204 protein-coding genes, 2 tRNA genes and 4 pseudogenes (1 of these 210 cut by a window edge) are annotated in these 230,686 nt (G+C 54.8%); 118 read left to right on the top strand and 92 right to left on the bottom strand.

Annotated features, from left to right (window positions below; translation table 11 throughout):
• From gspF to mdtD, 11 genes are all read left to right on the top strand, one after another.
• Positions 1–359, top strand: the 3' portion of a protein-coding gene (gspF, locus tag IQ22_RS05560; protein ID WP_145139326.1) for a type II secretion system inner membrane protein GspF. The gene continues 853 nt to the left of window position 1, outside the view; 359 of the gene's 1,212 nt are visible here — the last part of the coding sequence; the start codon falls outside the window, past its left edge; the stop codon is at positions 357–359.
• A gap of 18 nt (positions 360–377) precedes the next feature.
• Positions 378–803 carry a type II secretion system major pseudopilin GspG gene (gene gspG / locus IQ22_RS05555; protein ID WP_145139323.1) on the top strand — a complete coding sequence of 142 codons (426 nt, stop codon included), beginning with the start codon at positions 378–380 and terminating at the stop codon, positions 801–803.
• Between the two features lie 8 nt (positions 804–811).
• Positions 812–1,315 carry a GspH/FimT family pseudopilin gene (locus IQ22_RS05550; protein WP_244308957.1) on the top strand — a complete coding sequence of 168 codons (504 nt, stop codon included), beginning with the start codon at positions 812–814 and terminating at the stop codon, positions 1,313–1,315.
• Positions 1,312–1,689, top strand: a complete 378-nt coding sequence (locus IQ22_RS05545) for a prepilin-type N-terminal cleavage/methylation domain-containing protein (protein ID WP_145139320.1) — start codon at positions 1,312–1,314, stop codon at positions 1,687–1,689. Before IQ22_RS05550 ends, IQ22_RS05545 begins: the two co-directional genes overlap by 4 nt.
• On the top strand, positions 1,686–2,318 hold the full coding sequence (locus IQ22_RS05540) for a prepilin-type N-terminal cleavage/methylation domain-containing protein (protein WP_145139316.1): 633 nt from the start codon (positions 1,686–1,688) through the stop codon (positions 2,316–2,318). Before IQ22_RS05545 ends, IQ22_RS05540 begins: the two co-directional genes overlap by 4 nt.
• Positions 2,315–3,067 (top strand): type II secretion system protein GspK, encoded by a 753-nt coding sequence (locus IQ22_RS05535; RefSeq protein ID WP_145139313.1) that lies wholly within the window; start codon positions 2,315–2,317, stop codon positions 3,065–3,067. The genes IQ22_RS05540 and IQ22_RS05535 overlap by 4 nt, the downstream gene beginning before the upstream one ends.
• Positions 3,064–4,161, top strand: coding sequence for a PilN domain-containing protein (locus tag IQ22_RS05530; RefSeq protein ID WP_145139310.1), 1,098 nt, complete (start codon positions 3,064–3,066; stop codon positions 4,159–4,161). Before IQ22_RS05535 ends, IQ22_RS05530 begins: the two co-directional genes overlap by 4 nt.
• On the top strand, positions 4,136–4,759 hold the full coding sequence (gene gspM / locus IQ22_RS05525) for a type II secretion system protein GspM (RefSeq protein WP_145139307.1): 624 nt from the start codon (positions 4,136–4,138) through the stop codon (positions 4,757–4,759). The genes IQ22_RS05530 and gspM overlap by 26 nt, the downstream gene beginning before the upstream one ends.
• On the top strand, positions 4,756–5,301 hold the full coding sequence (locus tag IQ22_RS05520) for a general secretion pathway protein GspN (protein WP_145139304.1): 546 nt from the start codon (positions 4,756–4,758) through the stop codon (positions 5,299–5,301). Before gspM ends, IQ22_RS05520 begins: the two co-directional genes overlap by 4 nt.
• A gap of 95 nt (positions 5,302–5,396) precedes the next feature.
• The gene (gspD, locus tag IQ22_RS05515; RefSeq protein WP_145139721.1) at positions 5,397–7,625 is read left to right on the top strand and encodes a type II secretion system secretin GspD; all 2,229 of its coding nucleotides are present in this window, start codon (positions 5,397–5,399) and stop codon (positions 7,623–7,625) included.
• A gap of 124 nt (positions 7,626–7,749) precedes the next feature.
• Positions 7,750–9,189: a multidrug transporter subunit MdtD gene (gene mdtD, locus IQ22_RS05510; RefSeq protein ID WP_145139301.1), complete on the top strand. Its 1,440-nt coding sequence runs from the start codon at positions 7,750–7,752 to the stop codon at positions 9,187–9,189.
• Between the two features lie 86 nt (positions 9,190–9,275).
• Here mdtD and IQ22_RS05505 read toward each other — a convergent pair whose 3' ends face one another.
• Positions 9,276–9,485: a cold-shock protein gene (locus IQ22_RS05505; RefSeq protein ID WP_145139298.1), complete on the bottom strand. Its 210-nt coding sequence runs from the start codon at positions 9,483–9,485 to the stop codon at positions 9,276–9,278.
• Between the two features lie 425 nt (positions 9,486–9,910).
• Positions 9,911–11,152, bottom strand: a complete 1,242-nt coding sequence (locus IQ22_RS05500; protein WP_145139296.1) for a sensor histidine kinase — start codon at positions 11,150–11,152, stop codon at positions 9,911–9,913.
• A 366-nt stretch (positions 11,153–11,518) separates the two neighbouring features.
• Here IQ22_RS05500 and IQ22_RS05495 point away from each other — a divergent pair, with 366 nt between their 5' ends.
• The 3 genes from IQ22_RS05495 (at position 11,519) to IQ22_RS05485 (ending at position 15,446) form a co-directional block, all read left to right on the top strand.
• Positions 11,519–12,217 (top strand): HAD family hydrolase, encoded by a 699-nt coding sequence (locus tag IQ22_RS05495; protein WP_145139294.1) that lies wholly within the window; start codon positions 11,519–11,521, stop codon positions 12,215–12,217.
• A gap of 127 nt (positions 12,218–12,344) precedes the next feature.
• Complete coding sequence (dbpA, locus tag IQ22_RS05490) at positions 12,345–13,724, top strand: ATP-dependent RNA helicase DbpA (protein ID WP_145139293.1); 1,380 nt, start codon at positions 12,345–12,347, stop codon at positions 13,722–13,724.
• 558 nt (positions 13,725–14,282) lie between these two features.
• Complete coding sequence (locus tag IQ22_RS05485; RefSeq protein WP_145139291.1) at positions 14,283–15,446, top strand: acyltransferase family protein; 1,164 nt, start codon at positions 14,283–14,285, stop codon at positions 15,444–15,446.
• Positions 15,447–15,736: 290 nt separating this feature from the next.
• Here IQ22_RS05485 and IQ22_RS05480 read toward each other — a convergent pair whose 3' ends face one another.
• The 4 genes from IQ22_RS05480 to IQ22_RS05465 form a co-directional block, all read right to left on the bottom strand.
• Complete coding sequence (locus IQ22_RS05480; protein ID WP_244308983.1) at positions 15,737–16,954, bottom strand: NAD(P)-dependent oxidoreductase; 1,218 nt, start codon at positions 16,952–16,954, stop codon at positions 15,737–15,739.
• 486 nt (positions 16,955–17,440) lie between these two features.
• Positions 17,441–18,916, bottom strand: coding sequence for a lipid II flippase MurJ (locus IQ22_RS05475; RefSeq protein ID WP_145139289.1), 1,476 nt, complete (start codon positions 18,914–18,916; stop codon positions 17,441–17,443).
• A 318-nt stretch (positions 18,917–19,234) separates the two neighbouring features.
• On the bottom strand, positions 19,235–20,254 hold the full coding sequence (locus tag IQ22_RS05470) for an SDR family oxidoreductase (protein ID WP_145139287.1): 1,020 nt from the start codon (positions 20,252–20,254) through the stop codon (positions 19,235–19,237).
• 18 nt (positions 20,255–20,272) lie between these two features.
• Entirely contained in the window at positions 20,273–20,992 is a 720-nt protein-coding gene (locus tag IQ22_RS05465; RefSeq protein ID WP_145139285.1) for a phosphoribosyltransferase, read from the bottom strand.
• Between the two features lie 368 nt (positions 20,993–21,360).
• On the opposite strand from IQ22_RS05465, the gene IQ22_RS05460 reads away from it, so the two are divergent.
• On the top strand, positions 21,361–21,843 hold the full coding sequence (locus IQ22_RS05460; protein WP_145139718.1) for a GreA/GreB family elongation factor: 483 nt from the start codon (positions 21,361–21,363) through the stop codon (positions 21,841–21,843).
• Between the two features lie 112 nt (positions 21,844–21,955).
• On the top strand, positions 21,956–22,210 hold the full coding sequence (locus IQ22_RS05455; RefSeq protein ID WP_145139283.1) for a YebG family protein: 255 nt from the start codon (positions 21,956–21,958) through the stop codon (positions 22,208–22,210).
• A gap of 82 nt (positions 22,211–22,292) precedes the next feature.
• On the opposite strand, the gene IQ22_RS05450 is transcribed toward IQ22_RS05455, so the two are convergent.
• Entirely contained in the window at positions 22,293–22,802 is a 510-nt protein-coding gene (locus IQ22_RS05450) for a YgjP-like metallopeptidase domain-containing protein (protein ID WP_145139280.1), read from the bottom strand.
• Positions 22,803–23,034: 232 nt separating this feature from the next.
• Between IQ22_RS05450 and IQ22_RS05445 the strand changes: the two genes are divergently transcribed.
• Positions 23,035–25,311 carry a M48 family metallopeptidase gene (locus tag IQ22_RS05445; protein ID WP_158635410.1) on the top strand — a complete coding sequence of 759 codons (2,277 nt, stop codon included), beginning with the start codon at positions 23,035–23,037 and terminating at the stop codon, positions 25,309–25,311.
• Between the two features lie 62 nt (positions 25,312–25,373).
• Here IQ22_RS05445 and fba read toward each other — a convergent pair whose 3' ends face one another.
• The 5 genes from fba to epd form a co-directional block, all read right to left on the bottom strand.
• Positions 25,374–26,438, bottom strand: coding sequence for a class II fructose-bisphosphate aldolase (fba, locus tag IQ22_RS05440; protein ID WP_145139274.1), 1,065 nt, complete (start codon positions 26,436–26,438; stop codon positions 25,374–25,376).
• Positions 26,439–26,555: 117 nt separating this feature from the next.
• A complete protein-coding gene (locus IQ22_RS05435; RefSeq protein WP_145139270.1) occupies positions 26,556–26,903 on the bottom strand; it encodes an MliC family protein in 348 nt (115 codons plus the stop codon).
• Positions 26,890–27,090, bottom strand: coding sequence for a hypothetical protein (locus IQ22_RS05430; protein ID WP_145139267.1), 201 nt, complete (start codon positions 27,088–27,090; stop codon positions 26,890–26,892). The genes IQ22_RS05435 and IQ22_RS05430 overlap by 14 nt, the downstream gene beginning before the upstream one ends.
• Before the next feature lie 4 nt (positions 27,091–27,094).
• Positions 27,095–28,258 (bottom strand): phosphoglycerate kinase, encoded by a 1,164-nt coding sequence (locus IQ22_RS05425; protein ID WP_145139264.1) that lies wholly within the window; start codon positions 28,256–28,258, stop codon positions 27,095–27,097.
• A 26-nt stretch (positions 28,259–28,284) separates the two neighbouring features.
• The gene (epd, locus tag IQ22_RS05420; protein ID WP_145139260.1) at positions 28,285–29,328 is read right to left on the bottom strand and encodes an erythrose-4-phosphate dehydrogenase; all 1,044 of its coding nucleotides are present in this window, start codon (positions 29,326–29,328) and stop codon (positions 28,285–28,287) included.
• 240 nt (positions 29,329–29,568) lie between these two features.
• On the opposite strand from epd, the gene otnI reads away from it, so the two are divergent.
• The 3 genes from otnI to IQ22_RS05405 all read left to right on the top strand — a co-directional run bounded on the left by otnI (position 29,569) and on the right by IQ22_RS05405 (position 32,555).
• On the top strand, positions 29,569–30,360 hold the full coding sequence (gene otnI / locus IQ22_RS05415; RefSeq protein ID WP_145139257.1) for a 2-oxo-tetronate isomerase: 792 nt from the start codon (positions 29,569–29,571) through the stop codon (positions 30,358–30,360).
• Positions 30,361–30,507: 147 nt separating this feature from the next.
• Positions 30,508–32,049: a DNA-3-methyladenine glycosylase 2 family protein gene (locus tag IQ22_RS05410; protein ID WP_145139254.1), complete on the top strand. Its 1,542-nt coding sequence runs from the start codon at positions 30,508–30,510 to the stop codon at positions 32,047–32,049.
• Positions 32,046–32,555 carry a methylated-DNA--[protein]-cysteine S-methyltransferase gene (locus IQ22_RS05405; RefSeq protein ID WP_145139251.1) on the top strand — a complete coding sequence of 170 codons (510 nt, stop codon included), beginning with the start codon at positions 32,046–32,048 and terminating at the stop codon, positions 32,553–32,555. Before IQ22_RS05410 ends, IQ22_RS05405 begins: the two co-directional genes overlap by 4 nt.
• A gap of 90 nt (positions 32,556–32,645) precedes the next feature.
• On the opposite strand, the gene tkt is transcribed toward IQ22_RS05405, so the two are convergent.
• Complete coding sequence (gene tkt / locus IQ22_RS05400; protein WP_145139248.1) at positions 32,646–34,643, bottom strand: transketolase; 1,998 nt, start codon at positions 34,641–34,643, stop codon at positions 32,646–32,648.
• Between the two features lie 345 nt (positions 34,644–34,988).
• Here tkt and IQ22_RS05395 point away from each other — a divergent pair, with 345 nt between their 5' ends.
• The gene (locus IQ22_RS05395) at positions 34,989–35,969 is read left to right on the top strand and encodes an ArsR/SmtB family transcription factor (protein ID WP_145139245.1); all 981 of its coding nucleotides are present in this window, start codon (positions 34,989–34,991) and stop codon (positions 35,967–35,969) included.
• A 128-nt stretch (positions 35,970–36,097) separates the two neighbouring features.
• Complete coding sequence (gene metK / locus IQ22_RS05390) at positions 36,098–37,288, top strand: methionine adenosyltransferase (protein WP_145139243.1); 1,191 nt, start codon at positions 36,098–36,100, stop codon at positions 37,286–37,288.
• A 59-nt stretch (positions 37,289–37,347) separates the two neighbouring features.
• Here the strand turns inward: metK and IQ22_RS05385 are convergent, their stop codons facing one another.
• From IQ22_RS05385 to dadA, 5 genes are all read right to left on the bottom strand, one after another.
• Entirely contained in the window at positions 37,348–37,779 is a 432-nt protein-coding gene (locus IQ22_RS05385) for a c-type cytochrome (protein WP_145139240.1), read from the bottom strand.
• Between the two features lie 20 nt (positions 37,780–37,799).
• Positions 37,800–38,354, bottom strand: a complete 555-nt coding sequence (locus IQ22_RS05380) for a cupin domain-containing protein (RefSeq protein ID WP_145139237.1) — start codon at positions 38,352–38,354, stop codon at positions 37,800–37,802.
• Between the two features lie 130 nt (positions 38,355–38,484).
• Entirely contained in the window at positions 38,485–39,561 is a 1,077-nt protein-coding gene (gene alr / locus IQ22_RS05375) for an alanine racemase (protein ID WP_145139234.1), read from the bottom strand.
• A 67-nt stretch (positions 39,562–39,628) separates the two neighbouring features.
• Positions 39,629–39,982, bottom strand: a complete 354-nt coding sequence (locus tag IQ22_RS05370; protein WP_145139231.1) for a RidA family protein — start codon at positions 39,980–39,982, stop codon at positions 39,629–39,631.
• The gene (gene dadA, locus IQ22_RS05365) at positions 39,957–41,255 is read right to left on the bottom strand and encodes a D-amino acid dehydrogenase (RefSeq protein ID WP_145139228.1); all 1,299 of its coding nucleotides are present in this window, start codon (positions 41,253–41,255) and stop codon (positions 39,957–39,959) included. Before dadA ends, IQ22_RS05370 begins: the two co-directional genes overlap by 26 nt.
• A 155-nt stretch (positions 41,256–41,410) precedes the next feature.
• Between dadA and IQ22_RS05360 the strand changes: the two genes are divergently transcribed.
• Together IQ22_RS05360 and IQ22_RS05355 are read left to right on the top strand one after the other, a co-directional pair.
• Positions 41,411–41,899 carry an AsnC family transcriptional regulator gene (locus IQ22_RS05360; RefSeq protein ID WP_145139226.1) on the top strand — a complete coding sequence of 163 codons (489 nt, stop codon included), beginning with the start codon at positions 41,411–41,413 and terminating at the stop codon, positions 41,897–41,899.
• A 90-nt stretch (positions 41,900–41,989) separates the two neighbouring features.
• Complete coding sequence (locus IQ22_RS05355; RefSeq protein WP_145139223.1) at positions 41,990–43,285, top strand: NAD(P)/FAD-dependent oxidoreductase; 1,296 nt, start codon at positions 41,990–41,992, stop codon at positions 43,283–43,285.
• A gap of 51 nt (positions 43,286–43,336) precedes the next feature.
• On the opposite strand, the gene argC is transcribed toward IQ22_RS05355, so the two are convergent.
• Positions 43,337–44,290, bottom strand: a complete 954-nt coding sequence (gene argC, locus IQ22_RS05350; protein WP_145139220.1) for an N-acetyl-gamma-glutamyl-phosphate reductase — start codon at positions 44,288–44,290, stop codon at positions 43,337–43,339.
• Between the two features lie 300 nt (positions 44,291–44,590).
• Here argC and IQ22_RS05345 point away from each other — a divergent pair, with 300 nt between their 5' ends.
• The 5 genes from IQ22_RS05345 (at position 44,591) to IQ22_RS05325 (ending at position 47,918) form a co-directional block, all read left to right on the top strand.
• Positions 44,591–44,818: a DUF1127 domain-containing protein gene (locus IQ22_RS05345; RefSeq protein ID WP_145139217.1), complete on the top strand. Its 228-nt coding sequence runs from the start codon at positions 44,591–44,593 to the stop codon at positions 44,816–44,818.
• Between the two features lie 50 nt (positions 44,819–44,868).
• Entirely contained in the window at positions 44,869–45,186 is a 318-nt protein-coding gene (locus tag IQ22_RS05340) for a DUF2388 domain-containing protein (protein ID WP_145139214.1), read from the top strand.
• Positions 45,187–45,268: 82 nt separating this feature from the next.
• Entirely contained in the window at positions 45,269–45,562 is a 294-nt protein-coding gene (locus IQ22_RS05335; protein WP_145139211.1) for a DUF2388 domain-containing protein, read from the top strand.
• Between the two features lie 32 nt (positions 45,563–45,594).
• Positions 45,595–45,912: a DUF2388 domain-containing protein gene (locus IQ22_RS05330; RefSeq protein ID WP_145139208.1), complete on the top strand. Its 318-nt coding sequence runs from the start codon at positions 45,595–45,597 to the stop codon at positions 45,910–45,912.
• A gap of 47 nt (positions 45,913–45,959) precedes the next feature.
• Positions 45,960–47,918: a DUF7844 domain-containing protein gene (locus IQ22_RS05325; protein WP_145139715.1), complete on the top strand. Its 1,959-nt coding sequence runs from the start codon at positions 45,960–45,962 to the stop codon at positions 47,916–47,918.
• Positions 47,919–47,965: 47 nt separating this feature from the next.
• On the opposite strand, the gene IQ22_RS05320 is transcribed toward IQ22_RS05325, so the two are convergent.
• Genes IQ22_RS05320 through IQ22_RS05310 form a run of 3 tightly spaced genes read right to left on the bottom strand, consistent with a single transcriptional unit; the run spans position 47,966 to position 51,699 of the window.
• Positions 47,966–48,973, bottom strand: coding sequence for a hypothetical protein (locus IQ22_RS05320; protein ID WP_145139205.1), 1,008 nt, complete (start codon positions 48,971–48,973; stop codon positions 47,966–47,968).
• Entirely contained in the window at positions 48,973–50,805 is a 1,833-nt protein-coding gene (locus IQ22_RS05315; RefSeq protein ID WP_145139203.1) for a hypothetical protein, read from the bottom strand. Before IQ22_RS05315 ends, IQ22_RS05320 begins: the two co-directional genes overlap by 1 nt.
• 12 nt (positions 50,806–50,817) lie before the next feature.
• Entirely contained in the window at positions 50,818–51,699 is an 882-nt protein-coding gene (locus tag IQ22_RS05310) for an SH3 domain-containing protein (protein WP_145139200.1), read from the bottom strand.
• A gap of 279 nt (positions 51,700–51,978) precedes the next feature.
• Between IQ22_RS05310 and IQ22_RS05305 the strand changes: the two genes are divergently transcribed.
• The 3 genes from IQ22_RS05305 to IQ22_RS05295 all read left to right on the top strand — a co-directional run bounded on the left by IQ22_RS05305 (position 51,979) and on the right by IQ22_RS05295 (position 55,329).
• Positions 51,979–52,896 (top strand): AEC family transporter, encoded by a 918-nt coding sequence (locus IQ22_RS05305; RefSeq protein ID WP_145139197.1) that lies wholly within the window; start codon positions 51,979–51,981, stop codon positions 52,894–52,896.
• A gap of 234 nt (positions 52,897–53,130) precedes the next feature.
• The gene (locus IQ22_RS05300; protein ID WP_145139194.1) at positions 53,131–54,465 is read left to right on the top strand and encodes a CitMHS family transporter; all 1,335 of its coding nucleotides are present in this window, start codon (positions 53,131–53,133) and stop codon (positions 54,463–54,465) included.
• A 99-nt stretch (positions 54,466–54,564) separates the two neighbouring features.
• A complete protein-coding gene (locus IQ22_RS05295) occupies positions 54,565–55,329 on the top strand; it encodes a TerC family protein (RefSeq protein WP_145139192.1) in 765 nt (254 codons plus the stop codon).
• Positions 55,330–55,454: 125 nt separating this feature from the next.
• Here IQ22_RS05295 and typA read toward each other — a convergent pair whose 3' ends face one another.
• Both typA and thiI read right to left on the bottom strand, forming a co-directional pair.
• The gene (typA, locus tag IQ22_RS05290) at positions 55,455–57,275 is read right to left on the bottom strand and encodes a translational GTPase TypA (RefSeq protein WP_145139190.1); all 1,821 of its coding nucleotides are present in this window, start codon (positions 57,273–57,275) and stop codon (positions 55,455–55,457) included.
• Between the two features lie 242 nt (positions 57,276–57,517).
• Positions 57,518–58,972 (bottom strand): tRNA uracil 4-sulfurtransferase ThiI, encoded by a 1,455-nt coding sequence (gene thiI / locus IQ22_RS05285; protein WP_145139713.1) that lies wholly within the window; start codon positions 58,970–58,972, stop codon positions 57,518–57,520.
• Positions 58,973–59,347: 375 nt separating this feature from the next.
• Here thiI and glnA point away from each other — a divergent pair, with 375 nt between their 5' ends.
• From glnA to ntrC, 5 genes are all read left to right on the top strand, one after another.
• Positions 59,348–60,754: a glutamate--ammonia ligase gene (gene glnA, locus IQ22_RS05280; RefSeq protein ID WP_145139187.1), complete on the top strand. Its 1,407-nt coding sequence runs from the start codon at positions 59,348–59,350 to the stop codon at positions 60,752–60,754.
• 137 nt (positions 60,755–60,891) lie between these two features.
• On the top strand, positions 60,892–61,416 hold the full coding sequence (locus IQ22_RS05275; protein ID WP_145139185.1) for a DUF4124 domain-containing protein: 525 nt from the start codon (positions 60,892–60,894) through the stop codon (positions 61,414–61,416).
• 11 nt (positions 61,417–61,427) lie between these two features.
• Positions 61,428–62,054 (top strand): DUF4124 domain-containing protein, encoded by a 627-nt coding sequence (locus IQ22_RS05270; protein WP_145139182.1) that lies wholly within the window; start codon positions 61,428–61,430, stop codon positions 62,052–62,054.
• A gap of 351 nt (positions 62,055–62,405) precedes the next feature.
• Positions 62,406–63,482, top strand: coding sequence for a nitrogen regulation protein NR(II) (gene glnL, locus IQ22_RS05265; RefSeq protein ID WP_145139179.1), 1,077 nt, complete (start codon positions 62,406–62,408; stop codon positions 63,480–63,482).
• Positions 63,479–64,909, top strand: coding sequence for a nitrogen regulation protein NR(I) (gene ntrC, locus IQ22_RS05260; protein WP_145139177.1), 1,431 nt, complete (start codon positions 63,479–63,481; stop codon positions 64,907–64,909). Before glnL ends, ntrC begins: the two co-directional genes overlap by 4 nt.
• 419 nt (positions 64,910–65,328) lie before the next feature.
• Here ntrC and IQ22_RS05255 read toward each other — a convergent pair whose 3' ends face one another.
• Positions 65,329–65,907 carry a hypothetical protein gene (locus IQ22_RS05255; RefSeq protein ID WP_145139174.1) on the bottom strand — a complete coding sequence of 193 codons (579 nt, stop codon included), beginning with the start codon at positions 65,905–65,907 and terminating at the stop codon, positions 65,329–65,331.
• 96 nt (positions 65,908–66,003) lie between these two features.
• On the opposite strand from IQ22_RS05255, the gene IQ22_RS05250 reads away from it, so the two are divergent.
• Positions 66,004–66,477 carry a tRNA (cytidine(34)-2'-O)-methyltransferase gene (locus IQ22_RS05250; RefSeq protein WP_145139171.1) on the top strand — a complete coding sequence of 158 codons (474 nt, stop codon included), beginning with the start codon at positions 66,004–66,006 and terminating at the stop codon, positions 66,475–66,477.
• A 56-nt stretch (positions 66,478–66,533) separates the two neighbouring features.
• Here IQ22_RS05250 and secB read toward each other — a convergent pair whose 3' ends face one another.
• Genes secB through IQ22_RS05235 form a run of 3 tightly spaced genes read right to left on the bottom strand, consistent with a single transcriptional unit; the run spans position 66,534 to position 67,737 of the window.
• On the bottom strand, positions 66,534–67,004 hold the full coding sequence (gene secB, locus IQ22_RS05245; RefSeq protein WP_145139169.1) for a protein-export chaperone SecB: 471 nt from the start codon (positions 67,002–67,004) through the stop codon (positions 66,534–66,536).
• A gap of 31 nt (positions 67,005–67,035) precedes the next feature.
• Positions 67,036–67,290 (bottom strand): glutaredoxin 3, encoded by a 255-nt coding sequence (gene grxC / locus IQ22_RS05240; protein WP_145139166.1) that lies wholly within the window; start codon positions 67,288–67,290, stop codon positions 67,036–67,038.
• Between the two features lie 24 nt (positions 67,291–67,314).
• Positions 67,315–67,737, bottom strand: coding sequence for a rhodanese-like domain-containing protein (locus tag IQ22_RS05235; RefSeq protein ID WP_145139163.1), 423 nt, complete (start codon positions 67,735–67,737; stop codon positions 67,315–67,317).
• A gap of 153 nt (positions 67,738–67,890) precedes the next feature.
• Here IQ22_RS05235 and gpmI point away from each other — a divergent pair, with 153 nt between their 5' ends.
• From gpmI to IQ22_RS05215, 4 genes are all read left to right on the top strand, one after another.
• Positions 67,891–69,426: a 2,3-bisphosphoglycerate-independent phosphoglycerate mutase gene (gene gpmI, locus IQ22_RS05230; RefSeq protein ID WP_145139160.1), complete on the top strand. Its 1,536-nt coding sequence runs from the start codon at positions 67,891–67,893 to the stop codon at positions 69,424–69,426.
• Positions 69,427–69,633: 207 nt separating this feature from the next.
• Positions 69,634–70,899: a murein hydrolase activator EnvC family protein gene (locus IQ22_RS05225; RefSeq protein ID WP_145139157.1), complete on the top strand. Its 1,266-nt coding sequence runs from the start codon at positions 69,634–69,636 to the stop codon at positions 70,897–70,899.
• A gap of 24 nt (positions 70,900–70,923) precedes the next feature.
• On the top strand, positions 70,924–72,267 hold the full coding sequence (locus tag IQ22_RS05220) for a S41 family peptidase (RefSeq protein ID WP_145139155.1): 1,344 nt from the start codon (positions 70,924–70,926) through the stop codon (positions 72,265–72,267).
• Positions 72,264–73,028 carry a divergent polysaccharide deacetylase family protein gene (locus tag IQ22_RS05215; protein WP_244308952.1) on the top strand — a complete coding sequence of 255 codons (765 nt, stop codon included), beginning with the start codon at positions 72,264–72,266 and terminating at the stop codon, positions 73,026–73,028. The genes IQ22_RS05220 and IQ22_RS05215 overlap by 4 nt, the downstream gene beginning before the upstream one ends.
• Positions 73,029–73,052: 24 nt before the next feature.
• Here IQ22_RS05215 and IQ22_RS05210 read toward each other — a convergent pair whose 3' ends face one another.
• From IQ22_RS05210 to IQ22_RS05180, 7 genes are all read right to left on the bottom strand, one after another.
• Positions 73,053–73,808, bottom strand: a complete 756-nt coding sequence (locus IQ22_RS05210; protein ID WP_145139153.1) for a substrate-binding periplasmic protein — start codon at positions 73,806–73,808, stop codon at positions 73,053–73,055.
• An 82-nt stretch (positions 73,809–73,890) separates the two neighbouring features.
• The gene (locus tag IQ22_RS05205; protein WP_145139150.1) at positions 73,891–74,652 is read right to left on the bottom strand and encodes a substrate-binding periplasmic protein; all 762 of its coding nucleotides are present in this window, start codon (positions 74,650–74,652) and stop codon (positions 73,891–73,893) included.
• 104 nt (positions 74,653–74,756) lie between these two features.
• Entirely contained in the window at positions 74,757–75,527 is a 771-nt protein-coding gene (hisF, locus tag IQ22_RS05200) for an imidazole glycerol phosphate synthase subunit HisF (RefSeq protein WP_145139147.1), read from the bottom strand.
• 21 nt (positions 75,528–75,548) lie between these two features.
• Positions 75,549–76,286, bottom strand: coding sequence for a 1-(5-phosphoribosyl)-5-[(5-phosphoribosylamino)methylideneamino]imidazole-4-carboxamide isomerase (hisA, locus tag IQ22_RS05195; RefSeq protein ID WP_145139145.1), 738 nt, complete (start codon positions 76,284–76,286; stop codon positions 75,549–75,551).
• Between the two features lie 193 nt (positions 76,287–76,479).
• On the bottom strand, positions 76,480–77,118 hold the full coding sequence (hisH, locus tag IQ22_RS05190) for an imidazole glycerol phosphate synthase subunit HisH (RefSeq protein WP_145139141.1): 639 nt from the start codon (positions 77,116–77,118) through the stop codon (positions 76,480–76,482).
• Positions 77,118–77,711: an imidazoleglycerol-phosphate dehydratase HisB gene (hisB, locus tag IQ22_RS05185; RefSeq protein ID WP_145139139.1), complete on the bottom strand. Its 594-nt coding sequence runs from the start codon at positions 77,709–77,711 to the stop codon at positions 77,118–77,120. Before hisB ends, hisH begins: the two co-directional genes overlap by 1 nt.
• Before the next feature lie 152 nt (positions 77,712–77,863).
• A complete protein-coding gene (locus IQ22_RS05180) occupies positions 77,864–79,522 on the bottom strand; it encodes an OFA family MFS transporter (RefSeq protein WP_145139135.1) in 1,659 nt (552 codons plus the stop codon).
• A gap of 302 nt (positions 79,523–79,824) precedes the next feature.
• Between IQ22_RS05180 and IQ22_RS05175 the strand changes: the two genes are divergently transcribed.
• The 18 genes from IQ22_RS05175 (at position 79,825) to IQ22_RS05085 (ending at position 100,434) form a co-directional block, all read left to right on the top strand.
• Positions 79,825–82,032: an AsmA family protein gene (locus IQ22_RS05175; protein WP_145139132.1), complete on the top strand. Its 2,208-nt coding sequence runs from the start codon at positions 79,825–79,827 to the stop codon at positions 82,030–82,032.
• Entirely contained in the window at positions 82,029–83,093 is a 1,065-nt protein-coding gene (gene mutY / locus IQ22_RS05170; RefSeq protein WP_145139129.1) for an A/G-specific adenine glycosylase, read from the top strand. The genes IQ22_RS05175 and mutY overlap by 4 nt, the downstream gene beginning before the upstream one ends.
• A complete protein-coding gene (locus tag IQ22_RS05165; RefSeq protein WP_145139126.1) occupies positions 83,090–83,362 on the top strand; it encodes an oxidative damage protection protein in 273 nt (90 codons plus the stop codon). Before mutY ends, IQ22_RS05165 begins: the two co-directional genes overlap by 4 nt.
• A gap of 112 nt (positions 83,363–83,474) precedes the next feature.
• A tRNA-Phe gene (locus IQ22_RS05160) sits at positions 83,475–83,550 on the top strand.
• 526 nt (positions 83,551–84,076) lie between these two features.
• Positions 84,077–84,928: a lipopolysaccharide biosynthesis protein gene (locus IQ22_RS05155; RefSeq protein WP_145139123.1), complete on the top strand. Its 852-nt coding sequence runs from the start codon at positions 84,077–84,079 to the stop codon at positions 84,926–84,928.
• A 2-nt stretch (positions 84,929–84,930) separates the two neighbouring features.
• Positions 84,931–85,863: a glycosyltransferase family 2 protein gene (locus IQ22_RS05150; protein WP_145139120.1), complete on the top strand. Its 933-nt coding sequence runs from the start codon at positions 84,931–84,933 to the stop codon at positions 85,861–85,863.
• A 316-nt stretch (positions 85,864–86,179) separates the two neighbouring features.
• A complete protein-coding gene (locus tag IQ22_RS05140; RefSeq protein WP_145139114.1) occupies positions 86,180–86,941 on the top strand; it encodes a WbqC family protein in 762 nt (253 codons plus the stop codon).
• Between the two features lie 443 nt (positions 86,942–87,384).
• Positions 87,385–88,608, top strand: a complete 1,224-nt coding sequence (locus IQ22_RS05135) for a methyltransferase (RefSeq protein ID WP_145139111.1) — start codon at positions 87,385–87,387, stop codon at positions 88,606–88,608.
• Between the two features lie 506 nt (positions 88,609–89,114).
• Positions 89,115–89,456 carry a ribonuclease E inhibitor RraB gene (locus IQ22_RS05130; protein WP_145139109.1) on the top strand — a complete coding sequence of 114 codons (342 nt, stop codon included), beginning with the start codon at positions 89,115–89,117 and terminating at the stop codon, positions 89,454–89,456.
• A gap of 84 nt (positions 89,457–89,540) precedes the next feature.
• Positions 89,541–89,762, top strand: a complete 222-nt coding sequence (locus tag IQ22_RS05125; protein WP_145139106.1) for a hypothetical protein — start codon at positions 89,541–89,543, stop codon at positions 89,760–89,762.
• A 501-nt stretch (positions 89,763–90,263) separates the two neighbouring features.
• A complete protein-coding gene (locus IQ22_RS05120) occupies positions 90,264–91,682 on the top strand; it encodes an undecaprenyl-phosphate glucose phosphotransferase (protein ID WP_145139103.1) in 1,419 nt (472 codons plus the stop codon).
• A gap of 193 nt (positions 91,683–91,875) precedes the next feature.
• Positions 91,876–92,313: a low molecular weight protein-tyrosine-phosphatase gene (locus IQ22_RS05115; RefSeq protein WP_145139100.1), complete on the top strand. Its 438-nt coding sequence runs from the start codon at positions 91,876–91,878 to the stop codon at positions 92,311–92,313.
• Between the two features lie 17 nt (positions 92,314–92,330).
• Positions 92,331–94,553, top strand: coding sequence for a polysaccharide biosynthesis tyrosine autokinase (locus IQ22_RS05110; RefSeq protein ID WP_145139098.1), 2,223 nt, complete (start codon positions 92,331–92,333; stop codon positions 94,551–94,553).
• 182 nt (positions 94,554–94,735) lie between these two features.
• Positions 94,736–95,611 carry a glycosyltransferase family 2 protein gene (locus IQ22_RS05105; protein ID WP_145139095.1) on the top strand — a complete coding sequence of 292 codons (876 nt, stop codon included), beginning with the start codon at positions 94,736–94,738 and terminating at the stop codon, positions 95,609–95,611.
• Positions 95,604–96,362: a WecB/TagA/CpsF family glycosyltransferase gene (locus IQ22_RS05100; RefSeq protein WP_145139708.1), complete on the top strand. Its 759-nt coding sequence runs from the start codon at positions 95,604–95,606 to the stop codon at positions 96,360–96,362. Before IQ22_RS05105 ends, IQ22_RS05100 begins: the two co-directional genes overlap by 8 nt.
• A 91-nt stretch (positions 96,363–96,453) precedes the next feature.
• Positions 96,454–97,719: a hypothetical protein gene (locus IQ22_RS05095; protein ID WP_145139092.1), complete on the top strand. Its 1,266-nt coding sequence runs from the start codon at positions 96,454–96,456 to the stop codon at positions 97,717–97,719.
• 83 nt (positions 97,720–97,802) lie between these two features.
• On the top strand, positions 97,803–99,038 hold the full coding sequence (locus tag IQ22_RS05090; RefSeq protein WP_145139090.1) for a flippase: 1,236 nt from the start codon (positions 97,803–97,805) through the stop codon (positions 99,036–99,038).
• A gap of 286 nt (positions 99,039–99,324) precedes the next feature.
• Complete coding sequence (locus tag IQ22_RS05085) at positions 99,325–100,434, top strand: polysaccharide biosynthesis/export family protein (protein ID WP_145139087.1); 1,110 nt, start codon at positions 99,325–99,327, stop codon at positions 100,432–100,434.
• 463 nt (positions 100,435–100,897) lie between these two features.
• On the opposite strand, the gene IQ22_RS05080 is transcribed toward IQ22_RS05085, so the two are convergent.
• The 10 genes from IQ22_RS05080 to IQ22_RS05035 form a co-directional block, all read right to left on the bottom strand.
• The gene (locus IQ22_RS05080; RefSeq protein ID WP_145139085.1) at positions 100,898–101,950 is read right to left on the bottom strand and encodes an acyltransferase family protein; all 1,053 of its coding nucleotides are present in this window, start codon (positions 101,948–101,950) and stop codon (positions 100,898–100,900) included.
• 458 nt (positions 101,951–102,408) lie between these two features.
• Positions 102,409–102,705 (bottom strand): YciI family protein, encoded by a 297-nt coding sequence (locus IQ22_RS05075; protein ID WP_145139082.1) that lies wholly within the window; start codon positions 102,703–102,705, stop codon positions 102,409–102,411.
• 107 nt (positions 102,706–102,812) lie between these two features.
• The gene (gene fdhA / locus IQ22_RS05070; RefSeq protein WP_145139079.1) at positions 102,813–104,012 is read right to left on the bottom strand and encodes a formaldehyde dehydrogenase, glutathione-independent; all 1,200 of its coding nucleotides are present in this window, start codon (positions 104,010–104,012) and stop codon (positions 102,813–102,815) included.
• A gap of 181 nt (positions 104,013–104,193) precedes the next feature.
• Positions 104,194–105,051, bottom strand: coding sequence for a formyltetrahydrofolate deformylase (purU, locus tag IQ22_RS05065; RefSeq protein ID WP_145139076.1), 858 nt, complete (start codon positions 105,049–105,051; stop codon positions 104,194–104,196).
• Positions 105,052–105,172: 121 nt separating this feature from the next.
• Positions 105,173–105,805, bottom strand: coding sequence for a sarcosine oxidase subunit gamma (locus tag IQ22_RS05060; RefSeq protein ID WP_145139073.1), 633 nt, complete (start codon positions 105,803–105,805; stop codon positions 105,173–105,175).
• Positions 105,798–108,815, bottom strand: coding sequence for a sarcosine oxidase subunit alpha (locus IQ22_RS05055; protein ID WP_145139071.1), 3,018 nt, complete (start codon positions 108,813–108,815; stop codon positions 105,798–105,800). The genes IQ22_RS05060 and IQ22_RS05055 overlap by 8 nt, the downstream gene beginning before the upstream one ends.
• Positions 108,812–109,135: a sarcosine oxidase subunit delta gene (locus IQ22_RS05050; RefSeq protein ID WP_145139068.1), complete on the bottom strand. Its 324-nt coding sequence runs from the start codon at positions 109,133–109,135 to the stop codon at positions 108,812–108,814. Before IQ22_RS05050 ends, IQ22_RS05055 begins: the two co-directional genes overlap by 4 nt.
• A 12-nt stretch (positions 109,136–109,147) precedes the next feature.
• A complete protein-coding gene (locus IQ22_RS05045; protein ID WP_145139065.1) occupies positions 109,148–110,398 on the bottom strand; it encodes a sarcosine oxidase subunit beta family protein in 1,251 nt (416 codons plus the stop codon).
• A 123-nt stretch (positions 110,399–110,521) separates the two neighbouring features.
• Complete coding sequence (glyA, locus tag IQ22_RS05040) at positions 110,522–111,775, bottom strand: serine hydroxymethyltransferase (RefSeq protein WP_145139062.1); 1,254 nt, start codon at positions 111,773–111,775, stop codon at positions 110,522–110,524.
• A 232-nt stretch (positions 111,776–112,007) separates the two neighbouring features.
• Positions 112,008–113,084, bottom strand: coding sequence for an aminopeptidase (locus IQ22_RS05035; protein ID WP_244308949.1), 1,077 nt, complete (start codon positions 113,082–113,084; stop codon positions 112,008–112,010).
• 146 nt (positions 113,085–113,230) lie between these two features.
• Between IQ22_RS05035 and IQ22_RS05030 the strand changes: the two genes are divergently transcribed.
• Positions 113,231–113,650 (top strand): PA0061/PA0062 family lipoprotein, encoded by a 420-nt coding sequence (locus tag IQ22_RS05030; protein WP_145139056.1) that lies wholly within the window; start codon positions 113,231–113,233, stop codon positions 113,648–113,650.
• A gap of 29 nt (positions 113,651–113,679) precedes the next feature.
• Positions 113,680–114,117, top strand: coding sequence for a PA0061/PA0062 family lipoprotein (locus tag IQ22_RS05025; RefSeq protein ID WP_145139053.1), 438 nt, complete (start codon positions 113,680–113,682; stop codon positions 114,115–114,117).
• Positions 114,118–114,120: 3 nt separating this feature from the next.
• On the opposite strand, the gene IQ22_RS05020 is transcribed toward IQ22_RS05025, so the two are convergent.
• Positions 114,121–114,354: a DUF1161 domain-containing protein gene (locus IQ22_RS05020; RefSeq protein ID WP_145139049.1), complete on the bottom strand. Its 234-nt coding sequence runs from the start codon at positions 114,352–114,354 to the stop codon at positions 114,121–114,123.
• A 144-nt stretch (positions 114,355–114,498) separates the two neighbouring features.
• Here IQ22_RS05020 and IQ22_RS05015 point away from each other — a divergent pair, with 144 nt between their 5' ends.
• Positions 114,499–115,149: a hypothetical protein gene (locus tag IQ22_RS05015; RefSeq protein ID WP_145139046.1), complete on the top strand. Its 651-nt coding sequence runs from the start codon at positions 114,499–114,501 to the stop codon at positions 115,147–115,149.
• Between the two features lie 6 nt (positions 115,150–115,155).
• Here IQ22_RS05015 and IQ22_RS05010 read toward each other — a convergent pair whose 3' ends face one another.
• Positions 115,156–116,385: a nucleoside recognition domain-containing protein gene (locus IQ22_RS05010; protein ID WP_145139043.1), complete on the bottom strand. Its 1,230-nt coding sequence runs from the start codon at positions 116,383–116,385 to the stop codon at positions 115,156–115,158.
• Positions 116,386–116,614: 229 nt separating this feature from the next.
• Between IQ22_RS05010 and wrbA the strand changes: the two genes are divergently transcribed.
• Entirely contained in the window at positions 116,615–117,211 is a 597-nt protein-coding gene (gene wrbA / locus IQ22_RS05005; protein ID WP_145139040.1) for an NAD(P)H:quinone oxidoreductase, read from the top strand.
• 244 nt (positions 117,212–117,455) lie between these two features.
• On the opposite strand, the gene IQ22_RS05000 is transcribed toward wrbA, so the two are convergent.
• On the bottom strand, positions 117,456–117,617 hold the full coding sequence (locus IQ22_RS05000; RefSeq protein WP_145139037.1) for a DUF1328 domain-containing protein: 162 nt from the start codon (positions 117,615–117,617) through the stop codon (positions 117,456–117,458).
• 280 nt (positions 117,618–117,897) lie between these two features.
• Positions 117,898–118,140 carry a hypothetical protein gene (locus IQ22_RS04995; protein WP_145139034.1) on the bottom strand — a complete coding sequence of 81 codons (243 nt, stop codon included), beginning with the start codon at positions 118,138–118,140 and terminating at the stop codon, positions 117,898–117,900.
• 516 nt (positions 118,141–118,656) lie between these two features.
• Here IQ22_RS04995 and algB point away from each other — a divergent pair.
• Both algB and IQ22_RS04985 read left to right on the top strand, forming a co-directional pair.
• Positions 118,657–120,000, top strand: a complete 1,344-nt coding sequence (algB, locus tag IQ22_RS04990) for a sigma-54-dependent response regulator transcription factor AlgB (protein WP_145139031.1) — start codon at positions 118,657–118,659, stop codon at positions 119,998–120,000.
• A complete protein-coding gene (locus tag IQ22_RS04985; RefSeq protein WP_145139028.1) occupies positions 119,997–121,787 on the top strand; it encodes an ATP-binding protein in 1,791 nt (596 codons plus the stop codon). Before algB ends, IQ22_RS04985 begins: the two co-directional genes overlap by 4 nt.
• Before the next feature lie 57 nt (positions 121,788–121,844).
• Here the strand turns inward: IQ22_RS04985 and IQ22_RS04980 are convergent, their stop codons facing one another.
• From IQ22_RS04980 to IQ22_RS04965, 4 genes are all read right to left on the bottom strand, one after another.
• On the bottom strand, positions 121,845–122,618 hold the full coding sequence (locus IQ22_RS04980) for an N-acetylmuramoyl-L-alanine amidase (protein ID WP_145139025.1): 774 nt from the start codon (positions 122,616–122,618) through the stop codon (positions 121,845–121,847).
• 50 nt (positions 122,619–122,668) lie between these two features.
• Positions 122,669–124,741, bottom strand: coding sequence for a GGDEF domain-containing protein (locus tag IQ22_RS04975; protein ID WP_145139022.1), 2,073 nt, complete (start codon positions 124,739–124,741; stop codon positions 122,669–122,671).
• Positions 124,742–124,972: 231 nt separating this feature from the next.
• On the bottom strand, positions 124,973–125,602 hold the full coding sequence (locus IQ22_RS04970; RefSeq protein ID WP_145139019.1) for a thiol:disulfide interchange protein DsbA/DsbL: 630 nt from the start codon (positions 125,600–125,602) through the stop codon (positions 124,973–124,975).
• A 154-nt stretch (positions 125,603–125,756) separates the two neighbouring features.
• Positions 125,757–126,362, bottom strand: a complete 606-nt coding sequence (locus IQ22_RS04965) for a c-type cytochrome (protein ID WP_145139017.1) — start codon at positions 126,360–126,362, stop codon at positions 125,757–125,759.
• Between the two features lie 143 nt (positions 126,363–126,505).
• On the opposite strand from IQ22_RS04965, the gene yihA reads away from it, so the two are divergent.
• Entirely contained in the window at positions 126,506–127,153 is a 648-nt protein-coding gene (gene yihA / locus IQ22_RS04960; protein WP_145139014.1) for a ribosome biogenesis GTP-binding protein YihA/YsxC, read from the top strand.
• A 335-nt stretch (positions 127,154–127,488) separates the two neighbouring features.
• On the opposite strand, the gene polA is transcribed toward yihA, so the two are convergent.
• Positions 127,489–130,230 (bottom strand): DNA polymerase I, encoded by a 2,742-nt coding sequence (polA, locus tag IQ22_RS04955; protein WP_145139011.1) that lies wholly within the window; start codon positions 130,228–130,230, stop codon positions 127,489–127,491.
• Between the two features lie 72 nt (positions 130,231–130,302).
• Between polA and IQ22_RS04950 the strand changes: the two genes are divergently transcribed.
• Together IQ22_RS04950 and IQ22_RS04945 are read left to right on the top strand one after the other, a co-directional pair.
• Complete coding sequence (locus tag IQ22_RS04950; protein WP_145139008.1) at positions 130,303–130,584, top strand: DUF2782 domain-containing protein; 282 nt, start codon at positions 130,303–130,305, stop codon at positions 130,582–130,584.
• A gap of 126 nt (positions 130,585–130,710) precedes the next feature.
• On the top strand, positions 130,711–131,661 hold the full coding sequence (locus tag IQ22_RS04945) for a homoserine kinase (RefSeq protein WP_145139005.1): 951 nt from the start codon (positions 130,711–130,713) through the stop codon (positions 131,659–131,661).
• An 85-nt stretch (positions 131,662–131,746) separates the two neighbouring features.
• Here IQ22_RS04945 and IQ22_RS04940 read toward each other — a convergent pair whose 3' ends face one another.
• The 3 genes from IQ22_RS04940 to znuA all read right to left on the bottom strand — a co-directional run bounded on the left by IQ22_RS04940 (position 131,747) and on the right by znuA (position 134,704).
• A complete protein-coding gene (locus IQ22_RS04940; RefSeq protein ID WP_145139001.1) occupies positions 131,747–132,769 on the bottom strand; it encodes an SIS domain-containing protein in 1,023 nt (340 codons plus the stop codon).
• 123 nt (positions 132,770–132,892) lie between these two features.
• Positions 132,893–133,627 carry a GntR family transcriptional regulator gene (locus tag IQ22_RS04935; RefSeq protein ID WP_145138998.1) on the bottom strand — a complete coding sequence of 245 codons (735 nt, stop codon included), beginning with the start codon at positions 133,625–133,627 and terminating at the stop codon, positions 132,893–132,895.
• A 114-nt stretch (positions 133,628–133,741) separates the two neighbouring features.
• Positions 133,742–134,704 (bottom strand): zinc ABC transporter substrate-binding protein ZnuA, encoded by a 963-nt coding sequence (znuA, locus tag IQ22_RS04930; protein WP_145138995.1) that lies wholly within the window; start codon positions 134,702–134,704, stop codon positions 133,742–133,744.
• Between the two features lie 66 nt (positions 134,705–134,770).
• Here znuA and IQ22_RS04925 point away from each other — a divergent pair, with 66 nt between their 5' ends.
• The 3 genes from IQ22_RS04925 to znuB are packed head-to-tail and all read left to right on the top strand — an operon-like array spanning position 134,771 to position 136,804.
• Positions 134,771–135,256, top strand: a complete 486-nt coding sequence (locus IQ22_RS04925) for a Fur family transcriptional regulator (RefSeq protein WP_145138992.1) — start codon at positions 134,771–134,773, stop codon at positions 135,254–135,256.
• The gene (gene znuC, locus IQ22_RS04920) at positions 135,253–136,026 is read left to right on the top strand and encodes a zinc ABC transporter ATP-binding protein ZnuC (RefSeq protein ID WP_145138989.1); all 774 of its coding nucleotides are present in this window, start codon (positions 135,253–135,255) and stop codon (positions 136,024–136,026) included. The genes IQ22_RS04925 and znuC overlap by 4 nt, the downstream gene beginning before the upstream one ends.
• Positions 136,019–136,804 (top strand): zinc ABC transporter permease subunit ZnuB, encoded by a 786-nt coding sequence (gene znuB, locus IQ22_RS04915; protein ID WP_145138985.1) that lies wholly within the window; start codon positions 136,019–136,021, stop codon positions 136,802–136,804. Before znuC ends, znuB begins: the two co-directional genes overlap by 8 nt.
• 63 nt (positions 136,805–136,867) lie before the next feature.
• Here the strand turns inward: znuB and IQ22_RS04910 are convergent, their stop codons facing one another.
• Positions 136,868–137,947 (bottom strand): tartrate dehydrogenase, encoded by a 1,080-nt coding sequence (locus IQ22_RS04910; protein WP_145138982.1) that lies wholly within the window; start codon positions 137,945–137,947, stop codon positions 136,868–136,870.
• A 108-nt stretch (positions 137,948–138,055) separates the two neighbouring features.
• Here IQ22_RS04910 and IQ22_RS04905 point away from each other — a divergent pair, with 108 nt between their 5' ends.
• The gene (locus IQ22_RS04905) at positions 138,056–138,976 is read left to right on the top strand and encodes a LysR family transcriptional regulator (RefSeq protein ID WP_145138979.1); all 921 of its coding nucleotides are present in this window, start codon (positions 138,056–138,058) and stop codon (positions 138,974–138,976) included.
• A 9-nt stretch (positions 138,977–138,985) separates the two neighbouring features.
• Here IQ22_RS04905 and IQ22_RS04900 read toward each other — a convergent pair whose 3' ends face one another.
• Together IQ22_RS04900 and IQ22_RS04895 are read right to left on the bottom strand one after the other, a co-directional pair.
• A complete protein-coding gene (locus tag IQ22_RS04900; RefSeq protein ID WP_145138977.1) occupies positions 138,986–139,669 on the bottom strand; it encodes a DUF2238 domain-containing protein in 684 nt (227 codons plus the stop codon).
• Between the two features lie 118 nt (positions 139,670–139,787).
• The gene (locus IQ22_RS04895) at positions 139,788–140,414 is read right to left on the bottom strand and encodes a class I SAM-dependent methyltransferase (RefSeq protein WP_145138974.1); all 627 of its coding nucleotides are present in this window, start codon (positions 140,412–140,414) and stop codon (positions 139,788–139,790) included.
• A gap of 593 nt (positions 140,415–141,007) precedes the next feature.
• Between IQ22_RS04895 and IQ22_RS23510 the strand changes: the two are divergent.
• From IQ22_RS23510 to IQ22_RS04880, 3 genes and pseudogenes are all read left to right on the top strand, one after another.
• Positions 141,008–141,271: pseudogene (locus IQ22_RS23510) on the top strand (four-helix bundle copper-binding protein).
• 276 nt (positions 141,272–141,547) lie between these two features.
• Complete coding sequence (locus tag IQ22_RS04885) at positions 141,548–143,911, top strand: heavy metal translocating P-type ATPase (RefSeq protein ID WP_145138971.1); 2,364 nt, start codon at positions 141,548–141,550, stop codon at positions 143,909–143,911.
• 83 nt (positions 143,912–143,994) lie between these two features.
• Positions 143,995–144,453 carry a DUF305 domain-containing protein gene (locus IQ22_RS04880; protein WP_145138968.1) on the top strand — a complete coding sequence of 153 codons (459 nt, stop codon included), beginning with the start codon at positions 143,995–143,997 and terminating at the stop codon, positions 144,451–144,453.
• 448 nt (positions 144,454–144,901) lie between these two features.
• Here IQ22_RS04880 and IQ22_RS04875 read toward each other — a convergent pair whose 3' ends face one another.
• Together IQ22_RS04875 and pap are read right to left on the bottom strand one after the other, a co-directional pair.
• Positions 144,902–146,365 carry an ATP-grasp domain-containing protein gene (locus IQ22_RS04875; protein WP_244308947.1) on the bottom strand — a complete coding sequence of 488 codons (1,464 nt, stop codon included), beginning with the start codon at positions 146,363–146,365 and terminating at the stop codon, positions 144,902–144,904.
• Positions 146,366–146,761: 396 nt separating this feature from the next.
• Positions 146,762–148,249 carry a polyphosphate:AMP phosphotransferase gene (gene pap, locus IQ22_RS04870; RefSeq protein WP_145138963.1) on the bottom strand — a complete coding sequence of 496 codons (1,488 nt, stop codon included), beginning with the start codon at positions 148,247–148,249 and terminating at the stop codon, positions 146,762–146,764.
• 163 nt (positions 148,250–148,412) lie between these two features.
• On the opposite strand from pap, the gene IQ22_RS04865 reads away from it, so the two are divergent.
• The 4 genes from IQ22_RS04865 to IQ22_RS04850 all read left to right on the top strand — a co-directional run bounded on the left by IQ22_RS04865 (position 148,413) and on the right by IQ22_RS04850 (position 154,019).
• The gene (locus IQ22_RS04865; RefSeq protein ID WP_145138960.1) at positions 148,413–149,183 is read left to right on the top strand and encodes an ion transporter; all 771 of its coding nucleotides are present in this window, start codon (positions 148,413–148,415) and stop codon (positions 149,181–149,183) included.
• 203 nt (positions 149,184–149,386) lie between these two features.
• Positions 149,387–150,358, top strand: a complete 972-nt coding sequence (locus IQ22_RS04860) for a CHAD domain-containing protein (protein ID WP_145138956.1) — start codon at positions 149,387–149,389, stop codon at positions 150,356–150,358.
• Positions 150,359–150,545: 187 nt separating this feature from the next.
• Positions 150,546–153,194, top strand: a complete 2,649-nt coding sequence (locus tag IQ22_RS04855; protein WP_158635409.1) for a bifunctional diguanylate cyclase/phosphodiesterase — start codon at positions 150,546–150,548, stop codon at positions 153,192–153,194.
• Between the two features lie 477 nt (positions 153,195–153,671).
• On the top strand, positions 153,672–154,019 hold the full coding sequence (locus IQ22_RS04850; protein WP_145138949.1) for a hypothetical protein: 348 nt from the start codon (positions 153,672–153,674) through the stop codon (positions 154,017–154,019).
• Positions 154,020–154,056: 37 nt separating this feature from the next.
• Here IQ22_RS04850 and IQ22_RS04845 read toward each other — a convergent pair whose 3' ends face one another.
• A complete protein-coding gene (locus IQ22_RS04845; RefSeq protein WP_145138945.1) occupies positions 154,057–154,632 on the bottom strand; it encodes a cysteine hydrolase family protein in 576 nt (191 codons plus the stop codon).
• Between the two features lie 203 nt (positions 154,633–154,835).
• Positions 154,836–156,140, bottom strand: a complete 1,305-nt coding sequence (locus IQ22_RS04840) for a sensor domain-containing diguanylate cyclase (RefSeq protein WP_145138942.1) — start codon at positions 156,138–156,140, stop codon at positions 154,836–154,838.
• Between the two features lie 223 nt (positions 156,141–156,363).
• On the opposite strand from IQ22_RS04840, the gene IQ22_RS04835 reads away from it, so the two are divergent.
• The 4 genes from IQ22_RS04835 (at position 156,364) to IQ22_RS04820 (ending at position 158,588) form a co-directional block, all read left to right on the top strand.
• Positions 156,364–157,110 carry a 2OG-Fe dioxygenase family protein gene (locus tag IQ22_RS04835; RefSeq protein WP_145138939.1) on the top strand — a complete coding sequence of 249 codons (747 nt, stop codon included), beginning with the start codon at positions 156,364–156,366 and terminating at the stop codon, positions 157,108–157,110.
• A 103-nt stretch (positions 157,111–157,213) separates the two neighbouring features.
• Positions 157,214–157,591, top strand: a complete 378-nt coding sequence (locus IQ22_RS04830) for a GNAT family N-acetyltransferase (RefSeq protein ID WP_244308977.1) — start codon at positions 157,214–157,216, stop codon at positions 157,589–157,591.
• Positions 157,592–157,608: 17 nt separating this feature from the next.
• Complete coding sequence (locus IQ22_RS04825; RefSeq protein WP_145139705.1) at positions 157,609–158,292, top strand: AzlC family ABC transporter permease; 684 nt, start codon at positions 157,609–157,611, stop codon at positions 158,290–158,292.
• Entirely contained in the window at positions 158,271–158,588 is a 318-nt protein-coding gene (locus tag IQ22_RS04820; RefSeq protein WP_145138933.1) for an AzlD domain-containing protein, read from the top strand. The genes IQ22_RS04825 and IQ22_RS04820 overlap by 22 nt, the downstream gene beginning before the upstream one ends.
• Here IQ22_RS04820 and IQ22_RS04815 read toward each other — a convergent pair.
• Positions 158,505–159,431 carry a LysR family transcriptional regulator gene (locus IQ22_RS04815; RefSeq protein ID WP_145138931.1) on the bottom strand — a complete coding sequence of 309 codons (927 nt, stop codon included), beginning with the start codon at positions 159,429–159,431 and terminating at the stop codon, positions 158,505–158,507. The genes IQ22_RS04820 and IQ22_RS04815 overlap by 84 nt on opposite strands.
• A 283-nt stretch (positions 159,432–159,714) precedes the next feature.
• On the opposite strand from IQ22_RS04815, the gene IQ22_RS04810 reads away from it, so the two are divergent.
• Positions 159,715–162,882 (top strand): PAS domain S-box protein, encoded by a 3,168-nt coding sequence (locus IQ22_RS04810; protein ID WP_145138928.1) that lies wholly within the window; start codon positions 159,715–159,717, stop codon positions 162,880–162,882.
• Here IQ22_RS04810 and IQ22_RS04805 read toward each other — a convergent pair whose 3' ends face one another.
• Entirely contained in the window at positions 162,883–163,980 is a 1,098-nt protein-coding gene (locus IQ22_RS04805; RefSeq protein ID WP_145138925.1) for an FAD-binding oxidoreductase, read from the bottom strand.
• Between IQ22_RS04805 and IQ22_RS04800 the strand changes: the two genes are divergently transcribed.
• The 9 genes and pseudogenes from IQ22_RS04800 to IQ22_RS04775 all read left to right on the top strand — a co-directional run bounded on the left by IQ22_RS04800 (position 163,979) and on the right by IQ22_RS04775 (position 171,841).
• Positions 163,979–164,266 (top strand): hypothetical protein, encoded by a 288-nt coding sequence (locus IQ22_RS04800; RefSeq protein ID WP_145138922.1) that lies wholly within the window; start codon positions 163,979–163,981, stop codon positions 164,264–164,266. The two genes, IQ22_RS04805 and IQ22_RS04800, sit on opposite strands and share 2 nt — an antisense overlap.
• 92 nt (positions 164,267–164,358) lie before the next feature.
• On the top strand, positions 164,359–165,654 hold the full coding sequence (gene gbcA, locus IQ22_RS04795; RefSeq protein WP_145138919.1) for a glycine-betaine demethylase subunit GbcA: 1,296 nt from the start codon (positions 164,359–164,361) through the stop codon (positions 165,652–165,654).
• A gap of 286 nt (positions 165,655–165,940) precedes the next feature.
• Positions 165,941–166,516 (top strand): annotated as a pseudogene (locus tag IQ22_RS24055) (MCP four helix bundle domain-containing protein); the annotation flags it as partial.
• Entirely contained in the window at positions 166,514–167,602 is a 1,089-nt protein-coding gene (locus IQ22_RS04790; protein ID WP_425298845.1) for a methyl-accepting chemotaxis protein, read from the top strand. The pseudogene IQ22_RS24055 and the gene IQ22_RS04790, both read left to right, overlap by 3 nt.
• Positions 167,603–167,835: 233 nt before the next feature.
• Positions 167,836–168,600 (top strand): annotated as a pseudogene (locus tag IQ22_RS24290) (MCP four helix bundle domain-containing protein); the annotation flags it as partial.
• The gene (locus tag IQ22_RS24285) at positions 168,595–169,458 is read left to right on the top strand and encodes a methyl-accepting chemotaxis protein (RefSeq protein ID WP_483247334.1); all 864 of its coding nucleotides are present in this window, start codon (positions 168,595–168,597) and stop codon (positions 169,456–169,458) included. The pseudogene IQ22_RS24290 and the gene IQ22_RS24285, both read left to right, overlap by 6 nt.
• 113 nt (positions 169,459–169,571) lie before the next feature.
• A pseudogene (locus tag IQ22_RS24050) lies at positions 169,572–170,441 on the top strand (MCP four helix bundle domain-containing protein); the annotation flags it as partial.
• Entirely contained in the window at positions 170,433–171,296 is an 864-nt protein-coding gene (locus IQ22_RS24045; protein WP_425298844.1) for a methyl-accepting chemotaxis protein, read from the top strand. The pseudogene IQ22_RS24050 and the gene IQ22_RS24045, both read left to right, overlap by 9 nt.
• Before the next feature lie 125 nt (positions 171,297–171,421).
• Positions 171,422–171,841: a DUF2141 domain-containing protein gene (locus IQ22_RS04775; protein WP_145138906.1), complete on the top strand. Its 420-nt coding sequence runs from the start codon at positions 171,422–171,424 to the stop codon at positions 171,839–171,841.
• Positions 171,842–172,744: 903 nt separating this feature from the next.
• On the opposite strand, the gene etfB is transcribed toward IQ22_RS04775, so the two are convergent.
• The 8 genes from etfB to IQ22_RS04740 all read right to left on the bottom strand — a co-directional run bounded on the left by etfB (position 172,745) and on the right by IQ22_RS04740 (position 181,988).
• The gene (etfB, locus tag IQ22_RS04770) at positions 172,745–173,524 is read right to left on the bottom strand and encodes an electron transfer flavoprotein subunit beta (RefSeq protein WP_145138903.1); all 780 of its coding nucleotides are present in this window, start codon (positions 173,522–173,524) and stop codon (positions 172,745–172,747) included.
• A gap of 44 nt (positions 173,525–173,568) precedes the next feature.
• Entirely contained in the window at positions 173,569–174,810 is a 1,242-nt protein-coding gene (gene etfA, locus IQ22_RS04765) for an electron transfer flavoprotein subunit alpha (protein WP_145138900.1), read from the bottom strand.
• Positions 174,803–174,925 carry a hypothetical protein gene (locus IQ22_RS23820; protein WP_280177083.1) on the bottom strand — a complete coding sequence of 41 codons (123 nt, stop codon included), beginning with the start codon at positions 174,923–174,925 and terminating at the stop codon, positions 174,803–174,805. The genes etfA and IQ22_RS23820 overlap by 8 nt, the downstream gene beginning before the upstream one ends.
• Complete coding sequence (dgcB, locus tag IQ22_RS04760; protein WP_145138897.1) at positions 174,922–176,919, bottom strand: dimethylglycine demethylation protein DgcB; 1,998 nt, start codon at positions 176,917–176,919, stop codon at positions 174,922–174,924. The genes IQ22_RS23820 and dgcB overlap by 4 nt, the downstream gene beginning before the upstream one ends.
• A gap of 186 nt (positions 176,920–177,105) precedes the next feature.
• Complete coding sequence (gene dgcA, locus IQ22_RS04755) at positions 177,106–179,166, bottom strand: dimethylglycine demethylation protein DgcA (RefSeq protein ID WP_145138894.1); 2,061 nt, start codon at positions 179,164–179,166, stop codon at positions 177,106–177,108.
• A gap of 81 nt (positions 179,167–179,247) precedes the next feature.
• Positions 179,248–179,778 carry a DUF5943 domain-containing protein gene (locus IQ22_RS04750; protein WP_145138891.1) on the bottom strand — a complete coding sequence of 177 codons (531 nt, stop codon included), beginning with the start codon at positions 179,776–179,778 and terminating at the stop codon, positions 179,248–179,250.
• 118 nt (positions 179,779–179,896) lie between these two features.
• Positions 179,897–180,874, bottom strand: coding sequence for a dipeptidase (locus IQ22_RS04745; protein WP_145138888.1), 978 nt, complete (start codon positions 180,872–180,874; stop codon positions 179,897–179,899).
• A gap of 115 nt (positions 180,875–180,989) precedes the next feature.
• Positions 180,990–181,988 (bottom strand): GlxA family transcriptional regulator, encoded by a 999-nt coding sequence (locus tag IQ22_RS04740; RefSeq protein ID WP_145138885.1) that lies wholly within the window; start codon positions 181,986–181,988, stop codon positions 180,990–180,992.
• Between the two features lie 245 nt (positions 181,989–182,233).
• Here IQ22_RS04740 and choX point away from each other — a divergent pair, with 245 nt between their 5' ends.
• From choX to IQ22_RS04710, 6 genes are all read left to right on the top strand, one after another.
• Positions 182,234–183,169: a choline ABC transporter substrate-binding protein gene (gene choX / locus IQ22_RS04735; protein WP_145138882.1), complete on the top strand. Its 936-nt coding sequence runs from the start codon at positions 182,234–182,236 to the stop codon at positions 183,167–183,169.
• 12 nt (positions 183,170–183,181) lie between these two features.
• Positions 183,182–184,066 carry a 3-dehydrocarnitine:acetyl-CoA trimethylamine transferase CdhC gene (gene cdhC / locus IQ22_RS04730; protein WP_145138880.1) on the top strand — a complete coding sequence of 295 codons (885 nt, stop codon included), beginning with the start codon at positions 183,182–183,184 and terminating at the stop codon, positions 184,064–184,066.
• Positions 184,067–184,134: 68 nt separating this feature from the next.
• A complete protein-coding gene (locus IQ22_RS04725; protein ID WP_145138877.1) occupies positions 184,135–185,100 on the top strand; it encodes an L-carnitine dehydrogenase in 966 nt (321 codons plus the stop codon).
• A gap of 62 nt (positions 185,101–185,162) precedes the next feature.
• A complete protein-coding gene (locus IQ22_RS04720) occupies positions 185,163–185,651 on the top strand; it encodes a thioesterase family protein (RefSeq protein WP_145138874.1) in 489 nt (162 codons plus the stop codon).
• 1 nt (position 185,652) lies between these two features.
• Positions 185,653–186,579 (top strand): alpha/beta hydrolase, encoded by a 927-nt coding sequence (locus tag IQ22_RS04715; RefSeq protein ID WP_145138872.1) that lies wholly within the window; start codon positions 185,653–185,655, stop codon positions 186,577–186,579.
• 351 nt (positions 186,580–186,930) lie between these two features.
• On the top strand, positions 186,931–187,179 hold the full coding sequence (locus IQ22_RS04710) for a hypothetical protein (RefSeq protein WP_145138869.1): 249 nt from the start codon (positions 186,931–186,933) through the stop codon (positions 187,177–187,179).
• A gap of 52 nt (positions 187,180–187,231) precedes the next feature.
• On the opposite strand, the gene gbdR is transcribed toward IQ22_RS04710, so the two are convergent.
• On the bottom strand, positions 187,232–188,329 hold the full coding sequence (gene gbdR / locus IQ22_RS04705; RefSeq protein ID WP_145138866.1) for a choline metabolism transcriptional regulator GbdR: 1,098 nt from the start codon (positions 188,327–188,329) through the stop codon (positions 187,232–187,234).
• Between the two features lie 449 nt (positions 188,330–188,778).
• Positions 188,779–190,155 (bottom strand): L-serine ammonia-lyase, encoded by a 1,377-nt coding sequence (locus IQ22_RS04700; protein ID WP_145138863.1) that lies wholly within the window; start codon positions 190,153–190,155, stop codon positions 188,779–188,781.
• 308 nt (positions 190,156–190,463) lie between these two features.
• On the opposite strand from IQ22_RS04700, the gene IQ22_RS04695 reads away from it, so the two are divergent.
• From IQ22_RS04695 to betI, 6 genes are all read left to right on the top strand, one after another.
• Complete coding sequence (locus IQ22_RS04695; protein WP_145138859.1) at positions 190,464–191,402, top strand: choline ABC transporter substrate-binding protein; 939 nt, start codon at positions 190,464–190,466, stop codon at positions 191,400–191,402.
• A gap of 213 nt (positions 191,403–191,615) precedes the next feature.
• Positions 191,616–191,753, top strand: a complete 138-nt coding sequence (locus IQ22_RS23140) for a hypothetical protein (protein WP_158635408.1) — start codon at positions 191,616–191,618, stop codon at positions 191,751–191,753.
• A 121-nt stretch (positions 191,754–191,874) separates the two neighbouring features.
• The gene (locus IQ22_RS04690) at positions 191,875–192,810 is read left to right on the top strand and encodes a choline ABC transporter substrate-binding protein (RefSeq protein WP_145138857.1); all 936 of its coding nucleotides are present in this window, start codon (positions 191,875–191,877) and stop codon (positions 192,808–192,810) included.
• An 88-nt stretch (positions 192,811–192,898) separates the two neighbouring features.
• Entirely contained in the window at positions 192,899–193,741 is an 843-nt protein-coding gene (gene choW, locus IQ22_RS04685; RefSeq protein WP_145138854.1) for a choline ABC transporter permease subunit, read from the top strand.
• Positions 193,741–194,976, top strand: a complete 1,236-nt coding sequence (gene choV, locus IQ22_RS04680; RefSeq protein WP_145138851.1) for a choline ABC transporter ATP-binding protein — start codon at positions 193,741–193,743, stop codon at positions 194,974–194,976. Before choW ends, choV begins: the two co-directional genes overlap by 1 nt.
• A gap of 190 nt (positions 194,977–195,166) precedes the next feature.
• Complete coding sequence (gene betI / locus IQ22_RS04675) at positions 195,167–195,763, top strand: transcriptional regulator BetI (RefSeq protein WP_145138848.1); 597 nt, start codon at positions 195,167–195,169, stop codon at positions 195,761–195,763.
• A 98-nt stretch (positions 195,764–195,861) separates the two neighbouring features.
• Here the strand turns inward: betI and IQ22_RS04670 are convergent, their stop codons facing one another.
• Entirely contained in the window at positions 195,862–197,409 is a 1,548-nt protein-coding gene (locus tag IQ22_RS04670; protein ID WP_145139702.1) for a BCCT family transporter, read from the bottom strand.
• A gap of 317 nt (positions 197,410–197,726) precedes the next feature.
• Here IQ22_RS04670 and betB point away from each other — a divergent pair, with 317 nt between their 5' ends.
• The 10 genes from betB (at position 197,727) to hpxO (ending at position 206,011) form a co-directional block, all read left to right on the top strand.
• On the top strand, positions 197,727–199,199 hold the full coding sequence (betB, locus tag IQ22_RS04665) for a betaine-aldehyde dehydrogenase (RefSeq protein WP_145138845.1): 1,473 nt from the start codon (positions 197,727–197,729) through the stop codon (positions 199,197–199,199).
• A gap of 119 nt (positions 199,200–199,318) precedes the next feature.
• Positions 199,319–201,043 (top strand): choline dehydrogenase, encoded by a 1,725-nt coding sequence (gene betA / locus IQ22_RS04660; RefSeq protein WP_145138842.1) that lies wholly within the window; start codon positions 199,319–199,321, stop codon positions 201,041–201,043.
• 30 nt (positions 201,044–201,073) lie between these two features.
• Positions 201,074–201,149, top strand: a tRNA-Thr gene (locus IQ22_RS04655).
• Between the two features lie 448 nt (positions 201,150–201,597).
• On the top strand, positions 201,598–201,852 hold the full coding sequence (locus IQ22_RS04650) for a hypothetical protein (protein WP_145138839.1): 255 nt from the start codon (positions 201,598–201,600) through the stop codon (positions 201,850–201,852).
• A gap of 2 nt (positions 201,853–201,854) precedes the next feature.
• A complete protein-coding gene (locus IQ22_RS04645; RefSeq protein ID WP_145138837.1) occupies positions 201,855–202,055 on the top strand; it encodes a hypothetical protein in 201 nt (66 codons plus the stop codon).
• Positions 202,056–202,075: 20 nt separating this feature from the next.
• The gene (locus IQ22_RS04640) at positions 202,076–202,318 is read left to right on the top strand and encodes a hypothetical protein (RefSeq protein ID WP_145138834.1); all 243 of its coding nucleotides are present in this window, start codon (positions 202,076–202,078) and stop codon (positions 202,316–202,318) included.
• A 153-nt stretch (positions 202,319–202,471) separates the two neighbouring features.
• On the top strand, positions 202,472–202,666 hold the full coding sequence (locus IQ22_RS04635; protein WP_145138831.1) for a hypothetical protein: 195 nt from the start codon (positions 202,472–202,474) through the stop codon (positions 202,664–202,666).
• Between the two features lie 90 nt (positions 202,667–202,756).
• Positions 202,757–203,689: a DUF808 domain-containing protein gene (locus IQ22_RS04630; protein WP_145138828.1), complete on the top strand. Its 933-nt coding sequence runs from the start codon at positions 202,757–202,759 to the stop codon at positions 203,687–203,689.
• A gap of 91 nt (positions 203,690–203,780) precedes the next feature.
• The gene (locus IQ22_RS04625) at positions 203,781–204,710 is read left to right on the top strand and encodes a LysR family transcriptional regulator (protein ID WP_145138825.1); all 930 of its coding nucleotides are present in this window, start codon (positions 203,781–203,783) and stop codon (positions 204,708–204,710) included.
• Positions 204,711–204,847: 137 nt separating this feature from the next.
• Positions 204,848–206,011, top strand: a complete 1,164-nt coding sequence (gene hpxO / locus IQ22_RS04620) for an FAD-dependent urate hydroxylase HpxO (protein ID WP_145138822.1) — start codon at positions 204,848–204,850, stop codon at positions 206,009–206,011.
• Positions 206,012–206,411: 400 nt separating this feature from the next.
• Here hpxO and IQ22_RS04615 read toward each other — a convergent pair whose 3' ends face one another.
• The 12 genes from IQ22_RS04615 to IQ22_RS04560 form a co-directional block, all read right to left on the bottom strand.
• Positions 206,412–208,130, bottom strand: a complete 1,719-nt coding sequence (locus tag IQ22_RS04615; RefSeq protein ID WP_158635407.1) for a cellulase family glycosylhydrolase — start codon at positions 208,128–208,130, stop codon at positions 206,412–206,414.
• 326 nt (positions 208,131–208,456) lie between these two features.
• Positions 208,457–209,581 (bottom strand): glycosyltransferase family 4 protein, encoded by a 1,125-nt coding sequence (locus IQ22_RS04610; RefSeq protein ID WP_145138818.1) that lies wholly within the window; start codon positions 209,579–209,581, stop codon positions 208,457–208,459.
• Between the two features lie 30 nt (positions 209,582–209,611).
• Positions 209,612–210,754: a glycosyltransferase family 4 protein gene (locus IQ22_RS04605; protein ID WP_145138816.1), complete on the bottom strand. Its 1,143-nt coding sequence runs from the start codon at positions 210,752–210,754 to the stop codon at positions 209,612–209,614.
• Positions 210,755–210,847: 93 nt separating this feature from the next.
• Positions 210,848–211,801, bottom strand: coding sequence for a GDP-mannose 4,6-dehydratase (locus IQ22_RS04600; RefSeq protein ID WP_145138813.1), 954 nt, complete (start codon positions 211,799–211,801; stop codon positions 210,848–210,850).
• A 168-nt stretch (positions 211,802–211,969) separates the two neighbouring features.
• Positions 211,970–213,001, bottom strand: coding sequence for a GDP-mannose 4,6-dehydratase (gene gmd / locus IQ22_RS04595; RefSeq protein ID WP_145138811.1), 1,032 nt, complete (start codon positions 212,999–213,001; stop codon positions 211,970–211,972).
• A 54-nt stretch (positions 213,002–213,055) separates the two neighbouring features.
• Positions 213,056–215,575 carry a glycosyltransferase family 4 protein gene (locus IQ22_RS04590; RefSeq protein ID WP_145138808.1) on the bottom strand — a complete coding sequence of 840 codons (2,520 nt, stop codon included), beginning with the start codon at positions 215,573–215,575 and terminating at the stop codon, positions 213,056–213,058.
• Entirely contained in the window at positions 215,575–217,149 is a 1,575-nt protein-coding gene (locus tag IQ22_RS04585; RefSeq protein WP_145138805.1) for a class I SAM-dependent methyltransferase, read from the bottom strand. The genes IQ22_RS04590 and IQ22_RS04585 overlap by 1 nt, the downstream gene beginning before the upstream one ends.
• A complete protein-coding gene (locus tag IQ22_RS04580; RefSeq protein WP_145138802.1) occupies positions 217,146–218,363 on the bottom strand; it encodes an ABC transporter ATP-binding protein in 1,218 nt (405 codons plus the stop codon). The genes IQ22_RS04585 and IQ22_RS04580 overlap by 4 nt, the downstream gene beginning before the upstream one ends.
• Positions 218,360–219,154, bottom strand: a complete 795-nt coding sequence (locus tag IQ22_RS04575) for an ABC transporter permease (RefSeq protein ID WP_145138799.1) — start codon at positions 219,152–219,154, stop codon at positions 218,360–218,362. Before IQ22_RS04575 ends, IQ22_RS04580 begins: the two co-directional genes overlap by 4 nt.
• Before the next feature lie 68 nt (positions 219,155–219,222).
• The gene (locus tag IQ22_RS04570) at positions 219,223–220,665 is read right to left on the bottom strand and encodes a mannose-1-phosphate guanylyltransferase/mannose-6-phosphate isomerase (RefSeq protein WP_145138795.1); all 1,443 of its coding nucleotides are present in this window, start codon (positions 220,663–220,665) and stop codon (positions 219,223–219,225) included.
• A gap of 606 nt (positions 220,666–221,271) precedes the next feature.
• The gene (locus tag IQ22_RS04565) at positions 221,272–221,520 is read right to left on the bottom strand and encodes a hypothetical protein (RefSeq protein WP_145138792.1); all 249 of its coding nucleotides are present in this window, start codon (positions 221,518–221,520) and stop codon (positions 221,272–221,274) included.
• A gap of 92 nt (positions 221,521–221,612) precedes the next feature.
• Positions 221,613–225,089, bottom strand: a complete 3,477-nt coding sequence (locus IQ22_RS04560) for an acyl-[ACP]--phospholipid O-acyltransferase (RefSeq protein ID WP_145138789.1) — start codon at positions 225,087–225,089, stop codon at positions 221,613–221,615.
• A gap of 152 nt (positions 225,090–225,241) precedes the next feature.
• On the opposite strand from IQ22_RS04560, the gene IQ22_RS04555 reads away from it, so the two are divergent.
• Both IQ22_RS04555 and IQ22_RS04550 read left to right on the top strand, forming a co-directional pair.
• A complete protein-coding gene (locus IQ22_RS04555; protein WP_145138787.1) occupies positions 225,242–225,976 on the top strand; it encodes a helix-turn-helix domain-containing protein in 735 nt (244 codons plus the stop codon).
• A gap of 444 nt (positions 225,977–226,420) precedes the next feature.
• Positions 226,421–228,019: a hypothetical protein gene (locus IQ22_RS04550; protein WP_145138784.1), complete on the top strand. Its 1,599-nt coding sequence runs from the start codon at positions 226,421–226,423 to the stop codon at positions 228,017–228,019.
• A 107-nt stretch (positions 228,020–228,126) separates the two neighbouring features.
• Here the strand turns inward: IQ22_RS04550 and rfbC are convergent, their stop codons facing one another.
• The 3 genes from rfbC to rfbB all read right to left on the bottom strand — a co-directional run bounded on the left by rfbC (position 228,127) and on the right by rfbB (position 230,671).
• A complete protein-coding gene (rfbC, locus tag IQ22_RS04545; RefSeq protein ID WP_145138781.1) occupies positions 228,127–228,660 on the bottom strand; it encodes a dTDP-4-dehydrorhamnose 3,5-epimerase in 534 nt (177 codons plus the stop codon).
• Positions 228,660–229,541, bottom strand: coding sequence for a glucose-1-phosphate thymidylyltransferase RfbA (gene rfbA / locus IQ22_RS04540; RefSeq protein ID WP_145138777.1), 882 nt, complete (start codon positions 229,539–229,541; stop codon positions 228,660–228,662). Before rfbA ends, rfbC begins: the two co-directional genes overlap by 1 nt.
• A gap of 65 nt (positions 229,542–229,606) precedes the next feature.
• Positions 229,607–230,671, bottom strand: coding sequence for a dTDP-glucose 4,6-dehydratase (gene rfbB, locus IQ22_RS04535; RefSeq protein ID WP_145138774.1), 1,065 nt, complete (start codon positions 230,669–230,671; stop codon positions 229,607–229,609).
• Positions 230,672–230,686: the final 15 nt, after the last annotated feature.

Raw genomic sequence — 230,686 nt, 5'->3', positions numbered from 1 at the left:
TCCCGCTGCTCTCAGCGCTATCGATCGGCCGTCAGGTCTGTGCCAATCGAGCCCTGCAAGGAGCCGTTTCCGAGGCCGCCGACCAAGTGAAGGATGGCGGCTCGCTGGCAGCCGCGCTGGGCAGTAGCCGTTTGTTGCCGCACCTGTCCCTGCAAATGATTCAGGTCGGCGAGGAGTCCGGGCAACTTGACGCCATGCTAATCAAAGTTGCCGACATCTTCGATGCCGAAGCACGACGCGGTATCGATCGCCTACTGGCTGCCCTGGTCCCGAGCCTGACTATTGTCATGGCCGTCCTGGTAGCTTTCATCATGTTGGCCATCATGCTTCCGCTGATGAGCCTTACCAGTAACATCTAACTGCCGATGAGCCTTTCCATGACTAGAACGATACGTAACCTTCCTCACCGTAGCCGTGGCTTCACCCTGCTTGAAATGTTGGCGGTAATCGTCCTGCTTGGAATTGTCGCCACCATCGTGGTCCGTCAGGTAGGCGGGAACGTCGACAAAGGCAAGTACGGTGCTGGTAAAGCTCAACTGGCCAGCCTCAGCATGAAGATCGAAAACTATGCGCTGGATGTCGGCGCTCCGCCGAAAAACCTGCAGCAACTAACAACCCGTCCCGCCAACGCACGGAACTGGAATGGCCCGTACGCAAAGCCTTCCGACCTGCAGGATCCGTTTGGTCATGAGTTCGGATACCGCGCGCCAGGCCAGCACGGTTCATTTGATCTGGTTTTCTATGGCCAGGATGGACAGCCTGGCGGCGAAGGCTATAGCGCCGACGTAGGTAGCTGGGAATAAGCGTCCCCATGCCATGCCGCGCACCTTCTGATCTTGCTAGCGGCCTACTAATGGCTGCTAGCGGACCGGCACGTGCACAACGAGGCTTTACCCTGCTTGAGATGATCGTGGTCATCGTCCTGGTAGCTATTGGCCTTACCCTGGTTTCCTTTGGAGTTACCCGCGGGCTCGACAGCGTACGGGTAAGGGAGGCCGGCCGCGACCTAACGCTGGCCTTGCGTGCCGTACGAACACAGGCCATCACGACAGGGCAACCTGCCACGCTTGATTTCGACCTGAGCAAGCAACGCTATCAACGCGCGGGCAAACCCTCGCAGCGCCTTCCTGCCGGCATGCATATGCGCTTAACGACCGCAGCCGATCTTCGTACGGGCCGGCAAGCTGCCATCATGTTCTTTCCTGACGGCAGTTCCACAGGCGGCAATATCCATCTGGAAAAAGACGGCCGCGCATGGCGTGTTGATATTGCGTGGCTAACCGGTGCGGTTCGTTGGCAAGAGGTACAGCCATGATCCCGCGGGTACGCACCCAGCAGGGCTTTACCCTGCTTGAACTGCTCGCCGCGATTGCCCTGCTCGCCATAACCTTTTTTGTAGTTATGGGCGGCATAGGTCAGGCCACTCATGCGCTACTCAAGGACAATAGGGCCACCCGCATGGCACTGGTTGCACGTTCGCTGCTCGATGAGTCCGTGCATACCCTTCTCCAACCAGGCACAAGCAATGGACGACTCACTGACGGCACCGCCTGGCGTCTGGACATCGCCAGGGTAGAAACACAGAGCGCACTACAGCTCTACCGACTCGACCTGACCCTGACCGTCGCGGGCCACCGTGAACGCTTCAGCACTCTTCGGATCCAGGGCGGAGCGGACAACACGTTATGAAACAGGCCGCACGAGGATTTACGCTGCTGGAAGTGCTGTTGGCTATCAGCCTCCTGGGCATTTTGATGGTGCTTATCGGCTCGTCCCTGATCAGCGCCAATCGCACTCTTGCACGCAGCGAGTCCTTTACGGCACGCCTGGATGAAGTGCGCGCCTCGCAGAATTTTCTGCGCCGCGCCCTGCAACAAGCCCTTCCCCTCCCCTTGGATCCATTAGCGCAAGGCGCACCCGCAGTATTCCTGGGCGAGCCCCAGGAAATGCGCTACACCGCCAGCCTTCCAGCGCATCTGGGTGGTGGATTACATATGCAAACCCTGCGCCTGGGGGGCGCCGAGCAAGAGCGCTGGCTGCAGATCGACTTTGCCAAGCGGATCGAGCAAAACGCTACTCAAGCCTGGGGTGAACCTCAACGCCTGTTGCGCGAGGTCAAGCACCTTCGACTGTCCTATAGCGGGCTTGATCAAAATGGTAAACCTACCGACTGGCTGCCTCGCTGGCCCTGGCCACAACGCCTGCCGCAACGTATTCGGATCGACCTGGAAGCCCAGGGACCCATTGCCTGGCCGCCGCTACAAATAGCCCTGCGTCTGGACCTGAGCAACAGCAATGCCGTTGGAGGCGCGCTATGAAGCCGGGGCCATACTGCCTTAGAGGCAAGCAACGAGGCGTAGCGCTGCTGATTACACTATGGGCCCTGGCCCTGCTCAGTCTGATTATGGCAGGCGTCGTTACAGCGGTACGCCTGGAGAATCGCCAAAGTCAGTACCTGCTGCAATCGACCCGCACGCAATTGGCTGCCGAGGCGGGTTTGGCCTTGGCGATACAACACATGGGCAGTCTTCAGCGAGAACAGCAGTGGGTAGCCGATGGCAGACCGTACCACCTCGACTTCGACAAGATCCGGCTGACCCTTGAGATACAGAGCGAATTGGGTAAGGTTGATCTCAACAGTACATCGCCCGAACTGCTTGCCCGTTTAGCTCTGACTGTAGGCGCGCCGGCCAATCAGGCCCGCCAAGTGGCTGCCGCGCTGCGGGCCCGCCAGGAGAGCAACGAGCCTACGCCCTTTCGTACATTGGAAGAAGCTACCCAATTAGCCGGTATGGACAGTTCGCTGTTCAGCCGTATAGAACCGTACATCACCGTATGGAGCGGCTATGATCAGCCCATCGCAGCCTTTGCTGCCCCTCCGGTAAAAGAAGCTATGGGCTTAAAAACACTGACGCCCCTGGAGGGTGCGGACCCTGGTCAAGTCCTGACGGTAAAAAGTCAGGCCGAACTGGATAATGGCTTTCGCTCCGCCTTGAGCGTCACGCTTCTACTCAACCCCACGGAAAGCAGTGCGCAACCATATCGCGTGTTGCGCTGGCAAGAATGAAAACGACTCGACTGGAATGGCCGGCCGCCTTGCGGCCCGCGTTAAACGCACTACAGGCCCAATGGGAGGCCTCCGTCTTTCCGCGCTTCTTTGGCTGGTGGCTTGGTGAATTGCGTGCCTGCCTACCGTCTCGCCTTAGAGAAGTCATTGAGCGGGGTGATGAAGAGCAAATAGTACGTTGGGAAAATGACGAACTCTGGCTACAAACACCCACTGGGCTACAGCCTTATCACTCCGCCTCCGTTCAAGGTCGCTGCGTTCTTCTGCTGACAACGCGGCAAGCCCTGGTCAGAACCATTAGCCTGCCGTCTGCCGCCGCCCAAGACTTAACCGCCGCGCTGGCCTTCGAACTGGATCGGCACACCCCGTTCAAAGCCAATCAGGTTTACTACGCATTTCGCCGCTGGCCCAGCCCGCCGCGTCAATCTTTGAAGCTGACCCTGGCCGTGGCCACGCGTGAGCGAGTAGACGCGCTATTAGAAAGAGCGAGCCAGTATGACGTGCAGCTCAGTGCCATCGATGTTCAGATGCAGGACGGCACGCGTCTGGGTGTCAACCTACTTCCCCCGGAGCGGCGTCAGGTTCGTCATGATCCTCGCCGTTTGCTGAATCGAAGCCTGGCTGTCCTGACCGTGATATTAGCGCTCGTCACGCTTCAGCTCTGGCTGCATAACCGCGAGGCCGTTTTGAATACCATGCAGCAAGAGGTTACGCGTCTACGCAACGAGGCCCGGGAGATCGATGAGTTGCGCCAGCAGTTGCAGAATGGCCTGGGCGCGACCCATTACCTGACGGATCGTAAACGATCTACGCCAGCGTTGAGTGTCATGCTCAGCGAGCTGACCCATTGTTTACCCAAGGATACCTGGCTGAGTGAAATGAGCGTGGAAAGCGATGGCCAGGTTAACCTTGCCGGGCAAAGCCAGCGGGCGAGTGTTTTGATCGGTGAGCTAAAGAAATGCCCTTCACTAACGGGCGCTCAATTCCAGGGCGTCATCCAGCCTGACGAAAACACTGGAAAGGAGCGCTTCTATCTGCTCGCTCATCTACGCCGGGAGGACGTTGGCCATGCGCCGAACCCTGACGCCCCGTGAAAGCCGAATTGCGGCCTTGCTGGTGCTGGCCCTGACGCTGTGCCTGGTCTACTGGGCCGGCGTGCATATATGGTTTATTGCGCCTCATCAGGCCATTGACGAGCAAATGGAGACTTTGCGTCAAACCCAGCTTCGCTACCAAGCGCTTCTGGCCCAGCGCGAGCCTCTTCAGGAACAGCTTGAAGCCGCACAGAACAGCCAAGCCGGTAACGAGAGCTTGTTGCCGGGCGACGACCCAAGTGTGGTCGCGGCTGGCCTGATGCAGCACACCGCGGAAATCATCGAAAAACACCGCTCCGACGGAGCAGGATGTGAATTACTGAACCGCACGCCCATCGCCGGAAATCCCGGTGATGAGCCCTATGCCCAGGTCAAAGTCAGCGTCAATCTGAGCTGCGCGATACAGCCTTTAGAAGCCATCCTGTATGACTTGGAAACGAACCGCCCCTTCCTGTTCATAGAGGAACTGCGCGTCGAACGGCATGAGGATGCGCCCTCGTCCGGAGGGGCGGGCCGCCTGGAGGTACAAATGTTGGTGACGGGTTACATGCAGCGCCGTACCAATCCCGTATCCACCGAGGAGCTCGAGCAGCCATGAACCAGGCCGATCATCGTCGCTTGACGCCCTGGCTCCTGATAGTAGCCGTTCTGCTGGCTGCCTTGGCACTGGCATTGGCTGTTGGAATCAACCGCCAGGTCAAGTGGTTGCCGCCGCAGGAAGCGCCTCGTCAGGCAGCGTCCGCGGATGCGCAGGCGCTTCCTGTACCGCCCCCACTCGATGCTTATGCCAATACATGGAAACAACCTTTATTCAGCCCCGACCGCCAGCCGGACCAGCAGATGGCTCAGGCAAGTGAACCTCAACAACTACAGGGCTTCAGCCTGACCGGCGTTATTGTGACCAATACGCTGCAAGTGGCTCTGCTTAAAGACAGCAGCGGCAAGGATTTTAGTCTTGTTCGCGGCAAGCAATTACCCAATGGCTGGACGCTCGAGCGCGTCGAGGCCACTCAGGTTCTGTTCACGGCAGGTGATCGCCAACAAATCCTGCCGCTCAGCCGGGAGAAAGCCCCGCTTGGGACGTCTGCCGCTCCTACGGCTGCGTCTGGCAATACCGCCAGAGCTGCCCCTAGAGAATAACAATTATCGATTATGGACTCAGGATTCGCGCGACGCCTCGTCGCCCCCACATCAGGAGCGTTATCATCGTGACCTTGCGTTACCCTTTGGCCAGTATGGCCACCGCCGCTCTTCTGGCTGGCTGTATATCACCCGCCTCTGATCTACCACAGGATGACGCCTTGCTGCGTGAAGGTTTGGCTGGTACGGGCAGTCAGCGTCCTCTCGTCAGAGAGCCTACCCCTAATATGCCCGCGGTCGTCGAGGCGCAGCCACCAATGCCTGCCCGTAGCCAGATCATCCGGGGCGACAATCGCTTCATTGACAATCGGGCTCTGCCAGCGGCCAAGGCGGCCCCATCCCAGGAAGGCGGAATCGTCTTTAACTTCAATAACCAGCCCATCCGGGCAGTGATCAACAGCATTCTCGGCGACCTGTTGCAGGAAAACTACACTATCGCCCAGGAGGTAAAGGGTGAGGTGACGTTCTCGACATCCAAACCCGTTGCCAAGAGCGAAGCGCTGCCCATTCTCGAAACGCTGCTCTCCTGGACCGACAACGCTCTGGTACGGGAAGGCAGCCGCTACATGGTTGTCCCAGCCAGCCAGGCTGTACCGGGTAGGATCGTTCCGTCCTTGCGCGTACCCGAGCCAGGTAATGGTTTAACCGCGCGCCTGTTCGTTCTGGACTACATTTCCGCAACGGAAATGCAAAAGCTGCTCAAGCCCTTTGCCCGCGAGAATGCTTTTCTCCTGGTCGACCCGTCGCGTAACGTGCTTGCCATGGCCGGCACGCCGGAAGAGTTGGCAAACTACGAGCGCACCATTAACACTTTTGATGTCAACTGGCTTAAAGGTATGTCTATCGGCGTATTCGGTCTTCAACGCGCCAGCGTAACCGAGTTGATGCCGGAACTGGACCGCTTGTTCGGCCCACAAAGCGGGACGCCACTGGCGGGCATGCTTCGCTTTTTGCCTATCGAGCGAACCAATGCCATCGTCGCGATATCGCCGCAGCCAGAATACCTGAGCGAAGTCCGTCAATGGATCGAAACCATCGACCGGGGCGGTGGCAACGAGCCTCAGATGTACGTGTATGACGTACGCAACATGAAAGCCACAGACCTGGCCCGCTATCTACGCCAGATTTATGGTAATGAAGCCGTGACGGAAGAAGCCGAGGCACAGGTTGCGCCGGGTCTGCGTACCACCACGCTGTCGACAGGAAGCACCACTGGCACAACCGGAACGACGGGTATCACAGGCAGCAGTCAGGGATTGGGCGGGCTGAATGGCAGTACGGGTCTTTCTAACGGACTGGGCAACACTGGCACCGGTACTGGCACGACAGGCAGCCGAGCCGCTACTGACTCCGATAGCGAAAGCGCAGACAGCAATACCACTGGCGGCAGCGGCAATGACACAGGTGTTCGCATTACGGCGCAGAAAAGTAGCAACCAATTGCTTATTCGGACCCGCCCTTCACAGTGGAATGAAATCCAGTCTGCCATCAGACGGCTCGATAATGCGCCCATGCAGGTACAGATCGAGACCCGTATCCTGGAGGTCAGCCTGACCGGCTCGCTCAGCTTGGGCGTGCAATGGTATCTGGGTAATCTGGCCGGCAATTCAAGTACCGAGGGTGTTGAAAATACCTCTGGCAGCCAGGGGGCCCTGGGCCAAGGAGGAGCCGCTCTGAGCTCAACGGACGCTTTGTTCTACTCCTTTGTCAGCAACAATCTCCAGGTTGCCCTGCATGCTCTAGAGACCAACGGCAACACTCGAGTGCTATCGGCTCCGTCTCTGGTCGTCATGAACAATCAGCAAGCACAGATTCAGGTAGGGGATAACATCCCGATCACCCAGACCGCGGTGACTACGACCAGCGAATCGACCTACAGTAGCGTTCAATACGTGCAGACGGGTGTGATTCTGGACGTAATCCCTCGTATCAATCCGGGCGGCTTGGTCTACATGGATATCCAGCAGCAGGTAAGCGACGCCAGCTCGACAACCGATGCCAACGGCAACCCCTCGATTTCCACCCGGGCCGTGACTACGCAAGTAGCGGTGCAGAGCGGACAGACTATTCTGCTGGGCGGCCTGATCCAACAAAGCGAGGCAGAAAGCGACAACAGCGTGCCCTATCTCAGTCGCATCCCGGGGCTGCACTGGCTGTTCGGTAATACATCACGCAGCCGTGGCCGCTCGGAACTCATTGTCCTGATTACGCCGCGGGTGATTACCAGCACCAGTCAAGCTAGTCAGATCACCGACGAATACCGTCAGCAGTTGCAATTGATCCAGCCCCTGCAACCGGTCAGCCGGCTTGACCCGATGCGCTGACAAACAGGGCGAGCCGCCTGGCTCGCCCTGAACGCCCCCGAGCAGTACCCACCTGTCCGGGAGCGAACACAAGGTGCGCCTAGCGTTCCAATACCTGGCGTTCCTCAAGAAAGTATGATCACTCATGCCCGCCACGCTACTTGATGCCCGTACCGCCCGCTTCCTGCCCTGGCTGATCGCCATTGCCTTTTTCATGCAATCGCTCGATGCGACGATTCTGAACACAGCCCTGCCCAGCATGGCGCAGGATCTGGGCGAAGATCCCTTGCGCATGCAGGGAGTCATCATTGCCTACATGCTTACGGTTGCTCTGGTAATTCCGGCTTCCGGCTGGATCACCGATCGCTTTGGCAGTCGCCGTATCTTCTTTGGCGCTATTGCCCTGTTTACGTTCGGCTCCCTGTTGTGCGCCTTATCGCCGTCCTTGCCGGTTTTGGTTGGAGCTCGCGTTATCCAGGGTTTGGGAGGCGCCCTGATGCTACCTGTTGGGCGGCTGGTTATTCTGAGGGCTTATCCACGTGCAGAGCTGGTCCGCATTCTGAGCTTTGTGACCATGCCTGGTCTGGTTGGTCCGCTGACAGGCCCAACACTAGGGGGGTGGCTGGTCGAGGTCGCGTCCTGGCACTGGATCTTTCTGATCAACCTGCCCGTAGGCATTGCTGGCTGCCTGGTCGCCCGCAAAGTGATGCCGGACTTGCGCAGCCCTCTACCTACCCCTTTTGATGGCGTAGGCTTTCTATTGTTCGGCGCGGCCATGGTACTTATTTCCATTGCATTGGAAGGCCTTGGCGAACTGCATATGCCTCATGCCCGGGTCGTTTTGCTTCTACTGGGTGGCTTCGCCTGTATGGTGGCTTACTGGCTACGGGCCTTACGTATCGAGCGCCCTCTATTTACGCCACAGTTGTTTCGCATCCGTAGCTTTGCCGTTGGCATCTTTGGCAACCTGTTCGCCCGGCTTGGAAGCGGTGCCCTGCCATTTCTGACCCCCTTGCTCCTGCAAGTCGGAATGGGGTTTTCTCCCTCCAAGGCTGGCATGACCATGATTCCGCTGGCCTTGTCCGCCATGATGGTCAAGCCAATCGCCAAACCCATCCTTGATCGCCTCGGCTACCGGCGCCTGCTGATTGGCAATACCCTGCTGCTTGGCTGTCTGATTGCCAGCTTGAGCTTGATCGACCAGAACACCCCCTACACCTGGCTCCTGATTCATCTGGGCCTTTTAGGGGCCGTGAATTCCATGCAATTTACCGCCATGAATACATTGACCTTGATTGACCTGCACGACGAGAACGCTAGCAGCGGCAACAGCTTGATGTCAGTGGTCATGCAATTATCAATGGGATTTGGCGTGGCGTGCGCGGCAGCGCTTCTAGGCGGGTTCAAAAATGATTATGGCGACACGAATGTGCTGTCTGCCTTTCATGCAACTTATCTTAGCGTTGGGTTACTCTCAATGCTCGCAGCGGCCATTTTTTTCCAGCTGCAAGCTGAACCAAACCGCAAGGCGCCAGCCCATCGCGTGGAGGATCCAGAAAAAAGCCCCCAAGGTCCCGAGACCTGATACAGCCTGCCCCACCTCTGAAAGCAACCGTTTTCTATGCATAAAAAACCCGAGAGTACTCTCGGGTTTTTGCTTTGACCTAGCGATCAGCCGACCTGAACGCGCTCAGCCTGCATGCCTTTCTGGCCCTGCACGACTTCAAAGCTGACACGCTGGCCCTCGGCCAGAGTCTTGAAACCATTGCCTTCGATGGCACGGAAATGAACGAAGACGTCCGGGCCACTCTCAGGTGTAATGAAGCCATAGCCCTTGGTTTCGTTGAACCACTTGACGGTGCCGCTCTGACGATTCGACATATGCGATGTTGCTCCTTGATAGATCAATTTTGTTATGGCGCTTGGCTGCGGCAATGTGCTGCCTGCATACCATGCGTCAGGAACTGAGTTGCAGGAGTAACAAGAATCGAGCAGGACGGGGTATTCAATGAACCTACCGCCTCAGGTCACGATCAACGGCGACCCAAGCAAACACAGTATTGGCACTCTACGATAAATTTATGACGATTGCGATTACGTCAGGGATGTCTGTCGCAAATGGGAAAGAGCAAGGTTTGCGTCTGCCCTGATGTCGCTGCGAAGGTAGAGCCAGGCTTCTCTACCCACAAGCGTTCAGACTATAAAACACACTACGGCGCAGGCGTTTTATCCCAAGGAATTAACTGCCAAGCCATCGCTATACCAAGCCAAACGTAGCGATCGAAACCATACTGTCTTGGCATAAATCACTCTAATGCCAAAGGCAGATGAAAACAGAAGTCGCTCCCCTCTCCTGGCGTACTGTTTACCTGGATTCGCCCCCCATGCGCCTCAACTATGGCTTTTACAATGGCAAGGCCGAGGCCTACTCCTTGGCGCTCACGTTTTTTAACCTGCCAGAAACGATCAAAAATAAATTCGAGGTCACGTGCTTCAATACCCGGCCCGTTATCGCTCACGGTAAAACGCACTCCGCGCGGCTCTTCCATCGCTGAAACCCAGACAGTTGTACCCGCCTCGCTGAATTTGACAGCATTGCTGATAAGGTTTGAAAAAACGCGCAACAGCCGCTCGTAATCGCCCCGAATGGCAGGTAGCCCCGACTCGCATGAGGCCATTAACTGAATGCCGCCGCGTTCGGCCAGAGGTCTGAGCATAGCCAGGGCATCATCCACCAGTCGCTGCGGATCGAGCGCGGCCAGACGCAGCTCCAGTTGATTCTGCTCCATTTGTGCAATTTCAAGTAGCTCATCGATTAGCCTGCCCATATGCGCACTTGCGACTCGAGCATGCATAACCAATTCACGCTGGCGTTCATTCAAAGCTGCACCGTCAAGCAGCCCGAATGCCATGGTTACTACTGAAAGCGGCGTACGCAAATCGTGAGCCACAACCGCTAGAAGTTCCTCGCGCGCTCTGGTTGCTTCCCGCGCCCAACGCGCGTGCTGCTGAGCAGCGTCCAAGGCAAGGCCCAACTTAATTTCACTGATAGTGGAACGCGCCAACTCGATAAGAAACTCTATGTCCTGGGTAAGCCAGAGCCTTGGCTGCTCATCAATTACTGCAAAACATCCCAACAGTTGACCGTCGTCCAGCTCCAGCGGAACGCCCAGATAGGCACCTACGCCAAACGTCTCGAGCCAGGCTGCACGAGAGTTCAACGGATGGGTTGAAACGTCGTTGATAACCAGTGGCTCACCATGGGAAAGGGCGTAATGGCATAGCGTCGTTCCTGTCACCTCGCGCGTTAACGCTTGGGCAGGCGGAAAACCATAGTGACTCTTATAAAAGACCCGAGCTTCATCTACCAATGAAATAAAGGCTATGGGCACTCCCAGCAGACGTGCGCACATGCGCGTCAGGCGGTCATACCCTTCTTCCGGAGCAGAATCCAGCAACCTTGTCTGCCGTAACGCCAGCAGACGTTGCGCATCCCTGCTGATCATATCCGGCTCAAGTACCGGAACATGCGGCGCATTGAACCTCATCCTAAGACTCCACCGCCGAAGGCTGGAATGTTCGGCAATTAAACTTTTAGCCGTTGAGTCACTCAAAATGAAGTGGCTCGCTCAAGGCAGTTACCCGATCCGAGGCCTGTCTTCATCCTGAAGACGTTGCTTCTGCGCCAGGCGGCTTATCGCATCGCACTGACCCTTATCTAGTCATGCATTAACATAACCACATGGTAATTGTTTTGCCTCTTGTCTCATATATAACGTGACAGACAGCTCAAATAGATAGGCAAAGCGCTATTACTCTCCGTATACACGTGACTATGTCCTATCAAGAGCTCAAGAGTATTCCTCTCGACTACCTGCCCTCATAATGGTCTGCCGTTACCAAGGAAGCCTTAGATGAAACCACACGCAATCGAGCTTCTTATCAGCGACTGCGATGGCGTACTCGTTGACAGTGAAATCCTTTCCGAGCGCGTTCTCATGGAGGAATTGAGCAAGTATGTGCCGCGCGTAGAGCTTGAGCGCCTGCTGGACGGTACATTCGGCCTGATTACACGCGACATCATCCAAATGGTTCAGGCGCGCTTCAATGTCGAATTGCCGGCTACTCTTCTCTCCGACATCCGCACTCGATCCGAGCAACTAATCGCCACACATGTTGAACCTATTCCCGGCGTCAAGCAGGCATTAGAGCGTATCGACCTGCCCCTGGCCGTGGCGTCTAACAGTCTTCGGCATAGTGTGGAATCGTCAGTCGCACGGGCGGGCCTCACGGAGCGTGTTGCGGGAAATATTTTCAGTGCCGACATGGTTACCCACCCCAAACCGGCTCCGGATGTCTACCTTCTGGCAGCCAAAACCATGGGGGTCGCTCCAGAACACTGCATTGTGATCGAGGATAGCGCTACTGGCGTACGCGCTGCACTGGCGGCAGGTATGCGGGTCATTGGATTTACCGGAGCCAGCCACATTCCTCCTAGTCATGCCGACACGCTTCGTCGCTTAGGAGTAACGGCCCTGATTAGTCATATGGACGAGCTTCCCGCTCAGATAGCCGCTTTGCGCGAGACTGCCGCTAGCGGAGACGGCCACTAAGCACCTACGAGACCAGCGCTGGTCCTGCCACGCTGGCCTTGTCCCACCAATCGGCCCGTGGAGCCGCTCTACCCCTCGCCTGTTACACTGTACAACTCTCTCTTTTCTTCGCATGACAGGCACCTCCTTGACCACAACCGCTTTCGCCACATTGCCCTTGGCCGAGTCCTTGCTCGCCAATCTCGACTCGCTTGGCTATCACGCGATGACGCCCATTCAAGCGCTGAGTCTGCCTATCATTCTGAAAGGCCAAGACCTGATCGCCCAAGCCAAAACGGGCTCTGGTAAAACAGCTGCATTCGGGCTGGGCCTGCTCAACATGCTTAATCCCCGCTATTTCGGCTGTCAGGCACTTGTTTTATGTCCAACACGAGAGTTGGCCGACCAGGTCGCCAAGGATATCCGCCGGCTCGCCCGCGCAGCAGACAACATCAAGGTACTCACCCTTTGCGGCGGCGTTCCGTTCGGCCCGCAGATTGGCTCGCTGGAGCACGGGGCCCATGTAATCGTCGGTACGCCCGGACGTGTCCAGGAGCACCTACGCAAGGGCACGCTCAAGCTGGACGGCCTTAACATGGCCGTACTCGACGAAGCCGACCGCATGCTGGACATGGGCTTTTACGACTCGATCGCCGATATCCTGAGCCAGACCCCAGCCCGCCGGCAGACACTTCTCTTTTCCGCTACGTATCCAGCAGGAATCAAACAACTGGCCGCTGCCTTCCTGCGCTCCCCTCAGCAGGTCAGTGTCGAATCGCTGCATGAAGATACCCAGATCGAACAGCGGTTTTACGAAATCGATCCTCAACAACGCCTGGAAGCCGTCCTGCATCTGCTTCAGTATTATCGCCCTCACTCGTGCATCGCGTTTTGCCATACGCGACAGCAATGCCAAGAGGTTGTCGATTACCTGAAGAGTCATCAAATTTCCGCTCTGACCTTGCATGGCGATCTGGAACAGCGGGACCGGGATCAGGTTCTTGTCCAATTTGCCAACCGCAGCTGCAGTGTACTCGTAGCCACCGACGTGGCGGCACGCGGTATCGATATCGCTGGTCTGGGGGCCGTCATCAATGTCGAGCTTTCACGCGATACAGATATTCATATACACCGCATTGGGCGTAGCGGTCGTGCCGGAGAGAAGGGATTGGCGCTCTCCCTCGTTGCACCTGCCGAAGCGGGACGGGCCCAAGCCATTGAGGACAAGCAACAAGCACCGCTGAACTGGCAGCCCTTGAATAGCCTCGTACCAAGCGATACATCGCCCTTGATACCTCCTATGGTCACACTCTGCATTGCAGGCGGACGTAAGGAAAAAGTACGTCCAGGCGATATTCTGGGTGCATTGACAGGTGAAGCAGGCCTACCAGGCGCCAAGATAGGAAAAATTGCTATCCATGATTATCAAGCCTATGTTGCGGTAGAGCGTGATATTGCAAAACAGGCGCTTAAACGCTTGAGCGAAGGAAAGATCAAAGGACGTTCATTCAAGGTAAGACTTCTCTAACCTAGGCAAAGGACGCCAGTGCCTCCTCTGGCGTCTTCCTCTCCGCTAGCTCGTCTCTTATAGGCGTAACCAAACACATTGGTAGATGCCTGTAAAGCCGCGGCATCCCTGATCAAATAACATTCCTTTTCCATAGCGATAAGCGCCACAAAAACAAACAAGAACTATTCTCAAAAAATTATTACATTTTTTTACAGGATTTCAGGAACTTGCATTCCCTAGACGATCAAAGACAGAGCCACTAAAGCTTTTTTACATTTTTGTAGATGAGTTCTTTGCTTTTGGCTTAATGTTTTAATCAGTGATTTGATCGACATTATAAAGCCGCATGTTTGATTGATATTGAGTTCCACTCATCACCTCAAAAAACTCTTTTTTGCTAACTTGAAGAAACCTTTTCGAACTACTCGATGCTCTCTTCAACTGCTTATCTTTACAAGCAAGAAGAAAGGGAAGTGTGCTTTAACGTTAGGGTTACTTCAAATAAAGCCAAAGTCTGCTGAAAGCTTTTTTGAAGTGTGAGTATCGAACATGACTGCTAGGGATTGGGACAGTCGAATGAACAGATTTACAGTACTTGATAGCTTTCGCGGTATTTGTGCTATAGCAGTTGTTCTCTTTCACACCTATGTAGTGAATAGTTTTGCTGAGATGGCTTTTTTCAAGAACGCCTATCTCTTTGTTGAGTTTTTCTTCATTCTCAGTGGTTTCGTTCTGTACCATACCTATAGCCATAGGCTTAATGGCCTAGGCGATTACAAAAACTTCGTTATTACGCGCACACTGCGTCTTTATCCGCTTCATCTCGCCATGCTGGCGGTCTATATCGCTCTAGAATGCGGTAAGTTAATCGCCGAACGCAGCGGCCTTCACTTCAATGATGGCGCCTTTGCAGGTGCTACGGCACCCGATGAATTCCTACCTAACCTACTACTTTTACAGGCCTGGCTCAGCGATACCATTACCGGCTCGTTCAACTATCCATCCTGGAGCATCAGCATAGAGTACTACCTCTACCTGCTGTTCGGCGCCATTATGATTGTCACTCGCAACGAGCATCTCAAACTCTTTTTCTTGATCTCTTTATTATCGTTTATTGCGCTTTGCCTGCCAGAGACCCCAGTAAAAGACTCGATTTTTCGCGGCGGCTCGTGCTTCTTTGCTGGTGCATGTACTTATGTGATCTATACAAAGATCAAACATATTCAACTAAGCCAATTGACGTTTACCGCACTTGAGCTTATCAGCGTGATATGCGCCTATAGCATCATGGTGTCGGAAATACCTCATAAAGGTGTTATCGCCAGCCTGCTCTTTTGTGGCCTGATACTGATCTTTTCCTTTGAAAGAGGCTCAGTTTCTCGACTGCTACAGGGTCAATATTTTATCAAGCTAGGTAATCTTTCCTTTTCAATCTATCTGACTCATGCTGCCGTTCTATATGTATTCAAGAGTGCTGCCATCCTGGTCGGCAAGCTAACGGGGAAGGAATTCATGACGGCTGCCCTACCCTCTCATGACGTCCCCCCCATGATGATTAAGTATATGACGACAGGTAGTGCTGTAACGGATGACTTGGTCGTTCTGGCTCAACTAGTATCGGTTATCTTTATTTCCCGTTACACCTATAAATACATTGAACTTACAGGCGTAGCCCTCGGCAAGCGCTTGACCAAAAAGAAGCTGGTTACCAACGAAGCCCTGCAAAACAACTCTGCCTGAGTAAATCGACTAATAGCTCATAGACCAGCTGCGCTTTCATTACTTAAATGATGATGTTTGCCGTGAATAAACAGCTTAAATGAGCAGCCCTACGCGCCAACTTTACTTCTTCTACGATTTACCTTATCCGGCTGCCTTAAAGCAGCCGGAGCACAGGCTTTAACAAATATTTATTGTTGATACAGGCACGTAAATACCTGCTTGGTTAAAAATAACCTTAAGAAAAACCGAATATAAAAAAAGCCCAGGATGCAAACGCATCACTGGGCTTTTTAATAGCAGCCTATTGATTAGGCTGCAGGTATCCCGCTGAACTTGCCTACGCGCTCCCCTTCAATCATAGGGAAGTGTTGAGGCATACGTTCATCAAGGGGTAGTAAGTTAGGCATTTGCGCCTGAATTACAGCGCGATGCTGTTCGATAACAATATCCAGCGCACGACTAGGCACCAACTCAATGTCATCAAAAGTAATCACTTGGCCTGGCGCTACAGCTCGCTTGAGCACGGAATGCTTGAGTAGACCAATTGGCAAATGATCGGGGTTGTCGGCAATCTTGACTGCCTCGCCACGCACCTGGAAACCACCAATACCACGTTCAATGATATCGCCTGCCTTCATGGAGTTCTTCACGACAGCCGCCACGCTCAGGCTAGGCATCGTAGAATTATTCAGCAGAACACCGCCACCGGACAGTACACGGCGAATCGTCTTGCCAACTTCAAGGGAACACAGATGATAAGGACGAACCAGTACATAGTATGGGCCAGGGCCTAGCTTGAAATATTCAATCGCCGGAGCCTGTTCTTCATCGTGACGGCACACGACAAAAACACCACCTGCCGGATAGCCACTTGGCACTACATAATCTACGATCGGCTGGCCAATCTGCTCAGCCATCTGAGCCAGAATATTGGCTGTCTCGTTTAGGTTCGTGGATTTTAAACCTTCCAGCCCTTGCCGCGTAATTGTGGCGCCAAAGCCATTGCCTACGACGACCTGCTCGATTTGTACCTTGGTACCGTCAGTGAAGGACGTAGTCTGATCAACACTGATCCCTTGGCGCTTCGCCCAATAGGCCATATCTTCAGGCTTAGGATCCAGGTTCAAATAACCCTTCATGTTGCCGTAGACCAAGGGCTTAAAGCCCATCTGGACGGCATCTTCATGCAGAGCGGCCAGCGAACCGGGCTGATCACCTTCAGCTTCCGTCAGGAAGCCTTTACCGGCCAAATAGGAGCCGGTGGTTACCTGCAATTCTGCGTTGATCGTAACGACTTGGAGGCCCGCCTGAAAGGCGCGCTCGATAACGTCGGTTCCGTGATAGACATCCCCACTACATTCAACGATAAGGTCGGAATTATCCAATACCTCATCGAGCGAGTTGGTCAGGCATTCAGGAAGAGGAAAGTCAGAGATCGTGTTGATACTACGGCGGGTAAAAACCTTAGAAATCACCAAGTCGTTGTAATGCTTGGAGATTAACCTTACCAAACAGCGCGAAATCATGCCTGTTCCGACAACGCCGACACGTTTTACTTGGAAATTAGACATACAAACGAATCCTTTCAGTAGTGATGGGTATGCAGAGCGCTGCACGCGTCGTAACTAGGTGTTTTACTAATGGGCGGCCGAAAGCCAGGACAGTTGCTGTACCGAAAGAGTTTTTTGCAACCGTGCCGTAAGACACAACTGTAGAACAAAAAGTTCCTAGCTACCTGATTTGTATCGCGGTTTAGCCCGCCATTAATTTGTCGTCAAATTTTTAACCGGCTTGTATCCCTAAAGCCTTTAGAAATTTGAAATTATAGAAAACAAGGATCTAGAGCCATTAGCTCAAAAGAAGTGCTAATAAACATAGCTATTTCTATAACTAAAAAAAATCAAAAATAAGTTTTAAATAGCTAATAAATTTATATATGTGACTTGGTTAGTTAGTGCTTTTGTAAGCAAGTCGCAAGTCGGAAGAAGCTCACCCTTCCGACTTGCCTGTGGTTAGGCCGATCTAATCGTCGTCCAGTAGGATCGCCGGAACAGATCCCGCTCACCTAAGATCAACAAACAGACCAAAAGACATACGAGCAGGCTAGAGATATAAAGGACTAGCTGAATCAATCCATTCGGCTCAGGAGCCATATAAAACGCCGCGACCGTAACGGAAGTAGCGGAAACAGCCCAGCGCAGCAGAACAGTTAGACTTACACCATTAGGCGCGGCGCGATACAAGAGCCAGGCCATGAGCAGAGCCTGAATGAACGAGCCAACGGATAATGAATAGGCAAGCCCTTCCGCGCCGTAAGTCTTGTACAAGGATATATCGAGCAGAATGGTCACGCCTGAACTGAACAAAGTGGCAAGCAGGAAAGCACGTTGGCGCTGCTGTGCCAGTAGAGCCCGTCCCCACATCAGGGCTAGCCCCATCCACGGAAGTCCCAATGCATAAGCCGTTACAAGAGAGGCCGTTGCGACTGTCTGCTCGGCACCAAAAGCACCTCGCTCCAGAAGGATTTTAACTACCGGCTCAGGGAAGGACAGTAAGACGACCGAGGCAGGCACTAGAAATAACAGCGTGGCAAGTGATGTTTTGTGCAAGACATTGGTGAAATGCTCATGGTTTTTGTCCGACCAGCTTTTAGCCATATCAGGAAACATGACAGCTAGAATCGAGAGCGTATAAAGCGTTAGCGGAATCGTCACGATACGGAACGAGAACGACAGCATACTGATCGATCCCTCAGCCAGAAACGAGGCGAAGAAACGCTCTGCCAGCATACAACCCTGTTGAGCACCTGCTGCTGCCAGTACCGGAGCGAATGTAATAGCAAACTCGAAGCCGCGACTTTCAAGCTTTTCCGGTACGGCTAGCCCGGTTAGGTAACCGATACGCCGATGTTGGATAAAAATCAGGATGACCTGAGGAATCAACATACCGGAGAACAAATAAATTCCACTGGGGTAAAAGGCGTAGATCCCAATGATTGCCCCTAGATTCATAGTCACGGTACGTGCCATTGGCAAAATGAAAATGCGATCCAGACTTAACAAGGCACCCTGACAATAAAGGATAGCTTGTACAAAAATCAGGAAAGCGCCTACGGAAAAGACCAATAGCCCCGCCTCGACTTGTTCGGCTGACCATCCTGGCGCCAATGCTTTAAGCACCCACGGACTACCCAGGGCAGCACCTAGGGACACCAATAGACCAAACAACATGACCCGCCAGTACAGCCAGCGACTGGACAGAATGAACTGAGACTCGCTCTTCGAACGTATCCGCTGTAAATAAGGAATCATGGCGTCGCGTAGCGCGAGCCCAAAGAAATTTTCGAAAAACAACGGAAGGACCAGCGCGACGAAAATCAGGTCCGCTTCCCAGCTAAGGCCGAACTCCTTGGCAATGATGAGATCCCGTAAGAATCCGAGGAGAAAACTCGCAACGGTGATCATAAGGATAATTACGGTTTTCTTCATACTTCTTTCCTAGAAAAACACATCCCCGATGAAGGCAACCATTCCATCTTCCTAGAGAATCAGAACATGGAGCATGAGCGCTTCACCATATCTACCACTTATCTGCTGAACTCCATGAAAAACGACATCCTAAGGTGCGTAGATATCGTCTGGAATAAGGTCCGCAGTCTTGCTGCTGCACTGACAGCGCAAATGAAGAAATATTTCGTAATGCCGAAAAAAATAGAAGAAGACTGCCTAGTGGTTAGCTAACACTTAAAGGCATGTCGGAGAATATGTGATCGAAAGCTCACTAGAAGAAATCTTGTCTTTGCTTGATTACCCTAGACGACCGAGCTTTTTAGCGAGCCGCCATGCTACATAGAGAGACAACCCTGTCGCGCCAGCAGCCAGCAGCGTCTGCCCAGGCCTCAAGTGCGCTTCGGTATACAGGCTACGCCGGAACCAAGGCGCCGGATTATCCCCTTGCTCTCTACCTTCCAACCCTGGCGCATACAATGCGTTTCTCTTATCTGTATCCGGGATATTGCTTTGCTGTGCAGCAAATAGGCTCTTGACGCTTAACCAATCGAACATATGCGGCATCAATTGGGCAGCACGACTGATCAACTTACTGTTACCGATATAGATATCTCTTCGCGGGTGAGTTGCTGCGAACAAAATTGCACGAGCTACGACATCTGGCGTATAGGTAGGGCCAGGGAGATGGGCAACATGTGACATCGTGTTTTTGGCGCGCTCATTAATCGGCGTGTTGGTAGACGACGGCCTAATCAGTGTTACGGAAACAGGAGCCTTGGCGTGTTGCAGCTCGATACGCAGCGTATCAGTAATAGCTTTGACTGCATGCTTGCTTGCACAATAAATCCCTTGAAGGGGTGCAACCGCTTCCGACAATGCACTCCCCAAATTGATCAAGGCGCCGCCCCGCTCGCGCAAGTGTTCAACCGCGACCAACGAGCCATTAACCACACCCCAGAAGTTAGTTTCAATAACCTTACGCAAGTCCTCGTCGCTGATACTCCAGAGCGTGCCCCAGACTAATGTTCCAGCATCATTGATCCACGTATCGAAACCGCCAAAGTGGGCTACAGCCTGCTCGGCTACGCCTTGCATCTGTGCCCGGCTAGCCACATCAGCCACAACATAGATCACCCGCCCCGCCTGAGAACTATCCAGCTCCTCTCTCAGAGCCTGTAATGTGTCCTCATCACGCGCTACTAAAACAAGTCGTGCCCCTGCTTTGGCCGCTGCTCGGGCTGTTACCAGTCCAATACCACTCGTGGCACCGGTAAGTACGATTACTTGCTCATGCAGCGGTTTCAGGCGCGGTTTCATAGTAGTCTCGGAGAAAAATTAGTGAGCAAGGCAGGCTACAGGCTCTGGATGGGCAAAGCGGCCTAATGTCCGTGTATGTCGTGCATACGACAACAAACCTGCAACGTCTACATCGGAAAGCGGCTCGAACTGTCGGTAATATGCGCCGATGCCTTGGAAGGGTTCTGGCATGGCCAGGCAAATAATTTGATCGGCCAGTTTCTGCAACGCATTAACTACTCGGCGAGCCCCTACTGGAACGGCAAGCATAAGACGCGCAGGCGCTTCCTCAGCCAAAGCCATTAGAGCTACACGTGCCGTCCCTCCTGTATCGAGCCCATCATCAGCCAAAATTACGGTTCGCCCTTTTAGCGAAACGGGTGGCCTGTTCCCACAATACAGGCGACGCAGGCCTTTCAGATCAGACAATTGCCGGTCTCGCTCCGCCTCGAACCAGCCTGCAGGCGGATTCAGAAACTCCAGCCGATCCTGATTGACCACCCAGCGTGAGGCTGGACCGTCAATAACAGCGCCAAGACCACATCCCTTATCGTTCGGAGCACCGATTTTACGAGCCATCACCACATCCAATGGTGCGTTCAATGCTTGTGCGATGGGCAACGCTACCGGCACGCCACCACGCGGCAACGCCAAGACTACTGGGCTGGCATTGGCATACACCTGCAGTACTTCAGCTAGCGCCTGCCCGGCCTGAAAGCGATCCTGATAGGGCTCTATCATCTTGCGTACGGCCCCCATACACAGCCTCCAAAGGAAAAGGATTTCAGGACGTCAGATAAGCGAAGCAATCCCGAACCACGCGGTGTTGCACCGGTAGCCATAGCTGGCATGACACCCAAGCGCAGTACCTGCCAGTCGATCTCGTTTCATCCGACTCGTTGGGAAATTCAAAATATCTGCGTCAGGACATACTGCACCTATACGAGCAGGCCCTGTACGCTATGAGCGAAACCATTTAGCTACCAGGTCACCCCTACAGGCACGCCTGAACACAAGAGCACCTGTAAGTGATGACCCGCGATCCAGAGCCCTTGTTCCATCCTGTCGACAGGAGGACATGGTGCAGCCTTATATGTCGGCAAAAACCTGAGAACATCCTTAGATACATGGACAAACAACATCTTCTCTACCTGATCATCGACAGACTGCATGCTAATTTGCAAAGAGCTATTGAAGCGGCAAAAGCTGCGCACGAAACAGCAACCCACGAAGAAAATATTGCAGAAAACAAATACGATACACTTGGACTGGAGGCGGCCTACCTAGCGGCCGGCCATTCCAAGCGTGTTGATGACATACGCCATGCCTTACAGGCCTATCACACATTAATCGTGCGCCCTTACGATCCAGCGCAAGGCGTTCAGCTGTCCGCCGGTGTGACACTAGCTAGCGAAGACGGCCATAAGCAGGTCTTCTTTCTGGGCCCAGCAGCAGCGGGCCTCAAGCTTAAAAGCGGAGCCGCAGAGGTAATGGTAATTACTCCTAAGGCTCCGCTTGGCCACGCACTTCTAGGCAAACAGATCGGTGATGAAGTACAGATTGAGATAAATGGCATCAGCCAAACATTCGAAATACTTCAAGTGTCCTGACCCACACGACAATGCAATCATCTTTGATCAAGAATGGTAGTCCTGTTCAAAACATTCCAACAGCGCTATACTGTATATATAAACAGTAATTATGAAGGCGATGAGGTGATAAATGGCCGTCGAAGTCTTGTATCGCAGCAGCCGTGATCCGGAGCGCTTGTTCATGGATAAAGCAGAAGCAGACCGTTATGACAAAATGCTGGAGCTTGCGGAATCTCTGGCAGAAGTACTGCATCGAGCCGTACCTGATATTTCAGAGAAACAGGCAGAGGACATTGGTATCTATATGGCCCGTCACCGTGAGGTGTTTGCAAAAGCCTTCAAGAACCAGCCTGATGCGTTGAATGAACTGAGCGACAAGGGATAATCTGAGTTAGGCCTATCTCAGGCTGCATGTCATGGTGTCTCATATTCTGTGTGAGGAATGAGACATATTGTGGCTACAGCCTTTACTTCTCTTCATGCCTGCGTTGCTGATCTCGCCAGGTCAGGTAAATACGGACACCAAATTCAATCTGGTGATACCCCGGCAGCATATGTTCGCACAGCTGGTAAAACGTCTTGTTGTGGTCATGCTCCTTAAGATGCGCCAGTTCGTGAACAACGATCATATTCAAAAACTCAGGGGCAGCGTCTTTAAAGAGCGCTGCAATGCGTATTTCCTTTTTTGCTTTCAGCCTGCCGCCTTGTACACGCGAGACGGCCGTGTGCAGCCCTAGCGCATTCTTTAAGGTATCTAAGTTATTGTCGTAGCAGACCTTGTCGATCCCAGGTGCATTTTTCAGATAGTCCTGTTTGAGTGCGGACGTGTAAGCATATAAAGCTTTATCGCTCTGAATCGTATGGCGGGCTGGGTACCGCTTCGTCAGGTAATCGCCCAGGCGACCCTGCTCACTCAGGATCTTTACCTGCTGACGAAGCGCTGCTGGATATCCTTGCAAGTAGTCACGTATTTTCATGGCACGATCAATCTATCGGGTCAGGTGGTTAAAAGCAGACTTTTTTATCGAGACGAAGTGAACCAGTCCGCTCTACCGAAACGCCTGGACTTTCAAACTTCATTTTTGCGAGTCAAGCACGGTAAACCGCCTCAGAAAACCTGTAAAAGCGGTCCACATAATTCAATTTTTGTCTCCTTCTGCCTAGCAGGAGGATAAACGCCCATATCATTTGCCCTGCAATGGAATGCACATGTCTCGTAATGATCTGGCCATAGGCACTGAAGCTCTGTCTTCACGAGCTCCTCACGAGCTCGCCTCCGATTTACTTAAGCAGATCGGCCTGAACGACAATCCGCCCGACTCTTCAGCAAGCTCAGCCAAACACACGCAAACACCGGTTTCAGCGATTGCCTCATCATCGGAGCCCTCGTTAGTTAACGAAACACGTTCGACCAGCGGCACTTGGATACAAACGCTTCATCTGATCGGCGTGACTATCTGCTGCATGCTGATCATTCTCACCTATTTGACCATTGTCGTATCACTGGCTGGCACCTTAGCCGTCCTGCTGCCGCAGCTTGATCTACAAACGCTCATAGGACATCCGCTCAATGAAGGGCTGATCATAGCGATCAAGTCTGGTCTCGGCCTTGTTGGCACGACCCTATTATTTTTTCTAGGCAAGGCGCTGCTCCCTCGAAAAAAATACGCCAAGCCAGCAGTCATTATTGACCGCCTGCAGGAGCAACGCCTCTGGGACATGCTCATCCCACTTTGCAAGACGATACAGGCTCCCTTACCTCTGGTCGTTCACCTGAATAACGAAGTAGATGCTCGAGTAAGTTTGGCGCCTGGCTGGCAAGGACTCATCAAGGGCGAATTGATGATTACCCTTGGACTTCCTCTGGTTGCAGGACTCGATAACCGGCAGCTTCAAGGCGTTTTAGCCCATGAGTTGGGCCATTGTACTCGTCGACTTTCCATGCGTTGCTATTTCATCATTAATGCCTGTAACGCCTGGCTGGACCAACGTGCGCATTTCCATGACACCTGGTCCGAGCGCCTGCATCGATTAAGCGAAACGGATGTTTCTCGATTTACCCGTCTAGGCGTCATGCTTGCCCGAGCAGGTATGCGGATTCCCAAGCAACTGATTCATTATCTGTTTCTATTAAGCTATCGGCTTTCCCGGCCAGTGTGCCGTTTGCTGGAGTTCGAAGCCGATCGCTACAGCGCGCAAGTCAGCGGTAGCGCTACCTTTCGTGCAACGACCTTGCACTTGCATGCATTACGCTGGGCTTTCCGCCAGGCCGATCGACAGAACGCCTCAACCTGGAGCGAGGGTGCATTGCTTTCGGACATGTCTCATGCGACAGCCGTCGGGGCCACTCGCCTGGATATAGAAACGCAGCGAAAACTGGAAGCCAAACTACGAGACCGTCAACGTTACTGGCGCGCCCATCCTGCCGATCTGGAGCGTATCAATCGGGTAGAAGCCCTATCGGCACCTGGATACATAGACAATTCACAACCTGCCGCCGCGTTATTTGATTATTTTCAAGAATATTGCCGCCAGGCAACAGCAGCCTACTATCAGAGGCTTGGCCTCGACGTGAGCATCATTCAATTGCGCGAAACCAGCCATGCTGCTCTACCTGAACATGAAAGAAGCTCCGATGCCTCATCATTGACGAAATGGACACTCGGGCAGTGGTGTGAACTACCCTGGCTGCCATTGCATGAGCCTGTGGAAAGAGCCCTGGGTTCGCTGGATTGGGCCTCTAACATCGATGAGCTCCGTCGACGCTCAACAGAGATTGGTAGCAGTTGGCAGCAGGCACAGAAAGAGGTACAGCGACGAGTCATGCTGGCCTGTTGCGAGGAACTTGCAGCGCACCACATTACCCACCAGATTCATGGCACCGAAACCTTTAATGCCGATCACTATCTGGATGAGTATCGAGGAATCGTCAGTTGGCAAAGCCCTGCTCGCCTGGTCATGAGTGAAGCAGCTGCGTTGTTTCGGCAGCGAATTGAATATGCGCTTAAGACGTGTCACTTAGGGCATGCAAGAGCCCGTGAGCTAGCCCAAGCTCTTTTTGCACTATGTGAGCTGTACCCTTCCTACGAGCGATTACGTGAAGCCCATAAGTTGGTCAAGGAATACAACAGCCTTTCTCGCCTGCAGATTAGCAGAGAGGTCAGCCAACTCAGTCACTACGCACTACTCGACTTCCGGAGCGAAGCTTTAAAGCTGCTACAGGCCGCAGACAAAGTACCTCAGCAGTTGCTGGAAGGAGAATCCATTGGGGGATACTTGCGCCTGCAATGCCCTTATCTCAACGGAGAAATGGTTGCACCACTTGAGTTCTATCAGAAAAGTGATGCTTTACTTGAAGGTTTCGCCCATTGCTATCATCAGATTTTCAACGCGTTGAGCACTTGGTGCCTGAGTGTAGAGGCGGCATGCCTGATACGGACAGGCAGCATGCTTAACAAGCAGGAATCAAAGGTAAACCCTATCTAAGCACCCTTTACTGCAACATAAAAAAGCCCGCAGGTAGTGCGGGCTTTTTTATCAGAGCATGCTTAATTGACCTTAGGGTCTAGCTCGCCGCTCGCATAACGTTCGAACATGCGATCCAACGAGATCGGCTTGATCTTGGAAGCATGACCTGCCGTACCAAACGCCTCATAACGTGCAATACAGATATCACGCATGGCCGTTACAGTTTTCGCCAGGTATTTACGTGGGTCGAACTCGCTGGGGTTTTTCGCCATAAACTCACGGATAGCACCAGTCGAAGCCAGACGCAGATCAGTATCGATATTGACCTTACGTACACCGTATTTGATACCTTCGACGATCTCCTCGACGGGCACGCCGTAGGTCTCCTTGATATCGCCACCGTACTCATTGATGATTTTCAGCCACTCCTGCGGTACGGAAGAGGAACCATGCATAACCAGATGAGTATCAGGAATGCGTGCATGGATTTCCTTGATACGCTGGATCGACAAGGTATCCCCAGTCGGCGGCTTGGTGAATTTATAGGCGCCATGGCTAGTACCGATAGCAATGGCTAGCGCGTCAACCTTGGTAGCCTTGACGAATTGAGCGGCTTCTTCCGGATCAGTCAGCAACTGACTGTGATCCAGGGTACCTTCGGCACCAACGCCATCTTCTTCGCCAGCCATACCAGTTTCCAGAGAGCCCAGGCAGCCCAATTCGCCTTCAACGGATACACCACATGCATGGGCGAACGCTACAGTCTGCTGAGTAACACGTACGTTGTACTCATAGTCAGATGGAGTTTTACCATCTGCTCTCAGCGAGCCGTCCATCATGACCGAGCTGAAGCCCAGCTGGATAGAGCGCTGGCAAACATCCGGGCTGGTACCGTGGTCCTGGTGCATCACTACTGGAATGTGCGGAAATTCTTCTACCGCGGCCAGGATGAGATGACGAAGAAATGGGGCACCGGCGTATTTGCGCGCACCGGCAGAGGCCTGAACGATGACCGGAGAGTCGGTCTTGTCGGCTGCTTCCATGATGGCGCGCATCTGCTCGAGGTTATTAACATTGAATGCTGGAACGCCGTAACCGAACTCGGCGGCGTGGTCCAGCAATTGGCGCATGCTGATGAGTGCCATGTAATCCTATCTCCTGATGTGGACCAGTTATGCATGCAGCCTGCATCACCCGCAGGCCGTGTTTCAAGTTAGAGCGAAATTATGCTCGTGCTGTATCGATTAACTTGTCATTTTTCCTCAGCGAACCGTGCATCCACGGCCGATGAGATCGTTATTGGCTACCCAGTAAACCAACCCTTCATTACCGTTCATATGAAAAGCCAACACACCGTCGGTATAAAACTCACCCGACCCTGCCGGTTGTTTTTCCAGATGATGGGTTACCTGTTCTTGGTTGAGCCGTAAATCTACGATGGAGTGGCTACGGTCTACGTAATGCCAGGCGATTTCCGCCTGGCTATCACATACCCACCGAATCCATCCTGCTGCAGGCACAGCCTTTTCAGCACACCCGGTCAATCCAGCTAGCAGACAGATTGCTCCGAGCAGTACTAATCTCTTCACGTTTCGCTCACTCGCAGCCATCCGCACTCGTCGTGGGATTAGGTGTTCCTGTGGTCTGCAGGGCAATACGTTCATCATTCTGCCCGGTTGCGGTAGCTGCCGAGACCGGTGCAGGCGTGAAGACTTGGCATACCTTATCAGACGTAGCTGCAGCGCAGCCGGAGAGCACGACGCAGCTGACCAGAGTAAAAGTGGCGAAACGAATCATGGCGTTATCCTTTAGCGCGTTGTTCCAGGATTTCGACCGCAGGCAGAACTTTTCCTTCCACGAACTCCAGAAACGCACCACCACCGGTTGAAATGTAGGAGATTTTTTCGCCTATGCCGTATTTATCGATCGCAGCTAGAGTGTCGCCACCGCCTGCAATAGAAAATGCCTCACTGTCAGCGATAGCCTGCGCCAGTACTTTGGTGCCATTTCCAAACTGGTCAAACTCAAACACGCCGACCGGGCCATTCCAGAGAATAGTCTTGGCCGACTTGAGCAGCTCGGCAAACTGCTGAGCCGTTTGCGGGCCGATATCAAGAATCATGTCATCATCTGCCACATCAGCAATGGCCTTTACAGTGGCTTCGGCTGTTTCGGCAAACTCTTTTGCTACAACCACATCGACGGGAAGCGGGACGCTTACCTTGGCTGCAATGGCCTTGGCCGTGTCGACCAGATCCGCTTCGTAAAGTGACTTACCAACTTTATGGCCAGCGGCGGCAAGGAACGTATTGGCGATACCGCCACCGACGATGAGCTGATCACAGACCTGCGACAAGGAATTCAGGACATCCAGTTTGGTTGACACCTTAGAGCCCGCCACGATGGCAGCCATCGGGCGTGCCGGTGCCTTCAACGCCTTGCCGAGGGCGTCCAGTTCGGCAGCTAGTAGCGGACCCGCTGCCGCTACCTTGGCAAACTTGGCGACACCGTGGGTAGAGCCTTCGGCACGGTGTGCCGTACCAAAGGCGTCCATGACGAACACATCGCACAGCGCTGCATACTGCTGGGCTAGCTCATCCGCACTTTTCTTTTCACCCTTGTTGAAACGCACGTTTTCCAGCAGAACGAGCTCGCCCGGCTTCACTTCAATACCGCCAAGATAGTCAGTTATCAACGGCACATCGCGATTCAAGGCCTTGGACAAATAATCAGCTACAGGCTTCAGACTGTTCTCGGCACTGGCCTCGCCTTCGGTCGGGCGGCCCAGGTGAGAGCAGACGATAACCGCTGCGCCTTTCTCGAGCGCCAGCTTTAACGTAGGCAACGCGGCAACCAAGCGAGCGTCACTCTTGATCTGCCCATCCTTTACCGGAACGTTCAGGTCCTCGCGAATCAGGACACGCTTGCCGTTCAGATCAAGGTCGCTCATTTTCAACACGGACATGTGTGCAATCCCTTCGTTGTGCTTGTTCAGAGTGGTTTGGCAACGCGCAAGAAATGACTTGCCACGTCGATCATGCGATTAGCGAAGCCCCATTCGTTATCGAACCATGCCAGTAGATTAACCAACCGGGGACCGGAAACGCGGGTCTGGCTGCCATCAACAATGGCGGAATGGGGATCGTGGTTGAAATCACAGGAGGCATGCGGCAGCTCGGTGTAATCCACCAGATGCCTGAGCGGACCGTGCAGGGCGGCTTCGCGTAGCAGTCCGTTGATTTCGGCAACGCTAGTGTCACGCGTGACGTGACAGGTGATGTCCAAGGCCGAAACATTGACCGTTGGCACACGCAGAGCCTTGGCCTGGACGCGCCCGTTCAGTTCGGGCAGTAGCCGCTCGATACCACGGTCCAAGCCAGTGGAGACCGGAATGATCGACTGAAACGCCGAGCGTGTGCGACGCAGGTCTTCGGCATGGTAGGCGTCGATCACAGGCTGGTCATTCATGGCCGAATGAATCGTGGTTATCGAGACGTATTCAAGACCTATGCGATCATTTAAAAGTTTCAGCAGGGGAACGCTGCAATTGGTAGTGCAGGAAGCATTCGAGACCAGCTTCTCACTCCCGAGCAGCTCGCCTTGATTGATGCCATATACGATCGTGGCGTCGACGTCGTGCTCGCTAACCATCGGCTGGGAAAACAAGACGCGTGGCGCACCGCCTTCTATAAAGCGGTTGCCGTCGGCACGGGTACTGAACGCGCCCGAGCATTCCATGACCAGGTCGATACCCAAGCCTGCCCAGTCGATTCCGCTGGGATCTGCCTTTCGATAGATATCCAACGGGCGACCACCGATCAACAACCGGTTCTGCTCAATGGAAACGTCGCCCGGAAAACGCCCGTGAGTAGAGTCGAAGCGGGTCAAATACTCAAGACTCGGCAAGTCGGCCACATCATTCAATGCAACGATCTCGAAATTGGCCTCGGCGCGACGCTCATGCAGGGCACGTAGGACACAACGACCGACCCGGCCATAACCATTGAGCGCAACACGGTAAGAGGAGGAAGCCATGAGAGAAGTGATTGTCCGCAAGTGATTATCAATGGCCATCGATGGTACAAGTGTAGCCTGACCAGTAACACACTACACAAGCCCTAAATGAAGGCTTTCATTTGGAATAAGCGGGCCTTGGCAATTAGAGAGCAGCCAGCCTTCATCTCTAAACCACGCTACTTTTAGGCTGCTTTCCGGCATGATCGACTGTTTTCGTAGCGCTTAACCACTTTCTACTACATTGCCACAGGAGCCTTTATGCCACGCTTTGCGGCTAACTTGAGCCTGATGTACACCGAGCATGATTTTTTAGATCGCTTCGCTGCTGCAGCAGCAGATGGTTTCATGGCAGTGGAATACCTGTTTCCCTACGACTATTCACCAGGAAAACTTAAGGCTCAACTTGATCAGCATGGCCTGACCCAGATCTTATTCAACGCGCCGCCAGGGGATTGGGCTACCGGTGAGCGTGGCTTGGCTTCACTACCAGGGCGGGAACAGGAGTTTCGGGACAGCATCGCTCGTGCGCTCGACTATGCATCAGTGCTAGGCAATACCTGCATTCATGTCATGGCCGGTCTGCTACCCGCCGAGGCCGACCAGGCTCGGCACTGGGGGCTTTATCTGGACAACCTGGCCTACGCAGCGGAGAAAGCGGCTACAGCAGGCTGTACGATCTTGATCGAGCCTATTAATACGCGCGACATGCCTGGCTTTCTGTTGAATCGACAGGATGAGGCGCAGGCCGCCCGGGCGCATGTTGGCGCGGACAACCTCCGAGTACAGTTTGACTGTTACCACTGCCAGATTGTTGAAGGTGACCTCAGCATGACCTTACAGCGCGACATGCCGGGAATCGGTCATATTCAGATCGCTGGCGTACCGGACCGGCACGAACCGGATAGGGGTGAGATCAACTATCCCTATCTATTTGAGCTAATTGATACGCTTGGTTATACCGGCTGGATCGGGTGCGAATATCGGCCTCGGGGCAATACCTCTCACGGCCTGCGCTGGCTGCGTGACTGGCAGGCCATGTCCATTCGTTGAGCCTCTGTTTTTCGATAACAATGTCCGAAAACGGCGAGTTCGGACAGAGGGCGGGTGTTAGGCTCTGTAGAACAGTCACCGAGCAGGACGGCGGAACAGGTCAGTTGCCAGCCTTGCCAGACCGTTTCGCGAGGAGTCCATAACTGCATGAACGCCATTACGCTTTTCTCACCCACTACTCTGCTGTACGAGCGTGCTCGCTTGAGCCGCGATGCGCGTTTCGACGGACTGTTCTATACCGCCGTGATCACGACCGGTATTTATTGCCGTCCGGTCTGCCCGGCCCCGGCTCCGCGTGCAGAGAATGTACGGTACTACAGCAGCGCGGCCGCAGCGGAGGCTGAAGGTTTTCGCCCCTGCCTGCGGTGCCGACCAGAGTTGTCGCCGGCCCGCCACGTTGAGCATGCCGTTCTGGCACGAGCGCTTGCGCTGATTGAGGATGGCGTACTGGATGACGCGTCTATTTCTGACCTAGCCGCGCGCCTATTTATCGGTGAGCGTCAATTGCGGCGGTTGTTCAATGAACATCTGGGCGTGTCGCCCCGTCAAGTACAAGGAACGCGGCGCTTGCTCTTTGCCAAGCAGTTACTCAGCGAAACCTGTATCCCGATCACCGAAATCGCGCTGGCCTCGGGCTTTCGCAGCCTGCGGCGGTTTAATTCAGCCTTCCAGGCCGCCTATCGACTGGCCCCGCGCCAGATCCGGGCGGGCCTGAAAACAGCAGACAATCGCCCTACCGAGGCGAATTTAACCTTGCGCCTGACCTATCGCCCTCCCTTTGACTTTCAGGCTACGTTGGAATTTTTACATGGCCATGCCCTACCGGGCGTGGAAATAGTGACCGAGAACAGTTACTCCCGGCTCATCGGCAATCCGCTTCAACCAGGCTGGCTACGGGTCTCACCTTGGCCCGGTGAGCAGGCGCTGCGCCTGGAGCTGCATGGTGCCACACCAGCGCGCCTGCTTGGCAGCGTTCAGCGAATTCGCCGTATGTTTGATCTGGATGCTGATCCGCAGGCCATTGCCGCAGTACTCTCCTGCGACCCTCAACTCCAAGCCTTACTGACACGCCGCCCAGGGCTACGGTTGGCCAGCGGCTGGGACGGCTTCGAAATTGCCGTACGCGCCGTAATCGGCCAGCAGGTCAGCGTGGCGGCTGCCCGGACTATGACTGCGCGCTTAGTGCAGCGCTTCGGCGAGCCTTGGCCGCAATCAACACACGAGGAAGCCTGCCCGCCGCCGGAAGGACTAGACCGGTTCTTTCCAACGGTCGAGACCCTGGCTAATGCCCAGCTGGAAGACCTAACGGCCCTCGGTCTGATTCGCAGCCGCTCCGCCACATTGCTGGCCGTAGCCCGAGGCCTGCGTGACGGCTCAGTGGATTTTGCGGTCCACCATAGCCTGGACGACTTCAGCGCACGGTGGGACGCCTTGCCTGGGATAGGCCCCTGGACAGCTCAATACATTGCCCTGCGCGCCCTGGGCCACCCGGATGCCTTTCCCGCTGAAGACCTGGTGCTACAACGTGCTGCCGGTACCGGAGAGCGCTTGTCCGCACGAGCGCTTCAGGCACGGGCGGAAGCGTGGCGTCCCTGGCGCGGCTATGCCGTTATGCAACTCTGGCGCGACGCGACCGAGCGGAAATTCGCCGCGCCTGCTAACGCATTTCAAGAGGACATGACGCCATGATTGCCTATACCTTTATCAATAGCCCCATTGGCCGCTTGCGGGTAGCGGCCAGCGATGCCGGACTGCATCAAATCGAATTTCCCGAATCCCGTCATCCCGTCGCGTGCGGAAAAGACTGGCAGGAAGCCCATCACCTCTTGCTGGATGCAACACGCCAACAACTGGACGATTATTTTGCCGGACACCGTCAGCAGTTCGATCTACCATTAGCGCCGCTAGGAACGCCGTTTCAGCGCGAGGTATGGCAGGCCCTGGCCGAAATCCCCTATGGCCTTACGTGGAGTTACGCCCAATTGGCCATACGGGTCGGCAATCCCAAGGCTGTACGTGCCGTAGGCGCTGCCAATGGCCGTAATCCGCTGCCTATCGTACTGCCTTGTCATCGTGTGATCGGCACGAGTGGCGCGCTGACCGGCTTTGGCGGAGGCTTGCCGGTCAAACAATTCCTGCTGGAGTTGGAGGGTGCGCTTCCACGTGTCAATGAAGGTCTGTTTGCAACGGGCTGAAAGCAAAAATGTTTCACCAAACGAAATAAAAACGCCCAATCATGGGACTGGGCGTTTAAGCGGAAGCGGAAGCGGAAGCGGAAGCGGAGATCAGTCTTCCAGCAGCTCGTTGGCAACGGCCAGAACATTGTCCAGCGTGAAACCAAAGTGCTCCATCAACGCCGGTGCCGGCGCAGATTCCCCATAGGTGGTCATGCCGATCACACGGCCATCCAAGCCGACGTACTTGTACCAGTAGTCTGCGATTCCGGCTTCGATGGCAATACGTGCACCTACCTCGACGGGCAGTACGGACTGACGGTACTCCGGGCTCTGACGGTCGAACACGCTGGTGCATGGCATGGACACAACGCGAACCTTGCGGCCTTCAGCGGTGAGCTTGTCATAGGCCTGAACGGCAAGAGCAACTTCAGAGCCAGTGGCGATAAAGATCAGCTCAGGTTCACCTTCGCAGCTCTTCAGCACATAACCACCATGGGCGATAGCGGCTTCGGTCTCGTCGTCACGCAGATGATGCGGCAGGTTCTGACGGGAGAAGATCAGCGCGGCCGGGCCGTCCTTTCGCTCCAGCGCAGCCTTCCAGGATACCGCCGCTTCGACCGCATCGGCCGGACGCCAGGTGTCCAGGTTAGGCGTGTAACGCAGGGAAGCAATCTGTTCGACCGGCTGGTGGGTTGGGCCGTCTTCGCCCAGACCAATGGAGTCGTGGGTAAAGACATAGATTACCCGCTGCTTCATCAGCGCCGACATACGCACCGCGTTACGCGCGTACTCCATGAACATCAGGAAGGTGCCGCCGTAAGGAATCAGGCCGCCATGCAACGCAACGCCATTCATGATGGCGCTCATGCCGAACTCACGAACGCCGTAGTACATGTAATTGCCGGAGGCGTCTTCTTCAACGACCGGCTTACAGCCCTTCCATAAGGTCAGGTTGGAACCGGCCAGATCAGCCGAGCCACCCAGGATTTCCGGCAACAGCGGCCCGAAGAACTGCAGGCAGTTCTGGCTGGCCTTGCGGCTGGCAATGGTTTCGCCCTTGGCTGCTACTTCACGGATGAACGCGGATGCTTTGGCAGAGAAGTCAGCCGGCAGCTCACCGGCCATGCGGCGCTTGAACTCGGCAGCCAGCTCGGGATAAGCCTCGGCATAGGCCGCGAAACGCTGGTTCCACTCGGCTTCCGCCTTGGCACCGTTGGCCTTCGCGTCCCACTCGGCATAAATGTCCTGGGGAATTTCAAAGGCGCCGTGCTTCCAACCCAGTGCTTCACGGGTTGCAGCGACTTCTGCCTCACCCAAAGCAGCGCCGTGGGATTCTTCCTTGCCCTGCTTGTTGGGCGAGCCGAAGCCAATGATGGTCTTGCAGCAGATCAGGGTGGGCTGGTCGCTCTTGCGGGCGGTTTCCAGCGCCATCTTGATCTCTTCCGGATCGTGGCCGTCGACATTGCGAATCACTTGCCAGCCATAGGCTTCGAAACGCTTGGGCGTGTCGTCGGTAAACCAGCCATGGACTTCGCCATCGATGGAAATACCGTTGTCGTCGTAGAAGGCAATCAGCTTGGACAGACGCAGCGTACCGGCCAGCGAGCAGACCTCGTGAGAGATACCTTCCATCATGCAGCCGTCACCCAGGAAGACATAGGTGAAGTGGTCGACAATGGAGTGACCGTCGCGGTTGAACTGGGCCGCCATGATCTTTTCGGCCAGGGCGAAGCCCACGGCATTAGCGATGCCCTGCCCTAGCGGGCCGGTTGTGGTTTCTACGCCAGGGGCATAGCCATATTCAGGATGACCTGGGGTCCGGCTGTGCAGCTGACGGAAGTTCTTCAGGTCATCAATGGACAGGTCGTAACCTGTCAGATGCAGCAGCGAGTAGATCAGCATCGAGCCGTGGCCGTTAGACAGCACGAAGCGGTCGCGGTCGGCCCACGTGGGGTTTACCGGGTTGTGCTTGAGATAGTCACGCCAGAGTACTTCGGCAATGTCCGCCATTCCCATGGGGGCACCGGGATGGCCGCTGTTGGCTTTTTGTACGGCATCCATGCTGAGGGCGCGAATGGCGTTGGCACGGTCTCGACGACTGGGCATCGCTGATCTCCTGAGAGGGTCACACGAGTAAAAGGAGGACCATTTTCGCCCAGCCAGGCCCTGCGGAGCAATGCAAACACACCGCATGAGCCAGGCTTTCATAAATTCGCACCTGACTTGCCGCCTCCCTCAGGGCTGCGCCTGGATAATCGACTCCGCTACTTGCTCAAGAAACCAGCGCTATGCCATCAGAGCCTCATTGCAAACAACCGGCCTATCGCCACCACCCGTCGCGTCAGCCCCCTTCTAATCAAAGAAGCGGTTCAGGGTTACCTAATCATCAATATCAAAACTTTTTGATGCTTCCCTTGCGAGGGGCGCTAGTCATCACTAGACTGCGCATCCATGAATAATCTGCATGTGCCTACTTTTTGCCACGACGATTGCGATGAGCTGGCTGCGCTCTGCAAGGCAGGCGGTGATCCGCTGCGATTAAATGTGCTGCGCGCTCTGGCCAACGACTCGTTTGGCGTGCTGGAACTAGCGCATATTTTCGCAACAGGCCAGTCAGGTATGAGTCATCATCTGAAGGTCCTGTCGCAAGCCCGGCTGGTCGCGACCCGCCGCGAAGGCAATGCTATTTTCTATCGCCGTGCCCTGCCACGGGTGGAGCAAACGGGCGGTGCCTTGCACGCCGCGCTGCTGGCCGAGGTAGATGGCCTGACGCTTCCGACCGAGGCCCAGGCACGAATCGCGGCGGTGCATGCTCAACGGGCCGAGGCAAGCCGGGATTTCTTCGCCCGTATGGCGGACAAGTTCCAGGCACAACAGGATCTGATTGCCGGCCTGCCGCAGTACCGGGACAGCGTGCTGGCTCTGTTGGATGCAATGAGCTTTGCACCGGATGCAACAGCGCTTGAGATCGGCCCAGGCGATGGATGTTTTCTGCCTGAACTGGCACAGCGTTTCGCCCAGGTGACGGCGCTGGACAACAGCCCAGCAATGCTCGACCTAGCCCGGCAGCTGTGCGAGCACAACGGCCTGACCAATGTCACGCTGAGGCTGGCGGATGCGCTGGACAAGGCTACTCTGACGGCGGACTGCGTGATACTGAACATGGTCCTGCACCATGTCGCCGCACCGGCTGAAGCGATGAAACACCTGGCGGGCTGGGTCCGCCCCGGCGGCAGCCTGTTGATTACGGAGTTGTGCAGCCATGACCAGAGTTGGGCCCGGACGGCCTGTGGCGATCTCTGGCTTGGTTTCGATCAGGACGAACTGGCCCGCTGGGCCAGTGCCGCTGGATTGCTGCAAGGCGAAAGCCTTTATATAGGCTTGCGCAATGGTTTCCAGATTCAGGTCAGGCAATTCGCCCGCCCGGAATAGGATTGACCCGTTGTCGCTTAGAGGCGACACGGAGGATATGGCAGCACGGCTGTCGTATCCAGACAACTAACAGTTTCATGACATGGCCTTCGGGCCGCCTCACCCACCGGTAGTATAGGAACCGATAGATGAGCGATTACTCTCTGTTTACCTCCGAGTCCGTGTCTGAAGGGCATCCGGACAAGATCGCCGACCAGATTTCCGATGCGGTGCTCGACGCCATCATCGCGGAAGACAAGCATGCTCGCGTGGCCTGTGAAACGCTGGTGAAAACCGGTGTGGCCATTGTTGCCGGTGAAGTGACTACCTCTGCCTGGGTCGATCTAGAGCAGCTGGTCCGTGACGTGATCATCGATATCGGCTACAACAGTTCCGACGTCGGCTTTGACGGCGCTACCTGCGGTATTGTCAACATCATCGGCAAGCAGTCCGTGGATATCGCCCAGGGCGTTGACCGCAGCAAGCCGGAAGATCAGGGTGCAGGTGACCAGGGCTTGATGTTCGGCTACGCCAGTAACGAAACCGACGTGCTGATGCCGGCACCGATCTGCTTCTCCCACCGCTTGGTGGAGCGTCAGGCCGAAGCGCGTAAGTCCGGCCTGCTGCCGTGGCTGCGCCCGGATGCCAAATCCCAGGTTACCTGCCGTTACGAAGGCGGCAAGGTGGTGGGTATCGATGCGATCGTACTGTCCACTCAGCACAACCCGGACGTGAAATACGTCGACCTGCGCGAAGCCGTGATGGAGTTGATCGTTAAGCACGTTATTCCGGCTGAACTGTTGCACAAGGACACCCAGTTCCACATCAACCCAACTGGCCAGTTCATCATTGGCGGCCCGGTGGGTGACTGTGGTCTGACCGGCCGCAAGATTATCGTAGACACCTATGGCGGCATGGCCCGTCACGGTGGCGGTGCCTTCTCCGGCAAGGACCCATCCAAGGTAGACCGCAGCGCCGCCTACGCAGGCCGCTATGTTGCCAAGAACGTGGTGGCGGCCGGACTGGCCGACCGTTGCGAGATTCAGGTGTCCTATGCCATTGGCGTAGCACTGCCGACGTCTATCTCGATCAACACCTTCGGCACGGGCAAGGTCAGCGATGACAAAATCATCCAACTGGTCCGCGAGCACTTCGACCTGCGTCCTTACGCGATTACCAAGATGCTTGATCTGCTGCACCCAATGTACCGTGCCACGGCCGCCTATGGTCACTTTGGCCGTACGCCCTATGAAATGACCGTGGGTAATGACACCTTCACGGCATTCACTTGGGAAAAGACCGATAAGGCCGACGCCCTGCGTGCAGCTGCAGGTCTGTAAGCAGCACTAAAACAAGAAACCCCGCCTCGAGCGGGGTTTCTTTTACACACAGATCGCGCTTACTCCAGCCCTGACATATACATGATCGCGCTACGCAATTCGTCTTTGGAGCAATCGAAACAGGCTCCTTTCGGCGGCATGGCGTTGATACCCGAAATCGTCGTGGCGAGTAAACCGTCCAGGCCACCCCGTGCTTTGGCGCGAGCGGACCAGGCCGCCTTATCACCAATTTTGGGCGCACCCAGAACACCGACGCTATGGCATCCGTGGCACGTAGCGCTCACGACTTGCTCTGCCGCTCTGCCCGAGGGCTTCTCCTCGACAGGAGCTTGCACATCGTCGACCGGGCATGCCTGACCATGGATACATACCTTCCCCACCGGCGCGATACGCTGAACGATAGCCTCCCGGCTCATGTCCGCTTCCGCCTGCACGTATACCGAAAAACTTAAAGCCAGGACACCGCCCAGGTCTATCAGCCGTTTATGCATGACGTTTAGCCTCGACTCCGTTAAAAATTAGCGGGTGTTGTCGCGCTGATCAAACGGGCCGGTTCGTCGAAAGGGTTACGAAAACGGTGCGGCCGGCTGCTTTCGAAATAGTAACTATCACCTGACTCGAGCAGGTAGGTATCGCTGCCTACGGTCAGTTCAAGCCGTCCGGAAACGACCATACCGGCCTCTTCACCTTCATGGTCGAGCATCTCCAGGCCTGTATCGGAGCCCGGCGGGTAGGTTTCGTCCAGGAAGGCAATCGCCCGGCTGGGACGGGCTTTGCCGACCAGCCGCATAGTGACCGTGTTGTCACCACTGGAGATGTCGATCAGTTCATGAGCCTTGTAGACCACCTGAGTCGGACTGTCATCGGCCAGATCGAGCGAAAAGAACTCCACAAGAGACATCGGAATACCGCTCAGGACCTTTTTCAAGGAGCTGATAGATGGGCTTACGCTATTTTTTTCGATCATCGAAATGGTGCTATTGGTCACACCTGCTCGTTTGGCGAGCTCTCGCTGGGACAGACCTTTGAGTTTACGGATGGCTTGCAGACGAGCACCAACGTCCAAGGGCGGCTTCTCCTTGTAGCAACAGGCAGGCAATAACAGCCCAGAGGTACCCGGGCGGCCGGTATCATGGCAACAGTGTTCAATATTTACAACAGAACGGCCATCAATCCCGAGCAAGCCGACAGCCTGTTCAATCCCCCTGATATACGCGCGGCACACGCTTGAGGTTGCAGAACAGCTGATAGGGAATGGTGCCACACAGGGCAGCCAGTTCACTAGCCAAGACCTGCGATCCCCAAAGCTCGACACGACTACCAACACCAGCCGCTGGCAAATCGGTCAGATCGATTGCCAACATGTCCATGGACACCCGCCCAACGATACGGGACGCCTTGCCCTCGACAGTAACCGGTGCCCCACTAGGCGCATGCCGCGGATAACCATCGGCATACCCCATCGCCACGATGCCGATCCGAGCTGGCTGACGGGTTATGTAACGCGCGCCGTAACCCACCGGCTGCCCCGGCGGTAGCTCACGTACGTTGATGATTCTCGACTCTAACGTCATCACTGGCTGCAAACGGTCAGCATGAGCATGCGGGACCTCGAACGGCGTGGCGCCATAGAGCATAATGCCAGGCCGCACCCAATCGCTCGGCACCTCGGGCCAGCCTAGTACCGCCGGTGAGTTACGCAGGCTGGTCTGGCCCGGCAATCCCGCTGTAGCACGCTGAAAGGTCTTCAGCTGGGCAATAGTCGCCGTACAGTCAAGCTCGTCGGCCCTAGCGAAGTGGGTCATCTTGACAATGTCCGCTACGTTGCCGCTGGCCTGTAGACGCCGATAGGCGTCGGCATATTCTTCAGGAAAGAACCCGACCCGGTGCATGCCTGAGTCTAGCTTGAGCCAGACATTGATCGGTGCAGCCAAGGTCGCTTGCTCCAGAGCATCCAACTGCCAAGCCGAATGGATCACACACCAGAACCCTTGATGCACGATCACGTCCAGCTCATCAGCTTCGAAAAATCCCTCAAGCAACAGAATGGGCGCCTGGATGCCAGCTTCACGTAGTTCTAATGCTTCTTCAATGCAGGCTACCGCGAAGCCATCCGCCTCATCGGCCAAAGCCTGCGCGCAACGAACCGCCCCATGCCCATACGCATCAGCCTTAACCACGGCGAGCGCCCGGGCATCGCCGCTGAGCTCTCGGGCGATCCGGTAATTATGACGCAAGGCGTTAAGGTCTATCAGGGCACGGGCGGGACGCATGACGATCTCTCTACTGTAAACGATAGGCAGAAAAAACCCGGCCTTATGGCCGGGTGTTTACATCTTATTACGGCAAGGCTGCGACAACGCTCATCTCGACGAGAATTTCCGGCTCGCACAGTTTTGCTTCGACAGTTGCTCGGGCGGGAGCAACGCCTTCGGGCAACCACTCATCCCAGACACTGTTCATGCCTGCAAAATGCGCGTCGATGTCCTTCAGATACACCGTAACGGATAGGATGTGGCGCGTATCGGTGCCAGCCTCTTTGAGCAGGCGCTCAATATTGGCCAAGGTTTCGCGTGTCTGCTGCTCGACCCCGGCGTTCATGTCCTCTCCGACCTGCCCGGCCAGGTAAACGGTACCATTGTGAATGACGATTTCGCTCATGCGGCGATTAGTGTGCAGGCGCTGGATGGCCATCTTTGCGGTTCTCCTGGGAATGGCTGTAACGGGAAATATCGAGACCTTCGGTGCTGATCTGTGGCCGCTTCCGGCTGATGATATCGGCCAAGAATCGCCCTGAACCGCAGGCCATGGTCCAGCCCAGTGTACCGTGCCCGGTATTAAGAAACAGATTGCGATAGCGCGTGGCGCCTACGATGGGAGTGCCATCGGGTGTGGTCGGACGCAGCCCGGTCCAGAAGGTCGCTGCCTTGAAGTCTCCGCCCTGTGGATACAGATCGTTGACGATCATTTCCAGCGTCTCACGGCGCCTCGGATTAAGTGACAGGTCATAGCCTGATACCTCCGCCATCCCACCTACGCGAATCCGGTTATCGAAGCGGGTCAGCGCAACCTTATAGGTCTCATCGAGAATGGTCGATTTCGGCGCCATGTCTGGATTAGTGATCGGCACGGTCAAGGAATAGCCTTTCAACGGATAGACAGGCGCCTGGATGCCGAGCGGTGCCAACAGCAGTGGCGAATAACTGCCGAGTGCCAGTACATAATGGTCGGCGGTGACGCGCTGGCCATTGACCCAGACGCCACTAAGCCGATCACCGTCAGCTTCAAGGCGTTCGATGTTCTGCCCGAAGCGGAACTCGACACCTAATTGCCGTGCCAGGTCAGCAAGCCGATTGGTAAAAAGAAAACAATCGCCGGTCTGGTCGTTAGGCAAGCGCAGCGCACCGGCCAACAGGTGCTTTACATGGGCAAGTGCCGGCTCGACACGGGCAATGCCCTCGCGGTCAAGCAGTTGGTAGGGTACCCCTGAGCGTTCCAATACCGCGATATCTTTCGCCGCAGCATCAACCTGCGCCTGGGTTCGAAAGACTTGTGTGGTACCTAACTGGCGGCCTTCGTAGGCAATCCCGGTCTCGGCACGCAACTCATCAAGGCAGTCGCGGCTGTACTCGGACAAGCGCACCATGCGCTCTTTATTGATAGCATAGTGCCTTGCCGTACAATTACGCAGCATCTGCACCATCCATAAGTACTGCTGGACGTCACCGGTCGGCTTGATGGCCAAGGGCGCGTGTCGGGAAACCAGCCATTTGATTGCTTTCAGCGGGACGCCGGGCGCAGCCCAAGGAGAGGCGTAGCCAGGCGAAACCTGTCCGGCATTGCCAAAGCTGGTTTCAAGTGCCGGTCCCTGTTGGCGGTCGACCACTACGACTTCGAATCCCGCACGAGCCAGATAATAGGCGCTGACTGTACCGATCACACCGCTGCCAAGCACTAGCACTCGCATGAAATGTCTCCTCGTCGCGAAGAATCGCCAACGTTAAGGAAAATCAGAGTAGATATGGCAAGTATAAAAAGCATCAAGCAGTGTTATTCACTGAATGAATGTCTATATTTAGGTTAATCAATCGACTTGAGCGTTATTTTTGGAGACGGTCCGGCATGCGTACTCAGCATCAGGCAAAGCGCGAACTAGACAAGATCGATCGCAGTATCCTGCGTATCCTGCAGGAAGACGGACGGATCTCCTTCACCGAGCTGGGTGAGCGGGTCGGGCTATCTACAACACCATGTACAGAGCGGGTCCGTCGACTTGAGCGGGAAGGTATTATCCTGGGCTACTCGGCACGGCTGAATCCGCAGCACCTTAAGGCCAGTCTTCTGGTCTTTGTCGAGATAAGCCTAGCCTACAAGTCTGGCGATATCTTTGAAGAGTTCCGCCGAGCCGTGCTCAAACTGCCTCATGTCCTGGAGTGTCACTTGGTCTCAGGCGACTTCGACTACCTTGTGAAGGCCCGCATCTCCGAGATGGCTTCCTATCGCAAGCTGCTCGGCGATATTCTGCTCAAGCTACCCCATGTTCGGGAGTCGAAAAGCTATATCGTTATGGAAGAAGTTAAGGAATCACTCCATCTGCCGGTACCGGATTGATCGGATATCACCGCCCTGCGTGGCAAAGCACAAATTCGACGTTTATCGTCGATGCTTCCACTGAATCACTTTGCTCTCATGGATAGGTCTATGCGTTCCCAGCCCCACGCTGAACATGCTCGTTCCTACTACGCTGCCACCCTCAATCGTCAGCTGGATTATCCGCCATTGGACGGCGAGGTCCGGGCGGATGTCTGCATCATTGGTGGTGGCTTTTCCGGGCTCAATACAGCCATCGAGCTGGCCGAACGTGGCCGTTCGGTCGTGTTGCTGGAAGCCCATCGGATCGGCTGGGGGGCCAGTGGACGTAATGGCGGGCAATTGATCCGCGGCGTAGGCCATGATGTTGAACAGTTCCGCTCTACTGTGGGCGACGACGGTGTTCTGTTGCTCAAACGTTTGGGGTTCGAAGCGGTAGAGATCGTCCGTCAACGCATCGAACAGTACGGGATCGACTGCGACCTGACGTGGGGCTATGCCGATTTGGCAACCAAACCAAAGCATCTGGAAGGTTTCCAGGCAGATCTGGAAGAGTTGCACAGTCTGGGCTACCCCCATGACGTGCAACTAGTATCACGTGATCGGATTCATACGGTGGTAGGCTCAGAGCGCTATCTGGGCGCTCTGATCGACCCGGGCTCCGGCCATCTTCATCCCCTCAACCTTGCCCTAGGCGAAGCCGCTGTTGCGGAATCGCTGGGGGTGCGCCTGTATGAGCACTCTACCGTCAACCGCATCGATTACGGACCTGAAGTACGCGTCTATACCGACCGTGGTCAGGTACGCGCCGACACGCTGGTGATCTGCTGTAATGCCTATCTGAAGGAGCTGGAGCCCACCCTGTCCGGTAAGGTATTGCCCGCCGGCAGCTATATCATCGCCACGGAGCCGCTGCCTGAGGCGCTGGCCGAAGAGTTGCTCCCAGGCAACCGGGCCGTTTGCGATCAGCAGATCACTGTTGACTACTTCCGGCTTTCCCGTGACCGTCGCCTCTTGTTCGGCGGGGCCTGCCATTACTCCGGGCGAGACCCAAGCGATATCGAAGCTTACATGCGGCCCAAAATGCTCAAGGTTTTCCCGCAGCTGGCGTCGGTACGTATCGATTTCCAATGGGGTGGCATGATCGGCATCGGGGCCAATCGCCTGCCGCAAATAGGCCGCCTCAAGGACAGGCCCAATGTATTCCATGCCCAGGCCTATGCCGGCCATGGCCTCAATGCCACGCACCTTGCCGGTCGCCTGTTGGCCGAAGCGATTACGGCTCAATCAAAGGGGTTCGACGTTTTTGACAAGGTGCCCCATGCCACTTTTCCCGGTGGGCAGCGTTTTCGTTCGCCGCTGCTGGCATTGGGCATGCTCTGGTACCGTCTGAAAGACAGCCTTTAAAACGCAAGAGCCATGCGGGCAGACCGCACGGCTCGTTGTGAATCAGCTGTGTTACAGCCCAGTATTCAGGCTTTTCGCCTCGTCTGTACCCAGATGAATATTCATGCACTGTACCGCCGCACCGGCAGCTCCTTTGCCGAGGTTGTCCAGACGCGCCACCAGCGTTAGCCGCTCACCGTTACCAAACACAAACAGGTCTGCTCGGTTGGTATCGTTACAGGCCTGCACGTCAAAGAAACCCTCGTCCAGGTTTCCAGCATCCTCCACCGGCATCACACGAATGAATTGCTCACCGGCATAGTGCTTGGCATAGGCTGCCTGAATCGCCTCAGCCGTAGCACCGGGTGCCAAGTGCTTGGCATGCAGAGGCACGGTAACCGCCAGGCCCTTAAGAAAGTTGGCTACGATCGGGCTGAATACCGGCGCTTCGGCGATTCGGCTCTGCACACGCATTTCCGGCAGATGTTTGTGACCTTGGGTCATACCGTAGGGCCGCGGGCTGGCAAGCTTGGGCAGGGTATTGGATTCGTAGTCGGCAATCATCTTCTTGCCGCCACCGCTGTAGCCCGTTAAGGAAAAGGCTGACAAAGGATAGTCTGGCGGCAGCAGGCCAGCGTCTACCAGCGGACGAACCAGCAGGATAAAAGCCGTAGCATGGCAGCCCGGATTAGCGATGCGCTTGCTGGCCCGGATTTTGTCACGCTGACCAGGCGCCAGCTCTGGTAGACCGTAAGTCCAGCTGTCGTCGGTACGGAACGCGGTGCTTGCGTCGATGATGCAGGTGTTGGGGTTATCTACCAACGTTACCGCCTCACGAGAGGCTGCATCTGGCAGGCAAAGAAACGCCACGTCGGCCGCGTTCAGAAAACGGGCACGCTCGGCTGAGTCCTTACGTTTGGCTTCATCGATCCGCAACAACTCGACATCGTCACGACCGGAAAGATAGTCGAGCAGACGCAACCCCGTGGTGCCTTCCTGCCCATCCACAAAAACTTTGAACGCCATGACTTGCCCTCATGCTAAACGCGCCGCGACTCATGGGCGCTATCGATGGCTCCTATTGTAGCCAGTCCGACTGGCAGGACGCAGCGAACATTTAACCCAATGACGAACCGCCCGTCCCACACAGTTACCGCTCTTGAAGTCCTGTCAGTGGCCATAACAGAGGGCTTGAGACAGCAGCTATACCGTAACAGCTGTACGACCCAACCAACTGACCCATTGCCTTGTACAGACGCTGTGTCTGGTCTGACAGCTCACCACGCGCGACCATGAAATGCCCTGCTGCGCCTTCAGGAGCCGGCCATGCAACGCACATCCCTACTGCCCCACTCGGCATTCCAGTACTTTATTCTTAGCCCTACCCGCCGTCTGTGGCATCTACTTGGCCGCGCAGGGCATCAGCTCATCCTGTGGCGGAGAAACGCTGTAACCCGGCGCCAGCTGGCCTGGCTCAACGAACGCGAACTGGCCGACATTGGCATCACACGAAGTGAGCAACAAAACGAGCTGAACAAGCCCTTCTGGCGGTAATCTTATAAGGCGCGGCCCTTGCCGCGTCTTATCGGTTTCAGGAGATTTTCATGACCCGCTTGCACCTGCTCGGCGCTGCCGCCCTGCTCAGCCTGTCCACCGCCGCATCGGCTTCCAGCTTTTTCGTTACAACTGACATGATCGTCGATGCTATCGATGCGACCTCCGACGTGACCTCGGGCCTAACCAATTCCGTTCGCGATGACAAAATCGTCCTGGCTGCTCGCGATGACGCTGCCAGCTTTGTAGCCAGCGAAGGCAGCATCCGCGGTGTACGTTTGGAAGCCGCATTGGACCGTATCCGCGTGCTGCGTCCTCAGCTTCAGGCCACCGACACCCAACTGGCCCAGGCCATCTTGAGCCTATAACTATCAACGAACGGCACCGCTAGCCTCGCTGGTGCCGTTCCGTTAGCCTTGTAGCCGAATCCTTGAAAAGCCGTTTCGACTCATGCCCTTGCGTTATTTCGTTATCCTGGGAACCTTACTTGCCACGCCCGCCTTCGCCATTGATGTCACGACCGAGTTTGTCGCCCGCAGCCTGTATGTCACCAGCAAGGTGACCAGCGCGCCGTTCGACAATAAACTCGTTCAGGCAGCCCGTGACGATGCGGCCTTGTTCATCGCCAGCAATGGTGCACAGCGTAGCGCTACACTTGAATCCGCCTTACGCGTGCTGCGTTCACAGAATCCGCATCTCGTCGCCAGTGATCAGGAACTGGCTGAGGCTATTCTTGCTCAATAACCTGCTTTACCGTTTCGTTCGGGAGATTTTCCATGCGCCGTTCCCTTGTTCTTGCCGCCTTGATAATGAGCGTCACCAGTACTGCCCAAGCCCATACATTAGTGGCTACCAGCAATATCATCGTGCGCGCCCTGGATCGCAGCCTCGATTTCACCTCCGATACGACAACTTCCATTCGTGACATGAAGGTCGTTCAGGAAGCTCGCGGCGATGCCGCTAGTTTCGTAGCCAGCGAAGGCAGCATCCGTGGCGCCCAACTCGAAGCCGCCTTTCTGACCCTACGCGAGCAACTGCCTGAAGCCCGGCAAGCCAGCGACACGGAATTGGCCCAGGCGATCCTTGCATTGTGAGACACCTTTTCAGCCAGGCCGTATCAGGCCTGGCCCTCCGCTCGCGGATCGCATTAAAACGCCCTGCCCTAATCTTCTTGTTGTCCGTTCTGACCCTCGGCCAGGCGCAAGCCTCGTTGAAACTGCTACTGGATGAACAAGGGCTTAGTGCCGAACAGGTCCAGGCAAGCCGTCAGCTGTTGGGCGAAGCGCTAGGTAAACTGCCACCACGCTTCAAGCAGGGTCTGGACGAAACCCTGACAATACGGTGGAGCCGGGATCTTGAGACCGAGGCCTATGGCCGGGCCGATCGCCGCGTCCTGCTGTTGAATGAACGGCTGCTGCCTGCCCTGACCGATGGCAGCGCCGCCACGACGCAAACCGGGCGGCCGCATGGTACGCAGCGGCAAGAAATGCTGGCTACTGTTCTGCACGAGCTGACTCACTTCTATGATCGTGAACAGGTGTGGACGCCAGATGAACGCCAGCAGATCATCGCCTGCAGTCAGCTTGCCTCGACAAAGACGTCAAAGGAACTGCCTATCCGCTGCCAGGGGCAGGCCGGGCGGCGCTATACCCTGTCTGACGATCCCCGATTGCTCGACCTTGCCGGCTGGCAGATCAAAGTCAAAAAGCACGGTGCTCGTGAGCGGCGCAACGACTTTATTGCCCGCAGCCCCGATCTTTACGAACTTACCAACCCGCGTGAATTCGTGGCGGTCAATCTGGAATATTTCCTGCTCGACCCTAGCTATCCCTGCCGCCGTCCCGCCCTGGCCCGTTACCTCAGCGAGCACTTCGGCTGGGCGCCAACTCACGAAGCCTGCCCCGGCCGTTACCCCTATCTCAATGCCGGCAGCGATTTCGACAAAGAGCCTCTGGGCTGGCTCGACCCCGAGCGCGTCTATGAAGTGGATTACCTTTTCGCTGAAGGCAACGAAAAAGCCATGAGCCGCTGGGGCCATAGCATGCTGCGCCTGGTAGTCTGCGCCCCCGGTCGGCCCCGCGGTCCGGATTGCCGACTGGACCTGCAAGAGCATCTGGTCCTGTCCTTTCGCGCCTTTGTCAATGACGTGCAGATTTCCAACTGGGACGGGTTAACCGGTTCGTACCCGTCACGCCTGTTTGTCCTGCCACTCGCTCAGGTGGTGGAGGAATACACTAAGGTTGAACTGCGCGGTCTGCAGTCCGTTCCGCTCAAGCTCAACCGCCAGGAGATCACCGACCTGCTCGAACGGACGGCCCAGGTTCATTGGAGCTATGACGGCCATTACTACTTCGTCTCCAACAATTGCGCGGTGGAAACCTTCAAGCTCCTGCATGACAGCGTGCCGCGCCTGCAACAGTCACCCCTGGACAGCATCACGCCCATCGGGCTACTGGATGCGCTGCGTATTGAACAGGTAGCCGATACCTCTGTTCTGGATGATCCTCGCGAAGCCTTGCGGTTGGGCTACCGCTTCGACTCGTTCCGGGAGCGCTTCCAGGCCATGTTTACGGTAGCGCGTGATCGACTGCACTTACCCCAGGCCACCGTTGAAGACTGGTTGGCCTTGGAACCAGGCGAGCGTCGGAAATGGTTCGAACATGCCGACCTGCGTGCCAGTGCGGCGCTTCTGCTGCTCGAACAAGCCGCCTTACGCCGTGAATTGCTGCTTGCCCAGGAAGAGCTCAAGAACCGCTACCTGGGACAAGGCGATGCACAGGACAAAGCACGCTTCAGCAAGGCAGGCAATGCCTTAGAGCAACTGCTGGCCGACAGCGGCTACCTCAGCCGACCTTCCGAACTCCTGGGCACATCAGGTTATGGCTTGCCCCAGCCGGGAGAATGGGAGCGTCTGACAGCTGAGAGTCAGCGCCGTCAAACGCATTTGTCGAACCTGCGCGAGACCCTTAATACGGAAGTCCGTGCCCTGCTTGACCCAGCGATTCAGACTGGCCTCGATCAGACCGAAAGCAACCTGAAACAGCTGGGCGACCATTTAAGGGCATTGCATAAGGCTTCAGGCGGACTGGAGTTGCACTGACACCAAGAAGTGGCAGCCCGCCCGAAAGCGGGCCGGCTGCCCGGAGGTCAAAGCGTGTCGATTTTGAGATTCAGCCGCTCGGTTAGCGGCCCTAGTCGATTACGATGTTCGAATACCTTGGCCAGCTCGGCCAAACGAACCCGCTCGTCAGGCTCGAACGACAGGCTCATTCCTTCACTGCGAGCAGACACCAGCTCTGTGTACGCTTCACACCCTTCTCGGGCTTGCTTCCCAGCGTCCCGGAACTCCTTCTGGCAGGCCCGGGTATGCTTTTCCATCGACGCGGTGAAAGCCGCTTCCCGGTCTGCATCCCAGTCATCTGATTGAGGGCCTGGTACAAAGCGGTAGCGCTTGCTCAACAGCGCACTCCTCTTGAAATACCCGTTGTCCTTAATTTCGAACCTGAGATGGTTCAGCTCTACCCGACCAGCGTCCTTGTCCCCTAGCAACCCCATCAACGCAAACCCCATTCCTAGCGGGGAAGATGGCATTCCATATTTATCTGAGGCATCCGAATAAGCTTCTACAAGCTCTTTCGCCTGGTTCAACCCCAAGGAGGCCTTGATACGCAACATCTCTGGTAGGTCGGCCTCAAAATCGGCCCGTACGGTCTGTTCCTCACGCTGGTAGTCCCACTGCATGCGAACATCGAAAGGCTTGAGCTTACGTAGACCACTACTGTGCATGAGCGTATCGAAGTCTAAGAGAGACACAATCCCGACGGGCCGTTCGGAATCGATATCTGAAACAACACCACTCAAGCGGATATCGGCGCTGTTGCTATCACGCTCGTCATGTACGTTGCTCAGTTCAACCGTCTCGACAGTCAGCCCGGCGCCTGAAAGCACAACGTCATGTAGCGTCAGAGAGCCTCCGAGCGGAGAGGCCGAGAGGGAGCGCCAGCTTACCTGATCCTGTAGATCGTGCTCGAAAAGCCAGTTACGAAGAGCGTCTTCACCACGTGAGGCACTGTATGCCTTCAGTCCAACTATGCTAGCCGCCACGATGGCCAAAGCCACCGGCACGCCTATCTTTACAGTTCGCATCCCTGTCATTACCTACTCTCCTGCTGTTTTCCCGGCCACGCCTTGTTGACGGTTTCCCTTGCCTCATCCGGTGACCACTGCGGATCATTCAATGCCAGGCGCATCAGCGTGAGAGGGTCACTAAGTTCACCACAACCCTTGTTTTTACAGGCCATCACAGTAGCCGCCTCGATACGGGCCAGAGGCAGGTCCTGTTCGTCCTGCTTTTCGCTGTCTAACGTTTCCTTCCCCTGGATGAAGTACCACCCTTCGTCTACCGCTATGCCATCCGGCACACTCAGCTCAGCCTCATACGGATAGTCGAGACGCCATGACTCTCCAGACTTACCATCCAGATGGGCAATCAGGCTGACCTTGGCCGAGCCACCCTGCATCATGGAGGAATAACCACTGTTCGCACCGGGTCGATATGACACATCGTTTACTTGGCGAGCCACTAGCTGAGCAGGATGTTCGAGGGCCTCTCTACGTAGCTCCTCGTACTTGATCAGCTGCCGCTGGGCCTCATAGCCGGCCTGCTCCAACCGATGTTGCATCTCGCGCTTACGTGCGGCTTCAACCTCAGCCTGCCGGCGTGCCTGCCGCTCTTCCCAGCGGAACAGATAGTTGGTCGAATGATTAGGATTGAAATGCCAGAATCCACCTCGTTTGTTATAACTAATCGAGGTTTGGTATAGCCAATAATCCTCCCGTCGCTCGTGCGTATTCCAGGCCAACGATTTTTCCGTCGCTTTTTTCAGATCACGGACGGCTAAGAGATCAAACGACGCTGCTCTAATGCCCATTTGATCAAGGTGCTGCGTGGTACGGTCAATAACTGCCTGGATACTGCTCAACTGCCTGAACAGCTCTTTATTTTCCGTCACGATCAGCGCATTTGGGTGTTGAGCATTCCAGGCGCCAAAGTAGCTTTGGTAAGGAATTTGCCATATCACATAGAGCTTGTTGTCGGCATCGCTGTCCAGCAGATACAGGCCGTTATGCTCATTATCGAATCCTATGAAGGGAAGATCCGGAGCCTTACTGTTGAATAGCAGACCTTTATGAAAAAAGCCTTTGTATTCACTCTGCTTTTTACCATCGCTTCGTACGAGGGAAATTTTGCCGTTGCCTTCGGCAAATCCATCCGCTGAACAACCGATCCCTTTGGATTGTGCGCTCAGGTAGTGTGCATTAGCATCCTGCTGGGCCGGAAGACGAAACACACAACCTTGCTGATCACGAAAATCCGTCAGGAAGTCCGCCTTTATCCTTCCCTCATGCGCCAGCTCAGGACGCCAGCCAGATACTTCGAATATAGGTAAGGCCGCCTGCTGAGTATTAACAGCCGACACCGGCATAGCAGCTTCTTTATCAGGCTCTTCCGGTAGAGCGGCAGGGGCGTTCGCTATAGAGTGTTCTTCTGTAGTAGGTGGTTGCGGCTGCGCAGCAACCGTCGCCTCTTGCGGCAAAGCGGGCGACTTTTCTATTACTGAAGCGGGTGCGGTTACGTCCGTAGCCGCCCCGGACGTTAGTGCCCAGGCACTTGCTTTCGCTGTATCGCCATGACCGTACAACTTGCCTTGCGTATCGGTAGATTGCCAATGGATACGCGTTGCCTCGCTACATTGGCTTGCCAGGAGCCCGCCCAACTTGGGCATCAGCCGCTCGATGCTTCCTTTAGCAGGCTCACTGCCATATACGAAGCGCAATGCGAGATCAGGCGAACACCAAGCCTGCCCTGACGCGTGATCGATAAAGACTTCAACATTCTCGGTCTTGGAATAGGCAAGCCGGTAGCTATCCGCATGCGCAGCCAAACTGGCCGTCAAGGCGGTAAGAAGAAAAATACTGCGTTTCATGAACTATCCCTGTCAGATCAATTCCCAGGCGCCATCTGCCGCCTGGCAGGCCTTAACGCTCTGCTGATCGTTACCCGACTTGCTGGAAATAGAGTAATTGACCGTCCGGCAAGTAGTCTGAGCAGTCAGCATTTCCTCTACGGGTGTAGCGTCCAGGTCAATAGCGTCCAGGTCGATACCTTTCTGCTTGGCGCTGGCCACGTCCAGCGTATCCAAGTCGCTTGCAGGCGCTTGTGCAGGCTTGGCCTGAGCTATCGGCGCTTTGAATGGTTCAACCAGGGGCGCATAGACATATCCGACGCTCACACCTTTGCGTCCCACCATGATCCAATTATTGTCGGTACGCCCAATCGCCGTGAAACGGGTGCCCACCGCAAGGCCGCCTACCTTGTCGGCTGATTGATCTGGCGCATTGCGGATATTGGCTGATTTCACCGCCTGATACGGCTTGTTCAGAAGTGCCATGCTCGGTACGGCCTGAATGGTTGGCAGCCGCTTGATGGATACCTGGCGCTCCTGCTTTTCCGTACTCACGGGAACGATGCGGGCCTGCGCATCACTATGCGTGGAGGTCCAGGTCGTCACTTGCCCATCCTGTGCCGTGTCCAGAACCGACTGGGTCTGCGCGGCCAAGGCATCACGATCACGCTGATCCAGCTTCGAGCCAATTGTCTTGCCCAGCATGCCACCAGCTAAGGCACCTGCAATCATGGCGGCCGTTCGGCCGTTGCCTCCACCTATCTGGCTACCAACCAACACACCGGCGGCTGCACCGATAATAGTGCCTACGTTTTCCTGGTTGAGCCATTCATTTTGGGACATGGCGGTACAACCGGCACCCATTCCAGTCGTACAAACCAAACCGAGCACCGCGAATTTTTTGAGAGGCTTCATGCCAGACTCCTTGTCGATAAAAATTTCCGTATACGACTGCTCGAACAGATACGGCACCAGACGTATTGCACTCGCCTGCACTAAATTATTGGTAGGAAAGATTCAACGCGTTATTTTGCCTAGGCTTTTCAAGTGAGAGCACAGGGCGCTTGAAAACCGAGCATTAAGTCACAGAACTCTATTGATGTTTCTTTCAGGGCCTCGCATTAGCCAAACCTTGCCGAACGCCACAGGACACCTCACCATGACAACCTGCTTCGGCCGAGAAAAAGAACAACCGTGACAACTTTGCTACTGGCTCTTTGGCCTCTGTTCGCCCTGATCGTGGCCGGCCACTGGATGCGCCGCTTGGGATTTCCCGGCGAGACATTCTGGCCAGCGGCTGACCGGCTCAATTATTTTGTGCTGTTTCCCGCCCTGTTGTTTACCAACCTGGCGACAGCGCCATTAAACGATCCCGCACTCCCTCGCCTGGCGGCAGCTGTGGTCTCTGGCCTTGGGCTAAGTTGGGTTGCCTTGCTACTCGTGCGTCGCCTATGCGGCTGGCCAGCAGCACGGTTCGGGGCGATCAGCCAAGGCATTCTGCGCTTCAATACCTATCTTGGCCTCGCCACAGTAGGCAGTCTGCTCGGCAAAGCCGGACTGGGACAAGCCGCACTCATGCTGGCTCTGATGGTGCCGACCGTAAATGTGATGTCGGTATGGGCCCTGACCGCCGAACGCGGCACATCGGTTCGCAACCTGCTGTTGCCCATCGCGCGTAATCCTTTGATTCTGGCATGCTTGGCCGGCGCGCTGGTCAATCTCAGCGGCCTTGGCCTACCGTTTGGAACGGATCGCCTGCTAGGGCTTCTGGCCGCTGCCAGCCTTCCATTAGGGCTGCTAAGCGTAGGGGCCGCTCTGCAGTTGCAACAGATCGGCGGTGAGTGGCGCATCTTGGCAGGTGCCGTGGCCGCACGCCTGCTGCTGTCGCCCCTCGTGGCGGCAGGCGTAGCCTATGGGCTGCATTTGCCGCCCCAGGAAAGCTTGCTACTAATTCTCTTTTTTGCCCTTCCTACAGCCCCTACGGCCTATGCCCTTACACGTCAGCTCGGCGGTGACAGTACGCTGATGGCCAGTCTTATCACGCTGCAGACCCTGGCTGCTGCCCTCACCCTGCCGATAGTGCTGATCCTAGCGGGTATTGCCATACCGTAAGGTCGCTGAAAGCTTATACCGATAGCATCGCGCCATGGGTTATAGCCCAACCGCGTGTGCTGTGCCTGGCATGGCCGCCGCGTCACTTACAAAAACAAAGGATACCCGCCATGATTAGCGTGATTTCCCTTCAGGCATTCGCCTCATTGTTATTCCTCCATAAACACTCGTGAGCCGCTGCGCATGCTGCTGCCCGGCCTGTTTTCTTTTGACGTGTGATTTTTGGAGCTTTCCATGCTGACATTCCTTGGCTTCGCCATGGTCGTGACCTTTATGTTCCTGATCATGAGCAAGCGTCTGACGCCGCTGATTGCGTTGACCATGATTCCTATTCTTTTCGCTGTTCTGGCGTGGGCTTTGGGCACGCAGGTCAGCAGCCTCGGCCATATCCATCTCAACTCGCTCGGCCCGATGATGCTCGACGGCCTGCGCACCTTGGCTCCCACCGGGGTGATGCTACTCTTCGCCATTCTGTATTTTGCCGTCATGATTGATACCGGCCTGTTCGATCCAGCGGTACGCTGGATCCTACGGTTGGTCAAAGGTGACCCGCTCAAAGTCGCATTGGGCACGGTTTTCCTGACGTTAGTTGTATCCCTCGACGGTGATGGCTCTACGACCTACATGATCTGCGTTGCAGCAATGTTTCCGCTGTACAAACGCCTGGGGATGAACCCCTTGATCATGACGGCCCTGATGTTGCTTTCCAGCGGCGTCATGAACCTGACCCCCTGGGGCGGTCCGACCGCTCGTGCCGCCAGCGCTCTGCATGTCGACCCAGCCGACGTCTTTGTCCCCATGATTCCTGCCATGTTGGCGAGCATTGTCTGGCTGTTTGTCCTGGCCTATCTGTATGGCCGTCGCGAGCGTGCGCGCCTGGGCATTCTGGAAATCCACGAAAGCGAAGGTGCTAATGTGACCGTTTCCCAGTGCGAAGAGGCACGGCGCCCTCATCTGCGGTGGTTCAATGGCGCGCTGACGCTATTGTTAATGGTGGCTCTCGTGCTAGGCGTACTTCCCATGCCGGTGCTTTTCATGATTGCCTTCGGCATCGCGATGATCGTTAACTACCGCAACATTGATCTACAAAAACAACGAATTGCCGCCCACGCCGAGAATGTTCTGGCTGTCGTTTCACTTATCTTTGCAGCAGGTATTTTTACCGGCATTCTCTCGGGCACTGGGATGGTGGACGCAATGTCCAAAAGCCTGCTGGCCGTCATTCCGGAATCGCTGGGCCCGTACATGGCAGTTATCACCGCCTTGGTAAGCATGCCGTTTACGTTCTTCATCTCGAACGATGCGTTCTACTTCGGCGTATTGCCAGTACTTGCAGAAGCAGCAAGCCACTACGGTATTGCCCCTGTGGAAATTGCTCGAGCCTCTATCGTAGGGCAACCGGTGCACCTGCTAAGTCCTTTGGTTCCGTCTACTTATCTATTGGTAGGCTTGGCCAAGGTAGAATTTGGCGATCACCAGCGTTTTACGCTGAAATGGGCTGTGGTCACGTGCCTAGCCATGATGGTCACGGCTTTGTTACTAGGTGTGTTCCCGCTAGTCAGCGGTTAATAATACCTACGTATCAAAGGTAATTTCTTGATAGCCTGATCGGCTGACATACGCGGCGCTCAACGGAACGCCGCTCGCCGTTACTGAAGAGGAACCATAATGGATTGGCTGCTCAACCCGGAAATCTGGGTTGCCTTCTTGACCCTGACTGCCCTAGAAATCGTTCTGGGCATTGATAACATCATCATGATTTCCATCCTGGTGAGCCGTATGCCCAAGGCCATGCAGCCTCGCACACGGCTTTTCGGTCTGGCACTCGCCATGGTCACCCGCATCTTGTTGCTGCTATCGATCACTTGGGTGATGCGCCTCACCGCCGACCTGTTCCATGTGTTTGGGCAAGGTATTTCCGGGCGTGACTTGATCCTCTTCTTTGGTGGACTGTTCCTCTTGTTCAAGAGCAGCACTGAGATCTATCACGGATTGGAGGGTGAAGAGGAAGGTAGCGAAGAGCCCAAAGGCAAAGCCAGCAACTTTATTGGCACCATTATCCAGATTGCCATTATCGATATTGTCTTTTCGTTGGATTCCGTCATTACGGCCGTTGGCATGGTGCAGCACGTACCGGTCATGATCGCCGCAATCGTTGTGGCCGTATTGGTCATGATGTTGGCAGCCGGTGGTATCAGCAGTTTTATCGACAAGCATCCAAGTTTGAAGATGCTAGCGCTTTCCTTCCTAATTGTTGTAGGTACCGTGCTGATTGCCGAGAGTTTTGAAGTTCACGTACCGAAAGGTTATGTGTATTTCGCGATGGCCTTCTCGCTGGCAGTAGAAGCCTTGAATATCAAGGTGCGCACGTCTATGGCTCGTAAAAAGGCTCAGGAAGCCAACCCGGTAAAGCTACGTAAAAACACACCGTAATTTGCTGCACTTAATAAAAAGCCCCGTTTATCGGGGCTTTTTATTGCCTGATAGCAATGCTTAAGACATAAAAAGCCCACCCGCTTAGCAGTCGGGTGGGCTTTTTACATCAACCAAACGGGTCGTTAGACCTTGCTACGCTCGTAACGCTTACGGTCGTTCTCGTTCAGTAGTTTCTTACGCAGTCGAATCGACTTTGGCGTTACTTCTACAAGCTCATCATCAGCGATGAACTCCAGAGCCTGCTCAAGGGTGAACTTGATCGGCGGAACCAGGGCGATGACCTCGTCCTTGCCGGAAGCACGCATGTTGTCGAGCTTCTTACCTTTGGTAGGGTTCAGCACCAGATCATTGTCACGGCTGTTGATGCCGCACAGCTGGCCTTCGTAAATCTCGTCGCCAGGAGCAAGGAACAACTTTCCGCGGCTCTGCAGCGTTTCCAACGAGTAGGTCAACGCAGTGCCGGTGGCCATGGATACCAGGACGCCGTTCTGACGGTTAGTAACTTCGCCAGCCTTGATCGGGCCATAATGGCTAAAGGTCGACGTCAGGATGCCTGTACCTGAGGTCAGCGTCAGGAAGTTGTTACGGAAGCCAATCAGACCGCGTGCTGGAATGGTGTACTCCAGGCGAATACGGCCCTTGCCGTCAGGGATCATATTGCTCAGATCACCCTTACGCAGACCCATCTGCTCCATAACAGGGCCCTGGTGCTGGTCTTCGATATCGATAGTAACGTTCTCGTACGGCTCCTGCTTTTCGCCGGCCTCGTTCTCGATGATCACTACTTCTGGACGACCTACAGCCAGCTCAAAACCTTCACGACGCATGTTCTCGATCAGGACCGACAGGTGCAATTCACCACGGCCGGAAACCTTGAACTTCTCCGGAGACTCGCCCTGCTCAACGCGCAATGCCACGTTGTGAAGCAGTTCTTTTTCCAAACGGTCCTTGATATTACGGCTCGTAACGAACTTACCTTCCCGGCCCGCAAAAGGTGAATCGTTGACTTGGAAAGTCATGCTTACAGTAGGCTGGTCAACAGTCAGCGGCGGCAGCGCTTCAACGTTCTGCTGGTCGCACAGGGTATCGGAAATGAACAGCTCATCCATGCCGCTGACACAAACGATGTCACCCGCCTGGGCTTCCGCTACCTCAACACGCTGCAGGCCATGGTGTCCCATGATCTTTAGCACGCGACCGTTGCGCTTCTTACCATCGGCACCGATAGCTGTTACAGGCGTGTTAGCTTTGATAGTACCGCGTGCGATACGGCCAATGCCGATTACGCCAAGGAAACTGCTGTAGTCCAGCTGTGAAATTTGCATCTGGAACGGACCGTCGACATCCACTTGTGGAGCCGGAACGTGGTCGACGATGGCCTGGAACAGCGCATCCATGTTGTCGTCCATCTTCTCGTAGTCCATTCCGGCAATACCATTCAAGGCACTGGCGTAAACGATCGGGAAGTCCAGTTGCTCATCAGTGGCGCCCAGGTTGTCGAACAGGTCGAAGATCTGGTCGATAACCCAGTCAGGACGCGCGCCGGGACGGTCGATTTTGTTCACGACAACGATTGGACGCAGACCGGCCTTGAACGCCTTCTGGGTCACGAAACGGGTCTGCGGCATAGGGCCGTCTTGAGCGTCAACTACCAGCAGCACGGAGTCGACCATCGACATTACGCGCTCTACTTCGCCACCAAAGTCGGCGTGTCCGGGGGTATCCACGATGTTGATGTGGTAGCCATTCCAGTTGATCGCAGTGTTCTTGGCCAGGATGGTGATGCCACGCTCTTTTTCCTGGTCGTTAGAGTCCATTACGCGCTCGGAGTCTAGGTCCTTGCGATCCAGGGTGCCGGATAGCTTGAGCAGTTTGTCTACCAGGGTAGTCTTACCATGGTCGACGTGGGCGATAATGGCGATATTACGAAGATTCTCGATCACTGTTTAAGTCTCGTTACGTAGGTTGGGTCGGGCCGCAGGGTAAGCAAGGCAAAGCCCAACACGACTTGTTTCAGGTATTCGTTAAAGCCCTAGGGCTTCGGGTTATGCAAAAGGCGAGACCATCGTAAGAAAGATATCTCACCTGTTGGGTTTACCGGCAGCAGATCCGCTGCGCAGCTCGCCCAACCTACATTCAATCGGGAGGGCGGTGACGAATGCTGCCACCCAAGAGCCCGGGCTGTTTAGGCCGGGCGATAAACACGAACATTGGCATGCCCCTCACTGAGCAAATGATGAGCATGTAGGCGGCTCATGACGCCTTTATCACAGAACAGCAGATACTGGCGGTTCTCATCCAGCTCCTTGAATCGGTTATTCAAGGCAAAAAATGGCATGGCCTGAACTTCGACACCTTCAATGGCTAGAGGGTCATCTTCCTGAGCGTCGGGATGACGAATGTCGAGAACGATCTGCCCTGGCAACGCCTGGCCTACCTCCTCTACCTTTACATCCTTACCCAGCTCATCGATCACCTTGTCCACAGTCATCAACGTGGCGCGCTCTAGCGCGGAGTCAAGGATGGCCATGTCAAATTTCGTTTCTTCGTGCTCGATCCGGTAACCTTTGGCCTTGGTCGTCGGATTCACTGAAATCACGCCACAGTACTCAGGCATGTGCTTGGCGAAGGCAGCCGTACCAATCCTTTCGGCCGTATCGATAATGTCCTGCTTGTGACTGGCCAGCAATGGACGCAGTACCAGCGTGTCGGTTGCACGATCAATAACAGCCAGGTTGGGCAGTGTCTGGCTGGACACTTGCGAAATCGCCTCGCCAGTCACCAGCGCATCGATGTCCAATCGTTCAGCCATGCGGCTGGCTGCTCGCAGCATCATACGTTTAAGAATGACACCCATCTGGCTGTCGTCAACTTTAGTCAGGATCTCTCCGACCACTTCCTCGAACGGAACGCTGATAAACAGCACGCGCTGCGAGCGCCCAAACTTTTCCCACAGGTAATGTGCAACCTCCATGACCCCAAGCTCATGGGCGCGGCCGCCGAGATTGAAGAAACAGAAATGGCTGACCAATCCGCGGCGCATCATCTGATAGGCGGCAACAGTTGAATCATAGCCGCCCGACATAAGGACCAGAACTTGCTCAAGCGCTCCCAGGGGATAGCCGCCCAGACCATCGTGCTGCCGGTCAATTACAAACAGGCGATCATGACGAATCTCGATTCGCGCCTGCACTTCAGGTGCTTTCAAGGAAATGCCGGCCGCGCCGCACCGCTCGCGAAGACCGCCACCCACATAGCGCTCTACATCAATGGAGCTAAACGTATGCTTGCCGGCCCGCTTGCAGCGCAGGGAAAAAACCTTGCCGCGAATCTGCCCATCGAAATGCTGGACGCATTTATCCAGAATGTCCTCGAAATCGCCAAGCGGATACTCATGAACCTCCAGGAAATGTCCGATACCGGGCGTACACGTCAGCCGCTCGATCATCTCCCGTAGAATCTTGGATTCTGTTACCCGCGTCTCGACCTCCAGGTTGTCCCACTCACCGTCCACTGTTAACTCCGGATCGAGGTCACGCAGGACCACCCGGATGTTCTTCGCCAATTGGCGAATGAAACGCTTACGCACCGGACGACTTTTGATAGTGATTTCCGGAAACACTTTGACGATGAGTTTCATGGGGATTTTAAAGAAGCGGGAAACGGCATGAAATGGCGAATAAGTATAGCCTAAACCAACGCTCATGGCGCCCATTGGTCTTAAAGAGCAAAAAGCACCTTTTTGGTGCTTTTAATTTTCAGCAAGCACCTTAATGGTGCTTAACGCTGCGCTACAGCGTGAACTTGACTAGCGTAAAGTCAGTCCTAATGCGGGTTAGCCCATTACAGGGCACTGGCACGCTACTTGCTCCCTTGTGAGGCAAGAGCCCTTGAGCGAGGATACGGTACTTCTGAAAGCGCAGCCGTTTTCAGAAGTGCCCTTGCAACCAACGGGCGCACCTGATCCTGGGAGTCATGCCAACCGCTCCCAGCCTCAATCCCTCTGGAGGAAAACATGTCGAAGGCGGTTCAACTGATCAACGAAAATGACGTGAAGTGGATAGACCTGCGCTTCACTGACACCAAAGGCAAGCAGCAGCATGTGACCATGCCGGCTCGCGACGCCCTTGATGAAGACTTCTTCGAACATGGCAAGATGTTCGACGGTTCCTCCATTGCAGGCTGGAAAGGTATCGAAGCCTCCGACATGATCCTTATGCCGGACGACAGTACCGCTGTCCTGGATCCGTTCACTGAAGAGCCGACCCTGATTCTGGTCTGCGACATCATTGAACCATCTACTATGCAGCCCTACGAGCGTGATCCACGTGCCATCGCCAAGGCTGCTGAAGAATACCTGAAGTCCACAGGCATCGGTGACACTGTATTCGTGGGCCCAGAGCCTGAGTTCTTCATCTTCGACGAAGTGAAGTTCAAGTCTGACATCTCCGGCTCCATGTTCAAGATTTTCTCTGAGCAGGCGTCCTGGAACACTGATGCTGACTTCGAAAGCGGCAACAAGGGTCACCGTCCAGGCGTCAAAGGCGGCTATTTCCCGGTTCCGCCGGTCGATCATGACCATGAAATCCGTACCGCCATGTGTAATGCCCTGGAGGAAATGGGTCTGGTCGTCGAAGTTCACCACCATGAAGTGGCGACTGCCGGTCAGAATGAAATTGGCGTCAAGTTCAACACACTGGTCGCTAAGGCTGACGAAGTTCAGACCTTGAAATACTGCGTACATAACGTAGCCGATGCTTACGGCAAGACCGTAACCTTTATGCCAAAGCCCCTGTATGGCGATAACGGCTCGGGCATGCACGTTCACATGTCCATCTCTAAAGAGGGCAAGAACGCGTTCGCAGGCGAAGGCTATGCTGGCCTGTCCGAAACCGCTCTGTACTTCATTGGCGGTATCATCAAGCACGGCAAGGCGTTGAACGGCTTTACCAACCCGTCCACCAACTCTTACAAGCGTCTGGTTCCTGGCTTCGAAGCACCGGTTATGCTGGCCTATTCCGCCCGTAACCGTTCTGCCTCGATTCGTATCCCATACGTATCCAGCCCGAAAGCTCGCCGTATCGAGGCGCGCTTCCCGGATCCAGCAGCTAACCCCTACCTGTGCTTCGCTGCTCTGCTGATGGCCGGCCTGGATGGTATCCAGAACAAGATCCATCCTGGCGATGCTGCTGACAAGAACCTGTACGATCTGCCGCCGGAAGAAGCCAAGCAGATCCCGCAGGTTTGCGGCAGCTTGAAGGAAGCACTGGAAGAGCTGGACAAGGACCGTGCGTTCCTGACCAAGGGCGGCGTGTTCACCGACGAGTTCATCGATGCCTACATCGAGTTGAAGGCCGAGGAAGAAATCAAGGTTCGTACCTTCGTACACCCGCTGGAATACGATCTGTATTACAGCGTTTGATTTCTCTTGAATAAGACAAAAGGCCTCCTTTGGAGGCCTTTTGTTTATGTGCCGCTTGTCAGCACACGCTGTCGGTGCAACGCTTAATAGCACTTCCCGAAAAAGCTATCGGGTTTGACTCTGCTCAGGAAAACGATATGCGCGTGCTGACTGCCTGCCTGCTCTTGACGATGACACTGCCTGTCAGCGCCCAGATTTATCGCTCTATCGGCCCCAACGGGCAACCTGTCTTTAGTGATCAGCCGCCGGAAAACAAGCCAGCCGAGCGCATTACCCTTCCGCCTACGAATACGGTAGGTACGCAAACGCCAGCCACGCCGGTACCGGCAGCACCTGCAGAGCCTGAGCCTGCCGAAATACAGTCTTACCAAACACTTATGCTGAACGTACCGGATGAAAGCTCCCTGCGAGCCAATAACGGCACATTTATTCTTACTGCCACGGTAGAGCCTTCTTTACTGCCGGGTCATCAGCTACAACTGTTCATGGATGGGCAGCCCTACGGTGCGCCTGGACGCTCAATTGCGTTTCAACTGACCAATATCGACCGCGGTACTCATCAGTTCAGGCTTGACGTCTTACAAGGGGGCCGTACCGTTCAGCAAAGCATGCCGGTGGATATCACTATCCAACGCATCAGCCGTAATAGCCCTGCCCGCTGAGAGCTTCCAACGTGCGTGCCTTCATTTTTATATTGTTGCTCGTTCAGACACTAGCGGCTCAAGCAGCCGTCTACACCTACGTTGATGCAGAGGGCAATCGGGTCTTTACTGATAAGCCACCTCGAAACAGTCAAGCCAAGCCGGTTGATATCGCGCCAACCAACACCATGCACTCTGGTCCCCGAACCATCAAGCTTTCACCGTCTACTCCTGTTCCTGCGCCCAATACGGCTTTACCCACCGCGGCGCCAACCGTTGCGTCTTATGAGATGCTTCGGATTCTCATTCCTGAGCCAGATGCCACTGTACGCAGTAATGCAGGTGATCTGATTGTCACTGCGACCAGTGAGCCTGACCTCATGCCAGGTCACTTCTTTCGTCTGGTACTGGATGGACAACCTGTTGCCGAGCCCAGCCGCAGCCCGGTCTTTTCCTTGCAGAACATAGACCGAGGCACCCATCAGATTGCCGTCGAGATTATTACCGAAGGCGGCGTCGTCATCGAGCGCACCCCTAACCAGCCGTTTCACCTGCAACGCACCTCTTTGGCTCAGCGACGCGCTATCAATCCGTGCCAAGAAGAGGATTGGGGCGTTCGCCCAGAATGTCCGGCTGAAGACAAGCCTGAAGATGACTAACCTCTAGCACTTTTTTGGTGCACCCTAGCCTAGCGCACCAAAATGTGTCATTAGAGTGAGCCTAGTAGAAAACCTTAGGCAGGCTTAACCCCTATCTGAATTGTTATGGCGTCCAATCAACATGCAATCGGATCGCCTGCGCATACCGGCAAAACATCTATACGGCTTTGCCAAAAGCCTAACGGGACTGGCGATACAGAGCCTTTTTACTCTTTATCGACTAGTGCAAGCCAGTTTCTAACTAGGCTTTAATACATAGACAGGTAGCTTGCCCTAACACAGGGCGCCCCTTTTTAAGGCTTGGTTTGTTTCTTGCATTTTCCTGGGTCGTCCCCTTACAGCTGATTCGCCATGCCTACGGAAATGATGCACCGCCTACTGCTGGATAACCTGACAACGGCAGTGATTCTGCTCAATGCCGAGCTTAGGCTGGAATATATGAACCCAGCAGCAGAAATGTTGCTGGCCGTCAGCGGGCAACGCAGCCATGGCCAATTCATCAGCGAATTGTTCACGGAATCTCCGGAAGCACTCCAGGCGTTGCGCCAAGCCGTCGAGCACTCGCACCCGTTCACCAAACGGGAAGCCGTACTGGTATCTACCACCGGCAGTACTCTGACAGTGGATTACGCTGTTACCCCCATACTCAGCCCGGACTCGACTGAGCTTTTGCTGGAAGTGCACCCGCGTGATCGTTTGCTGCGCATTACCAAGGAGGAGGCGCAACTGTCCAAACAGGAAACGACCAAATTACTGGTACGGGGCTTGGCCCATGAGATCAAGAACCCGCTGGGTGGCATTCGCGGCGCCGCTCAGCTTTTGTCACGTGAGTTGCCCGAGGAGTCCCTGAAAGACTATACGAATGTCATTATCGAAGAGTCCGACCGCCTGCGTAACCTGGTTGATCGAATGCTGGGTTCCAACAAGTTACCCAAGTTGTCACGCACAAATATTCATGAAGTTTTAGAGCGTGTTTGCAGTCTGGTCGAGGCGGAAAGTCAAGGTGGTATCGCCGTTGCTCGTGACTACGATCCCAGCATTCCGGATCTGCTTATTGATCGCGAACAGATGATCCAGGCCGTACTCAATATTGTACGAAATGCCATGCAGGCTATTTCCGAGCATAACGAACTACGCCTGGGGAGGATCACGCTACGTACACGCACCTTGCGCCAGTTCACTATTGCACATGTCCGTCACCGCCTGGTGTGCAAAGTCGAAATCATCGACAACGGCCCAGGGATTCCGGTGGATATGCAGGAAACCATTTTCTACCCCATGGTCAGCGGCCGTCCAGATGGTACCGGACTCGGCCTGGCCATTACTCAAAACATCATCTCTCAGCACCAAGGCCTTATCGAGTGCCTGAGTCATCCTGGACACACAGCTTTCAGCATTTTCCTGCCGCTGGATAAGGAGCCTTTATGAGCCGTTCGGAGACTGTTTGGATTGTCGACGACGACCGTTCCATTCGTTGGGTACTGGAGAAAGCCCTACAGCAGGAAGGCATGACTACCGTCGCCTTCGAAAGTGCGGACAGCGTCATGGGACGCCTAACGCGTCAGCAGCCGGACGTCATCATTTCTGACATTCGCATGCCAGGCGCCAGCGGACTGGATCTCTTGTCCCGTATTCGGGAAATCCATCCGCGCCTGCCTGTAATCATCATGACCGCCCACTCGGATCTCGACAGTGCAGTTGCCTCCTACCAGGGCGGCGCATTTGAGTACCTGCCCAAGCCGTTCGACGTTGATGAAGCCGTTGCCTTGGTCAAGCGGGCCGGTCAACACGCTCAAGAGCAGCAAGGCTTTGCAGAGCCTGCACATTTGGCGAGAACGCCCGAAATCATCGGCGAAGCGCCAGCCATGCAGGAGGTTTTCCGAGCTATTGGCCGCTTGAGTCATTCCAACATTACGGTATTGATCAACGGTGAGTCAGGCACCGGCAAGGAGCTCGTTGCCCATGCCTTGCATCGTCACAGTCCACGCGCCGCAGCGCCGTTCATTGCGCTTAACATGGCGGCAATTCCCAAGGACCTTATGGAGTCCGAGCTGTTTGGCCATGAAAAAGGAGCCTTTACCGGTGCCGCCAACCAACGACGAGGTCGGTTTGAGCAGGCTGACGGCGGGACGCTGTTTCTTGACGAAATTGGTGACATGCCCGCCGACACCCAGACACGCCTACTGCGCGTTCTGGCAGACGGCGAATTCTACCGGGTCGGCGGACATACGCCGGTCAAGGTGGATGTCCGCATCATCGCCGCGACACATCAGAATCTGGAAGGTCTGGTACGCGAGGGCAAGTTCCGAGAAGACTTGTTTCATCGTCTGAATGTGATCCGTATTCATATTCCTCGCCTGGCGGATCGTCGTGAGGATATTCCCGCCTTGGCCCGGCACTTCCTGGCCCGTGCCGCTCAAGAGCTGGCCGTTGAGCCCAAGACGCTTAAGCCGGAAACCGAGGAATACATGAAAGGCCTGCCTTGGCAGGGGAACGTACGGCAGCTGGAAAACACCTGCCGTTGGATCACGGTCATGGCATCGAGTCGCGAAGTGCTTGTCGATGATCTACCACCCGAACTACTTAGTCAGCCTCAGGATGCCCAACCTGCAGCAAACTGGGAACAGGCGCTACGGCAATGGGCCGACCAGGCGCTTACCCGAGGACAGTCCAGCCTGCTAGACAGCGCCGTACCAGCCTTCGAGCGCATCATGATTGAGACGGCACTTAAACATACTGCCGGTCGCCGCCGTGATGCTGCCGTACTCCTGGGATGGGGTCGCAATACCCTGACCCGCAAGATAAAAGAGCTCGGCATGAAGGTGGATGGCCCGGATGACGAGGGCGAGGATTAATCAAGTTCTTTAGAAAGATATGCTCTTGGAAAAGGCGTCTTTTTAGGCGCCTTTTTTCTTAATCTCTTTGGTCATTTCCCTTCGCCCCATGCCCTCAAGAAGTTGGCACGCCATCTGCTATATATTCAGCAACCTACCTTTTTGGGGACCTCGGTACAGGCAGGCTGGGGAATCCCCTTTTTCTTCATGAGACCACCTACGGGTGGTCTTTTTTTTGAAAAAGCTTTATCAGCCAAAAAACTCTATTATTTTCAATAATTTAAGCAAAAGTGTAGTGTGTACTTGTTTCTCCGTACAAGAATGCCGCCCTGCCTGTAGCCACTAATCTTTCTCATGCGTCTTTTTAGTTGCTCTTTAAGCGTGCTAAAACAGTGCACGTTTTGAATTCGTCGCTCCGAGACCGAGCATACTCAAGGGGCTTAAGGCAATGGCGCTTCGATCCGCAGCAACCAGGTGTCGCCCTGCTTTTTCAGCTGATCCTGTACAGCCTGTTCATCACCCAAACGCACTACCAGTACAGTCACATCCCTGCCCTCCTGACGCACGGACCAGGAGAGACTACCGCCTGTAGCCGAACGTACAGTGCCGCTGCGCTCACCACCCACCAGGGTAATGGCTGGCAGTCTCAGACTCAGCCCGCCCTCAGGCTGGTAACGTTCATAACGCACTGGCTGGTTAAGATTCAGTACCAAGCGAAACACACGCTGTCCCGAGATCCCATCAGTCGTTTCGACAGCCTGCCGAATACTGACTTGAGGAGTGACAGGCACACCGGGCCTGCCTTCATCATGATAAAGACGGCCAATCATCAGACCGAACAACAGGCCTCCCAACGACAGAGCGCCTAGCCAGGTTAGAAGGCGTCGATTACGCTCGCGCAGCTCATGTCGCAGCCCCTCAGGGTCTTCTACCCGGGCCAACTCTTTTTCCGCGGCGGTACGCTCCTGGCGGTCAGCCTCGATGAGGCGGCGAATCGCATGAATCATTCGACTCAGCATGTCCAAGCGCCCTTAAAGTAATCAATCCCCATGAACCAGGAGTCATAGACCGAAGACAGGGGTACCATAGCGCTCCCTTTTTTCGTTTCGCTAATCATGTTTGACGTCATTTTGTTCGAGCCGGAAATTCCCCCTAATACCGGTAACATCATTCGACTCTGTGCAGTGACCGGTTGTCGCCTTCACTTGATCGAACCCCTGGGATTCGCACTGGAGGACAAGAAGCTGCGTCGTGCTGGCCTTGACTACCACGAATGGTCAACTGTGCGTTGCCATGCCTCGCTGTCCGCCTGTATAGCAGATTTGCAGCCTCGCCGAGTGCTAGCCTTTTCCACCAAGGCCAGCCAATCCTATGCTGAAATCCAGTATCAGATAGGCGACGCCCTGTTATTTGGCCCTGAAAGCAGAGGCCTGCCTGCTGACATACGGGACGCCCTGCCTCATGAACATCTGCTGCGCTTGCCGATGCTGCCAGGCAGACGCAGCCTGAATTTGTCTAATGCGGTCGCTATTACCGTCTATGAAGGTTGGCGTCAGTTAGGCTTCTTTATGCCTGAACAGCCCTCCTGAGCCTTATTGCTTCCATAAAAAAACGCCCCAAAGGGCGTTTTTAAAAACAGCCTCGATCAGGCTTCGCCAGCAGTCTGCATGCGAGCCAACTCCTGAGCATAAAGCGCATCGAAATTGACTGGAGATAACATGAGCGCCGGGAAGGAGCCACGTACAACCATGCTGTCTAGCGTCTCACGGGCATAGGGGAACAGAATGTTCGGGCAGAACGCGCCTAGAGCATGGCTCATGGCCGAAGCGTCCAAGCCTTTAATCAAGAAAATACCAGCCTGCTGAACCTCAGCAACAAAGGCCGTATCCGCACCGTTTTTCACCGTGACGGTCAAAGTCAGTACAACTTCGTAAAAGTCATCGGTCAACGCCTTCTGGCGCGTCGACAGGTCCAGATTGACGTTGGGCTGCCAATCCTGGCGGAAAATGTCCGGGCTCTTGGGGGCCTCAAAAGACAGGTCTCGGATATAGATGCGTTGCAGGGAAAACTGGGCGCCTTCCTCAGTGGGCTGCGCGCCATTGATCGGTTCGGACATGACAGGACCTTATTCGGTTAACGGGTTGAAGTCAGGCAGACAGGAGCGGATCCAGACGACCGGCACGCTCAAGGGCATACAAATCATCGCAGCCACCAACATGGGTCTCACCGATCCATATTTGTGGAACGCTGGTCCTGCCAGCCTTGCGGCTCATTTCACTGCGTACCGCGGGCTTACCGTCCACGGTAATTTCCTGGTACTGCACGCCTTTGCTGTCAAGCAAGTGCTTGGCGCGGTGGCAGTAGGGACACCAGGCACTGGTGTAGATCACGACATTCGACATGACGGTACCTCCTGATCCGGAAAATTAACCCTTCACAAGCGGCAGGTTTTCTCCACGCCACGTAGAGAGACCACCCGACAGACGCGCCGTGGTAAAACCGGCCTGCTGCAACGGCGTACAGGCCGCGCCAGCATGCTGACCATTACCGTCGACAACGATGATGGTTTTGCCCTTGTGCTTTTCCAGTTGGGACAGGCTATTCGCTAGTTTGTCCTGAGGAATATTCAAGGCGCCGACAATGTGTCCGTTAGCGAACTCCTTCTTCGGACGGATGTCCAGCACAATGCCCTGGTCTGTATTGAGCAACCTGGTCAGCTCCGCTGTAGACAAATTGCGTCCGCTGCGACGCGTCTCGTTAAGTAGCAGGAGTACCAGCAGCACCACGAAGGCGCCCGCGAGCAGGTAATGGTTGGTGGCGAACTCGATCAGCCGGGAAACGAATTGCATGGCACGAAGTATCCGGAGTCAAAAAATGCTGGCCAGTATACACACGCGACCTCATGGGCCATACCCTGAGTGCGTGGCGTCGTTAGGCGTTTGGCAGTTACACTTCAGGTAATCGTTGCCCTTTCGAAACAGCGCTAACAAGAGTCCGAAATCATGGCATTCACACCCAAACCTCTGGTCCTGATCATCCTCGACGGCTTTGGCCACAGTGAGGAAACTAAGCACAATGCCATCTACGCCGCCCATAAACCGGTCTGGGATCGCTTGCTGGCTACACAACCGCATGGCCTGATCTCCGGTTCGGGCATGGATGTCGGCCTGCCCGACGGGCAAATGGGCAATTCCGAAGTTGGCCATATGAACCTGGGCGCCGGCCGTGTGGTGTATCAGGATTTCACGCGTATCACCAAGTCCATCCGTGATGGCGATTTCTTTGAAAACCCTGTAATCGGCGCAGCGGTGGATAAAGCCGTTGGTAACGGCAAGGCCGTCCACATTCTCGGGCTTCTCTCCGATGGTGGTGTGCATAGTCATGAAGATCATTTGGTCGCCATGGCAGAACTGGCCGCCAAACGCGGCGCTGAACATATCTACCTGCACGCATTCCTGGATGGCCGCGACACGCCGCCGAAAAGCGCCCAGGGCTCCATAGACCTGCTGGATAAAACCTTTGCCCGTCTAGGCAAGGGTCGCATCGCTTCGCTGATCGGCCGCTACTTTGCAATGGACCGTGACAATCGATGGGACCGCGTCTCGGCGGCCTATAATCTCATTACCGAAGGCGCAGCCGATTACCATGCAGCGAATGCAACTGATGGCCTGAATGCTGCCTACGAGCGTGGCGAGACCGATGAATTCGTCAAGGCCACTACAGTCGGCGCTCCAGTCAAGATCGAAGACGGCGACGCCGTCATCTTCATGAACTTCCGAGCCGACCGTGCCCGTGAGTTGTCACGCGCTTTCGTTGAGCCGGATTTCAAGGAATTTCCTCGGGTCCGCACTCTCAATCTGGCTGGCTATGTAATGCTGACTCAGTACTCGGCCAGTATTCCGGCTCCAAGCGCCTTCGCCCCTGAAAGCCTGGATAATGTCCTAGGCGAATACCTTGCCAAGAACAGCAAGACCCAGCTGCGTATCGCTGAAACGGAAAAGTACGCGCATGTAACCTTTTTCTTCTCTGGCGGACGCGAAGAGCCATTTGAGGGTGAGGAGCGTATTCTCATCCCCTCGCCTAAAGTAGCAACCTACGACATGCAACCCGAGATGAGCGCGCCGGAGGTTACCGACCGAATCGTCGATGCGATCGAGAATCAGCGCTACGACGTGATCATCGCCAACTACGCCAACGGCGATATGGTTGGTCATACCGGTGTGTTCGACGCAGCAGTTAAAGCCGTTGAGTGCCTGGACAGCTGCATGGGCCGCATCGTTACTGCTCTGGAAAAGGTAGGCGGCGAAGCCATCATCACGGCGGACCACGGCAACGTGGAGCAGATGGAGGACGAGTCCACTGGACAGGCACACACTGCCCATACCACCGAGCCGGTACCTTTCGTCTATGTTGGCAAGCGCACCGTCACGATCCGTGAAGGTGGCGTCTTGGCGGATGTCGCGCCCACACTGCTGACCCTTATGGGGCTGGAGCAGCCCAAGGAAATGACTGGCCGCTCCATTATCACGCTAGGCTGATGGCCCTATCGGGCGTCCTACCCTGGGCGCCCGAGACTAATCGCTGCTCTTTGTGCCTTGCGCAACGCCCATGTGTCTCAGCAGTCTTTTCCTGCATCTGTTCTATAACTACGGCAGAGATATACCCAACGGCGTCCCTCAACGTTTTTTTTACTTGTCACCCCGGGCATACTAGGGTGCTCCTTCCAGTGGATATTCGTTACTTTGATGCTTCGCGCCCTCACCGTCGTTCTTCTTACGCTCCTGTGTACATCGGTCATAGCTGACTCGCGTGAGGATGCCCAGCGCCAGCTTGAAGCCACAAAGCGCGACATTGCCGAAATGCAGAAACTGTTGAAGTCCATCCAATCGGAGAAATCCGGCCTGCAAAAGCAGTTGCAGTCTACCGAGACCGAGATGGGCGAGTTGGAAAAGCAGGTCAAGGACCTGCAGGAACAACTAGATGAAGGCGAGAAAAAGCTCGAACAGCTCGACGGGCAGAAAAAAAAACTGGAACAGTCGCGCCTTGATCAGCAAAAACTGATTGCCATTCAAGTTCGGGCTGCCTACCAGAGCGGCCGGCAGGAATACCTTAAGCTTCTGCTCAATCAGGAACAGCCCGAAAAGGTCAGCCGTACCCTGACCTACTATAACTACGTGAATCAGGCTCGTATTGATCAACTTTCTGAGTTCAACGATACGTTACGCCAGCTGTCTAGTGTTGAGCAGGATATTTTGAGTGAGCAGGCCCAACTGACGGAACGGCAAGGTGTGCTAAAAGAACAACAGGACAAACTGGCCCAAGTACGCGAGGCCAGACAGGAAGCCCTGGCCAAACTCAACAAGGACTACAGTATTCGCAGCCGTGCGCTCGAGGCGCGCGAGCAGGAACGGGCAGAACTCAATAAGGTGCTCAAGACCATTGAGGAAACGCTGGCCCGCCAGGCTCGTGAGGCCGAAGCTGCACGTCAGCGGGCATTAGCCGAAGCCAGGCAAGCTGAGGCGCGTCGCCAAGCTGCTAACAAGGCGCCACGCCCGGCGAACACCCCCGAGATAGCGGTGTCTAGTTCTGCACCAGCGTTCGGGGGTCCTTTTGCTAAAGCTCAAGGTAAGTTGCCCTGGCCCGTCAATGGACGCCTGCTGGCACGTTTCGGTAGTCCGCGGGGCGACGACCCTCGGGCCAAATGGGATGGTGTTCTTATTGCAGCCGGTGCCGGTACTCAGGTACATGCCATTCATGCAGGTCGAGTCGTGTTTGCCGATTGGTTAAGAGGAGCCGGACAGCTAGTGATCATTGATCATGGCAACGGCTACCTAAGCCTCTATGGGCATAACCAGAGTTTGTTGAAAAGCGCAGGCGATCAAGTCAAGGCAGGCGATACCATCGCAACCGTCGGCACTAGTGGCGGTCAGGATACACCTGCCTTGTACTTCGCCATTCGTCAGAAGGGTCGTCCATCGGACCCGGTCGCCTGGTGCCGTGCCCAGGGATAGTACCGGTCAGTTTAGGAGCTACGCATGCCGCATTGCTTTCGTCTTACCGCTTTGGCCCTGTCACTGATAGGGTTGAGTGGCGTTTCCAGTGTCTGGGCTCAAGAAGAGAGGCCAGCAGAAGTGCCTGCGGCGGTGACTCCGGTCAATGGCTCTACGGCAGCCAACGCAGCGCCTCTTCCACTGGAGGAGTTACGCACATTTGCCGAGGTGCTTGACCGCATTAAAGCAGCCTATGTCGAGCCTGTCGACGACAAGACGCTGCTGGAAAATGCTATCAAGGGCATGTTGAGCAACTTAGACCCTCACTCCGCTTATCTAGAACCCAAAGATTTTGCGGAGTTACAGGAGACTACCAGCGGTGAATTTGGCGGCCTTGGTATTGAAGTAGGCCAGGAAGATGGCTTCGTGAAGGTGGTGTCGCCTATTGATGACACACCGGCCGCCAGAGCGGGAATCCAGCCAGGAGACCTGATCATCAAAATTGATGGCCAACCAACCAAGGGGCAATCGATCAGTCAGGCTGTGGACAAGATGCGCGGCAAGTCGGGCAGTCCGATTACCTTGACGATTATCCGTAATGGCGGCCGTCCTTTCGACGTCAAGTTAAATCGGGCCGTCATCAAGGTACGAAGCGTAAAAGCGCAGCTTCTTGAGCCCAGTTATGGATTGCTTCGTATTTCCCAGTTCCAGGTCAACACGGGTGATGAGGTCGTCAAAGCGCTGCAGCAATTGCGTAAGGACAACAAGGGCAATCCCCTGAGCGGCCTTGTGCTTGATCTGCGTAATAACCCCGGCGGCGTATTGCAGGCGGCCGTGGAAGTTGCAGACGCCTTCATGACGAAGGGACTGATTGTCTACACGAAAGGCCGTATCCAGAACTCCGAATTGAGCTTTTCAGCGGACCCCGCCGACCCGAGTGAAGGCGTCCCGCTGGTTGTTCTAATCAATGGTGGTAGCGCTTCGGCAGCCGAGATCGTGGCCGGAGCGCTGCAAGATTCCAAACGCGGCATTCTCATGGGTACGGATAGCTTTGGTAAGGGCTCGGTACAAACGGTACTGCCTTTGAATAATGATCGCGCCTTGAAACTTACCACGGCACTTTATTTTACCCCCAAGGGACGCTCAATCCAGGCGCAAGGTATCATCCCCGACGTAGCCGTGGCGCCAGCCAAGGTTACCCCGGAAAATGATCCTGAATTTTTCAAGGAAGCGGATTTGGCCGGGCATTTGGGTAACGCCAATGGCGGCCCTGATCGACCCACGGGCAGTAAGGCACCGAACCAAACGCCTCGTCCGCAGGATGAAGATTTCCAGTTGTCCCAGGCCCTGAGTCTGCTCAAAGGCCTCAGCATTACTCGCAACCAGTGAGACGCCGAGGAGTATGGACGTGGATACTGGCTGGGCTACTGGCCAGTAGCGCCTGGGGAGCGCCCCCACCACGCCTGAGTATCATCATCGACGACATGGGCCAAAATCTGGTGCAGGATCGCCGTGTGCTTGCACTCAAGGCGCCCGTTGCGCTGGCCATCATGCCCGACACGCCATACGGAGCAGATCTCGCACGTGAGGCCCACCGAGCAGAGCGTACGGTCATCCTGCACCTGCCGATGGATCCTGCTGGCGGCCCTTATGCCTGGCATCCTGAGTTATCGGCCCAGGAGCGTTTGAATCGCCTTGAGAAAGCCCTCTCCACCGTTCCCTATGTCAGTGGTGTAAATAATCATGAGGGCAGCCGCATGACGGCAGACCGCCCCGCCATGACGCAACTAATGGCGATTTTGCAAGATCGCCATCTATTCTTTCTGGACAGCCGTACCAGTGCCGCCACCGTTGCCGCTGCCGAGGCACAGAAAGCCGCCTTGGCCAGTCTCTCACGTGATGTATTCCTTGATAACGTCAACGAGCCAGAGGCGATCGCTGCGCAATTGCGTGAGGCTGTCAGGCTGGCCCGTCAGCAAGGTACCGCTGTTCTTATCGGCCATCCCCGCCCTGCCACGCTGGACGTATTAACTCGCGAACTACCCAAACTTATGGCAGAAGGAGTAGAAGTCATCGATATTGAGCAGATGATTGCCTTGCGCGGAAACCAGGCGATGGCCGCGCATGGCAAGCAGGGCCTTTATCGCTAAATGTGACGTTATCTGGCTGCTGGCTTAGAGGTAATTGTTTCTAATCTCGTCGACTAAACCCTCGCTGTGCATCTGGTCCAGCGCTTTTTGCAGACGCTCTACCACCTCGTCTGGCGTATTCTTATTGATGGCCAGGTAGACTTCAGCCTCCTTGAAGTGGAACAGGGTTTTGAGGTTTGGCACGTTCTCCTGCTTGGCCAGGTAATGGCCTACAGGATCAGTCGTGGCCCATATATCAATCTGGCCTTTCTCAAGTTTTTTGATGTTTTCCTGATCACGCAAGGCGTTGATAGGAGCCAGGCCTAGGCTTTCCAGATGCTGACTTACCGCATCGTTCTTATAAGCGCCAACCTTGTACTTATCAATTTCCTTAAGGTTATTGACGGTCAGAATGCTGTCTGGCATGGCCAGGAGTACCCAGCTAATCTTTGACAGGGGCCCCACCCACTTGAATTCGTCCTCACGCTCAGGCGTGCGTATGGTGGAGAACAGTGCGTAGTTCGACTGCTCCTGCGTCAGACTGTAAAGACGATCCCAAGGGAAACGCAGCGAGAGCGTATAGCTGATACCAGCGCGTTTGAACATTTCACGGACAACATCGGTGCTGATGCCATCAATGTTTTCGTCCCGAGCGAAGTTCTTTTGGTCGATAGACATATTGAAGGGCGGAAAATTTTCGGTCAGCACCACCATACTGTAATTTTCCGGCAGCTCTGCCTTGGCCATATTCGCTCCCAGGCAGACGCCCAATAACAAGACACGTACTATCGACCTGAACATGACTACCACTCCTTATTAGTATTAGGGTATTGACGTACCGCTACGGATCGGCATTACGCAGCGGACCGAAAACCGGTTCGTACTATTGATAACTAGCCGTAATGCGCTCCACCGCTCCATCCTTGCGCATCTGATCAAGTGCATCTTGCAAACGCTTGACCACGTCGTCGGGTGTTTCCTTGTTGAGCGCTAAAAATAATTCGCTCGTCTGGAACCGCAGTACCGTTTTAAGCCTCGTTATACCCTGTTGTCGGGCCAGATAACGGCCGGCGGGGTCCCCTGTGGCCCATACATCAATACTGCCGCTTTGTAGTTTTTCCGCATTTTCCTGATCGCGCAGTGAGAGTTCTAGCTCCAACCCTTTAGCTGTCAGATTCTCGGCAATGGCATCGCCTTTATAGGCGCCTATGCGCAAACCCTGACGTTTTGCGTCATCCAGACTGTTTACTTGAACCGGGGAGTCGCCTTTCGCTAGCAGGATCCAGTCATCCGGACCAATCGGGCCTACCCATTTGAACAGACTTTCCCGCTCCGGCAGGCGAGCTGTGACAAAAACGCCATAGTTCGGCTGATTGAGCGCTGTGTTGTAGATACGTTCCCAGGGAAACCGCAGGGTCATGGTGTAGGCGATGCCGGCACGTGTGTACATTTCACGCACGATCTCGACGGCAATTCCTGATAGATCAGCTTCCTGCGCGTAGTTCTTGCCATCCACCGACATGTTGTACGGCGGAAAATTTTCAGTGAGGAGTGCCATGCTATAGGACGTAGAAGACTCGGCGCGTACCGGACCTCCTGTTAGCAACAATGCACTGGCCAACAAGGCCATGAGTGGCTTGGACATAAATGCCTCCTGGCTATGGTGTCATTTGCATATCAGAAAGCGTGCCAACACGTGACACACTTCGCTTTTGGACCATAGCCAGTAGTTAGCAAACAGCGGTCAATCTAGCGCACCACAATTCCCCGCTCGGCTAGAAAAGCCTTTGCCTGAGGCACACTGTATTCTCCGAAGTGGAAGATACTGGCCGCCAGCACTGCAGAGGCCTTGCCCTCCAAGATACCCGCTGCTAGATGTTCGAGATTACCTACGCCACCAGAAGCGATAACAGGAATGCCAACCGCTTCGCTGATCGCACGGGTCACCCCAAGGTCGAAACCGCTCTTGGTGCCATCCTGGTCCATGCTGGTAAGCAGAATCTCACCCGCGCCCAGTTCTTCCATCTTTTGCGCCCAGGCTACGGCATCCAGCCCGGTGGGTTTGCGACCGCCATGCGTGAAGATTTCCCAACGAGGTGCTTCACCCGGCCCAGAAACCTTCTTGGCATCAATGGCGACCACGATGCATTGAGAGCCGAAACGAGCCGACGCCTCACCAACAAACTCAGGCGTAAATACCGCTGCCGTATTGATCGAAACCTTGTCAGCACCCGCATTAAGTAGGTTACGAATATCCTGCACGGTCCGTACACCGCCGCCTACAGTCAGCGGAATGAAGACCTGACTAGCCATCCGCTCGACGGTGTGCAAGGTAGTATCGCGACCCTGATGACTGGCCGTGATATCAAGGAACGTGATTTCATCAGCGCCCTGCTCGTTATAGCGACGCGCAATCTCGACCGGGTCCCCAGCATCACGGATGTTCTCGAATTTGACACCCTTCACCACGCGTCCATTATCAACGTCGAGGCAGGGAATGATTCTCTTGGCAAGTGCCATACTGCTCTCTCTCGTCAGTGATTACGCCGAATAACGGTCACATAAGGCTTGGGCTTCGGCCACGTCCAGCGTGCCCTCATAAATTGCACGCCCAGTAATCGCACCAATGATGCCGGGCGCCTTGGCGTCCAACAAATTCTGGATATCGCCTAGGTTATGGATACCGCCCGACGCAATGACCGGAATCCGCGTGGCATTGGCCAGAGCCGCAGTAAAGGGTACGTTGCAACCCTGCATCATGCCGTCCCGCGCAATGTCGGTGTAAACGATAGCCGAGACGCCATCGCTCTCGAAACGCTTGGCCAGATCGATTACCTGCACCTGGCTAACCTCAGCCCAGCCATCAGTCGCGACAAAACCATCCTTTGCATCTAACCCTACGATAACCTTGCCGGGAAAGACACGGCATGCCTCGGTCACAAACTCCGGCTCCTTAACGGCCTTGGTTCCGATGATCACATAGCTCACGCCTGCCTTGACGTAATGCTCAACGGTATCCAGCGAGCGGATACCGCCACCAATCTGGATGGGCAACGTTGGATACCGTTTGGCAATGGCCGTCACGACTTCGCCATTGACGGGCTGACCTTCGAATGCGCCATTGAGGTCGACCAGGTGAAGACGACGACACCCGCCTTCGACCCATTTGGCCGCCATGCTTACCGGGTCATCAGAAAATACCGTGGAGTCTTCCATCCGGCCTTGCCGCAAGCGCACACAGGCGCCGTCTTTCAAGTCAATCGCAGGAATAATCAGCATGTGAGTCTTAATCCAGGGTAACCAAGGCGTCAGCATTTCTCGAGAAACCAGAGGCCAGCTTCTGCTATACAGCCGACCTGCACCTCAAGAGCTGCCATGTTGTCATTGTTCTGTGCTATTTCAGCGTGAAGGCTTCCGTAGCACCCTTCTTTCCAGCGAGCCGAAGCATCTTTCGGAAAGGAGTATTGCTCTTTTACCAGCGGCCGTCCCAGGCAACGAAGTTCTGATAAAGCTGTAAACCGCAGGTCGCGCTCTTTTCCGGGTGGAACTGCGTAGCGAAGCGGGTCCCATCCGCCAAGGCGGCTGCGAAATCACATCCGTAATGACCGCGCCCTACTACCTGATGCGGATTGCCTGCTTCGACGTAGTAGCTGTGAACAAAGTAAAAGCGGCTGCGATCAGAGATCCCATGCCATAGGGGATGGTCGCAGCTGTGTATAACTTCGTTCCAACCCATGTGCGGAACTTTCAGTTTCTCACCGCCCTCAGTCATATCGCCAGGAAAGCGGCGTACATGGCCAGGAAACAGACCGATGCAGTCGACACCATCATTTTCCTCGCTGCTCTCCATTAGCGCCTGCATCCCGACACAAACACCAAGGAAGGGCCGGTCACGGCTAACCTCACGCACCAACGTGTCAATGCCCAAACGCCGAATCTCGGCCATGCAGTCGCGTATCGCGCCCACCCCGGGCAGGACAATGCGATCAGCCTCGCGAATGACTCGCGCATCGCCTGTTACCAGGACCCGAGCAGAGCCCGAATACTCTAAAGCCTTGGCAACCGAATGCAGATTACCCATGCCATAGTCAATGACCGCTACCGTCTGCATTACAGGCACCCCTTGGTAGACGGCATCTGGCCAGCCATACGCTCGTCATGGCTCACAGCCATTCGCAGGGCCCGACCAAACGCCTTGAACACGGTTTCGATCTGATGGTGGGTATTGATACCGCGCAGGTTATCTACATGCAGGGTTACCTGGGCATGATTGACGAAGCCCTGGAAAAACTCGATGAACAGGTCCACATCGAAATTACCTACAACCGCACGGGTAAAAGGAACATGCCAGTGCAATCCTGGGCGACCGGAGAAATCGATGACGACACGAGACAGGGCTTCGTCCAGCGGCACATAGGCATGCCCGTAGCGATAGATACCCTTCTTGTCGCCAATCGCCTGGGCAAATGCCTGGCCCAGTGTGATCCCTACGTCCTCAACGGTATGGTGATCGTCGATATGCAGGTCACCTTTGCACTGGATATCCAGATCGATCAAACCATGACGGGCGATCTGATCCAGCATGTGCTCGAGGAAAGGGACACCGATATCGAATCGGGCCTGTCCCGTACCATCCAGGTTAATGGATACCTTGACCTGGGTCTCCAGGGTATTACGTTCGACGGCTGCCTTGCGTTCGGCCATTACCAGCTCCGCGAGATGGGGGCAAAAGGGTACGCATTATAGAAGCCGATGCTCGTTAGCAGAAGCGCCTATGGCTGAACAGCATGAAGGTGATGGGATGAATGGTGTAACAAATGAAGAAGCGGCAGGCCTTACGCCTGCCGCTTGGGGACTCAGCCGAACATTACGGCCGTTTTCTCTAGGGTAATCAGCACCCCCCAGGCTAGCGGAATAACAACTGCAGCCCAAGCCAGGGCGACCCATATTTTGCTGGACGAATCAGCCGCCCATTCGACGGTGACATTACTGAAATTAGTGTCGCTGCCCTTGGAGCGCTCAACAGCCAATTCCGCTTCTGTCATAAAGTACTTATCAGCTACCGGCCGGATGAGCAGGTTACACACGAAACCGGCGATCAACAGGGCAGACAGGATATAGAGTGTCATGTTGTACACATCTGTCCGTGGAACCCCCATGTTCAACTGGTACTCACGCAGATAGGTAACCAGCACAGGCCCGAAAATACCGGCAGCGGCCCAGGCAGTTAGTAAGCGACCATGAATCGCACCAACCATTTGAGTTCCGAACAGGTCAGCCAGGTAAGCCGGCACCGTTGCGAAAGCACCGCCGTACATGGACAGGATCAGACAGAAGGCAAATACGAAGAATGCCACGCTACGAATACTGCCTGTCCACGGCACGATGGCGTAGAGCACAAAACCCAGCGCGAAGAAGACAAAGAAAGTGGTTTTACGACCGATATAGTCCGAAAATGACGCCCAGAAGAAACGTCCGCCAATATTGAACAGACTCAACAGGCCAGTAAAGCCGGCAGCAATCGTGGCGATTTGTGCCAATTGCTCTTTACTCAGGTCACTGAAGCGCACATTGATATCGATCAGCTTGCCGCCGAACACTTCCTGCAGCATGGGCGAGGCCATACCTATAATACCGATACCCGCAGAAACGTTCAGACACAGGACAGCCCAGACCAACCAGAACTGAGGTGTGCGCCAGGCTTTGCTGACATGCACGTGACGGCTGGTGATCATGTCGTTGCCATTCTTCTTCAGCGAAGGCGCCCAGCCCTCCGGACGCCAGCCGGCTGGCGGAACGCGATACGCCAGCGCACCGCCGATCATGAAGACGAAATAGATTCCGGCCATAGCGAGGAAGCACTGCCATACACCTACATCGGTCGACGTCGCGAAATGCCGCATCAGTACGTCTGCCAAGGGGGCACCCACCATCGCGCCGCCGCCAAAGCCCATGATAGCCATACCGGTAGCCATACCACGCTTGTCCGGGAACCACTTGATCAGGGTCGAGACTGGCGAAATGTAGCCGAGTCCCAGGCCAATCCCGCCAATAACACCGGACCCCAGCCAGAGTAGCCAAATATGATGCGTATAGACGCCCATGGCCGAGATGACCAGGCCACCACACCAGAGAATGGCAGAGATTATGCCGACCTTCCGTGGACCAGCATGCTCCAACCAACCACCGAAGATAGCAGCCGAGCAGCCTAGAAACAGGAAGAATAGGGTATATACCCAGCTTAGCATCGAGATTTTCCAGTCACAGCTGGCTGAAAATATCTGATCAAAAAAGCTCATGTCCGGCGCACAGGCGACCGGTGCGTCGATACCTACGGCACGCGACAATGGCAACCAGAATACGGAGAAACCATAGGCCATACCGATACACATGTGGATGGCCAGCGCTGCGGGCGGAACAAGCCAGCGGTTGAAGCCGTGCGTTGCAGTAATCCGTTCCTTGGATAGGAAAGCGGGACGAGCGGTAGTACCACCCTGGGTGAGCGTTATGCTCATGTAGATCCCCTCTATTGAAATGTTGGCGATGCGATCAAGGCTTACAGAACCGAGCGTTCCCCAACGCACGGTCCCGTGAAATCGTTAGCACTTGTTTCGTGATCGGCCGCGACGATAGAGCGCCCCCTAATGAAATACCAGAGAAAAACGCTCAATTTTTTATGACGATTGCCAAACGGCAGTTCTAACGCGACGGATAACCTGCTGTCAGAGAGGCTTCACCTAAACGTCTGCCCCGGCAAAACGACCACCCAGCGGCGTTATACTCGGTTTTACTTCAGATTTTTGATAAGGATTCGTCAATGAAAGCCTTCGGCAAAGTGCTCGGCCTGATCCTGCTAGGCCTCTTGCTGATTCTTGTAGCACTCGGCTTTGCGCTGTCCCACTTGTTCGATCCTAATGACTATAAGGATGAAATTCGTGAGCTAGCCCGTGACAAGGCCAACATCGAATTGACCTTAAAGGGTGATATCGGCTGGAGCCTGTTTCCGTGGCTGGGGCTCGAACTGCACGAGGCAACGATTGCTAGCCTGGACACGCCGCAACAGCCTGTAGCCAACGTACAGCGCCTAGTTTTTTCTGTACGCGTTCTGCCGCTACTGCGGCGAGATGTCGAAATGAGCGATATCCGCGTGGACGGTCTGGATTTAACGTTGGCTCGGGATGAGACTGGAAAAGGTAATTGGGAAAACGTTGGCAAGCCGGTTAACGCCCAGACCAAAGCCCCAGTCGCCGATACATCTTCCAGCCCTCAGGAATCATCGCGCGCCCCGGTCAAGCTTGATATCGACAGCCTTACCGTACGCAATTCGCGCCTGGATTACACCGATGCGCGTAGTGGTGAACACTATGCCTTTGAGGAATTCGGCCTGACCACCGGTAGCATTCGTGAAGGCACCTCGATTCCTCTCACACTAACAGGCACGCTGACCAGTAATCAGCCTCCCATCAAGGCCTCTCTAGCCCTGACGGGGAACATGCGCTTCGACATGGCCTTGCAGCGCTTTCAGCTGGAAAACGCCAGCCTCTCTGGTGAGGCGGCAGGTGAGCCGCTTGCGGGTAAGCTCCTAAGCTATTCTGCAGAGGGGCAGATCCTAGTTGACCGGGCTGCTCAGATCGCAGAATGGAACAGCTTGAAACTTTCGTTCAATCAGCTCAAAGCCCTAGGCGAGCTCAAGGTAAGAGATCTGGAAAATGAGCCCAAGCTGGAGGGCGGACTGTCCATGGCTCAGACCGACCTTCGGGATTTTCTGACAGGAATAGGCGTGACGCTACCCGAAATGGCTGATGCCAACACGCTCAAGCACGTTGAGTTCAATACACGCTTGGCTGGTACCCGCAACAGCTTGGTCTTGGAAGACCTTAATCTTGTACTGGACGGCAGTCACCTTAGCGGCCGTGTAGCTATCGAGGACTTTACCCGCCAAGCCCTTCGAATCGATCTCAAGGGTGATCAGTTTGATCTGGACCGCTACCTGCCAGCCAAGGCGGCAACGGCTCAACAGGCCAGCAACGAGGCCCGAAAGCAAGAAGTCAGCACCGCTGAGGCCGTGGCCAGCCAGGGCAACTCTGCCCTACCCAAAGCCCCTACTGAGCATGCCTGGAGCGATGCCCCCTTTCTGCCTGTAGAGCGCCTGCGCACCCTTGATCTAAAGGCGACGCTTGCGCTTAATCGTTTTACCGTGACGCGCTTGCCAATCGACAATGCCAGTCTCGCGCTTAATAGCACAGATGGACAGCTGACGTTAAGCGAGCTACGCGGCGACTTGTTCGGAGGCCGTTTTCAGGCCAACGGAAGCCTTGATGTTCGTAGCGCCACCCCCCACATTGTGTTTAGTGAGCGCATAGCCCATGTTCCGGTGGACAAAATTCTTGAAGCCCAGGGACAGGAGCCGCCGTTGCGAGGTGCTTTGGACCTGGATGCGGACCTTACCGCACGAGGCAACAGCCAGAAGGCCTGGATGGATAGCCTCGACGGTACAGCCCGTTTTCGTATCAGCAATGGCGTCCTGGCCAATGCCAATCTGGAAAGCCAGCTCTGTCAGGGCATCGCTTTGCTGAATCGCGAAGCACTGAGTCAAGTTTATAGCGGCCAGGACACCCCTTTCCGAGAATTCAGCGGCAGCTTGACTATCGTTGACGGCGTCGCCAGTAACCGTGACCTGATTGCTCGTATTCCTGGCCTTACAGCCAAAGGAAACGGCGCTATAGATTTGCGTGTCCTGGGGCTCGATTATCGTGTCGGCATTTTGCTTGAGGGCGACAACAGTGACATGCCTGATCCAGCCTGCCAAATCAACGAGCGCTACGCTGGCATCGAATGGCCGCTGCACTGCCGCGGCCCACTGGAACTAGGCGCCAAAGCCTGCCGCCTCGACCGTGAAGGCATGACTCAGATCGTCAGCCGTCTGGCTGGCAGTCGTATCAACGACAAAATCGACGAAAAGCTAGGCGACAAGATCAGCCCCGAGCTAAAAGATGCCATTAAAGGGTTATTCAACAAACAATGAGTCCGGAACATTTTTCCGCAGCCGTGCTGAACTGGTACGACCTGCATGGCCGCAAGGACCTACCCTGGCAGCAAGACATCACGCCGTACAGGGTTTGGGTCTCGGAAATCATGCTGCAACAGACGCAAGTTGGTACGGTGCTGGGCTACTACGATCGTTTCATGACAGCCCTACCCAACGTACAAGCCCTTGCGGAGGCGACCGAAGACGAAGTCCTGCATTTATGGACAGGCCTGGGCTATTACAGCCGGGCCCGTAATCTGCACAAGACGGCCCAAATCATTGTCGACACGTATCAAGGCGAGTTTCCCCACAGCGCCGAGGCCTTGGCCGAGCTGCCTGGCATTGGCCGCTCTACGGCAGGCGCCATTGCCAGCCTTTCCATGGGATTGCGTGCGCCGATTCTGGATGGCAACGTCAAGCGCGTACTGGCACGCTACACTGCCCAACCGGGCTACCCGGGCGAACCAGCAGTGGCCCGGCTGTTATGGGAGGCCGCTGATCGCTACACGCCTCATACACGTGTTAACCATTACACCCAGGCCATGATGGATCTAGGTGCGACGCTCTGCACCCGTAGCCGGCCAACTTGCCTGCTCTGCCCGCTCAAGGAAGGCTGCCGCGCCCACCTGCTAGGCCGTGAAACGGCTTTTCCAGAGGCGAAGCCTCGCAAGACCTTGCCGCAGAAGCGTACCGTTATGCCGCTGCTTCTCAATGATGAAAATGCCATTCTACTGTACCGACGCCCGTCCATAGGCCTCTGGGGCGGCCTATGGAGCCCTCCTGAGCTTGAAACGGTTGATCAGCTCAGCATATTGACCAACCACCACCACCTCATTGAGGAAAAGCGGCAGGCACTGCCTCCACTTACCCATACGTTTAGCCACTTTCAACTCGATATCGAACCCTGGCTGGTTCATGTGGACAGCCGCAACCAGGCCATGACTGAGTCAGACTGGGTCTGGTATAACCTCGCCGCACCGCCACGCCTCGGGCTGGCCGCCCCGGTGAAAAAATTGCTCAAGCGCGCCGAAGAGGCGCTCAAAGGAGAAGCCGTATGACCCGCACCGTAATGTGCCGCAAATTCAAACAGGAACTGCCTGGCCTTGATCGTCCGCCCTATCCCGGCGCCAAAGGCGAGGATATTTACCAGAACGTTTCCAAACAGGCTTGGGATGATTGGCAAAAGCACCAGACCATGCTTATCAATGAGCGCCGACTGAGCATGATGAATGCTGAAGACCGCAAGTTCCTCCAACAGGAAATGGATAAGTTTCTGTCCGGCGAAGAATATGCACAGGCTGAAGGCTACGTTCCCCCTAGCGCTTGAAGTATTTACAGGTGGACATCAGTCCGGAATACCTTAAGTTTCGGTAAAACCTGAAATTTTTTTAAATCGGCGCTTGACAGTCTCTCGAGAAACCCGTTTAATGCGCCCCGTTGCCCAGGTAGCTCAGTTGGTAGAGCAGGGGATTGAAAATCCCCGTGTCGGCGGTTCGATTCCGTCCCTGGGCACCATGAATACTAAGCAAAAAGGCTCACCCATGCGGTGGGCCTTTTTGCTTTTGAAGAAATTTTCGTTTCGCTTCAGAAAAGCCCGCTCTCTCGTAGAATCCTCTCCAAGCCGACAGGCTGTTTTTCACTCTCGTTAGGCAAGAAAAAGTTACAGGTTATTCGGCAATTTTTACCTAGCCCGACTTGACAGTACTTACCGACTGGCCGATATCTTAATGCACAGTAAGAGCGCAGCTTCGGCTTGCTTCTATTCACAAGCTGTTTTCCGCTCATAGCTATCTGCTCGACGCCTAAAGCGCCGAATGCGGTAGCCGTGTATCAGCGCAACACCTAATAGCCCGTACCCCAACGATTTACACGATTCGTCATACACCAAAACCTGACGATACCCATGTGTACATGCGGCCTTTTAAGGCACTTCATATACTGCTCGGCTTGATGTGCTCTTCGATACCTCCCCAAGGATTTTCCAAGGACGGAAGAATGCCTATCGTCGAATGCCTTTATCGCAGTGGTTAACTGGCTTTTCATGGGTAGCCGTAAAGCCTGCATACCCTTTGCTGCCAGCCTGTCATTTACCTCCATCCTGTGGATAGCGCTGACCCAACTGGATAAGGTTTTGCTCTCCAAGATCTTACTGCTTAGAGAGTATGGGTACTTTTCTTTGGTAGCCCTTATTTCAGGCAGCATGATGATTTTGACCAATCCATTGGTGCAGACGCTTCTGCCACGGATGACCAGGCTGACCGCCCAAGGGCGAATCGCTGAGATGCACCACCTCTACCGGAACGCTACCAGCTTCGCCTGTAGCATCCTCTCTCCCTTAGCTGCCGTTATCGCCTTTCATGCTCAGGACCTAGTGTTTGCCTGGACCGGTGATCAAGAAGCGGCAGATTGGAGCCGCTCGGTTTTGCCTTGGTATGCATTGGGCAGTGCAGCCGCAGCCATTGGCGCTTTTCCTTTTTATCTGCAATACGCCCAAGGGCGTCTACGAATGCATATGTGGTACAGCGTACTGTCCACCTTACTCAGCATTCCCATCATCGTTGCCGCGACTGTGCACTACGGCGCTCAAGGGGTAGCACTCACCTGGTTTGGGCTGCATCTCACGGCCTTTATCGTTTGGCCTGCTATTGCCCATAGTCATTTCGCTCCAGGCCTACACAGCCCTTGGACACAAGACATGTTCCGCATCGTAATAGTAACGGCAGCTGGCCTTTTAATAAGCGACCCGCTGCTCAAGGTGATCGCAAGCGACAACCGTTTCGACATATTCCTGGGTCTGGCCGTCTGCGGAGCTGTCTACCTGACGCTAGTAGCAATAACGTCCCGTCCCGTAACCCTGAAGCTGTACGTTCTACTTACAAAAGAGAGGACCTAAAAATGGAATTGAAAAGCGAACAAGCCTTGATGGCGTCTTGGAGCGGGCAGACTCAACCAGTACTAAGCATCATCTGCTTGGCCTATAACCATGCCGGGTTCATACGAAAGACGCTGGAGGGATTCCTTGAGCAGGAAACGGACTTTCCGTTCGAGATTATCGTTCATGATGATGCATCGAGCGACACGACACCTCTGATCATCGCCGAATACGCAGCGCGCTATCCTACTGTTATCAAACCGATCTACCAGGCACAGAACCAGTACACCCTGGGCGTACCTTTCAGCACGCGGCTGTTTGCTCAAGCACGCGGACGGTACATCGCCTACTGCGAAGGCGATGACTACTGGACAGACTCACGAAAGCTGCAGATTCAGGTCGACTTTCTTGAAAACAACCGGGACTACGTGATGACGTATCACGATGCGTTCATGTTTGATAGCAAACGCATCCTTCGCCCCATCCATCTCACCGGCAAGTACCGACGTGATGCCAGCGCCAAAGAACTTATGCAAGGCCGACCGATATCTACCCTAACCGTCTGCTTCCGTAACGTAATCCATGAGTTACCCCCTGAACTGCATGGTGTTGAGGTACTGGATATTTGCTGGTGGTCTCTGCTGGGCGCCCACGGCAAGGGCAAATTCATAGAGGCCATTCGCCCAGCGGCTTATCGCGTGCACGAAGGAGGCATCTTTTCCATGCGGACCAGCCAACAGCGGATTCGCATGTCCCTTCATGCCTATTACAGTTTGGCGCGTTACTACCAGCGCATCGGCAACAAAGCCTTATATGACTATTTCCTGGTTCAGGTTTTCAGCCACTGCCTAGCTCTAATTTCGCCCGCAAATAAGCTGCAGGCTCTTTTTACGATCGGCCAGAACATCGCCATCAACCTGTTCAAACGTATAAGTCCCGCGACGAGCCGGAGCTGAAGTTAACCGCTAGAAGTAGATCGCATTGACGCATCGACACAAGGAAGGATCCTATGACTACCCTCTCCTCTCATATCCCTACGACTGCCACAGTTTCCTCTATCGATCAGCGAGCCCTCATTCTCGCCATGGCTGGCCCTTGGGCCACACTGGATATTGTATATAGCCTCACGCCCTGGCCAGAGGATGACTCTTTCCCTCCTACTTTTCCCAACTCTTTATCAGAGCCTACTGAATACCGCCAATACCGGTTGCAGTAGCCAGATCTCTCGTGCTTCGCAGCACACCGGAACGCAATCTTTAAAGGAGGCACACCATGGCAAGAACCATATCGATGATGCAGCCCTACCTGTTTCCCTATCTGGGTTATTTTCAATTGATTGCAGCCAGCGATGCCTTCGTCCTGGGAGACGACTTGCAATACGTCAAACGCTCCTGGATGAACCGCAACCGGATTCTGACCCAGGAACAGGCTAACTTGATTACCTTCCCGCTGCGCAGAGGCGGGCACCTTGATGCCATCAATGAACGCTGGCTTTGTGACCAATTCGAACAGGAAGCGGCTCAGCTCATTAAGGTAATCGAGCGCAGCTATGCCAAGGCGCCTTATCGCCTGGATGCATTGGATCTGTTGAGAAGCATTTTAGGTAGCAGTGAACGAAATTTAGCCCGCTTTGCTGAACTGTCGATTCGATCGTTATGCGCTTATATGCGAATCGATACGCCTATTTATGTGCAATCACAATTGGCAAATACGCAAGACATGGACAAGCAGGATCGCGTGATCTTTCTTACACAAAGACTGGAGGGGCGTCGTTATCTCAATCTCATCGGTGGCATCTCCCTTTACTGCCCTGCCTATTTGGCTAGCCATGATATAGAGCTGCGCTTTTTGAGCATGAACGACCTGACATATCCGCAAGGTAAACATGCTTTCGTGCCATCATTGTCTATCATTGACGTTTTGATGTTTAACTCAAGAGATGAAGTAAAGCGTTTACTAGAATGTTATACCGAAATCGAAAGTCCTCTCCTTTTCGAGAGCAGCGCAAGTGGACAACCCCAGCTGAGTCTTTAATCGTTTGGGTTTGTCCCGCTTGCAAGCTCCTTAACCTCACCATAACTCCAAGAGGTCCAGTGTCCTGACTCGCAAGTTCAATCAAGTACAAGCGAAAGGTAAGCATGAAAAGCCCTACCAGGTCTCTGGCGAGAAGCGAAAACGCTGTAGAACCTTCCGCCAATCTCTAAACGGCACCGCTATAGCTACCAAGCAGACTATGATTCAGGACACTAAGGACTTACAAGATATTGGTATCAGGCGTGTTGGCAGCAGGAACCGTTGTTTTCTGTACTGCATTATTCATCTACAACGTCTAGGCAACTGACAGCTATGTTTGGAGCTATCTTCGCAAGTCACTTAGGTAAGCAAATCGAAGCCCATTATTTCTCGCTCAGCCTCTACTGATTACGAGCTCCTGGCCGCTAAGCTATGCTCCACCGCTTTTTATGATCCGCCCCGGTATGAGCCCGTTACATTCTGCCTCCTTTCTCCAGACCCACGATCTATATGATCGATTCCAGGCGCTAGATGCGTTTTTAATCGAGCATCAGCCACTGTGGCGGCCAAAACCGTTCACAATGCTGACTTTACTTTGGGAAGCAGACTATCCACTCCTTTCCGCCTGGCTACGTAGCCGTACCCTGGAAGAGGCCGACCGGGTCCATACACAACTCCATCTCCTCAACGCACCGCCACCATTCAACCAGTGGCTTCGTCAGGCTATGGCCTTAAGTGTTATAGGCGAACTGCCTAGTCAATACACCCAAACTCCCTCCGCAACGCCAGCTGATGTGCCAGGCCGTAAATGGCAGCAAGTAGAGGCCTTTGCCCGTCATGCACAATTTCTTCATACACCTACACACTGGCTAGACTGGTGCTCAGGCAAAGGCCATCTAGGGCGACACCTGGCGGCGAACGGGGCGGCCCTTGATTGTCTTGAATTCGATGTCGCGCTGGTAGAAGAGGGGCAACGTCTCAGCAATCGCTCTCAGCTCAACGCCAACCATTATGTGCAGGATGTCCTTAGCGATACCGTCACCATGCGGCTCAATGCAAGTCATACTCCTGTAGCCCTACATGCCTGTGGCGATCTGCATATACGTCTACTTGAAATAGCCACTCGAGCCGGCTGTAAGGCCATGGCTATTGCACCCTGTTGCTACAACCGGATTACCTCTGATCAGCATCAGCCTCTCTCACGCCCTGCCCTGTCCTCACCCTTGCGCCTGAATCGTGATGACCTAAGCTTACCGCTTTGCGAGACAGTGACCGCCAACCTGCGAACCCGTCAGCAGCGCGATGTCTCCATGGCGCGCCGACTGGGCTTTGATCTGCTGCAGCGCGACCTAAGCGGGCTCGATGAATACCTGCCTACTCCCTCCCTACCTACAAGTTGGCTGAAGAAGTCCTACCGGGACTACTGCTACGATCTAGCTGCACTCAAACAACTACCCGTCCCGGCCGAGCGAAATTGGCAGGTACTCGAACGAAAAGGCTGGGAGCGTCTTGCTATCGTACGCAACCTAGAGCTAGTAAGAGGTTTATTTCGAAGACCGCTAGAGGTTTGGCTATTACTTGACCGTGCCCTCTTCTTGAAAGAGCAGGGCTATGAAGTCAAACTCGGACAGTTTTGTAACTACTCACTCACGCCTCGCAATTTAATGCTAGTTGCTGAGCGATCATGAGCCCAAAAAGGCAGAAGCTACCCTTTGCTCAAAAGAAAACCTGTGGATAACTCTGTGTGCAGAATCTGTATAGCCTGTAGGAAACACACAGGGCATCAGGCTTCTAGGCTTAATGCAATTGTTGAATAAGAAGAAGCATCATCCTTAGCCTAGAAAACTATCACTGCTCAGCGAGGCGAAAACTTGCTGTTTTCACTTGTAACGAATACTACGCTACGAAAAAGATCTGAATGCAAACAGCCTAGAAGTTGCTTTCGAGTTATTTGAATGGGGTGTCACTGAACATAGAGCAGGATGTAAATAGGTTCCTAGGTACGCCATGGCTTTACCATTGAGTAAGTCGCTCAAGCTTGCCAAGCTTTAAGCGCACCATACTGGCACTCTCACTAGTATTGCCGCTGCCTATATTGAGCTGGCACGTCGATACGTACCTTATAAAAATGAGCAAAAGTCGCAGGTATCTGCCACACTCGAAGTAACTCATTGGTCAAAAAATAGGAAAGCTCATGCCTCGCGACTATCAGCAGTTCCCAGATGACCAGAACGGAGACGCACTTTGGGACATGCATGAAAACGGTGTGGACTTGGAGCTCGATCACGAGATCGAATTTGCTGTTGTTTTCCCCTCTGAGGACAACGCTCTAAGCTTTGCCATGTTGCTGGTTAGAAACGGCCAGAAAGTGGCATTCTCTCCTTACGAAGAAAACGAACAGCTTCCCTGGCAAGTTCTAGCCTATCCCGTAATGCAGCCTACTCACTCCAATATCAGTGAGTATGAGGAGCTGCTAGCTACACATGCTGCTCCGCTTGGCGGAGAACTCGACGGCTGGGGCTCTCTGGAAGTATAACCTTTCAGCGAACCACCCCATAAATTGTGATGCGTATCACATTAACTTAGGCGTAACATTGGCTCCTTTCCAGAGGAGCCCGTGATGCGTTACTTTTTGTCGATCTGGCTAGGTATTGGCGGCTGCTTTGTTTTTATGGACTCAGGAAAGCCCTATGCCGCTCTCCTATGTTTAAGCATTAGTTGGGGCATTGCGCTATTTTTGCAGCCACATCGCAAGGGCTTGCTTCTCACCCCTAAAGAGTATGTCACTACTAAATCTCACACACAGCCTGAAGATAGATCAGTTAACGATTCATCTTCTTGAAATGTTAGACATGAAGCGCATGTGCCTCTAGAGGCACACGGCCCCGCTTGGCCTTTCTAGTAGTTTCGACAGTTAGTCTTTTTCCCCATCCAGCTTTACAGCGCCAGAGCGGTAAAATAGGCAAACCGGTTTCAGCCTTTCGTCTGTCCGAGCTCCCGCTTATCGGCATATAGGTGTGGTCAAATTTTGACTATGGCCACACCTCAGCCCTCTAAAAGGTGACCCTCATCACCTTTCGAAAAATTACTTAACCTTCTAGCAGCTATTTAATTCTTGAATAGAACCTAAGCGCCTGATCACTAGTTAGACCGTGCTGAACCTTTGAATTTTTCGACGGTCCTACCGACGGCTACAGTTACCGTTGAAGAATTCTCCGAGCTAGTGCAATGAAACCTTAAACACGTTCAGTTGTTATCGACTGCGACTTCTCGTCGATCGTTGTCATTGATCATTCGGTCCTGTTGAAGTTCGTGCAACCTCAAAGTGCACAAGGATGGAACTATGAATTTTAAAGAACGTGGCATTTTACATTCGAATTCATCAGCGATCTCATTAGCGCATCGCCTGTTAGATTTAATAGTAATTGCTGCTACTGCATATATTGCCGGCAAAGTACTGTCAGGTATTCCAATGGCGCCTGAACATTGGATGATAGTATTTCTGGCTTTGCTTATATTTCATTTCCTTACTGAAATGAATCAGATGTATCTTTCTTGGCGTGGGGAAAGAATTTCCTATGAGCTAATGAAGATATCTACTTATTGGGTACTGACTTTTTCAACAGTGTTCATGGTGGATTACTTCTTCTTTGCTCAGTCGTTTATGAGCGGCACCACCATGAAAGGATGGCTTGCACTTTCTCTAAGTGGACTGTGTGGCTATCGTGCCCTACTACGCTCGATCATGCATTCTTTGCGTAAGGCCGGGTTCAACACGCGCCGTGTAGCCATTGTAGGTGCGGAAAAGATAGGTCAACGCCTTGCACATACTATCGACCGCGCGCCCTGGATGGGCCTCGAACTTCTAGGCTTCTATGTCGAGAAGCCTACCGATCGCACCACAATTGATCAGGGAGCTCGAGACTTTGCTATTCGCGGTGACTTTCAGCAGCTCATCGAAGATGCTCGCGCCGGCTATATCGATAAAGTCTATATCACGCTTAATATGTCCTACGAAGCCCAAATCAAATGGCTCGTCCAGGAACTGAGCGATACGACTACATCGGTCTACATTATCCCCGATGTATTCATGTTCCATCTTCTGCATGCTCGCAGTGAGAGTATTGACGGCCTTCCCAGCATCAGCATCTTTGATACGCCGATGGATGGTGCAAGCCTAATCGTCAAACGCATAGAAGATATCGTTTTAGCCTCGATCATTCTGGCAATGATCTCTATTCCAATGCTGATCATTGCCATCGGTATCAAGCTGACCTCTCCCGGCCCGGTCTTTTTCAAGCAAAAGCGCTATGGCATGGACGGCAAGCCTATCGAAGTATGGAAGTTTCGCAGCATGAAAGTCATGGAGAATGGCGAAAAGGTCACCCAGGCCACTAAAAATGACCAGCGCATTACTCCTTTTGGCTCGTTTCTTAGACGCACCTCACTCGATGAACTTCCTCAGTTCATAAATGTGCTACGTGGTGAGATGTCTATCGTCGGCCCTAGGCCCCATGCCGTGGCGCACAACGAGCAGTACCGAAAACTTGTGCAGGGCTACATGCTGCGCCACAAGGTTAAGCCTGGTATTACCGGCTGGGCACAAGTCAATGGCTGGCGTGGAGAGACAGACACGCTGGATAAGATGCAGAAACGTATCGAATTCGATCTGGACTACATTCACCACTGGTCTTTCTGGTGGGATGTCAAGATTATTTGCCTAACGCTTGTGAAAGGCTTCATCAATAAAAACGCTTACTGAGACGGCTACCGCATCCGGACTATTTCATACGGTCCGGATGCAGCATCAGCTGAACTTTCTAAGAGAAAGGTGTCAGAGCATCCCTAATGAGATTTCCCGGCAGGAGCTCGGATGCCAGCATCATATCCAAGCGAGTTCCAGATACATCATCAATGCCTAGGAAGCATCTGATTTCCCGTCAGGAAGAGTTTTCATGATCAAGTCAGTGCTGGTTGTGTGTGTAGGTAATATTTGCAGAAGCCCAGTGGCCGAAACGCTGCTAAGGGAAGGCTTGAAAGGCAAGAATATAGCAGTAAGTTCTGCCGGTATTGGCGCCTTAGTAGGACGGCCTATGGATAGTACGGCTCAAGAAGTATTAAAAGAAAACGGCATTGAAGTACAAGAGCACAAAGCTCGCCAAGTAAATGCCGAAATGCTAAGGAAAGCAGATCTTATCTTGACAATGGAAGAGTTTCATTCTCGTTCTGTTGAAAGTATGGCTCCAGAAGTTAAAGGGAGAGTTTTCCTGCTGGGTAAATGGATGAATAACCGAGAGGTTCCTGATCCCTATCGTCTCTCAAAAGAAATGTTTAAAGAAGTACATATACTTTTAGCAAAATGCGTAGATAGCTGGCTTCCATATATCAGATAAGGGGAAGAAGGAATTTCATGACCACGATGCCTCGTTTTACGACCGAAGTTAAAAATGATGCTGAGATCAGCTTTTCAGCCTTGTTTGGTATGCTGATCGACTATAAATGGCAGCTTCTTTCCATTATCGGAATTTTTACATTCCTGGGTATCGCTTATGCCATTCTGGCGACGCCCATGTACTCCTCGAATGCAATGCTGCAGATAGAGGAAAAGAAAGGCGTGACACGCCTGACGGAACCTTCCTCCGGCATGCCGCCACCCCTCCCCGAAGCTGTAACCGAGATTGAGCTGCTCAAATCGCGCTTGGTTATCGGCAATACTGTAAAGAATCTCCATCTTGATGTTGTCGTTAGCCCAAAATACTTCCCTATCTTTGGCGGCTATATCGCACGCAACTTCACCCCGGAAACCGAGGGAGAGATTGCTGCTCCTTTATTGGGTCTTAATAGCTTCGCTTGGGGCGGTGAGGATCTTGAAATTGCGGAACTGCGCGTTCCGGACAGTGAACTCGATAAACCCATGGTGCTTAAGGTCGAAGAGAACAACAGCTTCACTCTGTTCGACGAAGACAACCAAATCCTGCTGCATGGCACACTTGGCGAGCCTGTAGAACAAAATGGCTACTTCATTGAGGTGAGCAAGCTTCAGGCGCGCCCTGGAACAGAGTTCAATGTTGTAAAAAAACGTCTCTCCAAAACTATTCAGGAATACCAAGGCCGTATTAGCGCTGGCGAACGTGGCAAACAGTCCGGCATTTTATCGGTAGCCCTGCAGGATCCGGATCCGTTACGTGCTCAACGCATCGTCCAGGAAGTCATCGACCTATACGTAGCTCAGAACATCGACCGGAACGCGGCTGAGTCTACCCAGAGCCTGGAATTCCTGCGTAGTCAGATTCCTTCCGTCAAAAAGGAACTGGAAGACGCCCAAGCTGCACTGAACGAATACCAGACTAGCCGCCGCTCTGTTGATATCGACAGCGAGACAAAGGGCGTTCTGGATCAGATCGTAACCCTGGATGGCCAAATTTCCGAGCTTAACCTCAAGCGTGTCGAAATGAGTCGTAAGTTCACGAGCCAGCATCCGGCCTACCAGGCTTTGCTCGGCCAGATGAATCAGCTCGAAGCGGAAAAGAACAAGCTTGAAAAGCGTGTCGGTAATCTACCGTCTACCCAGCAAGAGCTGCTGCGTCTCAAGCGTGACGTAGACGTAACCAGCCAAACTTATACCCTGATGATGAACAAGGTACAGGAGCTGGATGTAATTCGCGCGGGTACAGTAGGTAGCGTTCGTATTATCGACAACGCGAACGCCAATGTTGATGACGCTGCTAGCCCCAACAAGCCCCTGATCGTTGTAGCGGCCTTGATTCTTGGCTGCCTGGTAGGTCTGGCCTTCGTTTATACCCGCCACAGCCTCAAGCGCGGCGTTGAAACACCTGAGGCCATTGAGCAGATGGGCCTGCCTGTCTATGCCTCTATTCCTTACAGCAAGAACCAATCCGATTCGGAAAAGCTGTTCGGTAACAAGGGTTCGCGCAAGATTGGCGAGTCGGCACTTCTTTCGATTGCCCACCCAACGGACCTAAGTACAGAAGCCCTGCGCAGCCTGCGTACCAGCTTGCACTTCGCGATGATTGAAGCGAAGAACAATGTTCTGATGATTTCAGGTCCCAGCCCAGATGTAGGTAAGTCCTTCGTATCTTCTAACTTGGCAGCTGTGATCGCTGAATCCGGCCAGCGCGTTTTGCTGATCGATGCTGATATGCGCAAGGGTTACCTACACAAGGTTTTCAACCTCAAGCAGAAGGATGGCTTGTCCGATCTGTTGAGCAACCGCATCGCTGTGAGTGATGCCATTAAGAAAACCGAAGTAGACATGCTGGATTTCATGTCTTGCGGCCAGTTCCCGCCAAATCCTTCTGAACTGTTGATGAGCCATCGCTTCACTACTGTTCTAAAGCAACTAGGTGACCTGTACGACATCGTCATCATCGATACACCGCCAATTCTGGCCGTTACCGAGGCAGCTATCATTGGCGCACACGTTGGTACCAGCCTGATCGTGGCACGCTTCGGCCTGAACAGCGTTAAGGAGTTGGAAGCCACCAAGCGTCGCTTCGACCTGAACGGCGTACCGCTGAAAGGTGTGATCCTCAACGCTGTTGAGCGTCGAGCCTCTAACTATTCGTCCTATGGTAATTACCAATATTCATACGAGCGGCCAACCAAGAGCTAAGGCATGGCGTTACCCGGTTTGCAGTGGTTTTAAGCACCGTGCAAAGCATAAGAAAACGTCAATCGGACGCTAGAGCATAACTTCATTATCCCGGCAGGTTTACGAGAAGTGCCTGCCGGGATTAATGACGCCTACTGACTCTATATGACTAGATTGATTTTCTGGGCTAAAAGGATATGACTATGAATGTTGCAATGGTGCTGAATTATAAGGCTCCGAAAGAAAGCATTTCATGCGCTGAGAGCGTACTTGAATACTGCAAGAGCATTGACCATATCGTACTGATCGATAACGATTCTCAAGACGGCTCTTATGATGTGATGAAAGCCTGGAAGGAAAGCCGGAGCTTAGACAATGTTTCCGTACTGGCCAGCCCGCACAATAATGGCTATGCAGGCGGTAACAACTTCGGCATGAAATGGGCACGTGAGAATCTAGACGTGACTCACTTCTGGATTCTAAATAATGATGCCTACGTTAAGAACGATGCGTTCAAACCCCTTCTGGCAAAGATCACCGAAAACAAACGCACCATAGCCGGCTCTGTGATTTTTAGCTCTCAGACTGGGAAAGTAGAATGTTACGGTGGAGGTATTCTCTACCCGCTCTTGGGCAAGTCGAAGCTTCTGGGCAAAGATCTTTCAGCGGAGGAACTTCAAAACTTCTCTCAAGAGCCCGATTACATCATGGGATGCAGCCTGGCATTCAATGTTTCGGTCATCGACGAAATCGGTTACATGGATGAGTCTTATTTCATGTATTCAGAGGAAGTGGACTGGGAGCACCAAGCCAAACAGCGTGGTATTGCTTTACACGTGGCGCGCGATAGTCATCTTTATCACTACGGCTCCATGAGCTCTGGCGGCCGCTCCGCGTTCTATCATTACTTCCGTAACCGCGCAGCGACCCGCTTTAATAAGAAATTTTACGGCGCACCTTATGCGTTGACGTCCGCTATTCTGCTATCCGGCATTACCCTGCTTCAAGAATACAAGAGCCCCAAGTTGGCTTGGTCAGGCATTAAAGGTGCTTTTAAAGGGGCGACAATGCATGTCTAGCGCAGTAAACCAAGCATTCGGGATTGATTTTTATCTCGGTAGCAAAGATGAATTGTTGACGCATATTTCTGGAAGCTTGAAAAAGCCTTACTCGTATATCGTCACGCCCAATATTGATCATGTGGTGCAGTTCCAGGAAAACGAAAAGCTGCAGAAGGCCTATCGGCTAGCAGACAAACGTATATGCGATAGTCGCATTCTGGCGCCACTTCTGAAATCTCTGGGCATTGAAGTCAAGGAAGTTATTACTGGTAGTGATTTAACGGTCAGTCTGCTCAAGAAGGCTAACCAAGAAAAACTGTCAATTACGCTGATTGGAGCGGCCGAGCAGGATGTTGACAAGCTAAAGGCGCTTTATCCCTATATCCATCTTTATCATTACAATCCACCGATGGGTTTCATCGAGAAACCGGAAGAAGTCCAGAAGTGCCTCGACTTCATCTATGCGAATCCATCTGATCTGATTTTCTATGCTGTCGGCGCGCCGCGTCAGGAAATTCTAGCCAGCATGATCGATAGCTCCCGCAGAACCGGGGTAGGTTTGTGTATCGGAGCCTCAATCCTTTTTGCAGTAGGCAGCCTTAAGCGAGCCCCTCTATGGATGCAGAAGGCCAAGATCGAATGGCTGCACCGTATGTGTTCTGAGCCCCAACGATTGATCCGCCGCTATGTTCATGATGCCGTCCATATTCTTCCCATCTATGTAAAAGAGCGCTCGGGAAGAAGACGTAGCAGCCAAGAAGTGAATTGATTACTGATATACCTGCGTGATTGGCCAGCCTCGATACAGGGATGGTAGCCGTACCGAATAGGACATCGAGTGAAGCAGGATGGGAAGCGATATGAGCCTAGTAAGCAAAAGCAGTGCATGTTGCATCGTTTTATTTTTTGTCTTCATTTTGCATTTCGGCATTTTTGAAGAGACGCCACACAACCCTATTGGCATTTTATATGTCAATGAACTGTATCTAGTCATTTGCCTGGCTTTCACGCTTTTTTACTTGCTGGCTTCCGTAGGCATGGAAAAAAGGGATTTCAATATCCTGTTTAGCTACGGTCTTTATTCTTCAGTAGTTTTCATTCTGCTGCCAGCCATTTTCTCGAACCTATACTACGGGCAACCGCTCATCTATGGGATTATCGAGGAACGACGTGTTCTTTTCTGCTTTAGTTTTGCCGTGTTGCTATTCTTAGCCAAGAACATGAAGGTAGCTCACTTCGAGCACACTTTCTTTGCCGTCGTATTGCTATCGTGTGTGCTGGCCTGGATGTTCAAATTCGGCGCTTTGCCGGACTTACGAGATAAGGTAGCGTCCTTTGACCGCCCCGACCGCTCCTCTATTGGCTCGCTTGCTCAGATATTAGGCTATTTCTACGCCATTCAGATCTGGAACAAGGGTAGTTCACCCATTGATGGGTCCGAGAAGTCGAAGACGCCTTACTTAATTTTGGCCTGTTTTATCCTGCTAACCCTAGTTTTTGCTACTCAGACAAGACAGCTGATTTTTCTCTCCTTGTGCTTCACGCTGCTCTGCTTGAAGAGTAAATCAGTAATTTGGGTCGCCCTATCCTGTATTCTATTGTCCCCGTTTTACCTTTTCCCTGAGCTGATTACAGCGCTGGGTCTGAATGTGGACTTCTATACACAATCATTGGAAGACGGACCTACCGACGGTGTGCGTGAGCAAACTATCAGTTATATCTTCATGCACCTGCACAGTAATAATTGGCTACCAAGCGGTTCACTTTCCTTAATGTGGAATAACGGCTTCATTCCTCACTTTGGTGAGTACTTCTTCTTATCCGACGTTGGGATATTTGGAACCCTGTTCCGATTTGGCTTCCTAGCCTTTTTTATTGTGCCCCTAAGCCTGTTTTGCTATTACCGTTTTGCCAAACGGCTCTGCTTGAACACCAACTTCACGCTGATATGTATGCTGGCGTTTATGGTGATTTGGCCTCTGCAAGGGATTTTCGAGTATATGCAGGCAACTATCGCTTTTCTGCTAGTGATCCAGGCTCTCAAGGGTAAGCACCTGAACTCAAGCAGTCCGGTGTCTGAGCCTTATCTCGGAGCGCATGCTCTAGGGCAGCCTAGCTTTAGATAAGCTCGACTACTGCACATGCTCCCTCGTGTCATACGGCCCATCGACATCTATAGCGGTGGGCCCTTCGCTATAGAAGCTCCTTAATGACCATGCTCAAGAACAGCACCTGGAATATTCTGGGTGTAGTGATTCCCAGTCTTATTGCCCTGCCTACCATGGGCATACTCTCTCGCACACTAGGCATAGAACAATTCGGCCTCTTTACCTTGGCATTTGCGATCGTAGGGTACGCAACCATCTTTGATGCAGGACTCACCCGCGCTGTTATTCGGGCTGTGGCAATGCATCATGGCAATGTAGAAAAAAATAAATTAGTTATTGCTACGGCTACGTATGCTGTTATCGGATTGAGCATTCTAGCAGTACTCTTATTGTGGTTTGGTGCAGGTAAGTTAGTTCACTTGCTAAATGTTTCATCAGAAAACGTTGATACGGCTGTATCTGGTTTTCAGTGGCTTAGCCTTTCTATTCCGTCCTTCCTACTCACAATGATCTGGTTTTCCTACCTAGAAGGAAACGAGCGGTTCGCAGAGTTCAATCTGCTACGTACCATTACTAATTCCATTTTGGCCATCTGTCCGCTGTTTGCTGTATTGATTGACCCGTCTTTTGTTGCCACAGCAATTGGCTTGGTAGTTGCCCGCATTATTTCGATGGCTGTAGCGTTCATTCCCTGCTGGAGAGAATTTCCACCTGGCCTCTATCGGTTCGACAAAGCCGTCTTCAAGGATCTTTTCGCCTTTGGCAGCTGGATGACTATTAGCAATATCATCAGCCCAATCATGGTCTATTTCGACCGGTTTATCTTGTCCAATATGATTGGAGCTCAAAAAGTATCTTTTTATACCGCGCCCTCAGAGGCTATTTCGCGAATGCTCATTATCCCAAATGCGGTTGCTCGGGTTGTCTTCCCGCTCCTTAGCAAACGCTCAGCAGACGCGGTTGCTCAAACAAATCGAGCTTTTTGGGCCCTGTTAGCAGTCTGCATTGCCATGGTTCTTCCTCTCTTCATTCTGGCCCCCCTCGTCATGACTACATGGATGGGACCTGAATACGGCGAAGAAGGTGCTCAGGTTTTGCGTATTCTATTGGTTGGTTTCATTTTCAATGCGCTTGCCCAGATTCCATTCGCCAAGATCCAGGCGAAAGGCCATTCAAAAGTCACGGCTATGGTTCATATGGCAGAACTGCTGCCTTATATTGGTCTGCTCGTTGTATGTATCAACCTTTTTTCATTACAAGGCGCTGCCTTGGCATGGTCTATTCGGGTAGCCGTTGACTTTATAGCTTTGGAAGTTTTGTCACGAAAAATAAAGTAACTGAACATTGACTTTATTTTAATGTTTTTACGCCTAGCTTCCGACTTGGAAAGTAAGGGCTAAGAATAAGTACCAACTGAACTAATTTTTTCAGTTCCTGTCACAGACTCCGCTGATATACGTGGTCTGGTCTGACAGAGCGGATACTCCGAATTATCCAGCGCCAGGCGAAAGTAGGCCCGCCTAAGACAATAATGCTGCTTATATTGCAGTACGTTCTGACGCTAAATAAATCGATCGATATAAAGTTTTTTAGAACTTTTTCACAGCGATCAAGGAAGAAAAAATGAAACGCACCTTTACCCTCGCACTTCTATCCAGCCTCTTGTTACAGGGCTGCGTATGGGCACCAGGCCAGTATCTCCACAGAGATGAGCTGAAAAATAGCGGCACAGTTGAAGGCGCTAAAGTTGAGCTGATACCAATCACCAGCTCTTACCTGCTAAGTCACGATGCCAGTAAGCCGCAAGCCTCTACAAACCTGGACGAGCTACTGAAATATCGGCCTGAAGCCTATCGCGTGGGTAAGGCGGACCTCCTCTATATCACAGTATGGGATCATCCTGAGCTGACCGCTCCTTCGGGCGCGCAGCAGCAGATCGATGCCAATGGCCGCTTAGTACGCCCTGACGGTACGATTTTCTATCCTTACGTGGGTACAGTGAACGCCGCAGGTAGAACGCTAGAAGAAATTCGTAAGACCATTTCTACGCGACTGGCAACCTTCATCGATAATCCACAAGTCGATGTTAGCGTATTGCGCTTCGGCAGCCAGAAAGTAACGCTATCTGGCGCCTTCACCAAAGGTGACTCTATTCCCCTGACTACTGTACCAATTACATTGCCTGAGGCATTGGGCCAAGCAGGAGTTGATACAGACAGCGCCGATCTAAGCGGTCTGACGCTAGTACGTGACGGTAAGGAATATCAGATCGACACGGATACCCTGAACCGTAAAAACTCCAAACTGTACGGTATCTATCTAAAAGACGGCGATAGCATCCACCTGCCCTATAACGATAACCGCAAAGTATTTGTTCTAGGCGAAGTTAATAATCCTCTGGCGACCAGCTTCAAGACGACCAGTCTGAGTCTTATGGACGCCCTGGGCCAAGCGGGCGGCCTGAGCCAGGAAACAGCTGACGCTGATGAAGTATATGTAATCCGCGGTGCGGCTGACTTCCAGGCACCCGGTGCGAAAGCGCAAGTCTTCCATTTGAGCGCATCGTCACCAGCGGCTTTCGTTCTAGCACAGCACTTTGCTTTGCAGCCCCAGGATGTCGTATATGTTGGACCTGCAGGTATCACACGCTGGAATCGTTTTATCAGCCAGTTGCTAGGCTCTTCAAACGTTATCAGCTCTGCAGCTAATGCAAATTCGGGCTTTAGCAACTAAGCCGAAACGAAATCTAAAAATGCCCTTCGCCTGAAGGGCATTTTTTTTTGCGTATACTGTTGAGCCCTTTTATATACCAAAATTAATAGAGTATTAGGTACACATCTTCAGGCTAGACGACATAAATCTGCATTGTTCATACACAAATTCAAGCAGCCAGCTTGATGAGACGTCTAGCCATCACTCTGTTAATCTCGTTGTACCTCGCCCCTCCTTTACAACACATAATGCTGCTGCCTGGCTAATCTTAGCCAACGTACCCATCGAAGCGGTACAACCAAGCGTGCATTTACTCTGCAAACACATAGGCGAACCTACGACCATTGCCTTAATGGTTATGCAAGCTTTACAGCCATAATAAAAACCATACAGATGGCAATAGTTACAGAGTTAATAAATATCAATAAAAAAGCCGACCTGTATAAACAAATCGGCTTTTTGAATATCGCTTTTTGAAGACTTCTTAACCTAGCGATACCTTTTCTTGTAGTTTGATCTCATGCTTTCTTTTTGCAGGCGTACCGAAGAAAGCTAAATTCAGTATATTAATCCGCTCCACTGCCTTCTTGAGCATGACAGGTAATAACAAGCCAAGCACCATACTGACAGTAAACATAATCCATGGATCGTGAATGGATAGTTTATTTAACACAATCCGACTACCTGCAGTACCGAATACATGGAACAGGTAAATTTCAAAAGAGAAATAACCCAACCATGCCAGCGGCTTGAAATAAATTCGCTTGGTAATGATCATGTAAATCGCGGTAAGGCCTAGCGCTGTACCAATCAAACTCATTTCAGAGTCGGAAAAGTCTATCTGGTCAAAGAGGTATGCTTGGTCGATGACAACTAAAACGAGCAGACACAACGCGATGGTAACCTGTTTTTTTATCGTGACGAGCTGATCGGAATACCGATATAGACCAAGCCCTAACAGGAAGAAGGGGAAGAGTTGGACGGCTTTATAAAAGCAGAAGAATTCGGGGAAGCTTTCATAATTAAGTGAAGCCACGATCCCTATGGCCATAATGACTAGGTAATTTCTGATTGAAGACAGCAGACCAATCTTCTCTATGACCGCAACGACCAAGAAAATACAAAAGATAGACTGCAGAAACCAGAAATGAGCATAGCTAAAAAAGTAAATGCTAAAAATATCGCTCCATTGCGGCTTTGTATTGGTATTGGGAACCAGCGATTGCATGACGAAGAACAAAGTTGAAACGACGATCATTGGAATCAGGATTCGTTTGAACTTTCCCTGGTAGAAGCGCATCAGAATACTGCTTTCTGTAACAGGCCTCAGGGCATAGACATAACCTGAGATAGCGGTAAACAACGGCATTCGGATGTAAACGAGAGAATCGTAGAGGTATCTAAGGAAGGAGTCATCCGATACTTTCATGCCTTGGTCGCCGGAGCTTCCGATTACATGGCCTGCCACCATTAAAAATAGTGCCAACCCTCTGATCGTTTCGATCCTAAGATCCTTTTCGGGTTTGGTATTCCGCATGGGGCTCTTCCTCATATATCTATAGCTGATATCAGTCAAACATCAGCATTAATTAGCCTAGTACTCTGAAAACAGGCCATGTTAAATGTAATTATCTATCTTGCAAAAAGAGACAATACACTCTTTGCATAAACATTTTTATTATTTCAAATCACTCCATTTAAACCCATGCGAATAAGTCTAAGTATCATCGCAGGATTTGAAAGATCAATACCTGTGATATTGATCGCACCTTAAGCTAAGATGAAAGTGTTACAAAATGGCAACCGCAGGCTATCATTTTGATATCGTTTGTTCATCCTAAGCAGCATAGGGACAAACAATACTTGGAAATGTTCTAACCAAAATGAATAAATATGACCCGCTCCGCTTAATACTACGCAAACGAAGCGGGGAAACGCGCTAAAGCCTAGGGGAAGTGCTCAGCGAAACGGAAAACAAGCTCTTGAAGCTACTTTTCAGACAAATGCTTTGCCATCAAGAACGGCCTTTCTCCAACGTGTGATCATAACCTTTTCAGGCAAGCCTACCTGGCTAAAAGGATCCTGTGCCAGAAAGGCTTCCGCCTCATCACGTGTTTCGACGTCTACTATGTAGACGCTACCGCTGGCATTGGCACCTGCGTCATCCAATTTGGCACCGCAGGCCAAGAGTTTACTGGCATTTTCACGCAAGAAGTCCAAGTGAGCGGGCCGATTGTTCTGGCGCAGTTGTTCAGAGCCCTGTTTATCCCAGGTTTCGATCAAATAAGGCATTGGCAGTTTCCTTGGTTGATAGCTGCATGCTCTAGCATACCCCTGTATGGCCTAGTGAGGCATAGCGACCCCGAAGCGGGAAACAGATGCGCAACGGGGCGGGCTCGTTAGGCGGCGCTAAACAATGCGTGAGGGTCGATTACGAATTTTTTCGGTACCCCGGCATCGAATTCGCTATAGCCTTTGGGAGCGCTATCAAGGTTGATGACTTCAACCCCAACGATATCGGCGATTTTGATACGGTCCCACATGATAGCCTGCATCAGCTGCCGGTTATATTTCATCACAGGGGTTTGCCCGGTGTGGAAGCTATGGGACTTAGCCCAACCAAGACCAAAGCGAATGCTCAGGCTACCCTGCTTTGCCGCTTGGTCTACAGCACCGGGATCCTCCGTCACATAAAGTCCTGGAATCCCGATCTTGCCAGCAACACGTGTAACGCCCATTAACGAATTCAGTACGGTCGCAGGGGCCTCGTGTTGAGAACCTGAATGACCATGCCCTCGTGCCTCGAAGCCGACCGCATCTACAGCGCAATCTACTTCCGGCTCGCCTAACAGTGCAGCGATCTGCTCATGCAGCGGGGTGTCCTGGGATAGGTCAGCGATTTCGAAACCTTGCGCCTTGGCGTGAGCCAGACGTATCGGGTTAACGTCACCCACGATGACGACCGCAGCACCTAACAGCCGCGCCGAAGCCGCTGCGGCAAGACCAACCGGGCCTGCGCCAGCAATATAGACGGTACTGCCAGGCCCAACGCCTGCTGTGACAGCACCGTGATAGCCAGTGGGCAGAATGTCTGAAAGGCAGGTCAGGTCGCGGATTTTTTCCATCGCCCGGTCACGGTCAGGCAGTTTGAGCAGGTTGAAATCAGCATAGGGCACCATAACGTACTCCGCCTGGCCACCAACCCAGCCGCCCATATCGACATAGCCATAGGCACCGCCCGCACGGGAAGGATTAACTGATAGACAGACGCCGGTATGCTGCTCTTTACAGGTACGGCAGCGACCACAAGCTACGTTGAAGGGAACGGAAACCAGATCGCCTACCTTGAGGTTTTCCACACCCTTGCCCGCTTCGATCACCTCTCCGGTAATTTCGTGCCCCAGCACCAAACCTTCAGGCGCGGTGGTACGGCCGCGTACCATATGCTGGTCAGAGCCGCAGATATTGGTAGAAACAACCCGAAGGATCACACCATGGTCGATCTGGCGTCCTTGAGGAGTTTCCATCCTAGGGAAGGGAATATTTTGTACTTCAACTTTTCCAGCGCCCAGGTAGACGACGCCTCGATTGCCTGACATACACGTTTCCTCTTGTTGTAATAAGCCCTTGATGGGCGGTGATATATGGAAAGCGGTGTAGCGAGTTTGTGGAGAGGGGTATCGCTGCGCTCGTTCCCTCCTACAATGGCTAGACTGAGCGTAGAAAGCCTGTGCTGAACGTCAACGAAGCCGTGCGATAAGCGCACGGAAAGATACCGGACTACAATACTACCGTCCGGTTGGCATTCAGAAAGACGCGGCGCTCCAGGTGATAACCCACAGCCTTGGCCAAAGTTAGACATTCGATGTCACGGCCCTTGGCAACGAGGTCCTCCGGATAATAGGCATGATCCACGCTTTCTACGCCTTGGGCGATGATTGGCCCTTCGTCAAGGTCGTTGTTGACGTAATGCGCCGTGGCACCAACCAGTTTTACTCCCTTCTGGTACGCCTGGTGGTAGGGTTTGGCGCCTTTGAAACCGGGCAGTAAGGAATGGTGAATGTTGATTGCCCAACCATCGAGCCGGCGGCAGAGTTCGGGTGAAAGAACCTGCATGTAGCGAGCCAGCACAACCAGCTCCGCCTGGGTATCCTGCAAGACCTGCCAGACATGGGCTTCCTGGGCGGGCTTGTTATGCGGGTCCAGTGGGAAATGATGGTACGGGATGCCATGCCAACGGGCCAGAGGTTCAAGATCTGGATGGTTGGATATCACAGCGACTACGTCCATAGGCAACTGCCCGATACGCTGACGGTAGAGCAGATCGTTCAGGCAGTGGTCTGCCTTGGACACCATGATCGCGACTTTAGGCCGATAGCCCGGTGCGGTCAGCTCCATCTGCATGTCGAATGGCGCAAGGGCATCGGCAAGACCGGCCCGAAAGGCAGCTTCGTCAAAGACAGCCGGTGCCTTGAACTCCACGCGAATAAAGAAGCGCGCCGCTAGTCGGTCATCAAAAGAGTGGTGCTCAGTGACGTAGCACTGCTGCTCGAATAGAAAGCGGGTAACCACGTCCACAGTTCCCAGACGGCTGGGGCTCTGGGCAGTAAGAATCCAGGTGTCGGGGGTGCGGCTCATGTGTGGCTCCCGGTGTGGATTAGATGTCGTCGTGGTAGCTATTGCGCTTGGCCTACCAGACAAACCATAAACATGCCTATCGTAGGATGGGTATCGCTATGCTCAACCCACCCCTTTTGCCTCAGGCGGCGATGGCCAGACCGTACTCGGCGCTAGCGTCCTGCAACCAAAGCCAGATGTAATCGGCAAAGCTGCGGCGGACGACTAGCTCCCAGGTGTCCTCACCGGTGTGACGAATGATTAGCTGGGATTTGGCGAATACCGTTCCAACGGCCTTGCCCACCGGGAAATTGCTGGGATGGACATCATAGGATGTCGATTTCATCAGCACGTTACGCACGTTTGGCCCTGTCAGTTCATACAGAGTCTGACCGCCGCTGACGTTAACGATAGAGATATGCCGATCGCCAATCGCCTCCCGCAAGTTCAGCTCAGTGGCATATTCCTCGCCTTGCGGAACAACCAGAAGCCACTCGTCCGGCCCCAACCATTGCAATGAAGTCTCGCCTTTGGCAGTCAGACCCAAGGCAACGGGCAGTTCCAGGCCAAGCACGGATTCAACCGCACGGGTAAAGCCTCTATCGCTGGCATCGCCACGTAGAATCAGATGACCCCGTAGCTTCTTCTCACGCAGAGTGACACCTGCACCACTTACGCTTCGCCCAGCCAGCTTTTCGAGCTCGGCATGAAACAAAGGAGATTCAGCGCGAGCAGTACCGGCGGGACGCTGTGAATAAACGTTCACGTTAGACATGCTGACGCTCCCCTTTCGGATCGTAGAATACGGAAGAAACGATTTCGGCCTCGACGAAGGTGCCATCCCTGAGTGCGGCGTAGACCTTCTGCCCCATCTTGCCCAGGCCGCCCTTCACAACGGCCAGGGCAAAACCGAAGCCCATTGAGGCGCTGTAGTAGCTAGATGTCACATGACCAACCATGGTCATCGGAATCGGCTGCTGGGTGTTGAAAACCAGCTGCGCCCCTTCAGGCAGAACGGCTTTAGGATTGACCGGTTTGAGGCCAACCAGCTGTTTGCGGTCTGCTTTGAGGCAGTCCTGCCGATTCATGCCACGCTTACCGATAAAGGAGAACGGTTTGCTCATGCTGACCGCCCAGTTCATGCCCAAGTCCTGTGGCGTGACGGAGCCGTCGGTGTCCTGACCTACGATAATGAAGCCTTTTTCGGCCCGCAGGACGTGCATGGTTTCCGTACCATAAGGTGTCAGACCGTACTTCTTACCAGCCTCCATCAGTTGTTCCCATACGCCCATGGCGTAGTCAGCCTGGACGTTGATTTCATAGGACAGCTCGCCGGTAAAGGAGATACGGAACACCCGGGCCGGTACGCCGCCCACAGTCCCCTCTTTCCAGCTCATGAAGGGAAACGCGTCTTTATCCAGATTGATATCGGTCAGCTCGGCAAGCAGATTACGGCTTTCCGGGCCAGACAGCGTCATGGTTGCCCAGTGATCGGTAACCGACGTGAAATAGACTTTCAGCTCTGGCCATTCGGTTTGATGATAGAGTTCCAGCCACTCGAGAATGCGCGCGGCACCGCCGGTGGTGGTGGTCATCAGGAAGTGATTATCAGCAAGACAGGCCGTGACGCCATCGTCCATGACCATGCCGTCTTCCTTGCACATCAGGCCGTAGCGGGCCTTACCTACTTCCAGCTTGGTCCAGGCGTTGGTGTAGACACGGTTGAGGAACTCACGGGCATCCGGTCCCTGGATATCGATCTTGCCAAGGGTCGACGCATCAAGGATGCCAACTTTCTCGCGCACTGCCTTGCACTCACGGGCCACGGCGGCATGCAGATCTTCACCTGCCTTAGGGAAGTACCATGGGCGCTTCCACTGGCCAACGTCTTCAAACAGGGCGCCACTCTTGACATGCCAACCGTGAAGAGCAGTAAAGCGCACAGGTTCCATAAGATGGCCGCAATGTCGGCCAGCTACAGCGCCAAAAGTGACCGGCGTGTAGTTCGGGCGGAACATGGTGGTACCGACTTCAGGAATCGCCTTATTCTGCACGCGTGCAGCGATGGCGAGGCCGTTGATATTACCTAGCTTGCCTTGATCCGTACCAAACCCCAAGGCAGTGTAGCGCTTGACGTGCTCAATGGACTCGAAGCCTTCTCGGCAGGCCAGTTCAATACCGGCAGCGGTTACGTCGTTCTGCAAGTCTACAAACTGTTTAGGTGCGCGAGCCGTAGATTTCTCATGCGGCACCTGGAAGAAGGCGAGCGAAGGCTCCTCGAAACGCTGGTCAACGCGAGGCACTTCACCCGACACCGCTTTCAAACCCGCTTCGGCGGCAGCTTTTGCACCTGCCTCGAAACCATCGGCCAGCACGTCACCCAAGGCAAACACACCGTTTACCGCACCGGCGCAGACGCGCTTCTGCGGGGCAGGGCCAGGTACAAACGCCTGAATGTCTTCACGCCACAAGGGACGGCCGCCCAGGTGAGATGCCAAATGTACGACAGGGCTATAGCCACCGGACGTGGCGATCACGTCGCAGCTCAGCCACTCACCAGGGCTAGTCGTGCGGAAACCCTTGATATCAATGGCGGCGACACGTGCGCCCGTTACTCGCGTTGAACCCCGGGCCTCCGTAACGGCCGCGCTGGTCAGGACACGAATCCCCTTTGCCCGAGCTTCTTCGACCCAAGCACCGCGGGGGTTTTGACGCGCATCGGCAATAGCGACAACAGTGCGACCTGCCTCCAGCCAATCCAACGCTACGCGGTAGGCATAATCATTATTGGTGGACAGCACCAGTTTCTGCCCCGGCGCGACACCATAGCGGCGCACGTAGGTCGAGACGGCACCGGCCACTAGGTTGCCGGGAATATCGTTGTTGGCGTAGACCAGTGGACGCTCATGAGCGCCCGTCGCCAAGACGACACGCGTGGCGCGAACGCGGTGCACGCGATGACGCACCTGTCCCATCGGGGCCTTTTCGCCTATATGGTCGGTAAGGCGCTGATGAATCGTTAGGAAGTTGTGGTCGTGATAACCGTTGACAGTGGCACGCGACAACAACGTAACGTCAGGCGTGGCTTCCAGCTCCGCAACAGCCTTGACGACCCACTCGGCGGCCGGCTGGCCATCCAAAAGCTCGCGTGTATCGAGCAGACTGCCGCCAAACTCCTCTTGCTCATCGGCCAGAATGACACGAGCACCGCTGCGAGCGGCGGCCAGGGCAGCAGCGAGACCGGCCGGCCCGGCACCAACCACCAACACGTCGCAGTGCTGATTCATGTGGTCGTAGCTGTCTGGGTCGATTTCCGTTGGTACACGCCCAAGCCCTGCTGCCTTGCGGATGTACTTTTCGTACGTCAGCCACAGGTTTTGCGGGTACATGAAGGTCTTGTAGTAGAAACCGGGCGGCATCATCTTGCCGCCAACCTTGCCAAGAATGCCCATCAGATCATTGTTTACGCTCGGCCAGCCGTTGGTGCTGGCAGCTACAAGACCTGCATAGAGCGGCTGTTGGGTCGCACGCACGTTGGGAATCTGGGTGGCTTCGGTGGAGCCGATCTGCATAATCGCGTTAGGCTCTTCCGACCCGGCGGCCACGATGCCGCGAGGCCGGGAATACTTGAAGCTGCGCCCGATCACGTCGACGCCATTGGCCAGAAGGGCCGATGCTAGCGTATCGCCTGCAAAGCCTTGGTAATTCTGGCCGTTGAAGGTAAAGGTCAAGGGTTGGCTGCGGTCGATACGGCCGCCCCGGGTAAGACGATTGACCTGACTCATACCGTTTCTCCTTCGATGGCCTTGGCCACCACGACCGGCTTACCCGTCACCTGCGGCTGCTCGCCGATTTTGTATGTCTCGAGAATTTCGTAGGTTTCCGTATTGCGGGTCACATTGAAATAGCGGCGGCAACCCGTGGCGTGTACCCACAGCTCATGGTGAATACCCCGCGGGTTATCGCGGAAGAACATGTAGTCACCCCACTCAACATCGGTGCAGCTATCCGGGTCCAGCGGACGCGGAATGTGCGCCTGACCAGCGGCGTGAAATTCCTCTTCGGAGCGCAGTTCCCCACAGTGAGGGCAATGAATATGCAACATGATTAGGGCTCCTTAGTGCGCAACAGCCGCCGCGCCATGCTCATCGATGAGCGCGCCGGTGTAAAAACGGTCGATGGAGAACGGGGCTGCCAAGGGATGCATTTCGCCTTTAGCAAGCGTGGCGGCAAAGACATTGCCGGAACCTGGCGTGGCCTTGAAGCCACCAGTACCCCAGCCGCAGTTGAAGAACAGGTTCTTCACCGGCGTTTTGGAAATGATCGGGCAGGCATCCGGCGTGGTATCGACGATACCGCCCCACTGGCGGTTCATCCGTACCCGAGACAGGATCGGGAACATCTCGACGATAGCCTGCAGGGTATGCTCGATGACTGGATACGAGCCGCGCTGGCCATAACCGACCCAGCTATCGATACCGGCGCCTATGACCAAGTCGCCCTTATCTGACTGGCTGATATAGCCATGCACAGCATTGGACATGATCACGCTGTCGATAACGGGCTTGAGCGGCTCGGAAACCAGGGCCTGCAATGGATGCGACTCTAGCGGCAAACGAAAGCCAGCCAACTTGGCCATGTGACCGGAGTTACCCGCGGTGACCACCCCGACGCGCTTGGCGCCAATAAAGCCTTTGTTGGTCTCGACTCCAATGACTGCGCCATTCTCCTTACGGAAGCCAATCACCTCGGTATTTTGAATCAGATCCACGCCCAACGCATCGGCAGCACGGGCGAACCCCCAGGCTACGGCATCATGCCGGGCAACACCGCCCCGGCGCTGTACGGTCGCGCCCATGATTGGGTAGCGGGTATTTTTGCTGCAATCAAGGTAGGGAATCTCTTCGGCTACCTGCTTGGTGTCGAGCAGCTCGCCGTCTACTCCGTTCAGGCGGTTGGCGCTTACGCGGCGTTCAGCCTCGCGCATGTCCTGCAAGGTATGGCACAGGTTATAAACACCGCGCTGCGAGAACATGACGTTGTAGTTCAGGTCCTGCGACAGGCCTTCCCACAATTTCATCGCATGCTCGTATAGGTGAGCGGACTCGTCCCACAGGTAATTGGAACGCACAATGGTGGTGTTGCGTGCCGTGTTACCGCCGCCCAGCCAGCCTTTCTCGATGACCGCGACGTTTTTGACACCGTGTTCTTTCGCCAGGTAATAGGCTGTCGCCAGGCCATGGCCGCCACCGCCTACAACAATCACGTCATAGACAGGCTTGGGCGTAGGCGTGCGCCACATGCGCTGCCAGTTTTCATGGTGGCTAAGGGAATGCTTTAAGAGACCGAAACCGGAATAGCGCTGCATCTGTTGAACTCCTGAACCTGTCCCCACTCATGAATGAGGTTTTCGTAGGGTGGCTTATAGCTAGCTGACTCAATCAAACAGTGGTGGGTTACGCTGCCGCTAACCCACCCTACGGATCGCGGCTTAGCGATAGACGGGGTAATCCGCACACAATCCGGCTACACGTTGTGCCACATGCGCCTCGACATCGGCATCGCCCAAGTGGTCGAGGATGTCGCAAATCCAGCCGGCCAATTCCTGGCACTGTGCAACACCAAGACCGCGCGTAGTAACTGCCGGGGTCCCGATACGCAAGCCCGAGGTCACGAACGGCGACTGGGGATCATTAGGAACAGCATTCTTGTTCACAGTGATACCGGCGCGACCGAGCGCGGCGTCGGCATCCTTGCCGGTGATGCCTTGTTTGATCAGGCTGACCAGGAACAGGTGATTGTCCGTCCCCCCGGAGACTACGTCGTAGCCGCGCTGGATAAATACCTCAGCCATGGCCTGGGCATTGTGGATAACTTGCTGCTGATAAGTCTTGAAGCCTGGCTCCAGAGCTTCCTTAAAGCACACAGCCTTGGCAGCGATTACGTGCATTAGCGGACCGCCCTGCCCGCCTGGGAAAACGGCGGAGTTGAGCTTTTTCTCTAGCTCCTCGTTGGCCTTGGCCAGGATCAGGCCGCCACGGGGGCCGCGTAGGGTCTTGTGCGTTGTGGTGGTAACCACATCAGCGAGCGGAATGGGGTTCGGGTAGAGACCGGCCGCAACCAGGCCCGCCACATGGGCCATGTCGACAAACAGGTAGGCGCCAACCTTGTCTGCAATTTCACGAAAGCGTGGAAAGTCCAGCGTCTTGGAATAGGCGGAGAAACCAGCAATGATCATTTTCGGCTGGTGTTCGACAGCCAGACGCTCGACTTCATCGTAGTCAATCAAGCCCGTCTCAGGGTTCAACCCGTACTGCACAGCATTGTAGAGTTTGCCGGAAAAGCTGACCTTGGCACCGTGGGTCAGATGACCGCCATGGGCCAGGCTCATGCCCAGTACGGTATCGCCCGGCTGCAGCAGGGCCAGGAAGACCGCAGCGTTAGCTTGGGAACCGGAGTGTGGCTGGACGTTGGCATAATCGGCGCCGAAAAGCTGCTTGGCACGCTCGATAGCCAGCTGCTCCACTTTGTCCACATGCTCGCAGCCACCGTAATAGCGTTTGCCCGGATAGCCTTCGGCATACTTGTTAGTCAACCCGCTGCCCTGCGCTTCCATCACCCGCTGACTAGTGTAGTTTTCCGAGGCAATCAACTCGAGGTGAGCTTCCTGACGACGCTCCTCTTCGCTCATCGCAGCGAACAAAGCGTCGTCGTAACCCTGGATACGGTCTTGCTTGGTAAACATCGCGTCTCTCCTGCAGCGCAGCGGAAGGCCGGCATGGCCGTCAATGGGCTGATCCTTGAGAGCGATGGTAGGACTGGGCCTGAGCGACAGAATACCTGTCCACGCCACACAACGGTGCGTTTGCGACATGCATGAGCATGGCGTGCATCAACAGCGTTCACATACTCCCGCAAGGGCTATCCGGCAGCCCTCTTTTGAGCCCCAAAGCCGTCCCGCAGAGTTGCTCTACTACTTACCTTGCAGAATTCGCCAAGGCCTCCAGACGCGCTTGGCGCTCGGTCACCGGTAAGGCCGCAAGGGCCTCTACCCGGGCATAGAAAGCAGGCCAGTTACCAGGATGCTCTGCATACAGCGCGGCGAAAGCAGGTACCCAGCGTTCATACAGGCCGAACGGCAGCAATGCGGCATTATTAAGGGGGCCAGCCATCCAGGCATCGAAACGACGATCCCCCTTCCACTGGCTGTCTCGCAGGCGGGCATATTTATCACGCAATTCCTGAAAGGCTTCTGCCTTAGCCTCGCGCATGGCTGACGCCTCTAGGGGTTGCGCATATAAGTGCTCAAGACGTTCTCGCGTCTCTAGAACAAAAGCCACGAACTGCCGGTACTGCGCTTCCCGTTGCCTGTCAGGCGGCGGCAGGCCACGCGACGCATGCCACTGCCGTAATCCCTCACGTTCCACAAAGGTCGCGAACGACTCGTTAAAGGCCGTATCGTCCTGAACATAGAGCTTCTGGTGTGCAAGTTCATGGAAAATCGTCGAAATCAGCCGGTCATCGTCCCAGTGCATCATGCTGCTCAGGATCGGATCGTCGAACCAGCCCAGCGTCGAATAGGCCGGAACGCCCCCTACGTAGGTGTCCCACCCTTGCGCCTTGAGCGGCTCGGCAGCGGCACGCGCAGCAGCCTCTTGATAATACCCGCGATAGGCCACGCAACCTGCGATGGGGAAACAATACGTACGCGGTGCCAATGAGAATTCAGGCGTGGCAAACAGGTTCCAGAGTACGAAGGGCCGGTCCAGTTGAACATACAGTCGATAGCTGCGGTTGTCCGGCAGCCACAACGCCTGGCTGGCAAAGGTCCGCGCCTGGAGCGCCAGGAACAGTCGACGCCGCAAACGAGCATCTGTAGACGGATCGGCTATTACCTGTTCGATCGGTTGGCGTGCACGTATCAGATCGATCTGTCCTTTAACCATCTGCCCGTAATAACCCACGGACGAACAACCGCTCAGCCAAAAGGCCACTATAAATGGAACCCATCTCAAGCTTTTGAGGTCGACTTGGGTTAATCGTTGGCGGGACATGATAAATAACCTGAAAAAAGCCGGTGTCATGAAGCGTTATTCCTCAGGGTAATGGCGCGCTCGAATGGGCCAGGCCCCGGCATTAAGCGGAATCGAGGCCCATTACGTCATCGCCTCGCCGCATCCTACTCGTTTGGAGCTCTACCATGCGTCGTTTTCTCTTGGTGTGCCCTGCCTTGGCATTAAGTGCATGTTCATTAATGCCCTTGCCTAAACCCGACCCTTCTCAAGCTTGGGTCGACCTGCATCCTGCAGAACGGAATGTTCTTCAGGCAGCGAAAGCCGACTCGCACGAGCTGAAGGACCCTCGTTATTTCCAGGTACCACCGGGCGCTCATGATCTTCAGGTGCGTTTCCAATTCGAAGTCGACCCCTCCAACATCGGCCCTGGCGCGACACCTCTTCAGCGCACCTGCCTACTCAAGGTGCATTACAAGGAATTTTCAGCGGGCGAGCGTTACCGCTTGCAGGCTGAACAGGCCGGCTTCCGAGCCGTTGCCAAGTTGTATGATGAAAATCAACAGGAAGTGGCCCGAGGCGGAGAAAGTCGTTGCGGCGATGTTTAAACGCTTTCCTGAGTAGCAGGTAAACCGTCATGAATAGAGTTTGGCTGCTTGGCATCGTCATTCTGGCAGGCTGCACCCGCCCTATGCCCTCACCCAACCCGGACAAAGCCTGGGTCGCGCTCCACCTGGAGGCTCCGAGCGCAGCCAGCCTGCTCATGGCAGATCGACTGGATGACCAACGTACCGCCGATGGTCGCTATTTCCAGGTTACGCCGGGTGCCCATGAGCTGGTGGTGCGTTATCAGTTCGAAATGGGCGGCCCTCTAATGGGCGGCGGTAGTTTGTCTAGCCAAACCGAACCGCGCCGGATCACCTGCTACATGAGCATTACGTATGAAGCGTTCAAAGCAGGAGAACGCTATCAGGTTCGTGCCTCATCCTATATGACCGAGCCGCGTGTCGTTTTCCTGGACAGGGCCGGGCGCTCACTAGGTAAGGTCCGGAAACAACAGTGTCTGCCTTATTGAGGGCTAGCCATCGTTACGCTGGTACAAAATCTTCTTGGTGCCGTTCTCACAGCTACCGACCACCATATTGGAATCGGTCACTTCAGCATTCGGCACGATTTCCAGGGTGTACGAGGTCACCCCGGCGGCCTGAATCTTGACCTCGATGTCTTTTTTGAGCTGTTCGCATGGCAGCGGCGCTGCCCAAAGGGTTGTGCTGGCCAAGCAGGCCGCTATGCATACGCCGACTCGTTTCATGCCTCGTCTCCTTACGGGTATGGCCCGTTTTATATATGACGTCTGTGTCAGGGTCGAGGTTCTTCCGCCTACCTCATGAGATCCATGGAACCCTCAGAGCACCTGCTTTTCCCAGTTCAGGTGGAGTCATAAGGAAGAGCTTCGATGCTGGACTGGTTACGTGAATACCGCGATGTGCTTACGCTTTTGATCTCAGGCTGCACCCTATTGGTCTGGGTCTTCTATGCTCAATTACTGCTCAGTGGCTTCAAGCGGCAGCGGCGCCCTCGCCTGATTATCAACCGCGGCGCGGGCAAAGGGGTTGGGGCACTCTGCCTGCTATCTAACATGAGTGCAGAGCCGATTTTCATCAATCAACTGATTGTGCATCTTCATACCTCGCGTGGCACTCTCAAGGCGGACGTCACAGATGTGCGTCAGAGCAGCGAAGATGATTTTGACCAAGAGGTGGAATTATACAAGGCAACCCGCCAGGGCCCGCTGAAAACAGGGGACTTCACCCATATCGGTACGTTTCAGCGCCTAATCGCTCGTGTAGCAGCGGCGCATGATCTAGAACTGGCTGGGTTGAAACCGCCAGAGGGCTGGACTTTCACCGGGCTCGAGATCTATGTCATCGCCTTTTATGGTTCGGACAAACAGCCCATCGGCGTACGACGCCGCTTCCGGCTCGGCCAGTATGAGGACCACTATTGCTCGTTGATCGCCGAAAGCCGACAGACCGAGCAATTTACGTCAATTCGGCAGCGTCGCCAGGTACAGCGTATCTGGATGGCGGAATTCCCTGGCGACTAATGATCCTTACCCAAAAAACCAGTAACAGATCAGGATAGCCGCAACCACTCCGGCACCATCGGCCAGCAGGGCACAACCAACGGCATGCCGGGCGCGCTGGATGCCTACCGCCCCGAAGTAAACGGCCAGCACATAAAACGTTGTTTCGGTACTGCCCTGTACCGTCGCGGCAACCAGGGCTGGAAAGCTGTCCACCCCCTGCGACTGCATCGTCTCGATCAGCATGGCCCGCGCTGCACTGCCGGAGAATGGCTTGACCAATGCGGTAGGTAAGGCATCGACGAAGCGCGTATCCCAACCGAGCCAAGTTACACCATGGCGAACACCGTCAAGAATGAACTCCAACGCTCCTGAAGCCCGCAGCACACCCACGGCGCATAGCATCGCCACGAGATAGGGCAGCAGGCTTTTAGCCACATCAAACCCTTCTTTTGCGCCTTCTACAAAAGTCTCGTAGACCGGAACACGCTTGAGCGCACCCAGCAGCAGAAAGCAGAGGATTAGCCCGAACAGCACCAGATTGCCCAGCAGGGAAGACAACCCTGCCAGGGCCGTAGCGGACAACGTAACCAATAGGCTCATGAAACCGCCCAGCAACACGGCACCACCGCCTAGCCACGCCAGCACCACCGGATCCCATACGCGGAGGCGCTGCATGACGGCTACAGACAGCAACCCCACCAGGGAAGAGACGCTGGTAGCCAGCAGGATCGGCAGAAAAACCAGCGTTGGGTCCTGCGCCCCTTGCTGGGCGCGGTACATGAAAATGGTCACGGGTAATAGCGTAAGCGAGGACGCATTGAGGACAAGGAACAGAATCTGCGCATTACTGGCCGTATTCGGCTGAGGGTTGAGTTCCTGCAAGGCGCGCATGGCTTTAAGCCCAATAGGCGTGGCGGCGTTATCAAGTCCTAAACCATTGGCTGCAAAGTTAAGGGTGATAAGCCCTAGCGCAGGATGGCCGGGCGGCACTTCAGGCATGAGGCGACGGAACAGCGGTCCTAGTAGACGGGCTAAAACCTCTACCAACCCTGCCTGCTCGGCAATACGCAGAATCCCCAGCCATAGCGTAAGGGTTCCAAAGAGCAGAATCATGACTTCGACCGAAAGCTTGGCCATTGCGAACAGGCTTTCCACCATGGCGGCAAATACACCGGCATCGTCTCCGATCAGCCAGCGGCCTAGCGCACTAATGGCAGCAACCACAAAAAAGCCCAGCCATAACCCGTTCAGCATGATGTTCCTCCCCAAACCAGCCGGGGATGATACCGAGGGCCTTTGGAATTGGGCAGCTTTCAAGAGAAAGCTCATCCACTCAAAGGGCAGTCTCAACAAATTCGATGGTTATAACCTGTTTTTCTGATCAGTCCTGTACGAAACGTCGTTCAATTATCCCGTTCGGCTGTTGTCTCTGTTAGGGCATTACCACGACCACTATCGGTGGCAATAACTGCAAGGAGACGATATGAAAAAAATCCTGGTGTTGTACTACTCCATGTATGGCCATATCGAACGCATGGCCGAGGCTGTAGCTGAAGGCGCTCGACGCGTTCAGGGAGTTGAGGTCACCCTCAAGCGCGTGCCGGAAACCATGTCGGAAGATGTTGCACGTAATGCCGGTGCCAAACTTGACCAAGCCGCTCCAATTGCTAGCCCGCAGGAGTTAAGCGACTACGACGCCATCATTTTTGGCACCCCTACCCGCTTTGGCAACATGGCTGGGCAGATGCGTACTTTTCTCGACCAGACTGGAGGTCTGTGGGTCAAGGGCGCGCTAGTCGGCAAATTGGGTAGTGTTTTTACGTCAACCGGTACGGGTGGTGGTAGCGAAACGACAATTACCTCGTTCTGGAATACCTTGGCGCACCATGGCATGTTGATCGTACCGCTTCCCTATACTGATCCCATGCTGGCCGATATCAGTGAAGTAAGAGGAGGCTCGCCGTATGGGTCAGCAACGCTGGCAGGCTCGGACGGCTCTCGCCTACCTAGTGCGAAGGAATTGCAGCTAGCCAGCCATCAGGGCGAGCATGTCGCCAAACTAGCCATGCGGATGCAATAACAGAGGAAGGAAGTGAGTCCCAGGTGTTTTGATCCCTAATGCCTACGGCCAAGGATCAAAACACCTGGGAAACATGCCAGCCATGCCCGCTTTCGCGAAGGTACTCCCTGTACCCTTAGAATGCTCCCTAACCGCAAAGCATTCCGGCCCCTTGGCCTGACGTCCTGACTCATCAGGACGTGTAGTTCAGCCACGCCATCAAACCAGCCCACGGCTACGATTTGATGACATTCGCCTATTCCCGTCAGGGTCGGCGGCGGCCCATAAAGAACGAAACCACAAACAAGACCAGGAACAGTACAAACAGAATCTTGGCGATACCGGCAGCCGTGCCTGCGATGCCACCGAAACCAAGTACACCAGCGATGATGGCAATGATCAAAAAGGTAATGGCCCAACTTAGCATGATGCTTCTCCTCGTCGTCTTAATTTTCTAATGTTAACGAGACACCTTGGCGGCTCTGGGCCAAGCTTTCCGCACTTTTGAGGTTGCGGCCAGCCAAGCGATCCTCCGAAAGGACTGCGTCTCTTTGTGTGGATACTTCAAAACGTTGAGTGTTCCGGCTGCCCGTCTGTTTTAGCGCGCGGCCGGTCAAAATCATGCTGTACAGCAGAGCCAGGAGAACTATGGCGCTAGCCGATGTCAAAGCGAATGTAATAGAGATCCCGGTCATCGTGGTGCTTCCTTAGAAGACCCAGCGAGTCTGGCGAGGAAAACGCTCTTGGGTAGACTGTGCCGGAACAACTTTTTGGGTAGATGCATCCAGACGACTGCCCAGAGGCTTGGCTACCGGAGCAGCGATCTCGATGTGCGGAACGGCAGCTGTAGCGTTAGATGTGGAGGAATGATCAGCGGCGAACAGAATAGCTGCTGCGCCTGCGAAGAATGCCGAACAGAGCAAATTGTTGCGTGCAGTCTGGCTGATCATGAGGTAACTCCTTGAACTATTTGGTGGCCGTTACGGGCTCTATGCAAGAGATATTGCAGACGGCGTGCCAAGTTTTAATTAATAAAAAATCCTTTAAAATCAATTATTTATAAATAAGACTATTACGTGACTACATGCATCCTGCAAGATGCATGGTTCTAAGCATTGCGTTTTGCACGATGCTCTTATGAAAAAATCATCGAACCGGCCGAACTTTTTAATGCAGCGGTATTCTTTTTCTTACCGCTTCGCTACTAAGCCAGTCATCGAGCGCTCTTTTCAGTCTTCGCTGAACTCAGTTAATTGCTAAAAAACAGCTTTAAACCTCACTGCGACTAGCCTCCATGCGTTTTGCATGACGCTATGGGCTTTCCTATCTACTCAACAGTTCTCCAAAAGACTTGCATCATTTGTCGTGCATATTGCAACTTGCACGACTTTGAACTGACTAAGGCACAGACCTCCTACGCCCTTCTTTATATACAGGCGCAGGATGTACTTACGGAGAACCATTCCATGGAGCAACCGAGCGGACGTATCCTCTTGGTCGATGACGAAGCCGCGATCCTGCGTACCTTCCGTTTTTGCCTCGAAGACGCCGGCTATACCGTCGCTACGGCCAATTCAGCGGCCCAAGCTGAGGCCCTGCTACTGCGTCAGGTCTACGACTTGTGCTTTCTTGATCTTCGCCTGGGTGAAGACAACGGCCTGGACGTACTGCAGCAGATGCGTATCCAGGCCCCCTGGATGCGTGTCGTCATTGTGACGGCCCACTCGGCTGTTGATACTGCCGTGGATGCCATGCAAGCAGGCGCCGCCGATTATCTCGTCAAGCCTTGCAGCCCCGACCAGCTACGGATGGCGGCTGCCAAACAGCTTGAGTTCCGACAGCTGTCGGCACGCCTGGAAGCACTTGAAGGCGAGGTACGCAGGTCCAGCCTGGGCCTGGAGTCCCGTAGTCCGGCTATGATGTCGGTATTGGAAACGGCCCGACAGGTCGCCACAACCGATGCCAATATTCTTATATTGGGCGAATCCGGCTCCGGCAAAGGTGAGCTGGCCCGTTCCATTCATGCCTGGAGTCGTCGCGCCAAGAAAACCTTCGTTACGATCAACTGCCCGTCCCTGTCCGCCGACCTCATGGAAAGCGAGATGTTTGGCCATACCCGCGGCGCGTTTACCGGCGCAAGCGAAAGCACGCTGGGCCGTGTCAGCCAGGCGGATGGCGGCACCCTGTTTCTGGACGAGATCGGCGATTTCCCACACGCGCTGCAACCCAAACTGCTGCGCTTCATTCAGGACAAGGAATACGAGCGGGTGGGCGACCCGGTTACCCGTCGCGCCGACGTGCGTATCCTGGCAGCGACCAATCGCAATCTGGAACAAATGGTGGCCGAAGGCGAATTTCGTGAGGACCTGCTGTATCGCCTGAACGTGATAGTGCTGACCTTGCCGCCGCTACGCGAGCGCAAGGAAGACATCATTGACCTCGCCGAGCGGTTTCTCGCCCGGTTCGTGAAGGATTACGGCCGCCCCGCCCATGGTTTTAGCGATGAAGCCAAAGAAGCTCTACGTCAATACGACTGGCCCGGCAACGTGCGTGAGTTACGCAACGTTATTGAGCGGGCCAGCATTATTTGTAGCAAGGACCTGGTAGATGTTCCCAACCTGGGCCTTACCGAACAGCCTACAAGCGCCAGCAGCGCTCCACGGGTGGGTGAGTCGATGAGTCTGGAAGCGCTGGAAAAGGCGCATATCGCCGCGGTCATGGCCACGAGCGAAACACTTGATCAGGCCGCTAGAATTCTCGGCATCGATTCGTCGACGCTGTACCGTAAACGCAAGCAGTACGGGCTATGAAGCTGCCGATTAAACTTCGGACACGGTTATTTTTAAGCATCTCCGCGCTGATCACGGTGGCTCTGCTAGGCCTCATTATCGGCCTGGTGAGCGTGCTTCAATTTACCCAGGCCCAGGATGCGCACAACAAGCGCAACCTGGAGTTCATCAATGCTTCGCTGGGTATGAGCCAAGAGCTGAGTAACCAGCTGCACGAGCTGCTCGACGGAAACCCCTCCATCGAGCGGCTTTCCTATCATGAAGGCGAATTCCATACATATCTTGACCAGCTCAAGGCTATGAGTCCTGACCGGGATGGCCGCGAGGCCCTGCGTCAGATCGAGCAAGACTACAATCAGTTCACGGAAAAGCTTAACCAGCCGCCTGGAAGCTTTGCGCAGCTGCGCGAAGATCCGGATTTTGGGAGAGCCGTGAACAGCCTGCGCAACCGTATCTATGATTTGCAGACCGACTTCATCAGTACCATGGACAGCCTGCAAAAGCAGGCGCATAACCGTGCGACCTTGATTGCCGTGCTGCTCGCCCTGGTCGGTATCGCTATTCTAGGTATCGGCTTCGCGACAGCGAATACCATAGCCAAACGCTTCGGCGGGCCTATCGATACCCTGGCCCGGGCGGCTGATCAGATCAGTCAGGGCGATTTCGATATTAGCCTCCCTTCGTCCAAAGTAACTGAACTGGCCTTGCTCAGCCGCCGCTTCGGCTCTATGGCTGAGTCGTTGCGCCAGCTCAGCCAAACCAATGTCGAGGCGTTGGTGGCCGGGCAGCGACGCTTGCAGGCGGTGCTGGACAGTATCGATTACGGTTTGGTCATCATGGATTACCTGGGCCATATCGAGCATGCCAATCCGGTTGCTAACCGACAGCTGGGCTGGGACGACGAGCGTCAGGGTCAACTACTGGGCGAGGCCCTGCTCCGACCTGATATTGATGAAGCCGTACAGCGTGTCCTGTCCGGCAAGCCGCTAGACGCCGTTCCAGAAGACCTGGAAATCGACATCGCGGGCGAAACGCGCCTACTCGCCTGGAGCCTGACGCCGGTCAACCACGCCGACGGCCGTAGTGTGGGTGCGCTCATGATTCTGCGCGATGTGACCGAGCAGCGAGCGTTCGACCGGGTCCGTAATGAGTTTGTGCTGCGAGCCTCTCACGAGCTTCGCACACCCGTGACCGGCATGCACATGGCTTTCGCCCTGCTACAAGAACGCCTTAAGTTTCCTGAAGACTCGCGAGAGGCATATCTGCTGCAGACCGTGGATGAGGAAACCCATCGTCTGGTCCGCCTGATCAATGACCTGCTGGACTTCTCTCGCTATCAGAGCGGCTTGCAACGGCCGGAGAAAGTACCAAGCGAGATCGGTGAACTGCTCGAACAGGCCCGCGCTCGCCACGCCGACGAGGCACGGCAGAAATCCGTGGAGCTGGCAGTCGAGCTGCTGCATACCCCCTTGCCGCGGGTCACGCTCGATCCTGCGCAAATGGGTCGGGTACTCGATAACCTCATCAGTAATGCCCTGCGCCACACCCCGTCAGGGGGCCGGGTGGCCTTGCAGGCGATGCGCCAAAACGATCGACTGCTTATGGCCGTGCAAGACAACGGCGAGGGAATCGCCTATGCACAACAGGGCCGAGTATTCGAACCCTTCGTGCAGATTGGTACCAAGAAGGGCGGTGCAGGGTTAGGCCTGGCATTATGCAAGGAGATTATCCAGCTGCATGGCGGCCGGATTGGCGTAGTCTCCCGTCCCGGCCAGGGCACGCAGTTTTTCATGACCCTGCCGACCTGATTCATCAGACGAGCCTGATGGGTAGAGCGCACCCAGTCGCTCTACCTCTTCCCATTATTATCGATTATCCGGAAGTGCCAGCATCAAGGCGGCAGTCTGGATATCCGGCTGGCCATCGAAACGCTCAGGACGGTACTTCATCTGGAAGGCCGCAATAACATTACGTGTAGCAGTGTCGAAAATGCCGGTTTGCGGAACTGTATAACCTAGACGGGCAAGTTGGCTTTGAAACCAGTCGGCCGGTGGCAGGTAATTGCCTAAGGAAGCCATGCGCTGCGCTACAACGGCCGGTTGTGGCCAATAGATCAGTCCAGCATCTGCCAGGCGCTTCCAAGGAAAAAAGGGACCGGGATCAACCTTGCGCTGCGGGGCAATATCGCTATGGCCGATAATGTTGCCCGGCCGGATATGCTGGCGGGCCTGGATATCTTTGACCAAAGCCACTACAGCATCGATCTGTTTGTCGGAATAACGGTACCAGACCCGACCTGCCGGGGTGTCCTTGTACCCTGGGTTAACGATCTCTATGCCGATCGAGCTGGAATTCAGCCAAGTACGTCCTTGCCACTCGCTTTCGCCTGCATGCCATGCCCGACGACTCTCATCGACCAGACGGTAGATGGTCCCGTCCTCATCGACCAGGTAATGCGCACTCACGCCGCCTTGGGTAAGCGTCTTAAGTGAGCCTTTGGAGTCCGTAGAGGTGTAATGCAGCACAAGATACTGCACACGGTTGTCCTGATCCTTGGAGATGTAATCGGTATTGATTTTGAGCCCGCCGGCACAACCGGCGAGCAAAACAGTAAATAGTAAAAGCAGGGGCAGACGCATTGCGCTAAAGGACCTCATACAGAGTCGAAAGATTTATTACCAGCTTTGGCTCATGCCAGCTCGACTCGGTTCCGGCCTGTACGCTTCGCACGATAAAGCGCTTGATCCGCACGTTCGAAAGCCTGCTTGCTACCTTCGCCTATCTGGAACGCCGTCAGGCCGACCGAGCAGGTTATGGTGACGCGCTCGCCTTTGAAATGGAACGGGCAGGCTTCGATTGTACGACGCAGATCCTCGACCAAAGACAGTCCGTCTTCTGCCGGCAGCTTGGGCATCAGCAGTACGAACTCTTCGCCCCCGTAACGTGCCAGGAAATCAGTCGGGCGGATACGCCGACCAAGTTGGCCGGCAATGATCTTAAGTACCTTATCCCCTGCCAGATGACCAAAGTCGTCATTGATTCGCTTGAAATGATCGATGTCGAGAACGGCCAGCAAGAGAGGTTCCTTGTGCCGCTGCCAGCGCGAGACCTCCACATCCAGGCGCTCACTCCAGGCCGCCCGGTTGGGCAAGCCGGTCAGCGGGTCGGTCAGCGCTTTCTTGCGTTGCTCTTCCACATGACTGCGGTAAGTGTTGGCCTCTTCCTCCATGCTGACAACGCGTTCCGAAAGCACCTGTAACCGCTGGGCCATGTCCTGCTCACGCTGCGCGCGCTGCTGCTGGAAGCGTTCCATACTTGCCAGCATGCCGTCGAGTCGGCTTTCCAGCGTTACTTTCAGATCATCCAGCTCGGCAGCTGCCTGAACATGCGTTTGTAGATCGGTCACCTGCCCCAACAAGCTCTCGCTGAACGTTCGCTCTTCGTCACGGGCTGCATCATGGCCATCGTTCACCGTGCGCAAATGATCCTGGAACGCCTCCAACCGATGGTTGAGCTGCTTTAAATAACCCTCGAACTCCCGATGGCCCTGATCATTGAGCGACAGAACCAAACCGGACAGATCATCCAGCAATGGCACCAGCTCATACCAGTTAAGCCGGCCATACATGCGTTCCCGTAAGGCTTCCGCCTGCGGCTTGTGAGTGTCCGGCAGCTCCAGCTCATCGAGCAGATGCAACAAGGTCGCCTCGATATGCGGCGCGATTGTGCTGTAACCCGGCTCCGGCATAGGCGGCAAGCTATAGGCCTCGTCCTCGCTTGGCGACTCGCCCAAGGAATCAACGACAGCGGGTGTTTCGGCTACCAGCACAACAGGCTCAGAAAGAGCAGGCTCCTCTGGTACCAAAGGCTCGATAGCCGTATCGCCATCCGTATTTGAAACCTCCGTTGTTGCTGGGTGCTCGCTTTCAAGCGCAGTAACCGGCGCGTCAGCTATTTCACCTACAGACTCGCCCGAAACTGCCGTCTCGGTGGCCGCTTGGTCTGGTTGGGCAATAATGTCGGCTGAAGCGCTTTGAACAGGCTCCGCCACTTTCTCTACAGTAGGAGAAAGCGCTTCAGCCGCCGGTACGGATTCATCTACCGTTTGCTGTTCGTCAGGAGCCAGGGTCACTACCGCCGCAGGAGCGTTACCCACCGGCTTGTCGTCTTCATCCGCGTCATCGTCGAAATCGGAAACCGGTTGCTTAGTGTCTTGCTGAACCGAAGGCACTTCCGTACCGCCCTTGCCCAATAACCGCTCTAGTAGCCCTGGACGTTGTGGCTTGGCGCTCTGAACTGCATTCAAGGCATCACGTTGCAAACGGCTTAACTCAACCAGCAACGAGGGAAAGTCACCTGGCTGCTCAGCCGATTCGGCGGCTTTCTTGGCAAACCGTTTAATGGGCTTGCGAATATCGCGTGGAATCGGCAACTCCAGCAGCAGCTGGGCCAGTTCGGCAAAAGCCTGAGCGCCCCGCTCGGCTCGCTCGCTACGTCGCTGTTCCGACTCAAGTACCGTTTTTTCCAGGCGCGGAATCAGCCGAGCCAGGTCTTCATCCATATCCTTCTGGCGCAGGATAGTGCGCAGGTCGTTTAGACAAGCGTCTACCTTTTTATCGTTGCCTTCGGCCGCGATACTGGTACGGGTCAACCCACGGCGCACCAGATCGAGCCGCGCCTCCCAGCGTGATTCGACCTGTTCCTGGCGCTCGACGATTTCCAAGTACTTGTTTTTCCAGCGTTCGAGATCGTCCTGACTCATGACAAGCCTCGAGAGGTGTACTTCATAAGACCGCTATACCTGTTTTAGCCGGTGTCTGTGCGGAACACGTCGCATCGAAAAGGATCATGCCGGTTATAACGGCCGAAAAGATCGGAGCTTTAGCAGAAGACGCCGTAACGCTCTTGAAGGAGAAGATAGGGAGAGAGGGGACGGCAGGCCACGATTAATACGTGGCCCGGCCGGGTAGCCCGCTGGACAGCGGGCCTGGAGTTACTGAGCGGCGCGCTCTTTCTGGATCAGATAGTCAGCCACTTTCAGGGCTTCATCCGGACCACCGGCGCTTCCCAGATCAAACCGGTATTTGCCGTTCACGACCATGGTCGGAACACCCGTGATCTGATAAGCCATGGCCAGCTTCTTGTCTTTCTCAACCTGCCCCTTCACCGCAAAAGAGTCATAGGTGCTCAGGAATTTCTCGCGGTCTACGCCGTGCTCGGCCAGAAAGTCTGCCATTTCATCCGGCGTAGCGAGTTTTTGGTGTTCCTTGTGAATGGCGTTAAACACCGCGTCATGCACCTTCTGCTCAACGCCCATGGCTTCCAGCGTGACAAACAACTGACCATGAACGTTCCAAACGCCGCCGAACATGGCTGGAACGCGCTTGAAGTGCACATCCTCCGGCAGCTTGCCAACCCAGGCGTTTAGGGTAGGCTCAAAGGCATAGCAGTGTGGGCAGCCGTACCAGAACAATTCGACGACTTCGATCTTGCCAGGCTGTGACACAGGAACCGGGCTTTTCAGTTCGACATATTCCTTGCCAGCCTGATACTCCTGGGCATGGGCAAGCGCGCCGAACAGACCGGTGAAGGCCAGAACAGCGGTAAAGATCAGGTTACGCATCAATGTACTCCTAGACTGAAGGGGTCTGCAGCAAGCAGGCCGCGCTTCGCACGAAGCAGGCAACGGCCCTAATATTGTAACGGTCACACCAGGGTGAAAGGTTAGCCGAACCGGCACTTTTTTAAAGATACATTCAGGCTTGGTTCAACTTCGCTTAGTGTAACCCTTCGATATAAGTGGCCAATGCAGCAATATCCGTGTCGGACAGCCGACGGGCGATGCTACGCATGATCATGGCTTCGCCATCAGTGGTGCGTCGCCCCTGCCGATATGCCCTGAGCTGTTTGGCGGTATAGGCGGCATGCTGACCGGATAACAAGGGGAAACCTGCCTGGGCATTGCCAACACCTTCGGGTGAATGACACCCCGTACAGGCTGGTACGCCCTGCTCCGGCTGTCCGCCCCGGTATAGCAACTCCCCCGCCGCAACGAGCGCCGGATCGGCCGCACCAATGCTATGCTTCTGTGCAGCATAATAGGCGGCCAGGTCTTGTATATCTTGATCGCTCAAGGCCGGCATGAATGCCATCATCTTTGGCACAACACGGTCGCCACGCTTGATAGCCCTGAGCTGTTCAACCAGATAGCGCTCGCCTTGGCCAGCAATTTTGGGGAAGTTAGGCAGGACGCTGTTACCATCGACACCATGACAGGCCCCACATACCACGGATTTTCCCTGTCCAGCCTCGATGCTTCCGGCCGCCTGGGCCATACCCGTCAGGGCTGCGAAAAGCAGCAGGCTTGCGATCAGTATGTTCATCCATCGGTCCCTGTGCGCGAGGCGGGAGAAGACAAGTCTCGACCCCGGGCACGATACATAGGCAGAATCTGCGGCATTCTATAGAGGCAGCTCCGTCGGACGGAAGCAAAAGCCGCTGCGAATAACCGCCAACGGAACCAGATATGACATTCAAGAACCCCATTATCGGCCTGTGTCAGCAGGCGACTTACCAAATCAGCGCTACTCGAGTAGACCAGTGTCCGCCCGATGAAGGTTATGAAATTGCCTTTGCCGGCCGTTCCAATGCTGGCAAATCCAGTGCCCTTAATACCCTGACCCATGCCAGCCTGGCACGAACGTCCAAGACGCCCGGCCGTACCCAGATGCTCAACTTCTTCAAGCTGGACGAAGAGCGCCGCCTGGTCGACTTACCCGGCTACGGCTACGCCAAGGTCCCGATTCCACTCAAGCAGCACTGGCAACAACACCTGGAGGCCTACCTGAGCAGCCGCCAGAGCCTAGTAGGTGTTGTCCTGATGATGGACATCCGCCATCCGTTGACCGAGTTCGATGTACTGATGCTTGATTGGGCCCAGGCCAGCCAGCTGCCGATCCATGTTTTACTTACCAAGGCCGACAAGCTTCCCTTTGGCGCAGCGAAGAATGCCTTGCTCAAAGTGCAGCGCGACATCAAGAAGGGCTGGGGCGATAACGCAAGTATTCAGCTCTTTTCTGCACCGAAGCGTCAGGGCATCGAAGAGGCCCATAAAGTACTGGCCGATTGGCTGGGCCTGCTTGAAGACGAAGCGAGCGCCAGCATAGAGGAATAAGCTCAGATGATTGCGGTGCACTGTATCCTAACGGGATCATGCGCCGTGCATCGCTTGTATTACTGCTCATTCCCTGACTTTTCTCCAGGCCAAAAAAAACCCTGATCTTCTATTGGGGAGGGGAAAGATCAGGGTCTAAGTTTCGGACCGCTAGGGCGGGGTCCGTTAATCTGCCAACACTAAACAGCAAAGGAGCATCGAAAGGCTTCTTCAAGCCATTCAGTGCGTATGACTAAGTGAAGGCTCAGAAGTTCACCGTTTATCGTAAAAATGTCATGAGAACAAGTTAACTTTTTCCTTTCTGCTTTTTTAGGCCGCACGATTTCTCACCGTCTCTAGTGCGCCTCGTCCCAGTTACATCCCACACCTGCTTCGACCAGTAACGGTACGTCCAGCTCAGCAGCACCACTCATAAGCGGACACAGCTGTTCACGAACCGTCTCGACCACATCCTCATGCACTTCCAGCACCAATTCATCGTGCACCTGAAGAATGACACGGGCATCCACCCCGGTTTTTTGAAGCCAATCGTCCACCCGAACCATAGCGCGCTTCATGATGTCTGCTGCGGTTCCCTGCATTGGCGCATTGATGGCAGCCCGCTCGGCACCACGGCGAATACCTTGATTCTTCGAGCCTATATCCGGCAGGTACAGACGACGACCAAACAGGGTCTCTACATAGCCCTGCTCTACTACCTGGGCGCGGGTGCGCTCCATATAGGCCAGCACACCGGGATAACGCTGGAAGTAGCGGTCGATGTAAGCCTGCGCTTCGTTGCGACCAACGCCAATCTGCTTGGCGAGACCAAAGGCACTCATGCCGTAGATCAAACCAAAGTTGATCGCCTTGGCGCGACGACGCTGTTCATTCGTCACCTCATCCAAACGCACCCCCATCACTTCGGCAGCTGTGGCCCGATGCACGTCCAGATCGTTCTGGAACGCGTACAGGAGCCCTTCGTCCTGGGCCAGATGCGCCATGATGCGTAACTCAATCTGTGAGTAGTCCGCCGCCACTAGCTTGTAGCCTTTGGGTGCAATAAACGCCTGACGGATACGACGACCTTCGGCGGTACGGATCGGGATGTTTTGCAGGTTTGGGTCCGATGAGGACAACCGCCCGGTTGCAGTCACCGCCTGATGATAGGAGGTATGGATGCGTCCGGTGTACGGGTTGATCTGTTGCGGCAGCTTGTCGGTATAGGTGCTCTTGAGCTTGCTCATCGAGCGGTGCTGCATGATGACCTTGGGCAGCGGATAGTCCTGGTCAGCCAGTTCCTGTAAGACCGCTTCGGCCGTGGAAGGCTGGCCGGAGGCGGTCTTGGATACGACCGGCAAGCCTAGCTTGACGAATAGGATTTCGCCAAGTTGCTTGGGCGAGCCCAGGTTGAATTCCTGGCCAGCCAACTCATAGGCCTCTTTTTCCAACGCGATCATTTTCTCGCCCAACTCGCGGCTCTGCACACCAAGCAACTCGCGATCGACGAAGGCCCCGTTCTGCTCGATTCTTGCCAGAGCAGGCACCAGGGGCATCTCAATCTCCTTGAGCACGCTGGCTAGCGCTGGCGTGGCTTCAAGCTTAGGCCATAAGGTTTGATGCAGGCGCAGGGTCACGTCGGCATCTTCAGCCGCATACGGGCCGGCCTGTTCCAAGGCGATCTGGTCAAAGGTTAGCTGCTTGGCGCCTTTGCCAGCGATGTCCTCGAAGCGGATGGTGCTGTGGCCAAGGTATTTGAGCGACAGACTATCCATGTCATGGCGCGTCGCGGTGGCATCAAGCACATAGGATTCGAGCATGGTGTCAAAGGCGACTCCCCGCAGGGTAATCCCGTAGCGAGCAAAGACGTTCATGTCGTACTTGCCGTGCTGCATGACCTTAAGCGTGTTTTCATCCTCAAGCAGCGGCTTGAGCGCGCCCAGAACAGCATCGCGGTCAAGCTGGCTGGGCACGCCCATATAGCTGTGCGCAACCGGTACATAGGCCGCCTCACCCGCCGTCACGGCAAAAGATATACCGACCAGATCCGCCTGATGGGCATCAAGACTGTTGGTTTCGGTATCCAGGGCGAACAGGTCCGCCGCCTTGAGCTTTTCCAGCCAGGCCTCGAAGTCGGCCTGCTCCAGGACTGTCTGATAATTAACTTCCAAGGTAGCGTGTTCGCTTTCGCCCAGCGGCAATGGTTCACCGCTGTCCTTGGCCTCGCGTAACAAGTCATCTAGCCAGGACTTGAACTCCATTTCCTTGTACAAGGCGATGAGCGCTTCGCGGTGCGGCTCTTCAGGCAGCAGTTCCTCAAAGGTCACGTCCAGCTTTACATCGGTCTTGATGGTGGCAAGCTGGTAGGACATGTATGCCTGATCGCGGTGCTGCTCCAGCTTGGTTACCAGCGATTTAGCGCCGCGGATGGGCAGCGTGGCTACCTTGTCGAGATTGGCGTAGAGCACGTCGAGCCCGCCGCCAATGCCGTTAAGCAGGCCGCAAGCGGTTTTCTCGCCAATGCCGGGTACGCCGGGAATGTTGTCGATCTTGTCGCCCATAAGGGCCAGGAAGTCGATGATCAGCTCGGGGCCGACGCCGAACTTTTCCCTCACGCCTTCGATGTCCAGCACGCTGCCGCTCATGGTGTTGACCAGCGTGACGTGTTCGCAGACCAGCTGGGCCATGTCCTTGTCCCCGGTGGAAATCACCACAGGGCGCTTGGCCGCCGCGCAACTGCGCGCCAGGGTACCGATCACGTCGTCTGCTTCCACGCCTTCGACATTAAGCAGCGGCAAACCCAAGGCCCGAATACAAGCATGCAGCGGCTCGACCTGGCTGCGCAGGTCATCCGGCATGGCGGGACGATGGGCCTTGTACTCGGCGAAGAGCTCGTCGCGAAAGGTCGGGCCCTTGGCGTCGAAGACTACGGCAAAAGGACTGTCCGGGTACTGCCGGCGCAAGGACAGCAGCATGTTCAATACGCCTTTGACCGCACCGGTTGGTTTTCCGGTCGACGTCATCAGGGGCGGCAGTGCGTGGAAAGCCCGATACAGATAAGAGGAACCGTCCACCAGGATAAGAGGTGCGTGACTCATGAGCGAGATCAACCTTTTCGCAGGGCGCAGGGGTAGAATTCCCTCTGACCTATTCAAAAGGGCAAGGTTACCATGCGTGTACTCAATCGACTTTTACTCGTCGGTCTTTTAGCCGTTTCGGCGGCCCCGGTTTTCGCCCAGGACGCCCCGTCTCCCGAGCCGGACGTGACCATTCGCCACGACGGCGATAAAACCATTCAGGAATATCGAGTAAATGGCTTTCTTTATGCCATCAAGGTGACGCCCAAGCACGGCAAGCCTTATTTTCTGGTGCGTGCCGACGGCGACAATAACTTCATCCGTTCGGACCAGCCCGATATGCTGATTCCGCAGTGGGAAATCTTCCGCTGGTAATTTTCTCGACCAACATGCGCGAATGCGGCTGTTACAGCAGCGGCAGCAGACGGTAAACTGCCCGCCGCCTTGCGGGCCTTACTGGCCGCCTTCACGTTCATGACGCTTCGAGGAAAGCTTCGCCCCATGTCCGTCTTCACTCCGCTTGATCGCCCAACCCTTGAAGCTTTCCTGGCGCCTTATGGCCTGGGTCGTCTGCGTGATTTTCGTGGCATAGCCGAAGGGTCGGAAAACACTAATTACTTTATCAGCCTGGAAGGCGGCGAGTTTGTCCTGACGCTGGTAGAGCGCGGGCCGGTGGCTGACCTACCGTTCTTCATTGAGCTGCTCGACGTTCTGCACGAGGCGGACCTGCCGGTACCCTATGCCCTGCGTAGCGAAACGGGCGATGCTCTGCGAACGCTGGCGAGCAAACCGGCGCTGCTACAACCGCGCCTGCCGGGCAAGCACGAGCGTAACCCGAATGCGCATCACTGCCAGGAGGTCGGTACGCTGCTGGCAAATATCCACCTGTCGACAACCAACCGGATTATCGAGCGCCCCAGCGATCGTGGCTTCGAGTGGATGCTGGAACAAGGGCAGCACTTGGCGCAGGAGCTGTCCGAGACGGCCCGAGTCCACCTGCACGCCGCGCTGGCGGAAATTGATGCTCTGCTCAAGCGCAACCCCACATTGCCACGGGCCAACCTGCATGCCGATCTGTTTCGCGATAACGTCATGTTTGACGGAGCGCATCTGTCCGGCGTAATCGACTTTTATAACGCCTGCTCTGGCTGGATGCTGTACGACCTGGCGATCACTGTAAACGACTGGTGCTCTAATAGAGACGGCTCGCTCGATAAGCACCGTGCCCAGTCGCTCCTGGCTGCCTACGCCGCCAAACGCCGTTTCAGCCCACTGGAAGTAGAACTCTGGCCAATGATGCTGCGTGCCGCCTGTGTACGCTTCTGGCTGTCCCGCCTGATCGCTGCCAAGGCCTTTGCCGGCCAGGATGTGCTGATTCATGATCCGGCCGAGTTTGAACATCGTCTGGCTCAACGCCAGACGATGAGCATAGCGTTGCCAATGTCCTTGTAAGGCCTCGAAAAGCTTTATTTACTTAGATTAATGCGCCCTATGCCAACTAACAGCGCAGGGCGCATCTCTTCGTACCTGCTTGGATTCAGTGAGTACAGGTCACTTTCTGCAAGTGCGGTGGCTGATCTGGATTAAGTCCGCGAGCTTCGGCCAGGGCAGCGGCCATCCGATAAAAGCTCTGGATAGCCAGGATCGGATCAAGGTCTGGATGGCCCGCTTCAGCCAGCGGCAGGGTGTGTCCGGGTACGCTGGTAGGAGCGGCGAGCAGAACATGCGCGCCGCGTTGCCGCATCTCGTCGGCCAAGGCCAACAGTCCTGCCTGCTCGGGGCCTCGCGGCGCGAAGATAAGCAGCGGATAGCCGTCTTCGATCAGGGCCATCGGCCCATGCTTGATTTCGGCGCCGCTGAAGGCCTCGCCTTGCAGCACGGAGGTTTCCTTGAACTTCAGCGCTGCTTCGAGAGCAATGCTCATGCCCAGGCCGCGCCCCACCACCATACAGCGTTGAGCGTCCTTTAAGGCATCGAGAGCGGGTGCCCAGTCTAGCTCCCAGGCGTGCTGTAAATCGTCCGGCAGACGCTGCCCGGCTTCCAGCAAGGCGGCATCGGCTTGCCAGTGGGCAATCAACCGAGCGCTGGCACTAAGCGTGGCGATAAAACTCTTGGTAGCGGCTACGCTGCGCTCTTCACCGGCACTCAGCGGAACGGTTTGCGTGCAAACCGAAGCCAGCGGTGAGTCCGGTGCATTCACCAGCGCAGCCGTCAACGCGCCACGCTCGCCCAGGGCGCGCATTGTGTCGATCAGGTCGGGACTGCGACCCGACTGAGAGAGTGCCAGCGCCAGATAACCGTTCACCTGCAGCGGCGCCTTTCGAAGTGTTATCAGGGACATGGGTAGCGAGGCGACTGGTATGCCCAAGCGTTGCATGGCTAGGTAGGCAAAGTAGCTGGCGGCATGGTCTGAGCTGCCGCGCGCTACGGTCAGCGCTCCTGCAGGCGGCTCGCGGCGCAACTGCTCTGCCAGGGCTTCAATCATCGACTCGGACGCCTGGAGCTGCGTGACAACAGCGGCACGGGCCGAAGCGGCTTCTTCATGCATGAGTGAGGTCATAGATATGTCCTTTCAGGGTCTACCGGACTCACAACACCGTATCGAGGCGGCGAGTCTTGTGGGTAACAGGCGCTGGGTATCAGGGCTGGGCCGTACTGCCGGGCCTCAACCCTCCGCTGACGCCTAGCGCCGCAATTCGGCGATAAAATCGTAGTAGTCGTTACGGCAGTAGGTATCGGTAAGCTCGATTGGAGTGTTGTCTACTTGGTAACCAATACGCGTCAGCCGCAGCATGGCCGTACCCGGTTCAAGGCCAGCCAGGGCGGCCATGTCCGGCGTGGCGTTGACCGCCTGCACATGCTGTAACGCTCGAACTACAGACAACCCGGCAGCATCCAGCCAGGCATACAGTGAGTCGCCTACCGCAGTAGGGTCAGGCACGAAACGAGCTGGCAACGTACTGTGTTCGATGGCCATGACCACCCCGTCAGCCCGGCGTAAGCGCTTGAGCCGGGCGACCTGATCCCGCGGAGAAAGTCCCAGGCGCAGGCTTTCTTCAGGGGTCGGCTCCGCCAGCCCTCGGGACAGCCATTGAGAGCTGGGGGTAAAGCCCTTGCCGCGCAGCATATCGCTGAAACTGGACAGCCGGGACAGGGGCATGGCCAGACGGGGCGTAATGAAAGTGCCCGAACCGTGCGTGCGGTTGATCAGTTTTTGCGCCAGCAAAACATCCAGGGCTTTGCGTGCAGTGACACGCGAAATCGACAGCCGCTCACACAGCATCCGTTCAGACGGCAAGGCATCTTCGGCACGCCAGAGCCCCGCATGAATCGCAGACTCCAATTGCTGGGCCAGCTGCAGATAAAGAGGCGTGGATCCGTTCTGATCCAACGTGATGTGGCTTAACGCATCGCTCATTCCAGAGGCCTATAGAAAAGGAACGAGCGATATTAATACCACTTAAATACCAGTTTAGATACCAGCTGAGGTGGGCCTAGCGCTAAGACACAAGGTCCACTGTGCAGGATTAACCTAAATCTTGCTCAGACAACCAGACAACACCTGAGCTACAGATGTCATCAGTGCCTCGTATCCTTCAGCGTTAACAGGCACGGCCGCTCCTAGCGGGTCCAATTCAGCCAAGGTCACCGGCAACCCCTCGCTTAGGGTGTTTGCCAGTCGTGGCTGCAGAGGCGGCTCGGTAAAGACGCAGGTCGGCCCGGTCTTCTCAAGTAGGGTCCGCATGGCCGCTACGTGACGAGCGCCGGGTTGAACGTCGCCGCTGATGGCAAAGACGCCACGGTGCGACAGGCCATAGGCCTCCTCGAAATAATCGAAGGCCTCATGAAAGACAAAATAGGGCTTGCCGACCAGCGGCGTAAGCTGCTGCTTTAATGCTGCATCTAGCCGGTCCAGGCGTTGCTCGAACTGCTGAAGATTGGCCTGGTAACGGGCAGCATTGGCTGGGTCTTGGGTGGCCAGGTCGGCCGCCATCTTTGCCGCAATAACCCGGGCGTTGGCTGGCAGTAACCAGAGATGCGCATCCAGCGTACCCGGGCGGTGGTCATGGTCATGTTCCAAGGCCTCGTCATGATGGTCATGATCCTCATGGTCCTCGTGCCCTGCATGATCGTCATGCCCCTTCTCCTCGAAACTCATGAAGCGGCGTAGGTGCAGACCGGGCAAGTCCTGAATGGTTACGCTGGGCTGCTGGCGGCCGGGCAGTACGCCCTTGAGAAAGGTTTCCATGTCCGGGCCGATCCAGTAGAACAGCTGCGCGTCACGCACACGGCGGATATCGGACGGGCGCAACGCGTAATGGTGCGGCGAGGCACCTGGAGGCAGCAGAACATCAGGCTGACCGGCACCGTCTTGTACGGCCGCGGCAATTAATTGCAACGGTTTGATGCTGGTAAGAACATTAACCTCGGCCTGAGCCGAGGCAGTGAAAAAGGTCAGGCCGAGCCAAGCGCCGGCGATCAGGGATCGGATCACGGAAGGGTCTCAAAGCAGAGGATTTGTAATATAATAACGTCCTTTCTCCCTAACGGTTATCTTCAGATGACGAGCATCCCTTTGGCTTCTCGCCCGCATGATCATTCCCGCTGCGTAGCCCATGCCCTGGGCGAGGCTGAGACGTTATGTGCACGCTCCGGCGTTCGGTTGACCGATCTACGCCGTCGTGTGCTGGAACTGGTCTGGCAGAGCCATAAGCCTCTGGGCGCCTACGACATCCTAGGCGTACTCAGCGAGCAGGACGGCCGCCGTGCCGCACCGCCCACGGTATACCGCGCCCTGGACTTCCTATTGGAGAACGGTCTGGTCCACCGTATCGCCTCGTTGAATGCCTTTGTTGGCTGCAATCATCCTGGGCATGCGCACCAAGGCCAGTTTCTGATCTGCCGACAGTGCCATGTTGCCGTCGAGATCGAGCAGTCGACCATTGAAAGCGCCATCCAGACCAGTGCCCGCGATATCGGCTTTACGGTCGAAGGCCAGACGGTTGAAGTGGTCGGCCTGTGTTCCACGTGCCGGGATGCTGCATGAGCGACGCACTAGTTCGATTGTCCAACGTAGGCGTACGCTTTTCCGGACAGAACATTCTGGATCAGGTGAGCCTGGCTATCGCGCCCGGTGAGATCGTTACGCTTATTGGGCCTAACGGCGCCGGCAAGACGACCCTGGTACGGGCTGTACTCGGCCTGCTCACGCCGGACAGCGGCACCGTATGGCGACAGCCGCACCTGCGCATCGGTTATATGCCGCAAAAGCTCCATGTGGATGCCACCCTGCCCCTGACGGTACTGCGCTTTCTGCGCCTGGTGCCAGGGGTCGACCGCAGCAGTGCAGCCAAGGCTCTGGCGGAAGTAGGGGGCGATCATTTGCTTGATAGCCCATTACAAACCATTTCCGGCGGTGAACTGCAGCGTGTTCTGCTTGCACGGGCCTTGCTACGCAAACCTGAATTGCTGGTGCTAGACGAGCCCGTGCAAGGCGTGGATGTCAGCGGCCAGGCCGAGTTGTACCGGCTTATTACGCAGTTGCGTAACCGCTATGGGTGCGGAGTGCTGATGGTATCCCATGACCTGCACCTGGTGATGAGCACAACCGATCAGGTGGTTTGCCTGAACCATCACGTCTGTTGCTCCGGCCATCCGGAACAGGTCAGCGGCCATCCGGCGTTTGTCGAACTGTTTGGGCAGGACGCTCGGAGTCTGGCGATTTATCACCACCACCATGACCACGCCCATAGCCTGCACGGCCATGTGGTCATGCCTCAACCTCATGTCCATGGTGAGCACTGCAAGCATGGCTGATTTTTTGTTATATGCCCTGCTCGCCGGGCTGGCACTGGCCATTGTTGCCGGGCCGCTGGGTTCGTTCGTGGTCTGGCGGCGCATGGCCTATTTTGGGGATACCCTCTCTCATGCCGCCCTTCTAGGCGTGGCGATGGGTTTCCTGTTGGACATCAATCCGACCCTGGCTGTTACTGTCGGGTGTTTGCTCCTCGCCATACTGCTGGTGCTGCTGCAGAAGCGCCAGGGGCTTGCCGCCGATACCCTGCTGGGCATCATGGCACACAGCACCCTATCGCTCGGGCTTGTTGCGCTGTCCTTTATGAAGGACGTGCGGATCGACTTGATGAGCTACCTCTTCGGCGACCTGTTGGCAGTAAGTCAGACGGATCTCTGGTGGATCGCAATCGGCAGCGTTGTGGTCTTGGCGGCTTTGGCCGCGCTATGGCGTCCGCTCCTGGCGATTACGGTGCATGAAGAGTTGGCACGGGTGGAAGGATTGCCGGTTACGGCGATCCGCATGGCCCTGATGCTGCTGATTGCGGTGGTGATTGCGGTGGCAATGAAGATCGTTGGCGTGCTGCTGATTACTTCGCTGCTAATCATTCCCGCTGCTGCCGCCCAACGGCATGCCCGCAGCCCAGAGCAGATGGCATTGGGTGCCAGCCTGCTGGGCATCGTCGCGGTGTGCCTGGGGCTATCGCTGTCCTGGTATGAAGACACTCCGGCTGGCCCCTCGATCGTAGTCTCGGCGGCCGCGTTGTTTCTACTCAGTTTCGTGCTGCCGAAGCGGGTATAACGATACGTTAAAGGCTTAAGGCGCACTGCATGTTCCCGGTGCGCGCTATAAGCCCTCCCTGTATCAGAACATCGCCGCGATGGCCTTACCCAGTTCTTCCGTTGTGCCCTTTCCACCGATATCACCAGTCAGCGGTGCGTTGTCTGGCCCTTTCGCCAGAACAGCCTCGATAGCCGAGAGAATTGCAGCACCGGCTTCGTGATGCCCCAGGTGCTCCAGCATCATCCCGCCACACCAAATTTGCCCGATGGGGTTGGCGATACCCTTGCCAGCAATATCCGGCGCAGAACCGTGCACCGGCTCGAACAGGCTGGGGAAGCGGCGGTCCGGGTTGATGTTGGCCGAAGGCGCAATTCCGATAGTGCCGGTACACGCCGGACCAAGATCGGACAGGATGTCGCCGAACAGGTTGCTTGCCACAACCACATCGAACCAGTCCGGATGCAGAACGAAGTTCGCTGTCAGAATATCGATGTGGTATTTGTCGACCTTGATCTCCGGATAATGCGCGGCCATGGCTTCAACGCGCTCGTCCCAGTACGGCATGGTGATGGAAATGCCGTTGGATTTGGTAGCCGACGTCAGGTGTTTTTTCGGCCGGCGCTGGGAGAGTTCAAAGGCGAACTTGAGGATGCGATCCACACCGACACGGCTCATGACGGTTTCCTGCATGACGATTTCGCGCTCAGTCCCAACAAACATTTTGCCGCCGATACTGGAATACTCACCCTCGGTATTCTCGCGCACCACATAGAAGTCGATATCGCCTGGCTTGCGGTCAGCCAGCGGACTTTTCACGCCAGGCATCAGGCGACAGGGACGCAAGTTCACATATTGGTCGAAATCACGCCGGAATTTCAGCAGTGAATCCCACAGGGAAATGTGATCCGGCACAACCTCCGGCCAGCCCACCGCACCGAAATAAATGGCGTCGTAGCCCTTGAGCTGCTCGAACCAGTCGTCCGGCATCATCTTGCCGTGCTGGAGGTAATAGTCGGCACAGGCAAAGTTGAACCAGTCCCACTGAAGTTCGAGATTAAAAGCCTTGGCCGCGGCATCAAGTACGCGAACGCCCTCAGGCATCACTTCCTTGCCGATGCCGTCGCCGGGAATAACGGCGATTCTGTAGCGGGACGTAGCCATGCGCGGTTCCTCTTGTTGTTGATTGGTCAGTCAGGCCAGTGTATTCCACTGTTTAACGCGCACAATTAGGCCTTTTCGAAAACCATTCTTGAACCAAAGGAAAGAATGATGTCGGTCACTGATGACTTGAGCTTTTTTCAGCGTGTGGCAACACGGGGCAGCCTGACGGCCGTGGCGCGAGAACTGGGGCTGTCGTTACCTGCGGTAAGCAAGCGATTAACGCAGCTGGAGCAGCGATTGGGCGTGCAGTTGATTCAGCGCACCACGCGCCGGCTGGATTTAACGCCTGAGGGCGAGCTCTATCTGGAAGGAGCCCGACCGATTCTTCAGCAGATCGAAGAACTGGAGAGCGCTGTCAGCAATCAGCGCCAGTCCTTGCGCGGCCAACTGCGGATCAATGCCACGTTTGGTTTCGGGCGGCGGCATCTGGCGCCGGTGCTGTCCCGCTTTGCCCAGCTGCATCCGCAGATCGAGTTATCGCTGGAGCTGACCAGCCAACCGCTTAGCCTGCTGGACCCAGGCGTCGATATTTGTATTCGTATGGGTGAGCCGCCGGACTCGCGGCTGGTAGGCCAGCGGCTGCTAGGCAACCCGCGCATTCTTTGTGCTGCCCCGGCCTACCTTGAACGGGCCGGAACGCCTAAGACGATCAGTGACCTCAGCACGCATAATTGCATCGTGCTGCGCCAGGATGGCAGCGACTATGCCATTTGGCGCTTCCGTCAGAACGGGCAGGAACAAGCCCAGAAAGTGAGCGGCACGCTGTCAAGTAACGATGGCGAGGTAGCCGTGCATTTAGCACTGGAGGGGCATGGTCTGATCTTGCGCTCATGGTGGGACGTACGGGAGCATCTTGCCAACGGACGGCTGATTCCTCTGCTTCAGGACTACGAGGCACCACGGGCCGATATTTACGCCGTGTACCCGCATCGCCGTCATGTGCCGCAGCGGATAAAAGTCTTCATTCAGTTTCTGGCCCATGCACTGACCATTCGGCTGCCGGACGCGCCAGAGCCTGAGCGCACCTGAACATCACCCCTATGGTGCCTGCTCCCTACTGCCGGTACGTTGGCCGAGCGGGGACTGTGCTCTGGCTTGGGATCGCGGACGGTGCGACTCCAAGGCCTTGATTTGCCTGTCCTGCAACCGGGACAGGCAGGTCAGGGCCGCTGTGGCGCCAATCAAGGCATAAAACATGTCGGATTGGGTATCCCACTCGTAACCCTGGGTACCCAGGAACTCTTCGGCGCCCTGCCCCAGCGCCAGCGCGGCCCACCACTCGATCATTTCATAGACGGCGCTTACCGCTACCGCCACGCAGCCCGACAGAAACGCCAGCATCTTGCGCCCAAAGACGTGCCGCTCGCGAATCAGGATTTCCCTAGCCAGCAGACAAGGCACGAACCCTTGCATGAAATGGCCAAGCTTGTCGTAGGGATTGCGCTCCATGTCGAGGAACTCTTGAATCCATCCGCCCAGCGGCACACGTGCATAGCTGTAGGTGCCTCCGGCAATCAGGCCCAGCGCATGAATCGTAATCAGCACATAGAGTAGCGGCGTGAGGCTGAAACGCTGATGCGTGGCAATCAGCAGGGGCAGCACGATCAATACGGGAAAGATTTCCATGAACCAGGTTGCCCGATCGTAGGGCGCGATTCCCGACAGGATGAGAGCTATACAAACAATGATGACAAGGGCGCGTAGTAATACTGTTTGATTCATTCCGTCCGCCTTGAAGCTAAACCCATGGCCGTCCCTGAAAAGGACTGGCCATTAACTACATAAGGGATAGACAGCAGAACGGCGGTAAAGGATCAGGCGCTGACTCAATTCGTTACGTTCAGACCTTGCGCCAGACACTGGCCAGCCAGGGTTGCTGCTCGCGAGGCAACCCTGCCGGCCGATAATAATGCTCCAGTTCGGTAAAACCGGCCTCGGTCAGATAACGCTGCCAGGCGGGCCAATCGTGGTAGGCCCCAAAGCGCGGGCCACTCCAACCCTCACGGTTGTCGCCGCGCGGGTTGGAGCTGAACAGTACGCCGCGTGGCTTTAATGCATCATGCAGCTCGCGCAGTATGCGGGGTAATTCCGCAGTAGGGATATGAAAGAGCGAGGCATTGGCGAAGACTCCATCAAAATGCTCAGCGGGCAGATCTAGCGCAAGAAAGTTCTGATGCCAGACCTCACACCCTGAATCCGCCCGGGCCATCGCCACAAACTCTGCCGAGCCGTCCACCCCCACCGGCTGATGCCCCCGCTGGGAGAAGGCGCGCAGATCACGACCTGGCCCGCAGCCAAAGTCGAGAATGCGCAGCGGAGCGTTGCCTTCGATATAGCGCAGCAGGGCCTCGATGTTCTGGCTGACGTCGTGATCACGCGTTCCCTCGCGAAACCCTTCGGCCGTCTGGCTGTAATGGGCCAGGGTGCGAGCAGTGATTTGCAGGAGTTCGTCGGGCGGTACTGTCATGATGTAAGCCTTGAAGAGAGGGTAAGTAGAGAGCTTACGCTCTGTCTGAAAAATCGGTTTGCTGCTCTGTCATCCGTTTTCCCAGCACAAATGATAGATGACGGCGCGCTACGAATTGAATGACCGCTCATGAGAGCGGATCAGCGATCTGATTTCCTCCAAGCAGTGACTGGGACGGCATCGCGTGTTCAAGGCTTGCCACGCTGGAAGAAAGGCGGTTTTGGTCGAGCATCGGTCACAAAATGGTGATCCGGGCAGCAGAGATGGCGATTTGGCAATGTCAGGGTAACTGGTCAGTGATCCTGTACTTGGGTCGCGGCAGTCCGTTCACCAGTGCTGACTATCAACGCGTTCTGAGCCGCAGACAGCTGTTGGATTTACCTCGAGCAGTTCTATAGCCCAAGAATGCTCCGTAAAGTTGCGCAGCAAGATATGAAGCTTTCAACCCTTTCGAAACCGTTCGAGGAGGTGGGATACAACCCATGAACCTTACAAAAATGTAAGGTAATTTCGCGAAACCTCCATCGAAAGTGCTTAGTCGTACCTAAGGATCTCCTGGGACCACGTACGATTTTTTGAGTGGAGAATGCGTAATGACTAGTGCTACGTATCAGTCCTGTATCCGGGCTTGTTCCAATTGTGCCCTCGCCTGTGAGATGTGTACGTCTGCCTTCGTGAAGAAGACGTCAAGATGATGACCCGTTGCATTGAGATGAATAAGGACTGCGCGAACATGTGCGCCTTAGCAGCCGTTCTAATGACCCGTGATAGCAGTCTGGCATCAGATAGATCATTGCCTAGAATGCGCGAAGGTCTGCATGGCTTGTGCTGAAGAATGTAAGCGCATGGCGGCCTAAAGATTGTAGCTAAGGTTATGACCATGAAGTTTTCGTATTACCTTGACCTTAAATGGCCTAATTAAAGTCGACGTCTAATTAGCATTATTCAACTATCTAAGCCTGAGTATGTTTCTTTCTAGATCACTAAAAGTAGTAATAAAGAAAAGTTTCGGACTTGGTGATTACGCCTACCCGCTAGAGGAAAACATTAGCTATTTCGAATTTAAATACGCTTCAACTATAGATTAGTTTTATGTCAAGCGAAGTCGACCCTTAATGACAAGGAGCTAACTTATGCAAGCTTCACCCAGCATGCACAAGCACGACTGCGCGGAGAACCACCGTGCCGGCCAGACGAAAGATCCGGTGTGTGGGATGACAGTCAAAACTGATAGCCGCATCAGCGAACATTACCAAGGGCAGACGTATTGGTTTTGCAGCCAGAAATGCTTGGATAAGTTTCAGAATGCGCCTGATAAGTATGTGAGTGAACATAGTATAGGTCGTACTCCGCCTGCCCTGCACAGCGCCAACGTTCCGGCAGGAACATCAGGGATTACTGAATATACCTGTCCTATGCATCCAGAAATCCGCCAGTTAGGACCAGGAAGTTGTCCCATCTGCGGTATGGCCTTGGAGCCAACGATTCCTGAATTGGAAGAGGAAAATAATCCAGAACTGAAGGATTTTAGCCGGCGTTTTTGGTGGACCCTACCGCTCACAGCTGTGGTCGTAGCGCTAGCAATGTTTGGGCATGGTTTGGCACTTTTTCATGGACAGAGTCAGAACTGGATTGAGCTTGCGATCGCTACGCCTGTGGTTCTCTGGGGTGGCTGGCCTTTCTTTACCCGAGGTATGATCTCAATCCGCAAGCGCAGTCCAAACATGTGGACGCTGATAGGCTTGGGCACTACTGCAGCCTATCTTTACAGTGTCGTGGCTACCGTATTGCCTGGACTTTTTCCTACCTCATTTAGCGTCGGCGGACGAATCGGTGTTTATTACGAGGCCGCGGCAGTAATCATTTCTCTCACGCTACTGGGTCAGATACTAGAGCTGCGTGCACGCTCGCAAACTTCTTCGGCTATCAGGGCGCTTTTAGGCCTGTCACCAAAGACAGCGCGCCGAATCAATGCAGACGGTAGTGAAGAAGATATTCCTTTGACCAGCGTACACGAGGGCGATCACTTGCGGGTACGTCCTGGAGAAAAGGTCCCCGTAGATGGCGTAGTGCTTGAAGGTGAAAGTGCACTGGATGAGTCCATGCTTACCGGTGAACCGGTGCCGGTTACCAAACGTCCTGGTGACAGTGTGATTGGCGCAACACTTAATGCTCACGGATCACTAGTCATGGAGGCCACCCGGGTAGGCTCAGGCACCATGCTGTCGCAAATCGTGCAGATGGTTGCCAATGCCCAGCGCTCCAAAGCTCCGATGCAGCGTATGGCTGATTCCGTCGCGGGCTGGTTTGTGCTGATGGTAGTGTCGGTTGCAATACTTACCTTTTTTGCCTGGGGACTTCTCGGCTCGGAACAGGGCTGGCTGTTTGGCTTGATCAACGCAGTGGCAGTTTTAATCATTGCTTGCCCCTGTGCCTTGGGCTTGGCCACGCCAATGTCGATCATGGTAGCCACGGGCAAGGCTGCGGGTAGTGGTGTGCTGTTTCGTGATGCGGCTGCTATCGAGAAAATGAAGCAGATTGACACACTGATTGTAGACAAGACCGGCACTCTGACTGAAGGCCGGCCCGTATTTGATCAGGCTGTGGGTATAGCCCCGTTTCATGCTGACGAGGTATTAAACCTGGCCGCTAGCCTTGACCAAGGTAGCGAGCACCCATTGGCCCATGCCATTGTCGAGCACGCTCGTGCTCGGGGTATGGAGCTGGTACGGCCCAGTAGCTTCGAGTCTAGCTCAGGCATTGGTGTGCGCGGCGAAGTGGCCGGTCAGAGCCTTCAGCTTGGCAATACAGCTCTGATGGAGCAGGCAGGTGTTTCTGTCGAGGAACTCAAGGATATAGCCGAGAAGTTACGTCAGCAAGGAGCCAGCGTGATGTACCTGACGGTGGACGGAGCGCTTGCCGGTCTGCTGGCAGTATCCGACCCGATCAAACCTACCTCGCTTGAGGCTGTAAAAAGTCTTCAAGCCGATGGGGTTCGCGTCATCATGGCTACTGGCGACGGGCAGACCACAGCACATGCCGTGGCGGCAAAGCTAGGAATTGATGAGGTCTACGGTGAGGTTAAGCCACAGGATAAGGAACGGCTTGCTGCGCGTCTGCAAAGCGAGGGGCGTCGTGTGGCAATGGCTGGCGATGGAATCAATGACGCCCCCGCGTTAGCGCGCGCTGACATCGGTATTGCTATGGGTACCGGTACCGATGTAGCCATGAACAGTGCTCAAGTAACGTTAGTTAAAGGGGACCTTAGAGGCATTCTGCGTGCTCGATCGCTGTCAGTGGCGACGGTAAAGAACATGCGTCAAAACCTGATGTTTGCTTTTCTTTATAACGGCTTGAGCATCCCTATTGCAGCAGGCGTGCTGTATCCATTATTTGGCCTATTGCTTTCGCCCATGCTCGCAGCGCTGGCGATGAGCCTAAGCTCCGCCTCAGTGGTCTTTAATGCCCTGCGCTTACGGCACGCGCGCCTTGACTAGCTGTCATACATGGCTAGTGAGTATGGCCGTTTGACAGCCAGCTCCAGTAGCAAGCAACACCATCAAGAGGAGACTAGAACTTCATGCACATGTCTTACTGGCGTTTCGCAGCAATGATTACTACCTCAACGGTAGTTATGTTCGGGCTCATGTATCTCAATACATATGCTATCGAGCACCTTTTTTGGAGCGAAACCCGTGCCTGGATGGCACTAGTGATGGGTGCATGCATGGCAATAATCATGCTCAGCTTTATGCTGAACATGTATAAAAACAAGCGCGCCAATATGCTTATCTTTGCAGGCAGTGCAGTGACTTTTGCACTTGCTCTATGGCTCGTGCGTAGTCAGACCACTATTAGTGATACTGATTATATGAAAGCAATGATTCCGCACCACTCCATTGCCATTATGACCAGCCAGCGGGCTCAGATTAGTGACCCCCGGGTACGCAAGCTGGCCGATGAGATCATTGAGGCCCAAAAGCGTGAAATTGCCGAGATGAAGTACTTGATCAACGATCTGAAAAAGGCAAATGAATGACCGAACGTAAGAGGAAATGTTGTTCTTCGGTGCAATAACTCCAGGCACGGCACCTTAGTGACAGCTCGCGGTGAACCAGCCTCCGGTGAGGCTGTAAAAAGGTTCTCATCTGTTAGAAATCATGCCTCTGATCGTTCCTGCTCGACAGGCAATAGCTGAAGCGACGGTTATTAGTGCCACTACAAAATAGTAACGAGACGGCGTTTGTAAACTGGTGCTTAAAAACCGATCTCGATGCACATTTGCCTACTAGGCTATCTTTCACCCACGAGCCGTGATGTGCGATGTGGTGCCAAGGGCGTTCATGTAACTTCTCTAACGTGCCCCTTTTCCGGCTGGTCACCCTTTATCAGGTACTCCTTGTTAGAACGTACGTAAGAAGCCTCCAGAAGCGGGAATTCGCCATGCTTTTCCAAGAAAAACAGACCTTTCAAGCGCATGGGGGGAGTTAGTTGCGCTTGAGCAACAGCCGCTCAATTTGATCCCGCTCTTCTGCAGTGGGAAGTGCCGTGGGGTCTACATTTGAATTGGAATAATTTTCTCCCGACTCGCGGGTGTGCAGCGAATCGGCTTCCGGATGATATCGACCCTCCTTGTCAAAGGAGATCCAGCCGTACCACTCCCGGACCACTTTCGACGGTTTGCCTTCGTCCATAGCAACGTACCAATCGACCAGCCGGAAACGCTTGCCGGCAAGGTGTGACGTGGCCTTTTCTGCGCGAACCAACGCTAGATAGAGCGAATGAGGCAAGTGCTCAACTTCACCCGTTTCGTCGAGCAAAAATATAAACGAGGCATACGCACCTTGCCTCTCTCTAGCTTCATCGCGCCGCGACAAGGTAAAAACCGGCGCGAAACCGCCTCCTTCGGTCCTGAAGTTGGTTGTTTGCCCTTGATAGACCCTCGCAGCATTCCACTGGACCCTTCCTCCATAAGCGTATGCGCGAATATCAAACTTCATGGGGCGAATCTGGCGATCCTCAGTGATACGACGCTCACCAGGAGAGATAAGATTCTGCGCGAGATAGCCTCCTTTGAGAATATCTTCCCATGTGCGTTTTGTGAGCTTGTCTCCTCGATACACACCACGGCTTCCATACCCGCTAACCGGCTTGAAAAAAAGATTACGCCGGCTCTGCCAAAGTTGCTCTGCGTTTTCTTGCTCAACAGGCACGGTTAGAGGTATGAACTGCGCTAACACAGTCCTGGCCTGCTGATCCACGCCCAGTCTTTCAAGCAGATCAGCATCGGTCAGCTCTACCAGCCTACGCTTGTCAGCGTATAGGGCATACGCCTGAGGATGTGGCGTTACGGTCACGGCATCGGCCAAGTAGGCGCTTCGCAGTGCAGCACAGTTGTCGCCTTCCAGATAAAAGTCCGTAAGCCTGTTGTAGACAAGATCGACAGGTTTACCTGCGATCAACAGGCTGTTGTCACGGAAGGTCAGTTCAGCCGGGGCTGCGATAGCACACTCGATGCCTGCTGACTCGAACAGGCGTTGAAAGAGAAGAAACTCCGGGTAAAGGTACTGCGCTTGTGGGTCTTCATCCACTATAACCATGCGTTTGAGCGGTCTTTGCTCGCCGCTTGCTGACCACTCCTGAAAAAACATGTCCAGAATCGACTGCTCGAAGCTAGCAAAGCCTTTTTCACTTGGCGAGAGACCTGAGATACCGCTGCAACAGCTCCTATGCGCGCGGGCGATTAACGCATTTAGCATCGCACCGCCTGCGTTAGTGTTTATCTCAATAAGCCCCAGCCCCTCTTCGCCCAGATGGAAATCGTAGCCAACAAAGACACCACGTGCGCCGCGTGGATCATGCTGTGCGATAGCAGGGGCGGAACTCAATGCATGCTCACGCCAGGCAGGCAGGCTAATAGTCCGCTCGATAGCCTCAACCACTTCTTCCATCTGTTGCAGCTGACGTGACGATACAAATACTGGCCGTACTGCCAAAGCATGAGGACATCGCGAGGTTAAAAGTTCGAATAACTCTGTATTCCCAAGCTTTTCACTAAGGGCATCGGAGAGTGCAGTTTGATCCAGGCTTATGCAGAAGCACGCGTCGTTAAGCGTTGCAGCTGTTGTGCCACAGGATTTTGAAGGTAAGGTTTGCACGAGTATTCCAAGGTTAAGACCCATGAAATCTGAAAATAATGGCCTCCTTAAGTTCAGCTAGCGGTGATCTCAGGCCCAGTCCATACAATGCTGTTTTGGCGAACTTAACATTCACTGATAAGTACAGTGCTACGGACACAGCAAAATCTGTTCGAGGTGAGAGCACCACGTTTATGTGCAAGCGCTCCTTCAATCCCTGGCGTAGGCGGCTTCCAGTGCATCGTTAATGGTTCGCAGCACCTTGACCCGGGCAAACCGCTTGTCATTAGCCTCGACCAACGTCCAGGGTGCGATTTCCGTGCTATTGCGCGCGACCATATCTTCGACCGCCGCCGAGTATTGATCCCATTTGTCGCGATTGCGCCAGTCCTCTTCAGTGATCTTGAAGCGCTTGAAAGGCGTTTCCTCGCGTTCTTTGAACCGCTTGAATTGCGTATCCGAATCGATTGCCAGCCAGAACTTGACCAGCACAATTCCGGCATCGGTCAGCTGTTCCTCAAAATCATTGATTTCGCTGTAGGCACGCAGCCAATCCGCCTCGCTGGCAAAACCTTCGACCCGCTCCACCAGCACCCTCCCGTACCAGGAGCGGTCAAACACCGTGAAGCCCCCCAACTTCGGGATGTGCCGCCAGAACCGCCAGAGATAGGGCTGGGCACGCTCCTCTTCGGTGGGCGCGGCGATGGGAATGACTCGGTATTGCCGCGGGTCGAGCGCCCCGGTCACACGGCGGATGGTACTGCCCTTACCGGCAGCATCATTGCCTTCAAACACCGCTACCAGGGCGTGACGCTTGAAGCGCTTATCCCGTACCAGTAGCGATAGCCGGGCCTGCTCGGCGATCAGTTGTTCCCGATAGGCCTCCTTGCTCAGGGTTTGGCTCATGTCCAGGCTGCTGAGCACGCCGCGACCGTCCAGATTGGGTGGCAACGGCGCGGCATGGGAACTGCGGGGTGTGCGGGTATCGTTATCCAATGCGGCCGTGAGTGCTTCGAGCAGAATGTTGCCTACCATCAAGCTGCGGTAGTGCTCGTCATACCCGGGCACGATATACCAGGGCGCGTAGTCACGGCTGGTTCGACGCATAACATGCTCGCCATGCTGGACAAACTTGTCGTAGGTTCTGGACTGCTGCCAGTCGAGCGGGCTGATTCGCCAGCTGTGCAGGGGATCATCCTTGAGCGTCTTGAGACGCTGCTTGAGCTGCTTCTTGGACAGGTGGAACCAGAACTTGAGGATGACGGCACCTTCATCGCTCAACATACGCTCCAGACGCCCCGCTTCGCCGATTGCCTCTTCCAGATCGGCAGACTTGATGCGCTTCTCCACCCGGGCATGCAGCATCTGGCTGTACCAGTTACCAAAGAAAATCCCGATCCGCCCCTTAGGCGGCAGGTGTTGCCAATAACGCCAGGCCGGTGGGCGCAAACGTTCGTCCTCGCTGGGTTCTAGAAAGGACTCGACCTGAATGAGCCGAGGGTCCATCCATTCGCTGAGCAGCTTTACCGTCTCGCCTTTTCCGGCCCCCTCTACTCCATTGATCAGGAGCAACACAGGAAAACGACCCTGTTCCTTGAGCCGGTACTGAGCTTCCAGCAGCGCCTGGCGTAGCTTCGGCTCAGCCGCCTCATAGGTTTCCTTGTCAATGACGTGATCAGTTTCTGCGGATTCGAACATACGGTTCTCCAGCCAAACCGGTGAAAATGTCGCGACCGCTTTCAGGTGCATGGCCGCAGAGGATACCCTTTCGAGTCCGCGCTCCGCTGGACGTTCGGCGCTACTGAACTCTACTGCGCTGCATGCATCGATCTATAACGCCACCTTCTATCCCAGGCGAGCCATGAGAGAACGTATAAATCCTTTTCAGCTGTTGATCCTGGTCCTGTCGTTTTACGTACTAGGCGCTCTAATCGTTGACCTGACCCTGACGCTGCCGCCCGAAATCTCGCGGTTGTTGAACTACCTGGACATCATCGTCTGCGTATTTTTCTTTGTGGACTTTTGCATACGCTTTAGCGCCGCCCCAAACAAGTGGCGCTTCATGCGCTGGGGCTGGCTGGACCTGCTGGCTTCCATCCCGGCGGCCGGCTTTCAAAGCGCCAAGCTCTTTCGCGTCGTGCAAATGCTCAGACTACTGCGGGCCATCAAATCGATACAGCTGATCTGGCGATTGCTGTTTCGCAACAAGGCCGAAGGCATTGTCGCTTCGGCAGCCACCGCGACCCTGCTTTTAGTGGCCTTTGGAGCGATCACTATGCTTATGGTTGAGGCGCCGAATCCTGAAAGCTCTATCAATACGGCGGAAGAAGCGCTCTGGTGGGCCTTTGTGACCGTCACAACCGTTGGCTATGGCGACTTTTATCCGGTAACGACTCTGGGCCGGATCGTTGCCGTGCTGCTGATGATTGCCGGGGTTGGGCTGTTCGGCAGCTTTGCCGCTTATATCGGCTCGTTGGTATTGTCAGATAAAGATGAAAAAGACTCCCACGAGCAGAAAGCCGACCGGGAAATGATACGTCTCCTTATAGCCAAGGTAGATCAGTTGAGCGAAGACGTACACGGTCTGCGCCGAGAGCTACAGGACTGTCGCAAGGAAGAAAAGCCTGATTAGGCATGCCTGATGAAAAGGCGGAAGCAAACAGAGGCCAATAAAGGTCTATCAGAAAGATTCTGCCCCGCTTTTTTCATCTCTGGAGCTGACCTAGCAAAAAAATATGACAATTTAATGAATATTCATAAGCGCCACTGGTTTGCCATTGGCCGCCCCGATAACCTCGTGACCTAATACCTGTCCACTAACACCAGGAGAAAGACATGTCGTTTCGTATCCAGGCGCGCCAGCGGCCGGACGAGGAAGTCCGCCGTGTAGTGACCGAGCGTATCGAAAAAGCCAAGGAAGCCCTTGCTGCCGGCTCGGCGGAAGGCGTACATAACGCCCGCAAGCGGCTCAAGGAGATACGTGCCGTCCTGCGCCTGGTACGTGGACCACTCGGCAAGAATACCTTTGCGACCCAAAACATCCGTTTTCGCGACCTTGGGCAAGGCCTGTCCAGCCTGCGGGATGCCTCAGCCATTGTGGAAAGCTGGGATGCACTGGCCGCACAGAACCGCAAACGTTTTACATCGGCAGCCATGAAGCGTGTCCGTGCCCGCCTGGTCGAGCGTGCCGAGAACGCCGCACAGTCCGAAGCCGGTTCGGCACATACCGATCTGCTTGTCGAGCTGGATGACGCCCGTCATGAGGTGGCTACCTGGAAGCTTAAAGGCAAGGGGTTCGGCCTATTCGAAGGTGGCGTGCTGAAAACCTATCGGGATGGACGCCGCGCGCTGAAAGTGGCAATAGCCGATCCTACGGACGATACCCTCCACGAGTGGCGCAAGCGCGTAAAGGATCACTGGTACCAGACCCAGTTGCTCATGGACATCTGGCCAGCCCAGTTCAAGGCACGCCAGAAGTACCTGAAAAAACTGTCTGAGTACCTTGGTGACGATCATGATCTGGCCGTCATGCAAGACCTGTTATTGCAAGAGCCGGAGCTCTTTGGCGCCGGCACTACACGGCAGGCGCTGGGAGAGAGCATTGTGGCGCGGCGCGCTGAGTTGCAGTCTCGTGCTATTGAGTTAGGGCTGAAGGTTTATCTCGACAAGCCCAACGCACTTGTTGAGTACTGGCAGGGCCTGTGGAACATCACGGCCAAACCTGGCGCCTGGCAGAAGAAGAGAAAGACTGCCAAGCCAGCCGGCCTACTTCCACACCTGATCACCGAACCGGTCCACGACGACTGACAGAACGGCCTTAAGACTGAAGCGCCGGGCCATGCCTTGCCCGACCACTTCAGTCTTATCCTTTATGTGTCCCCGCATTACGACTATCGCTTTCAAGACTTCCTTCCGGCTGCCGATAGCAAGGCATGACCTGCAGCGTCCATGGATAAGCACAGGCACGCTTTTTCGATCTTCCAGGTTTCTCCCTATGCCCTTGCTGCCTTCTGCCTTACCAGATGACACGCCGACGCGCACGCATGCCGACCTGGCGCGCCGCGCCAATCTTGGCTTTATGGGGCTTATGCTAGGTTTGTTTTTCATCGCCAGTATCGCGCTGATACGGATCGCCCTATCGCTGAACGAGCATGAACAAAAGTACAACCAGATCGATGCACGCCGGACGCTGGACCACCGCCAGGAAATTACTACTACGGTTCTTACGGACTACGCCTTCTGGGACGATGCCTATGACTATACCCATAACCGTATCGACCTGGACTGGGTTTACGAGCGTAACAATATCGGGCCGTCCCTGTTCGATATCTACAAAATTGAAGGCGTTTTTGTCATCGGGCCGGATAACGCAACCCGCTACGGTCTCATAGAAGGACAGTTGAGTTCACAACAAGCCCTGAACTGGATCAAGGGAGACCTCCCGACTCTGCTGGCCCAGGCACGCCAGCGAGCAGCCCATGACACCTATGCACATGGTTACTTTCTGGCGAACGGGCAACCCGCTGTTGTTTCCGCCGCCGTAATCAAACCTACTGAATTGGCGCCCGGACAGTCCATCGACCAGCTTTCCCTTCTTTTATTTGTCGATATCCTGACCCCGCCTAAGCTGGCTTCCATGGCGGAAGGCCTCCGCCTGCTTGAGCTCCAGGCTGCGTTACTAGAGTCCGCCCCAACGAACGAGACCGCTAGGCAGAACGTGCCGGTTATCTTCGCAGGTGATGCCGGGCCGCCCCTCGCGTTGTACTGGCAACCCGAAAAGCCAGGAGATGCCTTGCTGCATGTTCTGCTGCCCCTGCTTATCCTAACGGCACTGATCTTTGCCTTTCTGGCGTGGCGCTTGCAATGCCGCGCTGTTGCAGCGGCCCGCTTGATCGACGTCAGCCATGAAAAGCTCAAGAAAAATGAAGAAGCGTTACGGCACAACAAAGCCCGTTTCAAAGATATAGCCGAAGCGTCATCCGACTGGATCTGGGAGACCGATACCCAGAGAACAGTGACTTACCTGTCGGAGCGGTTCACTACGGTGACAGGTCATCCTGTATCCGCCTGGCTGGGGCGTTCGCTGGATGAATTGCTGATCCACAATGCCGAGGCTTTCGAGACCCTGGCCACTACATCCGCTGGCCACTGTTCACGCGTACCGCTGCAATGCCAACTGATCGATCGCCAGCAGCGGCAGCGTAGGTGCACGTTGTCTGTTCGAACGATCACCCGGGACGGCCTCTTGTACGGTTACCGCGGTACGGTTTGCGACGTGACTGAGGAGCTCGAAGCCAAGGCACGCGTTGCGCATCTGTCACAACACGATGTGCTGACCGGATTGCCCAATCGCCCTCACATGCACACCTATTTGCAACGCTGCCTGGACGCTGGACCAACCCTCAAAAAGCCATGCCTGGTTCTGAGTTTGGATCTTGACCGTTTCAAATCCGTCAACGATACCCTGGGCCCGGTCGCTGGCGATAAAGTCTTGATGGAGGTTGCCTTCCGCCTGCAGAAAGCCGTAGGGGCCGAGGGTTTCGTGGCCCGACTGGGTGCCGATGAATTCATTCTCATTCTGCAGGGGCCTGGCCAGCCGTGCGCCATTGCTAGCCTCTGCGAGCACCTGTTGGCGCTATTAGGCAAGCCATTCCTGTTTGGAGAACATGAAATCACCTTGAGTGCCAGCATTGGCCTGGCCCAGGCACCGCTGGATAGCCTGCAAGCGAATGAACTGTTGCGTTATGCCGATATCGCCTTGTCCGAAGCCAAAACTCAAGGCCGTAATGTCTGGCAGGTATACTCATACGAAATGAACGAGCGCATCGTGCAGCGCCGCCAAACGGAACTCGACCTGAAACAAGCCCTGAGCAGCGACGAGTTGCGCCTGGAGTTCCAGCCTCGCTATAACCTGCACGGTACGGATCGTCGATTGGCCGGGGCGGAAGTTCTGGTGCGCTGGGCTCATCCTAGCCGCGGTTATCTGAGCCCAGCTCATTTCATCACTATCGCCGAGGAAACAGGCCTGATAGTGCCGCTCAGCGATTGGGTTCTGTTGCATGGCTGCCGTGAAGCAGCCAGTTGGGATAACGGCCTATTTATCTCCGTCAACCTTTCACCCGTGGAATTCCATCGCGGCGACCTGGTAAAGCGCGTGCAGACGGCACTGGATCTCACCGGATTACCGGCTGAACGCCTGGAGCTTGAGATTACCGAAAGCGTGATGATCGAGGACGCCCAGGGGGCGCTGGTCCTGATGGGTGAGCTCAAGGCGCTTGGCATCCGCCTGGCCATGGACGATTTTGGAACCGGATACTCGTCCTTGAGCTACTTGAGAACCTACCCGTTCGATGGGCTCAAGATTGACCGGAGTTTTATCGCAGATCTCAACGGTTCCGCCGATGACCAGGCCATCATCGAAGCCATTGTCGGACTAGGGCGCGCCCTATCGCTCACCATTACGGCGGAAGGCGTGGAAACCCAGGCACAGCTCGACGAGCTCATACGGGTCGGCTGCCATCAGGTCCAGGGCTACTATCTGGGCCGCCCTATGCCTGTAGAAGCGCTTAAGAAACAGATGACCACCCTCACCGCATCAGCAGAAGAGTCAGGCACGCCAGTGTTTGCCGGCGAAGGCATCTGACATGTTGCATGGGCTGGATGAAGAAAGCGCTCCCGATTTGTATATCTCGAGTTTTGCCGACTAGTCACGCCTGCATGATCGCTTATAGCTAATCATGCAGCTTCTACTTCTTTTTTGTGAGGAATTCAAACAGCAGGAAAGACGCGCTGAAGCTACGCTTAAAGCTTCTCGACCTCCTACTCTTTAGCAGGTCACGGTCAACCACTTCTAAAGGCAGCGCTGTTTGCAGCAACAAGAGTGTGATGAGCGCAACGGTAGGATGCCGCGCGAAATGATATAATATCAAAATGATATCAAGCATACTGCCAATACGAGCATAGAGCCGCTACGCTTAGGTTTCTTACATTCTTGCCGATATAAAGATCAAGCTCACCTGGCTGATGCGCCTAAGCGCCGATTCCAGGGATGGGCCGGCGGACCTTGTTCACCGTGCAGCTTATTGAGCGCCTATTCACGCCGTTTCGTTGTGGCACCGACATGAACACACAAAAACATTACGCACACCCTAACGCACCGGTACAGGAACGTACTCCCTTTAGCGTACATTCTATTTCCTGGCTGGGCGCCGTGTTGCGCAAGTTCCAGGTAGCGGAGACCGATTATGCATCGGAGCAGGCTCGCTACTCGCGCCTGGACGGCCAATCGTCGATTGAAGAAGTCCTGGCGTTCTTCGTCCTGATCAACACGCTGGTTACTCAGGCGCTCGACCGCAATCCTTTCCCCGAGCCGCTGCAATCGGAGCTGGAACGCCTCGAACATCATCTAGAGCTCACCGTAAACGGTCTACGCGCCGATTACTTACGCGACAGATCCCTGGTGCTGTAGCCGGGCAGCTTGATCACTAGCCTGCCCGGCCAGACGATCATCTAAAAGCAATCGACTCCGCCGCTTCCAATCGTACGAAAGGCCCCGCCAGGGTCACGTTGTGGTGCGCGATGATCTTTTCGGCAGGCAGCGCCTCCGTGTCCATGCAGGTATGAGCGTCTGCTGCCAGTATCACCTGATACCCTAGCGCCGAAGCCGCACGACAGGCCGTGTCGATGCAATATTGAGTTTTCATCCCGGTAACGACCAGCGTATCGACCGACTGCGCTTGCAGCCATGAATGGAGCAGGGTTCCGGTAAAACAGCTGGGCGCTTGCTTATCCACTAGCGTATCCGCCCGTGGGTCGATCTCAAGCTCCGGTATCAAGGCCCATCCGGCGCTACCCCGCTCGACTGGCGAGCCGATTGGCCCGGTATGCTGTACTGCAAAAATAGGCGCTTCTGCGGCGCGGGCCTTTGCGATAAGCCTGTTGATCGCTGACAGGACCGCCTCACCACGGAAGGGCGGCACCGGGCCGTTATACAACGCGACCTGCATATCAATAACAAGCAGCCCTGTACGGGACGCGCCACCAGCGGACGGAATACTAGGGGGCAAAGCAGACTTAGACATGGACACTCTCCGTTTTTAAGCCAGCCCGAACGGAAAGTCCCCATGACCCCATTCGGATCGGCGGGGTCTCAAGGGATACGCTGTTTTAACGCACGTACCGACCTAACGACCCGCCGAAAGCGGTCGTGGTGGTCTGGGTCGTGAAATAACGCAGGCGATACGTCATCTGCTTACCCTGAGGGGCCCTTGCTGAAATGTCAACATCACGCAGGCGTTTTGAACAGCCGGACACAGGCACGCCCGGCGCGTTTGGCCTGATAAAGCGCCTCGTCGGCATGGCGCAGTAACAAGTGCACCGAGTCGCCAGCCTCTGGATACAGCGCCACCCCAATGGAAGAAGTCGTCTGCAGCGCCCCATTGGCTAACTCCCAGGGTTCCTGCAACACCTGGCAGAGACGTTGTGCGATACGCAAAGCCTGTGTCTCGTCGGCTCCGGGCAGTACGATAACGAACTCGTCACCACCGATCCGTGCGAACAGATCGCTGGTCCGTAGGTATTCCTGGATTCGCAGGACAAACTGAATTAGCAGTTCATCCCCTGTCTCGTGGCCTTGCTGGTCATTGATGGTCTTGAAGCGATCCAGGTCTAGATAGAGTACGGCAAACGATGTTGCGTTGAGTTGCTCGATTTCCCGTTGCATGTCATCCATCAGTACACGCCGGTTGGGTATACCTGTCAGTGGATCTAGGTGTGCCATGGCCTGCAGACGCAACTCGTACTGTTTACGCTGACTGATATCGCGACAAGCGAAAACAATGCCTTCAAGAGCATTTCCTCCCTCGCTTTCAATACGCGTTACATTCGCCTCCAGCCAAACATACTCCCCTGTTACCTGCCGACAACGTAATTCTGCCTTGCGTTGAGTAATCTCTCGATTGAGTAGCTGATGAAACGTAGCGAGGACCCTGTCTCGGTCATCTGGATGAACCAGTTCGAGCATCAAATGCCCCTGTATCTCTTCTGGCGAATAGCCCAATACAGGAAGGCAGGAAGGCGATACATACCGAACGATTCCATCTGGACCCGTGACGCCAATCAGATCGGACATGTTTTCAGTAATCAACCGGTACTTTTGTTCGCTAGCCTGCAAGGCCGCCTCGGCCAACTTTCTTTCCGTGATGTTCCGGCTCACGATAACCAGGCGATGCCGGTTACCTTCACTATCGAAATGTGGAATCTTGACTACCTCCCACGTATTGATCCGCCCATCAGGACCTATAAATGACTTTTCGATACGCAGAGCTGTGCCGTTTTGCCACGCCAGCTCATCGGTGTGCGTGTTGTAGTCAAAAGCTTTTTTGTACTTCGGCCTGATAAGCACCAGCTCACCATCTGTCTTGCCGACGTAGTCGACGCCGTTTAACTCATGGGCATCAACAACCGCCTTGTTGATGATCAACCAACGTCCCTGCCCGTCCTTGAGCACGATGAATTCCTGGACCGAATCGATTAGAGCACGAAGCTGGAGCTCCGGATTGTTAGGGTCGTGCGGGTAATCAGGAAACATGATAAGAGGCTCGGAACAAGACGGAGGAAACCAGTCAGGTTATCGGCATGTCTTCTTCCAACTTCACGGCCTTCCGATCGAATGATGGGCGTTTGTGCCAAGCTGCTGCCTAGCAGACAGGTCTTGCCTGCTTTCAACCTTTATTTGAAAAGTCTGAAATTCTTTTTCATAGAGCAATTTTTCTTAAAGGTTAGATTGGAGCCTCTACGGAGCGGAGGCGATCATGATCGTTTTAAACAAGGCGGTAGGAAATTCATTACGCAATTATAAGTACGCCAATGTCAGCGGATCGGATTTCAGCCTGACCGGCCATTTTGACGAATTCGTTCGCCTGACCCAGAGCTGGGAAACCATGGAGCCGGACCCGTACTACGGGCAGGCCGAGGCCGGAGCCCGTTTTCGGCGCTACAGCGATTTTGAATACCACCCCGTCACCCAAGCGCTCACGCAGCTTGAGCACCGGCCCTATGTCCAGTCGCTGGCCAATAACCGTTACGTTGGCGGCATGGAACGGCATTTTCAGGACTTTTCTGAAGAAGTCATTGCATCGCCAGTGATTCGCAGCCTGATCGCGCTCGACTTTGAGGTCTACAAGAGTGTGCTGCCGGTGCATATGCACCATGATCAATGGCAGTGCCAGATTCATCAGATCCGCATCGAAATCAAGCCTGGCAAACAGGTGGATATCACGCCGGAAGGCATTCATTGCGATGGCTACCCCTTCAGCGGCGTGCATTTTTGGGGTAAACGAAACGTGAAGGGCGCGGAAAGCCGTCTGTATGCTGCCGATGGAACACCGCTCGCAGCCGTGACCTACGAAAACATCCTCGACACCACTTTCTTTCTCGACCGCGAGATGAAGCATTACGTGACGCCAGCGTCAACCCTCGACCCGAAGCGTCCCGCTTTTCGCCAGATCATCGCTATTTCCTTTTCCAAACCGGGGACGCGCTATGACATCGTTTGTTGAGTATGACGCGCCGGATTTTGACCGCCGGGAACCGCAGGCTGTCCGAGGGCTTGTCCATAACCCGCTAACCCTTGCACCGGCCAATGCCTTGGACGCCGAGGAGATGGTGGATTTTTTCAGGGCTTTTGAAGAGGTGGCGTTTTGTGACTGGCAGGACACCACGCGGCTCAGGCGTATTCTGCTACGGGACACAACACTCGCCTATGTCGCCCGTAACCGCTACGGCACGCTAGTGGGCGCCATTATTGGCGGTCTCCTGGGTACTCGGGGCACGATCAACCACCTCGCCGTCAGCGAGCCCTATCGCCAACGCGGTATCGGAGAAACATTGGTCGAGCGCCTGATTCGCGACATGAAACGCCAGGGCGTTCGACGGCTGTTCCTGTTCGTAGATGACGATAACGCCACGGGCCAGAGCTTTTGGGATAGCCAAGGCTTTAACGAGGCACGGGGCGAAACCACTTACGAGAAGGACTTGTGACTACTCGTACGCTTGGCATGAACCCCCGTACGCTGCGCACGTTCAGCGAGGCGAGCCCGGTGGTGGCGGGCTATTTCACCGTCTCCTTCGTATTTGGTCTGATGGCTGTAAGTGCTGGGTATCCCTTGTGGCTACCAGTTGCCATGTGCCTGTTCGTTTATGCCGGCGCCTCGCAGTTTGCGGCGCTGGCGTTGATGACCGCCGGCGCGTCGCTGCCAACCATCGTGCTGACGACCTTTTTGATCAATGCTCGCCATATGCTGATGTCGGTCTACATGTCGCGAGCGCTGCGGCCATTGGGGCTGACGCGCCTTGAGCGCTGGCTGTATGCCGCGGAGCTGACGGATGAGTCTTTTGCCTTTCACAGCAGCAAATTGCAGAACGGCGGGCCGGTTGATATACGCGACCTGATCGGCTTCAACCTGTTCTGCCACAGCGCCTGGGTGCTGGGTGCCCTGCTTGGTGCGCTGAGTTCGGCCTACACGGCCCATCTGATCCAGTACAAGCTGGACTATGCACTAACGGCCATGATGCTGTACGTGCTGGTCTCGCTGTGCGATTCCAAAATAAAACTGTTGTCCGCCGCTGCTGCGGTGCTGTGCATGGGCCTGCTCAATCTGCTGGTCGAGTCGGCTTTCAATGTATTCATCGCAACCTTTACCGGGTGCGGAGTAGGTCTATGGTTGAAGAAACGCACCTGATACTTATCGTTCTGCTGATGATGGCGGTTACGCTGTTACCGCGCACGCTGCCCATGCAGATCAATACCGAGCGCTGGCCGGCTTTTCTGACGCGTACCCTGGAATTTCTGCCCGTATCGATCGTGGCCGCCATCACCCTCGCCCCGCTGTTGGTAAATGATCAGCGGCTCGCGCTTATGCGACCGGAGGTCTTTGCGGCACTACCAACCCTACTATGCGCTTATTTCAGTAAGAATCTGCTGCTCAGTGTGGCGGTAGGCATGGCCGCGTACATTGCGCTGGGGACGATGCTGTAACGGTGTGCTGACCAGGGTATCCAGCGCCTGACACGAAAGATCAATATTGTTGACCGCCAACCGTACTTCCAGGGTGTCTTCGAAACCCGGCAAAATGGATAGGCCCTCCGTACGCGCCGTTTCGCGTGACACAAAGCCGATGCCATCCAGCTGCTTGATGAGGGAGACGGTCAACGTCTCGCTACTGGAATAGACCGTCCGGTGTGCCCAGTCCCCCAGAACCATTCCGCTGTCAGCAAACCGTTTGAAGCTTACCGAGTAAGGACACTCCTGAGCGGGCCGGATAAGAAATTTATCGCTGAGGCTAACCAGAGGATCACGCTCCAAGCCGTAATAAGCGGCCACCACGGTTACCTGCACATCCGCCAGCTCCAAGCTGGAGATACCATCACGCGGCGGGCCGATCAGCACGGCAAGGTCGATGTTGTCGTTTTTGAGCTTGCTGAGATTCTCAATGGATTCGGCACAGCTGAATTCCAGTTGATACATGCCAAACGCCTCGATCATGCGTTTAATGATGCGCTGGTTAACTTCAGCCGGCAGCGTACCGTTTAACGCCGCCTTAAGGACTCTTGGCGTGGCGCTCCGCAAGTCCGCAGCCTTGTGCTCCAGCTGCCGGGCTGCGTCGAGCACCTGCTCGATAAAGGGCATAAGCGTACGACCCCGTTCGGTCAGTACCAGCCCCTTGTGGGAACGCTGGAACATCTTGAAGCCGAACTGACCCTCGATCTTGTTCAGCTGGGCGGCCAGGGCCTGGACCGTCAGGCAGGCTTCATCCGACGCGGCGGACAGCGAGCCTGAGCGGACGACTCGCTGAAGGTTGCGCAACGTTCTGATATCCATCGTGGAAGTCCTCGGCTCAAAGAGATGCAGCGCTTTGCCGCGCGGATCGCTTGGGTCACACGCACGCAGGCCTATCTGAACAGGATTTCCCCGCTTCGGCCATGGGGGCGTTTTGCCTGCAACCACGATAGCGTTGTGCCGCCTTTTTTTACCAAGCGCTGCTTTTTGAGTGAGCAGATTGCCATTTAGTGGCTCTAATGAATCATTACGACAGCTTGTGCTCGAAGCGACGGCCTTCTATCGCCCTTGATGGCCGCCCATACGCACACCGAGGCGGCGCGCCATGAACGAGACGATTGCTTCGCTCGACCCCAGCCCTGCCATGCGCTCTGGCGATGACGCCCTGTGGCGTCTGATCTGCGAAAGCGCAGTTGATTACGCCATTCTTGCCCTGGACCCCCACAGCCGGATCACGGCCTGGAATAAGGGTGCCTGCAAACTTTTCGGCTGGACGGCAGAAGACATGCTGGGCAGCCCGCTGGAACGCTGCTTTACCCCGGAAGATATCGCCCAGAGCCGGCCGGCGTTCGAAATGCAGATGGCGCTTGAGCGCGGACGCGTTTCAAATGACCGCTGGCTGATGCGTAAGGATGGCACCCGCTTCTGGGCGAACGGCGAGATGATGCCGCTGCGTAACGAACAGGGTGAGGTCATCGGGTTCATGAAAATTCTGCGTGATCAAACGGCGCGCCACCTGGCCGACCTGAAAACGCAGGATGTGGCCGAACGCCTGCAACTGTCCAACCGGGCCACCAACGATGCGATCTGGGATCGGGATCTGCTGACCGATCATATTGATTGGAACGAGGCCATGACCCTGGCCTATGGCTACCGCCTAACGGAAATCGAACCTCAGGGCGACTGGTGGATCGAGCATATTCATCCGGACGACCGGCTCCGTATCGAGCATTCGCTTCAGGCTGCTGTCGCCAGCACTGCTCCGGTATGGAGCGACAGCTACCGATTCCTGCGCCGCGACGGCACTTATGCCGATGTGCTCGACCGTGGCTATATCATCCGTGACGAACACGGCCAGGCAACCCGGATTGTAGGTGCCATGGTAGACCTTTCGGACCTGCGAGCAGTGGAGTGCCAACTGCGGGACAGCGAGGACCGTCTGCGGCTGGCAACGTCAGCGGCCCAACTGGGTACGTATGACTATCGCCCTCAGAATGGCTGGTTGATGTGGGACGAGCGCTGCCGCGAACTGAGCGGTGTAGGGCCGGAGGATCCGGTGACCTATGAGACGTTTCTTGACTCGGTTCATCCCGATGAGCGGGACAGGGTTCATCATATTGTGCAGCAGGCGCTGGACCCCGCAGGGCCTGCCAGCTTCGAAACGGACTATCGCACCACCCACGGCGTGCGCGAACGCTGGTTGACGATCAAGGGCCGCGCCTTTTTCAAGAACGGTGTACCGATTCGGCTAATCGGTACTGTCCTCGACATCACTGAACTGCGGCAGTCGGCCGAACGCCTGCGGGAGGCTGAGTTACGCCTGCGGCTGGCCCTGGACGGCGCTCGAACCGGCGTATGGGATATTGATGCCGTCAGCGGGACCCTGCATTGGGATGCGCTTATCCACGAGTTGGTGGAGGTCGAGAAGAGTGAGCAGCAGCTCTACCCCGACGGCCTGCTGGCCGTGGTTCATCCGGACGATCGCGCCCGCGTACGGGCGGCCATGCAGGCAGCCATCCTGGGGCAGAAAAAGGGTCGAGTCGAGATCAAGTGCCGCTGCGTAGGCCACCGGACGGGGCGTACCCTGTGGGTCATTCTCAAAGGGCGTCGCGTAGTAGATGCCGATGGCCGTATACGGCTGATCGGCATTACCCGTGATGTAACGGCCGAACACGAGGCTGAACAGGCCTTGCAGGATCTTAACCTGAACCTTGAGCGGCGCGTGGCCGAAGTACTGGAGGAGCGTGCGCTCTGGGCAGATATTTTCGAAACGGCAGATACCATGATTGCCGCCGTCGACCCACACTTTACGTTGCTAGCGGTCAATCGTGCCTATGCCCATGAGTTTAAACGTCGCTTCGGCCAGTGGCCGCGCAAAGGGCACAATCTGTTGGATCTGCTGGCCCAGCACCCCCAAATGCAGGCCGAAGTTCAGGCGTTCTGGACGCGTGCCCTGGCTGGCGAGGAATTCGCGATCATAGAGTCGCTCACTGACGCACACGGCGAGCGACGCGACTACGAGCGACGCTATAGCTTGCTGCGTGACCACACCGGAGCGGTCATCGGTGCCCTACAATCTTGCCTTGATGTGACCGAGCGGCTGCGTGCCCAGGCACACCTGGCTGAGGCGCAAGAGCTACTGCGGCAAAGCCAGAAGATGGAGGCAGTCGGCCATCTCACCGGCGGTATAGCCCATGACTTCAACAACCTGCTGACCGGCATTATCGGCGCACTCGATTTGATGCAGCGCCGTATCCATGCCGCTCAATACGAGGGTATTGACCGTTACGCCACGCTGGCGACGACATCGGCCCAGCGCGCCGCCGCCCTGATCCAGCGCCTGCTGGCGTTTGGCCGCCGACAATCCCTGGACTTACGCCCTGTGGATATCAATCAACTCGTCGCGGGTATGGAGGAGCTGTTACGTCGCACCCTGGGTGAGAACATTACGCTTAACACTCACCTCAGCGCTGCCCTGCTCCCGGCCAAGACCGACGCCAACCAGCTGGAAAATGCGCTGCTGAATTTATGTATCAATGCCCGAGACGCCATGCCCCACGGTGGCCAACTTACGATCGAGACGGAAAATGTCACACTCCATACGCCTCAGAAAGACTTGAAGCCGGGGCCTTATGTAGTGCTGTCCGTTAGTGACACGGGCACAGGCATGCCGCCAGAGGTAGTGGAAAAGGTTTTTGATCCGTTCTTCACTACCAAACCTATCGGACAAGGCTCTGGACTGGGGCTGTCGATGATTCATGGGTTCGCCAGCCAGATGGGCGGGCATGTCGTGATCGACTCCAAAGTAGGCCAAGGGACGCAGGTCAGGCTGTACATGCCCAGCCATCCGCTCATACCAACCGAGATACCAACAACCGCCGAAACGCCTGCCGTTCTGGCAGCAGGCACCGGCGAATCCATTCTGGTGGTGGAGGATGAAAATGGCGTCCGCTCCGTGATTATCGAAGTGCTCAAGGAGTTGGGCTATCGGGTACAGGAGGCTGTCGAAGCGAAAGCAGCCCTGCCGGTATTGGAGTCCGATACACCGCTGGACCTGCTAGTCACGGATGTCGGCCTGCCAGGCATGAACGGTCGGCAACTGGCCGAAAAGGCACGCGAATATCGACCAAATCTCAAGATACTGTTGATTACCGGCTATGCCGGTCAGGCAGTGGTCCGCCAGGACTTTCTCGGCCCCGGCATGGAAATGCTTACTAAGCCCTTCTCCATCGAAGGGCTTGCCGCCAAGATCCGGCAGATGCTGGAGGGTTGATCAGAAGTCGATCTCCACGTCGCCCTGCGGCACGCTGCAACAGGACAGAATATAGCCTTCGGCTTCGTCTTCTTCCGTAATACCGCCGTTATGCTCCATAGCCACTGTGCCGCGTGTCTTGAGTACCTTGCAGGTGCCGCAGATGCCCATGCCGCAAGCCTTGGGAATGTGCAGGCCCAGCTTGGCTGCCGCACCGTGTACGGTCTCACCAGGCCCGACACGCACGCTCATGCCGCTGCCGGTAAACATGACTTCGCACTGGTCAGCCAAGGGTACTGGCGGGGTGTCAGCGGCCAGCCCCGCCTGCTCGATGACCTCTTCCTTGATATCGGCCGGTGTCGCGCCAAAGGATTCTTCGTGGTAACGCGCCATGTCATAGCCCATCTCGCGCAACATGGTCTTCACCGCATTCATGTAAGGCGTCGGACCGCAGCAGAAAACTTCGCGCTCGCGGAAGTCAGGGGCCATCAGTTCCAGCATGCGGCGATCAAAGAAGCCGCGATAGCCTGCCCAGCTTTCGCCCAGGTCCTGCCGTTCACAGACCAGATGCAGCGAGAAATTTGTTACCCGCGAAGCCATGTGCTCCAGCTCGCGGTGGTAGATGATGTCCTTAGGCGTACGGGCACTGTGAACAAACACCATATCCACATTGGCATTGGTATCGTAGAACCAGCGGGCCATGGACATGACCGGTGTAATCCCTACTCCGCCGGACAGCAGCAAGACCTTGTCAGCCGGGTAGTCAATGGCATTGAACAGGCCCACCGGGCCATGGACCGCCAGTTCCTGGCCTTCACGCAAGTTGTCGTGCAGCCAGTTGGAAACCTTACCGCCCGGCACGCGCTTGACCGTGATCGAAAAGCTGTAGGGCACTGACGGCGAGCTTGAGATCGTATATGACCGCATGACCTGCTGCCCGTCGATATCCAGCTCCAGCGTCACGAACTGGCCGGGCTTGAAAAAGTACATCAGCGGGACATCGGCCATAAAGCAGAACGTCCGCACGTCCCAGGTTTCCTGAATCACCTTTACACAGCGTACCGCATGGCGACCATTGGTCCAGGTCTGGGTGGTAACCGGGTTGAGGAAGCTGTTCATGCACATGGCCTCATGCGTGGGATGCCCGCCGGTAAATCAGGCGGTAATGGGTGCGATTTTGGAGAGGGCCTTTCGTCATCATTTACCTATCAACGACATCGACATGCTTACAGCGACCAGCCCAGCAGACATGGGCATTGCCGCGTCGGGAAATGATGCGGCCATGTCGTCCATGGATAAGGCCTCGATCTTGAGCGGTTTCACACTGAGCCCGCCGAACCATAAGGGATCGCGCGTGACAGGGTATCCGCTTGCAAGACTGGAGCATCGGCACCCGGCCTGCTGAAGTGTGCTGTCCTGTCCGCATCGCCTTGCGTTACAACCGTATCAGCCACCTATTTCGCCGGCGTGCCTTCGAGCCGCCGCATGAGGACTACCATGGACGTCACCTATACTTTGAGTCTGGGCGATCCGCTGGACCCGGCCCGCAAGGCCACCGCCGAGATGCTGCGCACCCGCGAGCGCACCTACTCGATGCCACAGCCGTTCTATAACGATGAGCGTCTGTTCCAGATCGACATGCAGGAAATTTTCGGAAAAGAATGGCTGATTGCCGGAATGACCTGCGAGATCCCTGCCAAGGGCAACTTCCTTACGCTACAGATAGGTGAGAACCCTATTCTTGTAGTGCGTGGCGCTGAAGGTAAGGTGCATGCCTTTCATAACGTGTGCCGGCACCGCGGCTCGCGGCTGTGTGTTACTGAAAAAGGCAAGGTTGCCAAGCTGGTTTGTCCTTATCACCAATGGACCTACGAACTAGACGGCCGCCTGTTGTTTGCTGGCACCGAGATGGGTGCCGATTTCAACATGGCTGACTTCAATCTGAAGCCTGTTCACGTGAAAACTGCTGGCGGCTACATCTTTATTTCCCTGGCCGACGAGCCGCCTGCCATTGACGAGTTTCTGCGTACTCTCGACCATTACATGGAGCCGTACGACATGGAAAATACCAAGGTCGCGGCACGCACCGACCTTATGGAGGCGGCTAACTGGAAGCTCGTCCTGGAAAACAACCGCGAGTGCTACCACTGCAACGGTTCGCACCCAGAGCTGCTCAAGACCTTGCTGGAATGGGACGACGTAACCGATCCCCGCGCCAATCAGGCTTTCAAGGATCATGTAGCGGAAAGCGCCGCCGCTTGGGAGGCCGAACAGATTCCTTATGCCCATGCCAGTTTCGGTCTGCGTAACCGTATCGTCCGTATGCCCCTGCTCAAGGGCACCGCGTCAATGACCATGGACGGCAAGCCCGGCTGCAAAAAGCTGATGGGCCGCATCAAGAACCCCGAGTTGGGCTCTATGAGAATCCTGCACCTGCCGCATTCCTGGAACCATGCCATGGGCGATCACCTGATCGTCTTTACCGTTTGGCCGATCAGCGCTCAACAAACGCTGGTCACCACCAAGTGGATCGTTCATAAGGATGCGGTGGAAGGTGTCGACTACGATGTGGAAAACCTGCGCAAGGTATGGGACGCCACCAACCAGCAGGATCGCATCCTGGCCGAGGAAAACCAGCGCGGGATCAACTCCAAGGCTTACCAGCCCGGCCCTTACTCACAGACCTATGAGTTTGGCGTGATCAACTTTATCGACTGGTACAGCGAGCGCCTGCTAGCCAACCTGGGTGAAGAACAGCCGGTGCCGCACTTGCGTCAGGTGGGTATCGACTAAACCAATCCACTTCTATGCCCTGGCCGCTTGCCAAAGATATTCAGGCAGGCGGCTCCCCAGGAGCCTTCGGATGACGTTTACCTTAATCTGCGTAATCGCACTGGCCATTTACGGCCTGGCAGCCTGTCGTCCTCTCCCACCTCGCCGTTTATAAAGCTTTCATCTGTTAGTGATGAATCGATTCATCTTTTGTTGCAACTTAACAGCAGCTACTGATCTTTTTAACCTCCAGAAATAGCAAGCCGCTCCGATACAGCCTGTACGAACCTCCTCCCTATTTCACTGCATGGGCGTGCTGTACGTAGCGTGCCTATCAAGAGAACTCTCTGTGAGAAACTTAAAGATCGCTCATCGAACCCTGCTATGTTTCGGTGTCATCGCCGCGCTCCTGATGGCGTTGGGTACATTCAACCTGCTGCAGTTGTCCGATATTCGCAAGGCAGGTACTGAAATAGAGAACAGCTGGCTACCCGGGCTGGCCAGTGCCGACAAGATCGCCATTAACGTTGGCACCATTCGCCTTGAAACCCTGCGCCTCATTACCACTAACGATCCGGCTATCCAGCGGACCTCGAACGCTCTGGTCGAAAAGCTGGACGCCCAGGTACAAGCCGAACTGGTAGCCTATGAGAAAACCATTTTTCTCGAGGAAGACCGCCAGGTCTTTAACGACGCCCATGCCCGTTACCGGGACTACATGACGGGCGTTGCAACCATTCAACGGTTAGTAGCCCAGCAGCAAACCGAACAGGCAGCTCAGTTTGTAGTAAATACGCAGATTGCTGCAGGCCGTAACCTAGCCGACAGCCTGTTAAAAATGCAGCAATACAACATCGACGAAGCGGCTAAATCCGGCGCCGTGGCTAGCTCGCTGTATGAGCATGTACGATGGGTCTCGGTTCTGGTAATCCTGGTAGCGCTGGTGATTACCGCTGTACTGGCCTGGATCATGACAGGCAGTATCGTTAACCCCATTCGCCAGGCTGTTGAAGTCGCCAAACGTATCGCTGGTGGCGACCTGAGCCGAGCCATTTCGGTAAAAGGCCAGGATGAGGCAGCCGAATTGCTCGTTGCTCTGTCTACAATGCAAGATAACCTGCGCTCTACGATTGGTCAGATCAATGATTCCGCCCATCAGCTCTCCAGCGCGGCGGAAGAAATGAATGCCGTGATGGACGAAAGTACGCGTGGCTTGCAACGCCAGAACGACGAAATCGAGCAGGCGGCCACGGCCGTGAACGAGATGACCGCCGCGGTGGAAGATGTCGCTACGAATGCCGTCTCAACCTCTCAGGCTTCTCTGGCAGCCAGCCAGTCCGCTGCGCAGGGCCAATCCCAACTCAGCGAGGCGATTTCCTCTATTCAAGCCCTGACCAGCGACGTGCTGGGCGCTTCTCAGCAAGCCGAAGCCCTGGCGACCCAAACCCAGAACATCAGCAAGGTGCTGGACGTGATTCGCGCTGTAGCCGAGCAGACCAACCTGCTGGCCTTGAATGCCGCCATCGAAGCGGCCCGGGCTGGAGATGCTGGTCGCGGTTTTGCCGTGGTGGCTGACGAGGTTCGCGCCCTCGCCCATCGCACCGGTGAATCCACTCGTGAAATCGAAAGCATGATCGATAGTATCCAACAAGGCACCGGCCAAACGGTAGACGCCTTGCAGACCAGCGCCGAGCGTGCCCGTAGCACGCTGGACAAGGCCAACGCTGCCGGTCAGGCGCTGTCGGTCATTACTGAAAGCGTGGCAGGTATCAACGACCGTAACCTGTTGATTGCCAGTGCGTCGGAGCAGCAGGCGCAAGTGGCCCGCGAAGTGGACCGCAACCTGGTCAGTATTCGCGACCTTTCCGTGCAGACGGCGACCGGTGCTCAACAGACCAGCGCCGCCACTCAAGAAGTGTCCCGCTTGGCCACGGACCTTAGCAGCTTGGTCAAGCGGTTTATCGTTTAAGACTTAGCCTTAGCCCTAAAGCCTTCTCTGGCGTCTGATGACGCCAGAGTTCCTTCCGTTGCAACACGTCACCAACTGCGTTTGCCCTGACAAGACAACACCTTTTTGACGCTCCGTAAAAGATCGATACATGGTCTTCAGATCTCGCTTGTCTTCCCGATATTCTTCCTGCTGCACCTAGCAGAGCGGTAGCGACGTCTGTCGTGTTTCCCTTATTTCCTAGGATTAAGTCGATGTTTAGAACCCTCAAGATTTCCCAACGCACGCTGCTGTGCTTTGGCATTGTCGCCCTGCTACTGATTGCACTGGGCGGTTTCAACCTCCTGCAAATGGCAGACATTCGCCGCGCCGGTCAGGTTATCGAGTCTGATTCTATGCCCAGCCTGGCCACGGCCGATGAAATCGCGCTTAGCATCACCCGTATTCGCGTCGAGGTGCTGCGACTGGTTGCCAATGACGACGAAAGCGTACAAGCCAAGAGCAACGACCTGATCGCTAGCTTGGCCAATCAAATAAAGCAGAAATTCCGCGACTACGACGGCTTGATGTCCGATCCTCGAGAAAAGGAAATTGTTGGTACTCTCGAAGCGACCTTCACACAGTACATGGAGATTCTTGGAAACGTCCAAGCGCTGATCGCTCAAAACAACACGGAGGAGGCGTCAAAGGTCATTAATACCTTCCTGGCCCCCTTGGGCATCAAGGTCAACGAGCAGAACCTGCTCCTGCAGTCCTATAACGAGGAAGATGCCGCTGAGGCCAGCCAACAGGCGGCCGACAGCTACAGCCAGGCACGCATTGTCATTTTTGCGATCATTTTCATGGCTTTGGCGGCCACCCTGATCCTGGCATTTCTGCTGACGACCAGTATTGTAAAACCTATCGGGCAGGCCGTGGACGTGGCCAAGCGTATTGCAGCAGGTGACCTGAGCCGTAGCATCACTATTGAAGGCCGGGACGAAGCTACCGATTTGCTCAATGCCTTGTCCAGCATGCAAACAAACCTCCGTTCCACCATCGGCCAGATCAGCGACTCGGCGCAGCAACTGTCGGCGTCTGCCGAAGAAATGAGCGCCGTGATGGAAGAAAGCACTCGCGGCTTGCAGCGGCAGAACGATCAGATCGAATTGGCTGCCACGGCCGTGAATGAAATGACTGCCGCTGTTGAGGATGTAGCCAGCAACGCCGTAAACACCTCTGAAGCATCTCAAGCATCCAGCCAATCCGCTCAAGAAGGCCGTACACAACTCAGCGATGCAATCACTTCAATCGAAGCGTTGACTAGCGAGGTCTTGGGTGCCTCTCAAAGCGCCGAAGAGTTGGCCGAGCAGACTCGTAACATCAGTAAGGTACTGGACGTGATCCGTGCTGTGGCCGAGCAGACCAACCTGCTGGCACTCAACGCGGCTATCGAGGCCGCTCGCGCCGGTGAGGCTGGCCGCGGTTTTGCCGTGGTGGCTGACGAGGTTCGCGCCCTCGCCCATCGCACCGGCGAATCTACCCGCGAGATCGAGGGCATGATCGGTAGTATTCAACAGGGCACCGGCCAGACTGTGGATGCGCTACAAAAAAGCGCTGAGCGTGCCCGTAGCACCCTGGAAAAAGCCAATGCCGCCGGCGAGGCGCTATCGACTATCACCTTGAACGTAGCTGACATCAACGACCGCAACCTGCTCATCGCCAGCGCCTCCGAGCAGCAGGCGCAGGTAGCCCGTGAGGTGGATCGCAACCTGGTCAGCATTCGTGACCTGTCGGTACAGACCGCCACAGGCGCCCAGCAGACCAGCGCCGCTACTCAAGAGCTTACGCGCTTGTCAGTTGATCTGAACGGTCTGGTCCGTCGCTTTTCGCTGTAACTCCCTAAAACGGCTCTGCACACTGCAGGGCCGCTTCCTCCCGCGCTGTCTAGCACAAGCTTTTGGCCACTCCTTCGATTCTTTATCAAGGACGTAGCCAGCCTGCTCGCAGCATGATTGCACCTGATGGTCGTCCTCAAGAATCTCTTCGCCAAGCAGATATAAGGTTAAACCCAGCTCTTTTGCCAGCTTATGACTCTCTGCAGGACAGCATCATGTTAAGAAAAATAAGGATTGCTTACCGAACCTTAATGTTTTTCGCCTTGGTCGCCTTGCTACTTGTGGCACTAGGGCTGTTCAGCCTGTCGCAAATGGCCGTGATCCGAGGGTCAGGGGAAGAGGTCGAAACCCATTGGATGGCCAGCCAGGCAACGGCTGATGGCATGGCGCTCAGCTTTGCTCGCGTCCGCACCGAATCTCTGCGTCAATTGGCATTCAAGGACCCGGAGACACACAAGAAGAGTGACATGTTGATTGCCTCCTCTATAGAGGAAATCAAGCAGGGTATGCAGAAATATGAGGCTCTGATCGCATCCGAAGAGGAAAGACAGGTCTACAAAGCTGCTGAGGAAACCTTTCAGCACTACGCCGAGGTGTTGGCGGAGCGGCAGCGCGTCCTAGCACGTGACCCATCGGATGCGGCCATGGGCCCCATCAATGCCAAGCTGTCCTCGCTCGGCCCGGTATTTGGCGAAAAGCTGGCAGCGCTGCGCACGTTCAACCAGGAAGGAGCACAGCAGGCGGCTACGCTATCGGCAGACACCTATGCCAAGGCGCGTGTCATCGTGATCGCCGTCATCCTGCTTGCTCTGGTAGTAACCATTATTCTAGCGTTTACACTCACTAAGAGCATCGTGACTCCGATTCGTCAGGCGGTGCGTATTTCCGATCAGATTGCCCAGGGCGACCTGAGCTATCGGATCACCTTGGAAGGCGACGACGAAGCCACTGAGATGTTGCAGTCGCTTACCCGCATGCAGGACAACCTGCGCCAAACCATCAGCCAGATCGGTGATTCCGCCCACCTGTTGTCTGCTTCGGCCGAAGAAATGAGCGCCGTGATGGAGGAGAGCAGCCGCGGTCTGCAACGTCAGAATGGCCAGATCGAAATGGCCGCTACAGCCGTGAACGAGATGACCGCTGCCGTAGAGGATGTCGCTACAAACGCCGTGTCTACGTCAGAAGCGTCCCGTGTGTCCAGCGAGTCCGCTCAACAGGGTCGGATCCAGCTGAGCGATGCCATCGACTCGATCCAGGCGCTGACGCATGATGTGCTGAGCGCCTCCCAGCGGGCCGAAGCCCTAGCCGCACAGACTCAGAACATCAGCAAAATGCTGGACGTGATTCGCGCCGTAGCCGAGCAGACCAACCTGCTGGCCTTGAACGCCGCCATCGAAGCGGCCCGGGCTGGAGATGCTGGTCGCGGTTTTGCCGTAGTAGCCGACGAGGTTCGCGCCCTCGCCCATCGCACCGGTGAATCCACCCGCGAAATCGAGAGCATGATCGGTAGCATCCAACAAGGCACCGGCCAAACGGTAGACGCCTTGCAGACCAGCGCCGAACGTGCCCGTAGTACGCTGGACAAGGCCAACGCTGCCGGTCAGGCGCTATCAGTTATTACTGAAAACGTGGCAGGTATCAACGACCGCAACCTGTTGATTGCCAGTGCTTCTGAAGAGCAGGCGCAGGTGGCCCGTGAGGTGGATCGTAATCTGGTCAGCATTCGAGACTTGTCGGTACAGACGGCCACGGGCGCCCAGCAAACCCAGGCCGCTACCCAGGAGCTCTCCCGTCTGGCAGCCGACCTCAACGGTCTGGTCAAACGCTTTTCACTATGATGTCGCTTAGGGTGTATGACGTAGCACGGTGTCATACACCCTGAAAGAGCCCGACCGGTACGCTGGCTGTTCGCGTGGATCACCGCTATCGTTCAACCCTACTTTTTTGGCTGAACGGAGCAGGCATGAAACGCTTTCTGGCATCACTGATAGGCTCTGCCTGGCTGCTGGGCCAGGCCCAGGCGGCTGACCTCGAAGTAAACTTTACCCAATTAAAAGAGCCGACCGGCGAGTTGCTAGTGGCAGTATTCGATTCGGCTGCTCACTGGGAGGCCAGCCGGCCGCTTGTGGCCTCTGCCTATGTGCCGGTAACTGCAACAACTGTCCATCATGTCTTTTCCAGTTTGAAACCTGGTACCTATGCCTTGTCCGTTATTAGAGACGTGAATGGCAATCGTGAGCTGGATACCAATTTCATTGGCATGCCTACCGAACAGTATGGATATAGCAACAATCCGCCCTTACGCATGCGTAAAGCCACATTTGATGAAACTCGATTTGAGTTGAAAGAGTCTGGGCACGTACTACAGGTTGAGTTGCGCTGAACGGCTATATAGCCCTAAAAATCTGTTCAAAAAATGAGCAAAGCTCTGGAGGGCCCGCCAGCCTTGGACTCCAGCAAGGCATGAACACCCTATCCACATGCGCAGTCACAGCAATTGTGCACAGTGTGGTTAGGGCTTTATAGAATTGGTCAAAAAACGATCAAAACTCTGAAGGGCACGTCAGGCAAGGCTTCCAGAAGAGAGCGAACACCCTATCCACAACCCCGCACACATAATTTGTGAGAAGTGCACCTGTAGAGTAAGGGTGTCCGCCAGCGGTAGTACTCAAGATCGAAGCGTATTAGGTCTAAACGCTTTGTTTGTACGCAATAAGCTCTTTGTATCGTCGTAGGTAAACGCGTGTTTCCACCTGTTATTTTCCATTCGCAAACAGCTTATCCACAATTCATCCTCTGGTTGATCAGAGCTTTTTACCCAAAAACAGGATAAGACACGGTGGATAAGTGAGGTATAGCGTATTGACTTTACCAGATGACCTAGCTCCTATTTTTTAAGCCTGTCAACACTGATCAACAATACAGTAGTTGCCTACAGCCCTTATGCCGTCCTACTTACAGCATATTTCGAACAACTTACGCACATAGTTATCCACAACATTTGGTGCTAAGGCGTTAGAAGGCTCATCCAAAATTGTCTATTTTTTAACCAACTCCATAAAACCCTTATGAATACTAGGGTAGAAGAGTTATCCAACAGATTATCCACAGGTCAATGCACATTATTTGGGGGTGTTTTTGGGGGTTTTATGGAGGATACGCAAAGTTTTGACCACTCCAGATACTGGGTGAGTGGTTGGGAGGGTAATAAACAAGAGATAAGCGGCCATTTAAGTGGCTCGGAAGGAAGAAAGGCTCGCCGAACAGGCGCGAGCCTGGGAAAACTCTAGCGAATGACGCCCTCTTCACGCAAAAGTTTGAAGATTGCCTCGGCGCCCGCTTCAGGCGTGACATCACGCAGAATCTGGCCACCATCGCCAGACGCCTTGGCCGTCGCTGCGCGGAAACGGTCGGCTGCGGTTTTGGCCTTGATGACCTTAAGGCGCTTGGGTCGCGGGCGGGACGGCTGTAAGGTCGACTCGCTCAACAGAATGTCATCGACGACCTCAACCTCCTGCACCTCGATCTGTCCTCGTCGCGCCGGGCCAAAAGCACTCTGCCGCGCCACCGGGGCGGCATTATCCACACTAGCCACAAATGGCAGACGTACCCTGAGCCGCCGTCGCTGGCCTCGTGGCAGTGCCTGCAAGACTTGAGCGGAGCCACCTTCAATGGTTTCTACCTCGGCCAGCCCAACGACCAGAGGCCAGCCCAGGGCTTCAGCCAGCAGGTACGGCAGCATGCCGGACCCTTCTCCCGTTTCGGCCTGCGTACCGGTAAGAACAACCTGTACCGATGCCTCCCGCAGATAGTCGACCAGAACCGGCAGGGCATCAGCTCCCTTGGGCTGCTCCAGTACATGCAACGCTGGAATACCCATACCCAGGTAGCCCCGTAAGGCTTCTTCATAAGGGTTACCGGCATGCAATAGTTGCAGACGGTTGCCCGCGAGATGCAATCCCAGCTCGACGGCACGCGCGTCCTGCTCGGCCCGTCGGGCGCGTCCCGAGGTGGGATGAGCGCCTACGGAAACCAATGTAATGACCTCTAATGAAACGTCAGCCATGGTGTTCTCCTCATCCCCTTCGTATGGGCTGCGTCTTCCCAGCCCTAGGCCACATCCTTCCAGTCTCCGGCACGATACCCTTCAACCAGACGGATCAACGCCTCCAGTACCGCACTTGAATCGGCGATAACCGACAGGTCCGCCCGTTTGATCATGTCGCACCCCGCATTGAGGTTGACGGCAATCACTTTGTCGCACGCGCCTATCCCTTGCAGATGCTGTACGGCGCCTGAGATACCGATAGCCAGATATACCCGTGCCGTTACCCAGGTACCTGTCGCTCCAACCTGACGGTGCCTTGGCATGTGCCCATCGTCCACCGCCACGCGCGAGGCCCCTTCCGTTGCGCCAAGCGTCTGTGCAGCGCGGTGGAACAGATCCCAGTCCTGCACGCCGTTGCCGCCGGACAGGATAAACTCAGCCTCTGCCATGGGAATCAGGGCCGGATCGACCGCCACTGGCCCCAGATCTTCCAACCGAGGCAGACTGCGCAGGGTATTACCTTCGCCCAGCATGACTTCAATCGCATCATGCCGCGTCTCGCTGACCGGCTCTGCACACTCGGCCGATGCCAGGATCAGTCGTGGCACGGCACGGGTCAGGTCTTCGCTGCCGGAGCCAGCCCGTCCAATGCATACACCGTCTTTCACCTGCCAAACACGTGTTGCAGGCCGTTCGTGCAGTGCGGCCGCCAGGCGACGCCCCAATTCCCCGCCGCCGGTACGGCTATCCGGCAGCAGCCAGTGACGCGGTAAAAACTGGCTTTCCACTGCCCGCAAGGCCAGTACGCGTTGCTCAGGTGAGTATCCGTCATATTCATGACCGCTCAATTGCAGCAGGCGGTCGACCCCTGCGGTGTCGAAACCAGTTTCCTTGTGCTCGCCGAAAACCACGGCCAACACCGCGCCTTCCTGACCAGCCAGGTGATGCGCGAGGCCCAGGAGATCACGGTCGTGGCTGGAGAGGCGGCCACCTACCATGTCGGGCACTACAGCAATAATGAACGCCGGCTCGTCGACTCGATGCAACGGCAGCTGTGTTTCCTGGCTTTGACCAAGACGACGGGTTGTTCCGCCCTGCTGGGCACCGCTGCGATCGATTCGACGGATGCCATTAGGGCCGATAAAACCAAGAGCCGCATGGGGACTCTTGCGAATGACGCCGTTCGGCCCCATCCAACGCGCTTCCTTAACAGTGTGAGCCGCCTGCATCACAGCATGCAGTGGATGAAGCCGGTTGCGAGCGATCCATTCGGCACGTGGATCGCGGCGGATAATGTCAGTCATGGTCCGCTCCTGGGCATAGCGTGGTTGTACAGACTGGCTCTAACCGAGTGATACCCAGCACGGACAAGTGCTGGGTATCACCATGCGCCCTACGGCCGTGAGGTGTCTTCGTCATGACACCTCCACTGCTTCACGCTTGGGAGCAGCTGACGGCTTTACAGGCGCTACCGGCGTCTCAATCAATACCTCGGCCACTAATTCGGCAATGTCTTTCACCTCTGGGCGAGGCGCAACTACACCTTCCAGCATGGCGGTGCATTGCGGGCAGCCAACAGCGACTACTTCGGCACCCGTCGTCTTGATATCAGCCATTCGCATATCCGGAATCCGCTGCGTACCGGGGATATCAGTAATCGGCGCACCGCCTCCACCGCCACAGCAACGGGCACGAAAGCCGGCACGTTCCATTTCCTTGACCTCGATCCCGATGGCTTTGAGCACTTTACGCGGTGCCTCGTACTCGCCGTTATAGCGGCCGAGGTAGCACGGGTCGTGATAGGTCAGCCCACCGCCCTGCTGGAAGGCAAGGGGGTGCTGGCCTACGTTCAGCGCCTGGCTGTCCATCAACTCGGCCAGAAAGGTGCTGTGGTGGAAGACCGTGTACTTGCCGCCCAGCGCGCCGTACTCATTTTTAAGCACATGGAAACTGTGCGGATCGCAGGTCACGATACGCTTGAAGCGGTAGCGGGACAGCGTAGCAATGTTGCGTTTGGCCAGTTGCTGGAAGGTTGCCTCATCCCCCAGACGACGTGCGACGTCACCGCTGTCACGCTCTTCCAGGCCAAGCACGGCAAAGTCCACCTTGGCCGCTTTGAGCACTTTGACAAAGGCTCTAAGCGTACGCTGGTTACGCATATCGAAGGCACCGTCGCCCACCCAGAACAACACGTCCGCGTGCTGCTTACTGGCAATCAAGGGAAGATCCAGGTCCGCCGCCCAGTTCATACGATTGACGGGGTTGAAACCGTTGGGGTTATCGGTAGCGATCAGGTTGTCCAGCACCTCGGCGCCCTTGTTTGGGGTTGCCCCCTTCTCCAGGGTTAGGTGGCGGCGCATATCCACGATGGCATCAACGTGCTCGATCATCATGGGGCACTCTTCCACGCAGGCCCGGCAGGTCGTGCAGGACCATAGCGTCTCGGCGTCCACCAGTGCCTTGCCTTCAAAGGACACGATGGGCGAATGGGCATTGCCGCCGTGCTCACCAATCGGTTTACCGGGATAAGGCGAGCCGAAATAGCGTGCGTCGGTGCCACCCGCCATCCCGATAACCATATCCTGGATCAGCTTTTTCGGATTGAGCGGTTGGCCAGCCGCATAGGCAGGGCACATGGCCTCGCAGCGGCCGCACTGAACGCAGGCGTCAAAGCCGAGCAGTTGATTCCAGGTAAAGTCTTTTGGTTTTTCTACGCCCAGCGGGGCAGAAGAATCATTCAGATCCAACGCTTTCAAGCCACTGGATCGCGCCGCGCTGGCATTGAACGGCGTGCGAAAGCGCTCGGGCCGACGGTGGAAGGCCAAATGCAGGGCACCGGCAAAGGCGTGCTTCATCGGGCCGCCCCAGGTCATGCCAAAGAACAATTCCGACACGCCCCAGGCAACGCCCACGGCCAGAACTGCCGCCAGTATCCAACCGCCAAAGTTTTCCGGAAGAATTCCGGCAACCGGTAGCGTGGCGATAAAAAAGCTGGCGGAAAACATCAGCAGGCTTTTAGGCAGGCGCATCCAGGGCCCTTTGGACAGGCGCGCCGGTGGATTACGCCGCCGCTTGGCCACAAACAACGCGCCCACAAACATACAGGCGGTAGCGGCCAGCAATGCCCAGCCGAGAATCCGGCTTTGCAAACCAAAGCCATGGACCAGCACCGCCAGCACGGCCGCCGCCACGAATCCGCCCGCTGTGGCAACGTGAGTCTTGGACATGTAGCGGTCGCGCTCGACCACATGGTGGAGATCGACCAGATAACGCCGCGGCATGGCCAGCAGGCCCCGGATCAGGTCGACCTGTGCAGGCCGCCCTTGCCGCCACAGCATGACGCGCCGGCAGGCACCGAGCACGGCCAGCGCCAAGGCAGTGAAAAGCAGGATCGGGAGGAGGATATTCAACATACCGGAGCCTCGTAGGGTGGGTTGGCCGAGGCGTAACCCACTAACCATTTGCTAAGTCCACCAAGCCGGTTAGGGCCTTTTCGGTGGGTTACGTCTGCGGCCAGGCTACGCGCTCTGTCCCCTCTATTCCCCGCAGTAGCCACTGTAGTAAATAAGAGGGGTTGAGCACCTATCATTGCAGTAGCGTTAAAAGTCCTTACACAGCCGCAGCGCGTCATAAATCGCCGCGTGTGTATTGCGTTGCGCCACGCAGTCCCCGATACGGAACAGTAAGTAGCCATTACCCTGCTCACTCAGCACTGGTTGCGGCTGGATCGCAAACAAGGCTTCGATATCAACTTGGCCTTTGTTGCGCGAACCTTCCTTCAGCGCGTAATAGAGCGTCTCGTCCGGGCGTACGCCGTTCTCGATAACGATCTGGTCCACCACCCGCTCTTCCTTCGCGCCGGTATATTCGTTTTCCAGCACGGCGATTTTCTTGTCGCCCTCGGGGTAAACCTTTTCCAGCATCAGGTCGCCGGTCATGATCACTTCCTTGGGGTAAAGGCTGCGGTAATACGTCGGGAAGGTAGTTCCACCAATGGCCACGCCCGGCTTGATGTCGTCAGTGACAATTTCCACCTGCGCGCCCTTGTCGGCCAGGTAGTCCGCTACAGACATGCCGCTGAATTCACAGATGGTGTCGTAGACCAGTACGTTCTTACCCGGCTCGACTTTGCCGGAAAGAATGTCCCAGCTGCTGACAACAAGGCCCTCTGCCGCGCCCCAGTGCTCGTTCTGCTCCAGGAACGGATGGCCGCCATTGGCCAGCACAACGATATCGGGCCGCAGATCCATGATGGTGTCAGGATCAGCCGCCGTACCCAGCCGCAGGTCCACATTCAAGCGGGCCAGTTCAAGCTGATACCAGCGGGTAATACCGGCGATCTGGTCACGCTGGGGCGCCTTGGACGCCAGGGTAATCTGACCACCCAGTTGGTCCTGCTTTTCGAACAGGGTCACGTCATGTCCCCGTTCGGCCGATACGCGCGCCGCCTCCATTCCGGCCGGGCCGCCACCCACGATGACCACCTTGCGCTTGGGCCCGGTGGATTTCTCAATGATGTGCGGCACCCCCATGTATTCACGACTGGTTGCAGCGTTCTGGATGCACAGCACATCCAGACCTTGATACTGGCGGTCGATACAGTAGTTGGCACCCACGCACTGGCGAATCTGGTCCACCTGCCCCATCTTGATCTTGGCGATCAGGTGCGGATCGGCAATATGGGCGCGGGTCATGCCGACCATGTCCACATAGCCACCTTCCAGGATACGCGTGGCCTGGTTCGGGTCCTTGATGTTCTGTGCGTGCAGCACAGGGACGCTCACGACTTCCTTGATTCCCGCCGCCAAATGCAGGAACGGCTCCGGCGGATAGGTCATGTTGGGAATCACGTTGGCCAGGGTATTGTGGGTATCGCAACCCGAGCCGATAACGCCAAAAAAATCCACCATGCCGGTGTCGTTGTAATACTTGGCGATCTGTTTCATATCGTCATGGGTAAGGCCGTCCGGGTGGAATTCATCACCACAGATACGCATGCCTACGCAGAAATCATCACCTACCTCGGCCCGCACGGCCTTAAGCACTTCCAGGCCAAAGCGCATGCGGTTTTCAAAGCTGCCGCCCCATTCATCGGTACGCTTGTTCACGCGGGGCGACCAGAACTGGTCGATCATGTGCTGATGCACGGCAGACAGCTCGACGCCATCCAGTCCGCCCTCTTTCGCCCGGCGTGCGGCCTGGGCAAAATTGCCAATCACCCGCCAGATCTCCTCCGGCTCGATGGTCTTACAGGTAGCGCGGTGCACAGGCTCGCGAATACCGGACGGCGACATCAACGTTGGCCAGTGGCCGCCATCCCAACGGGAGCGGCGGCCCATGTGGGTAATCTGGATCATGATCTTGGCGCCGTGCTTGTGCATGGCATCAGCCAGATTCTGGAAATGCGGAATGATGCGGTCGGTGGAGAGGTTTACCGAACTCCACCAGTGCTGTGGGCTGTCGATAGCGACCACCGACGAACCGCCGCAGATGGCAAGGCCGATACCGCCCTTCGCCTTCTCCTCGTAATATTTGACATAGCGCTCGGTCGTCATACCGCCGTCAGTGGCATACACCTCGGCGTGCGCCGTGCTGAGTACGCGGTTGCGAATGGTCAGCTTGCCGATCTGGATTGGTTGGAACATTGCTTCAAAGGCCATCACGGCACCTCATCTCAGCGAGTTACGCACGGGCTGTTTGTTATCGTTCATCGCGCCGGGAGCGGCGCGATGCAAAAGGATTTACAGGGGCTTCACCACGAACAGGCCATCGTCGTGGCCTTCTTCCGCACCGCTGTACACCTGCTCGGCAACAGTGCGAATTGTGCTGCCCTTGGCGGCAAGAATCTGATCCATGGCACCGGCAAACCAGCCGGTAAACATGTAGTCCACCTTGCGATTAACTTTGCCGTACACATAAACGAAGGCGGAATGCCGCAGGCGGATCTGGGCCGTACCGGCGTCGACGTCAATCTGCTCAATATCAAACAGTCCCCAGCCGCGTTGGGAGAGGCGCTTCATGTAGTGCTCGTATACCTCGACGCCAACCAAACCGTGGCACTCCGCTTCTTTTTCGCACCAGTGCCAGGCGGACTTGTAGCCAGCCTTGTAGAGAATTTCAGCGTACTTCTCCGCACCGAGCACCTCTTCGATACCCATGTGGTTGTTGACGAAAAAGTGCCGCGGCACATACAGCATGGGCAGCGCATCGGTAGTCCAGACGCCGGTTTCGTCGTCGACCTGGATCGGCATTTCAGGAGCATGTGTGGCCATGGTAGAACTCCAAACAGGATTGCCAGCGAATCATTCGGCATGCACTAAACAGGTGGCATAAATCAGGTACAGCGAGCCCGATGCGAGGGCCTGACACTGCTATGCAGGCCCTGAGCATTTACTCGCCCCAGACGTCGCCCAGTACCCGCACCCAGTTCTCGCCCATGACCTTGCGCACGGTGCGCTCGGACATACCGCGCTTAAGCAGCGTCTCGGTCAGGTTGGGGAACTCACCTACCGTGCGGATACCCAGTGGGTTGACGATCTTGCCGAAGTTGGTCAGTCGGCGGGCGTAGCCCTTGTCGTGGGTCAGGTATTCAAAGAAGTCCTGGCCATGCCCCTGGGTAAAGTCGGTACCAATACCAATGGCGTCTTCGCCAACAATATTCATCACGTATTCGATGGCTTCGGCGTAATCGTCGATGGTGGACTCGATGCCCTTGGCCAGGAACGGCGCAAACATCGTAACGCCGACGAAACCGCCATGATCGGCGATGAATTTGAGCTCTTCGTCGGACTTATTACGTGGATGCTCTTTCAGGCCGGACGGCAGGCAGTGGGAATAGCAGACCGGCTTCTTGGATTCGAGGATGACCTCTTCGGAGGTTTTGCTGCCCACATGGGACAGGTCGCACATGATGCCGACGCGGTTCATCTCGGCCACCACTTCACGACCAAAACCAGACAGGCCGCCGTCACGCTCGTAACAGCCGGTACCCACCAGGTTCTGAGTGTTGTAGCACATCTGCACGATGCCCACGCCCAGCTGTTTGAAGATCTCGACATAACCGAGCTGATCCTCAAAGGCATGAGCGTTCTGGAAGCCAAAGATAATGCCGGTCTTGCCCTGGGCCTTGGCTGTACGAATGTCAGCAGTGGTGTAGACCGGCATCACCAGATCACTGTTCTCGCGCATCAACTTTTTCTGCGCGGCGATATTGTCTACCGTCGCCTTGAAGCCTTCCCAAACCGACACGGTGCAGTTGGCCGCCGTCAGGCCTCCTTTACGCATATCTTCGAACAGTTCCCGGTTCCATTTGGCGATGATCAGCCCGTCAATGACGATGCTGTCCGCGTGCAATTCAGTGGCGTTCATCAGGGCGGCTCCCAGTTCTTGATGCGCCGAATCGTTTGTCGACGCTTTGTGGGGAGCATATCCCTCGGGTTTTCCCCACTGTCGCGCAAAAACGACAGGGGTATTACCGAAAGCGTCAAGGCACGGTTATAGGGACCGCTGCAGGTCCAGTTGTCCCTGGAAATAGAAGTTCGCCGGGTCGTGCGATGCGATCGTCCCTGGGACTGACGCCAAAGCGCTGGCGGTAGCAGCGCGAGAAATAGGACGGTGATTCGAACCCGCAAGCCAAGGCCACAGCCAGCACGCTCATATCGCTCTGCTGGAGCAGATGCCGTGCCTTGTCCAGCCGCAGGGCGAGGTAGAAGCCGGACGGCGTGGCGTCCAGATGCTGCTGAAACAACCGCTCCAGTTGCCGCCGTGTGACGTCGATACTTTCGGCCAGCTCCAGGGTAGAAAGTGGCGGCTCTGTATGGCGCTCCATGGTATCCAGTACCTGTGCCAGCTTACGGTTGCTGATGCCATAGCGTTGAGCAGTCTTGAGTCGCTGATGCTCTTTTGGCGAGCGGATGCGTCCCAGGACAAACTGCTCAGACACCCGTACCGCCAGCTCTGCGCTGTGAGCCCGGCTGATCAAGGCCAGCATCAAATCAATACTGGCTGTTCCCCCGGCGCAGGTAATGCGCCGTCCATCTATCTCGTACAGCTCCTGGCTGACCGTGAGCCGAGGATAGGACTCGCGAAAAGCAGCCAAGGCTTCCCAGTGCACTGTAACCCGATAACCGTCGAGCAACCCTGCCGTAGCTAGCACCACGCTCCCGGTGTCGATACCGCCTAATGTCGCGCCGTCTCGATCCAGGCGGCGAAGCCAGCGTGCCAATAAAGAGTCATAGATGGCCAGCGGCTCGAACCCTGCGACGATAAATAAAACTTCATCTGGCGCCAGCTTCTCTTCTGCCGGTTCGGTGTTCAGCACCATCCCATTGCTGGCCGTAACCGGTTGCCCATCCCGACTGAGCAGTCGCCAGCGGTAAGCGTCCGGCTGGAAGCGATTGGCCACCCGCAAGGGTTCGATGGCCGAGATGAACCCCATGGCAGAAAACCCTGGCAGGAGAAGAAAGCTGAACAACTGTGTCATCACTTACCTCCAGACTGGGCTATCCGGCTAAGGTCACCGAAAGGTCGCTACAGTGCAACTACACGTCGAACCGTTACGGTTTTCAATATCACCAGCCCAGTAGGGTATGACCTGCCGCTCGGATCAACCATGGAAACGCATGATCCGCCTGCGCCGGCTTTTGCCGGCTCATCAAGAAAAAACGGCCTTCAACGCAGTTGTTTCGTATGAAAACCGTCTGCCGAACGAAGCCTGGAGAATTGTCTATGAACCGTTTTATCCGTAATGCCAGCGCCGCCCTGGCATTGACCCTAAGCAGCGCTGCTCTGGCCGCCGACCCTGTCGCCTGCAAGACCGTACGCCTGGGGGTAGTCAACTGGACCGATGTGATTGCAACTAGCGCCATGGCCGAAGTGATGCTCGAAGGGCTGGGCTACCAGACCGAAGAAACTACCGCTTCTCAACAGATCATCATGTCTGCTATGGCTGATGACAACCTGGATGTATTCCTAGGCTACTGGCAGCCCACCATGATTCCAGTAGTCAAACCGTTCATCGACAAGGGCCAGGTTAAGGTGATGGAGTCACCGATCCTGCCGGATGCCCAGTCCACCTTTGCCGTACCGGATTACGTCTACGAAGCCGGATTGAAGACCTTTGCCGATATCGCCAAGTACAGGGACAAGCTCGATGGCAAGATTTATGGCATCGAACCCGGCAGCGGCGCAAACCGCGGCACGGCCGAGATGATCAAGAACAACCGTTTCGGCCTGAAGGACTTCCAACTCGTCGAATCCAGCGAAGCTGGCATGCTAACCGCCGTCAAGCGGGCCGAAAAGCGCAAGGACTGGATCGTCTTTTTTGGCTGGAAGCCGCATCCCATGAATCTGCAAATCAAGATGCACTACCTCACTGGCAGTGAGGACGTCTTCGGCCCCAACGAAGGCTTGGCAACGGTTTCCGCAGTAACCACAGCCAATTACCCAGAAAAGTGCCCAAACGTCGCAAAGCTTGTAGGCAACCTGCATTTTACCTCGGCTGAGGTCGGCGCGGTAATGGCGCCCATTCTGGACCGTACTTCGCCTCAGGAAGCGGCCAAGGCCTGGCTCAAGCAACATCCCGGCAAACTTGAGACAGTGCTTGATGGCGTGACCACCCTGGACGGCAAGAACGGCCTACACGCTGTAAAAGCCTCTTTATAAGGAACTCTGATCGTGAATCATGATGTCATCGTAACCTGCGCCCTTACCGGCGCGGGCGACACCGTAGGCCGTAATGCCAATGTTCCCGTCACGCCCAAACAAATTGCCAAAGCCGCTATCGAGGCCGCCAAGGCAGGCGCTACGGTTGCCCATGCCCATGTACGCGACCCGCAGACAGGTAAACCCAGCCGTGATGTAGCGCTGTATCGCGAGGTAGTTGAGCGCATCCGTGAAGCGGAGGTAGACATCGTTATCAACCTCACCGCTGGTATGGGCGGCGACCTGGAGATCGGCCCTGGCGAGACCCCTCTGGAATTTGGCCCTGGCTCCGATCTTGTCGGTCCGCTAACCCGCCTGCTGCACGTTGAAGAGTTGCGACCAGAAATCTGTACGCTGGATTGCGGCACGCTCAACTTTGGCGATGGCGACTTTATTTATGTCTCGACTCCCGCTCAATTGCGGGCCGGTGCCAAGCGCATCACTGAACTGGGCGTAAAAGCCGAACTGGAAATCTTTGACACCGGCCACCTATGGTTTGCCAAACAGATGCTTAAAGAGGGTTTGCTCAAAAACCCCCTCTTTCAACTCTGCCTTGGCATTCCCTGGGGCGCGCCCGCTGATACCACTACGATGAAGGCCATGGTGGACAACCTGCCGCCCGGCGCGGTCTGGGCCGGATTCGGCATCGGGCGTATGCAAATGCCCATGGCCGCACAGGCCATGCTGTTGGGCGGCAATGTGCGCGTCGGGCTGGAGGATAACCTCTGGTTGGACAAGGGCGTACCAGCCAGCAACGCCTCGCTGACCGAGCGCGTTATCCAGATCATCGAGCGCCTCGGTGGCCGTGTCCTCACACCGGCCCAAGGCCGGGAAAAGATGGGGCTTCCGCTCCGTTAACCTCAACGGCTGGTGGAGGCCTTGCCGACACCCAACACGTCCACTGCCAACAGACCCGTGGAACCCCAATGCCCTACATTACACAGCTCACTACATTTGCGGCCCTCGGAACAGGCGTGATCGGTGCAGGCTGGATTGCACGCGCCCTGGCCCACGGCCTGGACGTCATTGCCTGGGACCCGGCGCCAAACGCGGAAGAAGCCCTTCGCATCCGTATCGCCAATGCCTGGCCTGCCCTAGAGAAACAAGGATTGGCCTCTGGCGCCTCGCCTAAAAATCTATATTTCGCCTCTACCGTTGAAGAGTGCGTGCGTGACGCTGACTTCATCCAGGAAAGCGCTCCCGAGCGCCTTGATTTGAAACGCTCACTCCATCTCTGGATCAGTACGTCGGCACGGCCGGAAGCCATCATCGCGTCCTCAACGTCCGGCCTGTTACCCAGTGAGTTCTATTCCGATGCAGCACATCCCGACCGCTGCGTTGTCGGCCATCCCTTCAACCCGGTCTATCTATTGCCGCTGGTTGAAGTGGTTGGTGGCGAACGGACTGCTCCGGACGCCATCGAAGCCGCCATCCAAATCTATACTGCATTGGGCATGCGTCCCTTGCATGTACGCAAGGAGGTGCCTGGCTTTATTGCCGACCGCCTGCTCGAAGCGCTATGGCGCGAGGCACTGCATCTGGTGAACGATGGCATTGCAACCACTGGCGAGATCGACGATGCGATCCGTTTTGGCGCAGGTCTGCGCTGGTCGTTCATGGGGACCTTCCTCACTTATACCTTGGCTGGCGGCCCGGCCGGTATGCGGCACTTTATGCAGCAGTTCGGCCCTGCGCTAAAGCTGCCCTGGACCTACCTCGAAGCGCCTGAACTGACTGACACGCTGGTCGACCGGGTCGTCGAAGGCACTGCTGTACAACAAGGCAGCCGCAGCCTGCCGGAGCTTGAGCGTTACCGGGACGATTGCCTCCTGGCTGTTATGCAGGCAATCCAGGCAACCAAGCGCCAGCATGGATTCGCGCTGACTGAATAATCGCATCCTGTAGGGCGCAATAAGGCCGGCGGCCGGACTGCGCCTCTTTCACCGGAGCCCTTATGCTCTCACCTCGCCCGTTCACTACTTGGCAAGGCGCTGTTCATGCCGACTGGGTCGACTATAACGGCCATCTGCGTGATGCCTTCTATTTGCTGATCTTCAGCTATGCCACCGATGTCCTGATGGACCGCATCGGTTTGGATAGCCAGAACCGCGAGGCCAGCGGTCATTCACTATTCACGCTCGAATGCCACCTGAACTACCTGCACGAAGTAAAGCAGGACGCACCTGTCGACGTGCGCACCCACTTGCTTGGCTGCGATGCCAAGCGTCTACACCTGCATCACGGCCTTTATCGCCCGGATGAAAACGAACTCTTAGCCGCCAGTGAGCAGATGCTGCTGCATGTCAGTCTCGACGGCCCACGTGCGGCACCCTTTACAGACACTACCCGCGAGCGTATCGCCGCCATTATGGCCGAGCAGGCCGCACTTCCGCGGCCTTTGCATGTCGGACGAATTATCGCACTGCCCGCCGCACGAGCCTGACATGACCGAACGCTACCCCCTCTCCCCCGATATGCAGACCTTCATTGAGGAGAGTCAGCGCTTCCCTGCCGAGGGTCCAGGCCTGGCCGCACAACGAGACGCCTATAACCGCTTGTGCCGAGCCTATACCCCACCGCGTCCCGCTGACTTGGAGGTAATCGATACTCAGCTGGGAGGCGTGCCAGTACGGCTGTATCGACCGCAGAGCGAAACACCCGACCCAGGCTGGCCGGGCATCCTGTACCTGCACGGGGGCGGCTGGATTGTAGGTAACCTAGACTCCCATGAGTTTCTTACTGCCGACCTGGCGCTGCGCCTGAATGCCACAGTTATTGCCGTGGACTACAGACTGGCACCGGAGCATCCATTCCCTGCCCCGCTGGATGATTGCCTTACCGCTTGGCATGGCCTTCAGGCACAGGCTCAGGACTACCGGCTCAACCTTCAACGCCTTGCTGTAGCCGGAGACAGTGCAGGTGGCACCCTAGCAGCGGCGCTTTGTCTGGCATTAAGAGATCATGGCGAACCGATGCCTTGCGCCCAAGCCTTGATCTATCCACTTCTTACTGCCGCATCACTGCTCTCAGAGACACGCTATGCCGACGCCCCTTTGCTCAGTGCGAAGGAGGTGCATGAATGCCTGGCGGCATACCTTCCTCATGCGGCAGACCATAACAACCCTCTTGCCATGCCGCTCGCGGCTAAAAACCTGAGTGATTTGCCACCTGCATTCATTGCCGTAAGTGAGTTCGATCCGCTGCACGATCACGGCGTGCAGTATCGGAGTCGGCTGGAGGAGGCAGGTATTCTGGTACGCTTTCACGAGGGGACCGGCTTGGTGCATGGCAGCCTTCGAGCACATGCTCCAGAGGCGCAAGGCTTATATACCGCGCTGGTAACAGCCCTAAGCAGCTATCTCCACGTTTGAAATGTCGAAAAAAAACCCCACGTACCAATGCGGTACCTGGGGTCAAAATGCCCTATTGGGCCTCAGTGTGTTTCGGCTAGAACAAGCGTAAAGGCGCTTATCCCAGAAGATGCGAGGAACTTTAGCGCTCAACTCAACATAGATGTCATATTAACAGACATTCTCATTTACGCCCTGTGACATATTGCCACCGATCATAAGCGTGTAATTTTCGTCTAATTACCAATAAATACGTTATTGAGAACAGCTGCCCTAGCAAATGCGACCCGGTCATATCCTGCACCGCCCTGCCTCTTGCTCTGTATGCCGTACCTGCCAGAATCGGAACGCACCCTTTTGGAGGACCACGCCATGATGCATGCTGATTTAATTGACCAGGACGACTTTCGTGACCGCCTGCAGGCGCTGGGCATTCCAGTTCCATCTGGCGTTAGTCCCGAGCAGGCCTGCCAGCAAGCACTCTGTGGTCTGAACAAAGAGCAGGCTCTGGCCTTGCGCAGGCTGGTAGAGGAATTATTGTCCGGTAGCGCTACCCTGCTACCCTCTGTACGCGAGGCCATCGCACGTCAGTTATTACCGGCCTTGGCCCAACAACATTGACGTCTTTGCCTGGTGGTTGGCAGAAGCCTTACCACCAGGTACTTCACAGCTCCTACAGTCGAACGCTGGCAAAGGTCGACTCACCTTGCGCCTGATTGAGGGCCGCCAAGGCTGAAGATGTTTGTACCAGGCTCAACTCCGGCGGAACCGGTACCAGCATGACCGGCTGCCCCATGGAAGCACCCTGACGTTCATCTCGCGGCGGGATACCGAAATACTCCCGGTAGCACTTGGAGAAGTGAGGCGTGGACACGAATCCACACACCGAGGCGACCTCAATGATCGACAGGGTGGTTTGCTTGAGCAACTGCCGCGCCCGGATCAGGCGCAGTTTCAGGTAATAGCGTGATGGCGAACAGTGCAGATACTTCTGGAACAGGCGCTCCAACTGTCGACGCGACACATCGACATAGACGGCCAGTTCATCAAGGTCGATGGGCTCTTCAAGATTGGCCTCCATCAATGCGACGATTTCCTGCAGCTTTGGCTGATTGGTGCCCAGCATGTGCTTGAGTGGTACGCGCTGATGATCTTGTTCATTACGAATCCGCTCGTAAATAAACATCTCGGAAATAGCCGCACACAGTTCGCGGCCATGCTCGCGACCAATCAGGTGCAGCATCATGTCCATGGGCGCGGTACCACCGGATGAGGTAAACCGGTTACGGTCGATAGAAAACAGCCGTGTACTCAGCAACACCCGAGGAAACGCCTCCTGCATCGAGGCCAGCGTTTCCCAATGTACGCTGCAATCGTAGCCATCGAGCAGACCGGCACGGGCCAGTCCCCAACTGCCCGTGCACACCGCACCCAGCTTACGACCCTGCCTCGCCTGGAGTTGCAGCCAGCTGATATGATCGCGTGTCACGCTGCGCTGAATGCCTACCCCGCCACAGACGATAACCATATCCATGGCCGGTGCAGCATTGGCAGCGGAATCTGGAGTGATCTGCAAGCCATCGCTTGCTCGAATCGGACGTCCATCCAAACTCAACGTACACCAGCGGTACAACTCGCGACCGGACAGCTGATTAGCCATCCGAAGCGGTTCGACCGCAGACGCCAGCGAAATCAGTGTGAAATTGTCCAACAGCAGAAAACCGATGGACTGCGGAACGCGGTTCTGTGGCTGGTTTTGGTTGAATGACATTGAAACGCCCTCATCACGCTAGCAAGAATGGTCTCATCAAGGCTCTTATAAGTCCGTATAAAGTCGCTTTCCTGTTCGATGACTACTTCCTGCTGACACACAGGCTACCCGCCAGGATGGATGACTCTACTGATGTCATCGCAAATACCATGCCTACATTGAACAGTCGTTCAATAAAAATGGGCCAAAGGTCTAAGTTGAATAGTCAGTGCGGGTGAATAACGTCTGACGTATAGGTAGGAAGGACACGCCGCGCATGATCTGAGCAGATTGGTAGCAGCGTTGGGTATATTTGACCGATATCAAAGTTTCTCTAGGAAACGAAGTAACAGACAAGTGGTTACCAATAGACACCTCAACGGAGAGAAGAACAGGTAAACCCGCCCTGAACAAGCCGGAACGCGTGCGCTAAAACATGACACAAGCGCCCCGGCGTGCTCGAAATCAGGTCAACACTCGATCACGCTAACAGCCAGCCCTCCTCGTGAGGTTTCTTTATATTTGTCCTGCATGTCAGCTCCTGTATCACGCATGGTCCGGATGACTCGATCCAGCGAAATAAAGTGCTCGCCGTCGCCCCGTAATGCCATTTGGGCTGCGTTGATAGCCTTGACCGCTGCAATCGCGTTGCGCTCGATACAGGGCACCTGCACCAGACCGCCTACCGGGTCGCAGGTTAACCCCAGATTATGTTCAAGCCCGATCTCAGCCGCGTTTTCCACTTGCTCAGGGGTTGCACCAAGAATCTCCGCCAACCCAGCCGCCGCCATGGCACAGGCTGAGCCTACCTCGCCCTGACAGCCAACCTCAGCGCCTGAAATAGAGGCGTTTTTCTTGCACAGGATACCTACGGCTGCCGCTGCGAGCAGGTAGCGCACAACGTCTTCGTCATCGGCGCCCGGATTGAATTTCATGTAGTACATGAGCACCGCCGGAATGATTCCAGCCGCCCCGTTGGTTGGGGCAGTGACCATGCGACCGCCAGCGGCGTTCTCTTCGTTCACCGCCAAAGCGAACAGATTGACCCACTCCATGGCCGACAAGGTCGCGACGATCACATTCGGCTGGCCAAGGGCCTTCAAACTGCGGTGCAGGCGGGCGGCGCGCCGCGGTACCTTAAGCCCGCCCGGCAGGATACCTTCCTGCGCCAGCCCGTTCTTGATGCAATCGCGCATGGCCTGCCAGATACGCAGAAGCCCTTCGCGAATTTCCGCCTCGCTACGCCAGGTTTTTTCGTTTTCCAGCATGAGCGCCGACACGGACAGGCCGCTCTCCCGGCAATAGCGCAAGAGCTCTGCTGCGCTGGAAAAGTCATACGGCAATACAGTCGAATCCTGGTCGCGCTGTCCGGCGGCCGCTTGCCCCGCCGTGATCACGAAACCGCCTCCGATGGAGTAATAGGTTTCCTCAAACAGCTCACCCTGTTCACCAAACGCGGTCAAAGTCATGGCGTTGGGGTGATAGGGCAAATTCTCTTCAAGTAACAGCATATCGCGATCCCAAACGAACTCGATGGGATGCGCGCCGCCCAGCATGAGCCAGTTTTCGGTACGGATGGCCCGAATACGCGGCTCGATCTGGGCCGGGTCGATACGGTCGGGCCATTCGCCCATAAGTCCCATCAAGGTCGCACGGTCGGTGCCATGCCCTATTCCCGTAGCTGACAGCGACCCGTAAAGACGGACTTCCACACGCTTTACTTGCTCTAGTGGAACCTGCTCCCGTAACTGGGTAACAAACAGCGCACCGGCTCGCATGGGACCTACCGTATGGGAGCTGGACGGACCAACGCCAACTTTAAACAGATCAAACACGCTGATTGCCATGACGCCTCCGAAACCCAGAAAAAAGGATGTTTCATCATCGCGCTTCACTGCATTTTGCGCTCTCCAGCACCGACCCGGCCATGTCCAAACGCGTCCACTTCTTTAAGTAATTGGACACCCACCTGTGACCCGCTCATCAAATAGGCCTGATTGATGCAGGTTTTTTTCATCGGCTAGCGAAAGGCCATGATCACGCCTAACGTAATCCCGGTATAGGCCCATTATCCGGCATGTCCGGTAACTTTTGCCTATGCAATCAGCCCTGTTTCAAGGGCGCCAGAACGTTGTTCAAGACCAGGAGCAGAACCATGAAGCGGTTGTTCACCTCTCTGATGTTGTTTACCCTGTTTGGCTTTACGACGCTTCGGGCTGCTGAGCCGGAGCAATGCACGACTATCCGCTTCGCCGATGTTGGCTGGACTGACATCACTGTAACCACAGCCCTGTCGCGCTGGTTATTCAACGCGCTGGGCTACCAGACGGAAGTCGAACGACTCTCGATACCAGACAGCTTTGCTGCCATGGCTAATAAAGAAATAGACGTTTTTCTCGGCAATTGGATGCCGAGCATGACGAACGAGATTAAGCCCTACGCCGAGGCCGGCCGTATCGAAACCGTACGCGCCAATCTCGAAGGTGCTAAATACACACTGGCGGTGCCCCAGTACGTGTACGACGCCGGCGTGAAAACCTTTGCCGATATTGCCAAGAACGCCGATAAGTTCGATAGCAAGATTTATGGCATCGAGCCGGGCAACGACGGCAATCAGTTGATTAAGACCATGATCGACCGTGGCGCGTTCAGCCTCGGCGGATTCACACTCGTCGAATCCAGCGAGTCGATCATGCTTGCCCACGTCAAGCGCAAGGTAGCGCTGGCGCAATGGATCGTCTTTCTGGGCTGGGAGCCGCATCCGATGAACACACAATTCAAGATGCGCTATCTGGATGGCGGCGATGAGTTCTTCGGCCCCAACCTGGGCGGCGCCACTATCTACACCACAGTGCGTCAGGGCTACACACAGGAATGCCCGAACATAGGCAAACTGCTCTCCAATCTGAGTTTTACGCTGGACATGGAAAACCAGCTTATGGATGCCGTGCTCAATCAGTCCACTAATCCACGGCGCGCGGCACGCGACTGGCTCAAGACCAACCCTCACCTGCTGGAGCAATGGCTACACGGCGTGCAGTTACGCGGCGGCGGACCGGCCTTGGCCAAAGTCACGGAAGAACTCGCGCTTTGAGCAAGACCCTGCATGTTCGGCCAGCAGGGCACTGTAGTGCCCTACTATGGACAGGCAAGCACGCTTTCTTACTGTCTCGGTACTGCCCTCATAGGGAGTCGAGCCAAGAAACGAACCCGGCTGGGACGATTGCACCGGCAAACGCCCAGCCTCCTCTCGGCGAGCCCTTTGCAGGCAAGCCGGTCAGGTCCGCCTATAGCGTGGACCTTTTTCATGCTGTTCCGATCCAGCACAGAGACGCCTTGTGGTATCACCTTGCTGGCAACGACATTACAGCTACTGGTTACGACGCAGCCTGTACTGGTTGCGACGCGCCCGGTAGGCGTTGGACAGTCGATCGGTTACAGATAAACCATCTTGCAGCGGAGCAGTCGGGGTTCCTCACGCGCACCGACTCCCGCTTGCACTTTATTGCTGGCAAACGCCCCCTGTGCGAGTGCCCAGCGATCTATCAGGAAGGAGTCATTTCACCATGAAAGGTTGTAATGCTTTACTACTAGCCCTGAGTTTAGGCGCTCCCCTTCTGGCTCACGCTGCCGAGCCCGAATCCTGCGCTACCGTCCGCTTTGCCGATGTCGGTTGGACCGACATCACCGTCACCACGGCAGTGACCTCCGAAATTCTGAAAGCCCTGGGTTACAAAACCAAGACCAACATGATCTCGGTACCCGTGACTTACAAATCGATGCAGAACAAGGACATCGATGTTTTTCTCGGCAACTGGATGCCAAGCATGGCCGCCGATATCAAGCCCTATACTGATAACGGTAGCGTCGAGACGCTACGTGCCAATCTCGAAGGCGCTAAATACACACTGGCGGTGCCCCAGTACGTGTACGACGCCGGCGTAAAAACCTTTGCCGACATCGCCAAGAACGCCGACAAGTTCAATAACCGGATCTACGGTATCGAGCCGGGCAATGACGGTAACCGCCTCATCCAGAGCATGATCGACAAGGATGCCTTTGGCCTGGGCAAATTCAAGATGGTCGAGTCCAGCGAGGCCGGTATGCTTTCTCAGGTACAGCGCGCCGAGCGCCGCAACCAGTGGGTAGTTTTTTTGGGCTGGGAGCCACACCCAATGAACACTCGCCTCAAGATGAACTACCTGGAAGGCGGCGATGAATTCTTTGGTCCCAACCTGGGCGGCGCCACCATTTATACGAATGTCCGCAAGGGCTATACGCAGGAGTGCCCGAACGTAGGCAAACTGCTCTCCAATCTGAGTTTTACGCTGGACATGGAAAACCAGCTCATGGACGCGGTACTCAACGAAAACAAAAAGCCCGACGCGGCGGCGAAAGCCTGGCTGAAGGCGAACCCCCAGGTAATGGACGCCTGGTTGGAGGGGGTTACCACCCGCGCCGGCAAGCCCGCGACCGATGTGATGGCCGCGCTAACACAGTAATCGCCCCAACGACCCGGACAGCCCGGCGCGTTTAGCCGGGTTATCCAGGTCGCTGGACTACAGACGTTCAACGCCAGGGATCCTATCCATGTTCCTTACCGATCATAAACTTCCGCTGGGGCAAGTTATTTCCGACTTCGTCGACTGGCTGATCATGAACTTCTCGGGGTTCTTCGACACCATCTCCGACGTTCTTTCCACTATCATTTCCAGCACTACCGCCGCACTACTCTGGTTCAACCCACTCGCCCTGGCCGTCATTTTCGTCGCGCTGGTCTATATCATCCAACGCAGTATCTCGCTCACGCTCTTCGCCGCCGCCGCCCTGTTGCTCATCCTTAACCTAGGCTACTGGCAGGAAACCATCGAGACGCTGTCACAGGTTATTTTCGCGACCCTCGTGTGCATTGTCATCGGTGTGCCGCTAGGCATCGTGGCTGCGCATAAACGCTGGTTCTATGAAGTGCTGCGTCCAATACTCGATCTCATGCAGACCGTGCCGACCTTCGTCTATCTGATCCCGACACTGACCCTGTTCGGTCTCGGTGTAGTACCCGGTCTGATTTCCACGGTTATCTTTGCCATTGCCGCCCCCATCCGTTTGACCTGCCTTGGTATCCAGGACGTACCGGAAGAGCTGATGGACGCTGGCAAGGCTTTTGGCTGCTCTCGCTGGCAGCTCCTGACCCGTATCGAACTGCCACACGCCATGCCCAGCATCGGCGCCGGCATTACCCAGTGCATCATGTTGTCGTTGTCGATGGTGGTCATCGCGGCCCTGGTGGGCGCGGATGGCCTGGGCAAGCCCGTCGTGAATGCTCTCAACACTGCAGACATTGCCCTCGGTTTTGAGGCGGGCCTCGCTATCGTGCTGTTGGCTATCCTGCTTGACCGGGTCTGCAAGCAGCCCACCGCCAGAGGAGAAAAGTGATGAGTGCGATTCGTTTCGAGAATGTCGACGTCATCTTTGGCAAGCAATCCAAACAGGCACTGGAGCTCCTCGACAAAGGCCTGGGCCGCGCTGAGATCTTCAAGCAGACCGGCCAGGTATTGGGCGTGGAAAACGCCTGCCTAGAGATCCAGAAAGGCGAAATCTGCGTGCTGATGGGCCTCTCCGGCTCAGGCAAGTCCAGCCTGTTGCGCTGCATCAATGGTCTCAATACCGTCAGCCGCGGCCGTCTGCTCATCGAGCACAACGGCACTGAAGTAGACATCGCCAACTGCTCCTCCTCGACGTTGAAGGACATGCGTACGTCACGCATCTCCATGGTATTCCAGAAGTTTGCCCTTATGCCCTGGCTGACCGTGCATGAAAATGTGGGCTTCGGCCTGGAAATGCAGGGTCGCTCTGCAACCGAACGCAAAAAGATCATTGATGAGAAGCTTGAGCTGGTTGGGCTCAGCCAATGGCGTAACAGCAGACCCTCCGCCTTGTCCGGTGGCATGCAGCAGCGCGTGGGTTTGGCGCGGGCACTGGCTATGGATGGTGACATCCTGCTAATGGACGAGCCTTTCTCCGCGCTCGACCCGCTGATTCGTCAGCAATTGCAAGACGAATTGCTCGCCCTGCAAAGTAAGGTCAACAAGACCATAGTGTTTGTCAGCCATGACCTCGACGAAGCGCTCAAGCTGGGCACCAATATTGCCATCATGAAGGACGGCCGCATCATCCAGCATGGCAAGCCGGAGGATATCGTGCTCAACCCGGCGGATGAGTACGTACGCACCTTCGTCGCGCATACCAACCCGCTTAACGTGCTATGCGGTTACAGTCTGATGAAGCCGCTCGACCAGTGCAAACGTGAGGGACATGATGTCTGCCTGGACCGTGCCCGCGACTACTGGCTAAGCCTTGGTGATGGACACAGCATTAAAGCCGTGCGCCGCAGCGGCGATACGCTTGGCGTACAACGTTGGGTACCGGGAGAGCCGGTTGAAACGCTCAAGCGCCAGCCTACCGTAGTGGATGCCGCTATCCGCATGCGCGATGCGCTGGAAATTCGCTATCAGACCGGGCACAAGCTCATCCTGCAGCAAGACGGCCGTGTAGTAGGGTTGCTAGGCGATACCGAGCTTTACCATGCCTTACTGGGTAAAAACCTAGAGAAAGGTCATGAAGAGTCCGAGGTGACCCCGTTGCGGGCTGCCTTTTCCCAAGCCGGCTGACTTATAAGGGGCCGCCCGCTGGGGCGGCCCTCCCTGGCTCAAGGCACTGCTTGCTTACCTGCAAGGACTCCAACCCTGATTAGAGTCATGAGCAAAAAGGTGGGACAAATCTTTTTTAATTGATCGTTCAATCAAAAAAACATAGACTGTGGGCGGTTCAGGTCAGGCATGATTGCCAGGAGAAAACGCAATGCCCAAGGTCGGCATGCAACCCATCCGCCGCTCCCAGTTGATTGCAGCCACGCTGGAAGCCATAGATCAGGTCGGAATGAGCGAGGCAAGCATTGCCCTCATTGCGAGAAAAGCTGGGGTGTCCAACGGCATCATCAGCCACTACTTTCAAGATAAAAACGGCCTGCTCGAAGCCACCATGCGACACCTGATGTCGGCACTGCGTACTGCTGTTCGTGAACGGCGTGCTGCCCTGACAGACGATAGCCCCCGTGCGCATCTACGAGCCATTATCGAAGGTAACTTTGACGATAGCCAGGTCAACGGTCCGGCCATGAAGACATGGCTGGCATTCTGGGCCAGCAGCATGCATCAGCCCGCCCTGCACCGCTTGCAACGAATCAACGATCTGCGTCTGTATTCGAACCTGTGCTGCGAATTCCGTCGTGCCCTACCTCTTCAGCCGGCTCGGCAGGCGGCACGCGGCCTCGCGGCAATCGTGGATGGCCTCTGGCTACGTGGTGCCCTGACCGGCAGCGAATTCGATATCGACGAAGCCCTGCGCATCGCCTACGACTATATGGATCAGCAATTGGCTCGGGCCGAGGCGCCATAATTACCTAGACGTTCGCGCTGATTACCTTGTACAGCTAGTACACTTGAAACATAAGCGCCGCTACCAAATCCGGTAGCAGCGCTGTGTCCTTGCCTATTTTACCTGGGCTCTACCATGCCTATCCCAGGCACGGACCGCCCCGCCTGACGCTCATCCAGAACAGCCATATCCTGCCGCATCGCCTTAAGTAGCGCCACGATATACAGCAGCAGGACCACCGAGAACGGCAGGCCGGCTAACACGACTACCGTCTGCATGGCCGTGAAGTTTCCGGCAAACAACAGACCGATCGTTACCAGCGTAACCAGAACCGACCAGAAAATACGCAGCCAGTGCGGTGCATCTTCATCCAGTTCACCGTCTCGGCGTGACAGGTTGGCCAGCATCACCGAACCGGAGTCCGCTGGCGTCAGGAACAGCACAAATCCCACACAGATCGACAGACCAATCACGATCTTTGCTCCAGGGTAATGCTCCAGCAGTCGATAAATAGACATCGCCGGTTGTTCCAGTGCCGCCTTGCTCAACTCTACAGCGCCCTGATTCATCACCAGATCCAGTGCGCTGTTGCCAAACACGGACAACCAGGCGAGCGTAAAGCCCAGCGGAATCAACAGTACTCCGGTAATCAATTCACGCACCGTACGACCACGGGAAATACGGGCGATAAACATCCCCACGAAAGGCGCCCAGGAGATCCACCACGCCCAATAGAACAGCGTCCATAGGCCCATCCAGCTCTCGCTTTTGCCGGACTGCCCCGTGTACACGTACAGGTCGAAGGTTTTCAGGATCAAACCGTTCAGGTAGTCCCCCAGGTTTTGTACAAACCCGTTAAGCAGGTGCAGCGTCTGGCCTGCGAACAGGACAAAGATCAACAGGCTGCTGAACAGCAGGATATTCAGGTTTGACAGTCGACGAATGCCTTTTTCGACACCCGATACTGCCGCCAGGGTGGCAACTGCACTCATGACCAGGATGACGACCAGCAAGGCGCTGTCGCTATGGGGCATACCAAACAGGTATTCCAGCCCCGAGGCTACTTGCAGCGCGCCGATGCCCAGGTTGGTCACAAGCCCCAGCAGCGTAACGAAGATGCCAAAGCAATCCACCGCATTACCAACGGAGCCGCGCATAAGCCGCTCACCAAACAAGGGATACAGCGCCGAACGCAGCGCCAAGGGTTGATGGTGCCGGTAGGCGAAATACCCTACCGCCAGCCCGACCAAGGCATAAATTGCCCAGCCATGCACACCCCAGTGAAGAAAGGTCAGCTGTAGGGCCTGCCGCGCCGCGAACAGGCTGCCCGCCTCCCCTTCCGGAGGGTTGTACAAATGATCAATAGGCTCGGAAGCAGCAAAGTAAAGCAGTGAAATGCCGATGCCCGACGAAAACAGCATGCCCGCCCAGGCCGAGTAGCTGAAGTCCGGACGCTCATGATCGGCCCCCAGCCGCAAGTTCCCATAACGGGAAAAGGCCATATAGAGCACAAAGAAAAGATAGGTCCCAATCGCCAGCATGTAGTACCAGCCAAAACTGCGTGACAGCCAGTTTTGCGCCGCTCCCAGCCAGAGACCGGCTTCTTCAGGAAGCAGAATGAGTGCAAGCGTGAGGGTAAGAATCAAGGCGGTCGAGCCGAAAAACACGACCGGATTCAAGCGTACCTTCCCGTGGGTTGTTGTTTTAGGAGAAGCAGTACTCATTGGAGAGAGATCCCAAAAGCAGAAAAATCAGGATTCGGATGAACCCTGACGCATGGTCAGCCCCCTCGAAACACTTGGCCTTGAAGCCTGCGGCCAAGTGTCGCACCAGAAGCTTGAAGCGGAGCTTATTCGTTATTGATTGAACGTTCAACAAAAATAAAGTAGGCTGAATTTACTCTACTGCAGGCTGACCGGTTTGGTTCTTCTTCCGCATGCGTCTGGACGGCCTGTATGCATTCATCCAACACGAGGAATTCCTGATGGCCCGTTTCGAAGAACAAAAACTCTACATAGGCGGCCGTTACGTCGATGCCACCAGCGGCGCCACCTTCCAGACCGTCAACCCGGCTACAGGCGAAGTACTGGCTAATGTCCAGCGCGCCAGCAAAGAGGATGTGGACCGCGCCGTGGCCAGCGCCGCCGAAGGCCAAAAGGTCTGGGCTGCCATGACCGCCATGCAGCGCTCGCGCATCCTGCGTAAAGCCGTGGATATCCTGCGCGAGCGCAACGACGAACTCGCTGCCCTCGAAACGCTCGATACCGGCAAGCCGCTGTCTGAAACCCAGGCGGTAGATATCGTTACCGGCGCCGACGTGCTCGAGTACTACGCTGGCCTGATCCCTGCCCTTGAAGGCGAGCAGATTCCGCTACGCGAAACCTCGTTTATCTACACCCGCCGCGAGCCGCTGGGCGTAGTCGCCGGTATCGGTGCATGGAACTACCCTGTGCAGATTGCCCTGTGGAAATCCGCTCCTGCTCTGGCTGCAGGCAACGCCATGATCTTCAAGCCCAGTGAAGTCACCTCGCTGACCGCGCTGAAACTGGCCGAGATTTACACCGAAGCGGGCCTGCCTGACGGTGTGTTCAACGTACTTACCGGCAGCGGCCGTGAAGTAGGCCAGTGGCTGACCGAGCATCCCGGCATCGAGAAAATTTCCTTTACCGGCGGCACCGTAACCGGCAAGAAAGTTATGGCCAGTGCCTCTAGCTCAACGCTTAAAGAAGTCACTATGGAGTTGGGCGGAAAGTCTCCGCTGATCATCTTTGATGACGCCGATCTCGACCGCGCTGCCGATATTGCCGTCATGGCCAACTTCTTCAGCACCGGACAGGTCTGCACCAACGGCACGCGTGTCTTCATTCCGCGGTCTCTGCAGGCCCGCTTCGAAAGCAAGGTGCTGGAACGCGTCAAGCGCATCCGCCTGGGCGACCCGCAGGACCCGAACACCAACTTCGGCCCGCTGGTCAGCAATGCACACATGGAAAGCGTGCTCGAATACATCGAAACCGGCCGTAAAGAAGGTGCACGTCTGCTGTGCGGCGGCGAGCGTGTGACTACGGGCGACTACGCCAAAGGCTGCTACGTAGCGGCAACGGTCTTCACTGACTGCCGCGACGACATGACCATCGTTCGCGAAGAAATCTTTGGCCCGGTCATGAGCATCCTGGTGTACGACACCGAAGAGGAAGTGATCCGCCGTGCCAACGACACCGAATACGGCCTGGCTGCCGGCCTCGTTACCAAGGACCTAGCCCGCGCCCACCGCGTGATCCATCGCCTGGAAGCCGGTATTTGCTGGATCAATACCTGGGGTGAGTCCCCGGCGGAAATGCCGGTGGGCGGCTACAAGCAGTCCGGCGTCGGTCGTGAAAACGGCCTTGTCACCTTGGGTCATTACACCCGAATCAAGTCCGTGCAGGTCGAGCTGGGCGATTACGCCTCGGTTTTCTAAACACTGCCGCTTATTTCTACCCGTAGGGTGGGTTAGCCAACAGGTGTAACCCACCGACTTCAGGCGAGGGGCCGTCATGGACAGGCCGCCTCGCCGCCCCTTACGGAGGACTGCCTACCATGGCAAAAGAATTCGACTACATCATTATTGGCGCAGGCTCTGCCGGTAACGTTCTGGCGACCCGCCTGACTGAAGACAAAGACGTCTCCGTCCTACTGCTCGAAGCCGGTGGCCCCGATTATCGCCTGGATTTCCGCACCCAGATGCCAGCGGCCCTGGCCTACCCTCTGCAAGGCACCCAATACAACTGGGCCTACCAGACCGATCCCGAGCCCTACATGAACAACCGCCGCATGGAGTGCGGTCGCGGCAAAGGGCTGGGTGGCTCCTCGCTGATCAACGGTATGTGCTACATCCGTGGCAACGCGATGGACTTTGATGGTTGGGCGCAACTCGATGGCCTAGAAAACTGGACATATCTTGACTGCCTGCCCTATTTCCGCAAGGCAGAAACACGGGATATCGGCCCTAATGATTACCACGGTGGTGACGGCCCGGTCTCGGTTACAACGTCCAAGCCCGGCGTGAATCCGCTGTTCGAAGCTATGATCGAAGCCGGCGTACAGGCGGGTTACCCCCGTACAGAAGACCTGAACGGCTACCAGCAGGAGGGCTTTGGCCCTATGGATCGCACCGTGACGCCTAACGGCCGTCGCGCCAGTACTGCCCGTGGCTACCTTGACCAAGCCAAGGGCCGGCCGAATCTGACCATCGTTACCCACGCCACGACCGACCGCATTTTATTCAGCGGCAAGCGCACCGTAGGTGTTGCCTACCTTGAAGGCAACAGCAGCAACGTCACCACCGCGCACGCGACCCGTGAAGTTCTACTCTGCGCGGGAGCCATTGCTTCACCGCAAATCTTGCAACGCTCCGGCGTAGGTGCCAGCGATCTGCTGCGCCAGTTCGACATTTCTGTTGTGCATGACCTGCCGGGTGTCGGCCAGAACCTGCAGGACCATCTGGAAATGTACCTGCAATACGAGTGCAAGCAGCCAGTATCACTGTACCCGGCGCTCAAGTGGTACAACCAGCCACAGATCGGGCTGGAGTGGATGTTCAAGGGCACCGGCATTGGCGCCAGCAACCATTTCGAAGCAGGCGGTTTCATCCGCTCCAACGAAGAGTTCGAGTGGCCAAACATTCAGTACCACTTTCTGCCGATCGCTATCAATTACAACGGCAGCAATGCGATTGAAGCCCACGGCTTCCAGGCCCACGTGGGCTCCATGCGCTCGCCGAGCCGTGGCCGCGTACACCTGAAATCACGCGATCCACGCCAGCACCCCAGTATCCTGTTCAACTATATGAGTACCCAGCAGGACTGGCAGGAATTCCGTGACAGCATCCGTATTACTCGCGAGATCATGCACCAGCCAGCACTTGCTCCCTATCGTGGCAAAGAGCTGAACCCAGGCGCCGACTGCGTAACGGACACGCAACTGGATGAATTCGTCCGCCAACACGCCGAAACGGCCTATCACCCGTCCTGTACCAATAAAATGGGCACCGACGACATGGCCGTGGTCGATGGACAAGGCCGTGTACATGGCCTGGAAGGCCTGCGGGTTGTGGATGCGTCTATTATGCCGCTGATCATTACAGGCAACCTCAACGCCACAACTATCATGATGGCCGAGAAGATTGCCGACCAGATCCGTGGCCGCAAACCCCTACCCCGGAGTACGGCTGCATACTACAAAGCCAACGGTGCTCCGGTCCGTCAAAAAACGGCCCAGGAAAAAAAATCAGAAAATAGAGTAAATTCACCGGTTTACAACTGATTCAGAATCGTTATAATGCGCTCCATTGATGCCGGTATAGCTCAGCTGGTAGAGCAACTGACTTGTAATCAGTAGGTCCCGAGTTCGACTCTTGGTGCCGGCACCATCAAATTCAAAGGCTCGCAGAAATGCGGGCCTTTTTCTTTTGTGGCTGAAAAGTTCATCAGCTCGGCTGCGCTCATCGTAGCGCGTGCGCTCAACCAAGCCGCGCTGGCGTGGCCTAGTGCGCATTCAACAGCTTCCACACGCAGCCGTCTTATGCCTGCTTCCGCTGTCGTCCTATGGCCTCTTCAAGAAACCCTGACCGCTCAGCTGACGAAATCACGGCCCTTTTCATGCTGGTAGCCTTGAAGGGATCTGCCTATACCCGTCAGTAACCTTACCCTTCTGCAAGAAAGACGGGCCAAAAGACTGGAAATTCCAGCCAGGCTATTGGCGCCTAGTACCTGACGCTAGCGAACCACCGGATCATATTTTTCTATGAAGAATTCCCGGGCTGGCAAAAGTGATAGCATTTTGCCTTTATTTGTCTGTATTTGCAGATTCATCACATTATGAATACGCCAAGCCTTGCGCCTTCTGAAATTGACGTCCTGCTGCATCAGACCACTATTCAGAATCTGACGCACTTTGCTTCTGCCATAAGTCAGCTGGAGGTAATCAATACAGACCTGATCAAGCAATGGGATTTGTTGCATCTGCAGTCCGGGCATACTGAATCAGCTCAAGGGTTAGATCATCCCAGTGCCATCAGCCGTCTCGATATTTCGGGCGTTGATACACCCTCCATGCGCCAGGTAAATACTTAGGTATGAATCACGCCCAGGTCGACAGCGTTCTGGCATATTGCGCCAAGCAATTAGAGACCGCGCCGGTCGATACCTCCTTCTTCGCCAAGATGCTTCTGCTACTCCTACCGGTATGCAACGCTTGCCAACGGGACACCGTTCATGCGCTCCTGGACAAATGTCAGAGCGTCCTGGTTGAAGACGTGAATGTCCGAGACCGCTGATCTTTTCAAGATATAAAACCATGAACCGTTACGACATATTGCTTTCAGGCTTGTTTGACGCTGGTTACGACGTCAAACTAACTACCAATCCTGAGGCATCGGAGCGCCTGCTGATTACCGTCACCCAGCGCGAAACTGGATTCTCCGTTATTCGCAGCATTGAAAAGCTGGATATTCATGACCTGTCCCGTCTGACCAGAATGTCATTGGATTTAAGGCGCGAGCTAATGATTCTTAAGCAGCTTCACACTCTAGAAATCTGAGTCGTTTAAGCTGCCTGCGCTTTTTCATCACACATTCTTGTCTAAGTCTTAGAAATATTTTGTTGCAGCTTGTCCAAGTAATGCATCAATCCCAGGGAAACCCTGCCTCCCGTCTTAGACTCAGCATAAAAGATCTGATACAGGAGACAGCAAATGATCAAGATCCTGTCGATCTTGCTCAAGCCTTTCGAACACGACAAACCCCCAGCAACATTCGATTGGCTGGGCGATATTGAAGGGCGGGCAGAAGAGCCATTACATGACAAGCCGGTGTCAGCTCCGGCATCCGAAAAGCCTGGGCAACAGGCTCCTGATCCTAATGAAGTAGTGACGCGCTTTAAGGCATGAGCGCCTAGGCCTATACGATAAAACACCGGCGTCAGGTGGGCACTCAGCTTATTACGACACAGCAGAACTTAACGTCAAAAGGAATACATTGTGGCTGCAGGTAGTTTTCTTGCCCTTTTCGATGACATCGCCACGGTGCTGGATGATGTATCCATCATGTCCAAAGTGGCTGTAAAAAAGACGGCAGGCGTATTGGGTGACGACCTTGCACTCAATGCGCAGCAGGTTACTGGAATCAAGGCCGACCGCGAACTTCCAGTTGTCTGGGCCGTCGCTAAAGGCTCGTTGCTTAACAAGGCCATTCTGGTACCAGCCGCCCTGTTGATCAGCGCCTTTGCTCCCTGGCTGGTTACACCACTCCTCATGCTGGGCGGCGCCTATCTCTGCTACGAGGGCACCGAAAAGCTGGCGCATAAATTTTTATCGTCTGACCATGACAAAGCTGAGCATGTAAAAGCCGTAGCGGACCCTAACGTCGATATGGTGGCGTACGAAAAGGGAAAGATTAAAGGTGCCATACGTACAGATTTCATTCTGAGCGCCGAGATTATTGCTATTACCCTCGGAATAGTGGCGGAATCATCGCTCATGCAGCAAGTGCTGGTCATGACATTGATCGCATTAGCCATGACAGTAGGCGTTTATGGTCTGGTCGCAGCCATCGTGAAGCTTGACGACCTTGGCCTGCATCTTTCCAAAAGCAGCAACGGTGCAAGCCAGGCCATAGGTAAGGGGCTTGTAAGTACTGCTCCTCTCTTGATGAAAGCCCTTTCGGTCATCGGCACGGTCGCCATGTTCATGGTCGGCGGCGGTATCCTGAGCCATGGTATTGCAGCACTGCATCACCCTATCGAAGCCTTTACTCATGCGGCTGCAAGTGTCCCGGGTATTGGGCCTGTCCTAGGCGCACTTGCACCCACCCTGTTTAACATTGTATTTGGCATTCTCATCGGCGCCGTGGTGTTGTTAGTTGTGGGGTTGGCTAAAAAACTGTTTGGCAGTAGCCACGCAGCCAGTCATTAACTGTCAAACCGTTACCAACTCGCTAAAACCCGAGGACAGCGGCAGGCTCAAGTGATACAACCTGAGCCTGCCATTGCCGCTATCCTCTATCATGATTCGCAAACTTCGCATTCATTCTTCCGCCATCCAGTATTTCGATATGGTCCGTCGCTGCCGTTCGATTAGAGAGGCGGCACGGCGGCTGAACGTGGCCTCTTCCGCCGTAAACCGGCAAATTCTTAAATTGGAAGATGAGTTGGGCGCACCGTTGTTCGAACGGCTACCGGCCGGCTTGCAACTCACCTCTGCCGGAGAAATTTTCGCTCGGCATGTCATCGTCGTTCTCCAGGATGCCGAGCGGGTTAGCTCAGAACTGGATGCACTGGCTGGGCTTCGGACAGGCCATGTGGAAATCGCCACGGTAGAAGGGTTAACAGCGGACCTGCTGCCCTCCGTCCTGGAAGCCCTTTATATCCGTTACCCCCGCGTCACGGTTGGCGTTGTGACTCTGGGGTCACAGGCGGTTCCCGAGGCTGTGCTTAGTGGCGCCGCGGATATTGGTTTGGCGTTTGCCTTACAGCGCCATGCCGACCTGCAGCAGATGAGCGTCGGCCATTTTCGGCTGGGCGCGCTTGTGGCTCCCACGCATCCTCTGGCTACGCGTACGGAGGTCAGTTTTGCCACCTGCGCCGAGTACCCACTGATCCTGGCCAAGCCAACCTTGTCGATCCATCAGCAACTCTTGCCTTTGCTCTCCCGTACTATCCTACAGCGCAAGCCAGCGCTGGAGACGAGTTCTCTAGAACTTTCCCGGCAATTGGCCAAGCGTGGAGTAGGTGTCGCTTTTCAGACCCGCATCGGCATAGAAGCCGACCTTGCTAGCGGCAGGCTTGTGCATATTCCTTTGAATGACAATGGACCCCTTTTTAGCGACCTGGGCGTTTATGTCCGTAGTAGTCGGCATTTACCGGTAGCTGTTGACGCCTTTGTGCGAGCCTTGTGCGAGGCCCTTACTCAGCGCGCCGACCCAGCACTGTCCTGATAAGAGAGCTGGTGCCGTTTCGGCATCACCCTGCGCGATATTCTGTTCTTTGGGCATCGCCAGAAAAGAGTAATACTCGGTCACGACGAAGCGGCCAGCCGTTGGCTGATACCCTCTATCCGTGCCGAGGAAGAGTTATGCGTCCATTAGAGATCATTATCGTAGGGGCCGGAATCGGTGGGTTAACGGCCGCCATTGCACTGCAACAACAGGGCCACCGTATCCAGCTATTTGATCGCGTTCCCGAGCTAACACCGGCGGGATCGGCCATCTCGGTCTGGTCTAACGGCGTGAAAGTTCTCAAGGCGCTCGGCCTGGGTGATGCCATGGCTGCAGTCAGCGGTGACATGCGCACCATGAGCTACAGCGACCGGGACGGCCATCTGCTTACACGCTTTAGCCTCGAACCGCTCTATATTGAGGTGAATCAACCCGCCTGCCCTATTGCCCGTACCACTCTGCAACGCATCCTGCTTGAAGCGGCAGGTGAGCACAACCTAACCCTAGGCGTTAGCTGCGAATCGGCCATACAAACCGAACACGGTGTAACGGCCTACTTCTCCGACGGCAGTCAGCGTGAGGCGGATCTGCTCATTGCTGCGGACGGCACGCATTCCAGATTGCGTAATCTTGTCGCAAGACAAGACATCCCCCGGCACTACTGCGGCTATGTGAACTGGAACGGCCGTGTTCCTGCCACCCCGGATCTTGCCCCCCTTACTGAATGGGCGCAATTTGTAGGTGATCACAAGCGCGTCTCCCTGATGCCCATGGGCAATGATCAATTCTATTTCTTCTTTGATGTTCCGCTGCCTACGGGAACACCAAACGAGCGTACCCTTTACCGGGAGGAGCTCGCTAAACATTTCCAGGGATGGGCTTTACCGGTCCAGCGCCTGATCGAGCGTCTCGACCCGGCCACGGTCGCCCGAGTGGAGATCCATGATATCGAGCCGCTGGAGTCCCTAGTCAATGGCCGCATCGTATTGCTCGGCGACTCGGCCCACGCGATGGCTCCCGATCTTGGCCAAGGTGGCTGTCAGGCCATGGAAGATGCCTGGGTATTGATGAACTGCCTGGCGCAGCACGAAGATGACCTGGCTGCGGCACTCCGCGCTTACGACATTGCCCGAGTGGAGCGCGCCGGCACCATCGTCACCCGCGCACGCAAGCGCGCCGAAACGACCCACGGTCACGATCCAGTCGCAACGCAAGCCTGGTATCGAGAACTGACGCATGAAACCGGGGAAGGCATCATGGCTGGCATTAGCAAAACCATCTTGGGCGGGCCGCTGGGGTGAGCCGGCCCAGCGGAATCAGATATCCAAGAGCGTATCATCCCGCGGCTTGATTTTGCCGCGCTGCTTGAATTCGCAGGGCTGCTGGCCCTGGTAAGGTAATCGGAAACGTACGCCCTATCAGCACAGAGGCCTGGTTTATGGGCACCGAACATATCCGTTCGACGAGGCGGATGCTGAGTGCAGCCATGACGCTTGGCTTAACATACACTTTGACAATAGCATTTATGTCTATGGTTGACGCCAGCGTCAACACACCTACGGCATTACCGCAAGCAGCGTAGGTATGGTATTAGAAATTGCGTGACGAAACCGGGAGAGATACCTTGGCAAAAGTCGAGGAGATAGTTTTAATCAAACATAGGAAAGCCGTTGAGATAAGCAACGGCACTCTCTAAGAAAATCATTTATTTCTGTACTCATCACTTTGAGTAAAGGCAACCGCAACAGCATCGATAGTCATTTTCCCGCTTGAGATCAGATCTGACCAACTAGCCAACCCTGCTGCATCAGCCGTACGCCCTAAATAGGTCAGGTACAGTTGCTGTACTGAATATCTGATTTGATATTCAGCGCTTTGTTTAATAGCGTTAACCACTGCCTCGATAGTCATACTGCCACTGGCAATCTTCCCAGACCAGTTAGCCAACCCAGCCGGGTCGGCTTCACGACCCAAATAATCCCTATAGACCTGCTTAACAACATCGGTACTTCTAGTTTTGTACTCGCTGCTCTGAGTAAAGGCAGTGGCTGCCGCTTCGAGTGTTATCTTTCCACTCAGGATTGAGCTAGTCCAATTTGCCAATCCTGCGGCGTCAGCTTCCCTTCCCAGATAATTGCGATACATCTGCTGTACAGCATACCGAGTCTGGTATTCCTGGCTCTGCTTAATAGCGGCCGTAATGGTTTCGAGGGTTAAGCTGCCATTGGCTAATTTGCTGGCCCAGCTTTGCAAACCAGTGGCATCGGCATTGCGACCCAGATAAGTCTGATATAAAAGCTGAACAGCATCGAGCTGACTTTGCGTCGGAATAGCGACCACTGTATTGCCCGTATTGGTCGTCAATGGTGTCGTAAGCGGACCTATACCAGTACAGCTCGTATCATCAATATATTTCTTGAGCGTCGGCCATTGCGGGCGATCCTGCCCATTGATAGGTTCGACGGACATAAAGTAGTTACCCCAACCGGGCCCTGCTGCCCAATACGTTGCCGGGATGCAATTCTGTTTGAGGTACGCCAGCATGTTATCCATTATCGTGAACCAGCGCGCGTCGCTATCCGGTACGCCAAATTCGCCGATATAGCCGCGCTTGCCGTTCTTCTTGAGCCACTCAATAAACGGCTTGACCCGCTCGACACCATACATAGGGTCGAGCTTGCCCACATCGACCGTCTCATAAGTGCCGCCCGCGTTTTCATCGAAATAGGTATGGGCAGAAAAGATAATGTTATTGGACGGATCAACCAGCTTTAAAAGCGGATCGTTCCACTGAGCCCAGCGCGTGGCTTCTGCCCAGCCATTACCTTCGACGATGATCGGGCGGGTCTTGTCCACTGCACGCACACCGTTGATGCCGTACTGAGCAGCGGTCGGCCAGTAGGCCAGCGCACCGTTGGGCTCGTTCATAATGTCATAGGCGTACAAGGAGGATTGCCCGCTCCAGCGCTGGGCGATCCTTGTCATGACATCCTGATAATGCGCGTATGTGACAGCCCCTGCTCCAATAATCTGGCCTCGATAACGTGCGTAGTTATGCAAATCCAGAATAATTCGGACATTGTATTTGCTGGCATATGTGAAGGTGCGGTCGATTAGGGCTGCATAGGTCGGGTCCAGCGCGTCCCCCAAGGTAGGCTGCAAACGCTCCCAGATGATAGGGAAGCGTATCAGCCTGATGCCTCTTGCGCTCCATTGCTGGAAGTAGGCCTCTACAGGAAAAATATAGTGTGTACCATTAATACCAGGTAGTACCTGTGGCGCAAAGCCAGCACCTGAAATATTCAGGCCTACCAAGTTCACTTGCTCGGCACGAACATTCACACAGCCGAACGCCATCAGAACAGACATCGACAAAGCTGCCAAAGTAGATGACTTGGTCAAACAAAAGGATGTATTCATCGTCTTCGAACTGCTAAAAGACTGGATTTCGTCTCCTGCAAAAAACAAGGGAGACGGACAGAAGAGACTTATTGCAGGACGAAAAGATGACGCCATCGTCCTTTCGCCAAGGTTTATACAAGCTTTATGCCAAATTTAGGTTTACAGGGTTAGATGTCTACTCACACCAGCTCACTAACTCTAATAACGTCCCCTAACAGGCCTGAAGGGGCTTATAAAACTCGTAGTTTCTGGCGCATATTCGAAGAATTATTACTGATGGATGTGCAACGTATTACAGTTAAACCTGTTCGCCAGCCCTTTATGACTTTATATGAGGGCTTGATTTAGAGAGCCCTGCGCTTGACCAATACCGTTCTGTATAGCTCGGCGTAAGACTGCAACATTTGCTCACTCGAGAACACACTCTCATACCGTACTATCGCCTTTTCACCCATCCTGGCGGCTCGCTCGGGATCGCCCAGAAGGGTTTTCATGGCCTCTGTTAGAGCAACGGGATCGGCAGGCGGAATGACTAGTCCGGTTTCCTGATCCAGATTGATAAAGCTCGTTCCGGTATGGATTTCACAAGAAATCATGGGTTTACCGTACATCGCAGCTTCCAGCAGTGAGATACCAAAGGCCTCGGAGCGCAGGTGTGAGGGGAACACGAAGGCATAACACAGCGTTAGCAGAGCCGCCTTGTCCTCCTCACTCAGGAGTCCTGTGAAAAGTACATTGCTCAGACCCAGCTGTTCGGCTTGCTGCTTGAGTGCTGCCTCCTCGAACCCATGCCCTGCGATCACGCAGGTAAACGCCTGGCCTCGCAAGGCCTGAAGAAGGAAGTGGAGACCCTTGTAATACCTGAGCGCCCCTATGAAAAGAAAGAAAGGTCCTTTCAACTGACGCTGCCAATAGGCCAGCCGCTCCTGGGTAGGCTGCGGATAAATAGCTCTATCGAGCCCATACGGAATTACCGTGACCTTATCTCGATAGCGCCTCAATACAGGACTGAAGGCCGCATAGACTGGAGACGAAGCGACGATACTATCAACCGCCCCCAAGAATTGATGCATCAAAGGTTGATACAGCTTGAGCAGCCACTTCTGTTTAACGATATCAGAGTGATAACTAACAACGGTCGGCTTGCGTATCCGGGAAACATAGTGTGCCAGATCCATATAGGGCCAAGGGAAATGATAATGCACCAGATCAGCCTGAGCAGCCAGTTCCGCAAAGTCCTTGAAGGCAGACAACGAGAAGCCTGTAGACGCAACATGAAAATCCAACTTGGAGCGATGGCTGATATGCCGCCCGCTAGGCTCCGCCCGGCCCGAGCCCTGAGAACTCAGATAAAGAACTTCGGACTCTATGCCGTAGGCTATCCCGCCTTCGGCTAGCTGGTAAATGACCTGTTCGATTCCCCCAAACGTTTGGGGCCGATAGGTTTTAAAAAAATGCAGAACCTTCAATGAGAATACTCGTTTATGTATGTTCTATGGCTAGTACATCTGTCGATATACATTGAGAGTCCTTTCGGCACACGCTCGCCAAGTAAATGACAGGGCCCGCTGATAGCCCGAATTTACCATTGCCTGCTTTCTCTTTTCAGAGGCGAGCGACTCTTGCATCGCCAGAGATAAGGCATCGACATCGCGGGGGTCGACTAACCAGGCGGAGTCTCCAGCCACCTCAGGTAAAGAAGTTAAATTAGATGTGATGACTGGACAACGCGAGGCAAACGCTTCGAGTACAGGTAAACCAAAGCCCTCATAAAGCGATGGAAAAACAAGCGCACTTGCGCTTTGCAGAAGGGCAAGCACCTCCTGACGAGGCAAATAACGTAGCCAGCGGGCCTCCCCTCGGCTTTCAAGTCTTTGTAGCTGCGCGATTGTTTTCTCCGATGACCATCCTTCGCGGCCAACAATGACTAACGGGTGATTCTTCCTGAGCGCGGCCGGGAGCTTTTGATGAGCCTCGATGGCAGCCGTCAGGTTCTTTCGAGGTTGTAGCGTACCAACAAATAAAAAAAAGCCAGGCGTCAGGCCTTGCCTGCTCAATACATCAGCTTTATAGGCATCACCTACGCGTACGAAATAATCACGCTCCACACCCAGTGGAGTGACATGTACATAATCCGGGTCTATTCCTACATGCTTGACGATGTCACGCTTGCTGTGTTCGGAAATGGTGATGATGCGTTCAGACGATAGAATCGTCTTTTCAAACAGGAAGCTTTTGAATGACTGCAAGCGCTGCCTTATCCACTCCGGATGAATTAGAGGAATGACATCCATTACCGTAGCGACTACCGGAACGCCGGCAATCCGAGGAATCCGGTGATCTGTTGCATGAAAAAGATCCAATGCTGCATTACAGCGGCGGTTGGGTAGCGGAGCACCCAGCAACGTAGCGGATAGACAGTGAAGCGAAAACCGAGTCGCCAATACTTGTGGAGTGCCGCACTCCAGGTTCGGCGTCTGCTTGCCAAAAACATACGGATTCAGCTGTAGAGCGCCGTCCTGAACCTCATCTAGAGAAGCAAATTCACGCCAAAGAGCTCTTGTATAAATTCCGATTCCGTCCAGAAATCCAGCAACCTCTCCATGTGCCCAAACGGTAGTACCAAATCCAACGGTTTTCACGGCGATCTCACGAAAATAAGACGTTTACTGGCGAGCCCTGTCACGACTCCAAGACTCAGCGCTTGCGCACAGATCATGTAGAGGGTCCTAAAGCTATGCTCTAGCGCGGGTCTGACTACGCCAATATTCCAACAGTTCGTTGAGCGTCTCGCGCAGCGAAAATCGAGGCTGCCATGCGGTCTCGACTTGTAACCGCTGACTACATCCTACGGCAAAAGGTATATCAGACGGGCGCAGCCGCGCAGGATCCTGCTCCACATTGATTTGGACCAAACTCTGGGCCAGTAACGCATCAAGTAGCTCACGGATTCGGCGAGCCCGCCCTGAAGCTATATTGAAGATGTAGTGACCGGACGGTTGTGTAGATAGCGAAAGCAGGCTCAAATAAGCTGAGCAGACATCATGTACATCTAGAAAATCGCGGCATGCTTCAAGGTTGCCGACTCGCAGCACAGGCGGCTGCAGGCCCTGCTCGATTTCGGCGATCTGCTTGGCAAAGGATGCTGTGACGAAGTCGGGTGACTGCCCTGGCCCGATGTGGTTGAACGGACGGGCGATCACACCGCGGAGACCCTGCCGGAAATATTGAATGAAGGCGAGTTCGGCCGCTCGCTTGCTGGCCGCATAGGGATTCATGGGCAGACAGGGCTGCTCTTCATCCAAAGGTTCGCCTACTTTGAATGCTTCGCCATACACTTCAGACGAGCTGGCAAACAGGATGAACGCTTTCGGAGCATGATGCTTGAGCGCTTCCAACAGGTTCAGGCTGCCGATAACATTGGTCTGCCACGTCCTGAGCGGATCGCTGAAGCTGGTCGGCACGTGGGAAACCGCTGCCAGGTGTATGACGTGGGTAGGTTGCACACTCTGAATCAGCCGAGCTACCGCCTCGGTGTCACGGACATCCAGCTGCTGATATTCCACGTCACCCTGGTCACCCGGTATGGACGAAACCGTTCCTGTTACCTGGTAACCCGCCGCCAGCAACTGCGTCTGGAGTACCTTGCCGACAAAGCCATTCGCTCCCGTCAACAGGACATGCTTCATGGTTACATTACCTTTGCTCCCATCAGGGAGATTGTGGAGTTCCGACGGGTTGATAAGGGGCCTGATACACAGTGGCAGCCCTAATTGAACAACCCACTCTATCCAGAGAGAACGATCGATAGCCCGGCACGAGGCGAGGAAGAGCATGCTCCTCCTCTCTGCTTTTCATTAGAAAGAAAAGCCTATCTCGTTACGACGCAAGTCTGCCTCGACCATCATCTGACACAACTGCTCAAGTGTTGTTTTAGCTTCCCAGCCCAGTATGGCCTTGGCCTTGCTGGCGTCGCCAATAAGCAGTTCCACTTCGGCCGGACGATAGAATGCCGGGTTGATACGAACTACGGTCTTTCCGGTTTCGACATCGACAGCCACTTCGTTTTCATCATTACCCTGGAAACGCAACTCGATATTGACAGCCTTAAATGCCATCTTTACGAAGTCACGTACCGTTTCGGTTCTGTTTGTAGCCAAGACAAACGTATCCGGTTGGTTAGCTTGCAGCATAAGCCACATTCCTTCCACGTATTCCTTGGCAAAGCCCCAGTCACGCTTGGCATCCATGTTACCCAGCTCAAGAACGTCCTGCTTACCGAGCTTGATCTTGGCAACCGCGTCGGTAATCTTACGCGTTACGAACTCGCGGCCACGCAGCGGAGACTCGTGATTGAACAAAATGCCACTTGTCCCAAAAATATCGTAGGATTCACGGTAGTTGATGGTCATCCAGTGAGCGTACAGCTTGGCGACGCCGTAGGGGCTGCGCGGATAGAACGGCGTGGTTTCAACTTGGGGGATTTCCTGAACCTTGCCGAACATCTCGGAGGTAGAGGCCTGGTAGAAACGAATTTTCGGATTGACGATACGGATCGCCTCAAGCAGGTTAACCGCACCCAATCCAGTGATATTCGCTGTCGTCAAAGGCTGGTCAAACGACACGCCCACAAAGCTCTGTGCCGCTAAATTATAGACCTCAGTCGCCTCGGTGCGCTCCAGCAGGCGAATACTGGAAGCCAGGTCGGTCAAATCATACTCGACTAAGTGCAGGTTCGGATTCTTATCGATGCCCAGCTCTTCAATACGCCAGAAATTGACTGAGCTGGTCCGGCGATAGGTGCCATAGACCGTATACCCTTTTTCCAGCAGCAGCTCTGCCAGATATGCCCCGTCTTGGCCTGTAATGCCGGTAATGATCGCTTTCATTTCTGCTCCCTTGGTAAAAACTAAACTCATTATTTCAAGACCGACCTTCTGGCATTAGGCCGTTGCGGTCAGCCTAGCTTTTATTTGCTCTGCACTTTGCTTCCAGGTCAGCCATTTCATATTGCTAGACGATGGATGCAAGCCGCTCTTTCTTAAATCAAGCCAAGCCTTGACCTCTTTACTCAAATCTTCGGCTTTGCTTCCTTTAAAATAATGAGCGTTAGCCTCTGCGATCTCTCTAAAAACAGGAATATCCCTGGCAATAATGGGCAGTCCAAATTGCGCCGCCTCGATCAGAGGCAGGCCAAACCCTTCGCCTTTGGAGCTGAACACTAGACAGGTAGCGTTCTGATAGATTTTTTCCAAATATTCATCGCTGATGCCTTTCAGCCAGAACAGCCTTTTTCCTAACAGCTTGTGATGTGTAATGTCATGGATAAGCTCATCAACATTCCACCCAGCTTGGCCTACTAATACAAGGTTGGCTTCTACACCTTCCTGCCAAAGCAGATCAAAGGCTTTTAAGGTCTGATCATGCCCTTTTCGCGGCTCGATTGTGCCTACGGACAGGAAAGTCGGGCATTCTTTCAGCTTGGCCAATACTTCGGCCGCGTCATCAGGGAGCCCCTTGGTCGGTATGGAATTTTCCACATCCGCTCCCAAATGGAACCAGTCAATGTGAAGCGGGCAATAGCGTTCCACTGGATTCTTTTCCAACCAATGCCGCATATCATCAGCAACTGCTTGTGAGATGCACAATAAACCATCGTTGCGCGATATCGCTGCGAGCCAATCCTTGTGCAAATCGCCGATAAAGTCTCTGAAGACCTCAGGCATTAGTACTGGCAGCAAGTCATAAACGACAAAAAAAACTTTAACTCCTGCATTGCGCATCGCCTGATGAGCGGCTTGTTGTCGAATGACCACATGATGCTGAAGATCAAGTCCTAGAAATATATCGCCATTGCTATATTCAATAGCGCTATCCTTGATTTCCTCGGTATTTGCATGCTCTGGAAAGTACTTTGCAATGAACTCCCTAGCGTATCGGTAGCCTAGGCTATCCATAGTGGCGTATACCGGTTCGCTGATAAATCCCTCCGGGGGCGATTCCAGCAGTTCCTTAAGGATGCTGCGTACAACCCGTTGAATGCCACTTTTAGAGTCGATATGCACAAGCTGTGAAATATCAATAAATAAGCGCTTGCTCACTTTGATTTCAAAGTTCTTGGCAAGTGCCGATGCACATTGTTTGATATCTTCATATGTCGGCAGAGCATCGCCAATTGAAGCAATACTTGTCTGCAAGGTCGAAACGATTTCAGCTGTTCCACGAGCAACGCTTACAGAGTCTGACTTAACTGCCTGTTCGAAAGCCTGCAATGCCAGCTTAGCACTTCGATCCCAAGAAAACTTCTTGGACTGTTTTTTCCCATGAGCGATGAGTTTTTTGCGAAAGTCCTCATCGGTCAACACTATGTGTAGTTTTGATTTTATGTCTGCTACATCAAGCGGATCGAATAATGCCTCTGGACAGCCAATAACCTCAGGTACACTCGATGTATTTGAACCGATAACAGAAGCACCACAGCACATAGCCTCAAGCGCAGGCAGACCAAACCCTTCGTGCCAAGAAGGAAAAATGAATGTCTTGCAGAGGCTATACAACTCGATCAGTTCTTTATCAGTGATATAACCAGTAAAGACAATTTCGGCCTCTTGCAAGCCGAGGCTACTGGCATGAGCTTTGAGTCCTGCAATGATCTGAGTGGGCATTTTGCCCGCCAGCACTAATTGATGTTCTGATCGAAGCGCTTCAGGAAGCTGAGCGTAAGCCTGAATCATACGTTCTAAGTTCTTTCTTGCATCCGCTCCGCCTGTATAGAGAACAAAAGGAGATTGAACAGCAAACTTCTCCCTCAGGAGAAATTCTTCTTCAGCAGTTAAATTGGCGGGGACAAAAATAGAATCAGCAGCCGTAGAAATATTAGTCACTCGCTCCGCAGGCAAACCAATAATATTTACACCCTCTTGGCTAGCTGATTCGGAAATGCCAAGCCAGCCCTGCGCATTTTTCAGGCTTTCTATCTTATTTAAATAATACTTTTTAAATACTGGATGAGGATCAAGATAATCCTTGGCATTCATGAGGGGAATCAGGTCATACAACGTGACCAGTGTCGGGATTTCTTTAGTATACCCGCTGATAGTCGTAACAGCGTTATCGGCAGTACCTTCGAACAAACTACTAATGTGGACAACATCGGGCTGAAGCGTAGCGATATACGCCTCTCTTATGTATTCCGCTGCCTGCCGGCGCCAGTCATTACCAGGGAGACACTCTGCCACCGGAGCAGGCCCATACCAAACGCGAATGTTATCTTGAGGAATTAGACCATCGAAAGCTGCTCGTATCGGCTCTATGGCATCAGGAAACTGACCATTGAGCAATATAAAAATTTCATGCTCTCCTCGATTACGGGCAATACCAAGAGCAAGCGATAGACTATACCTTCCGATACCTCGGAAACGGCTTTCAGTCTGTGCACCCTGCAAATCAAGCACAATACGCATTAGCGCGGCTCCTTATGCTGCGCCTGAATGGCGGTTTTCAGATTCTGATAGTAATTTTGGGCACTCAAACTGAGGTCAGAAAGTTCTGGCTCTGTCCCCTGAATAAATGAATTCGGATTATAAGGATGAGCTACTACATTGGATTGAATGTCTGGAGCAGCGCTGCCAGCCATTCCTTCCTTATATGCAATATTTAATAATCGAGCATAAATTCGTGGATAGCGTTGAAGAATTTCCAGCGCCTTATGCTTGTACTTAGGGTTACGCGCCACTTTGCGCATAGCCTTTAGCAGCCATGGATATACGGCAATTTTGACTTTTAATGTTGCCTGACGCACTGCAACAGTAGGTTCCCGAGCAAACATACGAGACACATGAGTAGCAAGACGCATAGGCGCAGTAATACGCCATGAGGTACTAGCATGCAAAGCCTTAACCTGCTCCTCTAAGGCAGTTGCCCTTAAATACCAAGTATGGGCATTACTAAGAGATGCATTCAATTGCTGTTGCATGTCTTCAAGCAATTGGTTTTTTTGATTTATGTTTTTAAATTCGCACTGTAGGGTCTTGTTAAAATTTTTAATTTCATGCAGATGTGCTTCATTAACAGCTCTAGTTTCTTTTAATAGCTGCTGACTAACAACTCTAGCCTCCTCTAAACGTTTCTCTATGAGCATCAACTGATCATTTAAAGTACTGCTGCTAACCTTAGCCTGTATTTCCTCAGTTAAGCGACTAGAGTTATCTTGGAGCTGTTTTAGTTTCTCATGTATCGAAAGATCTCTTTCCAAGCCTTCATCTAATCGGCCTTCGATACTTTGAATCGTTTCCTTAATTTGAACATCGTATTGCTGAGCTAGGAAATCCAGCGAAACTCCATACTCCTCTGCGAATACAGGGTCGAATAAGCTTAGGCTTTCCGCTTCGCCTGCCTTTTGAGCAATAACGGCATAATCCTGGCTTACACCAGTCAAGACACTTTTCAACCCAATAGATCCAAGTTCTTCTTCTAGGTTTTCCTGCAAGCGCAAAAGCTTGGTGCGCGCAAACCCACTGTATTCCGCTAGGAAGCTAAGCAATAGATGGGGAATGGGACGTTCATGCGTAGGGTCGAGATAAAAGTTATTTGTCCCTACAACAATGTTTTCTGCGTTAGGCGTCTCAAGGATAAGCAAACCCGCAGGCTTTAGCACCCTGACTACTTCTGCAAAAATATCCTGCAAGATTGGAAAAGGAATGTGTTCGGCGATATGAAATCCTGAAACAACAGCCTGACTGTTTTCAGGTAAGGCTTTCAGAGTTGCCAAAGCCTCCCCTTGCTTTGCGGGCAGCTCTAATATATGACAGGCTTCCAGCATCCCTTCATCAAGGTCGATCCCCCTGGCCTGAAAACCACTTTCCATCAACAGTTCAAGCCACTCGCCCCGCCCGCACCCTATGTCGAGCACTGAGCATTCTGAATAGAGCTCCTTTAGCGGCTGGATGAATGGAAGGTAGACCTCTTGCCGATGCTTAATGAGTTCTCTTGAGCCACGGTAACGATCTTCGAACGCCCGGTAGAAAGAACCACTCATCGGCTGTACTCCACCTGTGGAGGAATCCAGGTCAACCCAACAAACTGATCCTTAGCAACATTGATCACATTGAAGACTAGTGCCAGATCACGCCATTCGTAATTGGAAACAAGGTGGGTATCGTTGGCATGCAAAGCAATTGCGACCGAAAACGAACCAACCCCCAAATTAGCTGGAAACTTAAAGTCGTACTGAGGCGACTCTCCTGCCTTTAGGTCTTTTAGAACACATCTAAGATGATGCGTATTTGTACCAAAAACTGACTGCCCTAATCGATCCTTAATCATGTAACCCACTACCAGCTCAGGAATATCCTGATTGATATCAATCTTAACGCGCAGACTTACTGGCTCGCCTACAGAAGCAAACTCGATCATTTCACCACGGACATTATGTAGCGTGACCGAGACGATACTGGCCTCACCGGAACCGGAGCTGGTTTGCACCGTACCGTCGTCCATCTGACGAATCGTGACTGTAGAATTTTCCTTCTCGGCAATAATGGCATTATAAAAATCCATAACTTCTTCAGGCTTGCCATCCTTAATAATGGCCCCTGCCTCAAGCAGAATCGCTCGATCGCATAGCGCCTGAATTGAGCTTCGATCATGAGTAACGATAAGAAGGGTTGTGCCCTCCTTCTGAAAAGCTTTGATGCGATCAAAGCTCTTATGCTGGAAGTAGGCATCACCTACAGAGAGCGCCTCATCGACAATTAAAATCTCCGGGCGGAATGCTGTAGCAACAGCAAATGCCACACGCATTTGCATACCGCTAGAATAAGTACGTACCGGCTCGTTGAAATACTCACCAATCTCTGCAAACGCCTCAATATCAGGCATCGCTTGTTGAATTTGTTCTACGCTGTAACCCATGAGGCCAGCGGCATGCAGTGCGTTTTGCCGCCCCGTCAGCTCAGGGTTAAAGCCCATGCCAAGCTCGAGAATTGCAGCAATGCGGCCATTCACTTGAACACTGCCTTCCGTAGGCTGCAATGTACCGGTAATCATTTTCAGTAGTGTGGACTTGCCTGCACCATTTTGACCGACAATACCAATTGCCTTGCCTGGCTCTATAGAGAAATCGATGTTTCGCAGTACCCAGTGCTCTTCGCTGGGCTTGACTGGCAAGCCGAACCAGCGAGCAAATCGCTGCCATTCAGAGTTATAGCGGCGATAGGCCTTACCCAAGCGATTAACGGTCATTAGGCTCACAATACATCCACCATTTCTGGAGCTGCGCGCCGGAACAAGAATAAGCCGAGCAGCATAAGACCAATAGAGATAGCAGCCGTGATTACTACATGCTGCAGTTCTGGTGACGTGGAATAAACGAGAACGTCATGATAAGCCGTTACGACGGGATACATGGGATTGGAAGCAATAGCGCCCTTCAACTCATCTGGAATAATGTTCAAGGGATAAACGATAGGAGTAAACCAAAACATTACCTGCAAAACGATAGGTACAACTTGCCCTATATCGCGCACAAAAACATTCAGCACCCCAAGAATGAGGCCAATACCAACACCCAAAGCGACTACAATTAGAGTTAAGGGGATCAGCCAGAGCATTTCTACGCTTGGCATATGCCCAAGGATGGCAAAAACCATCAACATTGAGACAAGCAACAAAATATTGTTCAGTAGGCAGGAGCCTATAACGATCACAGGTAACGTAATGCGCGGAAAGCGCATTTTTTTCATCAAGTTACCTTGATCAATGAAAACCGTAAGGCAGCGACCGATAATTTCTGAAAACAGGTTCCATGCCAATATACCAGCCATGAGATAAATGGCGTAGGCATATTTATTTTCGATACCGGGCAGCTTGGCAGCCAGCACATTGGAAAGGATCACCGCGTAAATGGCCACTTGCGCTAAAGGATGAATAATCATCCAGAGTCCACCCAGGCGGCTACGAGCAAATCGGGTAACAAGCTCGTTTTTTATTGAAGAAACGACGAAACCTCGATAAGACCAAAGACTTCTTAATAAACCAAACATCTTTACCTCTATCTAGTCATGGGCAGCTGATGTAAGCCGCCCATGAAACAGTTTTCAATCAGTCCATCTCAGCTGTCTGCCCGACCATAGATGTCTTGGAAACGAACAATATCGTCCTCACCAAGATAATCCCCGCTCTGAACTTCAATCATGACCAAGTCAATAACGCCAGGGTTTTCCAAACGATGCTTATGTCCGGCAGAGATAAAAGTGGATTCGTTGGTGTTAAGCATGAACTCACGATCGTCATTGAATACACGAGCCATCCCAGTTACTACGATCCAGTGTTCACTGCGGTGGTGATGCATCTGCAGAGATAAAGAAGCGCCCGGTTTAACAACGATTCGCTTGATCTTGAAGCGTTCACCTTCCTCTAGCGTGGTATATGAACCCCATGGGCGATGTACGGTACGATGTAATAAGTGAGCCTCATGGCCAGTACTTTTAAGCAGACTGACGATCTGTTTAACATCTTGGGCATGGTCTTTATGAGCAATCAAAAACGCATCAGGCGTATCGACTACTAACAGATCCTGTACACCTACTAAAGCAGCCAATCGCTCAGGACTATTCACGTAGTTATTGCTTGCCTTGTGCGCAAGCACTTCGCCCTCGAAACGGTTCCCTTGCTCATCTGCAGCGGTTAATTCGCTCATGGCGTTCCAAGAGCCGATATCGCTCCAACCTATATCGCACGGAATCGTTACAACCTTTTCTGAACGCTCCATAAGGGCATAATCAATAGAGATTTCAGGAACCTTGGCAAAGGCATCCGCCTCAAGCGTTACGCTATAATGATGGGCGCTTTCGGCTACACGAGACAGCTCGAGTGTGGCCTCAACCTGAGAGACCACATCAGGCATATAACTACGCATTTCTTCAATGAGGGTTCCGACCTCAAAGCAGAACATGCCAGAGTTCCAGAAATAATTTCCTGCTTCGATATAGTCCTGAGCCGTTGCCAGATCAGGCTTCTCAACGAAACGGGTGACTTTTAGGCCTCCTGCCAGGAGACTACTCTGATCCGCTTCAATGTAACCATAACCCGTTTCGGCATATTGGGGCTTGATGCCGAATGTGACGAGCCAACCTTCTGAAGCTAATTGCTTCGCCTGTTTAACGACACCTACAAAAGCAGCCTCGTCAGTAATCAAGTGATCCGCAGCCAATACCAGCATAATCGCCTCGGAGCCGTGGACGCGCTGAGTACGTAAAGCAGCGGCTGCAATGGCGGCAGCAGTATTTCGGCCAAAGGGCTCTAAAATAAAACCTTGGTTCAGGACTTGCTTACCTACCAGTCGGTATTCATCTTCAGTTTTGAAGTACAACTCTCGGTTGGTAACCGTAAGAATTTCAGCTACATCACCAAAACTGGCAGCTCGCTTGAAAGTCTTTCGAATAAGGTTTTCACCATCCGGTAAAGGCATGAATGGCTTGGGATGGGCCTCACGGGAGGCTGGCCACAAGCGACTGCCTACGCCTCCGGCCATGATGACTGGGATCAATTTCATTCGAAACGTTACCTTGAATATATGTAATCTGACTTAACAGGCTCAATTTTTACAGGTTTGAGTCTATAACGGCTCATGCCTTCGCTTTCTAAATGAAGCCAAAGAGCGCCGACTATAGAGGCCTCGTCTTGCATGTCAAACGCCTTATAGAGTTTGGCCCGAAACGTTCAGAGACATGGCCTTCCATGACTCAAAAATAAAGACTACATAGCAACTGGCGACCTACATTCCAGCAGCTATAAAGCTACTCGAATGACCAGTAAGTAAACAGGGCATCCTGGGCCAGATAGACGTGGTTGAAAATATCAATTTTTACAGCCGAGCCTGCGTATATGTCTTAACGAAAAATCTACTCGCTTCGTCCAATGCAAAAGCAGTATTCGAAGCCTGGAAAGTACGACCTGTACATAAAGAGGAACAGGACCATGAAACATGGAAAAGTTTCCATGCTTGCACTTTATGTTGGTTGAGTAGGCAAGAAAGCCGTTAGGATAATAAAAGGCTTCACAGAGCAGTACGTAATGCGTACTTACAATTACCTTAAGGTGTCTGGGTCCTTTCGCTACCATTGAGTGAGAGCAAACGTTCCAAGTGGTTTTCTAGGCCTTAACGCCCCTTCCGCAACCTGTTCAAAATCCGCTGCGTTTCCCGCTCGGCCTTGGCTTCCGCCGACAATTCCTTAGCCAAGAGGCTTAGTACCAGCAGGAGATTGCCGCGGCTCTCTTCGCCCAGGTTGTCCCATTCTTCGATCAGGGTTTCGAACAGCAGGGCGCCGGTCAGCGAAGGGGTGAAATCGGGCAGGTCGCCGGATTCGATAGCGCGGGTCACGATGGCGATCAATTCTTTTTCAGTCATCAACTACTCGTTTTCAGGCGGGCCCGACAGGAAACAGGGCGTCATTCTAAACGACCCGTGGGCCTGCCCTCGCCCGCGGGTCGTTTTCCTGCCTAGTCGGACGTACTTTCTGCCGGACTGGCCGCTATGGCCAGCTGTTTCGCAGCAACTGTATCCGCCTTGCCAGAACCTAACCTGGGCAGGGCTTCCACTTGAATCCATGCCGACGGCACCATTAGCGGATTATGCCCGGCTGCCAGCATTTGTTTTTCCAACGCCGCGCTATCGAGAGGCTGCTCATACAAGATAACGATCCGCTCGCCTTTCCTGGCATCCGGCACGCTGACAGCCATGACCTCAATGTCAGAGCTTCCAATCAAGCGGCTCAAGGCCTGTTCTACCGAGCCCAGGCTGACCATTTCCCCACCGATTTTGGCGAAGCGCGAATAACGGTCGACGATAGTAAGAAAACCATCTTCGTCCAGGCGGCCCTTGTCACCGGTTACGTACCAGCGTACGCCGTCCAGCTCGCGGATAGCGGTGGCCGTCTTGGCCGGGTTGTTTAAATAACCCTGCATAACCTGAGGGCCGCCAATCAGGATCATGCCTTCCTGGCCGGTAGGGAGTTCCTCGAAACTCTCCGGATCGACGATTTTCAGGCTAGTCCCCGGCAAGGGCATGCCTACGGTGCCTTTTCTACCGCCACACTGCACCTGCATATAAGCAACGTCGATGGCATCCGGCAGGTTGACCGAAGCGACGGGTGAGGTCTCGGTAGCGCCGTAGCCCTCGTAGATGTCCTTGTTGAACTTGAGTGTAAAGGACTCGCGTACATCGGTACTGAGCTTTTCTGCCCCGGCCACGATGATACGCAGGCTATCCAGCATCAGCGGATGTACTTTGCGGTTACGCACGAACAGGCGCAGGAAGGTCGATGTGCCACACATGATAGTAGCGCGGTAGGTTGTTACGGCCTTGGCAATACCGACCACATCGGTCGGATCGGCATGGCAGACCAGAGGCAGCCCCTCAATCAGCGGTAGAAATTGCGTTACGGTCAGGCCGAAGGCATGGAACAAGGGCAGCGAGGCCATGACCACATCATCGTCTTGAGTGTTAAGCACGTCGGACGTCTGCTTAAGGTTAGCCATGATGTTGCGATGGCTGAGCATTACGCCCTTGGGTGCCCCCTCGCTGCCGCTGGAGAACAGGATAGTTGCCGTGGCATCGGGGTTGTGCGAGTGGCTCAGCAGCGGTCGCAGCAGCCACGCCGGCAATACCCGGATCGCCAGCCAAGTCAGCATCAGCTCCTGTTTGGTGAACCCCTGCCTCATGTCCTCCAGGTAGACAATTTGACGACCTGCCAGGACGTCAGCGACTGGTAGGCCCCGCTGTTCCAGCTTGCTGATAAATCGTTTGGAACTGTACACGGTCTGGATACCGGACTGCTCGAGAGCCGAACGCAGGGCGTCCTGGCTGGCCGTGTAGTTCAGGTTCACTACAGTTTTACCGGCCAGCAAGGTTGCCATATTGGCCAGCACGCCACCGGCGCTGGTGGGTAATAGCAAACCGACGTTCTGCTCCGGGCTGAGTTTACGCATACGTCGCGCCATAGCGTGGCTGGCAGCCAATGCATGGGCGGCCTTGAGCGGCTGGCCCAATGTATCGGCAATAGCCAATTCACCGGGGCGGCGCTTCACGCTATCGATCCAGGCATCCGCCAGGGTCGGCAGATCGTCCATATAGGCCTGCCAGGAGCGAATGGCCTGGTCAAAGATTCGCCGCTTGAGCACATCGGCCGGAGTGTCCTTGGGTAGCGTCTTGCCAAAGGCAACCACAACGCTGCGGTGCAGCGGTGCATCGCGCAGCTCCTTGAGCTTGCTGGAGGAACGGGAGAACTGACTGCCCCACAGACCGCGCAGGTAAAACGGCACGATGACCACGTCGGCGTTGGCTTTTTCGCATGCCCGCTCATAGCCCCGGCGAAACTCGCCTAACTGGCCGGTCCGGCTGATCGCGCCTTCCGGAAACAAGCAGACCACTTCACCCTGGTTGAGCAGATCGGCCACCTGCTCCAAGGCTTGTGCCGCACCGGCGCCCGGTTGGATGGGAATGCAACCCATAGCCTTGAACAGCCAGCGGACAAACCAGAGCTCATAGATACTTTTGAGCATCACGAACCGTACCGGCCGTGGGCTGGCAATCTGCACGATAGCCCAATCAATCCAACTGATGTGATTGCCTAGTAGCAGCACGCCACCCTGGGCCGGCAGGTTCTGCAAGCCATGCACCTCTACCTTGTAGTGGCGCGTCATGAAGAAACTGAGCAGAAACCGCACCAGACTTTGCGGCAGTTTGCCAACCGTATAAGCACCGCCGATTAAGGCGACGGCAGCAATCAGGCCCAGGAGGTAATAACTGTCGACGCCGACCAGGGCGAACACAGCCGTCAGGACCAGAAAACCCAGCATGGCGATATTCTGAATCCAGTTACTGGCCGCCAGCACAGTGCCAAGCTCCTCTTCCGGCGCATAGAACTGGATCAAGGCATTGAGCGGAACGATAAATAACCCGCCCATAATGCCGATGAAAATGAAATTAAGTGCGTGTGTCGTGGCGGAATCCAGCAGCAGCAATCCACCCAAGCCAACGGCAATCCCTAGCGCTCCCAGCGGGACCAGTCCAGTTTCGATGCGGTTGAGGGACAGCTTGCTAGCCAGTGCCGATCCCAGGGCGATCCCGATACCGCTAGCAGCAAGGATGCCCTGGATGACCAACGCATTGGTCACACCCAGGCTTTCTTTGGCATAGGACGGAAACGCGGCCAGCATCACCTGCCCTACCGACCAGAATGTAGCCAGCCCGATAATTGACAGGCGAATCACAGGTTGCGTCTTCAACACCTGCAAGTTAGCAATTGCGGCCTGCCCGCGGATATAAGCGGGCCAGGAAAACGGCCGGCGTGACGCAGGCGCCTCACTCACCGGCAGGCGATACAGCAAGACCAGTTCGATCAGGCTGTTGACTACCAGCAGCCAGCCCAGCGGTGCAATATCCAGCAGCATTTGGTCGGCGGTCTGAGCCTCGGTCGAAAGCAAGGATTCAAATAGTGCTGTAAAGACAAAAGTGCCGCCCAAAATCGCTACGATGGACACTGCCTGCACCAGACCGTTAGCTTCGGCCAGACGTGCCTTGCCAAACAATGTCTTGATATAGCCGTACTTGGCAGGCGAGTAAAACGTTGCCTGAATGGCCAACAACAAGGTCATCGCAAACGCTAAGCCAAACCAGCCCGCGTAATAAGACCAGGTGATCAACCCGGTAATCCCGACGGCCGCCCAGGCGGACAGCCGCATCACTCGTACTTTGGCGAAGGTATCCGATACATAGCCTGAAGGACTGAATAGCAGGATAAAGGGAAGCAGCATCAGACCGTTGACCAGGGCTGTCAGCACAACCTGGGTCGAGCCATCGTAGATCTTGAAAACGGTGTTCTGAATGATGATCTTGTGGCCCAGGTCGACGAAGGCATTCAGAAAGATTGCGATCAGGTAAGGCCAGGCGCCCGGGAACCGGTGCAGTTTGTCCATAACAAGCCTCTGGAGCGATGTAAGAGGTGGGCAGACTGCCGAGATGGCTCGAAATCTACAACTAAAATGCAAAACGTAGCGTTAAACTAGATCGTGAGTAGCGCTATACGCTACTTCCAGTAGCCTAGGCACCTTATGTTCGAGACCTGCAGATGCCTCAAGTTTCTTCTTTGATCGAAACGCTCAAAAAACAGCTCAAGCTCCATGGCAAAACTTATGCTGATGTCGCACAGGCACTCAGCTTGAGCGAGGCCTCGGTAAAACGGCTATTCGCCGACGAAAATTTTACCTTGCAGCGCCTCGAAACCATCTGCGAGTTGATCGAGATGGATATTAGTGAACTGGTCCAGACCATGGCGGTGCAACAGCGCCAGATCACTGAGCTAAGCGAGGCACAAGAGCGGGAGATTGCAGGCGACGGCTTGCTGTTGCTGGTCGCTGTCTGTGTCATCAACGGCTATAGCTTTACCAATATTATCGAGCAGTACCGGCTTACGCCTGCCGAGTGCATTCAGCAGCTCGTACGGCTTGATCGCCTAAAGCTTATTGAATTGCTTCCCGGCAACCGTATCCGGCTTTTAATCAGTCGCGACTTCCGCTGGCGACCTGCCGGCCCGATCCAACAGTTCTTTCAGAAGCGTGTCGCCCATGACTTCTTTCAGTCACGCTTTGACAGCGAGGCGGAAAAACTGCTGGTCCTCAACGGGCTGCTCTCACGCGCCGGTAATGCACAGTGGCAACAAAAGCTGCAGCGCTTGGCACGGGAGTTCAATGAGCTGTGTCGGGACGAGGCGGATCTGCCGATCAAACAACGCTTCGGCACCACAACCGTCTTGGCCGTACGGCAATGGCGTTACGGCTTATTCGAACGGTACAGCACGCGCTAGCCTTGTAAGCCGCGGGAATGGACACGTTTTTTAGATAAGCGGAAGAAAGAGTGCTCGTTTTAAGGACTATTTCAAAAAACGTGTATCACGCCCAGTACTCATTCAGTACATCTCCTTGACGCCTCCTCGTCCCCTCCTAGACTCGCAGAGGGAGTAGCGTTCTGGCATCAGGTGTCGCTATTCCCGCTGTCCACAAAAGGATTAAGTAACGGTCTTTTTGTAGTGTCCGCTCACTTTCAGTCAGAGAAACTCTGATCATTGGCAGCCCAGACGGCCTAGCTGTTCTTTCACAGGACAGTAACCGCCTGAAATATCACCCCGCTGCCATCTGCCGTCCTGACCAGGCATGGAATTGCCTGCCGACCCGAGAACGTTTTTCGCGTCTTAACGCGCCTCGGTCTGGCTTCGAAAAGTATTTTCGCTGCGTATCTTAGGAGGGAACGAATGAGGAGTTTCGATTATTCCGTACAAAGTGTTGGATATTCTGGGCAAAAACCTTTCTATCTAGGTTTATTGGGAGTTGCCGTCCTACTGGTCGCCTCACTGCTGTTCCGTCTGCCAGATTTCGAAAAAGTGACCGGCTCACAGAATCTGGAGGCCAGCTACCATGTTCTTATCACCATCAATGCGCTCAATGAATCCGGCGTACAGAATCACTGGCTTCTGCCCACGATTTCGCTGGGTAACGAGCTGGACAAGAACATAGCCTGGGGAGCGACCATTCCTACGCGGACAGGTGATTATGTCTATACCAGCTTTACCCCTTACGGCTTTCTGGCGCCTTATCTTGCCCTGAAAGCGTTTGGCCAGGACATCTCGCTTGAAAGCCTGGCGCTGTTCAACGTAGCGCTGAGCGGATTGATCGCTTTTATGTTGTTCGGCTTTCTTTTCGATATTCTGCGGTTCAATGGGTTAAGGGCCTGGCCTGCTGCCGCTGGAGCATTGCTCGGGTCGGTTATTGCACTTTTCAGCCGTGAAGCCCTGCTGTCCCATGGCGTGATTTATTGGGTACACAGCTTTTACCAGCTAGTCCTGTTGTCTTCGCTCTTTGTACTGTTCAAATATCTGTCCGCTACGGATTCGCGCAGCCGGACGCACTATGCCTGGGCACTTTGTGCACTAGTCTTTTTCGGTGCGCTGACAGAATGGACAGGCTATTTCTTCAACTTCGGCGTTTTCTGCATCCTGTGGCTTAACACTCTCAAGATCGAAGGCTCGCGGCTACTGGCCAAGAAGGTGTTTATTGCCACCTTTCTGTCAGGTGTCATTACGATCCTGCACTACAGCCTCGCCGCCGGCCTGTTGCCCACGCTCAAGGCCTTTGCCCGCCGCTTTCTAGCACGTAGCGCTTCGGCCGGCAGCAATCCGCTCGATTTGCTGCAGGGATATATACTTTCGTATGGCTACTTTATCGCCGCCCTGGCGCTCGCCGGTGCGATGTTGATCTGGGCGAAGAAGCATCAGGCTACCCATAGCCGCGCACAGGCGGTCACATGGGTGATCCTGATCGCAGCAGCCGTACCGCTGCTGGAAAACGTGATCATGTTGCAGCATGCTACGCAGTTTTCTTTTGATCGGCTCAAATTTATCTTTCCTGCTGCTTTGATCTTGGCCTTGTCCTTTATCGTTTTCCAAACCAAAGGCCGCGCTGCGATGGCGGCACTGGTCGCCTTCGCAGCCGTTCAAGGCTGTACGGTCTACAAAAACGATATCGCTACGTATGCCGCCTGGACGCAAATCGACCATGAGAACAAGCAACTGGTCGCCTTGGTAGCTCAAGAGTTAAATACTCAATGTGCCGTTCTGTCGACCGATATGAGCGTGCGCGGCTATGCCAACCTGTTGTTCCACCGAGGCATCCATGAACTACGCAAGGAGCCTGTGGATTTCCGCCGCGAAGCAGGGGCCTGTGGTGGTGTGTATTTGCAAGGAAAAGATTTTCAAGTGGACTTGCCGGAGTACACCAAGGCAACCGTTATAGAAAGCGACAACCGTACCGTAGTCTTTGTAAAGGACCAACATCAGTGGCGCAGGACTAACTAGACTCAGCAGAAACCCGAGGTGCTTGCCTATCCTCTGTCCTTTACGGACAGAGGATTTATCCTTAAGCGGTTTAAACCGTATTTAGACAGGCTTTTACCTTTTAGGAATTAATAAAGCTCCGACAGACGCAGCCCTTGAGCGTCCTTAGCGGACAGTTGCGGCTCACTGACTTTCCAGTCGATACCCAAGTCAGGATCGTTCCAGATCAAACAGCCTTCATCGGTGGGGTCGTAATAATCAGTGCACTTATATTCAAAGTCAGCCGTCTCGGACAGCACTACAAATCCATGCGCCAAACCCGGCGGAATCCAAAGCTGTCGCTTATTGTCTTCAGAAAGAACTTCCGCAACCCAACGCCCGAAAGTCGGCGAGCCCTGACGAATGTCTACCGCAACATCCAACACTTCGCCTCGAACACACCTAACCAACTTGCCTTGAGGGCGGCTACGCTGGAAATGCAAACCGCGCAAGACGCCTCGGCAAGAGCGTGAATGGTTATCTTGAACGAAAGGTAGTGTTATCCCTGCCTTCTCTGCATAACGCTCCGCCTGGAACGTTTCCAAGAAAAACCCCCGCGCATCACCGAAGATACGCGGTTGAATGAGCTTTACGTCATCAATGACCGTATCGATCACTTCCATTAACGCGCTCCTGCAATCAGACGTGCCAGATATTGGCCATAGCCCGTTTTACTGAGCGCCTCCGCCTGCAAGGCGACCTGTTCTGTGGTTACCCAGCCTTTTTGCAAAGCGATTTCTTCAAGGCAGGCCACTTTTAACCCCTGGCGCTTTTCAATGGTCTGCACAAAATGCCCCGCTTCCAGCAAGGCATCATGTGTGCCGGTATCGAGCCAGGCGAAACCACGTCCTAATACCGACACGTTCAAATCGCCGCGACGCAGGTATTCATTGTTCACATCGGTAATCTCAAGCTCACCCCGCGGTGAAGGCTTGATATTAGCAGCGATATCCAGAACGTCATTGTCGTAGAAGTAAAGGCCAGTTACCGCATAGTTTGACCTGGGCTTCTTCGGCTTTTCTTCTATGCTTAACGCCTTGCCACTCTCATCGAAGTCCACCACACCGAAACGCTCGGGGTCAGCTACATAGTAACCAAATACAGTAGCGCCTTTTTCGCGCTGGGCGGCTTGAGCTAGACTTTGTGTAAAGTGTTGACCATAAAAGATGTTATCGCCTAGCACCAGACAAACATTGTCTTCACCAACAAACTCAGCGCCGATAATGAAAGCTTGCGCCAATCCATCTGGGCTAGGCTGTTCGGCATAACTTAGCTCAATGCCAAATTGGCTGCCATCACCCAACATACGCTTGAAGCCTGGTAGATCGGTTGGTGTAGAAATGATCAACACTTCACGAATACCCGCCAGCATTAGCACAGATAGCGGATAATAAATCATTGGCTTGTCGTATACCGGCAAAGACTGCTTGGATACGCCTAGGGTAATAGGATGTAAACGTGTCCCGGAACCGCCCGCTAGTAGAATTCCTTTGTACTTTTTCATAGAACATCCCTCTCAGCCAATTTAGGGGTTAGCGACACACATACAACGAGCTCGAACACCATTACTTAAACAGCCTCGCCCAAACGCTCCAGGCGATATTCCCCCGATAGCACACGCTGCCACCAGTCACGATTACTCAGATACCACTCGACCGTCTTACGTAAACCAGTTTCAAAGCTTTCCTGCGGAACCCAGCCCAGCTCGGTAGCAATCTTGCTGGCATCGATGGCATAACGAAGATCATGCCCTGGACGATCCTTTACAAAGGTAATCAGATCGCGGTACTGCTTTACGCCGGCTGGCTTGTTAGGCGCTAGCTCTTCAAGAAGCGAACAGATCGTTTCTACCACTTCAAGGTTACGCTTTTCATTATGCCCACCAATATTATAGGTCTCGCCTACCTGGCCTTTAGTGACCACGGTATAGAGGGCACGGGCATGATCCTCAACAAACAACCAATCACGGATTTGCGAGCCGTCACCATAAACCGGCAGAGACTTGCCGTGCATGGCGTTTAGAATGACGTGAGGGATTAGCTTTTCAGGAAAATGGAACGGGCCATAGTTGTTAGAGCAGTTCGTAATAAGTACTGGCAGGCCATAAGTACGGCCCCAGGCACGAACTAAGTGATCACTACCAGCCTTGCTGGCTGAATAAGGCGAACTGGGCGCATAAGGCGTGGTTTCGGTAAAGAGATCATCTGTACCGTGTAGGTCGCCAAATACCTCGTCCGTAGAAATATGGTGGAAGCGGAAAGCTTCTTTAGCTTCAGCCTCCAGCCCCAACCAGTAGGAGCGGGCTACTTCAAGCAGAGTCCCTGTACCCAAAACATTGGTACGAATGAACTCGGCAGGACCTTCGATTGAACGATCGACATGCGACTCGGCAGCCAGATGCATGACGGCTTGGGGCTTGAAGGTAGAAAATACCTTTTCAAGCGCAGCCTTATCGCAGATATCGACTTGGTGAAACTCATAACGGTCAGAAGAGGCAACCTCGTTCAGCGACTCCAGGTTGCCCGCGTAGGTCAGCTTATCAACATTTGCAACCTGACACTCAGTCTCATTAATCAAAAAACGGACCACTGCAGAACCAATGAAACCCGCACCACCTGTTACCAGAACTTTCATCCTGAACCTGCCTGA

This window comes from Pseudomonas duriflava (assembly GCF_007830155.1).
Taxonomy (GTDB): Bacteria; Pseudomonadota; Gammaproteobacteria; order Pseudomonadales; family Pseudomonadaceae; genus Chryseomonas; species Chryseomonas duriflava.
This window is presented reverse-complemented; position numbering and strand designations above follow the sequence as displayed.

What these genes read in the sequence shown, in the direction of transcription:
- IQ22_RS05480 (WP_244308983.1), bottom strand. Translation starts at nt 16,954, where the DNA reads ATGATTTCGCGCTGTTTGGTAAGGTTAATCTCCAAGCATTACAACGAC.
- IQ22_RS05250 (WP_145139171.1), top strand. Translation starts at nt 66,004, where the DNA reads ATGTTTGACGTCATTTTGTTCGAGCCGGAAATTCCCCCTAATACCGGT.
- IQ22_RS04750 (WP_145138891.1), bottom strand. Translation starts at nt 179,778, where the DNA reads ATGGCCACACATGCTCCTGAAATGCCGATCCAGGTCGACGACGAAACC.
- IQ22_RS04720 (WP_145138874.1), top strand. Translation starts at nt 185,163, where the DNA reads ATGCTCTCACCTCGCCCGTTCACTACTTGGCAAGGCGCTGTTCATGCC.
- IQ22_RS04940 (WP_145139001.1), bottom strand. Translation starts at nt 132,769, where the DNA reads ATGACCTCACTCATGCATGAAGAAGCCGCTTCGGCCCGTGCCGCTGTT.
- fba (WP_145139274.1), bottom strand. Translation starts at nt 26,438, where the DNA reads ATGGCACTCATCAGCATGCGCCAATTGCTGGACCACGCCGCCGAGTTC.
- IQ22_RS05025 (WP_145139053.1), top strand. Translation starts at nt 113,680, where the DNA reads ATGAATAGAGTTTGGCTGCTTGGCATCGTCATTCTGGCAGGCTGCACC.
- mdtD (WP_145139301.1), top strand. Translation starts at nt 7,750, where the DNA reads ATGCCCGCCACGCTACTTGATGCCCGTACCGCCCGCTTCCTGCCCTGG.
- IQ22_RS05410 (WP_145139254.1), top strand. Translation starts at nt 30,508, where the DNA reads ATGAACGCCATTACGCTTTTCTCACCCACTACTCTGCTGTACGAGCGT.
- IQ22_RS05205 (WP_145139150.1), bottom strand. Translation starts at nt 74,652, where the DNA reads ATGTCCAAGCCACTCATGGCCTTGTTGGCCAGTGCATTGTTGCTAACA.
- IQ22_RS04905 (WP_145138979.1), top strand. Translation starts at nt 138,056, where the DNA reads ATGTCGGTCACTGATGACTTGAGCTTTTTTCAGCGTGTGGCAACACGG.
- IQ22_RS04615 (WP_158635407.1), bottom strand. Translation starts at nt 208,130, where the DNA reads ATGAATACATCCTTTTGTTTGACCAAGTCATCTACTTTGGCAGCTTTG.
- dgcB (WP_145138897.1), bottom strand. Translation starts at nt 176,919, where the DNA reads ATGTTGAATATCCTCCTCCCGATCCTGCTTTTCACTGCCTTGGCGCTG.
- IQ22_RS04980 (WP_145139025.1), bottom strand. Translation starts at nt 122,618, where the DNA reads ATGCGTCTGCCCCTGCTTTTACTATTTACTGTTTTGCTCGCCGGTTGT.
- choX (WP_145138882.1), top strand. Translation starts at nt 182,234, where the DNA reads ATGAACCGTTTTATCCGTAATGCCAGCGCCGCCCTGGCATTGACCCTA.
- IQ22_RS04775 (WP_145138906.1), top strand. Translation starts at nt 171,422, where the DNA reads ATGAAACGCTTTCTGGCATCACTGATAGGCTCTGCCTGGCTGCTGGGC.
- wrbA (WP_145139040.1), top strand. Translation starts at nt 116,615, where the DNA reads ATGAAAAAAATCCTGGTGTTGTACTACTCCATGTATGGCCATATCGAA.
- IQ22_RS04995 (WP_145139034.1), bottom strand. Translation starts at nt 118,140, where the DNA reads ATGATCAGCCAGACTGCACGCAACAATTTGCTCTGTTCGGCATTCTTC.
- IQ22_RS05255 (WP_145139174.1), bottom strand. Translation starts at nt 65,907, where the DNA reads ATGCTGAGTCGAATGATTCATGCGATTCGCCGCCTCATCGAGGCTGAC.
- IQ22_RS05500 (WP_145139296.1), bottom strand. Translation starts at nt 11,152, where the DNA reads ATGAGGTTCAATGCGCCGCATGTTCCGGTACTTGAGCCGGATATGATC.
- IQ22_RS05125 (WP_145139106.1), top strand. Translation starts at nt 89,541, where the DNA reads ATGCGTTACTTTTTGTCGATCTGGCTAGGTATTGGCGGCTGCTTTGTT.
- IQ22_RS05150 (WP_145139120.1), top strand. Translation starts at nt 84,931, where the DNA reads ATGGAATTGAAAAGCGAACAAGCCTTGATGGCGTCTTGGAGCGGGCAG.
- IQ22_RS04875 (WP_244308947.1), bottom strand. Translation starts at nt 146,365, where the DNA reads ATGGAAGAAGTGGTTGAGGCTATCGAGCGGACTATTAGCCTGCCTGCC.
- IQ22_RS04860 (WP_145138956.1), top strand. Translation starts at nt 149,387, where the DNA reads ATGTCGTTTCGTATCCAGGCGCGCCAGCGGCCGGACGAGGAAGTCCGC.
- IQ22_RS05355 (WP_145139223.1), top strand. Translation starts at nt 41,990, where the DNA reads ATGCGTTCCCAGCCCCACGCTGAACATGCTCGTTCCTACTACGCTGCC.
- grxC (WP_145139166.1), bottom strand. Translation starts at nt 67,290, where the DNA reads ATGTCGAATGTCGTGATCTACACCAGTGCCTGGTGTCCCTACTGCCAC.
- argC (WP_145139220.1), bottom strand. Translation starts at nt 44,290, where the DNA reads ATGGCGTTCAAAGTTTTTGTGGATGGGCAGGAAGGCACCACGGGGTTG.
- IQ22_RS04650 (WP_145138839.1), top strand. Translation starts at nt 201,598, where the DNA reads ATGAATACGCCAAGCCTTGCGCCTTCTGAAATTGACGTCCTGCTGCAT.
- IQ22_RS04935 (WP_145138998.1), bottom strand. Translation starts at nt 133,627, where the DNA reads ATGAGCGATGCGTTAAGCCACATCACGTTGGATCAGAACGGATCCACG.
- IQ22_RS05460 (WP_145139718.1), top strand. Translation starts at nt 21,361, where the DNA reads ATGGACAAACAACATCTTCTCTACCTGATCATCGACAGACTGCATGCT.
- IQ22_RS04880 (WP_145138968.1), top strand. Translation starts at nt 143,995, where the DNA reads ATGCACATGTCTTACTGGCGTTTCGCAGCAATGATTACTACCTCAACG.
- choW (WP_145138854.1), top strand. Translation starts at nt 192,899, where the DNA reads ATGTTCCTTACCGATCATAAACTTCCGCTGGGGCAAGTTATTTCCGAC.
- znuC (WP_145138989.1), top strand. Translation starts at nt 135,253, where the DNA reads ATGAGCGACGCACTAGTTCGATTGTCCAACGTAGGCGTACGCTTTTCC.
- IQ22_RS05430 (WP_145139267.1), bottom strand. Translation starts at nt 27,090, where the DNA reads ATGATTCGTTTCGCCACTTTTACTCTGGTCAGCTGCGTCGTGCTCTCC.
- IQ22_RS04565 (WP_145138792.1), bottom strand. Translation starts at nt 221,520, where the DNA reads ATGACTGAAAAAGAATTGATCGCCATCGTGACCCGCGCTATCGAATCC.
- rfbA (WP_145138777.1), bottom strand. Translation starts at nt 229,541, where the DNA reads ATGAAAAAGTACAAAGGAATTCTACTAGCGGGCGGTTCCGGGACACGT.
- choV (WP_145138851.1), top strand. Translation starts at nt 193,741, where the DNA reads ATGAGTGCGATTCGTTTCGAGAATGTCGACGTCATCTTTGGCAAGCAA.
- IQ22_RS05165 (WP_145139126.1), top strand. Translation starts at nt 83,090, where the DNA reads ATGACCCGCACCGTAATGTGCCGCAAATTCAAACAGGAACTGCCTGGC.
- rfbC (WP_145138781.1), bottom strand. Translation starts at nt 228,660, where the DNA reads ATGGAAGTGATCGATACGGTCATTGATGACGTAAAGCTCATTCAACCG.
- IQ22_RS04815 (WP_145138931.1), bottom strand. Translation starts at nt 159,431, where the DNA reads ATGGATATCAGAACGTTGCGCAACCTTCAGCGAGTCGTCCGCTCAGGC.
- IQ22_RS04640 (WP_145138834.1), top strand. Translation starts at nt 202,076, where the DNA reads ATGAACCGTTACGACATATTGCTTTCAGGCTTGTTTGACGCTGGTTAC.
- hisH (WP_145139141.1), bottom strand. Translation starts at nt 77,118, where the DNA reads ATGCAGACGGTAGCGGTCATTGACTATGGCATGGGTAATCTGCATTCG.
- IQ22_RS05055 (WP_145139071.1), bottom strand. Translation starts at nt 108,815, where the DNA reads ATGAGTCAGGTCAATCGTCTTACCCGGGGCGGCCGTATCGACCGCAGC.
- betI (WP_145138848.1), top strand. Translation starts at nt 195,167, where the DNA reads ATGCCCAAGGTCGGCATGCAACCCATCCGCCGCTCCCAGTTGATTGCA.
- IQ22_RS04695 (WP_145138859.1), top strand. Translation starts at nt 190,464, where the DNA reads ATGAAGCGGTTGTTCACCTCTCTGATGTTGTTTACCCTGTTTGGCTTT.
- epd (WP_145139260.1), bottom strand. Translation starts at nt 29,328, where the DNA reads ATGGCTTCCTCCTCTTACCGTGTTGCGCTCAATGGTTATGGCCGGGTC.
- IQ22_RS04845 (WP_145138945.1), bottom strand. Translation starts at nt 154,632, where the DNA reads ATGTCTAAGTCTGCTTTGCCCCCTAGTATTCCGTCCGCTGGTGGCGCG.
- IQ22_RS05550 (WP_244308957.1), top strand. Translation starts at nt 812, where the DNA reads ATGCCATGCCGCGCACCTTCTGATCTTGCTAGCGGCCTACTAATGGCT.
- etfA (WP_145138900.1), bottom strand. Translation starts at nt 174,810, where the DNA reads ATGACTGACATTATCCGCCGCGATCCACGTGCCGAATGGATCGCTCGC.
- IQ22_RS04570 (WP_145138795.1), bottom strand. Translation starts at nt 220,665, where the DNA reads ATGAAATTGATCCCAGTCATCATGGCCGGAGGCGTAGGCAGTCGCTTG.
- IQ22_RS05015 (WP_145139046.1), top strand. Translation starts at nt 114,499, where the DNA reads ATGCTGGACTGGTTACGTGAATACCGCGATGTGCTTACGCTTTTGATC.
- IQ22_RS04925 (WP_145138992.1), top strand. Translation starts at nt 134,771, where the DNA reads ATGACGAGCATCCCTTTGGCTTCTCGCCCGCATGATCATTCCCGCTGC.
- IQ22_RS04970 (WP_145139019.1), bottom strand. Translation starts at nt 125,602, where the DNA reads ATGCGTAACCTGATCTTTACCGCTGTTCTGGCCTTCACCGGTCTGTTC.
- metK (WP_145139243.1), top strand. Translation starts at nt 36,098, where the DNA reads ATGAGCGATTACTCTCTGTTTACCTCCGAGTCCGTGTCTGAAGGGCAT.
- IQ22_RS04850 (WP_145138949.1), top strand. Translation starts at nt 153,672, where the DNA reads ATGAACACACAAAAACATTACGCACACCCTAACGCACCGGTACAGGAA.
- IQ22_RS04825 (WP_145139705.1), top strand. Translation starts at nt 157,609, where the DNA reads ATGAACCCCCGTACGCTGCGCACGTTCAGCGAGGCGAGCCCGGTGGTG.
- IQ22_RS04830 (WP_244308977.1), top strand. Translation starts at nt 157,214, where the DNA reads ATGGTGGATTTTTTCAGGGCTTTTGAAGAGGTGGCGTTTTGTGACTGG.
- IQ22_RS05470 (WP_145139287.1), bottom strand. Translation starts at nt 20,254, where the DNA reads ATGAAACCGCGCCTGAAACCGCTGCATGAGCAAGTAATCGTACTTACC.
- IQ22_RS05295 (WP_145139192.1), top strand. Translation starts at nt 54,565, where the DNA reads ATGGATTGGCTGCTCAACCCGGAAATCTGGGTTGCCTTCTTGACCCTG.
- IQ22_RS05505 (WP_145139298.1), bottom strand. Translation starts at nt 9,485, where the DNA reads ATGTCGAATCGTCAGAGCGGCACCGTCAAGTGGTTCAACGAAACCAAG.
- IQ22_RS05180 (WP_145139135.1), bottom strand. Translation starts at nt 79,522, where the DNA reads ATGAGCATAACGCTCACCCAGGGTGGTACTACCGCTCGTCCCGCTTTC.
- IQ22_RS05120 (WP_145139103.1), top strand. Translation starts at nt 90,264, where the DNA reads ATGAATTTTAAAGAACGTGGCATTTTACATTCGAATTCATCAGCGATC.
- pap (WP_145138963.1), bottom strand. Translation starts at nt 148,249, where the DNA reads ATGTTCGAATCCGCAGAAACTGATCACGTCATTGACAAGGAAACCTAT.
- gmd (WP_145138811.1), bottom strand. Translation starts at nt 213,001, where the DNA reads ATGAAAGCGATCATTACCGGCATTACAGGCCAAGACGGGGCATATCTG.
- IQ22_RS04585 (WP_145138805.1), bottom strand. Translation starts at nt 217,149, where the DNA reads ATGAGTGGTTCTTTCTACCGGGCGTTCGAAGATCGTTACCGTGGCTCA.
- hisB (WP_145139139.1), bottom strand. Translation starts at nt 77,711, where the DNA reads ATGGCCGAACGCAAGGCAGCCGTCGAACGTAATACCCTGGAGACCCAG.
- IQ22_RS05540 (WP_145139316.1), top strand. Translation starts at nt 1,686, where the DNA reads ATGAAACAGGCCGCACGAGGATTTACGCTGCTGGAAGTGCTGTTGGCT.
- IQ22_RS04855 (WP_158635409.1), top strand. Translation starts at nt 150,546, where the DNA reads ATGCCCTTGCTGCCTTCTGCCTTACCAGATGACACGCCGACGCGCACG.
- IQ22_RS05090 (WP_145139090.1), top strand. Translation starts at nt 97,803, where the DNA reads ATGACCATGCTCAAGAACAGCACCTGGAATATTCTGGGTGTAGTGATT.
- fdhA (WP_145139079.1), bottom strand. Translation starts at nt 104,012, where the DNA reads ATGTCAGGCAATCGAGGCGTCGTCTACCTGGGCGCTGGAAAAGTTGAA.
- IQ22_RS04575 (WP_145138799.1), bottom strand. Translation starts at nt 219,154, where the DNA reads ATGTTTGGTTTATTAAGAAGTCTTTGGTCTTATCGAGGTTTCGTCGTT.
- IQ22_RS04840 (WP_145138942.1), bottom strand. Translation starts at nt 156,140, where the DNA reads ATGTTTCCTGATTACCCGCACGACCCTAACAATCCGGAGCTCCAGCTT.
- alr (WP_145139234.1), bottom strand. Translation starts at nt 39,561, where the DNA reads ATGCGTCCCGCCCGTGCCCTGATAGACCTTAACGCCTTGCGTCATAAT.
- IQ22_RS05345 (WP_145139217.1), top strand. Translation starts at nt 44,591, where the DNA reads ATGCAACGCACATCCCTACTGCCCCACTCGGCATTCCAGTACTTTATT.
- IQ22_RS05115 (WP_145139100.1), top strand. Translation starts at nt 91,876, where the DNA reads ATGATCAAGTCAGTGCTGGTTGTGTGTGTAGGTAATATTTGCAGAAGC.
- IQ22_RS05335 (WP_145139211.1), top strand. Translation starts at nt 45,269, where the DNA reads ATGCCCTTGCGTTATTTCGTTATCCTGGGAACCTTACTTGCCACGCCC.
- IQ22_RS05010 (WP_145139043.1), bottom strand. Translation starts at nt 116,385, where the DNA reads ATGCTGAACGGGTTATGGCTGGGCTTTTTTGTGGTTGCTGCCATTAGT.
- IQ22_RS04740 (WP_145138885.1), bottom strand. Translation starts at nt 181,988, where the DNA reads ATGACACAGTTGTTCAGCTTTCTTCTCCTGCCAGGGTTTTCTGCCATG.
- IQ22_RS05105 (WP_145139095.1), top strand. Translation starts at nt 94,736, where the DNA reads ATGAATGTTGCAATGGTGCTGAATTATAAGGCTCCGAAAGAAAGCATT.
- IQ22_RS04810 (WP_145138928.1), top strand. Translation starts at nt 159,715, where the DNA reads ATGAACGAGACGATTGCTTCGCTCGACCCCAGCCCTGCCATGCGCTCT.
- IQ22_RS05110 (WP_145139098.1), top strand. Translation starts at nt 92,331, where the DNA reads ATGACCACGATGCCTCGTTTTACGACCGAAGTTAAAAATGATGCTGAG.
- IQ22_RS05085 (WP_145139087.1), top strand. Translation starts at nt 99,325, where the DNA reads ATGAAACGCACCTTTACCCTCGCACTTCTATCCAGCCTCTTGTTACAG.
- IQ22_RS05320 (WP_145139205.1), bottom strand. Translation starts at nt 48,973, where the DNA reads ATGACAGGGATGCGAACTGTAAAGATAGGCGTGCCGGTGGCTTTGGCC.
- IQ22_RS05225 (WP_145139157.1), top strand. Translation starts at nt 69,634, where the DNA reads ATGCTTCGCGCCCTCACCGTCGTTCTTCTTACGCTCCTGTGTACATCG.
- IQ22_RS05130 (WP_145139109.1), top strand. Translation starts at nt 89,115, where the DNA reads ATGCCTCGCGACTATCAGCAGTTCCCAGATGACCAGAACGGAGACGCA.
- IQ22_RS05075 (WP_145139082.1), bottom strand. Translation starts at nt 102,705, where the DNA reads ATGCCTTATTTGATCGAAACCTGGGATAAACAGGGCTCTGAACAACTG.
- IQ22_RS04625 (WP_145138825.1), top strand. Translation starts at nt 203,781, where the DNA reads ATGATTCGCAAACTTCGCATTCATTCTTCCGCCATCCAGTATTTCGAT.
- IQ22_RS04895 (WP_145138974.1), bottom strand. Translation starts at nt 140,414, where the DNA reads ATGACAGTACCGCCCGACGAACTCCTGCAAATCACTGCTCGCACCCTG.
- znuB (WP_145138985.1), top strand. Translation starts at nt 136,019, where the DNA reads ATGGCTGATTTTTTGTTATATGCCCTGCTCGCCGGGCTGGCACTGGCC.
- IQ22_RS05475 (WP_145139289.1), bottom strand. Translation starts at nt 18,916, where the DNA reads ATGAAGAAAACCGTAATTATCCTTATGATCACCGTTGCGAGTTTTCTC.
- IQ22_RS24285 (WP_483247334.1), top strand. Translation starts at nt 168,595, where the DNA reads ATGCAAACAAACCTCCGTTCCACCATCGGCCAGATCAGCGACTCGGCG.
- IQ22_RS04985 (WP_145139028.1), top strand. Translation starts at nt 119,997, where the DNA reads ATGAAGCTGCCGATTAAACTTCGGACACGGTTATTTTTAAGCATCTCC.
- IQ22_RS04820 (WP_145138933.1), top strand. Translation starts at nt 158,271, where the DNA reads ATGGTTGAAGAAACGCACCTGATACTTATCGTTCTGCTGATGATGGCG.
- IQ22_RS05425 (WP_145139264.1), bottom strand. Translation starts at nt 28,258, where the DNA reads ATGTCCGTGTTGAAAATGAGCGACCTTGATCTGAACGGCAAGCGTGTC.
- IQ22_RS05395 (WP_145139245.1), top strand. Translation starts at nt 34,989, where the DNA reads ATGAATAATCTGCATGTGCCTACTTTTTGCCACGACGATTGCGATGAG.
- IQ22_RS05445 (WP_158635410.1), top strand. Translation starts at nt 23,035, where the DNA reads ATGTCTCGTAATGATCTGGCCATAGGCACTGAAGCTCTGTCTTCACGA.
- polA (WP_145139011.1), bottom strand. Translation starts at nt 130,230, where the DNA reads ATGAGTCACGCACCTCTTATCCTGGTGGACGGTTCCTCTTATCTGTAT.
- yihA (WP_145139014.1), top strand. Translation starts at nt 126,506, where the DNA reads ATGACATTCAAGAACCCCATTATCGGCCTGTGTCAGCAGGCGACTTAC.
- IQ22_RS05535 (WP_145139313.1), top strand. Translation starts at nt 2,315, where the DNA reads ATGAAGCCGGGGCCATACTGCCTTAGAGGCAAGCAACGAGGCGTAGCG.
- IQ22_RS05455 (WP_145139283.1), top strand. Translation starts at nt 21,956, where the DNA reads ATGGCCGTCGAAGTCTTGTATCGCAGCAGCCGTGATCCGGAGCGCTTG.
- gpmI (WP_145139160.1), top strand. Translation starts at nt 67,891, where the DNA reads ATGGCATTCACACCCAAACCTCTGGTCCTGATCATCCTCGACGGCTTT.
- thiI (WP_145139713.1), bottom strand. Translation starts at nt 58,972, where the DNA reads ATGAAACTCATCGTCAAAGTGTTTCCGGAAATCACTATCAAAAGTCGT.
- IQ22_RS05035 (WP_244308949.1), bottom strand. Translation starts at nt 113,084, where the DNA reads ATGTCCCGCCAACGATTAACCCAAGTCGACCTCAAAAGCTTGAGATGG.
- IQ22_RS05020 (WP_145139049.1), bottom strand. Translation starts at nt 114,354, where the DNA reads ATGAAACGAGTCGGCGTATGCATAGCGGCCTGCTTGGCCAGCACAACC.
- hpxO (WP_145138822.1), top strand. Translation starts at nt 204,848, where the DNA reads ATGCGTCCATTAGAGATCATTATCGTAGGGGCCGGAATCGGTGGGTTA.
- glnL (WP_145139179.1), top strand. Translation starts at nt 62,406, where the DNA reads ATGCCTACGGAAATGATGCACCGCCTACTGCTGGATAACCTGACAACG.
- gspM (WP_145139307.1), top strand. Translation starts at nt 4,136, where the DNA reads ATGCGCCGAACCCTGACGCCCCGTGAAAGCCGAATTGCGGCCTTGCTG.
- IQ22_RS05155 (WP_145139123.1), top strand. Translation starts at nt 84,077, where the DNA reads ATGGGTAGCCGTAAAGCCTGCATACCCTTTGCTGCCAGCCTGTCATTT.
- IQ22_RS04805 (WP_145138925.1), bottom strand. Translation starts at nt 163,980, where the DNA reads ATGAACAGCTTCCTCAACCCGGTTACCACCCAGACCTGGACCAATGGT.
- IQ22_RS05545 (WP_145139320.1), top strand. Translation starts at nt 1,312, where the DNA reads ATGATCCCGCGGGTACGCACCCAGCAGGGCTTTACCCTGCTTGAACTG.
- IQ22_RS04715 (WP_145138872.1), top strand. Translation starts at nt 185,653, where the DNA reads ATGACCGAACGCTACCCCCTCTCCCCCGATATGCAGACCTTCATTGAG.
- IQ22_RS23140 (WP_158635408.1), top strand. Translation starts at nt 191,616, where the DNA reads ATGCTGTTCCGATCCAGCACAGAGACGCCTTGTGGTATCACCTTGCTG.
- dadA (WP_145139228.1), bottom strand. Translation starts at nt 41,255, where the DNA reads ATGCGAGTGCTAGTGCTTGGCAGCGGTGTGATCGGTACAGTCAGCGCC.
- IQ22_RS05220 (WP_145139155.1), top strand. Translation starts at nt 70,924, where the DNA reads ATGCCGCATTGCTTTCGTCTTACCGCTTTGGCCCTGTCACTGATAGGG.
- IQ22_RS05000 (WP_145139037.1), bottom strand. Translation starts at nt 117,617, where the DNA reads ATGCTAAGTTGGGCCATTACCTTTTTGATCATTGCCATCATCGCTGGT.
- IQ22_RS24045 (WP_425298844.1), top strand. Translation starts at nt 170,433, where the DNA reads ATGCAGGACAACCTGCGCCAAACCATCAGCCAGATCGGTGATTCCGCC.
- IQ22_RS04745 (WP_145138888.1), bottom strand. Translation starts at nt 180,874, where the DNA reads ATGAACGCCACTGAATTGCACGCGGACAGCATCGTCATTGACGGGCTG.
- IQ22_RS04600 (WP_145138813.1), bottom strand. Translation starts at nt 211,801, where the DNA reads ATGAAGCATGTCCTGTTGACGGGAGCGAATGGCTTTGTCGGCAAGGTA.
- dgcA (WP_145138894.1), bottom strand. Translation starts at nt 179,166, where the DNA reads ATGGCCTTTGAAGCAATGTTCCAACCAATCCAGATCGGCAAGCTGACC.
- IQ22_RS05520 (WP_145139304.1), top strand. Translation starts at nt 4,756, where the DNA reads ATGAACCAGGCCGATCATCGTCGCTTGACGCCCTGGCTCCTGATAGTA.
- IQ22_RS04900 (WP_145138977.1), bottom strand. Translation starts at nt 139,669, where the DNA reads ATGAATCAAACAGTATTACTACGCGCCCTTGTCATCATTGTTTGTATA.
- IQ22_RS05330 (WP_145139208.1), top strand. Translation starts at nt 45,595, where the DNA reads ATGCGCCGTTCCCTTGTTCTTGCCGCCTTGATAATGAGCGTCACCAGT.
- IQ22_RS05275 (WP_145139185.1), top strand. Translation starts at nt 60,892, where the DNA reads ATGCGCGTGCTGACTGCCTGCCTGCTCTTGACGATGACACTGCCTGTC.
- IQ22_RS05045 (WP_145139065.1), bottom strand. Translation starts at nt 110,398, where the DNA reads ATGCAGCGCTATTCCGGTTTCGGTCTCTTAAAGCATTCCCTTAGCCAC.
- IQ22_RS05060 (WP_145139073.1), bottom strand. Translation starts at nt 105,805, where the DNA reads ATGTCTAACGTGAACGTTTATTCACAGCGTCCCGCCGGTACTGCTCGC.
- IQ22_RS05465 (WP_145139285.1), bottom strand. Translation starts at nt 20,992, where the DNA reads ATGGGGGCCGTACGCAAGATGATAGAGCCCTATCAGGATCGCTTTCAG.
- IQ22_RS05485 (WP_145139291.1), top strand. Translation starts at nt 14,283, where the DNA reads ATGAACAGATTTACAGTACTTGATAGCTTTCGCGGTATTTGTGCTATA.
- IQ22_RS04725 (WP_145138877.1), top strand. Translation starts at nt 184,135, where the DNA reads ATGCCCTACATTACACAGCTCACTACATTTGCGGCCCTCGGAACAGGC.
- IQ22_RS04645 (WP_145138837.1), top strand. Translation starts at nt 201,855, where the DNA reads ATGAATCACGCCCAGGTCGACAGCGTTCTGGCATATTGCGCCAAGCAA.
- IQ22_RS04800 (WP_145138922.1), top strand. Translation starts at nt 163,979, where the DNA reads ATGCACATGGCCTCATGCGTGGGATGCCCGCCGGTAAATCAGGCGGTA.
- IQ22_RS04590 (WP_145138808.1), bottom strand. Translation starts at nt 215,575, where the DNA reads ATGCGTATTGTGCTTGATTTGCAGGGTGCACAGACTGAAAGCCGTTTC.
- IQ22_RS05340 (WP_145139214.1), top strand. Translation starts at nt 44,869, where the DNA reads ATGACCCGCTTGCACCTGCTCGGCGCTGCCGCCCTGCTCAGCCTGTCC.
- IQ22_RS04965 (WP_145139017.1), bottom strand. Translation starts at nt 126,362, where the DNA reads ATGAACATACTGATCGCAAGCCTGCTGCTTTTCGCAGCCCTGACGGGT.
- IQ22_RS05370 (WP_145139231.1), bottom strand. Translation starts at nt 39,982, where the DNA reads ATGGCCATCCAGCGCCTGCACACTAATCGCCGCATGAGCGAAATCGTC.
- IQ22_RS04910 (WP_145138982.1), bottom strand. Translation starts at nt 137,947, where the DNA reads ATGGCTACGTCCCGCTACAGAATCGCCGTTATTCCCGGCGACGGCATC.
- IQ22_RS05135 (WP_145139111.1), top strand. Translation starts at nt 87,385, where the DNA reads ATGAGCCCGTTACATTCTGCCTCCTTTCTCCAGACCCACGATCTATAT.
- IQ22_RS04710 (WP_145138869.1), top strand. Translation starts at nt 186,931, where the DNA reads ATGATGCATGCTGATTTAATTGACCAGGACGACTTTCGTGACCGCCTG.
- IQ22_RS04690 (WP_145138857.1), top strand. Translation starts at nt 191,875, where the DNA reads ATGAAAGGTTGTAATGCTTTACTACTAGCCCTGAGTTTAGGCGCTCCC.
- IQ22_RS04560 (WP_145138789.1), bottom strand. Translation starts at nt 225,089, where the DNA reads ATGGACAAACTGCACCGGTTCCCGGGCGCCTGGCCTTACCTGATCGCA.
- hisA (WP_145139145.1), bottom strand. Translation starts at nt 76,286, where the DNA reads ATGCTGATTATTCCTGCGATTGACTTGAAAGACGGCGCCTGTGTGCGC.
- IQ22_RS04945 (WP_145139005.1), top strand. Translation starts at nt 130,711, where the DNA reads ATGTCCGTCTTCACTCCGCTTGATCGCCCAACCCTTGAAGCTTTCCTG.
- IQ22_RS04975 (WP_145139022.1), bottom strand. Translation starts at nt 124,741, where the DNA reads ATGAGTCAGGACGATCTCGAACGCTGGAAAAACAAGTACTTGGAAATC.
- IQ22_RS05175 (WP_145139132.1), top strand. Translation starts at nt 79,825, where the DNA reads ATGAAAGCCTTCGGCAAAGTGCTCGGCCTGATCCTGCTAGGCCTCTTG.
- IQ22_RS04550 (WP_145138784.1), top strand. Translation starts at nt 226,421, where the DNA reads ATGAGGAGTTTCGATTATTCCGTACAAAGTGTTGGATATTCTGGGCAA.
- IQ22_RS05095 (WP_145139092.1), top strand. Translation starts at nt 96,454, where the DNA reads ATGAGCCTAGTAAGCAAAAGCAGTGCATGTTGCATCGTTTTATTTTTT.
- IQ22_RS04555 (WP_145138787.1), top strand. Translation starts at nt 225,242, where the DNA reads ATGCCTCAAGTTTCTTCTTTGATCGAAACGCTCAAAAAACAGCTCAAG.
- IQ22_RS05080 (WP_145139085.1), bottom strand. Translation starts at nt 101,950, where the DNA reads ATGCGGAATACCAAACCCGAAAAGGATCTTAGGATCGAAACGATCAGA.
- gspD (WP_145139721.1), top strand. Translation starts at nt 5,397, where the DNA reads ATGGCCACCGCCGCTCTTCTGGCTGGCTGTATATCACCCGCCTCTGAT.
- glnA (WP_145139187.1), top strand. Translation starts at nt 59,348, where the DNA reads ATGTCGAAGGCGGTTCAACTGATCAACGAAAATGACGTGAAGTGGATA.
- IQ22_RS04635 (WP_145138831.1), top strand. Translation starts at nt 202,472, where the DNA reads ATGATCAAGATCCTGTCGATCTTGCTCAAGCCTTTCGAACACGACAAA.
- IQ22_RS04865 (WP_145138960.1), top strand. Translation starts at nt 148,413, where the DNA reads ATGAGAGAACGTATAAATCCTTTTCAGCTGTTGATCCTGGTCCTGTCG.
- IQ22_RS05530 (WP_145139310.1), top strand. Translation starts at nt 3,064, where the DNA reads ATGAAAACGACTCGACTGGAATGGCCGGCCGCCTTGCGGCCCGCGTTA.
- gbcA (WP_145138919.1), top strand. Translation starts at nt 164,359, where the DNA reads ATGGACGTCACCTATACTTTGAGTCTGGGCGATCCGCTGGACCCGGCC.
- otnI (WP_145139257.1), top strand. Translation starts at nt 29,569, where the DNA reads ATGCCACGCTTTGCGGCTAACTTGAGCCTGATGTACACCGAGCATGAT.
- IQ22_RS05450 (WP_145139280.1), bottom strand. Translation starts at nt 22,802, where the DNA reads ATGAAAATACGTGACTACTTGCAAGGATATCCAGCAGCGCTTCGTCAG.
- IQ22_RS05310 (WP_145139200.1), bottom strand. Translation starts at nt 51,699, where the DNA reads ATGAAGCCTCTCAAAAAATTCGCGGTGCTCGGTTTGGTTTGTACGACT.
- IQ22_RS23820 (WP_280177083.1), bottom strand. Translation starts at nt 174,925, where the DNA reads ATGACGAAGACACCTCACGGCCGTAGGGCGCATGGTGATACCCAGCAC.
- purU (WP_145139076.1), bottom strand. Translation starts at nt 105,051, where the DNA reads ATGAGCCGCACCCCCGACACCTGGATTCTTACTGCCCAGAGCCCCAGC.
- IQ22_RS05210 (WP_145139153.1), bottom strand. Translation starts at nt 73,808, where the DNA reads ATGTTCAGGTCGATAGTACGTGTCTTGTTATTGGGCGTCTGCCTGGGA.
- algB (WP_145139031.1), top strand. Translation starts at nt 118,657, where the DNA reads ATGGAGCAACCGAGCGGACGTATCCTCTTGGTCGATGACGAAGCCGCG.
- IQ22_RS05495 (WP_145139294.1), top strand. Translation starts at nt 11,519, where the DNA reads ATGAAACCACACGCAATCGAGCTTCTTATCAGCGACTGCGATGGCGTA.
- IQ22_RS05300 (WP_145139194.1), top strand. Translation starts at nt 53,131, where the DNA reads ATGCTGACATTCCTTGGCTTCGCCATGGTCGTGACCTTTATGTTCCTG.
- IQ22_RS05030 (WP_145139056.1), top strand. Translation starts at nt 113,231, where the DNA reads ATGCGTCGTTTTCTCTTGGTGTGCCCTGCCTTGGCATTAAGTGCATGT.
- IQ22_RS04950 (WP_145139008.1), top strand. Translation starts at nt 130,303, where the DNA reads ATGCGTGTACTCAATCGACTTTTACTCGTCGGTCTTTTAGCCGTTTCG.
- glyA (WP_145139062.1), bottom strand. Translation starts at nt 111,775, where the DNA reads ATGTTTACCAAGCAAGACCGTATCCAGGGTTACGACGACGCTTTGTTC.
- betA (WP_145138842.1), top strand. Translation starts at nt 199,319, where the DNA reads ATGGCAAAAGAATTCGACTACATCATTATTGGCGCAGGCTCTGCCGGT.
- IQ22_RS05100 (WP_145139708.1), top strand. Translation starts at nt 95,604, where the DNA reads ATGTCTAGCGCAGTAAACCAAGCATTCGGGATTGATTTTTATCTCGGT.
- IQ22_RS04835 (WP_145138939.1), top strand. Translation starts at nt 156,364, where the DNA reads ATGATCGTTTTAAACAAGGCGGTAGGAAATTCATTACGCAATTATAAG.
- tkt (WP_145139248.1), bottom strand. Translation starts at nt 34,643, where the DNA reads ATGCCCAGTCGTCGAGACCGTGCCAACGCCATTCGCGCCCTCAGCATG.
- secB (WP_145139169.1), bottom strand. Translation starts at nt 67,004, where the DNA reads ATGTCCGAACCGATCAATGGCGCGCAGCCCACTGAGGAAGGCGCCCAG.
- IQ22_RS05140 (WP_145139114.1), top strand. Translation starts at nt 86,180, where the DNA reads ATGGCAAGAACCATATCGATGATGCAGCCCTACCTGTTTCCCTATCTG.
- etfB (WP_145138903.1), bottom strand. Translation starts at nt 173,524, where the DNA reads ATGGCTGACGTTTCATTAGAGGTCATTACATTGGTTTCCGTAGGCGCT.
- IQ22_RS05050 (WP_145139068.1), bottom strand. Translation starts at nt 109,135, where the DNA reads ATGTTGCATATTCATTGCCCTCACTGTGGGGAACTGCGCTCCGAAGAG.
- mutY (WP_145139129.1), top strand. Translation starts at nt 82,029, where the DNA reads ATGAGTCCGGAACATTTTTCCGCAGCCGTGCTGAACTGGTACGACCTG.
- hisF (WP_145139147.1), bottom strand. Translation starts at nt 75,527, where the DNA reads ATGGCACTTGCCAAGAGAATCATTCCCTGCCTCGACGTTGATAATGGA.
- IQ22_RS05405 (WP_145139251.1), top strand. Translation starts at nt 32,046, where the DNA reads ATGATTGCCTATACCTTTATCAATAGCCCCATTGGCCGCTTGCGGGTA.
- IQ22_RS04885 (WP_145138971.1), top strand. Translation starts at nt 141,548, where the DNA reads ATGCAAGCTTCACCCAGCATGCACAAGCACGACTGCGCGGAGAACCAC.
- betB (WP_145138845.1), top strand. Translation starts at nt 197,727, where the DNA reads ATGGCCCGTTTCGAAGAACAAAAACTCTACATAGGCGGCCGTTACGTC.
- rfbB (WP_145138774.1), bottom strand. Translation starts at nt 230,671, where the DNA reads ATGAAAGTTCTGGTAACAGGTGGTGCGGGTTTCATTGGTTCTGCAGTG.
- IQ22_RS05435 (WP_145139270.1), bottom strand. Translation starts at nt 26,903, where the DNA reads ATGGCTGCGAGTGAGCGAAACGTGAAGAGATTAGTACTGCTCGGAGCA.
- IQ22_RS05315 (WP_145139203.1), bottom strand. Translation starts at nt 50,805, where the DNA reads ATGAAACGCAGTATTTTTCTTCTTACCGCCTTGACGGCCAGTTTGGCT.
- IQ22_RS05360 (WP_145139226.1), top strand. Translation starts at nt 41,411, where the DNA reads ATGCGTACTCAGCATCAGGCAAAGCGCGAACTAGACAAGATCGATCGC.
- IQ22_RS05385 (WP_145139240.1), bottom strand. Translation starts at nt 37,779, where the DNA reads ATGCATAAACGGCTGATAGACCTGGGCGGTGTCCTGGCTTTAAGTTTT.
- IQ22_RS04700 (WP_145138863.1), bottom strand. Translation starts at nt 190,155, where the DNA reads ATGGCAATCAGCGTGTTTGATCTGTTTAAAGTTGGCGTTGGTCCGTCC.
- gbdR (WP_145138866.1), bottom strand. Translation starts at nt 188,329, where the DNA reads ATGTCATTCAACCAAAACCAGCCACAGAACCGCGTTCCGCAGTCCATC.
- gspG (WP_145139323.1), top strand. Translation starts at nt 378, where the DNA reads ATGACTAGAACGATACGTAACCTTCCTCACCGTAGCCGTGGCTTCACC.
- ntrC (WP_145139177.1), top strand. Translation starts at nt 63,479, where the DNA reads ATGAGCCGTTCGGAGACTGTTTGGATTGTCGACGACGACCGTTCCATT.
- IQ22_RS05235 (WP_145139163.1), bottom strand. Translation starts at nt 67,737, where the DNA reads ATGCAATTCGTTTCCCGGCTGATCGAGTTCGCCACCAACCATTACCTG.